207 protein-coding genes, 2 tRNA genes and 3 pseudogenes (2 of these 212 only partly in view) are annotated in these 225015 nt (G+C 71.7%); 116 read left to right on the top strand and 96 right to left on the bottom strand.

What is annotated here, in order from left to right:
- From rplM to glmM, 3 genes are all read left to right on the top strand, one after another.
- On the top strand, positions 1–208 hold the 3' end of the coding sequence (rplM, locus tag AB0I89_RS15835; RefSeq protein ID WP_007465158.1) for a 50S ribosomal protein L13. The gene continues 236 nt to the left of window position 1, outside the view; the window shows 208 of its 444 coding nt (coding positions 237–444); its start codon lies off the left edge, out of view; the stop codon is at positions 206–208.
- Between the two features lie 20 nt (positions 209–228).
- Positions 229–693: a 30S ribosomal protein S9 gene (gene rpsI, locus AB0I89_RS15830; protein ID WP_355050719.1), complete on the top strand. Its 465-nt coding sequence runs from the start codon at positions 229–231 to the stop codon at positions 691–693.
- A gap of 117 nt (positions 694–810) precedes the next feature.
- A complete protein-coding gene (gene glmM, locus AB0I89_RS15825) occupies positions 811–2166 on the top strand; it encodes a phosphoglucosamine mutase (protein WP_357126402.1) in 1356 nt (451 codons plus the stop codon).
- 18 nt (positions 2167–2184) lie between these two features.
- On the opposite strand, the gene AB0I89_RS15820 is transcribed toward glmM, so the two are convergent.
- Together AB0I89_RS15820 and AB0I89_RS15815 are read right to left on the bottom strand one after the other, a co-directional pair.
- Positions 2185–2931 carry an ABC transporter ATP-binding protein gene (locus AB0I89_RS15820; protein WP_357126399.1) on the bottom strand — a complete coding sequence of 249 codons (747 nt, stop codon included), beginning with the start codon at positions 2929–2931 and terminating at the stop codon, positions 2185–2187.
- Between the two features lie 3 nt (positions 2932–2934).
- Positions 2935–5760: an ABC transporter permease gene (locus AB0I89_RS15815; RefSeq protein WP_357126396.1), complete on the bottom strand. Its 2826-nt coding sequence runs from the start codon at positions 5758–5760 to the stop codon at positions 2935–2937.
- 73 nt (positions 5761–5833) lie between these two features.
- Here AB0I89_RS15815 and AB0I89_RS15810 point away from each other — a divergent pair, with 73 nt between their 5' ends.
- A complete protein-coding gene (locus AB0I89_RS15810) occupies positions 5834–6460 on the top strand; it encodes a PadR family transcriptional regulator (protein ID WP_357126393.1) in 627 nt (208 codons plus the stop codon).
- Here AB0I89_RS15810 and AB0I89_RS15805 read toward each other — a convergent pair.
- Together AB0I89_RS15805 and AB0I89_RS15800 are read right to left on the bottom strand one after the other, a co-directional pair.
- On the bottom strand, positions 6432–7583 hold the full coding sequence (locus tag AB0I89_RS15805; RefSeq protein ID WP_357126592.1) for a pyridoxal phosphate-dependent aminotransferase: 1152 nt from the start codon (positions 7581–7583) through the stop codon (positions 6432–6434). The two genes, AB0I89_RS15810 and AB0I89_RS15805, sit on opposite strands and share 29 nt — an antisense overlap.
- A gap of 79 nt (positions 7584–7662) precedes the next feature.
- Complete coding sequence (locus tag AB0I89_RS15800; RefSeq protein ID WP_357126390.1) at positions 7663–8613, bottom strand: MmpS family transport accessory protein; 951 nt, start codon at positions 8611–8613, stop codon at positions 7663–7665.
- A gap of 239 nt (positions 8614–8852) precedes the next feature.
- Between AB0I89_RS15800 and glmS the strand changes: the two genes are divergently transcribed.
- Positions 8853–10766: a glutamine--fructose-6-phosphate transaminase (isomerizing) gene (gene glmS, locus AB0I89_RS15795; RefSeq protein ID WP_355050715.1), complete on the top strand. Its 1914-nt coding sequence runs from the start codon at positions 8853–8855 to the stop codon at positions 10764–10766.
- Positions 10767–10866: 100 nt separating this feature from the next.
- Here the strand turns inward: glmS and AB0I89_RS15790 are convergent, their stop codons facing one another.
- Both AB0I89_RS15790 and AB0I89_RS15785 read right to left on the bottom strand, forming a co-directional pair.
- Entirely contained in the window at positions 10867–12543 is a 1677-nt protein-coding gene (locus AB0I89_RS15790) for an alpha/beta hydrolase (RefSeq protein ID WP_357126386.1), read from the bottom strand.
- Positions 12540–12836: a hypothetical protein gene (locus tag AB0I89_RS15785; protein WP_357126383.1), complete on the bottom strand. Its 297-nt coding sequence runs from the start codon at positions 12834–12836 to the stop codon at positions 12540–12542. Before AB0I89_RS15785 ends, AB0I89_RS15790 begins: the two co-directional genes overlap by 4 nt.
- 174 nt (positions 12837–13010) lie before the next feature.
- Between AB0I89_RS15785 and AB0I89_RS15780 the strand changes: the two genes are divergently transcribed.
- The 6 genes from AB0I89_RS15780 to ung all read left to right on the top strand — a co-directional run bounded on the left by AB0I89_RS15780 (position 13011) and on the right by ung (position 18453).
- On the top strand, positions 13011–13379 hold the full coding sequence (locus tag AB0I89_RS15780; protein ID WP_357126380.1) for a holo-ACP synthase: 369 nt from the start codon (positions 13011–13013) through the stop codon (positions 13377–13379).
- Between the two features lie 55 nt (positions 13380–13434).
- A complete protein-coding gene (locus tag AB0I89_RS15775; protein WP_357126377.1) occupies positions 13435–14904 on the top strand; it encodes an NAD(P)H-hydrate dehydratase in 1470 nt (489 codons plus the stop codon).
- 80 nt (positions 14905–14984) lie between these two features.
- Complete coding sequence (alr, locus tag AB0I89_RS15770; RefSeq protein ID WP_357126375.1) at positions 14985–16103, top strand: alanine racemase; 1119 nt, start codon at positions 14985–14987, stop codon at positions 16101–16103.
- Entirely contained in the window at positions 16103–17206 is a 1104-nt protein-coding gene (locus AB0I89_RS15765; protein WP_357126372.1) for an alpha/beta hydrolase, read from the top strand. The genes alr and AB0I89_RS15765 overlap by 1 nt, the downstream gene beginning before the upstream one ends.
- On the top strand, positions 17203–17685 hold the full coding sequence (gene tsaE / locus AB0I89_RS15760) for a tRNA (adenosine(37)-N6)-threonylcarbamoyltransferase complex ATPase subunit type 1 TsaE (RefSeq protein ID WP_357126369.1): 483 nt from the start codon (positions 17203–17205) through the stop codon (positions 17683–17685). The genes AB0I89_RS15765 and tsaE overlap by 4 nt, the downstream gene beginning before the upstream one ends.
- 66 nt (positions 17686–17751) lie before the next feature.
- The gene (gene ung, locus AB0I89_RS15755) at positions 17752–18453 is read left to right on the top strand and encodes a uracil-DNA glycosylase (RefSeq protein ID WP_357126366.1); all 702 of its coding nucleotides are present in this window, start codon (positions 17752–17754) and stop codon (positions 18451–18453) included.
- 83 nt (positions 18454–18536) lie between these two features.
- On the opposite strand, the gene AB0I89_RS15750 is transcribed toward ung, so the two are convergent.
- Complete coding sequence (locus AB0I89_RS15750) at positions 18537–19241, bottom strand: helix-turn-helix transcriptional regulator (RefSeq protein ID WP_357126363.1); 705 nt, start codon at positions 19239–19241, stop codon at positions 18537–18539.
- A 518-nt stretch (positions 19242–19759) separates the two neighbouring features.
- Here AB0I89_RS15750 and tsaB point away from each other — a divergent pair.
- The 4 genes from tsaB to AB0I89_RS15730 are packed head-to-tail and all read left to right on the top strand — an operon-like array spanning position 19760 to position 22224.
- Positions 19760–20437, top strand: coding sequence for a tRNA (adenosine(37)-N6)-threonylcarbamoyltransferase complex dimerization subunit type 1 TsaB (gene tsaB / locus AB0I89_RS15745; RefSeq protein WP_357126360.1), 678 nt, complete (start codon positions 19760–19762; stop codon positions 20435–20437).
- Positions 20434–20916 (top strand): ribosomal protein S18-alanine N-acetyltransferase, encoded by a 483-nt coding sequence (rimI, locus tag AB0I89_RS15740; RefSeq protein ID WP_357126357.1) that lies wholly within the window; start codon positions 20434–20436, stop codon positions 20914–20916. Before tsaB ends, rimI begins: the two co-directional genes overlap by 4 nt.
- Positions 20909–21955, top strand: coding sequence for a tRNA (adenosine(37)-N6)-threonylcarbamoyltransferase complex transferase subunit TsaD (gene tsaD / locus AB0I89_RS15735; protein WP_357126354.1), 1047 nt, complete (start codon positions 20909–20911; stop codon positions 21953–21955). Before rimI ends, tsaD begins: the two co-directional genes overlap by 8 nt.
- A gap of 14 nt (positions 21956–21969) precedes the next feature.
- Entirely contained in the window at positions 21970–22224 is a 255-nt protein-coding gene (locus AB0I89_RS15730; protein ID WP_053660576.1) for a hypothetical protein, read from the top strand.
- Between the two features lie 23 nt (positions 22225–22247).
- Here the strand turns inward: AB0I89_RS15730 and AB0I89_RS15725 are convergent, their stop codons facing one another.
- From AB0I89_RS15725 to AB0I89_RS15690, 8 genes are all read right to left on the bottom strand, one after another.
- On the bottom strand, positions 22248–22988 hold the full coding sequence (locus AB0I89_RS15725) for a DUF4142 domain-containing protein (protein WP_357126351.1): 741 nt from the start codon (positions 22986–22988) through the stop codon (positions 22248–22250).
- Positions 22989–23144: 156 nt separating this feature from the next.
- Positions 23145–23450, bottom strand: a complete 306-nt coding sequence (locus tag AB0I89_RS15720; RefSeq protein ID WP_357126348.1) for a DUF1707 domain-containing protein — start codon at positions 23448–23450, stop codon at positions 23145–23147.
- Positions 23451–23469: 19 nt separating this feature from the next.
- Positions 23470–24651 carry an ROK family protein gene (locus tag AB0I89_RS15715; RefSeq protein WP_357126345.1) on the bottom strand — a complete coding sequence of 394 codons (1182 nt, stop codon included), beginning with the start codon at positions 24649–24651 and terminating at the stop codon, positions 23470–23472.
- A 22-nt stretch (positions 24652–24673) separates the two neighbouring features.
- The gene (locus AB0I89_RS15710; RefSeq protein WP_357126342.1) at positions 24674–25936 is read right to left on the bottom strand and encodes an ABC transporter permease; all 1263 of its coding nucleotides are present in this window, start codon (positions 25934–25936) and stop codon (positions 24674–24676) included.
- Positions 25933–26751: an ATP-binding cassette domain-containing protein gene (locus AB0I89_RS15705; protein ID WP_357126338.1), complete on the bottom strand. Its 819-nt coding sequence runs from the start codon at positions 26749–26751 to the stop codon at positions 25933–25935. The genes AB0I89_RS15710 and AB0I89_RS15705 overlap by 4 nt, the downstream gene beginning before the upstream one ends.
- A gap of 113 nt (positions 26752–26864) precedes the next feature.
- Positions 26865–27953 (bottom strand): substrate-binding domain-containing protein, encoded by a 1089-nt coding sequence (locus AB0I89_RS15700; protein WP_357126335.1) that lies wholly within the window; start codon positions 27951–27953, stop codon positions 26865–26867.
- 177 nt (positions 27954–28130) lie between these two features.
- Positions 28131–28610, bottom strand: a complete 480-nt coding sequence (gene ybaK / locus AB0I89_RS15695; RefSeq protein WP_357126332.1) for a Cys-tRNA(Pro) deacylase — start codon at positions 28608–28610, stop codon at positions 28131–28133.
- A 9-nt stretch (positions 28611–28619) separates the two neighbouring features.
- Entirely contained in the window at positions 28620–29801 is a 1182-nt protein-coding gene (locus tag AB0I89_RS15690) for a methyltransferase domain-containing protein (protein WP_357126329.1), read from the bottom strand.
- A gap of 258 nt (positions 29802–30059) precedes the next feature.
- Here AB0I89_RS15690 and groES point away from each other — a divergent pair, with 258 nt between their 5' ends.
- The 3 genes from groES (at position 30060) to AB0I89_RS15675 (ending at position 33780) form a co-directional block, all read left to right on the top strand.
- A complete protein-coding gene (gene groES, locus AB0I89_RS15685; RefSeq protein ID WP_030330046.1) occupies positions 30060–30374 on the top strand; it encodes a co-chaperone GroES in 315 nt (104 codons plus the stop codon).
- A 70-nt stretch (positions 30375–30444) separates the two neighbouring features.
- The gene (gene groL, locus AB0I89_RS15680; RefSeq protein ID WP_357126326.1) at positions 30445–32088 is read left to right on the top strand and encodes a chaperonin GroEL; all 1644 of its coding nucleotides are present in this window, start codon (positions 30445–30447) and stop codon (positions 32086–32088) included.
- 126 nt (positions 32089–32214) lie between these two features.
- Positions 32215–33780, top strand: a complete 1566-nt coding sequence (locus AB0I89_RS15675) for a molybdopterin-dependent oxidoreductase (protein WP_357126323.1) — start codon at positions 32215–32217, stop codon at positions 33778–33780.
- Between the two features lie 175 nt (positions 33781–33955).
- Here the strand turns inward: AB0I89_RS15675 and AB0I89_RS15670 are convergent, their stop codons facing one another.
- Positions 33956–34339: a WhiB family transcriptional regulator gene (locus AB0I89_RS15670; protein WP_357126320.1), complete on the bottom strand. Its 384-nt coding sequence runs from the start codon at positions 34337–34339 to the stop codon at positions 33956–33958.
- A gap of 256 nt (positions 34340–34595) precedes the next feature.
- On the opposite strand from AB0I89_RS15670, the gene AB0I89_RS15665 reads away from it, so the two are divergent.
- Positions 34596–35414: a helix-turn-helix transcriptional regulator gene (locus AB0I89_RS15665; protein WP_357126316.1), complete on the top strand. Its 819-nt coding sequence runs from the start codon at positions 34596–34598 to the stop codon at positions 35412–35414.
- Between the two features lie 197 nt (positions 35415–35611).
- On the opposite strand, the gene AB0I89_RS15660 is transcribed toward AB0I89_RS15665, so the two are convergent.
- On the bottom strand, positions 35612–36034 hold the full coding sequence (locus AB0I89_RS15660) for a DUF5319 domain-containing protein (RefSeq protein WP_357126313.1): 423 nt from the start codon (positions 36032–36034) through the stop codon (positions 35612–35614).
- 186 nt (positions 36035–36220) lie between these two features.
- Here AB0I89_RS15660 and guaB point away from each other — a divergent pair, with 186 nt between their 5' ends.
- From guaB to AB0I89_RS15640, 4 genes are all read left to right on the top strand, one after another.
- A complete protein-coding gene (gene guaB / locus AB0I89_RS15655; protein WP_357126310.1) occupies positions 36221–37783 on the top strand; it encodes an IMP dehydrogenase in 1563 nt (520 codons plus the stop codon).
- A gap of 31 nt (positions 37784–37814) precedes the next feature.
- Positions 37815–38933 (top strand): GuaB3 family IMP dehydrogenase-related protein, encoded by a 1119-nt coding sequence (locus AB0I89_RS15650; RefSeq protein ID WP_357126307.1) that lies wholly within the window; start codon positions 37815–37817, stop codon positions 38931–38933.
- 151 nt (positions 38934–39084) lie between these two features.
- Positions 39085–40506 carry a M1 family metallopeptidase gene (locus AB0I89_RS15645; protein WP_357126304.1) on the top strand — a complete coding sequence of 474 codons (1422 nt, stop codon included), beginning with the start codon at positions 39085–39087 and terminating at the stop codon, positions 40504–40506.
- Between the two features lie 108 nt (positions 40507–40614).
- Positions 40615–42075, top strand: a complete 1461-nt coding sequence (locus AB0I89_RS15640; RefSeq protein ID WP_357126301.1) for a M1 family metallopeptidase — start codon at positions 40615–40617, stop codon at positions 42073–42075.
- A 48-nt stretch (positions 42076–42123) separates the two neighbouring features.
- Here AB0I89_RS15640 and AB0I89_RS15635 read toward each other — a convergent pair whose 3' ends face one another.
- On the bottom strand, positions 42124–43242 hold the full coding sequence (locus AB0I89_RS15635; protein WP_357126298.1) for an LCP family protein: 1119 nt from the start codon (positions 43240–43242) through the stop codon (positions 42124–42126).
- A gap of 146 nt (positions 43243–43388) precedes the next feature.
- Here AB0I89_RS15635 and AB0I89_RS15630 point away from each other — a divergent pair, with 146 nt between their 5' ends.
- Complete coding sequence (locus AB0I89_RS15630; RefSeq protein WP_357126295.1) at positions 43389–45086, top strand: GMC family oxidoreductase; 1698 nt, start codon at positions 43389–43391, stop codon at positions 45084–45086.
- On the opposite strand, the gene AB0I89_RS15625 is transcribed toward AB0I89_RS15630, so the two are convergent.
- Positions 45075–45536: a GNAT family N-acetyltransferase gene (locus AB0I89_RS15625; protein ID WP_357126291.1), complete on the bottom strand. Its 462-nt coding sequence runs from the start codon at positions 45534–45536 to the stop codon at positions 45075–45077. The two genes, AB0I89_RS15630 and AB0I89_RS15625, sit on opposite strands and share 12 nt — an antisense overlap.
- 172 nt (positions 45537–45708) lie before the next feature.
- On the opposite strand from AB0I89_RS15625, the gene guaA reads away from it, so the two are divergent.
- Entirely contained in the window at positions 45709–47265 is a 1557-nt protein-coding gene (gene guaA / locus AB0I89_RS15620) for a glutamine-hydrolyzing GMP synthase (RefSeq protein WP_357126288.1), read from the top strand.
- Between the two features lie 7 nt (positions 47266–47272).
- On the opposite strand, the gene AB0I89_RS15615 is transcribed toward guaA, so the two are convergent.
- Complete coding sequence (locus AB0I89_RS15615) at positions 47273–47611, bottom strand: PspC domain-containing protein (protein ID WP_357126286.1); 339 nt, start codon at positions 47609–47611, stop codon at positions 47273–47275.
- 144 nt (positions 47612–47755) lie between these two features.
- Between AB0I89_RS15615 and AB0I89_RS15610 the strand changes: the two genes are divergently transcribed.
- The 3 genes from AB0I89_RS15610 to AB0I89_RS15600 all read left to right on the top strand — a co-directional run bounded on the left by AB0I89_RS15610 (position 47756) and on the right by AB0I89_RS15600 (position 51011).
- Positions 47756–48706: an NUDIX hydrolase gene (locus AB0I89_RS15610; RefSeq protein ID WP_357126283.1), complete on the top strand. Its 951-nt coding sequence runs from the start codon at positions 47756–47758 to the stop codon at positions 48704–48706.
- A gap of 137 nt (positions 48707–48843) precedes the next feature.
- Complete coding sequence (locus AB0I89_RS15605) at positions 48844–49731, top strand: NUDIX domain-containing protein (RefSeq protein WP_357126589.1); 888 nt, start codon at positions 48844–48846, stop codon at positions 49729–49731.
- Between the two features lie 347 nt (positions 49732–50078).
- A complete protein-coding gene (locus AB0I89_RS15600) occupies positions 50079–51011 on the top strand; it encodes a CDP-alcohol phosphatidyltransferase family protein (protein WP_357126586.1) in 933 nt (310 codons plus the stop codon).
- Between the two features lie 51 nt (positions 51012–51062).
- Here AB0I89_RS15600 and AB0I89_RS15595 read toward each other — a convergent pair whose 3' ends face one another.
- The 3 genes and pseudogenes from AB0I89_RS15595 to AB0I89_RS15585 form a co-directional block, all read right to left on the bottom strand.
- Positions 51063–52316 carry a phosphatidylserine decarboxylase gene (locus AB0I89_RS15595; protein ID WP_357126280.1) on the bottom strand — a complete coding sequence of 418 codons (1254 nt, stop codon included), beginning with the start codon at positions 52314–52316 and terminating at the stop codon, positions 51063–51065.
- A 725-nt stretch (positions 52317–53041) separates the two neighbouring features.
- A pseudogene (locus AB0I89_RS15590) lies at positions 53042–53236 on the bottom strand (hypothetical protein); the annotation flags it as partial.
- Positions 53233–55101, bottom strand: coding sequence for a PspC domain-containing protein (locus tag AB0I89_RS15585; RefSeq protein ID WP_357126277.1), 1869 nt, complete (start codon positions 55099–55101; stop codon positions 53233–53235). The gene AB0I89_RS15585 and the pseudogene AB0I89_RS15590, both read right to left, overlap by 4 nt.
- 160 nt (positions 55102–55261) lie before the next feature.
- Here AB0I89_RS15585 and AB0I89_RS15580 point away from each other — a divergent pair, with 160 nt between their 5' ends.
- The 8 genes from AB0I89_RS15580 to AB0I89_RS15545 all read left to right on the top strand — a co-directional run bounded on the left by AB0I89_RS15580 (position 55262) and on the right by AB0I89_RS15545 (position 64944).
- Entirely contained in the window at positions 55262–56527 is a 1266-nt protein-coding gene (locus tag AB0I89_RS15580; RefSeq protein WP_357126274.1) for a PspC domain-containing protein, read from the top strand.
- A 2-nt stretch (positions 56528–56529) separates the two neighbouring features.
- Positions 56530–57210, top strand: a complete 681-nt coding sequence (locus tag AB0I89_RS15575; RefSeq protein WP_357126583.1) for a response regulator transcription factor — start codon at positions 56530–56532, stop codon at positions 57208–57210.
- 191 nt (positions 57211–57401) lie between these two features.
- Positions 57402–58565 carry a Cys-Gln thioester bond-forming surface protein gene (locus AB0I89_RS15570; RefSeq protein ID WP_357126271.1) on the top strand — a complete coding sequence of 388 codons (1164 nt, stop codon included), beginning with the start codon at positions 57402–57404 and terminating at the stop codon, positions 58563–58565.
- A 650-nt stretch (positions 58566–59215) separates the two neighbouring features.
- Positions 59216–60856, top strand: a complete 1641-nt coding sequence (locus AB0I89_RS15565) for an ABC transporter substrate-binding protein (protein ID WP_357126268.1) — start codon at positions 59216–59218, stop codon at positions 60854–60856.
- A 149-nt stretch (positions 60857–61005) separates the two neighbouring features.
- Positions 61006–61932: an ABC transporter permease gene (locus AB0I89_RS15560; RefSeq protein ID WP_357126265.1), complete on the top strand. Its 927-nt coding sequence runs from the start codon at positions 61006–61008 to the stop codon at positions 61930–61932.
- A complete protein-coding gene (locus AB0I89_RS15555) occupies positions 61925–62884 on the top strand; it encodes an ABC transporter permease (RefSeq protein WP_357126262.1) in 960 nt (319 codons plus the stop codon). Before AB0I89_RS15560 ends, AB0I89_RS15555 begins: the two co-directional genes overlap by 8 nt.
- Positions 62885–62909: 25 nt before the next feature.
- Positions 62910–63938, top strand: coding sequence for an ABC transporter ATP-binding protein (locus tag AB0I89_RS15550; RefSeq protein WP_357126580.1), 1029 nt, complete (start codon positions 62910–62912; stop codon positions 63936–63938).
- On the top strand, positions 63931–64944 hold the full coding sequence (locus AB0I89_RS15545) for a dipeptide ABC transporter ATP-binding protein (RefSeq protein ID WP_355050671.1): 1014 nt from the start codon (positions 63931–63933) through the stop codon (positions 64942–64944). Before AB0I89_RS15550 ends, AB0I89_RS15545 begins: the two co-directional genes overlap by 8 nt.
- Before the next feature lie 73 nt (positions 64945–65017).
- On the opposite strand, the gene AB0I89_RS15540 is transcribed toward AB0I89_RS15545, so the two are convergent.
- Complete coding sequence (locus tag AB0I89_RS15540; protein ID WP_357126577.1) at positions 65018–65311, bottom strand: chorismate mutase; 294 nt, start codon at positions 65309–65311, stop codon at positions 65018–65020.
- Positions 65312–65699: 388 nt separating this feature from the next.
- Here AB0I89_RS15540 and pcrA point away from each other — a divergent pair, with 388 nt between their 5' ends.
- The gene (gene pcrA / locus AB0I89_RS15535; protein WP_357126258.1) at positions 65700–68105 is read left to right on the top strand and encodes a DNA helicase PcrA; all 2406 of its coding nucleotides are present in this window, start codon (positions 65700–65702) and stop codon (positions 68103–68105) included.
- 91 nt (positions 68106–68196) lie between these two features.
- On the opposite strand, the gene AB0I89_RS15530 is transcribed toward pcrA, so the two are convergent.
- Both AB0I89_RS15530 and AB0I89_RS15525 read right to left on the bottom strand, forming a co-directional pair.
- Entirely contained in the window at positions 68197–68964 is a 768-nt protein-coding gene (locus AB0I89_RS15530; protein WP_357126255.1) for a M23 family metallopeptidase, read from the bottom strand.
- A gap of 261 nt (positions 68965–69225) precedes the next feature.
- Positions 69226–69933, bottom strand: a complete 708-nt coding sequence (locus AB0I89_RS15525; protein WP_357126252.1) for a M23 family metallopeptidase — start codon at positions 69931–69933, stop codon at positions 69226–69228.
- Between the two features lie 427 nt (positions 69934–70360).
- Here AB0I89_RS15525 and AB0I89_RS15520 point away from each other — a divergent pair, with 427 nt between their 5' ends.
- The 3 genes from AB0I89_RS15520 (at position 70361) to sucD (ending at position 73251) form a co-directional block, all read left to right on the top strand.
- Positions 70361–70765, top strand: coding sequence for a cobalamin B12-binding domain-containing protein (locus AB0I89_RS15520; RefSeq protein ID WP_357126249.1), 405 nt, complete (start codon positions 70361–70363; stop codon positions 70763–70765).
- A 417-nt stretch (positions 70766–71182) separates the two neighbouring features.
- Positions 71183–72361, top strand: a complete 1179-nt coding sequence (sucC, locus tag AB0I89_RS15515; protein WP_357126246.1) for an ADP-forming succinate--CoA ligase subunit beta — start codon at positions 71183–71185, stop codon at positions 72359–72361.
- Positions 72362–72363: 2 nt separating this feature from the next.
- Positions 72364–73251, top strand: coding sequence for a succinate--CoA ligase subunit alpha (sucD, locus tag AB0I89_RS15510; RefSeq protein WP_357126243.1), 888 nt, complete (start codon positions 72364–72366; stop codon positions 73249–73251).
- A 63-nt stretch (positions 73252–73314) separates the two neighbouring features.
- On the opposite strand, the gene AB0I89_RS15505 is transcribed toward sucD, so the two are convergent.
- Complete coding sequence (locus AB0I89_RS15505; RefSeq protein ID WP_357126240.1) at positions 73315–73575, bottom strand: DUF4190 domain-containing protein; 261 nt, start codon at positions 73573–73575, stop codon at positions 73315–73317.
- Positions 73576–73776: 201 nt separating this feature from the next.
- Between AB0I89_RS15505 and AB0I89_RS15500 the strand changes: the two genes are divergently transcribed.
- Entirely contained in the window at positions 73777–75072 is a 1296-nt protein-coding gene (locus AB0I89_RS15500) for a DUF6350 family protein (protein WP_357126237.1), read from the top strand.
- Between the two features lie 154 nt (positions 75073–75226).
- Here the strand turns inward: AB0I89_RS15500 and AB0I89_RS15495 are convergent, their stop codons facing one another.
- Together AB0I89_RS15495 and AB0I89_RS15490 are read right to left on the bottom strand one after the other, a co-directional pair.
- Positions 75227–75793, bottom strand: coding sequence for a DUF4190 domain-containing protein (locus tag AB0I89_RS15495; protein WP_357126234.1), 567 nt, complete (start codon positions 75791–75793; stop codon positions 75227–75229).
- 26 nt (positions 75794–75819) lie between these two features.
- Entirely contained in the window at positions 75820–76131 is a 312-nt protein-coding gene (locus AB0I89_RS15490; RefSeq protein ID WP_355050660.1) for a CD225/dispanin family protein, read from the bottom strand.
- A 167-nt stretch (positions 76132–76298) separates the two neighbouring features.
- On the opposite strand from AB0I89_RS15490, the gene purN reads away from it, so the two are divergent.
- A complete protein-coding gene (purN, locus tag AB0I89_RS15485; RefSeq protein ID WP_355050659.1) occupies positions 76299–76919 on the top strand; it encodes a phosphoribosylglycinamide formyltransferase in 621 nt (206 codons plus the stop codon).
- Positions 76916–78487, top strand: a complete 1572-nt coding sequence (gene purH, locus AB0I89_RS15480; protein ID WP_357126230.1) for a bifunctional phosphoribosylaminoimidazolecarboxamide formyltransferase/IMP cyclohydrolase — start codon at positions 76916–76918, stop codon at positions 78485–78487. Before purN ends, purH begins: the two co-directional genes overlap by 4 nt.
- A gap of 178 nt (positions 78488–78665) precedes the next feature.
- Here the strand turns inward: purH and AB0I89_RS15475 are convergent, their stop codons facing one another.
- The 5 genes from AB0I89_RS15475 to AB0I89_RS15455 all read right to left on the bottom strand — a co-directional run bounded on the left by AB0I89_RS15475 (position 78666) and on the right by AB0I89_RS15455 (position 84432).
- Positions 78666–79700, bottom strand: a complete 1035-nt coding sequence (locus AB0I89_RS15475) for a dipeptide ABC transporter ATP-binding protein (RefSeq protein WP_357126227.1) — start codon at positions 79698–79700, stop codon at positions 78666–78668.
- On the bottom strand, positions 79684–80712 hold the full coding sequence (locus AB0I89_RS15470; RefSeq protein ID WP_357126224.1) for an ABC transporter ATP-binding protein: 1029 nt from the start codon (positions 80710–80712) through the stop codon (positions 79684–79686). The genes AB0I89_RS15475 and AB0I89_RS15470 overlap by 17 nt, the downstream gene beginning before the upstream one ends.
- Before the next feature lie 7 nt (positions 80713–80719).
- The gene (locus AB0I89_RS15465) at positions 80720–81676 is read right to left on the bottom strand and encodes an ABC transporter permease (RefSeq protein ID WP_357126221.1); all 957 of its coding nucleotides are present in this window, start codon (positions 81674–81676) and stop codon (positions 80720–80722) included.
- Between the two features lie 18 nt (positions 81677–81694).
- Positions 81695–82633 (bottom strand): ABC transporter permease, encoded by a 939-nt coding sequence (locus tag AB0I89_RS15460; protein ID WP_355050654.1) that lies wholly within the window; start codon positions 82631–82633, stop codon positions 81695–81697.
- Positions 82634–82830: 197 nt separating this feature from the next.
- Positions 82831–84432: an ABC transporter substrate-binding protein gene (locus AB0I89_RS15455; protein ID WP_357126218.1), complete on the bottom strand. Its 1602-nt coding sequence runs from the start codon at positions 84430–84432 to the stop codon at positions 82831–82833.
- 187 nt (positions 84433–84619) lie between these two features.
- Between AB0I89_RS15455 and AB0I89_RS15450 the strand changes: the two genes are divergently transcribed.
- From AB0I89_RS15450 to AB0I89_RS15440, 3 genes are all read left to right on the top strand, one after another.
- A complete protein-coding gene (locus tag AB0I89_RS15450; RefSeq protein WP_357126215.1) occupies positions 84620–84784 on the top strand; it encodes a hypothetical protein in 165 nt (54 codons plus the stop codon).
- Positions 84785–84879: 95 nt separating this feature from the next.
- Positions 84880–85740 carry a bifunctional methylenetetrahydrofolate dehydrogenase/methenyltetrahydrofolate cyclohydrolase gene (locus AB0I89_RS15445; RefSeq protein WP_357126212.1) on the top strand — a complete coding sequence of 287 codons (861 nt, stop codon included), beginning with the start codon at positions 84880–84882 and terminating at the stop codon, positions 85738–85740.
- A 152-nt stretch (positions 85741–85892) separates the two neighbouring features.
- Positions 85893–86843: a malate dehydrogenase gene (locus tag AB0I89_RS15440; protein WP_357126210.1), complete on the top strand. Its 951-nt coding sequence runs from the start codon at positions 85893–85895 to the stop codon at positions 86841–86843.
- Between the two features lie 613 nt (positions 86844–87456).
- Here the strand turns inward: AB0I89_RS15440 and AB0I89_RS15435 are convergent.
- A complete protein-coding gene (locus tag AB0I89_RS15435) occupies positions 87457–88257 on the bottom strand; it encodes an MBL fold metallo-hydrolase (protein ID WP_357126207.1) in 801 nt (266 codons plus the stop codon).
- Positions 88258–88395: 138 nt separating this feature from the next.
- Here AB0I89_RS15435 and AB0I89_RS15430 point away from each other — a divergent pair, with 138 nt between their 5' ends.
- A complete protein-coding gene (locus AB0I89_RS15430; RefSeq protein WP_357126204.1) occupies positions 88396–89613 on the top strand; it encodes an NADP-dependent isocitrate dehydrogenase in 1218 nt (405 codons plus the stop codon).
- Positions 89614–89952: 339 nt separating this feature from the next.
- On the opposite strand, the gene galT is transcribed toward AB0I89_RS15430, so the two are convergent.
- The 4 genes from galT to AB0I89_RS15410 all read right to left on the bottom strand — a co-directional run bounded on the left by galT (position 89953) and on the right by AB0I89_RS15410 (position 95094).
- A complete protein-coding gene (gene galT / locus AB0I89_RS15425) occupies positions 89953–91029 on the bottom strand; it encodes a galactose-1-phosphate uridylyltransferase (protein WP_357126201.1) in 1077 nt (358 codons plus the stop codon).
- Positions 91026–91850 carry a DeoR/GlpR family DNA-binding transcription regulator gene (locus AB0I89_RS15420; RefSeq protein WP_357126574.1) on the bottom strand — a complete coding sequence of 275 codons (825 nt, stop codon included), beginning with the start codon at positions 91848–91850 and terminating at the stop codon, positions 91026–91028. Before AB0I89_RS15420 ends, galT begins: the two co-directional genes overlap by 4 nt.
- Positions 91851–91962: 112 nt before the next feature.
- Complete coding sequence (gene cysC / locus AB0I89_RS15415; protein WP_357126197.1) at positions 91963–93492, bottom strand: adenylyl-sulfate kinase; 1530 nt, start codon at positions 93490–93492, stop codon at positions 91963–91965.
- 87 nt (positions 93493–93579) lie between these two features.
- Positions 93580–95094 carry a glycosyltransferase gene (locus AB0I89_RS15410; protein ID WP_357126194.1) on the bottom strand — a complete coding sequence of 505 codons (1515 nt, stop codon included), beginning with the start codon at positions 95092–95094 and terminating at the stop codon, positions 93580–93582.
- Positions 95095–95344: 250 nt separating this feature from the next.
- On the opposite strand from AB0I89_RS15410, the gene AB0I89_RS15405 reads away from it, so the two are divergent.
- From AB0I89_RS15405 to AB0I89_RS15385, 5 genes are all read left to right on the top strand, one after another.
- Positions 95345–96259, top strand: a complete 915-nt coding sequence (locus tag AB0I89_RS15405) for an ABC transporter ATP-binding protein (RefSeq protein WP_357126191.1) — start codon at positions 95345–95347, stop codon at positions 96257–96259.
- The gene (locus tag AB0I89_RS15400) at positions 96252–97154 is read left to right on the top strand and encodes an ABC transporter permease (protein ID WP_357126188.1); all 903 of its coding nucleotides are present in this window, start codon (positions 96252–96254) and stop codon (positions 97152–97154) included. The genes AB0I89_RS15405 and AB0I89_RS15400 overlap by 8 nt, the downstream gene beginning before the upstream one ends.
- Entirely contained in the window at positions 97154–98068 is a 915-nt protein-coding gene (locus tag AB0I89_RS15395; RefSeq protein ID WP_357126185.1) for an ABC transporter ATP-binding protein, read from the top strand. Before AB0I89_RS15400 ends, AB0I89_RS15395 begins: the two co-directional genes overlap by 1 nt.
- Positions 98069–98072: 4 nt before the next feature.
- Positions 98073–98783, top strand: a complete 711-nt coding sequence (locus AB0I89_RS15390; RefSeq protein WP_357126182.1) for an ABC transporter permease subunit — start codon at positions 98073–98075, stop codon at positions 98781–98783.
- 85 nt (positions 98784–98868) lie between these two features.
- Positions 98869–99513 carry a hypothetical protein gene (locus tag AB0I89_RS15385; protein ID WP_357126179.1) on the top strand — a complete coding sequence of 215 codons (645 nt, stop codon included), beginning with the start codon at positions 98869–98871 and terminating at the stop codon, positions 99511–99513.
- Between the two features lie 47 nt (positions 99514–99560).
- Here the strand turns inward: AB0I89_RS15385 and valS are convergent, their stop codons facing one another.
- From valS to AB0I89_RS15360, 5 genes are read right to left on the bottom strand one after another with little or no spacing between them, the layout of a single operon-like run.
- Positions 99561–102125 (bottom strand): valine--tRNA ligase, encoded by a 2565-nt coding sequence (gene valS / locus AB0I89_RS15380; protein ID WP_357126176.1) that lies wholly within the window; start codon positions 102123–102125, stop codon positions 99561–99563.
- A gap of 56 nt (positions 102126–102181) precedes the next feature.
- Entirely contained in the window at positions 102182–104062 is a 1881-nt protein-coding gene (locus tag AB0I89_RS15375) for an ABC transporter ATP-binding protein (protein WP_357126173.1), read from the bottom strand.
- The gene (locus AB0I89_RS15370) at positions 104059–105948 is read right to left on the bottom strand and encodes an ABC transporter ATP-binding protein (RefSeq protein WP_357126170.1); all 1890 of its coding nucleotides are present in this window, start codon (positions 105946–105948) and stop codon (positions 104059–104061) included. Before AB0I89_RS15370 ends, AB0I89_RS15375 begins: the two co-directional genes overlap by 4 nt.
- Before the next feature lie 37 nt (positions 105949–105985).
- The gene (locus tag AB0I89_RS15365) at positions 105986–106495 is read right to left on the bottom strand and encodes a methylated-DNA--[protein]-cysteine S-methyltransferase (RefSeq protein ID WP_357126167.1); all 510 of its coding nucleotides are present in this window, start codon (positions 106493–106495) and stop codon (positions 105986–105988) included.
- Complete coding sequence (locus AB0I89_RS15360) at positions 106492–107964, bottom strand: AlkA N-terminal domain-containing protein (RefSeq protein ID WP_357126164.1); 1473 nt, start codon at positions 107962–107964, stop codon at positions 106492–106494. Before AB0I89_RS15360 ends, AB0I89_RS15365 begins: the two co-directional genes overlap by 4 nt.
- A 242-nt stretch (positions 107965–108206) precedes the next feature.
- On the opposite strand from AB0I89_RS15360, the pseudogene AB0I89_RS15355 reads away from it, so the two are divergent.
- Positions 108207–108632, top strand: a pseudogene (locus AB0I89_RS15355) (hypothetical protein); the annotation flags it as partial.
- A 453-nt stretch (positions 108633–109085) separates the two neighbouring features.
- Entirely contained in the window at positions 109086–109820 is a 735-nt protein-coding gene (locus AB0I89_RS15350; protein ID WP_357126161.1) for a peptidase E, read from the top strand.
- 7 nt (positions 109821–109827) lie between these two features.
- On the opposite strand, the gene AB0I89_RS15345 is transcribed toward AB0I89_RS15350, so the two are convergent.
- Positions 109828–110172 carry a hypothetical protein gene (locus AB0I89_RS15345; RefSeq protein WP_357126158.1) on the bottom strand — a complete coding sequence of 115 codons (345 nt, stop codon included), beginning with the start codon at positions 110170–110172 and terminating at the stop codon, positions 109828–109830.
- 109 nt (positions 110173–110281) lie between these two features.
- Here AB0I89_RS15345 and ychF point away from each other — a divergent pair, with 109 nt between their 5' ends.
- Positions 110282–111367, top strand: a complete 1086-nt coding sequence (gene ychF / locus AB0I89_RS15340; protein WP_357126155.1) for a redox-regulated ATPase YchF — start codon at positions 110282–110284, stop codon at positions 111365–111367.
- A gap of 463 nt (positions 111368–111830) precedes the next feature.
- Positions 111831–114530 (top strand): RICIN domain-containing protein, encoded by a 2700-nt coding sequence (locus tag AB0I89_RS15335; protein ID WP_357126152.1) that lies wholly within the window; start codon positions 111831–111833, stop codon positions 114528–114530.
- Positions 114531–115021: 491 nt separating this feature from the next.
- Here AB0I89_RS15335 and AB0I89_RS15330 read toward each other — a convergent pair whose 3' ends face one another.
- From AB0I89_RS15330 to AB0I89_RS15305, 6 genes are all read right to left on the bottom strand, one after another.
- Positions 115022–115294 (bottom strand): hypothetical protein, encoded by a 273-nt coding sequence (locus AB0I89_RS15330; RefSeq protein WP_357126149.1) that lies wholly within the window; start codon positions 115292–115294, stop codon positions 115022–115024.
- A 6-nt stretch (positions 115295–115300) separates the two neighbouring features.
- Positions 115301–116395 carry a hypothetical protein gene (locus AB0I89_RS15325; RefSeq protein ID WP_357126145.1) on the bottom strand — a complete coding sequence of 365 codons (1095 nt, stop codon included), beginning with the start codon at positions 116393–116395 and terminating at the stop codon, positions 115301–115303.
- Positions 116396–116404: 9 nt separating this feature from the next.
- Positions 116405–116692 carry a hypothetical protein gene (locus AB0I89_RS15320; RefSeq protein ID WP_357126142.1) on the bottom strand — a complete coding sequence of 96 codons (288 nt, stop codon included), beginning with the start codon at positions 116690–116692 and terminating at the stop codon, positions 116405–116407.
- 523 nt (positions 116693–117215) lie between these two features.
- On the bottom strand, positions 117216–117617 hold the full coding sequence (locus AB0I89_RS15315) for an arsenate reductase ArsC (RefSeq protein WP_357126138.1): 402 nt from the start codon (positions 117615–117617) through the stop codon (positions 117216–117218).
- Complete coding sequence (locus tag AB0I89_RS15310; protein ID WP_357126135.1) at positions 117614–118351, bottom strand: MIP/aquaporin family protein; 738 nt, start codon at positions 118349–118351, stop codon at positions 117614–117616. Before AB0I89_RS15310 ends, AB0I89_RS15315 begins: the two co-directional genes overlap by 4 nt.
- The gene (locus AB0I89_RS15305; protein WP_357126571.1) at positions 118348–118641 is read right to left on the bottom strand and encodes a metalloregulator ArsR/SmtB family transcription factor; all 294 of its coding nucleotides are present in this window, start codon (positions 118639–118641) and stop codon (positions 118348–118350) included. The genes AB0I89_RS15310 and AB0I89_RS15305 overlap by 4 nt, the downstream gene beginning before the upstream one ends.
- A gap of 165 nt (positions 118642–118806) precedes the next feature.
- Here AB0I89_RS15305 and AB0I89_RS15300 point away from each other — a divergent pair, with 165 nt between their 5' ends.
- Both AB0I89_RS15300 and AB0I89_RS15295 read left to right on the top strand, forming a co-directional pair.
- Positions 118807–119238, top strand: coding sequence for an ArsI/CadI family heavy metal resistance metalloenzyme (locus AB0I89_RS15300; RefSeq protein WP_357126132.1), 432 nt, complete (start codon positions 118807–118809; stop codon positions 119236–119238).
- 119 nt (positions 119239–119357) lie between these two features.
- Entirely contained in the window at positions 119358–120119 is a 762-nt protein-coding gene (locus tag AB0I89_RS15295) for a class I SAM-dependent methyltransferase (RefSeq protein ID WP_357126568.1), read from the top strand.
- 57 nt (positions 120120–120176) lie between these two features.
- Here AB0I89_RS15295 and AB0I89_RS15290 read toward each other — a convergent pair whose 3' ends face one another.
- The 4 genes from AB0I89_RS15290 to AB0I89_RS15275 form a co-directional block, all read right to left on the bottom strand.
- On the bottom strand, positions 120177–121484 hold the full coding sequence (locus AB0I89_RS15290; protein WP_357126129.1) for an MFS transporter: 1308 nt from the start codon (positions 121482–121484) through the stop codon (positions 120177–120179).
- A 138-nt stretch (positions 121485–121622) separates the two neighbouring features.
- Positions 121623–122354 carry a class I SAM-dependent methyltransferase gene (locus AB0I89_RS15285; protein WP_357126126.1) on the bottom strand — a complete coding sequence of 244 codons (732 nt, stop codon included), beginning with the start codon at positions 122352–122354 and terminating at the stop codon, positions 121623–121625.
- 218 nt (positions 122355–122572) lie between these two features.
- Positions 122573–122935 carry a PH domain-containing protein gene (locus AB0I89_RS15280; RefSeq protein ID WP_355050625.1) on the bottom strand — a complete coding sequence of 121 codons (363 nt, stop codon included), beginning with the start codon at positions 122933–122935 and terminating at the stop codon, positions 122573–122575.
- A gap of 40 nt (positions 122936–122975) precedes the next feature.
- Entirely contained in the window at positions 122976–123284 is a 309-nt protein-coding gene (locus AB0I89_RS15275) for a 4a-hydroxytetrahydrobiopterin dehydratase (protein ID WP_357126121.1), read from the bottom strand.
- 183 nt (positions 123285–123467) lie between these two features.
- Here AB0I89_RS15275 and AB0I89_RS15270 point away from each other — a divergent pair, with 183 nt between their 5' ends.
- Complete coding sequence (locus AB0I89_RS15270) at positions 123468–123908, top strand: (deoxy)nucleoside triphosphate pyrophosphohydrolase (RefSeq protein WP_357126118.1); 441 nt, start codon at positions 123468–123470, stop codon at positions 123906–123908.
- Positions 123909–124079: 171 nt separating this feature from the next.
- On the opposite strand, the gene AB0I89_RS15265 is transcribed toward AB0I89_RS15270, so the two are convergent.
- The 6 genes from AB0I89_RS15265 to AB0I89_RS15240 all read right to left on the bottom strand — a co-directional run bounded on the left by AB0I89_RS15265 (position 124080) and on the right by AB0I89_RS15240 (position 131596).
- Positions 124080–125147 (bottom strand): succinate dehydrogenase/fumarate reductase iron-sulfur subunit, encoded by a 1068-nt coding sequence (locus tag AB0I89_RS15265; protein ID WP_357126115.1) that lies wholly within the window; start codon positions 125145–125147, stop codon positions 124080–124082.
- Complete coding sequence (locus AB0I89_RS15260; protein WP_357126112.1) at positions 125144–127072, bottom strand: fumarate reductase/succinate dehydrogenase flavoprotein subunit; 1929 nt, start codon at positions 127070–127072, stop codon at positions 125144–125146. Before AB0I89_RS15260 ends, AB0I89_RS15265 begins: the two co-directional genes overlap by 4 nt.
- Positions 127073–127084: 12 nt before the next feature.
- On the bottom strand, positions 127085–127891 hold the full coding sequence (locus tag AB0I89_RS15255; protein ID WP_357126109.1) for a hypothetical protein: 807 nt from the start codon (positions 127889–127891) through the stop codon (positions 127085–127087).
- A gap of 231 nt (positions 127892–128122) precedes the next feature.
- Positions 128123–129520 (bottom strand): metallopeptidase TldD-related protein, encoded by a 1398-nt coding sequence (locus AB0I89_RS15250; protein WP_357126106.1) that lies wholly within the window; start codon positions 129518–129520, stop codon positions 128123–128125.
- 58 nt (positions 129521–129578) lie between these two features.
- A complete protein-coding gene (locus AB0I89_RS15245; protein ID WP_357126103.1) occupies positions 129579–131015 on the bottom strand; it encodes a TldD/PmbA family protein in 1437 nt (478 codons plus the stop codon).
- A 32-nt stretch (positions 131016–131047) separates the two neighbouring features.
- On the bottom strand, positions 131048–131596 hold the full coding sequence (locus tag AB0I89_RS15240) for a Uma2 family endonuclease (RefSeq protein ID WP_357126100.1): 549 nt from the start codon (positions 131594–131596) through the stop codon (positions 131048–131050).
- 216 nt (positions 131597–131812) lie between these two features.
- Between AB0I89_RS15240 and AB0I89_RS15235 the strand changes: the two genes are divergently transcribed.
- From AB0I89_RS15235 to AB0I89_RS15205, 7 genes are all read left to right on the top strand, one after another.
- Positions 131813–132856: an ABC transporter ATP-binding protein gene (locus tag AB0I89_RS15235; RefSeq protein ID WP_357126097.1), complete on the top strand. Its 1044-nt coding sequence runs from the start codon at positions 131813–131815 to the stop codon at positions 132854–132856.
- On the top strand, positions 132853–133986 hold the full coding sequence (locus AB0I89_RS15230; RefSeq protein WP_357126093.1) for a dipeptide ABC transporter ATP-binding protein: 1134 nt from the start codon (positions 132853–132855) through the stop codon (positions 133984–133986). The genes AB0I89_RS15235 and AB0I89_RS15230 overlap by 4 nt, the downstream gene beginning before the upstream one ends.
- A complete protein-coding gene (locus tag AB0I89_RS15225; protein ID WP_357126090.1) occupies positions 133983–134990 on the top strand; it encodes an ABC transporter permease in 1008 nt (335 codons plus the stop codon). Before AB0I89_RS15230 ends, AB0I89_RS15225 begins: the two co-directional genes overlap by 4 nt.
- Positions 134991–135000: 10 nt before the next feature.
- On the top strand, positions 135001–135987 hold the full coding sequence (locus AB0I89_RS15220; protein ID WP_357126087.1) for an ABC transporter permease: 987 nt from the start codon (positions 135001–135003) through the stop codon (positions 135985–135987).
- A 146-nt stretch (positions 135988–136133) separates the two neighbouring features.
- Complete coding sequence (locus AB0I89_RS15215) at positions 136134–137876, top strand: ABC transporter substrate-binding protein (protein WP_357126084.1); 1743 nt, start codon at positions 136134–136136, stop codon at positions 137874–137876.
- A gap of 310 nt (positions 137877–138186) precedes the next feature.
- Complete coding sequence (locus tag AB0I89_RS15210) at positions 138187–138486, top strand: hypothetical protein (protein ID WP_357126081.1); 300 nt, start codon at positions 138187–138189, stop codon at positions 138484–138486.
- A 39-nt stretch (positions 138487–138525) separates the two neighbouring features.
- Positions 138526–139212 (top strand): uridylate kinase, encoded by a 687-nt coding sequence (locus AB0I89_RS15205; protein ID WP_357126078.1) that lies wholly within the window; start codon positions 138526–138528, stop codon positions 139210–139212.
- 130 nt (positions 139213–139342) lie between these two features.
- On the opposite strand, the gene AB0I89_RS15200 is transcribed toward AB0I89_RS15205, so the two are convergent.
- Positions 139343–140107 carry a DUF427 domain-containing protein gene (locus AB0I89_RS15200; RefSeq protein ID WP_357126075.1) on the bottom strand — a complete coding sequence of 255 codons (765 nt, stop codon included), beginning with the start codon at positions 140105–140107 and terminating at the stop codon, positions 139343–139345.
- Positions 140108–140401: 294 nt separating this feature from the next.
- Between AB0I89_RS15200 and AB0I89_RS15195 the strand changes: the two genes are divergently transcribed.
- From AB0I89_RS15195 to AB0I89_RS15185, 3 genes are all read left to right on the top strand, one after another.
- Positions 140402–140926 carry a YfbM family protein gene (locus AB0I89_RS15195; RefSeq protein ID WP_357126565.1) on the top strand — a complete coding sequence of 175 codons (525 nt, stop codon included), beginning with the start codon at positions 140402–140404 and terminating at the stop codon, positions 140924–140926.
- Positions 140927–141008: 82 nt separating this feature from the next.
- Complete coding sequence (locus tag AB0I89_RS15190; protein ID WP_357126072.1) at positions 141009–141665, top strand: ATP-binding protein; 657 nt, start codon at positions 141009–141011, stop codon at positions 141663–141665.
- Positions 141666–141975: 310 nt separating this feature from the next.
- Positions 141976–142401, top strand: coding sequence for an NUDIX hydrolase (locus AB0I89_RS15185; RefSeq protein WP_357126069.1), 426 nt, complete (start codon positions 141976–141978; stop codon positions 142399–142401).
- Between the two features lie 16 nt (positions 142402–142417).
- Here the strand turns inward: AB0I89_RS15185 and AB0I89_RS15180 are convergent.
- Positions 142418–142609: pseudogene (locus tag AB0I89_RS15180) on the bottom strand (hypothetical protein); the annotation flags it as partial.
- Between the two features lie 53 nt (positions 142610–142662).
- On the opposite strand from AB0I89_RS15180, the gene AB0I89_RS15175 reads away from it, so the two are divergent.
- Together AB0I89_RS15175 and AB0I89_RS15170 are read left to right on the top strand one after the other, a co-directional pair.
- Complete coding sequence (locus AB0I89_RS15175; protein ID WP_357126066.1) at positions 142663–143304, top strand: hypothetical protein; 642 nt, start codon at positions 142663–142665, stop codon at positions 143302–143304.
- 132 nt (positions 143305–143436) lie between these two features.
- Positions 143437–143811, top strand: coding sequence for a DUF805 domain-containing protein (locus AB0I89_RS15170; protein WP_357126063.1), 375 nt, complete (start codon positions 143437–143439; stop codon positions 143809–143811).
- A 105-nt stretch (positions 143812–143916) separates the two neighbouring features.
- On the opposite strand, the gene AB0I89_RS15165 is transcribed toward AB0I89_RS15170, so the two are convergent.
- Both AB0I89_RS15165 and AB0I89_RS15160 read right to left on the bottom strand, forming a co-directional pair.
- On the bottom strand, positions 143917–144837 hold the full coding sequence (locus tag AB0I89_RS15165; RefSeq protein WP_357126060.1) for an alpha/beta hydrolase: 921 nt from the start codon (positions 144835–144837) through the stop codon (positions 143917–143919).
- Positions 144838–144950: 113 nt separating this feature from the next.
- Positions 144951–147095 (bottom strand): prolyl oligopeptidase family serine peptidase, encoded by a 2145-nt coding sequence (locus AB0I89_RS15160; protein WP_357126057.1) that lies wholly within the window; start codon positions 147093–147095, stop codon positions 144951–144953.
- A gap of 87 nt (positions 147096–147182) precedes the next feature.
- Between AB0I89_RS15160 and mshB the strand changes: the two genes are divergently transcribed.
- The 3 genes from mshB (at position 147183) to AB0I89_RS15145 (ending at position 149109) form a co-directional block, all read left to right on the top strand.
- The gene (gene mshB, locus AB0I89_RS15155) at positions 147183–148109 is read left to right on the top strand and encodes an N-acetyl-1-D-myo-inositol-2-amino-2-deoxy-alpha-D-glucopyranoside deacetylase (protein WP_357126054.1); all 927 of its coding nucleotides are present in this window, start codon (positions 147183–147185) and stop codon (positions 148107–148109) included.
- A 17-nt stretch (positions 148110–148126) separates the two neighbouring features.
- The gene (locus AB0I89_RS15150) at positions 148127–148564 is read left to right on the top strand and encodes a hypothetical protein (protein WP_357126051.1); all 438 of its coding nucleotides are present in this window, start codon (positions 148127–148129) and stop codon (positions 148562–148564) included.
- A gap of 80 nt (positions 148565–148644) precedes the next feature.
- Positions 148645–149109 carry a hypothetical protein gene (locus AB0I89_RS15145; RefSeq protein ID WP_357126049.1) on the top strand — a complete coding sequence of 155 codons (465 nt, stop codon included), beginning with the start codon at positions 148645–148647 and terminating at the stop codon, positions 149107–149109.
- 116 nt (positions 149110–149225) lie between these two features.
- Here AB0I89_RS15145 and AB0I89_RS15140 read toward each other — a convergent pair whose 3' ends face one another.
- Positions 149226–150182, bottom strand: coding sequence for a GNAT family N-acetyltransferase (locus AB0I89_RS15140; protein WP_357126046.1), 957 nt, complete (start codon positions 150180–150182; stop codon positions 149226–149228).
- A gap of 79 nt (positions 150183–150261) precedes the next feature.
- On the opposite strand from AB0I89_RS15140, the gene fdxA reads away from it, so the two are divergent.
- From fdxA to AB0I89_RS15115, 5 genes are all read left to right on the top strand, one after another.
- Entirely contained in the window at positions 150262–150588 is a 327-nt protein-coding gene (fdxA, locus tag AB0I89_RS15135; protein WP_007464872.1) for a ferredoxin, read from the top strand.
- A complete protein-coding gene (dapC, locus tag AB0I89_RS15130) occupies positions 150585–151691 on the top strand; it encodes a succinyldiaminopimelate transaminase (protein ID WP_357126562.1) in 1107 nt (368 codons plus the stop codon). The genes fdxA and dapC overlap by 4 nt, the downstream gene beginning before the upstream one ends.
- Positions 151692–151706: 15 nt before the next feature.
- Complete coding sequence (locus AB0I89_RS15125; protein ID WP_357126043.1) at positions 151707–152858, top strand: prephenate dehydrogenase/arogenate dehydrogenase family protein; 1152 nt, start codon at positions 151707–151709, stop codon at positions 152856–152858.
- A 174-nt stretch (positions 152859–153032) separates the two neighbouring features.
- Positions 153033–153683, top strand: coding sequence for an SIMPL domain-containing protein (locus tag AB0I89_RS15120; protein WP_357126039.1), 651 nt, complete (start codon positions 153033–153035; stop codon positions 153681–153683).
- Positions 153683–154318 (top strand): nucleoside/nucleotide kinase family protein, encoded by a 636-nt coding sequence (locus AB0I89_RS15115; protein ID WP_357126036.1) that lies wholly within the window; start codon positions 153683–153685, stop codon positions 154316–154318. The genes AB0I89_RS15120 and AB0I89_RS15115 overlap by 1 nt, the downstream gene beginning before the upstream one ends.
- 162 nt (positions 154319–154480) lie before the next feature.
- On the opposite strand, the gene AB0I89_RS15110 is transcribed toward AB0I89_RS15115, so the two are convergent.
- Positions 154481–154720 carry a DapH/DapD/GlmU-related protein gene (locus AB0I89_RS15110; RefSeq protein ID WP_357126033.1) on the bottom strand — a complete coding sequence of 80 codons (240 nt, stop codon included), beginning with the start codon at positions 154718–154720 and terminating at the stop codon, positions 154481–154483.
- 98 nt (positions 154721–154818) lie between these two features.
- Positions 154819–155028 carry a maltose acetyltransferase domain-containing protein gene (locus AB0I89_RS15105; RefSeq protein ID WP_357126559.1) on the bottom strand — a complete coding sequence of 70 codons (210 nt, stop codon included), beginning with the start codon at positions 155026–155028 and terminating at the stop codon, positions 154819–154821.
- Positions 155029–155133: 105 nt separating this feature from the next.
- Here AB0I89_RS15105 and AB0I89_RS15100 point away from each other — a divergent pair, with 105 nt between their 5' ends.
- Positions 155134–158535: a S8 family serine peptidase gene (locus AB0I89_RS15100; RefSeq protein ID WP_357126030.1), complete on the top strand. Its 3402-nt coding sequence runs from the start codon at positions 155134–155136 to the stop codon at positions 158533–158535.
- A gap of 51 nt (positions 158536–158586) precedes the next feature.
- Here AB0I89_RS15100 and dapD read toward each other — a convergent pair whose 3' ends face one another.
- Positions 158587–159546 (bottom strand): 2,3,4,5-tetrahydropyridine-2,6-dicarboxylate N-succinyltransferase, encoded by a 960-nt coding sequence (gene dapD, locus AB0I89_RS15095; RefSeq protein ID WP_357126026.1) that lies wholly within the window; start codon positions 159544–159546, stop codon positions 158587–158589.
- Between the two features lie 78 nt (positions 159547–159624).
- Between dapD and dapE the strand changes: the two genes are divergently transcribed.
- Positions 159625–160698 carry a succinyl-diaminopimelate desuccinylase gene (gene dapE / locus AB0I89_RS15090; protein WP_357126023.1) on the top strand — a complete coding sequence of 358 codons (1074 nt, stop codon included), beginning with the start codon at positions 159625–159627 and terminating at the stop codon, positions 160696–160698.
- A 62-nt stretch (positions 160699–160760) separates the two neighbouring features.
- Here dapE and AB0I89_RS15085 read toward each other — a convergent pair whose 3' ends face one another.
- Positions 160761–160940: a hypothetical protein gene (locus AB0I89_RS15085; protein ID WP_357126020.1), complete on the bottom strand. Its 180-nt coding sequence runs from the start codon at positions 160938–160940 to the stop codon at positions 160761–160763.
- Between the two features lie 154 nt (positions 160941–161094).
- Between AB0I89_RS15085 and AB0I89_RS15080 the strand changes: the two genes are divergently transcribed.
- The 7 genes from AB0I89_RS15080 (at position 161095) to AB0I89_RS15050 (ending at position 171904) form a co-directional block, all read left to right on the top strand.
- Positions 161095–161958, top strand: a complete 864-nt coding sequence (locus AB0I89_RS15080) for a TIGR00730 family Rossman fold protein (RefSeq protein ID WP_357126017.1) — start codon at positions 161095–161097, stop codon at positions 161956–161958.
- On the top strand, positions 161958–162503 hold the full coding sequence (locus AB0I89_RS15075) for a TIGR00730 family Rossman fold protein (protein ID WP_357126014.1): 546 nt from the start codon (positions 161958–161960) through the stop codon (positions 162501–162503). The genes AB0I89_RS15080 and AB0I89_RS15075 overlap by 1 nt, the downstream gene beginning before the upstream one ends.
- Before the next feature lie 126 nt (positions 162504–162629).
- Positions 162630–166112, top strand: coding sequence for an ATP-dependent DNA helicase (locus tag AB0I89_RS15070; RefSeq protein ID WP_357126011.1), 3483 nt, complete (start codon positions 162630–162632; stop codon positions 166110–166112).
- Positions 166109–169531 (top strand): ATP-dependent DNA helicase, encoded by a 3423-nt coding sequence (locus AB0I89_RS15065; RefSeq protein ID WP_357126009.1) that lies wholly within the window; start codon positions 166109–166111, stop codon positions 169529–169531. Before AB0I89_RS15070 ends, AB0I89_RS15065 begins: the two co-directional genes overlap by 4 nt.
- 226 nt (positions 169532–169757) lie before the next feature.
- On the top strand, positions 169758–169961 hold the full coding sequence (locus tag AB0I89_RS15060) for a cold-shock protein (protein WP_007464836.1): 204 nt from the start codon (positions 169758–169760) through the stop codon (positions 169959–169961).
- Between the two features lie 224 nt (positions 169962–170185).
- Positions 170186–171502, top strand: coding sequence for a DEAD/DEAH box helicase (locus AB0I89_RS15055; RefSeq protein WP_355050584.1), 1317 nt, complete (start codon positions 170186–170188; stop codon positions 171500–171502).
- Positions 171503–171703: 201 nt separating this feature from the next.
- Positions 171704–171904 (top strand): hypothetical protein, encoded by a 201-nt coding sequence (locus AB0I89_RS15050; RefSeq protein ID WP_357126006.1) that lies wholly within the window; start codon positions 171704–171706, stop codon positions 171902–171904.
- Between the two features lie 233 nt (positions 171905–172137).
- On the opposite strand, the gene AB0I89_RS15045 is transcribed toward AB0I89_RS15050, so the two are convergent.
- Genes AB0I89_RS15045 through AB0I89_RS15030 form a run of 4 tightly spaced genes read right to left on the bottom strand, consistent with a single transcriptional unit; the run spans position 172138 to position 175296 of the window.
- Complete coding sequence (locus tag AB0I89_RS15045) at positions 172138–172578, bottom strand: Rrf2 family transcriptional regulator (RefSeq protein ID WP_357126003.1); 441 nt, start codon at positions 172576–172578, stop codon at positions 172138–172140.
- 3 nt (positions 172579–172581) lie between these two features.
- Positions 172582–173466: an ABC transporter permease gene (locus AB0I89_RS15040; protein ID WP_357126000.1), complete on the bottom strand. Its 885-nt coding sequence runs from the start codon at positions 173464–173466 to the stop codon at positions 172582–172584.
- Positions 173456–174235 (bottom strand): ABC transporter ATP-binding protein, encoded by a 780-nt coding sequence (locus AB0I89_RS15035; protein ID WP_357125997.1) that lies wholly within the window; start codon positions 174233–174235, stop codon positions 173456–173458. The genes AB0I89_RS15040 and AB0I89_RS15035 overlap by 11 nt, the downstream gene beginning before the upstream one ends.
- Positions 174232–175296 carry an ABC transporter substrate-binding protein gene (locus AB0I89_RS15030; protein ID WP_357125994.1) on the bottom strand — a complete coding sequence of 355 codons (1065 nt, stop codon included), beginning with the start codon at positions 175294–175296 and terminating at the stop codon, positions 174232–174234. Before AB0I89_RS15030 ends, AB0I89_RS15035 begins: the two co-directional genes overlap by 4 nt.
- A gap of 218 nt (positions 175297–175514) precedes the next feature.
- Here AB0I89_RS15030 and AB0I89_RS15025 point away from each other — a divergent pair, with 218 nt between their 5' ends.
- Genes AB0I89_RS15025 through nudC form a run of 3 tightly spaced genes read left to right on the top strand, consistent with a single transcriptional unit; the run spans position 175515 to position 179127 of the window.
- Positions 175515–176825, top strand: a complete 1311-nt coding sequence (locus AB0I89_RS15025) for a pitrilysin family protein (RefSeq protein ID WP_357125991.1) — start codon at positions 175515–175517, stop codon at positions 176823–176825.
- Positions 176822–178171, top strand: coding sequence for a pitrilysin family protein (locus AB0I89_RS15020; RefSeq protein ID WP_357125989.1), 1350 nt, complete (start codon positions 176822–176824; stop codon positions 178169–178171). Before AB0I89_RS15025 ends, AB0I89_RS15020 begins: the two co-directional genes overlap by 4 nt.
- The gene (nudC, locus tag AB0I89_RS15015) at positions 178168–179127 is read left to right on the top strand and encodes an NAD(+) diphosphatase (RefSeq protein WP_357125985.1); all 960 of its coding nucleotides are present in this window, start codon (positions 178168–178170) and stop codon (positions 179125–179127) included. The genes AB0I89_RS15020 and nudC overlap by 4 nt, the downstream gene beginning before the upstream one ends.
- 127 nt (positions 179128–179254) lie before the next feature.
- On the opposite strand, the gene AB0I89_RS15010 is transcribed toward nudC, so the two are convergent.
- The 3 genes from AB0I89_RS15010 to AB0I89_RS15000 all read right to left on the bottom strand — a co-directional run bounded on the left by AB0I89_RS15010 (position 179255) and on the right by AB0I89_RS15000 (position 181042).
- Positions 179255–179530: a hypothetical protein gene (locus AB0I89_RS15010; RefSeq protein WP_355050778.1), complete on the bottom strand. Its 276-nt coding sequence runs from the start codon at positions 179528–179530 to the stop codon at positions 179255–179257.
- A 217-nt stretch (positions 179531–179747) separates the two neighbouring features.
- Positions 179748–179987: a DUF397 domain-containing protein gene (locus tag AB0I89_RS15005; protein WP_357125981.1), complete on the bottom strand. Its 240-nt coding sequence runs from the start codon at positions 179985–179987 to the stop codon at positions 179748–179750.
- Between the two features lie 74 nt (positions 179988–180061).
- Positions 180062–181042 carry a helix-turn-helix transcriptional regulator gene (locus tag AB0I89_RS15000; RefSeq protein ID WP_357125978.1) on the bottom strand — a complete coding sequence of 327 codons (981 nt, stop codon included), beginning with the start codon at positions 181040–181042 and terminating at the stop codon, positions 180062–180064.
- A 146-nt stretch (positions 181043–181188) separates the two neighbouring features.
- On the opposite strand from AB0I89_RS15000, the gene AB0I89_RS14995 reads away from it, so the two are divergent.
- Positions 181189–182547, top strand: coding sequence for an MFS transporter (locus AB0I89_RS14995; RefSeq protein WP_357125975.1), 1359 nt, complete (start codon positions 181189–181191; stop codon positions 182545–182547).
- 68 nt (positions 182548–182615) lie between these two features.
- On the opposite strand, the gene AB0I89_RS14990 is transcribed toward AB0I89_RS14995, so the two are convergent.
- Entirely contained in the window at positions 182616–182858 is a 243-nt protein-coding gene (locus AB0I89_RS14990) for a mycoredoxin (protein WP_357125972.1), read from the bottom strand.
- A 93-nt stretch (positions 182859–182951) separates the two neighbouring features.
- Between AB0I89_RS14990 and AB0I89_RS14985 the strand changes: the two genes are divergently transcribed.
- From AB0I89_RS14985 to AB0I89_RS14975, 3 genes are all read left to right on the top strand, one after another.
- Positions 182952–185117, top strand: a complete 2166-nt coding sequence (locus AB0I89_RS14985) for an ATP-dependent DNA helicase UvrD2 (protein ID WP_357125969.1) — start codon at positions 182952–182954, stop codon at positions 185115–185117.
- 122 nt (positions 185118–185239) lie between these two features.
- Positions 185240–185491, top strand: coding sequence for a hypothetical protein (locus tag AB0I89_RS14980; RefSeq protein WP_357125966.1), 252 nt, complete (start codon positions 185240–185242; stop codon positions 185489–185491).
- A 131-nt stretch (positions 185492–185622) separates the two neighbouring features.
- The gene (locus tag AB0I89_RS14975; RefSeq protein ID WP_355050569.1) at positions 185623–185988 is read left to right on the top strand and encodes a WhiB family transcriptional regulator; all 366 of its coding nucleotides are present in this window, start codon (positions 185623–185625) and stop codon (positions 185986–185988) included.
- A gap of 294 nt (positions 185989–186282) precedes the next feature.
- Here AB0I89_RS14975 and AB0I89_RS14970 read toward each other — a convergent pair whose 3' ends face one another.
- The 3 genes from AB0I89_RS14970 to AB0I89_RS14960 all read right to left on the bottom strand — a co-directional run bounded on the left by AB0I89_RS14970 (position 186283) and on the right by AB0I89_RS14960 (position 189114).
- Positions 186283–187629 carry an AarF/ABC1/UbiB kinase family protein gene (locus tag AB0I89_RS14970; protein ID WP_357125961.1) on the bottom strand — a complete coding sequence of 449 codons (1347 nt, stop codon included), beginning with the start codon at positions 187627–187629 and terminating at the stop codon, positions 186283–186285.
- Positions 187626–188738, bottom strand: coding sequence for a hypothetical protein (locus AB0I89_RS14965; RefSeq protein WP_357125958.1), 1113 nt, complete (start codon positions 188736–188738; stop codon positions 187626–187628). Before AB0I89_RS14965 ends, AB0I89_RS14970 begins: the two co-directional genes overlap by 4 nt.
- Positions 188739–188946: 208 nt before the next feature.
- Positions 188947–189114 (bottom strand): DUF5679 domain-containing protein, encoded by a 168-nt coding sequence (locus AB0I89_RS14960; RefSeq protein ID WP_007464795.1) that lies wholly within the window; start codon positions 189112–189114, stop codon positions 188947–188949.
- A gap of 526 nt (positions 189115–189640) precedes the next feature.
- On the opposite strand from AB0I89_RS14960, the gene AB0I89_RS14955 reads away from it, so the two are divergent.
- Both AB0I89_RS14955 and AB0I89_RS14950 read left to right on the top strand, forming a co-directional pair.
- A complete protein-coding gene (locus tag AB0I89_RS14955; RefSeq protein WP_357125955.1) occupies positions 189641–190171 on the top strand; it encodes a M48 family metallopeptidase in 531 nt (176 codons plus the stop codon).
- A 400-nt stretch (positions 190172–190571) separates the two neighbouring features.
- The gene (locus tag AB0I89_RS14950; protein ID WP_357125952.1) at positions 190572–191180 is read left to right on the top strand and encodes a hypothetical protein; all 609 of its coding nucleotides are present in this window, start codon (positions 190572–190574) and stop codon (positions 191178–191180) included.
- A 361-nt stretch (positions 191181–191541) separates the two neighbouring features.
- On the opposite strand, the gene AB0I89_RS14945 is transcribed toward AB0I89_RS14950, so the two are convergent.
- Entirely contained in the window at positions 191542–192855 is a 1314-nt protein-coding gene (locus tag AB0I89_RS14945; RefSeq protein ID WP_357125949.1) for a zinc-dependent metalloprotease, read from the bottom strand.
- 115 nt (positions 192856–192970) lie between these two features.
- Here AB0I89_RS14945 and AB0I89_RS14940 point away from each other — a divergent pair, with 115 nt between their 5' ends.
- From AB0I89_RS14940 to AB0I89_RS14915, 6 genes are all read left to right on the top strand, one after another.
- Positions 192971–193984, top strand: a complete 1014-nt coding sequence (locus AB0I89_RS14940; protein ID WP_357125946.1) for a PDZ domain-containing protein — start codon at positions 192971–192973, stop codon at positions 193982–193984.
- Positions 193985–194080: 96 nt separating this feature from the next.
- Positions 194081–197077 (top strand): UPF0182 family protein, encoded by a 2997-nt coding sequence (locus AB0I89_RS14935; RefSeq protein ID WP_357125943.1) that lies wholly within the window; start codon positions 194081–194083, stop codon positions 197075–197077.
- A 186-nt stretch (positions 197078–197263) separates the two neighbouring features.
- The gene (locus AB0I89_RS14930) at positions 197264–197773 is read left to right on the top strand and encodes a SigE family RNA polymerase sigma factor (RefSeq protein ID WP_357125941.1); all 510 of its coding nucleotides are present in this window, start codon (positions 197264–197266) and stop codon (positions 197771–197773) included.
- Positions 197763–198701: a hypothetical protein gene (locus AB0I89_RS14925; protein ID WP_357125938.1), complete on the top strand. Its 939-nt coding sequence runs from the start codon at positions 197763–197765 to the stop codon at positions 198699–198701. Before AB0I89_RS14930 ends, AB0I89_RS14925 begins: the two co-directional genes overlap by 11 nt.
- 60 nt (positions 198702–198761) lie before the next feature.
- Positions 198762–198835, top strand: a tRNA-Met gene (locus AB0I89_RS14920).
- A 131-nt stretch (positions 198836–198966) separates the two neighbouring features.
- Positions 198967–199043 (top strand) — tRNA-Met (locus AB0I89_RS14915).
- Positions 199044–199153: 110 nt separating this feature from the next.
- Here AB0I89_RS14915 and AB0I89_RS14910 read toward each other — a convergent pair.
- Positions 199154–202894 (bottom strand): S8 family serine peptidase, encoded by a 3741-nt coding sequence (locus tag AB0I89_RS14910; RefSeq protein ID WP_357125935.1) that lies wholly within the window; start codon positions 202892–202894, stop codon positions 199154–199156.
- A gap of 211 nt (positions 202895–203105) precedes the next feature.
- Here AB0I89_RS14910 and AB0I89_RS14905 point away from each other — a divergent pair, with 211 nt between their 5' ends.
- On the top strand, positions 203106–203357 hold the full coding sequence (locus AB0I89_RS14905; RefSeq protein ID WP_357125931.1) for a hypothetical protein: 252 nt from the start codon (positions 203106–203108) through the stop codon (positions 203355–203357).
- Positions 203358–203407: 50 nt separating this feature from the next.
- Here the strand turns inward: AB0I89_RS14905 and AB0I89_RS14900 are convergent, their stop codons facing one another.
- The gene (locus AB0I89_RS14900; protein WP_357125928.1) at positions 203408–204739 is read right to left on the bottom strand and encodes an extracellular solute-binding protein; all 1332 of its coding nucleotides are present in this window, start codon (positions 204737–204739) and stop codon (positions 203408–203410) included.
- Between the two features lie 148 nt (positions 204740–204887).
- Here AB0I89_RS14900 and AB0I89_RS14895 point away from each other — a divergent pair, with 148 nt between their 5' ends.
- Positions 204888–205721 carry a phosphoribosylaminoimidazolesuccinocarboxamide synthase gene (locus tag AB0I89_RS14895; protein ID WP_357125925.1) on the top strand — a complete coding sequence of 278 codons (834 nt, stop codon included), beginning with the start codon at positions 204888–204890 and terminating at the stop codon, positions 205719–205721.
- Positions 205722–205740: 19 nt separating this feature from the next.
- On the opposite strand, the gene AB0I89_RS14890 is transcribed toward AB0I89_RS14895, so the two are convergent.
- Both AB0I89_RS14890 and AB0I89_RS14885 read right to left on the bottom strand, forming a co-directional pair.
- A complete protein-coding gene (locus AB0I89_RS14890; protein WP_357125922.1) occupies positions 205741–206637 on the bottom strand; it encodes a hypothetical protein in 897 nt (298 codons plus the stop codon).
- A 17-nt stretch (positions 206638–206654) separates the two neighbouring features.
- Positions 206655–206948, bottom strand: coding sequence for a hypothetical protein (locus AB0I89_RS14885; RefSeq protein ID WP_357125918.1), 294 nt, complete (start codon positions 206946–206948; stop codon positions 206655–206657).
- Positions 206949–207052: 104 nt separating this feature from the next.
- Here AB0I89_RS14885 and AB0I89_RS14880 point away from each other — a divergent pair, with 104 nt between their 5' ends.
- On the top strand, positions 207053–207502 hold the full coding sequence (locus AB0I89_RS14880) for a hypothetical protein (protein ID WP_355050553.1): 450 nt from the start codon (positions 207053–207055) through the stop codon (positions 207500–207502).
- 22 nt (positions 207503–207524) lie between these two features.
- Here the strand turns inward: AB0I89_RS14880 and AB0I89_RS14875 are convergent, their stop codons facing one another.
- From AB0I89_RS14875 to glpK, 3 genes are all read right to left on the bottom strand, one after another.
- Positions 207525–207974, bottom strand: a complete 450-nt coding sequence (locus AB0I89_RS14875; RefSeq protein ID WP_357125914.1) for a YbaB/EbfC family nucleoid-associated protein — start codon at positions 207972–207974, stop codon at positions 207525–207527.
- Between the two features lie 88 nt (positions 207975–208062).
- Positions 208063–208485 (bottom strand): DUF3592 domain-containing protein, encoded by a 423-nt coding sequence (locus tag AB0I89_RS14870; protein WP_357125911.1) that lies wholly within the window; start codon positions 208483–208485, stop codon positions 208063–208065.
- A gap of 3 nt (positions 208486–208488) precedes the next feature.
- Positions 208489–209973, bottom strand: a complete 1485-nt coding sequence (glpK, locus tag AB0I89_RS14865) for a glycerol kinase GlpK (protein WP_357125908.1) — start codon at positions 209971–209973, stop codon at positions 208489–208491.
- A 76-nt stretch (positions 209974–210049) separates the two neighbouring features.
- Here glpK and AB0I89_RS14860 point away from each other — a divergent pair, with 76 nt between their 5' ends.
- Entirely contained in the window at positions 210050–210988 is a 939-nt protein-coding gene (locus AB0I89_RS14860; RefSeq protein WP_357125905.1) for a ribose-phosphate pyrophosphokinase, read from the top strand.
- 261 nt (positions 210989–211249) lie between these two features.
- Here the strand turns inward: AB0I89_RS14860 and AB0I89_RS14855 are convergent, their stop codons facing one another.
- Positions 211250–211690, bottom strand: a complete 441-nt coding sequence (locus AB0I89_RS14855) for an ATP-binding protein (protein ID WP_357125902.1) — start codon at positions 211688–211690, stop codon at positions 211250–211252.
- 120 nt (positions 211691–211810) lie between these two features.
- Between AB0I89_RS14855 and AB0I89_RS14850 the strand changes: the two genes are divergently transcribed.
- Complete coding sequence (locus AB0I89_RS14850) at positions 211811–212935, top strand: DUF5931 domain-containing protein (RefSeq protein WP_357125899.1); 1125 nt, start codon at positions 211811–211813, stop codon at positions 212933–212935.
- A gap of 14 nt (positions 212936–212949) precedes the next feature.
- Positions 212950–213597, top strand: coding sequence for a response regulator transcription factor (locus AB0I89_RS14845; protein ID WP_357126556.1), 648 nt, complete (start codon positions 212950–212952; stop codon positions 213595–213597).
- Between the two features lie 7 nt (positions 213598–213604).
- Here AB0I89_RS14845 and AB0I89_RS14840 read toward each other — a convergent pair whose 3' ends face one another.
- Together AB0I89_RS14840 and AB0I89_RS14835 are read right to left on the bottom strand one after the other, a co-directional pair.
- A complete protein-coding gene (locus AB0I89_RS14840) occupies positions 213605–214177 on the bottom strand; it encodes a DUF5709 domain-containing protein (protein ID WP_357125896.1) in 573 nt (190 codons plus the stop codon).
- Between the two features lie 51 nt (positions 214178–214228).
- The gene (locus AB0I89_RS14835) at positions 214229–215227 is read right to left on the bottom strand and encodes an SDR family oxidoreductase (RefSeq protein ID WP_357125892.1); all 999 of its coding nucleotides are present in this window, start codon (positions 215225–215227) and stop codon (positions 214229–214231) included.
- 203 nt (positions 215228–215430) lie between these two features.
- Between AB0I89_RS14835 and AB0I89_RS14830 the strand changes: the two genes are divergently transcribed.
- Complete coding sequence (locus tag AB0I89_RS14830) at positions 215431–216630, top strand: glycosyltransferase (protein ID WP_357125889.1); 1200 nt, start codon at positions 215431–215433, stop codon at positions 216628–216630.
- A gap of 76 nt (positions 216631–216706) precedes the next feature.
- On the opposite strand, the gene AB0I89_RS14825 is transcribed toward AB0I89_RS14830, so the two are convergent.
- The 4 genes from AB0I89_RS14825 to aroA form a co-directional block, all read right to left on the bottom strand.
- Positions 216707–217561, bottom strand: coding sequence for a hypothetical protein (locus AB0I89_RS14825; RefSeq protein WP_357126553.1), 855 nt, complete (start codon positions 217559–217561; stop codon positions 216707–216709).
- Between the two features lie 59 nt (positions 217562–217620).
- Entirely contained in the window at positions 217621–218439 is an 819-nt protein-coding gene (hisN, locus tag AB0I89_RS14820) for a histidinol-phosphatase (RefSeq protein WP_357125886.1), read from the bottom strand.
- 28 nt (positions 218440–218467) lie between these two features.
- A complete protein-coding gene (gene rsgA, locus AB0I89_RS14815) occupies positions 218468–219376 on the bottom strand; it encodes a ribosome small subunit-dependent GTPase A (RefSeq protein WP_357126550.1) in 909 nt (302 codons plus the stop codon).
- 251 nt (positions 219377–219627) lie between these two features.
- A complete protein-coding gene (aroA, locus tag AB0I89_RS14810; protein WP_357125881.1) occupies positions 219628–220926 on the bottom strand; it encodes a 3-phosphoshikimate 1-carboxyvinyltransferase in 1299 nt (432 codons plus the stop codon).
- 102 nt (positions 220927–221028) lie between these two features.
- Here aroA and AB0I89_RS14805 point away from each other — a divergent pair, with 102 nt between their 5' ends.
- From AB0I89_RS14805 to AB0I89_RS14780, 6 genes are all read left to right on the top strand, one after another.
- Entirely contained in the window at positions 221029–221739 is a 711-nt protein-coding gene (locus AB0I89_RS14805; RefSeq protein ID WP_357125878.1) for an SOS response-associated peptidase, read from the top strand.
- A 195-nt stretch (positions 221740–221934) separates the two neighbouring features.
- A complete protein-coding gene (locus AB0I89_RS14800) occupies positions 221935–222327 on the top strand; it encodes a WhiB family transcriptional regulator (protein ID WP_355050539.1) in 393 nt (130 codons plus the stop codon).
- 75 nt (positions 222328–222402) lie between these two features.
- Positions 222403–223065, top strand: coding sequence for an alpha/beta family hydrolase (locus AB0I89_RS14795; RefSeq protein ID WP_357125873.1), 663 nt, complete (start codon positions 222403–222405; stop codon positions 223063–223065).
- A gap of 216 nt (positions 223066–223281) precedes the next feature.
- Positions 223282–224109, top strand: a complete 828-nt coding sequence (locus AB0I89_RS14790; RefSeq protein ID WP_355050537.1) for a sigma-70 family RNA polymerase sigma factor — start codon at positions 223282–223284, stop codon at positions 224107–224109.
- Position 224110: 1 nt separating this feature from the next.
- Complete coding sequence (gene rsrA / locus AB0I89_RS14785) at positions 224111–224398, top strand: mycothiol system anti-sigma-R factor (protein WP_355050536.1); 288 nt, start codon at positions 224111–224113, stop codon at positions 224396–224398.
- Positions 224399–224808: 410 nt separating this feature from the next.
- Positions 224809–225015, top strand: the 5' portion of a protein-coding gene (locus AB0I89_RS14780; RefSeq protein ID WP_007464729.1) for a biotin/lipoyl-binding carrier protein. 15 nt of this gene lie beyond the right edge of the window; only the first 207 of its 222 coding nucleotides appear in the window; it begins with the start codon at positions 224809–224811; its stop codon lies off the right edge, out of view.

The following is a 225015-nucleotide window of genomic DNA, read 5'->3' as shown; positions in this document are numbered from 1 at the left end:
ATACCCGGGTGGTCTGAAGCAGGTTGGCTACGACGAGCTGCTGACCAAGCGCCCCGAGCGGGCCATCGAGCTGGCTGTGAAGGGGATGCTCCCGCACAACAAGCTCGGCCGTCAGCTGATCAAGAAGCTGAAGGTCTACGCCGGTGCCGAGCACCCGCACCTCGCGCAGCAGCCGGTGCCGTTCGAGATCAAGCAGATCGCGCAGTGAGCGCGGGCGAAGGAAGCAGCATGACCGACATCACCGAGACCGAGGTTGCCCCCGAGGCCACCGAGGCGCCGGCGCCCGTCGCCCGCGCGCCGCGTGGTGACCGCCCGATCCAGACCGTGGGTCGGCGCAAGGAGGCCATCGTCCGGGTCCGTATCGTTCCGGGCACCGGCAAGATCACCTGCAACGGCCGCGACCTTGAGGCCTACTTCCCGAGCAAGGTGCACCAGCAGCTCATCAAGGACCCGCTGGTCACCGCCGAGAAGCCCGAGGCGTTCGACGTCATCGCCAACCTGCGTGGCGGCGGCACCACCGGCCAGGCCGGTGCGCTGCGGCTGGCCATCGCCCGCGCGCTGATCGTCAACGAGCCGGACGACCGCCCGGCCCTCAAGAAGGCCGGCTTCCTCACCCGGGACGCCCGGGTCAAGGAGAGCAAGAAGTACGGCCTCAAGAAGGCCCGTAAGGCTCCCCAGTACTCGAAGCGCTGATCTTCTCCAGCGCGTTGTACTTCTGACGGACGGCCGGTCCGCCTCCCCCGACCGGGGAGGTGGACCGGCCGTTCCGCTTTCTCCTCATCGGCAGTTGCTCATCGGAGGTTGGCGGGTATGGGTCGGTTGTTCGGCACGGACGGCGTACGCGGGCGCGCGAACGCGGATCTCACGCCCGAGTTGGCGCTGGCGCTGGCCGTGGCCGCCGCGCACACACTCGCCGAGACGGACCGCAGTCACCCGCCGCTCGCCGTTGTCGGCCGGGACACCCGGGCCAGCGGCGAGATGCTGGAGGCCGCCGTCGTGGCCGGGCTGACCAGCGCCGGCGCGAACGTCGTACGCGTCGGTGTGCTGCCCACCCCGGCCGTGGCCTTCCTCACCGCCGAAGCCAAGGCCGACCTCGGCGTGGTGCTCTCCGCGTCACACAACCCCATGCCGGACAACGGCATCAAGCTCTTCGCCGCCGGTGGTCACAAGCTGCCCGACGAGATCGAGATGAAGATCGAGGCCGCGGTGGAGGCGAACGCCACCACCGCCTGGGACCGCCCGATCGGTGCCGGCGTCGGCCGGGTGCACGACCTGCTCGACGGCGCGGACCACTACGTGCAGCACCTGGTCGGCGCACTGCCGCACCGGCTGGACGGGATCAAGGTCGTCGTCGACTGCGCCAACGGCGCGGCGAGTGAGGTGGCTCCGGTCGCCTACCGGGAGGCCGGCGCCGAGGTCGTCGCGATCCACGCCGAGCCCGACGGCCTGAACATCAACGACGACTGCGGCTCCAACCACATCGAGGCCCTGCGTGAGGCCGTGGTGCAGCACGGCGCCCACCTGGGCATCGCCCACGACGGCGACGCCGACCGGATCGTGGCGGTCAGCGCCGACGGCGACGAGGTCGACGGCGACCAGGTCATGGCGATCCTGGCGCTGGCCATGCGGGAGGCCGGGACCCTCACCCAGGACACCCTGGTGGCGACCGTGATGAGCAACCTCGGTCTGCGGCTGGCGATGTCCGCGCAGGGCATCCGGCTGATCGAAACCAAGGTCGGCGACCGGTACGTCCTGGAGGAGCTGCGCGCGTCCGGCCTCGCGCTCGGCGGCGAGCAGAGCGGTCACATCGTCATGCCGGCCCACGCCACAACCGGCGACGGGGTCCTCACCGGTCTGCACCTGATGGCCCGGATGGCCGCCACCGGCCGGTCGCTCGCCGAGCTGGCCTCGGTGGTCACCAAGCTGCCGCAGGTGCTGATCAACGTGCCGGTCGGCGACCGGACCGTCGGGGCCAACGCACCGGCCGTCCGCGCCGAGGTCGAGCGGGCCGAGGCGGAACTGGGGGAGACCGGTCGGGTGCTGCTGCGCCCGTCGGGCACCGAGCCCCTGGTCCGGGTGATGGTCGAGGCCGCCACCGAGGCGATCGCCCGCGACGTCGCCGAGCGGATCGCCGCCCTGGTGCGTACGGCCAGCCCGGCCGCCTGAGACCATCCCGGGGCGATCTCACAACCGCAGTTGGCTCGCCCGCCCGTAGGTGTCGGCGGGGTCCTCGCCGTCGGTGAGATCGAGATCCTCGGTGACACGGCCGTCGGTCAGTCGGACCAGTCGGTCACAGCGCGCGGCGATGGCCTGATCATGGGTCGCCAGCAGGATGGTCATGCCGTGCCGGTCACGGAGGTCGAGCAGTAGGTCGAGGATCTGGCCGCCGGTGGTGGAGTCGAGGTTGCCGGTGGGCTCGTCCGCCAGCAGCAGGCCCGGTGCGCCCATGAGCGCCCGAGCGATGGCGACCCGTTGCTGCTGTCCGCCGGAGAGCTGGGCGGGCAGGGCGCGTTCCCGCCCGGCCAGGCCGACCGCGTCGAGCAGTTCCCGGGCACGTGCCGCGTGATCGGTCCGACCACGGCGGGGCAGGACCGGCGCGATCACGTTGTCCAGCACGGTGAGCGCGGGCAGCAGGTGGTAGCGCTGAAAGACGAACCCGACCCGCTGCCGGTAGCGGGCCAGCGCGGCACGCCGCAGCTCGCTCACCACCACACCGTCGGTGGTGATGGTGCCCTCGTCTGGCTGCTCGATCGCGCCGATGAGGTGCAGCAGCGTCGACTTCCCCGACCCGCTCGGCCCGGTCAGCGCCACCACCGAGCCCGCCGCGATGCTCAGCGACACGTCGTCGACCGCCGTGAGTCGGTCCGCGCCGACGCCGAACCGTCGGACCAGGTGGTCGACCGAGATCACGCTGCCGCTCTGCTCGCTCATTAGCTACTCCTCTGCCAGAAGTCGGGCGGGCCGTAGGCGCGGCAACAGAGCGGCGGGCACCAGCGCGGCGAGAGCGCTCACCAGCGCGCCCGCCAGCGCGACCAGCGCGGCCACCAGGATCAGCGCGCCGGGCAGGGCGCCGATCAGCCACGCCGCGCTGGCCAGGCCGACCGCCGCGCCGGTCGTCGACCCGACGAGCCCCAGCGTCAGCCCCTCGTAACCGACCAGCCGGCCCAGTTCGGCGTCGGTCCAGCCGATTGCCCGCAGGGTGGCCAGCTCGGCCGCCCGGTCGCGGATGTTCAGGTAGAGCACGTCCGCGACCGCCGCCGCGCCGAGCAGCACGGTGGCCACCGCGGCCACGGTGTCCGCGCCGCGCACGCTCAGTGAGACCACGTCGCCGAGCAGACTGCCGACGATCGCGCCCCGGAACGCCCAGGCAGCGGCGGTGACCAACGTCAGCGCGGCCACCCCGATGGCCAGCGCGCCGGCGCCGAGGAAGGTGCGTCCGGGGGTACGGGCCAGGTTCGCCAGCGCCATCCCGAGCAGGGTGCGGGGCCGGCGTACCCAACCGGCGGGAGCGACCATCGGGCGCAGGGCGGCGGCGGGGTGGGCGCGCGCGGCCCGCAGCGCCGGCACCAGGCCCGCGGCCAGCGCGAGCAGCAGGGCGATGGGTACGGCCAGAGCCGACCGCCGCCAGTCGACATCGATGCCGAGGGTTGTTCCGAGCGGCACCGCGAGGGTCAGCGACAGCAGGCCGGCGATGAGCCCGAGGAGGGCCACCTCGCCCAGGATCAGCGCCGCGATGCGGCGGACCGGCCAGCCGAGGCAGGAGAGCACCGCCAGTTCGGAGCGTCGGTCCCGGACTGCGGCGCTGACCGCGTTGCCGAGGAACAGGACGCAGACCACCAGCACCAGGAGGAAAAGCACCAGGCTCTTGCGGTCCACCGCCTGGGTGATGATCGAGGCGACGCCGAGCGCCGACCAGTTCTCGGTCAGCCGTAGCGTCGGCCGACCGAACGTGCCGGCGGGCAGCTCCACCGTCTGCGGCGCGGCCGACGAGCCGAGGGTGATGTCGACGTCCAGTCCGGTGCGCGCCGCGATCTGCTCGGCGACCAACCGGACCCGCTCGGCCGAACGTTCGGTGTACCCGCCCACGTCGGCCACCCGTACCCGGATCGCGCTGATCGGGGCCTTGGCCTGTGGGCTGCCGGTACCCGCGAGGAGGGTCGGCAGGCTGCCGAGGTTGGTGATCAGCAGCGGTGGGGCGGAGAGGTATCCGGCCGGGTTGCCGCTGGGCGCGAGTGGCTGACCGCCCAGCGCCGCGCGGCTGCGCTCGTCGGCGCCCTGCGCGACGGGCGCCTGATAGGTCTGCAGCGGCAGGTGGCCGAGGTCGGCGAAGCCGGTCAGCCGACTCGGGTCGAAGACACCCGTGGCCCGCCAGTACCGGAAGGTGGTGTTCCCGGCGGCGGCCAGCAGCAGCGGCCGCACCGACCGCGAACCGCTGTCGTCGGCGAGCCAGGGGCGGGGCATCGGGTTGTACGCCGTCTCCCGGCCGTACGCGGTGGGTGCGCCGGGTGGCTGCGGACGGGCCCGCAGGCTGCCGTCGGCCAGACGGTCGTACTGCACGTCGGCCGACTGCACGATGGCCTGCAACTGGCCCACGCAACACCCGGTCGGGGACAGCTCCTCGGTGAGCATCGTCTGGTGGCCGGCGGTGAGGTCGGTTCGGGCGGACCCGGCTGGCGCCCCGACCGGGCGGCTCAGGGTCTTCTCCAGGTCGATCGCCGGCACGCCCACCGGACTGGCCGAGAGCCGGGTGAAGGTGGCCGACAGTGCCTCGTCGATGAAGGGCCGGTTGGTGACGAGGACCGGCACCTGCAGGTTCTCCGTGCTGCCGGCCCGTTCGACGGCGACGGTGTCGTCCGGGCGGACGGCCCGGCCGGTGACCACGGCGTCGTCGAGGCCGACCAGACGTTCCTCGGCGGCCGGGTCGACAGCGGCCAGGAGGAACGGCACGGTCAGGTCGTACGCCATCACCAGCCGGTCGGCCGGCGCCGAGGTGCCGTCCCGATCGCTCGCCAGCGCGTAGGGCTGGCCCCGGAACCGGCCGTCGGGCAACAGTTGCACGGCGTGCAGCGACCACGCCTCCCGCTCGGAGTAGGTGCCGGGGTTGCCGAGCAGGGCGTACTGGGGATCGCAGATGGGCAGGCTGCGGCCGTCCGGCTGCACCTCCCGGGGGGCCGGTCCGCAGGCCTCCGGCCAGGGGTAGGAGTTCCCGTCGGAGTAGGGGACCGATTCGCTGCCGAGTCCCCCGTCGAGCCGGGGGAAGATCAACGGTTTCTTGGTCACGTAGACGTACCGGGGCTTGCCCCGCGCGCTGGAGAGACCGCGTTCGGCGTGGAAGGTGGGGGCGACCCGGATGACCTGATGATCGAGTGAGCGGTCGACGGCCCCGGTGAGGTCGATCGGCGTCGGCAGCAGCGTGGTGGAATAGCCCAGCATCGCGATCGGGGCCGCCACCTCGATGCCGGGGACGGCCGCCACCTGCTCGTACTGCTGGGTGGTGATGCCGCCGAAGAGCCCGGAGAGATAGTTGGGGCGGACCAGCCCGCGCTCGGCTTCCAGCGGGGTGCGGGTGCCCTTCGGGCGCACCAGGATCTCGTAGGCGACCTGGGTGTTGCGCTCGACCGTGCCGTTGACATCCAGGCGGGAGGTGGTGGTGGCACCGGTCAGGACCACAAAACCGGTGGTGGCCACCAGCACTCCGACCAGCAGTGCCACCGACCGCCCCGCACGGCCGCGTAGCTGTCGCCAGATGAAGCCGAGCATCGCGCCTCCCCGTGTGCCGTCTCCCACTCTGCGCGATACATTGTGACAATGCAAGACCGGTACCGGAGGTGACATGGCGATCCAGCACGCCGTCCTCGCCCTGCTCGCTGGTGGCCCCAGCCACGGCTACCAGCTCAAGGGAGCGTTCGAGGCCGCCGTCGGCCCGCAGTGGGGGCCGCTGAACATCGGCCACCTCTACCAGATCCTCGACCGGCTCTCCCGGGACGAACTGGTCGTCGCCGAACGGCAGCCCCAGCCGATCAAGCCGGACCGGGTCGTCTACGAGATCACCCCGGCCGGGCGCGCGGAGCTGGCGCGGTGGCTGGGCGAGCCGAGCCCGCGCAGCGGCGGATTCCGGGACGACTTCTTCCTCAAGGTCACCGCCGCCGCCCGGTCCGGGTCCGCGGTCACCGTTCGTGCCGTGCTGAGCAACCAGCGCGGGCACCTGCTGCGCGAGTTGCGCAATCTGGACGGCCTCCGGCGGACCGCCGACGATCCGGTGGTCGGGTTGCTGCTCACCGCGGCGAGCCGGCACGTGACCGCCGACCTGTCCTTCGTGGACGACGCCGAGGCGGCGCTGCTCGGCGATGAGGGCCAGTTGCTCACCCGACTGACGTCCGCCACCTCGGATCAGTCGGCGACCGATCCGGACGCGACCGGCTCCGGGCCGGTCAGCGGGTCAGCGCGCGCAGCCGGGTGACCGCCTCGGCCAGCACCTCCGGGCGCTTGCAGAACGCGAACCGGACCAGCCGCCGGCCGGCCTCAACGTCGTCGTAGAAGACCTGGGTGGGCACCGCCACGACGCCGCAGCGCTCCGGCAGCGACCGGCAGAACTCCATCCCGTCGGTGCCGCCGAGCGCGGTGACGTCGGCGGTCACGAAGTACGTGCCCTCCGGCGTCAGCACGTCGAACCCGGCGTCCGTGAGGCCGCCGATGAGCTGGTCGCGCCGCTGCTGGAGCCCGTCGCGGAAGCCCGTGTAGTAGTCGTCGGTCAGGGCCAGCGCCACGGCGACCGCCGGTTGCAGCGGCGCGGCGTTGACGTAGGTGAGGAACTGCTTCACCCGCAGCACCGCCGAGACCAGCGCCGCCGGGCCGCTCACCCAGCCGATCTTCCAGCCCGTGCAGGAGAACGTCTTGCCGGCCGACGAGATGCGCAGCGTCCGCTCCCGCATCCCGGGCAGCGACGCCAGCGGCACCTGCGCGCTGGACGCGTCCGTGAACACCAGGTGCTCGTACACCTCGTCGGTGACCGCGTACGCGCCGAACTCCTGGCACAACTCGGCCACCAGCGCCAGCTCGGCCGGCGTGAACACCTTGCCGGTCGGGTTGTGCGGCGAGTTCAGCAGCACCAGCCGGGTACGCGGCCCGAACGCCGCCCGCAGCGCCGCCGGATCGAAGGCGTACCGGCCGTCCGCGCCGGGACGCAGCGTGACCGGCCGCCGGACCGCGCCGGCCAGCGCGATCGAAGCGGCGTACGAGTCGTAGTACGGCTCGAAGCAGACCACCTCGTCGCCCGGTTCGCAGAGAGCGAGGATGCTGGCCGCCACCGCCTCGGTCGCGCCCGCCGTGATCACGATCTCGCCGTCCGGGTCGTACGCCAGGTCGTAGAACCGACGCTGGTGCGCCGCGACGGCCGCGCGCAGGGCGGGGATCCCCGGACCGGGCGGGTACTGGTTCTGCCCGCCGCGCAGCGCCTCGACGGCGGCGGCCAGCATCTCCGGCGGGCCGTCCGTGTCCGGGAAGCCCTGGCCGAGGTTGACCGCCCCGGTCCGGACGGCGAGGGCGGACATCTCGGCGAAGATCGTCGTACCGAACGGCCGCATCCGGGCCACCAGCGGGTCGACATCGGTGCTCGTCGTCACCTGCGCCAGCCTACGGTCACCCGCTGACCCGACTCCAGCCTCACTCGGGCTCACAACTGGTGGCCCAGGTCCCCTGGGTCTTGTTCGTCACGGGCTTTCCGGCGCCGGTGACCGTGACGGTGCAGCCGATCGGCCTCTCACCGTCATCGGACCACCTGGCCTCGACCATGACCCGACTCTGGCCGTTGGTGCGGATGGTCATGCGCCAGGGCAGTTTCGCGCCGTCGATGTGGATGAGATCGCTCTCGGCGTCGAAGTACGCGATGTCCGCCCGGCCCACTCCGGTGACCTCGTAGACCACCGTCACGGGGGCCGGACCCGACGTCGGGCGCGTGATCGGCTTCTTGGTGGGCCCCGTCGTGGGGGTGTCGGGCACGGTGGGCGGCTCGGGCGCGATGCTCGGCGGCCAGGTGTCGTCGCCGAAGGGGTCGCTGTCGTACGGGTCCTCGGCGACCGTGTCCGGGACAAGCCGGCTGAGCAGTGACCCGGACACGCAGAAGCATCCGCACCCGAGGAGGGCGAGCGCCACGACGACCGCGACGACGATCCCGACGACCCGGCCGGCCCCGCCGCCCGGCCGGGCGGGCGGCGGATAGCCGGGATAGAGGTACGGCGGTGGATAGCCGGGCGGTGGATAGCCGGGCGGTGGATAGCCGGGCGGTGGGTAGCCGGGTACCGGGTAACCCGGCGGGTAGCCGGCCGACGGCTGTTCCGGGGGCGGCGGCCAGGCGCCGGTTCCGGCGGCGTCGGGCGTACCCGGAACGCTGGTGGGATCGGGCGTCCACGGCGCGGACGGGGGCGGCGGGGTCCAGGCCGGTGGGGGCGCCCAGGGCTGGCCCGGCGTCAACGGATCCGGCGTCGGGAAGGCGTCCGGCGCGGACCAGCCGGACGGCGGGTTCGTCGGCGGCGGCGCAGCCGTCGGGTCCGGCGGCGGCGGGGCGGGGTCCGGAGGTGGCGTCGGGGACGACTCGGGTGGCGGCGCGTCGGACATGGCTGCTCCGGGCGGGAGTGGGTAAGGGGTCGAGGAGTCAGCGGAGCGTGCGCCGAACCCGCCGGAAGACTGTCGTACGCGCCGGTCGTCCCGCAACCCCGTCCGGTCCCGCGCACGCCGGCCCGGCTCGTGACGCTCGTCCCGTTGCGGCCCACCAACGACCGATCGCTCAAATTCGGTGCTTGTTTAGCCGTCTTTCGAGCACCCATGATGAGCGAAACTGGGTTAGGCTGCGGGCCATGTGTGGAATCGTGGGATACGCCGGCGCGCGCCCGGCGCTGAGCATCGTGCTCGACGGGCTGCGACGGCTGGAATATCGGGGCTACGACTCGGCCGGCGTCGCCATCGTCTGCGACGACCAGCTCCTGACCGAGAAGAAGGCCGGCAAGCTCGCCAACCTCGAAAAGGTGCTCTCCGAGCGTGCCGCCGACGACCCGACCTCCTGCGCGGCCAGTCCGATCGGCATCGGTGACGGCACCACCGGCATCGGGCACACCCGGTGGGCCACCCACGGCGGGCCGACCGACCGCAACGCCCACCCGCACGTCGCGCCCGACGGCCGCGTCGCGGTGATCCACAACGGCATCATCGAGAACTTCGCCCGGCTCCGCGCCGAGTTGGAGGCCGACGGCGTCCAGTTCACCAGCGACACCGACACCGAGTGCGCCGCGCACCTGCTCTCCGCCGCCCTGGCCGACCTGCGCGCCGCCGGCCAGCCGGACGGCCCGCAGCTGCTCGCCGCCGGCATGCGTGTCGTGTGCCAGCGACTGGAGGGCGCGTTCACCCTGCTCGCGGTCGACGCCTCGGTGCCCGGTGCCGTCGTCGGCGCCCGGCGCAACTCGCCGCTGGTCGTCGGGCGCGGCGACGGCGAGAACTACCTGGCCAGCGATGTGGCCGCGTTCATCGAGCACACCCGCGAGGCGGTGGAGCTGGGTCAGGACCAGATCGTCCTGATCACCGGCGACAGCATCGAGATCACCGATTTCGACGGTCAGCCCGCCAGCGGCAAGGACTTCCACATCGACTGGGACTCGTCCGCCGCCGAGAAGGGCGGTTACGACTGGTTCATGCTCAAGGAGATCGAGGAGCAGCCGCAGGCGATCGCCGACACCCTGCTCGGCCGACTCACCGAGAGCGGCGAGATCGCCCTGGACGAGGTCCGCCTCAGCGACCAGGATCTGCGCGACGTCGACAAGATCTTCATCGTGGCCTGCGGCACCGCGTACCACGCCGGCCTGGTCGCCAAGTACGCCATCGAGCACTGGACCCGGATCCCGTGCGAGGTGGAGCTGGCCAGCGAGTTCCGCTACCGCGACCCGGTGCTCGACCGGTCCACGCTCATCGTGGTGATCTCGCAGTCCGGCGAGACGATGGACACCCTGATGGCCCTGCGGCACGCCAAGGAGCAGAAGGCCCGGGTGCTTGCCATCTGCAACACCAACGGCTCCACCATCCCCCGCGAGTCCGACGCCGTGCTCTACACCCACGGTGGGCCGGAGATCGCCGTCGCCTCCACCAAGGCGTTCCTCACCCAGGTCGTCGCCTGTTACCTGATCGGCCTGCACCTGGCCCAGGTACGCGGCATCAAGTTCGCCGACGAGGTCGGCGCGGTCGTGGCCCAGCTACAGGAGATGCCGGGCAAGCTGCGCGAGCTGCTGGACCGCATCGAGCCGGTCCGCGAGCTGGCCCGCGAGCTGAAGTCCGAGCCGACGGTGCTGTTCATCGGCCGGCACGTCGGCTACCCGGTGGCCCTCGAAGGCGCGCTCAAGCTCAAGGAGCTGGCGTACATGCACGCCGAGGGCTTCGCTGCCGGCGAGCTGAAGCACGGCCCCATCGCCCTGATCGACAAGGGCACCCCGGTGATCTGCGTGGTGCCCTCCCCGGTGGGGCGCGGGATGCTGCACGACAAGGTCGTCTCCAACATCCAGGAGGTCCGGGCGCGTGGCGCGCGGACCATCGTGATCGCGGAGGAGGGCGACGAGGCCGTCGTCCGGTACGCCGACCACCTGATCTACGTGCCGCGTACGCCCACCCTGCTCGCCCCGCTCGTCACCACCGTGCCGCTCCAGGTGTTCGCCGCCGAGATCGCCGCGGCTCGGGGGCACGACGTGGACCAACCCCGCAACCTGGCCAAGTCGGTCACCGTCGAGTAGTCGCCAGCCACGCCCCGGAGCCCCGGCCGCGCCGCACCCGCGGTGGCCGGGGCTCCGTCGTCGGCGTCGCGTCCGGTGGCTCGTCGGCGGCCCGGTCCCGTCACCGGCCCAGTACGACGCGGGCCATCCCGTCCAGCGCCGGGTTGTCCGGCTCCCAGTAGCCGGCGTGCCCACCCCGGCCGCTGCGGAACACCCGGCCGCCGAACCCGGCATCGGCCGGGTCGTGACCGAACCACAGCTCGTGACCGGTGCGATCCGGCCAACCCAGCACCGCGGCGAGCGGAGCCGCGCCCAACAGCGCCGGGCGACCCAGCTCGTCCACCGGCCGGGCCAGGCGGATCACGTCGTCGGGTGCCCTGCTGGCCCACACCTGCCCGGCCGGGACGCCCAGTTCGTCGGCGTGCGCCACGCCCACCCCGGGCGAACCGACGAACATCAGCGCGTCGGCCGCCAGCCCGTGCTCCCGGGCGGCCACCCCCACCACCAGCGACCCGTAGCTGTGCCCGAGCACCGTCTGCCGGGCCGGCGGACCCTCGTGGGTGGCGCGCAGCCCCTCCTGGAAACGGTGCAGCGCCGGCCCGGCGTCCCGGGCCTGGCCGGCGGACGCCGCCTCGGTCAGGAAGTCCGGAGCGTCGTAGTCCAGCCACAGCACGGCCGCGCTGCGCTGACCCGGCGCGAGCGTCGCGCAGCGCTCCAGCACCCGGGCGGCCCGACCCAGCTCGCCGGGGGCGTCGTCCAGCCCGGCGGTCATCCCCGGCACGTACGTCAGCACCCGATCGGCGTGGTCCGGGTCGTCGAGCGCCACCACCACCCGCCCCTCACCGGCCGGGTCCAGCCCCAGCAGGTACGCCCGCGGCGTCCCGCCGGCAAGCCGCTCGGTGAGCGCGTCCAGGCCGGCCAACCGTGCGGCCAGCGCGCGCAGTCGCACCGACGCCAGCGGTCCCGGCGGCACCCGGACCGACAATCGCCGCCGCTCGGCCAGCAACTCGTCGCGCCGCGCGCCGAGCAGCAGGCGGTTGGCCTGGTCGCGGGCCGCCACCGGTACCCCGTCCAGGGCGCCGACCAGCGCCGGTTCGTGCCCGACCAGCCAGCGCCGCTGGGCCGGCGTCAACCCGGACCACCAGGCGCGTACAACCGACGGCGACGCCCCGGTGGCCGGCCGGCCGGGCGGTGCCGGGGACGCCCAGCCGGTGCCGGCCGCACGGGCCAGCTCCGCCAACCGGTCGGCGGCGGCCCGATCCGCCGCGTCGGCCCGCTCGACCGCCGCGCGTACGGCCGCCGCCACTCCCGCCACCGCGACTCCGACCGCCGACCCCGCCGCCGTGCCGGCTGCCGACCCCGCCGCCGTGCCGGCCCTCGTACCCGCCGGTGGCCCGGCTGCCGCCGTGCCGGCTCCGACGGGATGCGCGGGGTCCACCGGAGCCGCCCGCACACCACCGGCTCGGTCCACGGTCAGGCCGGCCGCCTCGGCCCGGGTGACCGCCTCGGCGAGCTGGGCCCTCGCCACGGCGAGCTGCCGGGCCAACTCGGCCAGCGTCTGGTCGGCCTCGATCAGCGCCGGCGTCACCGACGTCAGCTCGTCGGCAAGACCGGCGAGCCGGGCGTCGGCCGCCGTGGCCGCCGCACCGGACCAGTCACCGCGCAGCCGCCCGGCCGTCCCGGCCAGCTCGTCGGCGTGCCGGTGGACCGGGCCGGTCAGCCCGGCCCAGGCCGATCCGGCCGCCCGCCAGCCGGCCGGATCGGCGGCCCAGAGCTGCCGGTAGCCGACCCCGCTCACCGGGGCACGGTGACGAACCGGCCGGCGGCCCGGTCGTCCACCGTCTCGTACGCCTCGGCCGCCCCGCGGATGCCATCGGCGGTCACCGCCACGGCTGTGCCCAGCCGGCAGAACCAGGCGTGTCCGGCCGCCTCCAGCCCCGCCAGCGCCGTGGCCGTCCGCCAACCCGGGGCCGGCACCAGCAGCCCCGGCACCCGCGCCAGACCCCACGCCAACCGGTACGCCTCGTCGTCGAGCGCGCCGGCCTCCGCGCGCAGCTCCTGCGGCCGGACGGTGAACGGCTCCTCGGTCATGACCCCACCCCCGTGTCGGATCGGCATCGACGCGGTGAACGCTAGGCAGAGCCGGGCCGCGCCGAGGTGCCCTGTGGACGGCGGACTGCGGTCGTACCCCGGTCTGTCCACAGGCGTTGCCCACCGCGGGCCCGACGGCTAATCTGCCGCCCCCGCCGCCGGTAGGGTGGTCTGGTGATCGTCGCTGTCGGCCTCGACGTCGTCCTGGTGGACCGGTTCACCCGGTCCCTGGCGCGGACGCCGCTGCTCGCCGACCGGCTCTTCACCGGGCCGGAGCGGGTCACCCGTTCCGGCGGTCCCCGCTCGCCGGAGTCGTTGGCCGCCCGCTTCGCCGCGAAGGAGGCCGTCGCCAAGGCCCTCGGCGCTCCCGCCGGCCTGCGGTGGCACGACTGCGAGATCGTGCCCGACACCGATGGCCGGCCGTGGCTGAGCGTCTCGGGAACCGTCGCGGCGGTGGCCGCCGAGCGTGGTATCAACCACTGGCACCTGTCGCTCTCGCACGACGGTGGCATCGCCTCGGCGATGGTGGTCGCGGAACGGTGACGTCGGCCGGGTGGGCCGTGCCGGCCAGCCCGCGGAACGGATGGGACACGGTGACATGAGACCGGTGTGGCGGGTGGGCGACGTACGGGCCGCCGAGGCGGGGCTGATGGGCACGCTGCCGGAGGGGACGCTGATGCAGCGCGCCGCCGCCGGGCTGGCCCGCCGGGCCGCCCTGCTGCTCGCCGAGCGCGGCGGCGTGTACGGCGGCCGGGTGCTGCTGCTCGTGGGCTCGGGCGACAACGGCGGCGACGCGCTCTACGCCGGAGAGCGGCTGGCCCGCCGGGGCGTCGAGGTCTCCGCCCTGCTGCTCACTCCCGGCCGGGCGCACGTGGCCGGGTTGGCCGCGCTGCGGGCCGCCGGTGGCCGGCTGGTCGACCGCCCCGCCGGCCCCGTCGACCTGGTCCTCGACGGCATCGTCGGGATCGGCGGCACGGGTGGGTTGCGGGCGAACGCGGACGAGGTCGTCCAGGGGCTGGGCGACCTGCGCGGGCGCGACGGCCAGCGGGCCACCGTTTTGGCCGTGGACGTGCCGAGCGGGGTCGCGGTGGACACCGGGCACGTGCCGCTGTCCGCGTCCGGCCGGCCCACCGCCGTCCGCGCCGACGTGACCGTCGCCTTCGGCGCGCTCAAGCCCGCCCTGGTGGTCGGGCCGGCCGCCGCGTTGGCGGGGCAGGTCGAGCTGGTCGACATCGGGTTGGAGCCCTGGCTGCGGGGCACCCCCGCGCTGAACGTCACCGACTGGTCCGACCTTCAGCGGTGGTGGCCCGAGCTGGGCGCCGCGTCGGAGAAGTACACCCGGGGTGTGGTGGGGGTGGCGACCGGCTCGGCGACGTACCCGGGCGCGGCGGTGCTCTCCGTCGGCGGTGCGCTCGCCGGGCCGACCGGCCTGGTCCGGTACGCCGGTGGGGCCCGCGACGAGGTGCTGCGCCAGCACCCCTCGGTGATCGCCACGCCCCGGGTGGCCGATGCCGGCCGCGTGCAGGCGTGGGTGTGCGGCTCGGGGTTGGGCACCGGAGACGAGGCGGCGGCCGAGCTGCGGGCCGTCCTGGCGACACCGGTGCCGGTGGTGCTCGACGCGGACGCGTTGACCCTGCTGGTCGACGGTTCACTCGCCGACCGGCTGCGCGGCCGGGACGCGCCGATCGTCGTCACCCCGCACGACCGGGAGTTCACCCGGCTGTGCGGGGAGGAGCCGGGCGCCGACCGCGTCGGGTCCGCGCTGCGACTGGCCGCCTGGATGAACGCGGTGGTGCTGCTCAAGGGGGACCGCACGGTGATCGGCACGCCGGACGGCCGGGCGTACGTCAACCCCACCGGCACCCCGGCGCTGGCCACCGGCGGCACCGGCGACGTGCTGGCCGGGCTGCTCGGCTCGCTGCTGGCGGCCGGGGTGCCGGCGGATCGGGCGGCGGCCGGGGCCGCGTACCTGCACGGGCTGGCCGGTCGGGAGGCGGCCCGCGGCGGCCCGGTGACCGCGCCCGACGTGGTGACCGCGCTGCGCCCGGTCGTCGCCCGGCTGGGCTGATCGTCCCGAACCGACCCGACCGGTGCGGCGGGCCGAGCGTCGCCGCCCACGGTGATCAGGCTGGAAAGTAGGCTGGGCGCATGTGGCAGGCCGAGGTACGTGTCGATCTTGACGCGATCCGCGAGAACGTGAGCCGGCTCCGCTCCGGCACCACCGCCGAGCTGATGGCGGTGGTGAAGGCCGACGGGTACGGCCACGGCATGCTCCCGGCCGCCCGCGCGGCGCTCGACGCGGGGGCCGACTGGCTCGGCGTCTGCACCCTCGACGAGGCGCTCACGCTGCGCCGGAACGGGATCACCGCGCCCGTGCTGGCGTGGCTGCTCGCGCCTGGGCTGCCGCTGCACGAGGGTGTCAGCGCCGGGGTCGATCTCGGTGCCGCCAGCGTGCCGCAGCTCGACGAGATGATCGAGGCGAGCCGGCGTGCCGAGCGCCCCGCCCGCCTGCACCTGAAGATCGACACCGGGTTGTCGCGGGGCGGCGCCACCGTCGCCGACTGGCCGGCCCTGCTCGACGCCGCCGCGAAGGCCCAGGCCGACGGCCTGGTCGAGGTGGTCGGTGTGTGGAGCCACTTCGTGTACGCCGACCTGCCCGGCCACCCGACCACCGACCGGCAGCTCGCCGTCTTCCACGAGGGACTGGCCATGGTCGAGCGGGCCGGGCTGCGCCCCCGGTGGCGGCACCTGGCCAACTCGGCGGCCACCCTGACCCGCCCCGACACGCACTTCGACCTGGTCCGTCCCGGGCTGGCTATCTACGGCCTGTCCCCGGTGGCCGGCGAGACGTACGGGCTGCGTCCGGCGATGACCGCTCGCGCCCGGGTGATGCTCACCAAGCGGGTGCCCGCCGGGACCGGCGTCTCCTACGGCCACACCTACACCACCGAGTCGGACGCGAACCTGGCCGTGGTGCCGCTCGGGTACGCCGACGGTGTGCCCCGGCACGCCTCCAACACCGGCCCCGTACAGCTCGCCGGCGCGCGGCGGACGATCTCCGGACGCGTCTGCATGGACCAGTTCGTGCTCGACTGCGGCGACGACCCGGTGGCCGACGGTGACGTGGCGACCCTCTTCGGCAGCGGCGCCGACGGCGAGCCGACGGCCGACGACTGGGCCGAGGCGGTCGGCACGATCAACTACGAGATCGTCACCCGGTTCGGCAGCACCCGGGTGCCGCGCGTCTACGACGGTGAGCGCCCCTGATGGCGTACCGCATCCCGCGCCCGCGGACCGCGGCCGGCCGCGTCGCCGGCCTGGTCGGGGCCGCGGTCGGGGTGGCGGCGGCCGGTCTGGCCGCCGGCGTCGCGACCGAACGCACCCTGGTCCGCCGGCTGAAGACCGACCCGACCGACCGCTACGCCCAGGAGACGTTCGGCGAACAGAGGTACGACGAGGCGTTCCGGCTGGAGCTGCCGGACGGCACCGACATCCACGTCGAGGTGGTCGAGCCGACCCGTCCGGTGCCGGGGCACCCGACGGTGGTGCTGGTGCACGGGTTCTGCCTGGACATGGGCACCTTCCACTTCCAGCGCGAGATGTTGGCCGCGCGTGGCGACTATCGGATCGTGGCGTACGACCAGCCCGGTCACGGCCAGTCCGGTCGCTTGGAGACCGGCGAGTACGACCTGGCCGTGCTCGGCCGGACACTGCGCCGGGTGATCGACCGGGTCGCCCCGGAGGGGCCACTGGTGCTGGTCGGCCACTCGATGGGCGGCATGACCATCATGGCGTTCGCCGAGCTGTTCCCGGAGCTGTTCGGTGACCGGGTGGTGGGCACGGTGCTGATGGCCACGTCGGGCGGTCTCGTCGCGGAGACCAAGTTGGTCGCCCCGGCGCTGCTGGGCCGGGTCGGTGGTCCGGTGCTCTACATGGTCAGCAACGCCACGCGGTACGGCGGTCCGGTGATCGACAGGGCCCGCAAGTCGACCTCGAACGTGGCCTGGTTGCTGACCCGCAAGTACGGCTTCGGCACCCGCAAGCCCAGCCCTCGGCTGGTGTCCTACGTGGAGACCATGAACTCCCGGACCTCGGCCGACACGGTGACCCGCTACCTGCGGACCCTCGCCACACACTCGCGCTTCCCGGCGCTGGCGGCGCTGGCGAACGCGCCGGTGCTGGTGGTCGTCGGCGACAAGGACATGATCACGCCGGTGACCCACTCCGAGGAGATCGTCCGGCGGCTGCCGCACGCCGAGTTCATCAAGATCAAAGACAGTGGTCACGTGGTGATGCTGGAGCACGCCGACGAGGTCAACGCCGCGCTGGAGCGGTTCCTCGAATCACTGGAGAGCATGGAGGACCGGTGAGTTTCGTCGTCAAACTGCCGACCGTCGAGGACACTCGGGAGTTCGGCCGCCGGTTGGCCGGGCTGCTGCGGGCCGGTGACCTGGTGCTGTTGACCGGCCCGCTGGGCGCCGGCAAGACCGCGCTCACCCAGGGCATCGGTGCCGGGCTCAACGTCCTCGGGGACGTGACCTCGCCGACGTTCGTGATCGCCCGGGTGCACCGGCCCGATCCGGCCCGGGGCGGTCGGGTGGCCCTCGTGCACGCCGACGCGTACCGGCTGGGCGCCGCCAGCGACCCCCGCGCCGAGATCGACGACCTGGACCTGGATGCCTCGGTGGACGCGTCGGTGACCGTCGTGGAGTGGGGCGAGGGCCTGGTGGAGCAGTTGGTCGACGCGCACCTGCGGGTCCGTATCGACCGCCGCGACGACGACACCCGAGTCGTCGAGCTGGATCCGGTCGGTGGTGACTGGGCTCGGCGGTTGGCCGAGCTGGGTTAGGGCGCGGCGCTGTCGGACGTGATGCTTAGAGTGCGGGGGACCGACCCGCGCTGGAAGAGGTTTCTGATGCCCGACGATGCCCCCGCCCTGGATCTGCTGGCGCTGCTGCCGGAGCAGTGGCGTGCCGTGCTCACCCCGCACCTCGACCCGGCCCGCACGGCCGCGCTGGCGGATTTCGTCGCCCGGGAGTACGCGACGCAGACCGTCTTCCCGCCGCTGGAGGACCTCTTCTCGGCGTACCGACTCTGCCCGCCGGAGGCCACCCGGGTGCTGATCCTCGGGCAGGACCCCTACCACCGGGCCGGTCAGGCGCACGGGCTGAGCTTCAGCGTCCGCGAGGGCGTGTCGGTGCCGCCCTCGCTGCGCAACGTCTTCAAGGAGCTGGGCGAGGACGTGGGGGTGCCCAAGCCGCGCAGCGGCAACCTGGACGGTTGGGCGGCGCAGGGCGTGCTGCTGCTCAACGCGGTGCTGACCGTCCGTCAGGCCACCCCCGGCTCGCATGCGAACGCCGGCTGGGAGGAGTTCACCGACGCCACCATCCGGGCGCTGGACGCCCTGCCGGACCGGGTGGTCTTCCTACTCTGGGGCGGCTACGCCCGCAAGAAGGCCGGCCTGGTCACCAACTCTCGGCACGTCGTGCTGGAGGCCGGCCACCCGAGCCCGATGAACCCGCGCGGCTTCCTGGGCAGCCGCCCGTTCAGCGCGGCCAACAAGGCCCTCGCCGACGCCGGCCGTCCCACCATCGACTGGGAGCGCACCGCCGACTGACCTCAGCCTGGCCTGGCCTGGCCTGGCCCGGGTTCGGCGCCGGCTGGCCTGCTCCGGGTTCGGCGCCGGCTGGCCGGGTCCGGTCAGCTTTCCGGGGCGCGGCGCCGGGCCCGGTAGCGGCGCAGCAGGTCGGCGGCCCGCGGCTCGGTCAACTCCAGCTCGACCAGCGGCACCACCTGATAATCGCGGCCACCGTGGCGTACCTCGATCGTCTCGGGCAACTCGTCGCACATGGTCGCCCTGATCTCGCCGTACCGGGTCGACCAACGGTGTTCGCCCGGCTCTTCCGGCTCCAACCACACCCCGCCGAACTCGCCCCACCGGGCGTTCCACCGCTGGCCGTAGTTTGCCTCCAGCCAGCCGGTGAACCGTTTCGAGTCCTGCCAGCGGAGGGCGATCTCGACGGCGTCCACCGGCACCGGCGCGCCCTGCAACAGCGCCGCCGTGCTACCGGTGAGCACCTGCGGAAAGTCGGTCAGTCGGTCCAGCGTCTCGTTGAGGCCCAGTTCGTCGATGCGTTCGCCGACCGGGCGGGCGGCCAGTTCGTCGATGCGAGCGTCGAGATGCGCGTCCAGCGGTTCGACCCCGACCACCAGCTGCACGTCCATCGCGGTGAACAACCGCTCCAGCACCGGGACGCTCGGCGCGCGTTCGCCGCGTTCGATCCGGGCCACGGCCGCCTGGCTGACCTCGGCGAGTCCCGCGAGCTGGCGCTGGCTCAGCTCGCGTCGCTGGCGTTGTTGTCGCAGCACGGCGCCGAGGAGGGTGACGAGGCGAGTCGATGGCATCCCGGCATGCTGGCCCAGCATCAGACGCTCGCGGTAGCTCTGCGGCGGATTCACGACTCGCGGTCTTGCAAGCCGGGATCAGCATGGTCGGGGCCGCGTCGCTGAGCGGCGGCGGTATTGCTGATGAGAGTGATGCCTGTGAGTCATCTTGATGACTCACAGGCATCACTCTCATCAGGATGGTGTCGCCGTCGCCGTCGCCGTCGCCGTCGCCGTCGCCGTCGCCGTCGCCGTCGCCGTCGCCGTCGCCGTCGCCGTCGCCGTCGCCGTCGCCGTCGCCGCGGTCGGGAAGACGCGTGGCGTGGCGTCGCGGTCGGGAAGACGCGTGGCGTGGCGTGGCGGTCGGGAAGGCGCACGGCGTGGCGTGAGGGTCGGTGAGGGTCGGGAAGGCGCACGGCGGCGGGGTGGCGTGGCGAGGGGTGGAGTCGCGGCGCTGCTCGTCCGCCGGTAGGCCCGGTGGTGGCCGAGGGGCGGGGCGTCACGGGCGGGCGGTGGCGGGGCCGCTAGGCTGGCTAACCGTGCTCGTACTCGTGGTGGACAGCTCGACCCCCGCGGTGACCGCAGCGTTGGTGGAGATCTCGGCGGACGGCGTCACGTCCCGGGCGCACCGGTGCACGGTCGATGCCCGCGCGCACGGTGAACTGCTCGCGCCTCAGGTGGACGCGGTCCTTGCCGACGCCGGCGCGCGCCCGCGTGACCTGGGCGCGATAGTCGCCGGGCTCGGCCCCGGGCCGTTCACCGGGCTGCGGGTCGGCCTGGTCACCGCCGCCACGATGGGGCAGGTGCTCGGCATTCCGACGTACGGCGTCTGTTCCCTGGACGCCATCGGCCACCCGGCGGCTGCCGGCGAGCCGGTGCTGGCAGCCAGCGACGCCCGCCGCAAGGAGCTGTACTGGGCTGTCTACGACGGGGCCGGCCAGCGGGTCGTCGGGCCCGAGGTGTCCTCGCCGGCGGTGGCCGCCGCCCGCGCCCGTGAGCTGGGCGCGACGGTCGCGGTCGGCGACGGAGCACACCGGTACGCCGAGGCTCTGGACCTGCCGGTCCGGGTCGAACCGCGCTACCCGGAGGCCACCGTGCTGGCGCTGCTCGCCGCCGAGCGGATCCGGGCCGGCGCGCCCGGCGAGCGACTCACCCCGCTCTACCTGCGCCGTCCCGACGCCGTGGCGGCCACCGGCCGCAAACCGGTCCTCCCGTGACGTCGGTACGGCTGGAACGGTTCCGCTGGTGGCACGTCGACGAGGCGATGCCGATCGAGGCGGACCTGTTCGGCGCCGGGCAGTGGTCGCCCTCCATGTTCTGGAACGAGCTGGCCAACGGGCACCACTACCGGGTCGCGACCGACAGCGACGGAGCGGTGCTCGGCTACGCCGGGCTCGCCGGCGCCCCACCGGACGAGGTGTGGGTGCAGGTCATCGCCGTCCGGCGGGACGTCCAGCGACGTGGCGTCGGCCGCGTCCTGTTGGAGGAACTGCTCGCCGAGGCGAACCGTCGGGGCGCCCGCAGCACCCTGCTGGAGGTGGCCGTGGACAACGCCCCCGCCCAGCGCCTCTACGCGACGTACGGGTTCGAGCCGATCGGGGTGCGTCGCGGCTACTACCAACCGAGCAACACCGACGCGCTGGTCATGCGGCGCGACGCCGAGCCGACCGGGGACGGACCACACGACCATGGCTGACGAACCGCTGATCCTGGGCATCGAGACCTCGTGCGACGAGACCGGCGTCGGCATCGTACGCGGGCACACCCTGCTGGCTGACGCGCTCGCGTCCAGCGTCGAGGAGCACGCCCGTTTCGGGGGCGTGGTGCCGGAGGTGGCCAGCCGGGCCCACCTCGAAGCCATCGTGCCGACCATGCAGCGGGCGCTCACCGACGCTGGCGTCACCCTCGCCGACATCGACGCCATCGCGGTCACCTCCGGGCCGGGTCTGGCCGGCGCGCTGCTCGTCGGCGTCGCCGCCGCCAAGGGGTACGCCCTCGCCGCCGAGAAGCCGGTGTACGGCGTCAACCACCTCGCCGCGCACGTGGCGGTGGACACCCTGGAACACGGCCCACTGCCCGAACCGGCCATCGCCCTGCTGGTCTCCGGCGGGCACTCGTCCCTGTTGCTGGTCGACGACCTGGCCCGGGGTGTCACCCCGCTCGGCGCCACCATCGACGACGCGGCCGGTGAGGCGTTCGACAAGGTGGCCCGGCTGCTCGGGTTGCCGTTCCCGGGCGGTCCGCCCATCGACCGTGAGGCCCGGGCGGGTGACGCCGCCTCCATCGCCTTCCCGCGTGGCCTGACCGCCGCGAAGGACCTGGCGGCCCACCGGTACGACTTCTCGTTCTCCGGTCTGAAGACGGCCGTGGCCCGCTGGGTGGAGGCGCGGCAACGCGCCGGTGAGCCGGTGCCGGTCGCCGACGTGGCCGCGTCCTTCCAGGAGGCGGTCTGCGACGTGCTGACCAACAAGGCCATCGCCGCCTGCCGGGCGCAGGGCATCGACACCCTGGTGATCGGTGGGGGAGTGGCCGCGAACTCCCGGCTGCGGGCGTTGGCCGAGGAGCGGGCCGAGAAGTACGGCATCCGGGTCCGGGTGCCGCGGCCGAAGCTGTGCACCGACAACGGGGCGATGGTGGCCGCGCTCGGATCGCACCTGGTCGCCGCCGGGGTCGCGCCGAGCCGGCTGGATCTGCCGGCCGACTCGGCGCTGCCGTTGACCACGGTCAGCGTGTGACGGGGACGCCGGAGATGATCGTGCGGATGTGGGAGGCGCGCGCCGAGGCGTACGGCGTCGCCGACCTGATCACCTGGGTGTGCGACACCGCCCTGCCCGAGTTGGAGCACGACCCGCTGCACGTGTCGAGCGAGGTCTTCTCGTCCACCGACCACCGCGTCGTGGTCATCTCGAAGTGGCGCAGCAACCCGCGTCCGCTGCCCGATCCGCCCGCCCTGCTGGTGGCCCGCGCCCCGCACTCCTGGGACTTCACCCAGGTCGACCGCTGACTCCGGGCCACCTCAATCGTCGGTCAGCTCCGGCGCAGCATCCGGTAGGTGGCGATCCCGCCGGTACCGAGCGCGGCGAGGAAGACCAGCCAGACGACGGTGCTGCTCACCCCGACCTGCGGCCCCGCGTTCGCCCCGGCGGCGGCGAGCAGACCGTCCTTGCCGGGCGCGGGCAGCGCGGCCGGCGGCAGTTCGGGCCAGCGGACCAGTCCGGTGGACTCCAGCATCTGCATGTGGTGCTGTACGAAGGCGTTGGCGTCCTCGCAGAGCTTGCGGACGGTGGCGTCGCGGGTGCTGGCCCGTACCGCGCCGATCACCGGGAAGATCTTGCCGTGGGCCACCCGGAGCCGGGTCACGAAGATCTGGTCGAACCGGGCGCCGGACGCGTTCTGCATCTCGGCCAGCCAGCCCTTCTGTTCGGCCGTCGGCTCGGTGGGGATGGACGCGCCGAGCTTGTTGGCGGCGTCCACGACGAGCTGGTCGAGCTTCTGGTGCTCGCCGGCGATGCCGGCCCCGATCTCCCGTACCTTCGGCGACTGTCCCTTCTCGGCGGCCATCTGGCCGGCCGGCATCTCCCACAGCCCGGCCAGGCGCACCCCGTTGAGCAGCGTCATGTCGGCGGCGTTGAGCTGCTGCCCACCCGCGGGGGCGGCGATGGCCACGCCCGGCAGGACACCGACCCCCGCGATGATCGCGATGAGCAACATCGCCGCGCGGTGCGTCCGGTTGCCCGGCCGGCGACGGGCCAATCTGAGCGGTGCCATGTCTGCGGTGCCTCCTCGGTCCGGACCGAAACGCGTCTGGACCGGGCAGCCGCACCCTGCCGGCCGCCCGTCCGCCCACTGGTACGGACTGATCGTCCGATCAGTTCATCCGCTCGGGCCGTGGAAATGCGGAGCCCGTCGGGCGTGCCACACGGATCAGCGGGTGACGGCCAGGAAGCCACCGAGCAGCAGCAGGGTGAGCGCGGCGACGGCGAAGAGCACCAGCAGCTCCCGGCGGCCGTGCCCGATCCCGTCGTCGCCCTTCGCCGCGGCTGCGGGATCGGGCAGGGCGGGCAGGTCCCGGGTCAGCGTGGCGAGGTCGCCGAGGGTGCGGGAGGTCCACACCGCGCCGACCCGTTCGGAGAACTCGTCCAGGGTGAGTCGGCCCACCGTGGTGTGCCGGTGCAGCTCGGCGACCACCCGGTGACGGTCGTCGTCGGAGGCGCGCAACTCGACGTCCACGCCGGACAGCGTACGCGGGTCAGCCCACGTCGAGGGGGTCGGCGAGCAGTCGTTCGAAGGCCAGCTCGGCGGCCCCGATCAGGGGTGCGTCCTCGCCCAGCGTCGGCGTACGCAGCCGGACGTGCTCCAGGCACGCGCCGAGTGCGTTCGAGTTGAGCCGGCTGCGGATCTGGGCCGCCGCCGCGAGGTAGAGGTCGCGCATGGTGCCGCCGAAGATGACCATCTCGGGGTTGAAGACGTTGACCAGGTTGGCGACCCCGAAGCCGAGCCAGTCGCCCGCCTGGCGTACCGCCGTCTGGGCGCGGGCGTCCCCCCGGTCGGCGGCGTCGAAGACGGCCAACAGGGCGTCGCGTCCCCGCGCGTCGGAGCGTCCGGCGGCGCGCAGCAGGCCGTGCTCGCCGATCTCGGTCTCCCAGCAGCCCCGGGCGCCGCACTCGCAGGGCCTGCCGTCGCGCACCACCTTCATGTGGCCGACCTCGCCGCCGTACCCGCCGTGTCCGGTGAGCCGACGCCCACCGGCGATGATCCCGGCGCCGACGCCGACGTCGCCGTACAGGTAGATGACGTTGTCGCAGCCGGCCGCGACGCCCCTGGTGTGCTCGGCGAACGCCGCCACGTCGGCCACGTTGCCGACCGTGACCGGCACGTCCAGGCCCATCTCGGCCCCGAGCGCCGCGCCGATCGGCTCGTCCACCCAGCCGGTGGTGGGCCCGAGCCGCACCAGGCCGTCCTCCCGGCGGACCATGCCGCAGACCGCGACGCCGGTGCCGACGCAGATCGCGCCGCCCGGGACCGCCTGCTGCATCTCCTTGACGGCGCCGGCCAGCATCGGCGCGGCCTCCGCGGCCAGCAGGCCACGCGGGCGGTCCAGCTCGCGGCGGTCCAGCACCGCGCCGCCCAGACCGACCCGCGCGGCCCGCAGCCGGTCCACCTCCACGGAGTACGCGTACGCGTACACCCGGGCCGACTCGGGCCGGACGACAATGGACGGTCGTCCGGCCCGGCCGGTCTCCTTCGGCGTTCCCTCACTGACCAGCCCGACGCCGGCCAGGTCGGCGGTGAGCGCGCCGATGGTGCTCCGGTTCAACCCCAGTGCCGTGGTGAGTTCGGCACGGGTGGTCGGCCCGTGGACGTGCACGTACCGCAGCAGGGCCCCGAGGTTCTGCCGGCGAACCTCTTCCTGGCTCGGTGCCGGGCGCATGCTGGTGCTACCTCCCGCGCGGTCAGCGGGAGCCGGTGGCTGCCGCGCGGCGGCGGGAGAGGGCGTCGACGCTGGCGGCGAGCAGCAGCACGACGCCGGTCACCACGTACTTGACTCCCGCGCTGTACCCCATCAGGCCCATTCCGTTTTCGATGACCGCGACCACCGCGCCTCCCAGCACGGCATCGAATACCCGGCCCTTGCCGCCGAAGAGGCTGGTGCCGCCGATCACCGCCGCGCCGACCGCGTAGAGCAGTACGTTACTGCCCCCCGTGTTCGGGTCGACCGAGTTGGCCCGGCTGGCGGCCACGATGCCACCGACGGCGGCCATGGACGAGCAGATCACGAAGACGGAGATCCGGATCCGGTCGACTCCGATGCCGGCCCGGCGGGCCGCTTCCCGGTTGCCGCCGACGGCGTAGATGTGCCGGCCGTAGCTGGTGCGTTGGAGCACGAAGGTCCAGATGACCAGCAGCACCGCGATGATCGGCACCACGATCGGCACACCCTTGAGCGAGACGATGAGGACGTTGCGGCTGCGCTCCAGGTTGAGCACGTACACGGCGGTGCCGAGGATGACGGCGAGCCCGCCGATCCGCAGCGCCACCACCGCGATCGGGTCGGTGATCAGGCCGCGGGTCGCCCGGTTGCGGTGGCGTAGCAGTTGCACCGCCGCGTAGCCGACGACGGCGACGGCGGTCAGCGCCCAGCCCAGCGCGGGGGCGAGGTTGCGGTTGGCGATGGCGACCAGCACCTCGTCGCGGACGGAGATGTTGGTGCCCTCCTGCACGAGCAGCAACACGACGCCCTGGAAGGCGAGGAAGCCGGCGAGAGTGACCACGAAGGACGGAATGCCGATCTTCGCGACGAGCATGCCGAGCGTGGTGCCGATGATGACACCGGTGGCGATCGCGGCGAGGACGGCGACCCACCAGGGGTAGCCGAGCACGGTGACCACGTTTGCCAGTACCGCCGCGCAGACACCGCTGGCGAAGCCGGCGGAGAGGTCGATCTCGCCGAGCAGCAGCACGAAGACCAGGCCCATCGCGATCAGCGTGACCGCCGCGCCCTGGGTGAAGAGGTTGGCGAAGTTGCCGGCCGACAGGAACGACGACGGCCGCATGACCGCGAAGACGGTGCAGAGCACGATCAGGCCGAGCACGGCTGGTAGCGCGCCGACGTCGCCACCGCGTACCCGGCTCACGTAGTTGCGGACGTGGCTCCCGACGGTCGGCGGCGGTGTGACGGCCGCCGGGCCGTCCTTGCGCACGGCGGTGGTGGTCATCGGACGCCTCCTGAGATCGAGTCGGCCGGCTGCGGGCCGTCGCCGTTGCCGCCCGGGTCGGTGGCGAGGCCGAGGCCGCCCGAGCGCCCGGCGGTGATCAACTCAACCACCTGGGCGTGAGTGATGTCGGTGGTCTTTACCTGGGCGACCATCTGGCCGAGGTACAGCGCGGCGATCCGGTCGGAGACGGCGAAGACGTCGTTCATGTTGTGCGAGATGAGCACCACGGCCAGGCCGTTGTCGGCGAGGCGGCGGACGAGTTCGAGGACCTGGGCGGTCTGTGCCACGCCCAGGGCTGCGGTCGGCTCGTCCAGGATGACGAGCTTGCTGTTCCAGAGCACCGCCTTGGCGATGGCCACGGTCTGGCGCTGACCGCCGGAGAGGCTGGAGACGTGCTGGCGAAGCGAGGTGACGGTGCGGATGGAGAGCCCCGCCAGGGTCTCGGCGGCGAGCTGTTCCATGGTCGGCTCGTCCAGGACGATGCCGCTGTGCTTCTCCCGGCCGAGGAACATGTTCTGCACGATGTCCAGGTTGTCGCAGAGCGCGAGGTCCTGGTAGACGACCTCGATGCCGAGCGTTGCGGCGTCGCGGGGACTGCCGATGTGCACCTGTTCGCCGTTGAACAGGACCTCACCGGCGTCGGTGGGGTAGATGCCGCTGATGCACTTCACCAGGGTCGACTTGCCGGCGCCGTTGTCGCCGACAAGTGCGGTCACTTCGCCCGGGTGGACGCTCAGGGCGACGTCGCGGAGCACCTGGACGGGACCGAAGCTCTTGTCGATCCCGCGGAGTTCCAGCAGGGGAGTCGCGGACACGGGGTCTCCTTCTTAAGGGAGGGTCGGGGCCCGTCCGGCGGGCGCCGCCCGGCACGGGAGGGTGCTCCCGTGCCGGGCGGCGATGGTCGTCCCGGCGGGTACTGCGGCGTCGGTCAGCTGATGCCGGCTTCGGCGCAGAACTTGGCGTACGCCGCGGTGCAGACCTGCTCCTTGGTCGCGTAGCCGTCGGCGATGACGTCCTTGACGTTGTCCTTGTAGATGGCCTTCGGGGTGAGCAGCACCGAGGGGACGTCGCGGTCACCGTCCTTCACCGACTGGCCGGTGTCCTTCTTCTCGCCCTTGGCCAGCGCGATGGCCAGGTCCGCGGCGGCCTTGGCCTCTTCCCGGACTGCCTTGTAGACGGTCATGCACTGGTCACCGGCGAGGATGTTCTGCAGGCCCTCCACGCTGGCGTCCTGCCCGGTCACCGGCACCTTGCCGTTGATCTTGTTCTTCTTCAGGATCGAGATGGCGGCGTTGCCGAGAGTGTCGTTGGCGGCCAGCACGCCGTCGATCTTGCCCTTGGTCGCGGTGAGCTGCTGCTCGAAGATGGTCGCGGCGGTAGGGCCGTCCCAGCCCGGCACGGCGTCGTCCGGGCCCTTGGTGTATTCCTTGGAGTCGAACTTCGGCTTGAGCACCGAGTCGTAGCCGGCCTTGAACAGGGTGGCGTTGTTGTCGGTGGGCGAGCCGTTCAGGTACGACACGACAGGGTTCTTGGCGCCCTTCTCGGTCAGGCACTTCGACAGGCCCTCGCCCTGGAGCTTGCCGACGACCTCGTTGTCGAAGCTGACGTAGTACTGGGCCGAGCCGCCCAGGGTGAGCCGGTCGTAGTCGATGGTGGCGACGCCCTGCGACTTGGCCTTGTCGAGCACGGCCTTGCCGGTGCCGGAGTCCAGGTTGACGATCATCAGGGCGGTGACGCCGCCGGTGATCATCTGGTCGGCGATCGTCTGGAAGGCGGCCTTGTCGTTCTGGGCGTTCTGGATGTCGGACTGGACGCCGGCGGCCTTGAACGCCTCCTCCAGGAAGCGACGGTCCGCCGTCTCCCAGCGGGGGGAGGACTTGCTGTCCGGAAGGATCACGCCGATCTTGGGAGTCTTCTTGGAGTCGGCCGAGCCGTTGCCGGAGTCGTCGCCGCAGGCGGTCAAACCGCCGGTCGCGAGCAGGCCCACGGCGGCGATGGTGAGGATCCCCTTACGCATGTGCAGGGTCCTTTCGGAGGTGGGGGAGGTGTTGTTTTGTTGTGTCCGGCAACGTATTCCGCGTCACACTGGCACCACAAGACCACGCAGGTCCCAAGTTTGTTGGAAGCGATAACAATTCAGCAACGCGACTGTTACTCGCCGAACATCCCCCGAAAAGGGCGATGTAACGACAGGTCAGCGCGCCTGCAACGGCGCGCTGTGGGCCCCGGTGAGCGCCACCAGGTCCACCGCCGCCAGTTCGAGTTGCAGCCCGCGCCGACCAGCGGAGACGTAGATCGTCGGCAGGTTCAGCGCGGAGTCGTCGAGCACGGTGGGCAGTCGTCGACGCTGCCCGAGTGGGCTGATCCCGCCTCGCACGTAGCCGGTGGCCCGCTCGGCGACCGTCCGCTCGGCGAGCGCCGCCCGCTTGCCGCCGACCGCCGCCGCGAGCGCCTTGAGGTCCAGCTCACCGGTCACCGGTACGACCGCCACGGTGAGGACGCCGTCCACCTCGGTCACCAGCGACTTGAACACCCGCTCCGGCGCCACGCCGAGGGCCGCCGCCACCAGGGCGCCGTAGTTCGGAGCGTCGGGTGCCACCCGGTACGGGTGGGTGCGGTGCGCGATCCCGCGCTTGGCCAGTAGTGCCGTTGCCGGAGTGCCCTGTCCCGCCACGCCCCGAACCTAATCCACCGGCCGGCCGATCAGCACGGTCGGCGCTCCGGCGACCCGGGTCAGCACCAGGCTCGCCGCCTGGTCGCCGGCCAGGCGCAGGTCCCGCCGCAACTGCTCCGGCGTCAGCGCCGAACCCCGCTTGAGGATCTCCACCCGACCCACCCGACGCTCGCGCAGCAATGCCCGCAGGCGCTTGAGCGAGAACGGCAGCACGTCGGTGATCTCCAGACAGCGCGCGTACGGGGTGCGGGTCGGCTGGTCGGCGTAGAGGTACGCGATGCTCGGGTCGGCAAGGGTGGCGTCCAGCTCCGCGGCCAGCTCGGCGACGAGGTGCGCCCGGACCACCGCCGGGTCCGGGTCGTACAGGTAGCGGCGCGGGGGTCCGACCGGCGCCTCCGTGTCGCCCGAGCCGGTGAGCTGGTGGATCTCCCTCCGGTACACGCTGGCGCGGCGGGGCACCTCGGCCAGTTCGCCGCACCAGAGCGCCGCCTCGACCAGGTCGCCGTCCACGCCGACCCACTCCGCCTCCGCGCCGGCCGGGATGAGCGCGTGATCCAGGCCCGGCGCCACCTTCACCACCGTGCGGGGCACCCGCTCGGCGAGGCCGGTGACGAAGTCCCAGGGCGGCGAGTAGGCGCGCGGGTCGAAGATCCGTCGGCCGGTGCCGGTGGCCCGTCGGGCCGGGTCGCAGAAGACGCCGTCCACCCGCGACACGTCGAACGCGGTCGCGTCGCCGCACTCGACCGTGAACAGGTCGGCCAGCCCGGCGGCGGCGGCGTTGGCGGCGGCCATCGCCGCGGTCACCGGGTCGGCCTCGACCCCGTACACCCGGATGCCGGCACGGGCGGCGGCCAGCGCGTCCGCGCCGAGGCCGCACCCGAGATCGGCCAGGGTGCGCACGCCGGCCGCGCGCAGCCGGGCGGCCCGCCGGTCGGCGACCACCCGGCGGGTGGCCTGTTCCAGGCCGGGGCGGGTGAGGAACATCCCGGCGGCGGCCGGGCCGAACTTGCCCACCGCCCGGTGGCGCAGCTCGGCCTGGGTGAGGGCCGCCGCCGCCAGCGTCGGCGGCACCCCGGCCGCGCGGAGCGCCGACGCCGCGGCCAGTGGATCGCCGCCGGCCAGCTCGGCCGCCGCCGTGAGGGCGGCCGACCCCTCGGGGGTACGCAGTGCCGCCAACTGATCGAGATCCACCTGCCCATTCTCCCGACCGAGGGGAAAATACCGCTGGCGGGGCGCGACGCGCTGGCACTCTCCTTGACGGAGTGCTAGCCACGGAATAACCTGCGATTAGCACTCTCACCCTGAGGGTGCCAGCTTCCGGGTCTCGCGACCCGGGTGCGCACGCCAGGCGGACCGGCACCCGCGACGACGGCCCCGCCCGGTGGCATGAGGCAGATTGACGCTGGTCAGCCCCGCTGGCCGGCAACGAAACCAGTACCCCAGGAGGGTATGCCCGTGACTACCGCGACCAAGGTTGCGATCAAGCCGCTCGAGGACCGCATCGTGGTCCAGGCGAACGAGGCTGAGACCACCACGGCGTCGGGCATCGTGATCCCCGACACCGCCAAGGAGAAGCCGCAGGAGGGCACCGTCCTCGCTGTCGGTCCGGGGCGCGTCGACGACAACGGCAACCGGGTTCCGGTTGACGTGCAGGTCGGCGACACCGTCCTCTACTCGAAGTACGGCGGCACCGAGGTCAAGTACGCCGGCGAGGAGTACCTGGTGCTCTCCGCCCGCGACGTCCTCGCGGTCATCGAGAAGTAAGCAACCGATCAGTGTCGCTGCCCCGGTCCGGCTCGCCGGGCCGGGGCAGCGGCGCTTCGAAGGGACATTCATGGCGAAGATCCTCAGCTTCTCGGACGACGCCCGACACCTGCTGGAGCACGGTGTCAACGCCCTCGCTGACGCGGTCAAGGTCACCCTCGGCCCGCGCGGGCGCAACGTCGTCCTGGACAAGAAGTTCGGTGCGCCGACGATCACCAACGATGGCGTGACCATCGCGAAGGAGATCGAGCTCACCAACCCCTACGAGAACCTCGGCGCGCAGCTGGTCAAGGAGGTGGCGACCAAGACCAACGACGTCGCCGGCGACGGGACCACCACCGCGACCGTGCTGGCGCAGGCGATGGTCCGTGAGGGCCTGCGCAACGTGACCGCCGGGACCAACCCGGCCGGCCTCAAGCGGGGCATCGACGCGGCGGCCGCCAAGGTCTCCGAGGCGCTGCTCGGCAAGGCCGTCGAGGTCGCCGGCAAGGAGTCGATCGCGAACGTGGCGACGATCTCCGCGCAGGACGCCACCATCGGCGAGCTGATCGCCGAGGCGATGGAGCGGGTCGGCCGCGACGGTGTCATCACCGTCGAGGAGGGCTCGATGCTCACCACCGAGCTGGACGTGACCGAGGGTCTCCAGTTCGACAAGGGCTTCATCTCGCCGAACTTCGTCACCGACCTGGAGGGTCAGGAGTCCGTCCTCGAGGACGCGTACATCCTGGTCACCACCCAGAAGATCTCGGCGATCGAGGAGCTGCTGCCGCTGCTGGAGAAGGTCCTGCAGAACAGCAAGCCCCTGCTGATCATCGCCGAGGACGTGGACGGCCAGGCGCTCTCCACCCTGGTGGTCAACTCGCTGCGCAAGACCCTCAAGGTCTGCGCGGTCAAGGCCCCGGGCTTCGGCGACCGGCGCAAGGCCATGCTCCAGGACATCGCGATCTCCACGGGCGCCGAGCTGGTCGCCCCGGAGCTGGGCTACAAGCTCGACCAGGTCGGCCTGGAGGTGCTCGGCACCGCCCGGCGCGTCGTGGTCGACAAGGAGAACACCACGATCGTCGACGGCGGCGGCCAGAAGACCGAGGTCGACGACCGGGTGGCCCAGATCCGCAAGGAGATCGAGGCCTCCGACTCCGACTGGGACCGGGAGAAGCTGGCCGAGCGGCTGGCCAAGCTCTCCGGCGGCATCGCCGTGATCAAGGTGGGTGCGGCGACCGAGGTCGAGATGAAGGAGCGCAAGCACCGCATCGAGGACGCCATCGCGGCGACCAAGGCCGCGGTCGAGGAGGGCACCGTGCCCGGCGGCGGCGCCGCCCTGGTGCAGATCCTCCCCGTGCTCGACGACGACCTGGGCTTCACCGGCGAGGAGAAGGTCGGCGTCTCGATCGTGCGCAAGGCGCTGGTCGAGCCGCTGCGCTGGATCGCGCAGAACGCCGGCCACGACGGCTACGTCGTGACCCAGAAGGTCGCCGGCATGCAGTGGGGCAACGGCCTCGACGCGGCCACCGGCGAGTACGGCGACCTGGTCAAGTCCGGCATCATCGACCCGGTGAAGGTGACCCGCAACGCCGTCACCAACGCCGCGTCGATCGCCGGCCTGCTACTCACCACGGAGAGCCTCGTGGTGGAGAAGCCGGAGCAGCCCGAGCCGGCCGCCGCCGGTGGCGGGCACGGCCACGGCCACGGCCACCAGCACGGCCCGGGCTTCTGACCCGGTAGCGACACCCGTTCCGGGGCACACCGCCGTACGGCGGTGTGCCCCGGTTTCGTCCGGGCGAGCATTACCAAGCGATGACGTCGTTGGCGATCGGCCGAGATGATCGCGCACACTGGGCCGATGAGCACGACGTCGCGGCGGTACGCCGCGCTGGCCGGAGTCACCGCCGCCGCCGTCGCGATCGGCACCGCGGAGCCGGTGGCGGTGCTGACCGGCCCCCGGTCGGCGCCACTGGTCGCGGTCGGCGGGGTGGTCGTCGACGCCGTTCCCGAGCCGCTCAAGCAGTTCGCCATCGACGTCTTCGGCACCGCCGACAAGATCGCCCTGCTGACCGGAACGGCCCTGCTGCTGGGTGGGTTCGCGGCCCTGTTCGGAATGCTGGCGATCCGGCGGCTGGCCCTGGGCCTGGCCGGTATCGCGGCGTTCGGCGCCGTCGGTGTGGCCGCCGCGCTGACCCGCCCCGGCGCGGACGTCTTCGACGCGCTGCCGTCGCTGGTCGGCGGCGGGCTCGGCGCCCTGGTGCTCTGGCTGTTCATCGCCGGCCCGTTCGAGCTGGAACCCTGGCCGTGGGACCCACCCACGCCGGTGACGCCGGCCGCGCCGGTCGAGGGTGTCGACCCGGAGTCGCGCCGACGGTTCCTCACCGGCACCGGAGTGCTGCTCGGTACGGCGGCCGTGGCCGGTCTCGGCGGCCGTTGGCTGGCCGGGCGGCGGGGCGTCTCGGCCGCCCGGGACGCGATCCGGCTCCCCGCCCCGGCCGTCCCCGCGCCGGCCGGGCCCGCGGGAGCGGACCTGTCCCTGGCTCAGCTCGCGCCGTACGTCACCCCGAACTCCGGGTTCTACCGGATCGACACCGCCCTGGTGGTGCCGCAGGTGAACCCGGACACCTGGCGGCTGCGCATTCACGGCCGGGTGGGTACCGAGCGCACCTACAGCTACGCGGACCTGCTGGCCCGGCCGCTGGTCGAGCGGTACGTCACGCTGGCCTGCGTCTCCAACGAGGTCGGCGGGGACCTGATCGGCAACGCGCGCTGGCTCGGCGTACCGCTGCGGGAACTGCTGGACGAGGCCCAGCCGGACGAGGACGCCGACCAGGTCGTCGGCCGGTCGGTCGACGGCTGGACCTGCGGCACCCCCACCGCCGCCCTGCGCGACGGGCGGGACGCGCTGCTGGCGATCGGCATGAACGGCGAACCGCTGCCGGTCCAGCACGGCTTCCCGGTGCGGATGGTGGTGCCCGGTCTCTACGGCTACGTGTCGGCCTGCAAGTGGGTGACCGAGCTGGAGTTGACGCGCTTCGCCGACTTCGACGCGTACTGGGTGCCACGCGGTTGGTCGGCCCAGGGGCCGATCAAGACCCAGTCGCGGATCGACGCGCCACGACGGCGCAACAAGCTGACCGCCGGCCCGGTGACGGTGGCCGGCGTGGCCTGGGCGCAGCACCGGGGCATCAGCCGGGTCGAGGTACGCGTCGACGACGGCCCCTGGCAGGAGGCGGCGCTGGCCCCGACGGTGTCGGTGGACACCTGGGTCCAGTGGTCCTGGCGCTGGGACGCCACGCCGGGCGAGCACCGCCTTCAGGTCCGGGCCACGGACGCGACCGGCGAGACCCAGACCGAGCGCACCCAGAGCGTCGCCCCCGACGGCGCCACCGGCTGGCACACCGTCCCGGTAAACGTCCACTAACCCCACCCACCCCCACCCCTCGGCCCGGTGATCATGAGGTTGTTGCCACCCTGACGGCGTGTCGGGGGCAACAACTTCATGATCACCGGGGTCGGGGTTGGGTGGGGTGGGTACGCGGGAACCGCGCTCCCGCTGGGCGGGGGCGCGGTTCGCGGTGTCGGGGTGGTGTGTGGGGTCAGGCGACGTTGCGCTGGGCGGGGACCGTCGACTTGTGCGGGCGACCCAGGCGCGCCTCCAGGCGGGCCACGTCGACCCGGATCTGCCGGCGGTCCGCCAGGTCCTCCCAGCCGACGGCGAGCAGGCGCAGCCGCTCCGACTCGCTGAAGCCGCCCCACACGCCGTACGGCTCGCGGACCGACAGCGCGTGTGCGGCGCACTCGGCGCGGACCGGGCAGGCGCGGCAGACCGACTTGGCCGAGGACTCCCGCCGCAGCCGCGAGGATCCGCGCTCCCCGTCCGGGTGGAAGAACTGCGCGCTGTCCCGGCCCCGGCAGGCACCGAGCCGCTGCCAGTCCCAGAGGTCGACGATGGGTCCGGGCAGTCTACGTACGTTCGACATCAGCACCCCTCCTCCCGCGCGGCACCGCGAGAATGCTTGTGGCCGGCTTCCGGGCGGCGGGCCGCGCAGGCGCACCGTTCCCGGCCTGGACCCCCCGGTACCCGGGTCGTTGCCGGCTCACACTTCTGTGATCGAAAACCCCCGACAACTTGCGGCTTTTGCCCCATCTGTCGGAAAAGTTCAGATGATTGCCGGGAACCTCCTCCCCAGCCGACCTCGTCATGGTCTGCTCGTGTGCGGAGAGGAGACCATCACAGTGCGTACCGTTCTTGTGTGCGTTCGGACACCGCTCGCGGCTCAGCACCTCACTTCTGCTGCCGCGCGGCTGGGTCTGTCCGCGATCGTTCGTACCGCCGTCTCCGATCCCGAGGTGATGCTGCGACTGGCCGAACGACCGGCCGACGTGGTTCTGGCCGACACGGCCCTCACCCGGCCGGACAGCGCGGGCTTCGTCCGTCGGGTGCTGGCCCGCGCGCCGCAGGCCGCGGTCGTGCTGCTCGGCGCCGAGGAATCCGAGGCGGCGGCCGCCACCATCAGCGCCGGCGCCCGTGGGCTGATCCAGAACGCCGACCACGACCTCACCAGCGCGGTGGCGAAGGCCCTGCTCCTGTTGACCGCGCCCGGCCGGGCCTCCCGGCAGCGGGTCACCGACCCGGCGCGGGATGCGGCGGCGGTCGGCGGCTCGGCCCGTTCCACTCCGTCGGTACGCGGCGCCGCAGAGCCCGGCTGGACCGCCGCGACCGGCGACGGGCCGGCGGGCGTCGCCTCGGTACCCGTGCAGCGGGGCGACGACGAGGTCGAGGCGGCGACCGACGGGACCGCCACCGGGCAGTCCGACGCCATCCGGCCCGGCGCGGGCGTTCGTGGCGGCCGGTCGTCGATCGGGCTCACCGAACGGGAACTCCAGGTGCTGCTGGGCATGGCCGAGGGCAAGAGCAACGCGGAGATCGGCCGGGAACTGTTCGTCTCGGAGGACACCGTCAAGACACACGCGCGCCGGCTGTTCCGCAAGCTCGGCGCCCGGGACCGCGCCCACGCGGTCGCCGCCGGCTTCCGGGCCGGCCTGGTCTCCTGACGCCGCAGCCCGCCGCAGCCCGCCGCAGCCCGCCGCAGCCCGCCGCAGCCCGCCGCGACCCGCCGCAGCCCGCCGCGACCCGCTCAAGATCGTGCTCGAACCGGAAAGTAGTGGCCTCCCGGCGCGGCGGGGCCACTACTTCCTTGTTCCAGCACGATCTTGAGCGGTCTCCGGGAGCGCCCGGGGCCGGCGGAACCTCAGTCGGTGGGGGCGGCGCCCGGGTCCGGCTCGTCCTCGGTGCCCTCGGTCAGGGTGTCGTGCACCCCGTCGGCGTACCCACGGGCGTAGTCCCAGGTCACGTAGTGGTCCGGATCCGGGTCGTACGCCGGCTCGTGCACGCGGGGCCGCCCCGAGTTGAGCAGGTGCCGCAGGTTGCCCCGCAGCAGGTCCCAGTCGAAGTAGTGCGGCTCCCGGCAGTCCTCGCATTCGATGACCAGCCCGCGCACCCCGATGGGCGCCAGCAGGGCCTGGTAGATCTCCAGATCGGCGAGGTCCTCCAGCACGTCCTGTCGCTCGACGTCGGTCAGTGGATCCGGCGTCGCGTCGTCGCCCGGATCGTCCAGCCCCGCGGTCGGGTCGGCCGGGTCGCCGTTGAACGGGTCGATGGGCTCGTCGTGCACCCCCTCACCGTAGACCCAACGCGGCGGGAACGTCCGCCCCCGGGCACCGCGCCGAGGCAACCGCCGCCGATCCAGGTCGCGCAGGTCACTGGGTACGATGGGACGACGTGCCGGCACCGTGGCGTGTTCCGGTGCCCGCCCGCGCCACCTCGCTGAAGCCCATCCGAGCAGCTCAGGGGAGCAATCGTGGAAAATTCGCCCAGCACCGATCTTCCGGCCGGCGTCGAGCACGCCGACCTGGGCGGCCACCTGCCCGAGCTGCCCGCCGGCTCGGCCCGGGTCGTTCCGCTCGGGCTCACCTTCGACGACGTGCTGCTCCAGCCGGGCGAGTCGGACGTGGTGCCCAGCCGGGTCAACACCCGGACGAAGCTCACCCGCAACGTCGAACTGACCGTCCCGCTGCTCTCCAGCGCCATGGACACGGTCACCGAGGCGCGGATGGCGATCGCCATGGCCCGCCAGGGTGGCATCGGCGTGCTGCACCGCAACCTGTCCCTGGAGGACCAGGCGCTCCAGGTCGACCTGGTGAAGCGCTCCGAGTCCGGCATGATCACCAACCCGGTGACCGCCAGCCCGGACGACACGCTGCGCGAGGTCGACGAGCTGTGCGGGCGGTACCGCATCTCCGGCGTTCCGGTGGTGGACGGCAACGGCCAGTTGGTCGGCATCGTGACCAACCGCGACATGCGCTTCGTCACCGAGCCGGACACCCCGGTCCGCGAGATCATGACCCGGACTCCGCTGGTCACCGCCCGGGTCGGGGTGAGCAAGGACGACGCGCTGGCGCTGCTGCGCCAGCACAAGGTCGAGAAGCTGCCGATCGTGGACGACTCCGGCCGGCTGCGCGGCCTGATCACGGTGAAGGACTTCACCAAGAGCGAGCAGTACCCGAACGCCACCAAGGACGACGCCGGCCGGCTGCGGGTGGCCGCCGCCGTGGGTGTGGGCGAGGACGCGTACAAGCGGGCGCGCACGCTGGTCGACGCCGGTGTCGACGTGCTGATCGTGGACACGGCGCACGGGCACCAGCGGGCCGTGCTGGACATGGTCCGCCGGCTCAAGAAGGACGTGACGATCGACATCGTGGGCGGCAACGTGGCCACGTACGCCGGCGCGAGGGCGCTGGTCGAGGCCGGCGCCGACGGCATCAAGGTGGGTGTGGGCCCGGGCGCGATCTGCACCACCCGGATCGTCGCCGGCGTTGGCGTCCCGCAGATCACCGCGATCATGGAGGCGGCCCGTGCCGCCCGCCCGGCCGGCGTGCCGGTGATCGGTGACGGTGGCATCCAGTACTCGGGCGACATCGCCAAGGCCCTGGTCGCCGGCGCGGACACGGTGATGCTCGGCAGCCTGCTGGCCGGCTGCGAGGAGAGCCCCGGCGAGCTGATCTTCATCAACGGCAAGCAGTACAAGGCGTACCGCGGGATGGGCTCGCTCGGCGCGATGCAGTCCCGGGGGCAGGCCAAGTCGTACTCCAAGGACCGGTACTTCCAGCAGGACGTTCTCGCCGAGGACAAGCTGGTCCCCGAGGGCGTCGAGGGCCAGGTGCCCTACCGGGGCCCGCTGTCCGCGGTCGCCCACCAGCTCATCGGCGGGCTGCGGGCCGCCATGGGGTACGTCGGCGCGGAGAGCATCCCCGAGCTGCACCGGCGCGGCCAGCTGATCCGGATCACCGCGGCCGGGCTCAAGGAGAGCCACCCGCACGACATCCAGATGACCGTCGAGGCGCCCAACTACCACTCCCGCTGACCCCACCACCCCCAACCACCTGGAGTCCCCCATGCGTGACGTGGTCGAGATCGGGCTGGGCAAGACCGCGCAGCGCGGCTACCACCTGGACGACATCGCCATCGTGCCGAGCCGCCGGACCCGGGACGTCGACGACGTCTCGACCGCGTGGCAGCTCGACGCGTACCCGTTCGGCATCCCCTGTGTCGGGCACCCCTCGGACGCCACGATGAGTCCGTCGTCGGCGGTCCGGTTGGGCCAGCTCGGCGGTCTCGGCGTGCTCAACGTCGAGGGTCTGTGGACCCGCTACGAAAACCCGACGAAGGTGCTGGACGAGCTGGCCGGCCTGGACGAGGACGCCCGTGCCACCAAGCGACTCCAGGAGGTCTACGCGGAGCCGATCCGTCCCGACCTGATCGCCGAGCGGGTGCGCGAGCTGCGTGCCGGCGGCGGCACGGTGGCGGTGCGGGTCTCCCCGCAGCACACCCTCGCGCTGGCGCCGGTGATCCTGGACGCCGGGGTGGACATCCTGGTCATCCAGGGCACCATCGTCTCGGCCGAGCACGTGTCGACGACCGACGAGCCGCTGAACCTCAAGGAGTTCATCGCCGACCTCGACCTGCCGGTGATCGTCGGCGGCTGCACGGACTACAAGACGGCGCTGCACCTGATGCGGACCGGCGCGGCCGGCGTGATCGTGGGTATCGGCGGCGACGAGTGGTCGACGACCGAGTCGGTGCTGGGCATCCGGGTGCCGATGGCCACCGCCATCGCGGACGCCGCGGCGGCCCGTCGTGACTACCTGGACGAGACCGGTGGCCGGTACGTGCACCTGATCGCCGATGGTGACATCCAGACCTCCGGTGACATCGCCAAGGCGCTCGGCTGCGGCGCCGACGCGGTGATGCTCGGTGAGCCGCTGTCGCTCTGCGACGAGGCCCCCGCCGGTGGCGCCTGGTGGCACTCGGCGGCCAGCCACCCGTCGCTGCCCCGGGGCGCCTTCGAGGTGTCCGGTGACCCGATCGGCTCAATGGAGCAGCTGCTCTTCGGGCCGGCGGACGAGGCGGACGGCCAGCTCAACCTGTTCGGTGGGCTGCGTCGGGCCATGGCCAAGTGCGGCTACCGCGACCTCAAGGAGTTCCAGAAGGTCGGGCTGGTCCTCGACCGCTGATCGCTCGCGTCGCCGAAGGGCCGGCTCCGCCACCGGGCGGGGCCGGCCCTTCGCCGTCACCGTCGACGCCCTCGCCGTCGATTCGGGCATCCGTCGGCGGGTCGGTGGCTACGCTCGGTCCTGACCCCGGGTGGCGCGGAAGGAGTGGTGCATGGTCCGGAGCGGACTGACGCCGCCGCGCCGTCGGCTGGTCGCCACTCTCACGGCTCTGAGCTGCGCCGTCGTGCTGACCACGGCCGGCTGCACGGGCGACGACGACGGCTTCCGGCCCGGTGCGGTGGACGCCGGTGACCCGTACGTGCCGGGCCGGGGTAACGGGGGCTACGACGTCACGCACTACGGGCTGGACGTCCGCTACGACCCGAGGACGGACCGGCTCACCGGTCGGGCCACCATCACGGCGACCGCCACCCAGAAGCTGTCCCGGTTCAACCTGGACCTGGTCGGCCTGAACGTCGACGGGGTCACCGTCGCCGGCAAGCGCGCCCAGCACCGACGCGACGACGGCGAGCTGGTGGTGACCCCACGCGCCGGGCTCGCGCGCGGTCGGTCGTTCACGGTGACTGTCGACTACGCGGGCGTGCCCACCCCCGTCGACGACGGCGTGCTCGGCAGCGGCGGTTTCCTGCACACCGCCGACGGGGCCATCGCGCTCGGGCAGCCCGAATCGGCGGCCACCTGGTTCCCGGTCAACGACCACCCGTCGGACAAGGCCAGCTACGACATCGCGGTGACCGTCCCGGACGGACTGTCCGCGTTGAGCAACGGGGTGCCCGGCCCCCGGAGCAGCGCCGACGGGTGGACGACCTGGCGCTGGTCGGAGCGCACCCCGATGGCCAGCTACCTGAGCACCCTCGTGATCGGGAACTACCGGGTGGTCTCCGGCGCCCACGCCGGAAGGCCGCTGGTCACCGCGGTCGCGGCGAGCCTGCCGGCGAACGGTGGCGCGGCCGGCTCGGTGACCCGCACCGGGGAGATAGTCGACTTCCTGGCCAGCCGCTTCGGTCCGTACCCCTTCGACTCGTACGGCGGGATCGTGGTCGCCGACGAGCGGATCGGGTACGCGTTGGAGACGCAGTCCCGGCCGGTCTACGGGCCGGCCTTCTTCACCGGCGACCACCCGAATCCCGGGGTGGTGGCGCACGAGCTGGCCCACCAGTGGTTCGGCGACAGCGTGTCCCTGCGCAGGTGGAGCGACATCTGGCTCAACGAGGGCTTCGCCAGTTACGCCGAGTGGCTGTGGGAGGAGCACGACGGCGGCCGGACCGCGCAGCGCAACTTCGAGCTGCAGTACGCGTCGACCGACTGGTCGGAGCCGTCGGTCGAGCCGGGCCGGGAGCGGATGTTCGGCACCGCCGTCTACAAGCGCGGCGCGCTCGCCGTGCACGCGCTGCGCCGGACGGTCGGTGACGACACCTTCTTCCGCATCCTGCGCACCTGGACGTCGGAGCGGGCGTCCGGCACCGCCACCACCTCGGACTTCGTGGCGCTGGCCGAGCGGGTGGCCGACCGGCAGCTCCAGCCGCTCTTCGACGCCTGGCTGGTGGGCGGCGCGGCACCGACCCTGCCGTGACGGCCTCGTGATCATCTATCGATAGGCTGCCGCCTGCGATCGGGCAGGAGCGCCGGTCGCGCGGGGGTGGCGCGGCCCTCCCGCACCGGGTGTACGGGGAGGTTCGTGATGCGGGGTACGCGGCACAGGCTGCGGGCGGGTGTCGGTCTGCTGGTGACCGGGGCGCTCGTGTTGTCCGGATGCGACTCGTCCACTCCGGAGGCGGCACCGCCGTCGCCGAGCGCGTCCCCGACGCCGTCGCGGACCTTCACTCCCGGTGCGGACGGAGTCGGCGACGCCTACTTCCCCAGCTACGGCAACGGCGGGTACGACGTCGGGAAGTACACCGTCAAGGTGCGCTACGACCCGGCGAAGGACCGGTTGACGGGTACGACCACCGTGCAGGCCACGGCGACGGCGGACCTGTCGACCTTCAACCTCGACCTGGCGGGCCTGACGGTCACGACGGTCACCGTGGACGCCGCGCCGGCCACCCACACCCGGAACAAGAACGAGCTGGTCATCACGCCGGCGGCCGGCCTCATCACGGGCAACGGATTCGTGGTGGAGATCGCGTACGAGGGTGTGCCGAAGCCGCTGAAGAACGAACTGCTCGGCGAGGGCGGTTTCCTGCACACCGCCGACGGCGCCATCGCCCTGGGTCAGCCCGAGTCGGCGAGCACCTGGTTCCCGGTCAACGACCATCCGTCGGACAAGGCGGCGTACGACTTCGAGATCACCGTCCCGCAGGGCATCACCGCGGTCAGCAACGGCGTGCCGGGCGGTAGCACCACCACGGATGGCTGGACCACCTGGAAGTGGTCGGAGAAGTCGCCGATGGCGAGCTACCTGAGCAACGTGGTGATCGGCAAGTTCCGGATCACCACGGGCCAGCACAAGGGCAAGCCGGTGTACAGCGCGGTCACCACCAAGGTGGCCAAGGGCGCCTCCGACGCGTCGATCGCGAAGACCGTCAAGGTGGCCGACTACCTGGAGACGGTCTTCGGGCCGTACCCGTTCGACGCGTACGGCGGTGTGGTGGTCTCGGACAGCCGGATCGCGTACGCGCTGGAGACGCAGAGCCGCCCGGTCTACTCGGCGGGCTTCTTCCGGCGGGGCGAGAACACCGAGGTGGTCGCCCACGAGCTGGCCCACCAGTGGTTCGGCGACAGCGTGGCGCTGGCCAAGTGGGAGGACATCTGGCTCAACGAGGGCTTCGCGACGTACGCGGAGTGGCTGTGGGCGGAGCACACCAAGGAGTACACCGCCAAGCAGGCCTTCGACATCCGGTACCAGCGGGTGCCCGCCACGGTGTGGAAGACCCCGCCGGGCAAGCCGGGCGTGAAGGACCTGTTCAGCGAGTCGGTCTACCAGCGCGGCGGGATGACCCTGCACGCGCTGCGGGTGGCCGTCGGTGACAAGGCGTTCTTCGAGATAGTCAAGACGTGGGCGGCGGAGAAGCGCAACGGTGTCGCCACCACCGCCGAGTTCGTGGCCCTCGCCGAGCGGATCTCCGGCAAGCAGCTCGACGCGCTCTTCGACGCGTGGCTCTTCGGCACCAAGAAGCCCGCCCAGCCCAAGAAGCTCTGACCCCGCCCACGCCCCCGCCCGCCCCACCGGGAGGGGCGGGGGCCGGGCTCAGTTCTTGACCACCAGTTCGGGGTGGGCCTTCAGGTACGCGTCGGCGCGACCGGCCCGGAGTTCGGTGATGAACGTCCGCCCCTCGCTGGTGAGCTGTTCGCCCCGGTAGGCGCTGCCCTTGCCGACGCCGGAGCCGGGCAGCCCGACCAGGGTGAACTGGTTCTCCGGCACCCCGCTGAGGGCGTACGCCAGGTCGACGATCCGGTCGCCGCCCACGTACACCAGGGTGTCGCCCAGGGCGGCGACCACCTGGTCGACCCGCTCGGGCTGCCGGGCCAGGCCCTCGTCGAGGATCTTGCGGGTCAGGGCCTTGACGAGTTGCTGCTGGTGACGCTGGCGGGCGTAGTCGCCGCCGGTGATGTAGCGCTGCCGGGCGTAGTCCAGTGCCTGCCAGCCATTGAGGTGCTGTTCGCCCTTCTCGTAGACCTTCTGCGGGCCGGTGTAGCCGCCGGGGGCGCTGTCCCGGTACTTGCCGTCCGGCTTGCGGTGCAGGGACGCGACCCGCTGGTCGACGTAGATGTCCACCCCGCCGAGGGCGTTCACCAGCTTGTCGAACCCGCCGAAGGTGAGCACGGCGCCCGCGTCGATCCGCAGCCCGGTGTAGCCGCTGACCGTGCTGCGCAGCAGTTCGTACCCCTGGGCCGTGCTCGGCTGCTTGGGCTTGCCCGGCACCCGGCTGCCGAAGCTCATCGAGTGGGTGAGCTTGGTCTTGCCGCCCTTGTAGCCGGCCTTGGGGAACGGCGGGATGTCCACCAGCAGGTCGCGGGGGAGCGAGAAGAGGTACGCCCGGCCCAGGCCCTTCGGCACGTGCAGCACCAGGACGGCGTCGGAGTGCGGCTCCCAGCCCGGCACGCTGACCCGGGTGTCCACGCCGACCAGCAGCAGCGTCAACGGGCCGCTGATGTTCGCGCCCGGCGGCGGGCCGGTCGGGCTCGGGGTGGGTGGGGCGGCCGGCGACGGGCTCGGCGAGCCGGCCAGCGGGGTGCTGGCGGGCTTGTCGTCGCCGCTCAGCCGCATGATCACCGTCGCTCCGCCGACGACCAACGCCACGACGGCGAGCGCCGCCAGCCCGAGCAGCAGCCAGCGTCGGCGCGGCTCCATCGACCCCAGGATCATCGTGTGCTTCCTTCCACCCGTATCCGGAACAACGCTCCGACGGGTGCTCCGGGTTGCGGCCGGGAGGCGACGGGTCGGTCGGCCGGTGCATGATCGCGCGAAAACGGGCGCTGGCGCGAGCGCTACTCGCGAGTAATGATGCGTCCATGCGGTACGACGTGGTCGTCATCGGGTCCGGCTTCGGCGGCGGCGTCACCGCCCTGCGGCTGGCGGAGAAGGGCTATTCGGTCGGTGTCGTCGAGGCGGGCCGCCGCTTCGCCGACGACGAGTTCCCGCAGACGTCGTGGCGTCTGCGCCGGTTCCTCTGGGCGCCGAAGCTGGGCTGCTACGGCATCCAGCGGCTCACCCTGCTCCGCTCGGCCGCCGGCCGGTCCGGCGGCGGCGTGCTGGTGCTCTCCGGAGCGGGGGTGGGCGGCGGGTCACTGGTCTACGCGAACACCCTCTACGAGCCGCTCGACGCCTTCTACCGCGATCCACAGTGGCGCGACGTCACGGACTGGCGAGACGAGTTGGCCCGCCACTACGACCAGGCGAAGCGGATGCTCGGCGTCACCACGTACCCCGTCCACACGGGCGCGGACCGCGCCATGCGGGCGGTGGCCGACCGGATGGGGGTGGGGCACACCTTCCACGCCACCCCGGTCGGCGTGCACATCGGTCGTCCGGGTGAACGCGTCGCCGACCCCTACTTCGGTGGCGTCGGCCCGCAGCGCACCGGCTGTCTGCACTGCGGCTCGTGCATGACCGGCTGCCGGCACGGCGCCAAGAACACGTTGGCCAAGAACTACCTCTGGCTCGCCGAGCGGCTGGGCGCCACCGTGCACCCGCTGACCACGGTGACGGCCGTCCGGCCGGCCGCCGGTGGCGGGTACGAGGTGCACACCGAGCGCACCGGGGCGTGGTTGCGCCGACGGCGGCAGGTCATCCACGCCGACCAGGTGGTCTTCGCGGCCGGGGCGCTCGGCACGCAGCGGCTGCTGCACGAGATGAAGGCCACCGGGGCGTTGCCGCGCCTGTCGGACCGGCTGGGCGCGTTGACCCGGACCAACTCCGAGGCGATCCTCGGCGCGTCGATCCCCCGGCGACGGGCCCGACGGGAGCGGACCGACTTCACCGAGGGGGTGGCGATCACCAGTTCGTTCCACCCCGATCCGCAGACCCATATCGAACCGGTCCGCTACGGCCGCGGCTCGAACGCCATGGGCCTGCTCCAGTCGCTGCTGGTCGACGGCGGGCCGCACCGGGTCCGGCGCTGGCTGGGCAGCATCGTCCGGCAGCCGCGCCTGGCCGCGCGGATGCTGACCGTGCGCGGCTGGTCGGAGCGGACGGTGATCGCCCTGGTGATGCAGTCGGTGGACAACTCGTTGACCACCCGCTGGCGGCGCGGTCCGTGGGGCCGCCGCCTGGTCGCGGGGCCGGGGCACGGTACCCCGAGCCCGACGTGGATCCCGGCCGGCAACACCGCCACCCGACTGCTCGCCGAGGAGATCGGCGGTACGCCCGGCGGCTCGCTCACCGAGCCGTTCGACATCCCGGTCACCGCGCACATCCTGGGCGGGGCGGTGATCGGCGCCACCCCGGCCGACGGGGTGGTCGACCCCTGGCACCGCGTGTACGGCCATCCGGGCCTGCACGTGGTCGACGGCGCGGCCGTCTCCGCCAACCTCGGGGTCAACCCGTCGCTGACGATCACCGCGCAGGCGGAGCGGGCGATGTCCTTCTGGCCCAACCGGGGCGACGAGGACCCCCGGCCCCCACTCGGAGATCCGTACCGACGGCTGCCGGCCGTACCCCCGCGCACGCCGGCCGTGCCCGCGGACGCCCCGGCCGCCCTACGCCCCTGACAGGGGCCGGCGGAGGATGTGGTTGACGCCGAACACGGTGTCGCTGACGCGGACGTCGGTGTAGCCGAGCCGGTGGTAGAACCCGTGCCCGGTGTGGCTGGCGCCCGTTTCCATGAACGCGTGCCCCTCGGCCCGGGCCAGCTCCTCGACGTGCCGCATCAACCGGCGGCCGACGCCGCGGCCGTGCGCGTCCGGGTCGACGAACATGGTGTAGACCTTGTTGCCGTCGCGGGACACCGTGCCGACCGGGCGTCCGTCCTGCTCGGCGACGTAGATCCGCCGCTCGGCACTGAGGTCGCGGAACCGGTCGGCGGTGAAGTGGTCGCACATCCGGTCGATCAGCTCGGCCGGGTAGTCACGGCTGTTCACCTCCCGCAGGCAGCGGACGACCAGGGCCGACAGCGCCTCGCCGTCCTCGGGGCGGAACGCTCGGATGGTCAGCTCGGTCATCGGCACGCCTCCGTCCGGTCCGCACGGGGATCGTCGCGCACCGTATCGGGACGCGGGACGCCGTCGCCACCCCGCCGGACATCACGGGGCATACCGCCGACGGTGCGGCCGCCGCGCCGAGTGCGTGGGGCGCGGGTCGGGCCGGGGGTGACTGTCGGTAGGCTTTCTGCACATGAGCCTGCCTCGCCCCGTCCTCGTGGTGGACTTCGGAGCCCAGTACGCCCAGCTCATCGCGCGCCGGGTCCGCGAGGCGAAGGTCTACTCCGAGATCGTGCCGCACTCCATGCCGGTCGCCGAGATGCTGGCGAAGAACCCGGCCGCGATCATCCTCTCCGGCGGTCCGGCCAGCGTGTACGCGCCGGACGCCCCGCAGATCGACGCCGGCCTGTTCACGGCCGACGTGCCGGTCTTCGGCATCTGCTACGGCTTCCAGGCGATGGCCCAGGCGCTCGGGGGCACCGTCGCGCACACGGGCAGCCGGGAGTACGGCGGTACCCCGCTGCGTCCCCGCCTCACCGAGCCGGGTGTGCTGCTGCGTGACCTGCCGGCTGATCTGCCGGTCTGGATGAGCCACGGCGACTGCGTCACGGAGGCCCCCGAGGGCTTCACGGTGACGGCCGAGTCGGCGGGCGCGCCCGTGGCGGCCTTCGAGGACATCGTCGGCCGCCGGGCCGGCGTGCAGTTCCACCCGGAGGTCGGGCACACGGCGCACGGCCAGGAGATGCTGACCCGCTTCCTGTACGACATCGCCGGCATCGAGCCGACCTGGACGCCCGAGAACATCATCGACGAGCAGGTCGCCCGCATTCGGGCGCAGGTCGGCGACAAGGAGGTCATCTGCGGCCTCTCCGGCGGGGTGGACTCGGCGGTCGCCGCCGCGCTGGTGCACCGGGCGGTCGGTGACCAGCTCACCTGCGTCTTCGTCGACCACGGCCTGCTGCGCGCCGGTGAGGCCGAGCAGGTCGAGAAGGACTACGTCGCCGCCACCGGCATCAAGCTGAAGGTGGTCGACGCGGCGGAGAGGTTCCTCGGCGCGCTGGCCGGGGTGACCGACCCCGAGCAGAAGCGCAAGATCATCGGCCGGGAGTTCATCCGGGTCTTCGAGGCCGCCGCCCGGGAGATCGCCTCGCACGGTGACGTGGAGTTCCTCGTCCAGGGCACCCTCTACCCGGACGTGGTCGAGTCCGGCGGCGGCACCGGCACCGCCAACATCAAGAGTCACCACAACGTCGGCGGCCTGCCGGAGGACCTGAAGTTCGCGCTCGTCGAGCCGCTGCGCACGCTCTTCAAGGACGAGGTCCGGGCGCTCGGCCTCCAGCTCGGCCTGCCCGAGGCGATGGTCTGGCGGCACCCGTTCCCCGGCCCCGGTCTGGCCATCCGGATCATCGGCGCCGTCGACCGGGAGCGCCTCGACCTGCTGCGTCAGGCCGACCTGATCGCCCGTGCGGAGCTGACCGCCGCCGGCCTGGACCGGGGCGTCTGGCAGTTCCCCGTGGTGCTGCTCGCCGACGTGCGCAGCGTCGGGGTGCAGGGTGACGGGCGCAGCTACGGGCATCCCGTGGTGCTGCGCCCGGTCTCCAGCGAGGACGCGATGACCGCCGACTGGTCCCGGCTGCCCTACGAGGTCGTCGCCCGGATCTCCACCCGGATCACCAACGAGGTCGCCGAGGTCAACCGCGTGGTGCTGGACGTGACCAGCAAGCCGCCGGGCACCATCGAGTGGGAGTGAGCGGGCCTCACGCGGCCGGCGGGGTCGTCGGCGGGTAGGGCGGCGTCGGGGCGTACCCCGGCGGTGGACCGCCCGGCGCGGACCCGGCGGTCGGCGCGACGCCCGCCGGGTGCGGCCAGGCGGGCGCGCCGGTGGGCTCCTCGGGCATCAGGAACCACATGATCGGGTACGCGAGCAGCGCGACCCCGCCGGTGAGCAGGCCGGTGACCGCGAAGGCCACGCGGATCAGGGTGGGGTCGACGTCGAAGTAGCGGCCGAGGCCACTGGCGACCCCCGCCACCATGCGGTCGGTGGTGGGTCGCCGGAGCTGCTTGTACGGGGCCTGGGGAGCGGCGGTAGGTGTCATGCCTCCACGGTCCTCGTCGACGCCCGGCCTGCCCTCGGTGACCGCCCGGATCCCTACCCTGATCGATCCCTGAGCGGGAAGCGAGAAGTCAGGAATCCGACTCTTTTCCGTTCCGGTAACGCGGCCCGGGGAGAATTTGGACCCGTGACCACCATGCTGGAGCCGCTCCGCAGGATCGCGGCATACGCAGTTTGTGCTGATTCAGACGGCCGAGTGTTGCTGGTCCGCGCATCGGAGCGCTCCGGCACCCCCGGCACCTGGTCGCTGCCCGGAGGGGCGGTCGACCACGGCGAGGACCCCCATCACACGGTGGTCCGCGAGACCGCCGCCGAGACGGGCCTCTCGGTCGCCGTCTCCGGCCTGGCCGACGTGCTCGCCGACATGCGGGCGTTGCCCGAGCGCGGCATCACCATCCACACCGATCGCCTGATCTACCGGGTGGCGGTGCGCGGCGGCACGCTGGCCGACCGGGCCGGCGAGCGTCCCACCGACCTGGCCCGGTGGTACACGCTTGACGAGGCGCGTCAGTTGCCGCTGCGCTCCTTCACCGCCCGCACTCTCGGCCTCCCCGCCTCCTCGGCCGACGTGGTGCCCGAGGAGGCCCCCGAGTTCCCCTCCTTCTACGCGGTCCCCGGCCCGGACGGGCTGCACCGGGCGCAGCGCTTCGCCGCGTACGCGGTGTGCACCGACCCGGCCGGGCGGGTGCTGCTCACCCGCATCTCCGACGGCTACCCGGGCGCCGGCTGCTGGCACCTGCCCGGCGGCGGCACCGACTACGGCGAGCAGCCCGGCGCGGCGCTCATCCGGGAGCTGGTCGAGGAGACCGGCCAGGCCGGCCGCCTCGTCGAGCTGCTCGGTGTGGCGAGCCACCGCGACGCCGCCTCGCTCGGTCCGGAGGGTTATCCGATCGACTGGCACGGCGTACGCGCCTTCTACCGCGTGGTGGTCGACCAGCCCAACCCGCTGATCATCGGCGACGTCGGCGGCTCCACCTGCGAGGCCCGTTGGTTCGCCCGCGAGGAGTTGGGCGCCCTGCCCACCGACCGTCTGACCGAGGTGACAGCCGAGGCAGTCCAAGCAGCCCAACTAACCTGACCCCCCACCCCCACCCTGGCCCCCGCCCACCGGCCTCGCGGTGATCATGAAGTTATTGTCAGGACACGCCGAGATGGACGGCGATAACTTCATGATCACCGGGTGCTGCTGGGGACGGGGGTAGGGGCGTGGGCGGGGTGGAGTCGGTGCGGCGGGTTGGTTCCTATGGTCTGTTGGGGGATCTGGGGCGGTTTCTGGTTGTCCGGGATAGCGGGGCGCGGGCCTGGTCGCTGCCGGGAGGGCTTGTCGCGCACGCGGAGCACCCGGAGCGGGCCGTGGTGCGCGCGTTCACCGAGCAGACCGGTTCGAGCGCGTCGGTGGGTCGGTTGCGGGCCGTCGTCGCGGACGTGAACGCCGACGCGGGTGGCGGTACGTCGGTGCACACCGACCGCTTGCTGTTCGACCTCGCCGTACCTGACGGTGTGCCGGAGGTCACCGGCGGTGGCGTGGAGACCCGTTGGGTCGACCCCGGGGCCGTGGCCGAGCTGCCGTTGACGCCGTTCAGCGCCGAACTGCTCGGCCTGCCCGCCGTTACGCTTCCGGTCGACGCGTACCCGTCCGCCGAGCCGCCCGCGCCGTCGCATCCGGATCGCCGGCTGCGCTTCGGGGCGTACGGGCTGGTCACCGACCCGGCGGGGCGGATCCTGCTGACCCAGATCGCCGACGGCTACCCCGGTGCCGGCAAGTGGCACCTACCCGGCGGCGGCACCGATCACGGTGAGCAGCCGACCACCGGGCTGCTCCGGGAACTGGTGGAGGAGGGCGGTCAGGTGGGCCGCGTGGTGGAGCTGCTCGGCGTGGACAACCTGCACAACCCGGCCGCGCTCGGCCCGGAGGGTCGTCCGTTGGACTGGCACGGCGTCCGGGTGGTCTACCGGGTGCTGGTGGACGCCCCCACCGACGCCGTGGTGACCGAGTCCGCCGGTGGCTCGACCGCGCGGGCGGGCTGGTTCACCGTCGCGCAGACCGCTGAGCTGCCGCTGACCGGCATCGCTGCCTCGGCAATCGGACAGCTGGCCGCATAGCACTCGGCTCAGCGAGCCGAGTTGGCTACCCTCCGGTAGAGTCAGAGGCGGGAATGGTGGAGGAAACGGGCGATGAAGCCCGGGATGGGGAATAACAAGCGGTTCGCGTGGTTTGTACCAGATGAGTACCGCCGGCAGCTATCGCCAAGCCCCGTTCCCCTGTGCGATGGTGTACTCCGCCAAAACGGCTGCCGGGCCACGTAAGGTCCGGCACGAGACAGCCGGACACCCGCCCCCCGAGGGCGGCAAGCCGATCCGGTGATGGAGGAAACGTGCCGAGAGCCCTTTGGCGCCGGCGTCGTACGACTGACAGTCCGCGCCCCGCAGGGCGTCGCTGGGCGGGCCAGTTGCGCCGCAGCAGCACGTTCGCCCGCCAGGTGTTGCTGGTCCGGGTGGGCCGCCGTGACGGTGACCTGCGGACCACCGACCTGACACTGCCCGAGCACCGGTACGCCGACCGCCAGCGCCGTCGCTACGGCCTGGACCGGCTCAGCCGGCCTGCCGGCGTCAGCCGCGCCGGCATCGAAGCGGTCATGCCGGTCAGCCCGGCGCTGCCGATGGCGCACACCGACGAGGCCACCGCCGGGTCGATCCCCCTGCTCCCCGGCGAGCGCACGATGGCCCGCCGGATGAAGTTCGCCCTGGTCAACGCCTGCACCCTGGCCAGCCTGATGCTCGGCATGCTGGCGATCTTCCTGGCCATGCAGGGCGAGGTGCGCATCGCCGCCCTCTGCCTGATCGCCTGCGTCATCTTCGACGGCCTGGACGGTGCGTTGGCGCGTCGGCTCGGCGTCGCCAGCCCGTTCGGCGCTCAGATGGACTCGCTCGCCGACATGTGCTCGTTCGGCCTCGCCGCGCCGGTGGTGGTCTACGCGTCGCTCGCCGGCTCCGTGTCGACGGCCGCGGCTGCGGTCGCCTGTGCGCTGGTCGCGGCGTGCGCGGCGATCCGGCTGGCCCGCTTCAACGTCTCACCGAAGGACGGCCGCTTCTTCTGCGGTGTCCCCACCACCATGGCCGCCGCCGTGCTCGCCGTGACCGTGGCGATCGGTCTGCCGGTGCCCGGCTTCGTGCTCGTGGCCGGCGTGGCGCTGCTCGCCTTCGCGATGGTGTCCAGCTTCCCGTACGCCAAGCTCGCGCGCCTGGTGAAGCTGCCGCCGTGGCTCTGGCTCGCCCCGGTGCTCGGCGCGCTCGTCGACATCCGGCTCACGTTCGCCCTGATCGTGGTCGGTTACCTGATCAGCGGGCCGGTGCTCTGGCTGCGCCAGCGTCGTACCGCCTGACCCGACGTACGAGAACGGGGCGCCGCGGACAGCGGCGCCCCGTTCTTCGTCTCAGCGCCAGCGGGCGATCACCGTGGCGCCGCCGACGACCTTGTCGCCCGGCCCCACCAGCGGTTCCGCGGCGTCGGCCGGCAGGTAGACGTCGGTCCGCGAGCCGAACCGGATGAGCCCGAACCGCTCGCCCTTGGCCAGCAGCGCGCCGATCGGCGCGCGCTGCACGATGCGGCGGGCGATCAGACCGGTCCGCTGCGCGACCACCACCGTGCCACGGCTGGTGTCCAGCACCGTGTACGCGGCGACGTTGTGCTCGGCGTCCGGCTTCATCGCGTTGACGAAACCACCGTCGGCGACGAAGTAGTCCACCACCTTGCCGGCGACCGGGGCCCGGTTGACGTGCACGTCCAGCACGGACAGGAAGACCGCGACGCGCAGCCACTCGCCGTCACCGAACCGCTCGTCGTGCAGCCGCTGCACCGACAGGACCTTGCCGTCCGCGCTGGCGACCACGGCGTTCGGGTCCTCCGGCACGTCCCGCTGCGGATCCCGGAAGAACGCGGCGACCGGGCCGGCCGCCAGCGCCGGCAGCAGCCACAGCTTGGACGACGGACGCGCCACCCGGGCCAGCGCCGCCAGACCCAGCGTGATGCCCGCCGCCGCCACCCCGTTGGAGTCGATGTGCATGCCCCTGGTCAGCGGCACGCTGGACGGCCGGTACGCCGGGGCCAGCCGGTCGGCCGCCGCCGGACTGGCCGGCGTGAACCGCAGTCGGTGGACCCGTATCGGCGGCGAGTTGCGCAGCACCAGGTCGCTGCCGACGCCGTACAGGGCGTCCTGGCGGCCCAGCTCGCCGGCCGCGCCGGTGGTCCGGCCCGGCGTCGCGGTGGTGGCGACGGTCAGCACCGCGCCGTCGGCGAGGTACTTCGACAACCCCTGGATGTCGTGACGGGCCTCCTCGGCGGTGCCGACGAACGCCTCACCGGCGACGACCACCGCCGCGGGCTCGGCGTCGGAGAGCGCGTCGACCACGTGTACCCGGTCGGCGACCCACCGGCCCTGGGCGGTGACGTGCTCACGGAGCGCGGCGGCGGTGGACGACTCGGCGGGCACCACGGTGAGCCGGTCGCCGGGGAGCAGCGCCTCGATCGCCGCGGCCAGCACCGCGGACTCCGGGCTCACGCCGACCAGCAGGGCGACCTTCGGGTCGTTCATCCGGGCCAGCTCGGAGACGAGCGTACGGGCGGCTCGCTCGCCGATGCGGACCGGACCGGACCGGCCGGTGGTACGCACGGCGGGGGACTGCGTCATGACGGGCGGGCTCCTGACGGGGTAGAGACGGGAATCGCGGCGGGGGCGCCATGGCGGGACGGGCCGGCCGGCGGAGGCGAGATCTCCACCGGCCAGCATATGCGCCTGTCCGCCCCGGCCGCAGCGGCGAGCCCTCCGGCCCGGGGCGACCGCCGGGGTCAGGAATCCTCTCGCCGCCCCGCCCGCTCGTCAGCGCCCGCCGGATCGTCGCCGGTGGCGGGGCCGTCGCTGGCCGCCGGATCCTTGTCGCCGGCCGACGTCTCGGCCGACGTATCGGCCGACTTTTCGGCCGACGGATCGGCCGCCCGGGTCTCGCCGACCGGGGTGAGCGGGTGGTCGACCCGGGTCGGCTCGGCGGCCTGCGCCGTGGCCGGCGAGGTCTCCGGCTCGGCCGGGGCGTGCGCCAGCCAGGCGGGATGGACCATGCCGGCCGTCGCCGCGTCCGCCGTGCTCAGCTCGGCCGTGGGCGGCTCCGCCGTGCTCAGCTCGGCCGTGGGCGGCTCCGGTGTGCGCAGTTCGGCCGTGGGTGGCTCCGGCGTGCGTAGCTCCGCCGTGGGCGCAGGGTCGGGCATGGACTCGAACATGGTCGGCGCGGGCGGCTCGTACCCGGTCGGCTCGAACGAGGCGGTCCGCGGTGTGCCCTGCTCGGCTGCGACGGGCGCGGGCGCGCCCGCGCCCGTCGCAGCGGAGGCCGTCGCACCCGGTCCGGTGGTCTCGATCGGCTCCGGGCGGCCGGACCGGCCGGAGCGCAGCGCGCCGACCAGACCGAAGACTCCGATCAGGATCAGCGCGCCGGCCAGGAACCAGCCGACCGGCGGCAGCGCGAGCCCGAGCAGTTGGGCGAGCAGCCACCAGGCCGACAGCGCCAGGAACACCAGCCCGAAGGCGAACGAGAGCAGGTCCGTACGGTGAGCCTTCACCGGGTCACCTCCAGGTTGCCGGCATTGACGTGGATGTACAGCCGCAGCTTCCCGCCGCCGGGGCCGTCCGCGCCCAGGTCGGTGGACTCCCGCAGCCGGCCGTCGATTCCGCCGGATCGGTTGCCGAAGACGGTGGCGTCGCCGGCGTTGACGTCGGCCACCGTGGTGACGTCCACGTTGGGCGGTACGACCACGGTCGCCTGACCGAAGTTGATCGCCACGGTCACCTGGGTGTCCTGCTTCGTGAAGTCGATGCCGCGCAGGTCGAGGACGGCGTCACCGAAACTGTTCTCGTACCGGTCGGCGAGGTCGCGGTAGTCGGTGGGCGCCCAGGTGACCGCGCCGTCCACGCCCCGGATCCGGTCGTAGGACTCGGCGACGGTCGCCGTGCCCAACGCGGCGGCCGTCACCAGCCCCAGCGCGATCAACCAGCGCGCCCGGCCGAACCAGGTGCCGACGAGCAGTCCCAGTCCGATGGTGGCCAACGCGGCCGCGAAGTACGCCGAGGCGCCGACGTCGAAGACGTCCAACAGGTCGAGCAGGGCGACCACGCCGAGCGCCAGGAAGATCAGCGAGAAGGTCACCGGACCGAGCGGCGAACGCTCCCGGGGCCGCTTCGGTGGCTTCGGTGGCTTGGGCGGGGGGTACGCGACCGGCGCCGGTGCCGCGTACGGGCCGTGTGGAGCGAACGGAGGGCGGTATCCGCCCGGCGTCGTCGCCCCGGGGAGGGTGGACGGGCCGGCGGCGGGTACGGCGGTCACCGGCGCCGACGGCCAGCCGCTGGTGGGCGAGTCGCCGCCCGGCCAACCGGGAGAGGCGGCCGGCCAACCGGTGCCCTGCGACGTGGCCGTCGCGGCGGCCGGCTGCGCGGACACCGGACCTGCCCCGGACACCATCGTCGCCGGGGATGCCGGCTGCGCGCCGAGGGGCGGCTGCGCCGTCGCGGGCGGCTGACCACCCTGGACAGGCGGGTACGCGCTCTGCGGCGCGGTGGCGTACGGCAGGGTGTCACCCGCCAGCGGCGCGGTCGCCAGCGGACCGCCGGGCGGCACCGTGCCGTACGCGGGAGCGGGCCAGGCGACCGGCGGAACCGGCCCGGGTGGCGTGCCCGCCGGGGCGGGCGGCACCGGTCCACCCGAGGGCTGTGGCCCACGGTTGTCCCGGTTGAGGAGCAACGCGCCGCCGATCAGGATGGCCGCGCCGAGCAGGACCGCGCGGAAGGCATCGGTGACGATGTAGCCGAAGCTCGCGGCCACCAGGATGCCCAGGATGATCACGGTTACCGGGGACATGCTGGAACGGCCCCGCCCCAGCATGGACTCCACCGGAGAGGCCGTGTCGCCCTCGTTGGGGATGATCAGCCAGGCGGCGACGTACACCAGGATGCCAATGCCGCCGAAGAACCCGAGCACGGCGAGGAGCACCCGCCACAGCACCGGGTCGGTGTTGGTGGCCCGTCCGATCGCCGCGCAGACCCCGGCGAGGTATCGGCCGTCGCGGGGCCGGACCAGCCCGTACCGCGAGGTGAAGCCGGTGCCGCCCAGCGGGCCCCCGGACGGTCCGGCCGCGCCGGGCCCCCCAGGCGTACCCGCGCCACCGCCGGGCTGCCCGTAGCCCGTGCCGGTCGTACCCCCGCCGGGCCCGTAGCCCGTGCCGGCCGCGTAGCCGGCACCCGGCGCGTAGCCGGCACCCGGGGCGTAGCCGGCGCCCGGCGGCTCGTGCTGGGCGTCGGTCGGCGGTGTGGCGGGTGGGCCGAACGTGGTCGGCTCGGCCCAGCCGGCGGGTGTCGTGGGCGGTGCGGGCGGTACTGAACCGCCCGACTGTGCCGGCCCGGGGCGGGGCGGCGGGGCAGCTTCCTCGGTCATGCCTCGATCCTGCGGCCCACCTCGCCCGAACGACCTCAGGACCCGACCCTGACACCACCCTGAGATCTCCGAGGCCGGAATGTCGGGGGCGTCCCCGTGGTCGTGGGACGCCGCAGCGTGTGACGATCGAACTCACCGACCCGCACCAAGCCCCACCACCGTGACCAGGGAGCCTGTGATCAGCACCGTGACCCCGCCTCCGCGCCTGTACCGGGCCCCCGAGCATCGGATGGCCGCCGGCGTGGCCGCCGGTATCGCCGACCACCTCGGCATCTCGGTGCTACGCGTGCGCGTCGCGTTCATGGTGCTGCTCGGGCTCAGTGGGCTCGGCCTGCTGCTGTACGCGGCGTTCTGGGCGGTGGTGCCGCTGCGGCCCGGTGACACCGCCGTGCCGCCCCGGCGGGACGTGGCCCAGCTCCTGCCGTTCGTCGCGATCGGGCTCGGCGTCCTGTTGATCCAGGTGATGGTCTTCGACTCGGTCGGCGCGGCGGGCACCGCCGGGTGGCTGGTCGCCATCATCGCGGTCGGCGCGGGCGTGATCTGGCACCAGTCGGCGCCCGAGCGGCGGCGGCGCTGGGGCGAGACGATGCCGGTCCCGTGGCTCGGGGCGGTCGTCGAGGAGAGCGACCGGCGGGCCTTCGTGCTCCGGTTCATCGGCGGCGGGGTACTGGTCGCGGTCGGCATCATCGGTGTCGCGGCGGTCTACTCGCCGGCACAGAACTTCGACGCGGTGATCAACGGGGTGATCTTCGCGCTGGTCGGGTTGGCCGGGGTCGGCGTGGTCGCCGCGCCGGTGCTCTGGCGGACGTACAACCAGCTCCGCGCGGAGCGTGAGGGTCGCATCCGGGAGCAGGAGCGGGCCGAGCTGGCCGCGATGGTGCACGACCAGGTGCTGCACACCCTGGCGCTGATCCAGCGCAACGCGGGCGACGTCAAGACGGTGCAGCGGTTGGCGCGGGGGCAGGAACGCTCGCTGCGCAACTGGCTCTACAAGCCCACGGCCTCGCCGAACGAGCGCTTCGCGGCCGCCCTGGAGCAGGCTGCCGCCGAGGTCGAGGACACGTTCGCGATCACCGTGGAGGCGGTGGTGGTGGGTGACCGCGAGACCGACGAGAAGGTCGGCGCGCTGGTCGCCGCCGCCCGGGAGGCGCTGGTGAACGCGGCACGGCACGCCGGCGTGCAGACCGTGTCGCTCTACGCCGAGGTGGAACCGGAACAGGTAAGTGTCTTCGTCCGGGACCGGGGCAAGGGCTTCGATCCGGATACGGTGGAGGACCACCGGCACGGCGTACGCGGTTCGATCATCGGACGGATGAAGCGGCACGGCGGACGGGCCGAGATCCGGTCCGGCCCGGGGGAGGGGACTGAGGTCCGGTTGATCCTGCCGATCTCCCGGGACTCGTCCGCGGCGGAGAGGAACAAATGACCATGGCCGAGCAGCCGACGGAGCACCCGGTTCAGAGCCGCCCGGAACGCCTGCGGGTCTTCCTGGTGGACGACCACGCGATGTTCCGCGCCGGGGTACGTGCCGAGCTGGGCGCCCACGTCGAGGTGGTGGGCGAGGCGAGCACGGTGGCCGAGGCGGTGGCCCGGATCGCCGTCACGGTGCCCGACGTGGTGCTGCTCGACGTGCACATGCCCGACGGTGGCGGCCGCGCGGTGCTGGAGGCGATGCGGCGCAGTCACCCGCAGGTCAAGTTCCTGGCCCTGAGTGTCTCCGACGCGGCCGAGGACGTGATCGGGCTGATCCGGGCCGGCGCGCGGGGGTACGTCACCAAGACCATCTCGCCGGACGAGTTGGCCGCCGCGATCCGCCGGGTGGCCGACGGTGACGCCGTGTTCAGCCCTCGGCTGGCCGGGTTCGTGCTGGACGCGTTCGCGGCCCGGCCGGACGCGCCGGTCGCCGACCCGGAGCTGGACCAGCTCACCAACCGTGAGCGGGAGGTGCTGCGCCTGCTCGCCCGGGGGTACGCGTACAAGGAGATCGCCAAGGAGTTGTTCATCTCCATCAAGACGGTGGAGACGCACGTGTCGAACGTGCTGCGCAAGCTCCAGATGTCCAACCGGTACGAGCTTTCCCGCTGGGCGGCGGACCGCCGGCTCGTGTGATTAATTCCTCCGCCCCGGCAATTCGGACACATGCCACGGATGCCGCCGGGCGGGGCTGACAAAAGATCAACCGTGGTTCCATACTGCCCCGGTCCCGTTTCCGCGCGTGGGTGTCGCATCCCGTGGAAACGACGGCTCACGCGCGTACCCGCGGATCGCGGGTCACCCCTGGGGGAGAGGTACCACTTCTGATGTTCGGACAACGAGGACAACGCTGGGCGCGGGTCGCCCTGGCCGCTGTCGCCGGCAGCGCCCTGGCGTTCGGCGTGGCAGGCGTCGCCGCAGCCGCTCCGGCCACCGGTGTGGCCAAGGCAGTCGACGGCAGCGAGGTCACCCTCAAGCTCGACGGCAAGACGCGCACCACGTCCGCGCTCGCCCTGAAGATCGACGGCAAGCTGGTGCCGGCTTTCTGCATCGACTACCGCACCAGCGTGAAGCTCGACGGCAAGTACGAGGAGGGCACCTGGGACGAGTCCCAGGTGAAGAACCTCGGCAAGGTGCAGTGGGTGCTCACCCACGGTTACCCGAACGCCGACTCGACCAAGCTCCTCGCCGCCGCCGGCGTGGAGACCAAGATCGGCAAGAAGCAGCTCGACAACCTGCTCTACTTCGGCACCCAGACCGCCATCTGGCACTTCAGCGACGGCATCGAGCTGGGCGCCTGGGAGAAGGACCTGCAGCCGCGCAACCAGTACGAGGTGATCACGAAGGTTCGTGACTACCTCGTCAAGAACGCCACCGACCAGCCGGAGCCGCGTGCCGAGCTGTCCGTCGACCCGGCCAGCGCCACCGCGACGGTCGGCGGCAAGGCCGGTCCGTTCACGGTGAAGGGCCCGGCGGGCGCCATCACCGTCGCGGCCACCGGCGGCACCGCCGTCGACGCCGAGGGCAAGCCGGTCACCACGACCACCAACGGCGGGCAGTTCTGGCTCGCCGCCGAGGCCGCCGGCACGGTCAACGTGACCCTGACCGCGCAGGACTCGGTCTCCTTCGGCCGGGTGTTCCTGTTCACCGGCCCCAAGAAGGCGCAGAAGCTGATCCTCGGTGGCAGCACCGGCGCGACGGTCACCGCCCAGGCGGCGGCCACCTTCACGGCCGTCCCCACGACGCCGCCGGCCACCCCGTCGGCGACCCCGAGCGCGTCGCCGTCGCCGACCACCCCGTCGGCCACGCCGTCGGACTCGGCGCAGCCGGCCAGCCCGGCCCCGTCCACCTCGCCGGCGAGCAACGGTGGCGGCCTGCCGCTGACCGGTTCGCCGATCGCGGCGGCGGCGACCGCGGGTCTGCTGCTGCTCGCCGCGGGCGCGGTGGCCGTCCTGGTGGTGCGTCGCCGTAAGGTCCGCTTCACCGCCTGATCCATTTCGCCGCACCATCGGCCCCGGAACCGCGCGAGCGGTGCCGGGGCCGATGTCATCTCGGCCGTAGGTGGTGTGCAGAAGTCCGTCCGCGGCGCCCTCGTCCACCCAGTTGGTGCTGGTGCCCGTGTAGCGGACGAGGACATCATCCGGACGGGTAAAGAACACTGAGTGCGCGAGCGGTCACCGATCGACGGCCCCGGGTGCGGGGTGACTCACAAAGACCGGGATCTGAGCGCCGCACGGGTCTCCTGGCAGGTCGGAGCGTTGAAGCCGGGGAGCTACACACCGACCGTTTTATGATCATTTTTCAAGTATCGGCTACGTGGCGGGCAACTAACGGCTTGATAACGGCACCTTCACGGAAGAGGCCGGTGGGTGTCACAGTGGCAGCACCTCACCCTCGGTGTGTGGCACTCCGTACGGCCCACGACCATGATCTCCGCTGCTTCCCGGCGGGTTCGTGGTCGCGACGCCTGCGTAGCGTCGTGCCCCGTCGGGTGGGGAGCCCGGCGGATCGGAACATCAGGGGTGTCTCCAAACTTCCCTGTGGTCCCGGCGACCTCCGCCCCGAGGTAGCCGGGCGGTGTCACCCCCAAACGTGCGTGAAACCCACGACGGACCAGGTTAGAAAGAGGAGGCCCCTCGGAATGAGAGTCTCGAAGCGGGCGACGAGCGCGATCGCGCTCAGCGCGGCTGCCGCGCTTGTCGCGAGCGGTTGCTCGAGCGGTGACGGCGACGGCGACGCCGCCGCCAGCAAGGACGGCGCCATCGTCATCCACGGCGTCCAGCCGGAGAACCCGCTGGTTCCGTCGAACACCACGGAGACCGGCGGTGGCAAGGTCATCGACTGGCTGTTCACCGGCCTGGTTGAGTACCCGAACGACGGTGGGGCCCCGCGCAACGCGCTGGCCGAGTCCATCGACACCAAGGACTCCAAGGTCTTCACGATCAAGATCAAGAAGGGTACCAAGTTCCACGACGGTACCGAGGTGAAGGCGAAGAACTTCGTCGACGCCTGGAACTGGGCCGCGTACTCGCCGAACGGCGCGCAGAACGGCTCCTTCTTCTCGGACATCGAGGGCTTCGACAAGACCTACACCGAGGACCCGGACGGCGCGGACGGCCCGCAGAAGGCCCCGACCCCGTCGGCCAAGGAGCTCTCCGGCCTGAAGGTCGTCGACGACCAGACCTTCGAGGTCACCCTCGCCGCGCCGACCGCGGTCTTCCCGACCAAGCTCGGCTACAGCGCCTTCATGCCGCTGCCGGACGCGTTCTTCACCATGAAGCCCGAGGACTTCGGTAAGAAGCCGATCGGCAACGGCCCGGTGAAGTTCGTCTCGTGGCAGGACAACGTCGTCATCAAGCTCACGCGCTTCGACGACTACAACCTGCGTGACAAGATGAAGATCAAGGACGTCGACGTCAAGCTCTACCAGGACGAGACGGCCGCGTACGCCGACCTGCTGAGCAACAACCTCGACTTCATGGAGGTTGTCCCCACCTCGGCGCTCGCCGGCGACAAGTGGAAGGCCGACCTCGGCGAGCGGGGCCTGAACACGGTCACCCCGTCGACCGCGTTCATCGCGTTCCCGATCTACGACAAGCGCTTCCAGAACCCGAAGCTGCGTCGCGCGGTCTCGCTGTCGATCAACCGGCAGGAGATCTCGGACAAGATCTTCTTCGGTACCCGCAAGCCGGCCGACAGCTGGGCGAACCCGCTGACCCCGGGCGCCAAGCCGGGCAACTGCACCGCCTGCAAGTTCGACCCGACCACGGCCAAGCAGCTGCTGACCGAGGCCGGCGGCTTCACCGGTGAGATGGTGTTCTACTACAACGCCGACTCCAGCCACAAGGACTGGATGGACGCCGTTGCGCAGCAGGTCAAGACCAACCTCGGCATCGAGGCCCGCGCCGAGGGCGTCCCGACCTTCGCGGTCTTCCGGCAGAACATCAACGCGCACAAGATGAACGGCCCGTACCGTGCCGCCTGGCAGCAGGACTACCCGGACGTGGAGAACTGGGTCAACCCGCTCTACGTCAAGGGTGGCTCCTCCAACGACGGTCTGTACAGCAACCCGCAGGTCGACACCCTGGCCAAGCAGGCCAGCGCCGCGCCGAGCCTGGAGGCCTCGCACGAGGCGTTCGCCAAGGCCGTCGAGGTTGTCGACCAGGACGTCCCGAGCATCCCGATCTACTTCTACGGCCAGCAGTCCGGCCACTCGGAGAAGATCAAGAAGCTCGAGCTGAACAACGTCGGCGAACTCGACATCACCTCGGTCGAGCTCTGATCCGTACGGTCTGACCCCGGGTCGGGCTCGCCACATCCGGTGAGCCCGACCCGGGGCCGTTCCGCGAGTGGGTGCTACAACATGCCACTCGCCACGTTGTCGCCACCGTGTCGGCCGTCCGACGCGCCCCCTGTCTGGAGGACCACCCCATGGGCCGTTATCTGTTGAGACGGCTGCTCCAACTCGTGCCGGTCTTCATCGGCTCGACTTTCCTGATCTACTGGCTCGTCTGGTCGGTCCCGGGCGACCCGTTCGCCGGTAAGTGCGGCGAGCGCCGCTGCCCGGATCAGTACATCGCGTACATGACCGAGAAGTACCACCTGGACCAGAACGTCTTCGTGCAGTACGGCAACTACATGAAGAACCTCCTTCAGGGCGACTTCGGGCAGACGTTCTCGCAGCGCGAAATCGGCGACATCATCGCCACGGCGTACCCCAACACGCTGAAGCTGGCCCTGGTCGCGCTCGCCATCGAGGCCATCGTCGGCCTCGGCGCCGGCATCCTGACCGGTCTGCGCCGCAACGGCTTCCTGGACAACCTGGTCCTGGTCTCGACCCTCTTCCTGCTCGCGCTGCCGGTGTTCGTCGTCGGCTTCGTGCTGCAGTGGCTGCTGGGCGTGCAGTGGGGCCTCGTCAAGCCGACCGTCTCGTCGGAGATGCGGCTGTCCGAACTGATCGTCCCGGGCTTCGTGCTCGGTAGCGCGTCGGTGGCGTACATCGCCCGGGTGGCCCGCACGAGCATCGCGGAGAACCGCCGAGCGGACTACGTGCGCACCGCCATCGCCAAGGGCCTGCCGATGCGCCGGGTCGTGGGTGTGCACCTGCTGCGCAACTCGCTCATTCCGGTGGTCACCCTGCTCGGCACCGACCTTGGCGCGCTGATGGGCGGCGCGATCGTCACCGAGGGCATCTTCGGCATCAACGGAATCGGCCGCGAGGTCTACCGCGCGATCATCACCAAGGAGAGCGCTACGGTGGTCGGCATCGTGGTCGTACTGGTGGTCGTCTATCTGTTGATGAACCTGTTGGTCGACCTGCTCTACGCCGCCCTGGACCCGAGGATCCGTTATGAGTGACCCAAGCACCGCATCGATCGTCAGCACCCCCACCCCGCAGGCGACGGACACCCCGGCCGCCCCGGGGCCCCAGAGCAACGAGAAGCCGCGCGGTCTGCTCGGTGACGCCTGGCGCGACCTGCGCCGCAAGCCGCTGTTCTGGATCTCGGCGACGTTCATCGTCATCTTCCTGTTGATGGCGGCCTTCCCGTCGCTGTTCGCCCCGGGCGACGCGGTCAACGGCTCCCTGTCGCGCAGCCTCAACAAGGCGTCCGGGAACGCCTGGTTCGGGTACGACCTACAGGGCCGGGACGTCTACGCCCGGGTCATCTACGGTGCCCGCGCCTCCGTCGTGGTCGCCGTGCTCTCCGTGGTCGGCACCCTGCTGGTTGGTGGGACCATGGGCATCATCTCCGGCTACCTCGGTGGTTGGGTCGACACGCTGCTCAGCCGGATCGCCGACGTGTTCTTCGGGGTTCCGTTCGTGCTCGGCGCGATCGTCATCCTGACCACGTTCAACGGCTCGGGCACCAGCAACAGCAAGGCCGAGATCATGGGCCTGGTGACCGTCTCGCTGATCGTGCTGAGCTGGCCGGTCGTGATGCGGCTGATGCGCTCCTCGGTGCTCGCCACCCGGGAGGCCGACTACATCGTCGCGGCCCGCGCGCTGGGTGCCGGTAGCGGTCGGATCATCCTCAAGCACCTGCTGCCGAACTGTCTGGCCCCGCTGCTGGTCTACGGCACGATCATGGTCGGCTCGTTCATCGGCGCCGAGGCCACCCTCTCGTTCCTGGGCGTCGGCCTGAAGTCGCCGGTGGTGTCCTGGGGCATCATGATCAGCGAGGGCAAGGATTTCATCCGGGTCGCGCCGGGGCTGGTGTTCTTCCCCGCCGCCTTCCTCGTCGCCGCGGTGCTGAGCTTCGTGATGCTCGGCGAGGCGGTCCGCGAGGCCCTCGATCCGAAACTCCGCTAGGGGAGATCCAGTGTCCGACATTCTCGTGTCCGAGCAGTCCGCGCCGGGATCCGGCGGGTCCGGGCGTCCCTCCGGCCGGCTGCTCGAGGTCGACGACCTGCGGGTGGAGTTCCGTACCCGGGACGGCGTCGCAAAGGTCATCAACGGGGTCACGTACCACGTCGACGCGGGGGAGACCCTCGCCGTGCTCGGCGAGTCCGGCTCCGGCAAGAGCGTCACGGCGCAGACCATCATGGGCATCCTCGACACGCCCCCGGGTTTCGTCACCGGTGGGCAGGTCCGCTTCCACGGCAAGGACATGCTCCGCATGTCCGGCGAGGAGCGCCGCCGCATCCGCGGCGAGGGCATCGCGATGATCTTCCAGGACGCGCTCTCCGCCCTGAACCCGGTCTTCACCGTCGGGTTCCAGATCGCCGAGCAGTTCCGGGTCCGGCGGGGCATGGGTCGCGCCGACGCCAAGAAGCGCGCGATCGAAATGCTCGACCAGGTCAAGATCCCGAACGCCAAGGGCCGGTTCAACAACTATCCGCACCAGTTCTCCGGTGGTATGCGGCAGCGCGCGATGATCGCGATGTCGCTGGCGCTCGACCCCGAGGTGCTGATCGCCGACGAGCCGACCACCGCGCTCGACGTGACCGTGCAGGCCCAGATCATGGACCTGCTCGCGGAGCTTCAGCGTGAGCGGCAGATGGGCATGATCCTGATCACCCACGACCTCGGCGTGGTCGCCGACGTCGCGGACCGGATCGCCGTCATGTACGCGGGCCGCATCGTCGAGGAAGCCGACGTGTACGACCTGTACGCCAAGCCGGCGCACCCGTACACGATGGGTCTGATCGACTCGATCCCGCGTCTCGACGAGAAGGGGCAGCAGCTCCGGACGATCAAGGGCCTCCCGCCGAACCTGATGAACATCCCGCCGGGCTGCCCGTTCAACCCGCGCTGCCCCATGGCTCAGCCGGTGTGCCGGGAGAAGGTCCCCCCGCTGCTTCAGGTGGGCCACGCCCGGGCCAGCGCCTGCCACTTCGCCGAGGAGCTGGTGAACCGTGTCTGAGAACATCCTCGAGGTCCGTGACCTGGTCAAGCACTACCCCGTCACCCAGGGTGTGGTGTTCAAGAAGACCGTCGGTCAGGTCAAGGCCGTCGACGGGGTCTCGTTCGGTCTGCGGGCCGGCGAGACGCTCGGTGTCGTCGGCGAGTCCGGCTGCGGCAAGTCGACCCTCGCCCGGGTTCTGATGAACCTGGAGAAGCCGACCGCAGGCAGCGTGGTCTACAAGGGCCAGGACATCTCCAAGCTCTCCGGTGGGGCGCTGCGCCGGCTGCGTCGGCAGATCCAGCTGGTCATGCAGGACCCGTACACCTCGCTGAACCCGCGGATGACGGTCGGTGACCTGATCGGTGAGCCGTTCGAGATCCACCCGGAGGTGGCGCCCCGGGGCAGCCGCCGGGCCAAGGTCCGCGAGCTGCTCGACCTGGTGGGGCTGAACCCGGAGCACATCAACCGGTACCCGCACCAGTTCTCCGGCGGTCAGCGGCAGCGCATCGGCATCGCCCGGGCGCTCGCGCTGCGGCCCGAGGTGATCGTCTGCGACGAGCCCGTCTCGGCGCTGGACGTCTCCATCCAGGCCCAGGTGATGAACCTGCTGGAGAAGCTGCAGGGTGAGCTGGGCCTGTCGTACATCTTCATTGCCCACGACCTGTCGGTGGTCCGCCACCTGTCGGACCGCGTGGCGGTGATGTACCTCGGCAAGATCGTCGAGATCGGCACCGAGGACGAGATCTACGAGCGGCCGACCCACCCGTACACCCAGGCGCTGCTCTCGGCGGTGCCGGTGCCGGACCCGACCCAGCGGAACAACAAGACGATCATCCGGCTCACGGGTGACGTGCCGTCGCCGATCAGCCCGCCCTCGGGCTGCCGGTTCCGGACCCGCTGCTGGAAGGCGCAGGATGTCTGCGCCGAGCAGGTCCCGCTGCTGGAGATCCGCCGCGACTCGGACCACCCGAGCGCGTGCCACTTCGCGGAGCGGCGCGAGATCGTCGCCACCCACGAGGCGTGATCCACCGGAACCGCCTGCCGACGTCACCACGACGACGGCAGGCGGTTCTGTCTTTCCCGGCCCGCTGAGCGCCTCAGAGCGGGCCGCGGCCCGCTCGCAGCAGCAACAGCGCCAGTTGCGTACCGTCGGCGCCGAGCGCGAGCCGGAAGCGTTCCAGGATGTCCCGTTCCCGGGAGAGCACCAGCCGGGTGCCGCCGGAGGCCATCCGGGTCGCGCCGACCTCCCGCGACAGCGCGGCCCGCTCCTGCCAGAGCGTGATCAAGGCGTGGTCGATCTCGTCGATCCGCTCCCTGATCTGCACGATCCGCGCGGCGGCGGTCGGCTCCACCGTGCCGGTCCGCGCGTCGGCCGGTTCGCCGGACTCCATCGGAGGGCCCGCCTCCGGCACGCTCCCGTCGACCGAGGCCTGTGCCGGGTCCGGCCGTGCCGGGCCGCCGTTCTGCTCCACCACGTCTGTCATCATCGGGTACCTCTCGCGCTCTGGTGCCCCGTGCCCGCAACCCGGGACGAAAAAGCCCCGGACTCCAGGAGCCCGGGGCTTTTCGCAGGTCTGATCGATCAGGCGCGACCTACGGCAGCCGGACTCCCGGTGCCGTAGTAAAAGTAGTAGCGCGCTCCGATCACGCCGTCGAGTATGCCCACGCGGATGGCCGGCGCGCAAGGATTCGACGCGGTTCGTGACGCAGGGCCCGGCTGGCGGACGGGCCCCGCACCGGTCGGGAAGTGTCCGGCTGGCGGCATAGACTTGGCGCGCGATGCATCCTCTCTTCGACATCCCCGCGTCCCCGCCCGCGCCGGAGTCCGCGCCGGCCCGTCCGCACCGGCCTGGGCCGGCCGCCGCCCGCCTCGATCCGCGGCAACTGCTCGACGGGTTGAACGGGCCGCAGCGCGACGCGGTCAGCCACGCCGGTTCGCCGCTGCTGATCGTGGCCGGCGCGGGCTCCGGCAAGACCCGGGTGCTCACCCACCGGATCGCCTACCTGCTCGCCGCACGGGACGTCCACCCCGGCGAGATCATCGCCATCACGTTCACCAACAAGGCGGCGGGCGAGATGAAGGAGCGCGTCGCCGCGCTGGTCGGTCCACGGGCCCGGCTGATGTGGGTGTCGACGTTCCACTCCGCGTGCGTCCGCATCCTGCGCGCCGAGCACGAGCACGCCGGCCTCAAATCGACGTTCTCGATCTACGACGCGGATGACTCCCGCCGCCTGATGCAGTTGGTCACCCGGGAGTTGGATCTCGACCCGAAGCGCTACCCGGCGCGTGGGCTGGCCGCCCAGGTCTCCAACCTCAAGAACGAGCTGGTCGACCCGGAGCAGTTCGCCGCGCGGGCCAGCGGGCCCAACGAGCGGGCGCTCGCCGAGGCGTACACGCTCTACCAGCGCCGGCTGCGCGAGGCGCACGCGCTGGACTTCGACGACCTGATCATGACGACGGTGCACCTGCTCCAGTCCCACCCGCACGTGGCCGAGAGCTATCGGCGGCGGTTCCGGCACGTGCTCGTCGACGAATACCAGGACACCAACCACGCCCAGTACGTCCTGATCAAGGAGCTGGTCTCCGGCACCGACGGGCTGGACCCGGCCGAGCTGTGCGTGGTCGGTGACGCCGACCAGTCGATCTACGCGTTCCGGGGCGCGACGATCCGCAACATCCTGGAGTTCGAGCGGGACTTCAGCGACGCGCGGACGATCCTGCTGGAACAGAACTACCGCTCCACGCAGACCATCCTCAACGCGGCCAACGCGGTGATCGACCGCAACACGTCCCGCAAGCCGAAGCGGCTGTGGAGCGAGGCCGGCGACGGCGAGCGGATCGTCGGGTACGTGGCGGACACCGAGCACTCCGAGGCCGACTGGGTGGGCCGGGAGATCGACCGGCTGGTCGACGCCGACGAGACCCGCCCCGGTGACGTCGCCGTCTTCTACCGCACCAACGCCCAGTCCCGCGTCTTCGAGGAGGTGTTCATCCGCGCCGGCCTGCCGTACAAGGTGGTCGGCGGGGTGCGCTTCTACGAGCGCAAGGAGGTCCGCGACGCGCTGGCGTACCTGCGCTCGGTGGTCAACGACGACGACACCGTGAGCCTGCGGCGGGTGCTGAACACCCCACGCCGGGGCATCGGCGACCGTGCGGAGGCGTGCGTCGAGGCGCTGTCCAGCCGCGACCGGATCTCGTTCGGCGCGGCGCTGCGCCGGGCCCGTGAGGCGCCCGGCATCTCCACCCGGGCGGCCAACGGCATCGCCGACTTCGTGGCGCTGCTCGACGGCGCACGGGAGCTGGCCGAGACCGGCACCCCGGAGGAGGTGCTGGAGGCCCTGCTGACCCGCTCGGGCTACCTCACCGAGCTGGAGGAGAGCCTCGACCCGCAGGACGCCGGTCGGGTGGACAACCTCCAGGAGTTGGTCAGCGTCGCCCGGGAGTACACCGAGCGGATCGAGGCCCTGGGCGAGGACGGGGAGCGGGCCACCCTGGCCGGGTTCCTGGAGCAGGTCGCGCTGGTGGCCGACGCCGACCAGATCCCCTCCGACGACCCCGACCACCAGGGCGTCGTCACCCTGATGACGTTGCACACCGCCAAGGGCCTCGAGTTTCCGGTGGTCTTCCTGACCGGCCTGGAGGACGGCGTCTTCCCGCACCTGCGCTCGCTGGGCGACACCCGCGAGTTGGAGGAGGAGCGCCGACTGGCGTACGTGGGGATCACCCGTGCCCGACAGCGGCTCTACCTGTCCCGTGCGGTCACCCGTTCGGCGTGGGGGCAGCCGTCCTACAACCCCCCGTCACGCTTCCTGGAGGAGCTGCCGCCGGAGCTGGTGCGCTGGGAGCGCACCGAGGGGTCGTACACCTCGTGGGCTGGCGGGGGCGGCGGCGTCGGTGGCCGCGCGGACCGCGCGCCCGGCGGGCGCGGCACCTTCACCGGGGGTACGCCCAAGGCGGCTCAGCTCGCCCAGCGGCTCGGCGTGGACGGCAGTCGCCTGACCACGGCCAGCGAGCTGCCGCAGGGGCCGAAGGTGGCGGCCGGCGACCGGGTCAACCACCAGCGCTACGGCCTGGGCCGGGTGCTGGCCGTCGAGGGCCACGGCCCGGGTGCCCGCGCGCAGATCGACTTCGGCGACCAGACCATGTGGCTGGTCCTGCGCCACGCCCCGGTCGACAAGCTCTAACCCGCGCCGATCTTGCACTTTCGGTCGTCGACATCGGGGCTCATGCCCTTTTTGTCGCCACAGAAAGTGCAAGATCGGCGCAGGTGCGGGGTCAGCAGCCCAGGTCCACGCCTCGGGCGCGCATGAACGGGGCCGGGTCGATCTGGTTCCACATGCCCTGGTGCACCTCGAAGTGCAGGTGTGGGCCGGTGGCGTCGCCGGTGGCGCCCTCGTAACCGATCACCTGGCCGGCTTTGACCTTCTGGCCGACGGTGACCGCGATGCGGCTCTGGTGGGCGTAGTGGGTCAGGTAGCCGTTGCCGTGGTCGATGAAGACGGAGTTCCCGTACCCGTCGGCGGCGTCGCCGGCCTGGGTGACAGTGCCGGCCGCCGCGGCGCGGATGGGGGTGCCCGAGGGCAGCGCCAGGTCGATCCCGGCGTGCAGGGTGCCCCAGCGCTCGCCGTAGCAGGAGGTGACCGCGGCCCCGGGCATCGGGTCGACCCAGGCGGCCGTCGGCTTGGTGGTCTTCTTCGGCTTCGGCTTCGGCTTGGCGGTGGCCGTCTTCGTGGGCGACGGGCTGGCGGCGACGGCCGAGGGGCTCGCGGTCGGGCTGGCCGACGGGGAGGCGGGCGGGCTCGACTCGCGGGCCGAACGGTCGGCCCGGCTGGCGGCCTCGGCCCGGGACCGCGCGTCGAGCGAGACGGCGGTGGGCGCGGGCCGGTCGGGTCCGGTGGTGGCGACGGCGACCCCGCCCAGGCCGAGGGCGACCAGGCTGGCCGCGCCGAGCACGATGAGGCGGTTCCGCCGGCGGGCACGCCGAGGCTGCTCACCGGTGGTGTCGGGGGTGTTCTCGTTCTGGACGGGGCTGTCTTCCGGCACGGCGGACCTTCACAGTCGAGGGGCACTTGACCTCGAAATACTGGTGCCGGGCCGAGTCGGGCGATGGCCGGGACCGGACGCCCGGCCCGCCGGCCGCAGCCGGGACGGCCCGTTATGCGGCGTCCTGAAGCGTTCCGTCCGGATAAGTGATCATGCGGCCCGTGTGCTGGGCCACAGTCGACGCTGTGACCCAGGGAACATCAGCGCACGCAGAACCGCCCGGATCGACAGATCCGGGCGGTCAACGGTCAGTACGCAGCGTCAGGACGCGGCTACATCGCTGTAGATTGCCTCGACTTGCAGCTTGATGTCCACTCCGCGCTCCTGCAGGTACGGAACGGGGTCGATCGGTGCGCCCTTGACATGGAGTTCAAGGTGCAGGTGGGTGCCGTAGGCGTGACCGGTCTGGCCCACCAGGCCGAGCTGGTCGCCCGCCTTGACCTGCTGGCCCTCCTTGACGCTGAGCGCGGAGGAGTGGCCGTAGATGGCCTCGCTGCCGTCGGCGTGCTGCACGATCACGGCGTAGCCGTAGCCGCCGAACCAGCCGGCCTTGGTGACCAGCCCGTCGTGGACGGCCACGTAGGGCGTGCCCTCGGGGACGACCAGGTCGACACCGGTGTGCAGCTTGCCCCACCGCATCCCGTACGGCGAGTTGAAGTCGTAGCCCTGCAGCGGCAGCATCCAGACCTCGGGCTCGGCCGCTTCCTTGCCGCGGCTGTCCCGGGAGGCGCGCTCGGCGTTGTCCGCGCGGGCTGCGGCGTCCTGGCTGGTGACCGACGCCTGCTTGAGCTCGTCGAGCACCGACGGGCTGACGTCCTTGGCGTCCGGCAGGGCCGACGCGCCCAGCGCGACGATGCCCGCGCCGACGAACGCGGTGGTGACGACCGCCGCGTAACGGCTACGCGGGGGGGTGGGTACGCGGCGGCGGCCGCGATATCGATCGGGCTCAGACGACAGGCGCTGGCGCACGCACACCCTCCGTTGTCGGGGTTCCGAGGCGACCGGTGGACGTCCGTGAAGCTCGGATGAACGTCTGCCGACCGCGTCGTCACCCGTCCATGGACCTGATGACAACCGTGGACACGTTAGCCAACCACCAGGCGAGTCACAAGCCAGACCGCTGAATTGGCGTGTCGACTTGTCCGTTTGCGTCCGTGATTGTCATGCATCGTGCCGTCGAACGGTGCCCCCGTAACCACCCGTTCGTCGCCGAGCGTGACCGATCCGGCGGAGTCGTCCGGCTTGACGCCACGGCCGGGCGAGGGCGCTTGCCGCCGGGCGCGTCCGTGGTCGCCGGGATGACGGACGTGTTTCCAGCCCGGATTTCCCGGCCCCGGCCGGGCGGGTTACCGTTCGTTCAGGTGAAGGCCGTGGAGCCGGTGAAAGGTGTGCGCTGATGAGCTCTCGAATTCGGGTCGTCGTCGCGAAGCCAGGTCTGGACGGCCACGACCGCGGCGCGAAGGTCGTCGCCCGCGCCCTGCGGGACGCCGGGATGGAGGTCGTCTACACCGGCCTGCACCAGACGCCCGAGCAGATCGTGGAGACGGCCATCCAGGAGGACGCCGACGCGGTCGGACTCTCCGTGCTCTCCGGCGCGCACATGACGCTGTTCCGTCGGGTGCTGGAGTTGCTCACCGAGCGCGACGCGCGGGACATCGTCGTCTTCGGTGGCGGCATCATCCCGAACGACGACATCCCGGAGTTGGAGAAGCTGGGCGTCGCGAAGATCTTCACGCCGGGCGCCACCACCCAGGCGATCGTCGAGTGGGTCCGCGAGAACGTGGCGCAGCCGGTCTCCTGAGCGGCGGCGCGGTATCCGGGCACGGGGGAGGGGCCGGACGCACCCCTCACACGTCCGGCCCCTCTATGCACGATGCCCCGCCGCCACCCCTCGACCGACAGGGCATCGGCCGTCTCCCGTCATCGCGCTGTGCAGCGCTCCGACACCTGACTCAACGACGACCCCACGGCCGGGTTACGCACCCCTGCCAACATCGCCCGGACGGCTGACACCGACCCTGGCCTGGTCGGAACGGGTCGTGTCCCGACCGCCTCTGTGCATTACGGCACACCGCGCACCCGCTCGGTTGCCGGCCGTGCCCACCTCGCTAGGCTGCGGCCAATGGCCTGTTTCAACTGATGACAGGCGTCAAACTGTTTTCTGAACGCTGGTGGCGGCGCGACGGCGCGCCGCGGAGACGGGACGGGACGCGCAATCGTGGACCTGTACGAGTACCAGGGGCGGGACCTGTTCGAGCGGCACGGCTTGCCCGTGCTGGCCGGCGGCGTTGCCACGACCCCGGAAGAGGCCCGCGCGATCGCCGAACGCCTCGGCGGTCGAGTGGTCGTCAAGGCGCAGGTGAAGGTCGGCGGCCGAGGCAAGGCCGGTGGCGTCAAGCTCGCCGAGGGCCCGGATGAGGCGGTGGCCAGGGCCACCGACATCCTGGGCATGGACATCAAGGGTCACACCGTCCACAAGGTCATGATCACCGTGACGGCGGACGTGGCCGAGGAGTACTACTTCTCGTACCTGCTCGACCGGGCGAACCGCACCTTCCTCTGCATCGCCAGCGTGGCCGGCGGTATGGACATCGAGCAGGTCGCCGCCGAGACCCCGGACCGCGTGGTGAAGGCGCCGATCGACGCCAACACCGGTGTCGACGAGGCCAAGGCGCGGGAGATCGTCACCGCGGCCGGCTTCCCGGCCGAGGTCGCCGACCAGGTCGTCGAGGTGGCCGTCGGCCTGTGGCAGGCGTTCGTCGCCGAGGACGCCACCCTGGTCGAGGTGAACCCTCTCGCCAAGAACGGCGACGGGCGGCTGCTGCTGCTCGACGCCAAGATCACCCTGGACGAGAACGCCGCGTTCCGGCACCCGGACCACGAGGCCCTGGTCGACCAGGCCAGCGTGGACCCGCTGGAGCAGGCCGCCAAGGCCAAGGACCTCAACTACGTCAAGCTCGACGGCGAGGTCGGCATCATCGGCAACGGCGCGGGCCTGGTCATGTCGACCCTCGACGTGGTCGCGTACGCCGGTGAGCGGCACGGCAACGTCAAGCCGGCCAACTTCCTCGACATCGGCGGTGGCGCGAGCGCCGCGGTGATGGCGAACGGGCTGGAGATCGTGCTCTCCGACCCGGCCGTGAAGAGCGTCTTCGTCAACGTCTTCGGCGGCATCACCGCCTGCGACGAGGTCGCCAACGGCATCATCCAGGCGCTGGCCCTGCTCGAGCAGCGTGGCGAGAAGGTCACCAAGCCGCTCGTCGTCCGTCTCGACGGCAACAACGCCGAGGCTGGCCGGGCGATCCTGGACGGCGCGAACAACCCGCTCGTGCAGCGGGTGGACACCATGGACGGTGCGGCCGAGCGGGCCGCTGAGCTGGCAGCTGCGGGGGTCTGATCATGGCTATCTGGCTGACCAAGGAATCGAAGGTCATCGTCCAGGGGATGACCGGCTCCGAGGGCTCCAAGCACACCCGGCGGATGCTCGCCGCCGGCACCAACGTGGTGGGCGGCGTCAACCCGCGCAAGGCGGGCCAGAAGGTCGACTTCGACGGCACCGAGCTGCCGGTGTTCGCGTCCGTGGCGGACGCCATGGCCGAGACCGGTGCCGACGTCACCGTCATCTTCGTGCCGCCGCAGTTCACCAAGGCCGCCGTGGTCGAGGCGATCGACGCCGCGATTCCGCTGGCCGTGGTGATCACCGAGGGCGTGCCGGTGCACGACACCGCCGCGTTCTGGGCGTACAACCTCGCCCAGGGCGAGCGCACCCGAATCATCGGGCCGAACTGCCCGGGGATCGCCTCCCCGGGCGCGTCCAACGCCGGCATCATCCCGGCCGACATCACCGGCTCCGGCCGGATCGGCCTGGTCAGCAAGAGCGGCACGCTGACCTACCAGATGATGTACGAGCTGCGCGACATCGGCTTCTCCACCTGCGTCGGCATCGGTGGCGACCCGATCATCGGCACCACGCACATCGACGCCCTCAAGGCGTTCGAGGCCGACCCGGAGACCGACGCCATCGTGATGATCGGTGAGATCGGCGGCGACGCCGAGGAGCGGGCCGCCGAGTTCATCAAGGCCAACGTCACCAAGCCGGTGGTGGGCTACATCGCCGGATTCACCGCGCCCCCCGGCAAGACCATGGGCCACGCCGGCGCGATCATCTCCGGCTCGGCCGGCACCGCCGAGGCGAAGCAGGCGGCGCTCGAGGCCGTCGGGGTGAAGGTCGGCAAGACGCCGACCGAGACCGCGAAGCTGATGCGGGAGATCATGTCCGGCAACTGAGCCGGCAGGGCAACAGCGAAGGGGTCGACCGGAACCGGTCGGCCCCTTCGTCGTACCGCCGGCTCAGTCGTTGTTCCAGAACGGGTAGTTGCCGGTGAGACGCAGGATCGACCCGCCGATGATGTTGATCACGCCGAACGCGATGGCGAGGTAGCCGAGCACCGGCGACTGGCCGTTACGCCGCGCGTCCCGCAGTGACAGGTAACCGAAGATGATGCCGAGGATGCCGCAACAGATCAGGCCGAGGACGATGCCCAGCACGCCCCAGAGCGTGGTGCGGTCCCGGCCCCGGGCCGGCGGTGGCGGCGGGTATGTGGTCGTCACGACTACCTCCGGTCGGTCGTGGGCGGCGGGCGGACCCGGGCCGCGACCGGCGGATGAGACCCGATGGCGGCGACGGCCACCCCCCTCTGGGCCGAGGCTAGACCCGCGCGGGCCGTCCGGAACCCGGTTCGCCCAACTCGCCGCCGCTGAGGGCGCGTTAACGGACTGCCACAGCCCGCGCGACGTGCCAGAGTAGAGCGGATGTCCCCCGTCACCCCTGACCGTCCCAGCCGTGCCGGCGGCGTACGCGCCGACGACCGGCCGGTCGACCGCGCCCCGCCGCGCCGACGGGTGCCCGCGCCCCGCGCCGGTGGGTCGCCGCGCGGCCGGGCGCCGTTGCCCGTCGCCGCCGGGGTGGCCGCCGGCGGGGCCGCCCTCACCTCGTACCTGCCGGTGGCCATCGTGCTCGGCCTGGTCCAGTTGGGCGCGGACTCCACCACGCTGGGCGGCACCCTGCGCACCGCGTTGGCCGGTTGGCTGGTGGGGCACGGCGTCCCGCTGCACACCGAGGCGGGCCCGTTCGGGCTCGCCCCGCTGGCGCTGACCGTGCTCGCGCTGTGGCGACTCACCCGGGCCGGCGTGCACGTGAGCCGCGCGATCGGCGCCCGCGACAGCCGCTCACCGCGCCGGGCGCTGATCGCGGCCGGAGCGGTCGGTCTGGCGTACGCCCTGCTCGGCGCTCTCGCCGCGGTGCTGATCGGCGCGCACGGTCCACAGGTGTCCCCGGTGCGGGCGGCGGCCACGTTCGCGGTGGTCGGCACGCTCGGCGCGCTGGTCGGCGCGATCCGGATCACCGCCGTGACCCGGCTGCTCGTCGCCCGGATACCCGGCCCGCTGCGCGACGGCGTCCGCACCGGCCTGGTGGCCGCGCTCCTGCTGCTCGGCGCGGGGGCCGGCGCGGCCGGCCTGGCCGTGGCCACCGGGGGCGGCGACGCGGCGGACATGATCGGCGCGTACCGGACCGGCGTGGCCGGGCAGGCCGGGATCACCCTGGTCAGCATGGCGTACGCGCCGAACGCGGCGGTCTGGTCGACGAGCTATCTGCTCGGGCCGGGCTTCGCGGTCGGCGTCGACACGGCGGTGCGTACCAGCGAGGTGTCCGTCGGCGCGCTGCCGGCCGTACCCCTGCTCGCCGGCTTGCCGCGCGGCCCGGTGGACGGCCTCGGCGCCCTGCTGCTCGCGGTGCCGGTGCTGGCCGGGATGGTCGCCGGCTGGCTGCTCGCCCGCCGGCTGGCCCGCGTCGCCGGGCCGGAGCGCGCCCCGCGACGGTGGGCGGAGTTGCTGGCGCCGGCCGCGTTGGCCGGCCCGGTGGCCGGCGTGCTGCTCGGCGTCGCCGCCGCGGCCTCCGCCGGACCACTCGGATCGGGGCGGCTGGCGCAGCTCGGGCCGGTGGCCTGGCAGGTCGGCGCCGTGGCGGCCGGCGTCGTCGCGGTAGGCGCGCTACTCGGCGCCGCCGCCACCCGCGTACTGGCCCGCACCCCCCGCCCCACCCCCTGACCACCCCCGCCCTTCGGCTGATCAGGAAGTTGTTGTCACGACACGCCGAGGTGCGGGGCGACAACTTCATGATCAACGCGTGGGGGATCGAGGGTGGGAACGCCGCGGGGCGCCCCGGAGGAGATCCGGAGCGCCCCGACGAGAGGGTTGCCGATCAGGGCTCGGTCGGCAGGCTGAAGCTCCCGATGACGTTCAGCAGGAGCAGCAGGATGCCCAGGCCGACGCCGACCGCGCCGCAGATCAGACCGGCCTTGGCCTGGCCCGCGTTGCTGGCCTGGCCCTGGGCGACCTTCTGCTTGGCGAGGTAGCCGGTCACCACGGCGGCGATGCCCACCGGGATACCCAGGAAGACGCAGCAGACCAGCGGGATCGACGCGATGCCGAGGATCATCGACACCAGACCGAGGGTGTTGTTCTGCCCCTGGGCCTGCGGGTACCCGGCGTTCGGGTACGTCGGAGCGCCGTAGGGCGCCTGCGGCTGCTGCCCGTACGGGGCCTGCGGCGCGCCGTACGGGTCCTGCGGCGGCTGGCCGTAGGGCTGCCCCGGAGCGGGCTGGCCGTACGGCTGGCCCGAGGTGGGCTGCTGGCCGTACGGGGCGGCCGGCGGCGGGGCGTACGGGTCGTGCGGCGGCTGGGGTGCGGTCGGGTCGTTCGGCTGCTGGCCGTACGGGTCGTTCGGCTGCTGGCCGTACGGGTCCTGACCGGGATTACCGGGCTGCATTCGAGAGAACTCCTTGGTTGGATCCGTCAGTTGGTGCTGCTGTTCCCACTCATGATCGCGCCCAGGCCGCCCAACGCACAGCACAGCAACACGATGACAAGCCACGCGATGCCCACGATGAGGGCCCACTTCGACCACTTCCGCGACTCCGCGGCGGCGGCCTGGGCACCGGCGTAGTCACCCTGCTGCAGCAGCGGGTTGACCTTCGACGCGTTGATGATCGCCGGGATGGCCAGCGGCCAGAACAGGAAGATGGCGACGATCGACATCGTCATGTTGTTGTTGATCGGCGGCTGCTGCTGGGGGTGGGCGCCGGGGTGCATGGGGGTGCTCCTCATTCGATCGGCACGCTCGCCGTGCCGGATTACTGACAGGGGTGCGGGCCGGCGCGGTGTCCAGCCCGAGCGACCGGCAGCGTACCGGTTCGATGCTCGTCCGCACCGGCACAGAATCGGCGCGCCGCCCGGTCGAAGGTCGTTCGTGACCTGCCCGATAGGGTGTTGCGGTGACCGAGCCCGCGTCCGTCGCCCGCATCGTCGTCCTCGTCTCCGGCTCCGGGAGCAACCTCCAGGCCCTGCTGGACGCCGCGGTCGATCCCGCGTACGGCGCCCAGGTGGTGGCGGTCGGCGCGGACCGCGACGGCATCGCGGGCCTGGACCGGGCCGAGGCCGCCGGGGTGCCGACGTTCGTCGAGCGGGTCCCGGATCACGACAGCCGGGAAGACTGGGACCGGGCGCTCACCGCGCACGTCGCCAAGCACCAACCGGACCTGGTCATCTCCGCCGGGTTCCTCAAGCTGGTCGGCCCGCACTTCCTCGCCGCCTTCGGCGACCGCTACCTGAACACCCACAACACCCTGCTGCCGGCGTTTCCCGGCATCCACGGCCCGCGCGACGCTCTCGCCTACGGCGTGAAGCTCACCGGGGCCACGCTGTTCTTCGTCGACGCCGGCATGGACACCGGGCCGATCGTGGCGCAGGTCGCAGTGCCGGTGCTGGACGACGACGACGTGGACACCCTCACCGAACGCATCAAGGAAGCCGAGCGCCGCCAGCTCGTCGAGCAGGTCGGTCGGCTGGTCCGCGAAGGCTGGACCATCACCGGAAGGAAGGTCACGGTTCCGTGAGTCCCACTCAGGACGGGCGTCGCCCGATTCGGCGGGCGCTGGTCAGCGTCTACGACAAGACCGGGTTGGTCGAGCTGGCCCAGGCCCTGCACGCGGCCGGTGTGGAGATCGTGTCCACCGGCAGCACGGCGGGCACCATCGCCGCCGCCGGGGTGCCGGTGACGCCGGTGGAGACGGTGACCGGGTTCCCCGAGGTGCTCGACGGCCGGGTGAAGACCCTGCACCCGAAGGTGCACGCGGGCCTGCTCGCCGACCTGCGCAAGGACACCCACGTGGCCCAGCTCGACGAGCTGGGGGTGGCCGCGTTCGACCTGCTGGTCTCCAACCTCTATCCGTTCCAGGCGACCGTCGCCTCCGGGGCCGGCGTCGAGGAGTGCGTGGAGCAGATCGACATCGGCGGCCCGGCCATGGTGCGCGCCGCCGCCAAGAACCACGCCTCGGTCGCCGTGCTCACCGACCCGGCCGGCTACCCGGCGCTGCTCGGCGCGCTCGACGAGGGCGGCTTCACGCTGGCCCAGCGTCGCGCGCTCGCGGCCCGCGCGTTCGCCGACATCGCCGAGTACGACGTGGCGGTCGCCCAGTGGTGTGCCCGTGAGCTGGCTCCCGCCGACGACACCTGGCCGGCGTTCGCCGGTTCGGCGCTGCGCAAGTCGACGGTGCTGCGGTACGGCGAGAACCCGCACCAGCCGGCCGCTCTCTACGTCGACCCGGACGCCCCGGCAGGGCTGGCTCAGGCCGAGCAGTTGCACGGCAAGGAGATGTCGTACAACAACTACGTGGACGCGGACGCCGCCTGGCGGGCCGCGAACGACTTCGCCGACCAGCCGGCCGTGGCGATCATCAAGCACGCCAACCCGTGCGGCATCGCGGTGGGCGTGGACGTGGCCGAGGCGCACCGCCGGGCGCACGCCTGCGACCCGGTGTCGGCGTTCGGCGGTGTCATCGCCGTCAACCGGCCGGTCTCGGTCGAGATGGCCCGGCAGGTCGCGGACATCTTCACCGAGGTGGTGGTCGCCCCCGGCTTCGACGAGGGCGCGGTCGAGGTGTTGCAGGGCAAGAAGAACATCCGGCTGCTGCGCGCGCCCGCGTGGACTCCGGCTGCCGTCGAGTGGCGGTCGGTGACTGGCGGCGTGTTGACCCAGGCCGCCGACCGGGTGGACGCCCCCGGCGACGACCCGGCGAGCTGGCAGTTGGCGACCGGTGAGCCCGCCGACGAGGAGCTGCTGCGCGACCTGGCGTTCGCCTGGCGGGCGGTCCGCGCGGTGAAGAGCAACGCGATCCTGCTCGCCAAGGACGGCGCGACCGTCGGGGTGGGCATGGGTCAGGTCAACCGCGTCGACTCGGCGCAGCTCGCGGTCAGCCGCGCCGGCGCCGACCGGGCCCGTGGCTCGGTGGCCGCCTCGGACGCGTTCTTCCCGTTCGCCGACGGCCCGCAGATCCTCATCGACGCGGGCGTCCGCGCCATCGTCCAGCCCGGCGGCTCCATCCGCGACGAAGAGGTAATCGAAGCGGCGAAGAAGGCCAACGTAACGATGTACCTGACGAAGACCCGCCACTTCTTCCACTGACCCACCCCACCCCGCCCCGCCCCGCCCCGCCCCGCCCCGCCCCGCCCTGCCCGCGTCGATCATGGAGTTGTGGTGCCCCGCAAAAGGGGCGCCGGCGGAGGGTTCGCCCACCGCAACTTCATGATCGACGAGGGCGGGCGGAAGGGCGGGGGCGGGCGGGGGTGGGGGTGGGGGCGGGTCAGGCTGTGGTGGGGGAGCGGAGTTCGGCGAAGTGGCAGGCGGACGGGTGGGGGTCTGCCGCTCTCGGGACGGTCTGCGGGTCCTCGATCGCGCAGATCTCCTGGGCCTTCCAGCAGCGGGTCCGGAAGTGGCAGCCGCTCGGCGGGTCGGCCGGGCTCGGCACGTCGCCGACCAGCCGGATCATGCTGCGCTGGTCGCGTACCTCCGGGTCCGGCACCGGCACGGCCGAGAGCAGGGCCTGGGTGTACGGGTGGGTCGGCCGCTCGTAGATCTCGTCCTCGGTGCCGATCTCGACGATCCGCCCGAGGTACATGACGGCGACCCGGTCGGCGATGTGCCGCACCACGGACAGGTCGTGGGCGATGAAGATGTACGAGAGCCCGAACTCGTCCTGGAGCTGCTCCAGCAGGTTGATCACCTGGGCCTGGATGGAGACGTCCAGCGCCGAGACGGGCTCGTCGCAGACGATCACCTCGGGCCGCAGCGCGAGCGCCCGGGCGATGCCGATGCGCTGCCGCTGACCGCCGGAGAACTGGTGCGGGTACCGGTTGATGTGCTCCGGGTTCAGCCCCACCAGGTCGAGCAGCTCCTGGACCCGCTTGGCCTTGCTGCCCTTGGGCGCGGCGTCCGGGTGGATCTCGAACGGCTCGCCGATGATGTCGCCGACCGTCATCCGCGGGTTCAACGACGTGTACGGGTCCTGCATGACCATCTGCATGTTCCGGCGTAGCCGGCGCAGTTCGGACCCGGAGGCCTTGAACAGGTCCCTGCCCTCCAGGGTGGCGCTTCCGGAGGTGGGCGTCTCCAGCCGCATGAGCAGTCGGGCGAGGGTGGACTTGCCGCACCCGGACTCGCCGACCACGCCCAGCGTCTCGCCCCGGCGCAGCTCGAAGCTCACGCCGTCGACGGCCTTGACCGCGCCGATCTGCCGTTGGAACAGCACACCCTGACTGATCGGGAAGTGCTTCACCAGGTTGTCGACGGAGAGGATCGTCTCGCCCCGGACCTTGGCGGAGCTAGCGGGCGCTGTCATCACGGACCTCCTGCGCGAAGTGGCAAGCGCTGGTTCGGCCGTCGCCGAGGACCAGGTCGTGCGGCACCACGTCCACGCAGACCTGCTGCGCGTACGGGCACCGGGGGTGGAAGGGGCATCCGGAGGGGATGCGCATCAGGTTCGGGGGCAACCCCTTGATCGTCGCCAGTTCCTGGCCGCGGACGTCCAGGCGGGGGATCGATTCCAACAACCCCTTGGTGTACGGGTGGGCCGGCGCCTTGTAGAGCGAGCGGACGTCGGCGTGCTCGACGATCCGGCCCGCGTACATGACCGCGATCCGGTCCGCGACGCCGGCGACCACGCCCAGGTCGTGGGTGATCAGGATCATCGCCATGTTGAGGTCCCGGCGCAGGTCGGCGAGCAGGTCCATGATCTGGGCCTGCACGGTGACGTCGAGCGCGGTGGTCGGCTCGTCGGCGATGAGCACCTTCGGGTCCAGCGCCAACGCCATCGCGATCATGACGCGCTGCCGCATGCCGCCGGAGAACTGGTGCGGGTAGTCACCGACCCGCTTGGCGGCCCCGGGGATCTTGACCAGGTCCATCAGCTCGATCGCGCGACGGCGGGCGTCACCCCGGGACATCCCGGCGCGCTGGCGCAACGTCTCACCGATCTGCCAGCCGACGGGGAACACCGGGTTGAGGGCGGACAGCGCGTCCTGGAAGATCATCGCGATCTCTTTGCCGCGTACCTGCCGACGCTGCTCCTCGGAGCGGGTGAGCAGGTCCTGACCCTGGTAGAGGATCTGGCCGGAGCGGACGAACGCGGGCGGCGAGTCCAGGATGCCCATGATCGCTTGAGCGGTGACCGACTTGCCGGAGCCGGACTCACCGAGCACGGCGAGGGTCTCCCCGGCGTCCAGGTGGTACGACACGCCGTTGATCACCCGGGCCACACCCTCGTTGGTGCGGAACTCGACGTGCAGGTCCCGCAGCTCCAGCAGGTGACCGCCCTCGGGCGTGGCGGAGGCGGGCGTGGGTTCGACGGTCATGAGTGAATCACCGCAGCTTCGGGTCGAAGGCGTCACGGATCGCGTCGCCGAGCATGATGAACGCCAGGACGGTGAGCGCGAGGAAGGCCGACGGAACGAGGAGCGGGGTGGCCGCCTCGCGCATGTGGATCCGGCCGGTGTCGATGTCCTGGCCCCACGAGATGGTCGGCGCCTTGAGGCCGATGCCGAGGAAGGACAGCGTCGCCTCGGCGGCGATGAACGAGCCGAGCGCGATCGTCAGCACCACGATGGCCGGAGCCAGCGAGTTCGGCAGGATGTGCCGCCACATGATCCGGCTGTTGCCGGCGCCGAGCATCCGGGCCGCCGCGACGTAGTCCTGTTCCTTGGCGGTGATCACCGAGGAACGGACCACGCGGGCGGCGGTGGTCCATCCGAGGAGCGCCAGCACGAAGACGACAGCGCCGATCCGGGCCCACTGGCTGTCGCTGGACACCCGCTTGAGCAGCACGATCGCGGCCAGCAGCAGCGGGATACCGAGCACCACGTCGATCACCCGGGAGAGCACCGCGTCGACCCAGCGGCCGAAGTAACCGGCGAGCATGCCGACCACGAGCGCGATGATCCCGGTGCCGAGGGTGGCGAGCGCACCGACCAGCAGCGAGGCCCGGGTGCCGTAGACCGCCCGGGAGTACGTGTCGCAGCCCTGGAAGTCGTACCCGAAGATAGCTCCGCCGGACGGCCCGGCGTGCTGTCGGGAGAGCAGGCAGTCGTTCGGATTGTTCGTGGTGAACACCCCGGGGAGCAGTGCCATCAGGGTGAAGATGGTGACCAGTGCCAGCGAGATCCAGAAGATCGGGTTGCGGCGCAGGTCCCGCCAGGCGTCTCCGGCCAGGCTGCGGGACTTCTGCGGAACGCCCACCTGGTTGGGTGCGCCCGGTTCGCCCGAAGGGCCCCGCCGCGCGGCCTGGTTCTCGCTGGCCGCGACAGTCTCAAAGTCACTCATGCCGGCACCTCGCTGCGCTCACTCATAGCGGATCCTCGGGTCGAGTACGGCGTACAGGACGTCCACCACCAGGTTCGAGACCAGGTAGACCACGACCAGCACGCTGACGATGCCCACCACCAGGGGGCCGTCCTCGGTGCGGATGCCGCGGAAGAGGTTGAAGCCGACGCCGGGGATGTTGAAGACGCCCTCGGTGATGATCGCGCCGCTCATCAGGTTGCCCAGTTCCACACCGAGGAAGGTGACCACCGGGATCAGTGAGTTGCGCAGCACGTGGACGACGACGATGCGCCGCTTGACCAGGCCCTTGGACCGAGCGGTCCGGACGTAGTCCGCGCGCAGGTTCTCCGCCACCGAGGCCCGGGTGAGTCGCAGGGCGGTGGCCAGCGAGAGCGAGCCGAGCACGATGCCCGGCAGCAGCAGCGCGTAGAAGGTCGGGTCGGAGCCGGCGGTGGGCGGGAAGAGCTGCCACTTGACGCCCAGCAGATACTGCGCCAGGGGCGCCAGCACGATCGTCGGGATGCCGAGCACCAGGAGGGTCAGCACGAGCGTCGAGTTGTCGAAGATGCTGGCCCGGCGGATGCCGGCGAGCACCCCGGCGGTGACGCCGAAGATGATCGCCACGGCGAGTGCGATGAGCGCGAGCCGCACGGTGACCGGCCAGGCCGACTGGAGGATGTCACCGATGTTCCGACCGGTGAGTGACTCGCCCAGGTTGCCCTGGAGCAGGTTCTTGACGTAGTCGAAGTAGCGGTAGAAGAACCCGCCGACGCCGGTGGCGTCGAGGTGGTACTTCTCGGTCAGGTAGGCCCGTTGCGCTGGCGTCACCGGCCGTTCGCCGGCGAGCGCCTGGATCGGGTCGCCCTGCCCGGCGAATGTCAGCGCGTAGACGATCAGGGTGGTCCCGAAGAAGGCGAGGACCATCTGCAGTAGGCGCCGCAGGATGTAGCGGAACATGCTTAGCAGTCTCTCCGGAAATGTGCGAAAGGGTCGCAGGACGGCATCTCTGGTCGTACCCGAAATATCCGGAACGTGCCGTCCGGCCCGGGGGAGCCGGCGCCACCGACGCCGGGTCCGCTGCTGCGGCCCGGCCCCGGTGGTGCAGACCGGGCCACCCGGGCTTCGTCGCCCGGGTGGCCCGCACCCTGCTCAGCTCAGTTGGCTGCTTCGATCTTGACGAGGTTGACCCGCTGGAACAGGTCCATCTGCACGTTCTTGACCTTGGACGAGTAGCCGAACACGTTCTGGCCGAAGCGCAGCGGGATCACCGGCATGTCCTTGGCCAGGATGTCCTCCGCCTGCTGGTACTTGGCGATCGCCTCGTCCTGCGTCTTGGCGGCGGCACCCTCCTTGACCAGCCTGTCGAAATCCTTGTTGCTGTAGCCGTAGTAGTTCGACGAGCCGTTCGTGCTGTACAGCGGGCCGAGGTAGTCCTCCATGGTCGGGTAGTCCATGACCCAACCCATCCGGAAGGCACCCACCGGCGTCTTCTTCTCGACCTTGGTCAGCAGGTCGGCGAACTTCGGCTCGGCCACGCCGACCGCGTCCACACCCAGGTTGGCCTTGAGCTGGTTGACCGTGGCGTCGACCCAGTCCTTGTGACCGCCGTCGCCGTTGTACGAGATGACGATCTTCGCGGGACCGCCGGCGGCCTGGTAGAGCTTCTTGGCCTCGGTCGGGTTGAACTCGCCCGCCGTGCCGGTGGTGTTCTCGCGGTAGCCCGGCAGGACCGGCGAGACGAAGGAGCGCGCCGACGTCTGCGAGCCCTTGAAGACCGACTTGGTGATCTCGTCACGGTCGATCGCCATCGAGATGGCCTTGCGGACGTCCGGGTTGCTGTAGTCCTTGTCGAACGTCGGGAACGCCAGGAACTGGAACGACGACATCGGGCTGGTCTGGTACCGGTCGCCCAGGTCGGTCGGCGCGGTGCTCAGGCTCTCGGTCGGGATCGTCGGCAGCACGTCCAGGTTGTCCGCCAGGACGTCCGCGTACGCCGCGGTGAGCTGCTGGTAGATCCGGAACTCCACGTTCTTGACCTTGGGCTTCTCGCCCGGGAACGCGTCGTACCGCTCGACCTCGATCTTGCTGTCGTGCTGCCAGGTGCCCTTCATCTTGAAGGGGCCCTGCCCGATCGGAGCCTGCTCGTAGGAGTCCTTGAGCACGCCCGGCGCCGAGAACGCGGCGTCCGGCATCGGGAAGAACGCGTTGTAGCCCAGCGTCGTGCGGAAGTCGATGTACGGGTCGGAGAGCGTCACGGTGAAGGTGAGGTCGTCGACCTTCTTCAGGCCGGACATCTCCTTGGCCTTCGGCTCCTTGCCCTGCAGGTCGGCGTAACCAGCGATCTTCTCGAAGAAGGGGTTGGTGTCCTGGCCGTTGGGGGCGTACGCGCCGTAGTTCCACGCGTTGATGTAGTTCTGGGACGTGACCTTCTCACCGTTGTGGAAGGTGTAGCCGTCCTTGAGCTTGATCGTCCAGACCTTGTTGTCGGACGAGGTGATCGACTGGGCAGCCACCTCGTACGGCTTGTTCTGGGCGTCATAGTCGACGAGCGGGCTGAACAGGCCGGCGATGACCTGAGAGCCGGACGTCTCCGTGGTGTTGGTGGGAACCAGGTGCTTCGGCTCGCCGATCTGGATGCTGACGGCCGAACTGCCGTTGCCACCGGATCCGCCGTCTCCGCCGCTGCCGCAGGCCGCGAGGCCCAGCGTCACCGCGAGCGGGAGGGCGGTCCAGGCAGCGAGTCTACGAACTCGCATTGAGCCTCCTCATCTCCTCACGCTGCGCAGTCATGCCCGACGCTGGGTTTACGCTGCGCAACAGGCGGTAACGGTAGGTCGGCTTACCGCCTGTCGACAACGGCTGGGTCGCGGGCGGGTAACGGTTCCAGTCGCACCTGCTTGCGTGCGGACCTAGCGCGTGCTACCCCAGACCGGACAGGCGGCCATGAACTGGGAATTCGCCGGTGAAGCGGAGATCTTCCGTGCTCTGGTGAAACGAATTCGGCGCTCCGTGGCGAGTCGTCCGGTGTCGCCCACGCGCACCGCCGCCGCCCGTTTCGACGGTGACCAGTTCCACAGGCAGTCACTGATAGTGATGAACGGCACGTGACTCTTCGTTACCGATGGGTGTGTGATCGGGGCCTCGGCGGTCGGCCGGAGCGAGGTCCCGGGAACGGCAGGTGCCGGACATGAGACGATCTGGTCGTGACGGCGACGGTTCTGGACGGCAAGGCGACCGCAGCGGAGATCAAGGACGAGCTGCGGACACGGGTGAAGGCGCTCGCGGAGCGCGGCATCATCCCCGGGCTGGGCACGGTCCTGGTCGGGGCCGACCCGGGAAGCCAGGCGTACGTCAACGGCAAGCACCGCGACTGCGCCGAGGTGGGCATCGCCTCGATCCGCCGGGAGCTGCCGGCCGACGCCACCCAGCAGCAGGTCGACGACGTAATCGCCGAGCTGAACGCCGACCCGGCGTGCCACGGCTACATCGTCCAGCTGCCGCTGCCCGCCCACCTGGACACCCAGCGGGTGCTGGAGCTGATCGACCCGGACAAGGACGCCGACGGCCTGCACCCGGTCAACCTGGGTCGCCTGGTCCTCGGCTACGACGGTCCGCTGCCCTGCACCCCGCGTGGCATCGTCGAGCTGCTCCGCCGCCACGACGTGGCGCTACGGGGCGCCACCGTGGCCGTGGTCGGCCGGGGCAACACCGTCGGCCGCCCGCTTGGCCTGCTGCTCACCCGTCGTAGCGAGAACGCCACCGTGACCCTCTGCCACACCGGCACCCTCGACCTCGCCTCGCACACCCGCGCCGCCGACATCGTCATCGTCGCGGCCGGCGTACCCGGACTGCTGACCGCCGACATGATCAACCCCGGCGCGGTGGTCGTGGACGTCGGCATCACGCGGGTGATCGGCCCGGACGGCAAGGGCCGCTACACCGGGGATGTCGACCCGGAGGTGGCCGAGACGGCCGGCGCGCTCGTCCCGATGCCCGGCGGTGTCGGCCCGATGACCCGCGCCATGTTGCTGACCAACGTGGTGGAGCGCGCCGAACGCGGCTGAGGTGTAAGGAAGGGCACCTTATTAGCGCCTGGTGCATGTAAAGGGGCCCTTCCTAACCCGACAAGGCGGTAACCCTCCGCCCCTGGCCCGATCGGTGCCAGGATGGCTGATACGGTCCGGAAAACCGACTGGTATCAGGGAGTGGGACGACCATGGGTAAGAAGGTCACTGTCGTCGGGGCTGGTTTCTACGGCTCCACCACCGCACAGCGCCTGGCCGAGTACGACGTCTTCGACACCGTAGTGATCACCGACATCGTGGAGGGCAAGCCCGCGGGCCTCGCGCTCGACCTCAACCAGTCGCGGGCCATCGAGGGCTTCGAGACCAAGGTCGTCGGCGTGACCACCGGCCCGAACGGTGAGGGCTACGAGGCCATCGAGGGCTCCGACGTCGTCGTCATCACCGCCGGTCTGCCCCGCAAGCCGGGCATGAGCCGGATGGACCTCCTGGAGACCAACGCCAAGATCGTCCGCCAGGTCGCCGAGAACGTCGCCAAGTACGCCCCGAGCGCCGTTGTCATCGTCGTCTCCAACCCGCTGGACGAGATGACCGCCCTGGCGCAGATCGCCACCCAGTTCCCCAAGAACCGGGTCCTCGGCCAGGCCGGCATGCTCGACACCGCGCGGTTCAGCAACTTCGTCGCCGAGGCGTTGAACGTGCCCGTGGCGTCCGTACGCACCCTCACCCTTGGCTCGCACGGCGACACCATGGTGCCGGTGCCGTCGCAGAGCACCGTCAACGGCAAGCCGCTGCGCGACGCGATGCCGGCCGAGCAGATCGAGGAGCTGGTCGTCAAGACCCGCAACGGTGGGGCCGAGGTCGTCGCGCTGCTCAAGACGGGTTCGGCGTACTACGCCCCGTCCGCCGCCGCGGCCCGCATGGCGAAGGCCGTGGCCGAGGACTCCGGCGACGTCATGCCGGTCTGCGCCTGGGTCGACGGCGAGTACGGCATCTCCGGCGTCTACCTGGGCGTCGAGGCCGAGATCGGCGCCGAGGGTGTCCGTCGGGTCGTCGAGACCGACCTGGACGCCGACGAGCGCGCGAGCCTCCTCGAGGCGGCCGAGGCCGTCCGCGCGAAGCAGGGCGACATCTCCAGCATGTGATCCACCAGCAGCACGACGAAGGGCGCGCCGGCCAAGCCGGCGCGCCCCGCCGCCCCACCCCCCCCCCCCCCCCCCCCCCCCCCCCCCCCCCCCCCCCCCCCCCCCCCCCCCCGTACGNNNNGGGGCTTTCGTCCGTTTGCGTGGCTATATATCCTGATTGTTACCCTCTGCATGAACTTCTCGGGGGTGCGGGTCCTGCGGGGCGCGCCCTTCTCGCACTCCCTCCCACCCCCGCGCCACCCCCACCCGGCCGCCCGCGCCACATCCCGGCCTGCGCCCACCTAACCCGGTGATCAAGAGGTTCGCGTCACCAAAACCCCGATTCCTGACGCAAACCTCTTGATCACGGGGGTGCCGCCGGGTCCGTACCTCGATCCACGCGTCGATCATGGAGTTATTGCCCGGACACGCCGAGTGGGAAGGCAATAATTTCGTGATCGACGGGGGCGGGCCGGGCAGTCGCTGGGCGGGTAGGAGGGCGGGCCGGGCAGGCGGAGAGCGGGCCGGGGAGTCGCCGGCCGGGTAGGCGGAGATCGGGCCGGAGGGCCGGGTGGGCCGGGCAGGCGGGGGCGGGGCGGGCGGGGTCGGGGTGCGGGGGGCTGGCTGGGCGGGGTTAGGGGTGGGGGGTGAAGGGGGTGGTTAGGTGGGGGGTGGCCAGCAGGGTGGGGTTTGCCGTGGTCAGGGTGGTTTCCCGGGAACGGCGGGCTTCGTCGGGGTCTTCCTCGTGGGCGTACGCCAGGGTGGGGTCGACCAGTTGCACCGTGTGGACCAGGAGGTCGCCGGTGATCAGCAGGCGCTCGTCGGCCACCGTCACGAGCACCGACTGGTGGCCGGGGGTGTGTCCGGGGGTGGACAGCAGTCGTACCCCCGGGGTGAGGTCTGTCTCGCCGTCGACCACCCGGAGCTGGCCGGCGGCGCGCAACGGCGCGATCAGGCCGGCCGGCAGGCCCGGGTTGAGCGTCCGGGCCGCGTCCACCTCGGCGCGCTGCAGCAGGTAGCTCGCGTTCGGGAAGTACGGCCGGCCGGGTGTGCCGGTGACCGCCCAGCCGATGTGGTCGCTGTGCAGGTGGGTCAGTACGACCGTGTCGACGTCGGTGGGGTCGATGCCGGCGGCGGCCAGTTCGGCGGGTAGCCGGCCGGGCACCGGCGCCCAGCTCGCGGCGGGCGCGTCGGTCGGGCCGATTCCGGCGTCGACCAGGGTCACCGGTCCGTCGCCGGAGCGGATCGCGAAGCTGCGGAACGGCAGCCACCACTGCCCGTCTGCGGTGACCGAACCAGGGTCGCGGCGGTCGGCCTCCGCCCAGTGTGCGGCCGTGGCGTGCGGAAATACCTCGTCGCGGGGCTGGAAGAACGCGCCCTCTCCGTCGGTGAGCGCGGTGATCGTGATAGACCCGAGAGTGCGGCTCAGTGGCATCGCGCGATCGTGTCAGGGAACTGCTGTGCCGTGCAGCCCCGGTTTCACCGGTCGGCCGAGGCCGGCTGGGGGCTGCCGGCCCAATTGCAGTACGCTCGTACTGCTTGAGCACGTGTCCCCCGAGAGGAGCGCCGGCCGATGGCGAAGATCAAGGTAAACAACCCGGTCGTGGAGCTCGACGGCGACGAGATGACCCGGATCATCTGGAAGCAGATCCGCGAGCAGCTGATCCTGCCCTACCTCGACGTCGACCTGCACTACTACGACCTGTCGATCCAGTACCGCGACGAGACCGACGACCAGGTCACCATTGACGCCGCCAACGCCATCAAGGAGCACGGCGTCGGCGTCAAGTGCGCCACCATCACCCCGGACGAGGCCCGGGTCGAGGAGTTCGGCCTGAAGAAGATGTGGCGGTCGCCCAACGGCACCATCCGCAACATCCTCGGCGGCGTCGTCTTCCGTGAGCCGATCATCATGTCCAACGTGCCGCGGCTGGTCCCCGGCTGGACCAAGCCGATCATCATCGGCCGGCACGCCCACGGTGACCAGTACAAGGCCACCGACTTCGTCGTCCCCGGCCCGGGCACGGTGACCATCACCTACACGCCGGCCGACGGCGGCACGCCGATGGAGATGGAGGTCGCCAACTTCCCCGGCGGCGGCATCGCCATGGGCATGTACAACTACGACGAGTCGATCCGGGACTTCGCCCGCGCCTCGTTCCGGTACGGCCTGGACCGCAACTACCCGGTCTACATGTCGACCAAGAACACCATCCTCAAGGCGTACGACGGCCGGTTCAAGGACATCTTCGCCGAGGTGTTCGAGTCCGAGTTCAAGGCGGAGTTCGACGCCGCCGGACTGACCTACGAGCACCGGCTCATCGACGACATGGTCGCCGCCGCGCTCAAGTGGGAGGGCGGGTACGTCTGGGCCTGCAAGAACTACGACGGTGACGTGCAGTCCGACACTGTCGCGCAGGGCTTCGGCTCGCTGGGTCTGATGACCTCGGTGCTGCTCTCCCCGGACGGCCGTACCGTCGAGGCCGAGGCCGCGCACGGCACGGTCACCCGGCACTACCGGCAGTACCAGAAGGGCGAGAAGACCTCGACCAACCCGATCGCGTCGATCTACGCCTGGACCCGGGGCCTGGCCCACCGGGGCAAGCTGGACGGCACCCCGGCGGTCACCGAGTTCGCCAACACCCTGGAGCAGGTCATCGTCGACACCGTCGAAGGCGGCCAGATGACCAAGGACCTCTCGCTGCTCATCTCGCGCGACGCCCCGTGGCTGACCACCGACGAGTTCATGAACGCGCTCGACGAGAACCTGGCCCGCCGGCTCTCCGCCTGATTCGACAGCACCAGCACCGGAGCCCGTCGGCACCCGCCGGCGGGCTCCGCTGTGTCCGGCGGGTGACACGCGTGCGGCGTCACCCCGGCCCGGCACGTCTCGTTGACCAGGGTGGACGAGATGCCAGTCGCGTCCAGAAGGTTGACCGAGGTCGACCGCGGTCTGCGTGCCGATCTGCCAGCCTTCCCGGCTGTGTCGCGCACAGCCAGCCGTCCCTTCCCTGCGGGGGGCCCTGTCCCGGGCCCCCCGCGCCCTGTTCTCCAGCAGGCGGCCGGCGCGCTGGCAGGTGTTAGGAAGGGCCCCCTCCTATACACGAGGCGTTAATAAGGTGCCCTTCCTTCAGGCGGCGCGTAGTAGTTCGGCGGCGCGTTCGGGGGAGATGTCGTTGATGAAGACGCCCATCCCCGACTCGGAACCGGCCAGGTACTTCAGCTTGTCCTTGGCCCGCCGGATGCTGAACAGCTGAAGGTGCAGGTGGCCCAGTTCGCGGTCGATGCGCACCGGCGCCTGGTGCCACGCCGCGATGTAGGGCATCGGCATGGCGAACAGCCCGTCGAAGCGGCGCAGCAGATCCAGGTAGAGCGGCCCGAAGGCGTCCCGCTCGCCGTCGTCGAGGGCCGGGATGTCCGGCACCACGCGCCGTGGTGCGACGTGCACCTCGAACGGCCAGCGGGCCGCCGCCGGCACGAACGCCGTCCAGTGCTCGTTCTCGGTGACGACGCGGTCGCCGGCCGCGCGTTCGGCGGCCAGCACGTCCGCGTACAGGTTGCCTCCGCCGGTGCGCTCGGCGTGCCGGCGGGCCGCGGCCAGCAACGCCCGGGTGCGCGGCGTCACGAAGGGGTACGCGTAGATCTGCCCGTGCGGGTGGTGCAGCGTGACGCCGATCTCGACACCCCGGTTCTCGAAGCAGAAGATCTGCTCCACCCCGGGCAGTTCGCCGAGCACCTCGGTCCGGTCGGCGAGCGCGTCCAGCACGGTGCGGACGCGGCGCGGCGGGAGGCTGGCGAAGGAGGCGTTGTGGTCGGAGGTGAAGCAGACCACCTCACACCGCCCCTGGCCCGGTCGGACCGGTGTGAACGGGGTGATCTCGCCGGGCTCGTCGGCGACCCGGCCGCTCAACGAGGGGAACCGGTTCTCGAAGACCACGACGTCGTAGTTCGGTGCGGGGATCTCGGTCAGCCGGTCGCCCTCGGACGGGTCGAGCGGGCACTCGTTCGCGGGCGGCAGGAACGTACGGGTCTGCCGGTGCACGGCCACCGCCACCCACTCGTCGGTCAGCGGGTCGTAGCGCAGTTGCGACGCGGGTGGCGGCGGCGGCAGGTCACGGCGGTCCGGCTGGTCGCGGACGGCGTCGTCGTTCTCGTCGAAGTAGATCAGTTCCCGGCCGTCGGCCAGGTTGATCGCGGTGCGCTTCACGGCGCCGTCCCCTCACTCGTCGGCGTGCGCGTCGCGCGGCCCGCCCTCGTCGCCTTAACCATGATCAGTTGGCCCACCTGTTCGCCGAGTACCCGTCGCGCGGTCGGAGGCAACGCCTCGTCGCTGACCAGTACGTGGGCTGCCGCCAGCTCGACGATCGAGGAGATGCCGACCGTGCCCCACTTCGTGTGGTCGGCGAGCACCACCAGCTGGTCCGCCGCGGCGACCAGCGCCCGGTCGATCTCGGCTTCCATCAGGTTCGGGGTGGTGAAGCCGGCCCGCTCGGTGATGCCGTGGACGCCGAGGAAGAGCAGATCGAGGTGCAGCCGGCGGACGGCCCCGACCGCGAGCGGTCCGACCAGCGCGTCCGACGGCGTCCGGACGCCGCCGGTGAGCACCACCGTCTGGTCGGACCGACCGCCGGCGTGCAGGATCTCGGCTACCGGCAGTGAGTTGGTCACCACGGTCAGGCCGGGAACCTCCACCAGCCGGCGGGCCAGTTCGGCGGTGGTGGTGCCGGCGGAGAGGGCGACCGCCGCGCCGGGCCGGACCAGCGCCGCGGCCCGGTCCGCGATGGCGGCCTTCTCCGGTAGTTGCCGGACGGACTTGGCGTGGAAGCCCGGCTCGTCGGTCGAGCTGGTGCCGGCCGCGGTCGCTCCGCCGTGCACCTTGGCCAGCAGGCCGCGCTCGTGCAGCGCCTCCAGATCGCGCCGGATGGTCATGTCGGAGACGCCGAACTCGGTCGCCAGGTCGCTCACCCGGACACCGCCGGTGGCACGGACCCGATCGAGGATGGCCGACTGCCGCTGCCGTGCGAGCATCCGCCGTGCCTCCCAGGGTCCACGTACTCTCACGCGGTCGAACGTGTTCCAACAAAGATGAACACTAGCGCGTGCCCGGAACCGGCGGAAGGAAAGGGGGCGGGGCGAACGGTCAGGCTGACTGGATCTTCAACTCCACCCAGCCGGTCTCGGTCAGGTGATCCAGTACGGCCTGCACCGCCTCCGCGATGCTCACGCGGGAGGTGTCCAGCACCAGGTCCGCGTCCGTCGGCTCCTCGTACGGGTCGTCGATGCCGGTCATCCCGGTCAGCAGACCGGCGCGGGCCCGCGCGTACAGGCCCTTGCGGTCCCGTTGCTCGCACACCTCGAGCGGTGTCGCGACGTGCACCAGCACGAATCCCGCCCCGGCGGCCAGGGCCATCTCCCGTGCCGTCGCACGGGCCGCCGCGTACGGAGCGATCGGGCAACAGATACCCATGCCGTGGTGCCGGGCGATCTCGGCCGCCACCCACCCGATCCGACGGACGTTGAGATCCCGGTCGGTCTTGCTGAAGCTCAACCCGGCGGAGAGTTCGCGGCGTACCACGTCGCCGTCGAGGAGGGTCACCGACCGGTCGCCGTTCTCCCGCAACGCGTCCGCCAGCCCCCGGGCGACGGTGGACTTGCCGGAGCCGGAGAGGCCGGTCAGGAACACCACGAGCCCCCGGTGCCGGCGCGGCGGCCGAGCCCGGGCCAACTCCTTCGCCACCGCCGGAGGGGTGTGCCACTCGGGCAGGGGGAAGCCGCGGTCGAGCAGGTCCTCGATCTCCTCCTGGGTGAGCGCGAGACGCCGGTTACGTGGCGGAATGTCCTCCCGCCAGCGCCACTGCCCGTCCCGGTTGTCGTACGCCAGTTCGCGCGGCACCAACACCCGCAGGCCCGCCCCGGAGAGCATCTCCCCGGTGGAGAGCAGGTGGGTGACCCCGTACGCGGCGGAGACACGGGCCCGCAGCAGCGCGTCGCTGATCTCGTCGCGGCGGTGCGACAGCGGCACGGCAACCAGGGTGGCCGGGGGCATCCGGTCGCGGGCGGCGAAGATCGTACGCACCAGCGCCTCCGGTGCGAGCCCACCGACACCGCCCTCGCCGACCGGGATCATCACCAGCAGGTGGGCGGCCAGGGTACGGGCAGCGTGCGCGATCTGGGCCAGCTGTGGCCGGTGCAGCGGACGGTCGGCGATGACTCCGAGCACCCGGCCCGGGGGAAGTAGCGCCCGAACCTCCTCGGGGCTGCGCCGCAACCGCTGGAACGGGCCCTGGGCGCCGTCGCCGAGCCGCCGGAGCGGGCCACCCAGGCCCGCGACGCCGTCGCGCACCGGCCAGACGTCCGTCACCTGAAGGGCGGCGGCCGGCGCGCCCTCGGCGTCGGTCAGCACCAGCGCCCGGCGGGCCTCATCGCGCGGATCGAAGCCCTGTGCCAGCGCGGCCGGCACCTGCAGGGTCACCGGCACCTGCCACGGTGTGCCGTCGGCCAGCCGGCCGCGTCGACTCACCGACACCAGGTCGGCACGGGTCATGAAGCCGGTCAGGGGGGCGTACGCGCCGGTCAGCAGCAGCTCCAGATCCGCGAGCTCACCGGGACGCGGCGTGTACGCCGGCGCGTCCCGGAGCACCTCGTCGGGCAGCACCCAGCCGTTGCTCATCCACACCCCCCACTCGCTGACGGCACACAGTTTCGCAGCCGACCGCCGATCGGTCGAGGCCGCCACTCCACGACCTGAGCGGTCGGGTCAGCGACGGACCCGGCGCCCCACCGCCGACCGCAGCCAGTTCCAAGCCTTCCGCTCGTCCCGGATCCTCGGCGTCGCGCCGTCGGCCGGGCAGATGAAGAGCAGCGGCAGCCGCGCGTCCTCGGTCCATCCGGCGTTGGTGATCCGTGCCTTGAGGAGCCAGCTACCCCGCGTACGACCGCCGTTGAGGGCTCGGAAGTCGATCGTGGTGGTGGCGCGGTGCACCAGATGGACGGTGTCGGCGCCGCCGGGCGTGGCGACCCGCTCGACCTGGAACTTCACCGGCAGGAAGATCTCGTCACCGGTCTCCCGGCGGCGGGCGACCACGTCCAGTCGAGCCTTGCGGACCTGCGCGGTGGAGTCGAGCACGTCGGAGGGGATCTCGTCCACCGGGAGCACCAGCACGTCGCGTTCGCCGTCGGCGCGGAAGCCGATCGGCTGATCCGCGCTGCGCAGCTCGGCGGCCACGCCCACGGTGACGGCGTGCTCGTCCGGCTCCAGGGCGTCGATCCTGGCTTTCCCGGCGATGCCCGACTCCCACTTGGCCAGCCGCCGCAGGTCCGCGACCCGCCCCCGCTCGACCAGGTACGCCACGGCTCGTTGCAGCGGCGGCAGGCCAGCCGCGACCCCGGGGGCGAACCGCTCCTGGATGATCTTCTGGGCCTCGGCGGCGACCTGCTCCACCCAGTCCTCGGGAGCGTCCAGGAGCCGCTTGCCGCGCAGCCGGTTGAGCATTTCGTTGCGCAGCCACCGCCGGTGCAACCGGTCGCGCAGCGGCCCCGGCTCGGTGTGGGCGGTGACGACGTCGAGCGCGTCGCGCACGCTCGCGAAGTAGCTCGCCGGCTCCAGCCGGGCCGCGGTGACGTTCTTGGCATCGGGCCGCTGGGTGTGGTGGTAGCAGGTGTAGTCGGACAGCACGCAGGTGCGGCGGGACGCGAAGTAGGCGCGTACGACGAGCGAATGGTCCTCGAGCCGCCGCTTACCGCCCTCCGGGAACCGCAGCTTGTGCTCGTCGAGGAAGGCGCGGCGGAACAGCTTGTGGCAGGTCAGGCTGTCGATCAGCGGCGCGTTCTCCAGGGTGGCGTCGAAGCGGTTCTTGCGGAACAGCTCCCGGGGCACACCGCGCCCGTGCCCGGCCATCTTCCCGATCACCAGGTCCGCGTCGTACTTCTTCGCGCAGTCGTAGAGCCGTTCCAGCGCCTGGTCGGCGAACCAGTCGTCGTCGTCGGCGAAGAACACGTACTCGCCTCGGGCCCGCTCGATCCCGATGTTGCGCGGGCGCGACGGCCAGCCGGAGTTCTCAATGTGCACCACCTGGATGTGCGGGTGCTTGGCGGCCAGCCGGTCCAGCCGCGCGCCCGTGCCATCGGTGGACCCGTCGTCGACGAAGATCGCCTCGAACTCGTCGGCTGGTAGCGACTGGCTCAGCAGCGAGGCCACCAGCTTCTCGATGTGCGGGCCGCAGTTGTACGCGGGCACCACGACACTGACCTTGGGGACGCCAACCTCGACCATCACGATCCTTCCCGCGTCGGCGGTCGAATATCCCCCGGAACACTGCCCGGTGAACGGGAAGTGAATCGTGCCACCCCGGAGCGGACTTTCCGGCGGCGGGGTCTGGGTGAGCGCGGGACCGGCGCAAACGTTCGCCTCGGCCCGACCGCCCGCACGAAACAGACCCTAGGGGTACGGCGCCGCGAGGATCAGGGGAGCGCCGGGGGCGCGCCGGTGTCGACCTGGGGCATCGACTCCCTACGCTGGCCTGGTGACACTGATCGCGACCCAGTCGCTCACCAAGACGTACGGAGGTCGGGTCACCGCGCTCACCGACCTCACCGTCGCCGTCGAGCCCGGGATCATCGGCCTGGTGGGGGCGAACGGCGCCGGCAAATCCACCTTGATCAAGATTCTGCTCGGCCTGATCGCTCCGACGAGCGGGCAGGTCTCGGTGCTCGGCATCGACCCGACCACCGAACCGGCGGCGGTCCGCGCCCGCGTCGGCTACATGCCCGAGCACGACTGCCTCCCACCCGACCTGTCCGCCGCCGAGTTGGTCACCCACCTCGGGCGGATCAGTGGCCTGCCGCGCACGGTGGCCCGCGAGCGCGCCTCCGAGGCGTTGCGTCACGTCGGGCTCTACGAGGAGCGCTACCGGCCGGTGGGCGGCTACTCCACCGGCATGAAGCAGCGGGTCAAACTGGCCCAGGCGCTGGTGCACGACCCCGACCTGCTGTTGCTGGACGAGCCGACCAACGGTCTGGACCCGGCCGGGCGGGACGCCATGCTGGCGTTGGTGCACCGGATCGGCACCGAGTTCGGCATCTCCGTGCTGGTGTGCTCGCACCTGCTGGGCGAGGTGGAGCGGATCTGCGACACGCTGATCGCCATCGACGGTGGCCGGCTGCTGCGCGCCGACCACATCTCCGCCATGACCTCGGCCACCGACGTGCTGGCCGTCGAGGTCAGCGAGGGCACCGAGGAGCTGGCCGCCCGACTCACCGCGCTCGACCTGCCGGTGGCGCGCGACGGCCGGCTGCTGCTCGTACCGCTCGCCGACGACAGCACCTACGACCTGATCCTCGGCGCGGTCGCCGAACTGGACCTGCCGCTGCACCGGCTGGACCAGCGCCGGCACCGGGTGGCCGAACTCTTCGCCACGAGGGAGCTCACCCATGCCTGAGCCGTCATCCGCCGTCCGGTCCGCGCCGGCCGGTGTCATCCACGACATCGGCTACCAGCGCTACGAAGGCCCCCGCCTGGGCCGCCGGCACGTCTTCGGCGCGCTCTACCTGCACGGGCTGCGCACCATCTTCGGGCTCGGTCGCAGCGCCAAGGCCAAGATCTTTCCGTGGTTGGTGATCGGCATCGTCACCCTGGTCGCGGTGGCCCTGGCCGCCGTGCGCAGCCAACTCGGTGAACCGGTCGCCACGTACGCCCAGTTCGCCGACGCGATGAGCTGGCTGGTCCTGTTCTTCGTCGCGGTGGCCGCCCCGGAGCTGGTCTCGCGCGACCTGCGCAGTGGTGTGCTGCCGCTCTACTTCTCCCGCCCACTGCCGCGCGCCGACTACGCGATCGCCAAGCTGCTGGCGCTCGTCACCGGCCTCTGGCTGCTGCTCGGTGGACCGCAACTGATCATGTTCCTGGGTGCCGCGTTCACCACCAAGGACGGCCTGAAGGGCGTCTGGAACGAGCTGCTCGACCTGCTCCCCGGTCTGCTCTACGCCGGGCTGTGGGCGGTGGTCTTCGCCTCGGTGGGGCTGCTCGTCGCGTCGCTGACCGGCAAGCGCGCGTTCGCCGCCGGTGGGGTGGTCGCCGTCTTCCTGATGACCACCCCGATCGTGGGCGTGCTGAGCATCCTGCCGTCGAACACGGCCAACGAACTGGCCGGCATGGCCTCGCCCTCCACCCTCGTGCAGGGGGTCGGCATCTGGTCGCTGGGTGACCTGCTGGTCGAGGGCGATCCGGGCGAGATGATGATCGGCCGATTCGGCCCGGTCTACGCCCTGGTGGCGGTGCTGCTGGTCGCCGGGGCGACCACCCTCCTGCTGGCCCGCTACCGGAAGGTCGCCTCCTGATGAGCAGCACCCTGAGCCTGACCGGGGTGTCCCGGTGGTACGGCAACGTGGTGGCCGTCAACGACATCAGCATGATCCTCGGCCCCGGGGTGACCGGTCTGCTCGGCCCGAACGGCGCCGGCAAGACCACGCTGCTGCACATGATGGCCGGATTCCTCGCCCCGTCGCGCGGCACGGTGACCCTCGACGACGAGCCGACCTGGCGGAATCCCGCCGTCTACCGCCGGCTGGGCCTGGTCAGCGAGCGGGAGGCGGTGCAGAGCTTCCTCACCGCGTACGAGTTCGTGCTCGCCAGCGCCAAGCTGCACCGACTGGCCGACCCGGCGGCGGCCGCCCGACGCGCCATCGACCTGGTGGAGTTGGAGTCGGCGCAGGACCGCCGGATCGGCACGTACTCCAAGGGCATGCGACAGCGCGCGCGGGTGGCCGCGGCGCTGGTGCACGACCCGCAGGTGCTGCTGCTCGACGAGCCGTTCAACGGGATGGACCCGCGTCAGCGGCTGCACATGATGGATCTGCTGCACTCCCTCGGCGACTCCGGCCGGACGATCCTGTTCAGCTCGCACATCCTGGAAGAGGTCGAACAGGTCTCCGGCACGGTGCAGGTGATGGTGGCGGGCCGGCTGGCCGCCTCCGGCGACTTCCGGACCATCCGCCGGCTCATGACCAACCGGCCGCACGTCTTCGCGGTGCGCTCCACCGACGACCGGGCGCTGGCCGTCGCACTGATCGCCGAGCCGTCGGTGAGCGGCGTCGAGCTGGACCGCGCCGGCCTGACCGTGCGCGCCGGCGACTACGGCGCCTTCACCCGGGCGCTGCCCCGGATCGCCCTGCGCCAGGGCATCCGGGTGCGTCAGTTGGTGCCGTCGGACGAGTCCCTGGAGAGCGTCTTCTCCTACCTGGTGGAGGCCTGAGAACATGTCCACGATTACCTGGATCACCGCGCGTGGGCTGTTCGGCCGGCGGCGGTTCCTCCTGCTGCTGCCCCTGCCGCTGGTGCTGCTCGGCCTGGCCGTCCTCTGCCGGTCCCTGGGCGTGGACCCGGGCGAGTGGGGCCCGCCGGTGCTGGTCGGCCTCGGCCTGGCGGTGGTGCTGCCGGTGGTGGCCCTGATCATCGGCACGGGCGTGCTGGGCGCCGAGATCGACGACGGCACGGTCGTGCACATCCTCACCAAGCCGCTGCCGCGCTGGCAGATCGTGCTGCCGAAGCTCGCGGTCGCCACCGGGGTCACCGCGGCCACCGTCGCGGTGCCGCTCTACGTCGCGGGCGTGCTTGCCGATTCGGTACGCCTCGGACTGGCGCTCGCCGCCGCGTCCGCGTTCGGCGCGCTCGCGTACTCGGCGCTGTTCCTCGCGCTCAGCCTCATCACCCGGCGTCCGGTGCTGCTCGGCCTCGTCTACGTGCTGATCTGGGAGGGGCTGCTGGGCAACTTCGTCAGCGGCACGAAGGTGCTCTCCATCCAGCAGTACGTGATCGCGCTCGCCGACCGGCTCGCCCCCAGCGGGCTGCTGGAGACCAGCGTGTCGGTGCCGGTGGCCGGCGTGATGACCGCGCTGGTGAGCGTCGGCTTCACCGTGCTGGCGATCGACCGCCTGCGCTCGTTCAGCGTGGCCGGCGAGACGAGCTGAGGCGTGCGGAGTCCGGCCAGCCCTCCGGCGACGGGTAGGGCTGGCCGGATGGACCGGGCGGGCCCCACCCACGAGGCTGGTGGACGTGACTGTCGAAGCGGAGCGCAGACCCTTGGCTGACCCGTACTCCCGCCGTAGCCGGGCGTGGCTGATCAGCCTCGCCGCTGCCGGCCTCGCGTCCGCGACGGTCGCGACGGCCGCCCAGGGCAGCGGCCGGTTCCACTGGTGGGCCGGCTTCATCCTGATCCCGGCCGCGCTGATCGCGGCCAGCGGCGGCCCGCTGCTGGCCCGCGGCGGTGGTCGCGCCTTCGCGGGTTACGTCGTCGCCTGCGTCGGGGCACTGGCGTTCGTGGTGGGCGCGCTGCTGATGTTCGGCGCGATGGGTGAGGGCTGGCCACTGCTGGTGGTGCTGCCCTGCCTGGCGGTGGCCGGCACGTACGGCTGGCATGCGGGTCACCCGCTGGCCCGTGGTCTGCACCGCGCGGTGGCGCTGCTCGCGCTGACCGGCGCGCTGGTCGGTGTGACCCTGCAACTGCTCCACGCCCGGGTGATCCACCTGGAGACGGGTTGGTGGGGCGCGTTCATGATGCTCGCCGGGGTCATCGTGCTGGGCAACGCGGCTGAGCTGGCCCGGCACCGGATGCCGTACCGGCTCCAGGCGATCACCCTGCTGGTCGGGCCCTCCGTGGTGGCCTTCCTGCTCGGCCTGCGCTTCCTGCGCGGCTGGTGACGGCCGGTCCGCCGCCGCCCCCGGGGGGTGGGCGGCGGCGGACCCGGTCAGAAGGCGCAGGCGATGACGAGTTCCGGGGTGCGGTCCGGCAGCAGGTCGAGCTTGCCGATCCGGCCCGCAGCCCGCAGGTCGTCGGCGACCAGGGTGAGCTGCTCCAGCATCGCCGCCGGGCCGAGCGCCTCGGCCAGCGGCACCTCCGCCTTCATCGACAGTTTCCGCTCCGACTTGGCCCGTCGCACCTGGCCCAACGCGTCCCCGGCCAGCCGCAGCAGCGCGGGCTCGCCCGTCCCCTCGATCGCGCGGGCCACCTCGTAGGTGGTGGGCCAGGGCGCGCGGTGCACCGACCCGTACCGCCACCACGACCAGATCTCCTCGGTGACGTACGGCAGCACGGGCGCGAACAGCCGCAACTGCACCGACAGCGCCGAGGCCAGCGCCGCCCGCGCCGAGTCGGCCGCCGCTCCGGTGCCGTACGCCCGTTCCTTGACCAACTCGATGTAGTCGTCGCAGAACCGCCAGAAGAACGCCTCGGTCACCTGGAGGGCGGCCGTGTGGTCGTACCCGTCGAAGGCCGTGCTCGCGGCGCTCACCACCGTGCCCAGTTCGGCGAGCATGGCGCGGTCCAGCGGGGTCGTCGCGGTCGCGCGCAGCGCGTCCGCGGCGCCCAGGCCGAGCGCGAACTTCGACGCGTTGAGCAGTTTGGTGGCCAGCCGGCGGCCGACCTTGATCTGCGCCGGGTCGAAGGCCAGGTCCATGCCGGGTTTGCCGCTGGCCGCCCAGTAGCGCACCGCGTCCGAACCGTGCTGCTCCAGCAGCGCGAGCGGGGTGACCACGTTCCCCTTGGACTTGGCCATCTTCTTGTGGTCCGGGTCGAGGATCCAGCCGGACAGCACGGTGTCCCGCCAGGGCAGCACCCCGTGCTCGAAGTGCGAACGGACCACGCTGTCGAAGAGCCAGGTTCGGATGATCTCCTGCCCCTGCGGGCGCAGGTCCATCGGGAAGACCTGCGCGAACAGCTCCGGGTCGGTCTCCCAGCCGCCGACGATCTGCGGCGTCAACGACGAGGTCGCCCAGGTGTCCAGCACGTCCGGGTCGCCGATGAAGCCGCCCGGCCGCCCGCGCTGCGACTCGTCGAAACCGGGCGCCGGGTCACTGGACGGGTCGACCGGCAGCGTCGACTCGTCCGGCGTGAGAGGGTGGGACCAGTCCGGCTCGCCAGTGTCGTCGAGCCGGTACCACACCGGCACCGGCACTCCGAAGAAGCGCTGCCGGCTCACCAGCCAGTCGCCGGTCAGGCCGCCCACCCAGTTGTCGTAGCGGTGTTTCATGTGCGCCGGCACCCAGTGCAGCTCCGCGCCCCGGGCCAGCAGCGTCGCCCGCAGTTCGGCGTCCCGTCCGCCGTTGCGCAGGTACCACTGGCGCGTGGAGACGATCTCCAGTGGCCGGTCGCCACGCTCGTAGAACTTCACCGGGTGGGTCACCGGACGCGGCTCTCCGATCAGGTCACCCGCGTCGGCCAGCATCCCGACGATCTCCCGGCGCGCGCCGTTGACGGTCTGCCCGGCCAGCCCCGCGTACGGCGCCGCGGGCACCCCGGCCGGCGGCTCCGGCAGCAGACGGCCGTCCCGGCCGATCACCACCCGGGTGTCCAGCTGTAGCTCACGCCACCAGGTCACGTCGGCGAGGTCGCCGAACGTGCAGACCATGGCGATGCCGGTGCCCTTCGCGGGATCGGCGAGCGGGTGGGCGCGCACCGGCACCTCGACGTCGAACAGCGGGCTGCGCACGGTCGCGCCCACCAGGTCGGCGTACCGCTCGTCGTCGGGGTGGCAGACCAGCGCGACGCAGGCCGGCAGGAGCTCCGGCCGGGTGGTGTCGATGAGCACCTCGCGCCCGCCGGGCCCGGCGAACCGCAGCCGGTGGTACGCGCCGGGACGTTCCCGGTCCTCCAGCTCGGCCTGGGCCACCGCGGTGGCGAAGCCGACGTCCCACAGCGTCGGCGCCTCCGCCTGGTACGCCTCACCCCGGCGCAGGTTGCGCACGAACGCCCGCTGGCTGGTGGCGCGGGCCATCCGGCCGATCGTCGTGTACGTCAGGGACCAGTCCACCGAGAGCCCGAGCCGCCGCCAGAGGGCCTCGAAGACCTGCTCGTCGGCGACCGTCAGCCGCTCGCACAGCTCGATGAAGTTGCGCCGCGAGATCGGCGTCGGGTCGCGTCGGGCGGCGTCGTCGACCGGGGTGGCCGGCGGCCGCCACACCGGGTCGTACGCCAACGCCGGGTCGCAGCGCACCCCGTACACGTTCTGCACGCGACGCTCGGTGGGCAGCCCGTTGTCGTCCCAGCCGATCGGGTAGAAGACCGCCTTGCCCCGCATCCGCTGGTAGCGGGCGACGGTGTCGGTGTGCGTGTACGAGAAGACGTGCCCCATGTGCAACTCGCCCGATACGGTCGGCGGCGGGGTGTCGATGGAGTACACGTCTTTCCGCTCCCGGGAACGGTCGAACGCGTACGTGCCCTCCTCCTGCCAACGCTGCGCCCAACGCTCCTCGAGCCCGTCCAGACTGGGACGCTCGGGAACGCCGGCGCGGGCCGTCCTCGCCGTATCGGTCATCTGCCGATCGTAGGCATCAGCCGGGTGCCGAGCCACGCAGTTGCGTATCGCCGGTCCTACCCGAGCGAGTCGCGCCACTGCCGGTGCAGGGCCGCGTACCGGCCGCCGGACCCGACCAGCACGGCCGGCGGGCCGTCCTCGACGACCTTCCCGCCGTCGACGACGAGCACCCGGTCGGCCGTCTCCACTGTGGAGAGGCGGTGTGCGATCACCAGCGCCGTCCGGTCCCGCAGGATGGTGCCGAGCGCGCGTTGCACCAGCCGTTCCGTCGGCACGTCCAGCGACGACGTCGCCTCGTCGAGGATCAGCACGGTCGGGTCGGCGAGGAACGCCCGGGCGAACGCGACCAGTTGTCGCTGGCCGGCGGAGAGCCGCCCGCCGCGCCGGTGCACCTGGGTGGCGTACCCGTCGGGCAACGCGGCGATGAACTCGTGCGCGCCGATCGCCTGGGCGGCGGCCCGCACCTCGGCGTCGTCGGCGCCCGGCCGGCCGAACCGGATGTTCTCCGCCACCGTGCCGCTGAACAGGTGGTTCTCCTGCGTCACGAGCACCACGGCGCGGCGCAGGTCGGCGTCGCACACCGCGCGCAGGTCGATGCCGTCCAGCAGGACCGTGCCGGCGTCCGGGTCGTGGAACCGGGCCACGAGCTTGGCGATGGTCGACTTGCCCGCGCCGGTCGGCCCGATCAGCGCGACCGTCTGCCCGGCCGGCACCCGCAGGTCCAGTCCGGCGAGGATGGGGGTGTTCGCGCGGTAGCCGAACGAGACGCCCCGGAAGGTCAGCTCGCCGTGACCGGGGCCGCGCGGCAGCGGCACCGGCCGGGCCGGCTCGGCGACGCCGGGCCGTTCGTCGAGCACCCCGGCCAGCTTCTCGAGCGCCGCCGTCGCCGACTGCAACGAGTTGTAGAACTGGCTCAGCTCCTGCATCGGCTCGAAGAAGCGTCGCAGGTAGAGCAGGAACGCGGCGAGCACGCCGACCTCGGTCCGCCCGCCGAGCACCCGCCACCCGCCGTAACAGAGCACGACCGCGACCGTGAGGTTGCCGATCAACTTGATCGCCGGCGAGTACGTGGCGATCAGCCGGAACGCGTGCAGGCTCGCCCGCCGGTAGTCGTCCCCGAGCGTCACGAAGATCCGCTGGTTGCGCGGCTCCCGACGGAACGTCTGCACCGCCCGGATGCCCCGCATCGACTCGACGAAGTGCACGATGACCAGCGCGACGGCCTCCCTCGTCCGCCGGTAGGCGGTGGCCGAAGCCCGGGCGAACCAGCGGGAGAGCCAGAACAGGAACGGGAACGCGAGCAGCGTCACCGCGGCCAGTGGCAGGTCCAGCCAGAGCAGGATGGCGGCCACCGACAGGATCGACAGCGCGGCGAGCACCAGGCTGTCGATTCCCCCGTCGACCAACTCGGCGATGCTGTCCAGGTCGCTGGTGAGGCGGGACACCATTCGACCCGAGGTGTACCGCTCGTGAAAGCCCACCGACAGTCGTAGGAAGTGCCCGAACACCCGCTGTCGCAGGTCCAGCAGGACGGCCTGGCCGATGCGGGCGGAGAGGGTCAGGAAGCCTCGGCGGGCCGCGTACTCCGTCACGGCGGCGGCGGCGAACGCCCCGGCCACGGCGACCAGCGGGGTGGCGTTCCCGGCGCGCAGCGGGGCGATGGCGCGATCGATGCCGATCATGACCAGGTACGGGCCGGCCATCGCGGCGGCGTTCTGCGCGAGCAGCAGACCGACGGCGGCGGCGAGTCGTCCCCGATGCGGGCGCAGCAGGTCGGCCAGCAGGGCCCGGCTGTGCCGGCGCAGCCGGGCGACGGCCTCCGGGGTGTCCTCCTCGGCCCGACTCCGGTCGGCCTCCGGGTCGGTGGCCGTCCCCCGCCAGCGGGCCAGCTCCGGCTCCCCCTCGGGAGACGGATCGGCCTGCTCCGGGGTTGTCACGAGCGCACCAGGCCCCAGCCGTCCGAGGTGGACGCGCCGGGCCCCGGCGGCCCGACACCCCCGGGCCCGGTTCCGGCTGGGTGGACGGCGGCGGCCGGTTGCGCGGGTGGTGGCTCGGCGGCGAGCAGCGCCCGGTAGGCGGGCACGGTGGCGAGCAGTTCCGAGTGCCGGCCGATCGCGGCGATCCGTCCACCGTCGAGCAGGGCGACGCGGTCGGCCAGCGCGATCGTCGACGGTCGGTGCACCACCAGCAGGGCGGTGCTGGCCCGCAGCACCTGCCGTAGCGCCGCCTCCACCAGCGCTTCGGTGTGCACGTCGAGGGCGGAAAGCGGGTCGTCGAGCACCAGCAGCGCCGGGCGACCGAGCACCGCCCGCGCCAGGGCCAACCGCTGCCGCTGGCCCCCGGAGAGGGACAACCCCTGCTCACCCACGCGGGTGGCCAGGCCCCACGGCAGGTCGTACGCGAAATCGGCCTGTGTCAGCGCGAGGGCCGCGCGGACCTCGTCGTCGCCGGCGTCCGGGCGGCCCAGGGTGAGGTTCTCCCACACCGACATGGAGAAGAGGGTGGGCTCCTCGAACGCCACCCCGACCAGCCGGCGCAGCGAGGCCAGCCGCAGGTCGCGCAGGTCGTGCCCGTCGAGGGTGATCCGGCCGCCGGTCACCTCGTGCAGTCGGGGCACCAGCGAGAGCAGGGTGCTCTTGCCGCAGCCGGTGGCACCGACCAGGGCCAGCGTCTCGCCGGGCTCGATGGTCAGGTCGATCTCGTCCAGGACGCCGGTGGCCGCGCCCGGGTAGCGGAAGGCGACCCGTTCGAAGCGGAGCCGACCCTGGACCGCGTCGCGGCTGAGCGTGAGCGCGTCGGGAGCGTCCACGATCTGCGGTGGAGTGTCCAGCACCTCCTGGACCCGGTCGGCGGCGGTGGCGGCCTCCTGCCCGTTGGCGATGATCCACCCCAGCGACTGCACCGGCCAGATGAGCATCAGTTGGAGGCTGGCGAACGCCACCAGCTCCCCGATCGTGAGCACGCCCCGCGCGGCGGCGGCGGCACCGGCGACCAGCACCACGCCCAGCGTCAGGTTGGGCACCAGGTCGAGCAGCGCCGCCGTGTTCGCCAGCAGCCGGCCCTTGCCCACGCCGGTGTCGTGTAGCGCCCGGGCCCCGTCGGCGAAGCGGGCGGCCAGCTCGGGCCCCCGCCCGTACGCCTTCATGGTGCGCAGGCCCTGCGCGGTCTCCTCGACCAGCGTCGCCACGTCGCCCTGCTGGTCCTGCATCCGCCGGGACGCGGTGTGGTAGTGCCGACCGAACCGGCGGGTGATCAGCAGCAGGGGCACGGCGCTGGCCGCGACCAGCAACCCGAGCGCCGCGTGCAGGTGGATCAGCAGCAGCACCACCACCACGTAGGTGGTCAGGTTGAGCACCAGGAAGAAGACACCGAAGGACAGGAACCGGCGGATCACCGACAGGTCGCTGGTGATCCGGGAGAGCAGTTGGCCGGACTGCCAGCGGTCGTGGAAACTGGCCGGCAGCCGTTGCAGGTGCGCGTAGACGTCGGCGCGCAGTGCCGCCTCCATGCCCACCGCCGAGGACGACTGCACCCACCGACGGATGAAGATGAGCACCGCCTCGACCACGCCGAGCAGCAGCGCCAGACCACCGAGTTGAAGCAGGCCTGCGGGCTCGTGGCGGGCCACCGGCCCGTCCACCACGCGCTGCACCACCAGGGGTACGGCGATCCCGGCGGCCGTGCCGGCGAGCCCGGCGACCAGCAACCAGGCGAACTCGGTGGCGTACGGGCGCAGGTAGCGGCGCAGCCGCCAGAGGTTGTGCACGGGGTGGCGGCCCGCGGCGACCGGGGCGGCCCGGTCGCCGTCGCTCTCCACAGGCACTACCCGACGGTAGCGTCATTGGGTGCCCGTGTAGTTGTCAGCTTGCCGTCAACCGCCGCTCATGACCGAGAAGCCACTTCTTCACGTCCAGCCCCCAGCGGTAGCCACCGAGGCTCCCGTCGGTACGCAGCACCCGGTGGCAGGGCACGAAGAGCGCCGCGGCGTTACGCGCGCAGGCGGCGGCCGCGGCCCGCACCGCGGGTGGCCGCCCGGCCAGCGCCGCGTATCCCGTGTAGGTGACCGGCGCGCCCGGCGGCACGTCCCGCAGCACCTGCCAGGCGTACGCCATGAACTCGCCGCCGGTGTGCTGCCGTACCGGCACCGAGTCGATGGCGGTGAGATCCCCGTCCAGGTAGGACCGAACGGCCACGGTGGTCGGCCCGAGATCGGCGCGTGGTCGTACCGGCGCTCGCAGACTCGGGTGGATCAGGGGCGGCAGCGCCTCCGGGTCGGGGGTGAAGCCGGCCGCCAGGACCTGACCGTCGCGGTCGGCGAGGATGCTCAGCGGACCGGTCGGGGTGGTCAGGACGGTGCTGTCGATGCTCATGCGGCTCTCCAGAGTCTGATCGTGGCGTAGGACCGCCAGGGGCGCCACCGTTCGGCGTGCGCGTCGAGGGTCGTGTGGGGTAGGCCGAGCGCCGTCGCGCCCCGGCGGATCGCGAGGTCGCTGTCGAGGAGGACGTCGGGGTCGCCGAGGGCGCGCATGGCGAGGTAGTCGGCGGTCCACGGCCCGATCCCGGGCAGCGCGAGCAGCCGCCGCCTGGTCTCCTGACGGTCACCCCCGGGCGCCAGGTCCACGGATCCGTCCACCAGGGCACGGGCCAGCCCTCGAATGGCGTCCCGCCGCCGCCCCGGCATCCCGAACTCCCCGTCGGAGATCCCCAAAACCTCCTCCGGCGTGAGGAACCCCCGCAGGTCACCCCGTTGATCATGAAGTTGTTGTCGCGACACGCCGTCGTCGGTGGCAACAACTTCATGATCGACGCGGGTGGCCAGCAGGCGGGTCAGGGTGGTGCGGGCGGAGCGCACCGAGACCTGTTGGCCCACTATCGCGCGTACGGCCATTTCGAAACCGTCGACCGCGCGGGGGACGCGGATCCCGGGCTCGGCCGTCACCGCCGGGGCCAGGGCCGGGTCGGCCGCCAGCGTGGCGTCGACCGCCTCCGGGTCCGCGTCGAGGTCGAGCAGACGCCGGCAGCGGGCCACCGCCGGCGCGAGGTCGCGCAGGTCGGCCAGGCGCAGCGTCGCCGTCACGTGCCCGTCCGCCGGGGTCAGGGCCACCTGGCCGAGGCCGTGTGGCAACCGCAACCCGCGGCGGTACGTCCCGTCGCGTACCTCCTCGACACCTGGCAGCGCGCGCAGCGCGAGGAAGTCCAGCAGCGCGTGGGCGTGCAGCGGCGGACGGTACGCCAGCCGGAGCGTGATCGTCCCCGCCCCGATTGCCGCCAGGTGTCGGCCGCGAGCGGTCCGCAGCTCCGAGGGGGCGCTCGCGTACACCTCGCGGACCGTGTCGTTGAACTGCCGCACGCTGCCGAAGCCGGCGGCGAACGCGATCTCGGCCATCCCCAGCCCGGTCGTCTCGATGAGGATCCGCGCGGTCTGCGCACGCTGGGCCCGGGCCAGCGCGAGCGGCCCGGCCCCCATCTCGGCGCGCAGCATCCGGTGCAGGTGCCGTTCGGTGTAGCCCAGCCGCGCGGCCAGCCCCGGTACGCCGTCCCGGTCGACCACCCCGTCGGCGATCAGCCGCATCGCCCGGCCCACCACGTCGGCGCGGACGTCCCACTGCGGCGAGCCGGGCGCGGCGTCCGGCCGGCAGCGGCGGCAGGCGCGCAGCCCGGCGCCCTGGGCGGCAGCGGCCGACGGGAAGAACCGGACGTTCTGCCGCTTCGGCGTGATCGCCGGGCAGGATGGCCGGCAGTAGATCCCGGTCGACGTCACGCCGGTGTAGAACCAGCCGTCGAACCTCTGGTCGCGACTGTCCACCGCCCGGTAGCACCGTTCGAAGTCCATCTCCACGCCACCGATGATGCCCCGCTGCTCAAGCCGTCGGCTGGCGGAAATCAGACCCGACCATCACCCACCCCCAAACCCACCCCCGCTTTTCCCGGTGATCAAGAGGTTCGCGTCACGACACGCCGTACCCCGTGACGCGAACTTCTTGATCACCGAGGCGGAGAGGTGGGGGTGGGGGATTTCCGCCCGGGAGTGTCGGTCGTCCCGGGTAACGTCTCGCCACCAACTCAAGAAGGGGGGCGGCGATGGCGAGCGTTGCGGGTTGGGTGGCGGCGTCTACACACGGCTCGATTCCGCCGTTGCCCCGCGCCGTGGTGCAGTCCTTCTACCGCCGGATGCGGGCCGTCGCGCCGGCCGCCGTCGGCGCCATCGAACGGGACCGGTCCGCCGACCAGGCGGAGCCGTTCGCCGACACCGCCTGCGGCCGGCTGGTCCGGTCGCTCGACGAGGCCGGCCTGCGGGCGCTCGGCATGTGGACGCATCACCGGTGCATGCGTTTCTACGACGACGACACGACCGTCGGCCGGCGGCTGATCGCGGAGATCGCGGCCCGGCCCAGCCTCGGCTGGACGGCGGACGAGGTGCGCTGGATGCTGCGCGAGTCGAATTCCGCAGGGCCGGCGGCAGCGGACCGGTTCACCCTGCCCCGCGCCGCGTGCGCGCAACTGCCCGCGTCCGAGCGGCCGTGCGACGACCTGCCCGCCGAGATCGAGCCTCCCGCCGGAGGTGCGGCGGCGAGACGCCGGCCCGATCCGCAGGCGACTCCGTCGGCCGCGTCGAGCGGCACCGCCGACCCGGCCAACGCGCGGCCCGCTCTCATTCCCCGGCAACGCCGCGCCGGCTGAGCGAGTTGAGCCGACGGCCCGCCGGCTGAGCGAGTTGAGCCGACGGCCCGCCGGCTGAGCGGGTTGGGCCGACGGCCCGCCGGCTGAGCGGGTTGGGCCGACGGCCCGCCGGCTGAGCGGGTTGGGCCGACGGCCCGCCGGCTGAGCGGGTTGGGCCGACGCCGTGTCGGAAGATCGACGGAGGTCGGGCAGGTCGACGCGCCCGAATGCTGATAGCCCCTGGACAATGATCGACTACGGCAGGATGGAGGGCAGAGCACACCGACGGAAGGATCGCTCATGCCCGCCAGCGAACCCACCATCCTCGCCACCAGCATGGGCTTCTTCCGTGGTGACCGGGGGCCGTCCGACCTGCGCCCCGGCCCGATCTTCGAGCTGGCCGCCGAGTTGGCCGAGGCCGGTCCGCAGCCACGGATCTGCTACCTCGGGCAGGCCGTCGGTGACCAGCCGACCTCGTTCACCGCTGTCTACGGTGCGTTCGCCGACACGCGGTTCCGTCTGTCGCACCTGGCGCTGTTCCCGATGCCGAACGTCGACGACGTCCGAGCCCACCTGCTCGCCCAGGATGCGATCTGGGTGGGCGGCGGCAGCGTCGCCAATCTCGTCGCGGTCTGGCGGGTGCACGGGCTGGACGAGATCCTGCACGAGTGCTGGCAGGCCGGCGTGGTGTTGGCCGGCGTCTCGGCCGGCTCGATCTGCTGGCACGTGGGCGGCGCCACCGACAGCTTCGGACCCCGTCTGCGGGGCTACACGGAGGCGTTGGGTTGGCTGCCGTACGGCAATGGCGTGCACTACGACAGCGAGAGTGAGCGCCGGCCGCTGATGCACGAGCTGGTCGGCGACGGGACGTTGCCGACCAGTCACTGCACTGACGACGGTGTCGGCCTGGTCTACCGGGGGACCCGCCTGGTCGAGGCGGTCGCCGACCGCGAGGGCGTCTCGGCGTACGAGGTGAGTCGTCGCGCGGACGGCAGTGTGCGGGAAGAGGTCATCGCGCCCCGCCTGCTCCGGTGAGCGCGGGTCAGACCCGATCCTCGAACGCGGCGCACACGGTCGCCCGCACCTGCTGCCCCTCGATCGCCCGCAGCAGCTCCCGGGCCAGGGCGATCTGCTGCGCCTCGTCGACCGACGGGTCCATCGGCGTCACCTCCACCCGCCACCGGAAGTAGAGATAGCCGTCCTCGTCGGTGGCGGCGAGCCGCGGGTCGGCGCCCTCGTTGGTGTTGATCTCCAGCAGGTTGGCCCGGACGTCGACCGAGTCCCGGCGGTAGGGCTTCGCGTCGGGCAGCCGGGCGCGGATCAGGTCGAGCAGCTCCGCCGCCGTCAGCGGGCCGTCGACCATGATGAGGAACCGCAACGTCGGCACGTCTGCCACCTTGGCAGACGCGCTGAGGGGCGACCAGGGCCGCGTCCGGCCCGGTGGATTCGGAGCCGCGTGGACCGGTCCGCTCGGCACCGGCGTAAGCTGGCTCGTCGTGAGTCTCACCATCGGCATCGTCGGCCTGCCCAACGTCGGCAAGAGCACGCTTTTCAACGCGTTGACCAAGAACGACGTGCTGGCGGCGAACTACCCGTTCGCCACCATCGAGCCCAACGTCGGCGTGGTCGGGCTGCCCGACGAGCGGCTGGGCAAGCTCGCCGAGATCTTCTCCTCGCAGAAGGTGCTGCCGGCTCCGGTGTCGTTCGTCGACATCGCCGGCCTCGTGCGCGGCGCGTCGAAGGGGCAGGGGCGGGGCAACGCGTTCCTGGCCAACATCCGGGACGCCTCGGCGATCTGCCAGGTGGTCCGGGCCTTCTCCGACCCGAACGTGGTGCACGTCGACGGCAAGGTCTCCCCGGCCGACGACATCGAGACGATCAACACCGAGCTGATCCTCGCCGACCTGCAGACCCTGGACAAGGCGCTGCCCCGGTTGGAGAAGGAGGCCAAGCTCCGCAAGGACCGGGCCGCCGCGGTCGCCGCCGCGAAGCAGGCCATCGAGGTGCTGGACGGCGGCACCACCCTCTACTCCGGGGCCGCCGCCGCGAAGATCGAGCTGGAGCACCTTCGCGAGCTGCACCTGCTCACCACCAAGCCGTTCCTGTACGTCTTCAACGTCGACGAGGCCGAACTCGCCAACGAGGCGTTCCTCGACGAGCTGCGGGCCCTGGTCGCCCCCGCCGAGGCTGTCTTCATGGACGCCAAGATCGAATCCGAGCTGGTGGACCTGCCCGAGGAGGAGGCTCGCGAGCTGCTGGAGTCGATCGGCCAGAACGAGCCCGGCCTCAACCAGCTCGTCCGCGTCGGCTTCCGTACGCTCGGGCTCCAGACGTACCTCACGGCCGGCCCCAAGGAGGCCCGGGCCTGGACCGTCCCGGTCGGCGCGACCGCGCCGGAGGCCGCGGGTGTCATCCACAGCGACTTCCAGCGCGGCTTCATCAAGGCCGAGGTGGTCTCCTACGGCGACCTGGTCGAGGCCGGCTCGATGGCGGCGGCCAAGGCGGCGGGCAGGGTCCGCATCGAGGGCAAGGAGTACGTCATGCAGGACGGCGACGTCGTGGAGTTCCGCTTCAACGTCTAGGTGGGCCGCGTTCGCGCAGTTCACGGGCTACGTCACGCCTCCTTGGTCCGCAGGGAGTCCGCAGGCCGTTCGGCGAGACCCAGCGTTTCGGTCATCAGAGCGGCCGTCGCTTCGCGGGTCCGATCCTCGACCGTCGGCCACAGGTGGCTGTCTAGTGGCGTAGGTCGTGCAGTGTGAAGCCGGTGACCCCGGCGTCGACGGTGGTGCCGACCGGCCTTTCATCCTATCTTTGCTGCGGCTTTTGTCGGCATTGATGGAATTACAGGCTTCGGCACAAGATAGATGAGTCCAAATCCTTGACTCGGTGCCCATGTTGCCGGTTAATCACATCTACGTGTCGGCCGTGTTCACCCTCCCGGGTGACCGACGCCCCTGGCGGACCGTCGAATCGATTCGACTACTGCCAGCAGCGAAGCCTTGACCCGGAGTTGTAAGGCTGCTGGGTGAGTCACAGGAGGTTGCCGTGCATCGTACGAACGTCCGCTGGGGTGGCCGATTGTCGGCGTCGGCCAGAGGGCTGGCCGCGGCCGTGGCGCTCGCCCTGCCCCTGACGCTGGGTGGCCTGACCCTGGCGACTCCCGGGTCGGCCCTGGCCGTGCCGGTCGCGACGCAGAGTGTCGCGGCCGCCGGAGTTGACGGTGTGGCGGCCGGTAGCGCTGCGATCGCCTCGGTCGATCTGAGCGGGACGTGGAGCTTCACGCCCTCGGGTCGGGGAACGACGTCGATCGCGGTGCCCGGTGGCGGCTGGTACAAGCAGGGCTTCACCGACGTGAACGAGGCGGTGTACTCGCGCAGCATCACCGTGCCGGACTCGGGGCAGCCGCAGTCGACCTGGATCGAGTTCGGCGCCGTCAACCACCAGGCGACACTGTCGGTCGACGGCCGGGTGGTGGCGACCCAGACGACGGCGTTCACCCCGTCGAACTTCGACATCAGTAGCTACGCCGCACCGGGCACCACCCACACGATCAGCGTGCAGGTGAAGGGCCGCGGTGCGTTGCGGTCGTCCGACGGCAAGTACCTGGTCCCGATCGCGGCCGACTGGTCCGAGGCGGTACCGCAGGGCATCTACCGGTCCGCGTCCCTGCGGGTGTACCCGGCGGTGTACGTCAGCGACGCGTTCGTCCGTACCTCGGTGGCGAACCGCACCCTCAGCTACGACGTGTCGGTGACCAACTCCTCGGCCGCGACCAGAACGGTCACCCTGGGCGGGTCGATCACGTCCGACGGCGCGGGCTCTTTCAGCTACCCACAGTTGCCGCAGCAGAGCGTGACGGTGGCGGCCCGTTCGACGGCGAAGGTCACGGTGGGCCCCGTGGCGTGGGACCTCGGCGCCACCTCGTACTGGTGGCCCAACGTGCCGTACCGGTCCGGGTACCGGGCCCAACTGCACCGCCTGGCGATCCACGCCACCGCTGACGACGGCCGCACCAGTGACGCCACGTACCGCTTCGGGTTCCGGGAGAGCACGCAGAACAGCGAGTACTACTACCTCAACGGCGCGCGGGTGAACTTCCGCGGCGACAGCCTGCAGGGCGCCGACTACGACCGGGTCAACAACGGCGGGAAGGGCGACGCGTACGACACCCTGCCCGGCTTCCTGCCGCCGTCGTCTGGCAACGGCGGCTGGCCGCAGGCGGTGGACAACTACCAGCGTCTCAACTACAACGTGGTACGCATGCACATGGAACCGGCCAGCCCGTACATGCTCGACGTGGCCGACGAGATGGGCCTGATGGTCATCGACGAGACGGCCATCCGCAGTGGTTCCCAGGACTTCGTGTCCGGACGCACCAACATGGTGGCCCACGCTCGTGCGCTGACCCTGCGCGACCGCAACCATCCGGCGATCATCCGCTGGAGTCAGATCAACGAGCCCAGCTCCAACAGCAACGACTCGCAGCAGTTCCAACAGGACCTGTACGCGGCGATGAACGGCAACGACGGCACCCGGCCGATCAGCATCGACGCCGGCATTGGCGCGGACTCGCCCAGCCGGTACCCGGCCATGACCTACCCCAACTTCACCATCTTCGCGCACTACCTGGACGGCGTCGGCCGCTACGGCGAGGCCCTGAATCGCCACACCGGGCGCCCGGACGGCGAAGGCGAGTACATCTGGCCCGCCTGCAGCACCAAGCAGGGCTTCACATGGTTCGCCACCGCGACTGCCGCCAAGCGCGGCAAGGACGCCAGCGACCTACGCCCGTACACGCTGCTCTCCGCCTGGGCCAGCGTCGTACCCGGCGTGCGAACCACCGACTTCACCACGGAGGAGAACACTCGCCCGGTCTACGGCGCGGACAACCTGCCCGACCCGTGGAGCAACGCGCAGATCCAGCGTGTGCAGGCGGCGTTCAACCCGGTGGCCGCGATCGACCTCCCGTACTGGTCCGCCTCCGGCAATTCGGACTCCAACGGCAGCTTCCCGCTGGCGCAGGCGGTGCCCAGCTACGCCCGCAACGCCACGGTGACCCGCAACATCACCGTGTTCAACGACGACCTCACCAACACCTCGGTGGGCTTCACCTGGACCGCCCGGCTCGACAGCCCGACCGGCGCGGTCGTCGCGTCCGGCAACAGCACCCTGACCGTCCCACTCGGCTCGCGGGTCACCCAACCGGTGTCCTTCACCGCCCCCGCCACCGGCAGCCGCGTGTACCTGCAACTGTCGACCGCCAAGTCCGGCAGCACCGTCTTCACCGATGCGGTCGAGTACTTCAACCTCGGCGGAAGCGGTGGAACCGGGCCGGCAGCAGGCACCTACCGCATCGTCAACCGCAACAGCGGCAAGCCCCTCGCCATCGCCGGCAACTCCACCGCCGACGGCGCCAAGGCGGTCCAGCAGAGCGGCACCCCCACCTGGACGATCAGCACCACCCAGGACGCGTACACCCTGCGCTACACCGCGTCCGGAAAGATGCTCGACGTCAACGCCGGCAGCACCACGCAGGGCCTGCAACTGCAACAGTGGTCGGCCAACGGCGGCACCAACCAGTCGTGGTACCTGCGGCCCACCGGCGACGGCTACTACACCATCGTCAACCAGGCCAGCGGCCTGGCAGCCGACGTCTACGCCGCAGCGACCAGTGACGGCGCGCAGGTCGTACAGTGGACCGCCAACAACGGGACCAACCAACAGTGGCAGTTCGTGCGCGCCTGACCAGCGCCAGAGGCGGTTGACAAGTCCGACCGCCGGTGACCAGCTGACGATGTGGTGACGTCTACTCGGGCACGGATTCCCGTGCCCGAGTAGACCACGACCCGCTCTCGATGGAATAGACAAATCAGTACCGCACGGCCGCCTGCATCGGGCCCTCGCCTCACTCGGCTGAAGGACCCCGCCGGCGTCAACAGCAACCTCCGGAAGATCATCGGCAACAACCTGGGCTTCCGGTCGCTGATGAAAGCGCGTTTCGGCGCTCACCAGGCAATCGCGGTAGTCGGTGCTGTCGCGTAGTGCTACAGCACCGACTACGAGCGCCATAACGCACACCTGTGGCACATGGACCTGCTCGCCCGCGCCGGGCGTCACGTCGAGCTGGCGGCACTCGGCCAACGCGATGTGCACGTTCGGCAGGTGGCAAGGGTGTGTTGGTTGCCTGGGGGTCAAGGGGTCGGGGTTGATATCCATAGGCGGATCGAGATGGAGCGTCACTCGGGCGGCAAGTAACTAGAGGCGAGATCTTCACGCTCTTCCGGGGTCATCTTCTGATAGGCGTTCCAGAAGGTCTGGAAGGGTGTTGTTAGCTCAGCGCTGTAGGCCGGGCTCGTGGCTGCTTGGCGCAGGGTGAGTTGACCGGATTGGACGGCGGTGGCCATCTCGCTGAGTAGGGGATTCTCACTGCGCGCCAGGTGGTCGAGGATGCGGCGGAGGGCATGGGCTTGTTTCTCGTCGCCGCTGCCGATGTCGTCTAGGTTGTCCACGAAGTCTTATGCCTTCACGCCTGCGAGGGGGTGGTCATAGCGGCCGCCGTCGGGGAGCGCGGGGAGGGCGACGGCGTCGAGGTCGCTGAGTTCGCGGCTGAGTATGGCGCGGAACGTGAGGACGGCGGCGGCGATCTGCTGGGAGAGTTTGGTTGCTTCGCCCCAGAGTCGGAACATGTCGGCGACTTCTGCGGCCGCGACGCCGTAACCGACGATCGCGCCGACCCCGCTTGCTGCGGTGGCGGTGCCGGCGGCAGCGCTGACGCCAATGATGATGGCGCCGTCGATGAAACTTTTGACAATGCCGCCGAGGGCTTCCCCGGCGGACCAGACGGCGTCGGCCATGCCCCGGTACGCCTTGCTGATTGCGGACAGGGGAGTGCGGAGGTCAGCGGTGGCGTTGGCAGTGGTCGTGAAGTAGCGGAAAGCTCCGTCGCCCGCGACGCCCTGCCACAAGGGACGCAGGGTCGTGGTACCGGACTGGACGTTGTAGGCGAGGTCATGCAGGGCGGCCCCGATGTTGTCGACAACCGGGCCCATCTTGGCCAGGGCTTCCCAGTCCCCGGAGACCTGGCTTTGGAGCCTACCGATGGGGTCGAAGCCGAAGATGTTGTTGAACACTTCGTTGAGCCAGTTCGACGGGCTGACGTAGTCCATCCAACCCAGCGCGTTCGGGGGCTTGTCCGGGTCGCCCGGCGTGTCAAGGTGGCCGCGCACGTCGCGCACGTCGACGAAGTTTGCGGGAGCGCAGGGGTTGTTCGCCAATTCCAGTTCAAGGGCAGTGATGCACCGGTCGCCCGCTGGCGGCAGGGTGAGCTCAAGGCGGTCGGCGTTGGCCAGGTCAGTTGTGCGGTAATAGCCAGCGGCAGCCCGCAGCTCGGGGGCGGAGTTCTCCAGAAGGCAGGCGAGTCGCTTGAGAGTGCTGTCTATGACCTCGACCGCTTGCTCATGTGCGGCTTTGGCGATCTTCAGATGCTCGCCTCCCGTGGCCACGTCGGCATGGCGGTTGAGGTAGCTGCGCACCTCCCACACATCGGCGGCACCACGATCGACCTGGCGGGCGAAGCCGACCAAAGCTTCCGGCTCGACGGACAACGTCATAGTTAGCGCCTAGTCCGTAACGAAGACGCCGGTCACGCCCACAACAGCGAAGACGACAGCGGCGGCGAGCACGTAGAGCCGCGGACGCGGTTCACTGATGACGTAGCTAGACAGGCCCAATGCGCCGCTGAGGATCGCGATCGCGTACCACGGGAAAGTAGCCGGCGTGGGCTGGCCGATGAACACCATCCACGTGGCCATGACCGCGACAAAGATCGTCGCGTAGGCGACCACCTGCCGCATGTTCCGATAGGCGGTGTGCTGCAACCGGGCGACCGACTCCTTGTACGCCTCCACCGCCGCAGCGCGCTCATCCTCGCTGACCTGCCGTCGCCTACTACGGCTACCAGGCTTCCGGCCTCCACCCATGCCGCCGAAGATACATCGACGGTCACACCCTCGCTGCCCTGCGTAAGCAGCACCTGTGGCCCCGGTCTTACCAGTCGCGTGCCCGTGAGGTGCCCCGATACGCGGGTCGGCGAGGGGCAACGACGGTGAAGGACGCGAGGCGCTGACGCCGCTACGAGCGCTCGCCGACGGTCAAGACACCGCCTGAGAAGCGGATCCGAGGATTCCTCAGTTGAAGGGCAGGTCTGGCGACAGGGACCGGTACCAGAGGCAGGGGGCGCAACAGAGGAGCACGATGAGCGCCACGATGGCGATCAGAGCGATCCCGCTGAGACCGCCGATGGCGAACAGGTTCCTGAGCGCGTTCCTGCCGCGGCCCGCACCATCGTCGTTCCTGGCCAAGACGCCCCCATGATCGGCAGTGTTGGTGGCGACAATGTAGCTGTCGGGCCTTCCCTGCGCGGTGGCGGCGTCAGGGGCGTAGCTCTCGTAGCAGGGCGTCGACGCGACCCTTGATGTCGTCGCGGACCTCGCGGACGACGTCGATGGATTGCCCGGCCGGGTCGGTGAGTTTCCAGTCTTCGTAGCGTTTGCCGGGGAAGACGGGGCAGGCGTCGCCGCAGCCCATGGTGACGATGACGTCGCTGGCTTCGGCGGCGTCCCAGGTGAGTCGGACCGGGGTCTGGTCGGTGATGTCGATGCCGACCTCGCGCATGGCGTCGACGGCGACCGGGTTGATCGTCTCGGCGGGTTCGCTGCCGGCGCTGCGGACCTCGACGGTGTCCCCGGCGAGGTGGCGGAGCCAGCCGGCGGCCATCTGTGAGCGGCCGGCGTTGTGCACGCACACGAACAGGACACTGGGCTTGTCGCTCATCGGGCTTCTGTCTCCTCGGCGAGGTGGGGTACGAGGACATCGCCAGCGACGTCTCCGGCGTGGGGGTACCAGGCGGCGAGCGCGGCGACGCCGACCAGGCCGCCGACGAGCTGGGCGGCCACGAAGCCGGGCACCGAGGTGGGGGCGATTCCGGCGAAGGTGTCGGTGAAGGCCCGGCCGATGGTGACGGCGGGGTTCGCGAACGACGTGGACGAGGTGAACCAGTAGGCCGCCCCGATGTAGGCGCCGACGGCGGCGGGCGCGGTGGCGGTCCGGCCGCTGCGGGCGAGGGCGAAGACCAGGACGACCAGGCCGGCGGTGGCGACGACCTCGGCGAGCCACAGGTTCGCGCCGGTGCGCTCGGTGTGTGACCAGGTGACCGCCGGCAGGTCGAACATCAGGTTCGCCAGCACGGATCCGGCGACCGCGCCGGTGACCTGCGCGGCGGTGTAGGCGACGAGGTCGGGGACGGTCAGGCCGGTGCCGGCGCGGCGGCCGAGCCACCAGTCGACGGCGGACACGACGGGGTTGAGGTGCGCGCCGGACACCGGCCCGAACACGAGGATCAGCGCGCCCAGCGCGAACGCGGTGGCGATCGCGTTCTCCAGTAGTTGGAGCCCGACGTCACCGGGGGAGAGGCGAGCCGCGGCGATCCCGGACCCGACGACGGCGGCGACGAGGAGTGCGGTGCCGGCGAACTCGGCCGAGGCCCGGCGGGTGAGGTTGCGGCTCACGCGGTGGCAGGAGTGGTCGGCAGATCGAGCAGTACGCCGAGCTGACGGAACGCCTCGGGCTCCACCCTGTACCACACCCAGGTGCCGCGACGTTCGGAGTCGACGAGGCCGGCTTCCCGCAGCACCTTGAGGTGGTGGGAGATGGTCGGCCCGGACAGGTCGAACGCCGGGGTCAGGTCGCACACGCAGATCTCCGGCACCGACGCGATCATCGACATCAATCGCAGTCGGACCGGGTCACCGAGGGCCTTGAACATCGGCGCGACCACCGCCGCCTGTTCGGCGTCCATCGGGCGGGCCGCCAGCGGCGCACAGCAGGCTACCGCTTGCAGGTCCACGACCGGCAAATTCTGTTTCGGCACTCATCTACCTTGACAGACATCGAATCAAGCTGCAACGGTGGGGTTGCTTCGAAATCCGTCTAGACAGCAGTTCGCCCCAGCAGGAGGATTCCCATGTCCCGTGTTCAGCTCGCTCTGCGCGTGTCCGACCTCGACGGCTCGATCGCGTTCTACTCGAAGCTGTTCGGCGTCGACCCGGCCAAGCGTCGGCCCGGCTACGCCAACTTCGCCGTCGAGAACCCGCCGCTGAAGCTCGTCCTCATCGAGGGCGAGGCCGACCAGCCCACCGCGCTGGATCACCTGGGTGTCGAGGTGTTCAGCACCGACGACGTCACCGCCGCCACCAGGCGCCTCACCGACTCCGGCCTGATCACGCTGGAGGAGAACGACACCGAATGCTGCTACGCGCTGCAGGACAAGGTCTGGGTCCGCGGCCCCGGTGCCGAGCGCTGGGAGGTCTACACCGTCAAGGCCGACGCCGACACGCTCACCAAGGCCACCGACACCGAACCGGTGGCCAGCGGAGTCGGCTCACACTGCTGCTGACCACGGCAGATCTGCGCCTCCGGCGTCTTGGATGTCGGGGTGTCCGGTCGATCGGGACACCCCGACATCCAGGATCCGAGGGATGATGCGGACACCGACAATCGAAGGACGTGAAATCGATGGTGCTCAGCTCGTCGTTCGGTACGGCGGCGTCCGCGTACGCCCGGCATCGCCCGGACTACGCGCAGGCCGCGGCGCGGTGGGCGCTCGAGGTCGCGCCCGGCTCGCGAGTCCTCGATCTCGGCGCCGGCACCGGCAAGCTGTCCGCCACGCTGATCGCGCTCGGTGTCGACGTCGTGGCGGTGGAGCCCGACCCGGCGATGCTCACCGAGCTGGGCCGGGCGTTGCCGACCGTACGGGCCCTCCCCGGTAGCGCGGAGGCGATCCCCCTGCCGGACGCGTCCGTCGACGCGGTGCTGGCCGGCAACGCCCTGCACTGGTTCGACATGACCGTCGCGGGGCCGGAGATCGCCCGGGTCCTGACGCCCGGCGGCATCCTGGCCGGTTTGTGGAACGTGATGGACGACCGGGTGGACTGGGTGGCAGCCCTCGAACGGGTCAGCGGGAGCGCGGCCATCGGCCCGCGTGACACCTTAAGCAGTTGGCGCGCGGCGACGGCAGGCCTGCTCAGGCCGGGCAACGGAACTGCCGACCGATTCGGTACGCCCGAGCAGGCCGAGTTTCCCCACGGGCAGCGCCGGAGCGCCGACTCCCTGGTCGCGACGCTCGCGACCCGGGCCGGGTTGCTGGTCATGCCGGAACCGGAGCGGACGGCCACGCTCGACCGGATCCGCGAGTTCCTGGGCGGAATGGCCGAGACCGCCGAGGGCGACTTCACCCTGCCGATGCTGACCGGTGTCCTTCGCGCCCGCCGACTCTGACGGTCGCCGACGGCCTCCGTCAGGGCTGCACGGGTTTCTCGATCCGGCGCCGCCGTGTCAGTGCTGGTCGGTCTCGGCCTCGCGCTCGCCTTGTGAGCGCCAGGGCCGCGAGCTGGACCGGCGGGGCACTCTGACGGGACTCGGCGTACTCTGCCGCAGCATGGCGAACCCTGCTGCGGCCAGCCCGAGCGCCAGAATCGCAGTACTGCTGAGGAGCAGCGTCGGGCGGGGACCGATGGCGCCGACCAGCGGGCCGCCGAGCATGGTGCCCAGAGGCACTGCGAGAACAAGCACGGCGCTGTTCGCGGCAAGTACGGCGGGGAGTTGCCCGGTCGACGCGCTGCGCTGGTATAGCGCCATCGACATGGACATGTACGGCGCCCAGATCAGGCCCGCCAGCGCGAAGGCCGGCAGGGACAATCCGACGGGCGCCCCCACGCCGAGTGGCAGCATGGCGACGCCGAACCCGATGACGATCCCGATGATCGTCGCGCGCAGCGGCCAGTGCCGGAGGTGGCCGGCGACCACACCGCCGAGGAGGCCACCGATGCCGAAAGCGGTGTAGTACGCGCCGAGCAGCGTCGCGGAACCTCGCAGGTCGTCGGTGACGTGCAACGGCATCGCGACGTACACCGGGCCGAACAGGAAGAAGAATGCGACGCTCAGCACCAGCAGGCCCAGCAGCGTGGGCTGACGGCGGATGAACGCGAAACCTGCGGTGCGCGGGGCGCTGTGCTCGTACCGACGGATTGTTCCGGTGGCGGGCAGCGCGAGCCGATAGGTGAGCGCCAGCACCGCGAACGTGGCGGCGTCGGCGGCGATGACCCACACCGGCCCCACCCAGCCGATCAGGATGCCGGCCAGCGGTGGGCCGACGACGGTGGCGAAGCCGGAGATGGTGGTGAGGACCGCGTTCGCCGGCAGATGGTGTCGCTGCGGCAGCAACTCGGCGATCAGGGTGAACCGTCCGGCCGAACCCCACGAGTGCAGGAGGGCGGAGGCGGCGAGCAGGACGGCGTACAGCCCGATCGTCAGCGTGCCGGTCAGGTACGCGATCGGGATCGCGGCGAGCGCGGCAGCCCGCAGGATCGCGTCCCACCCGGCGAGCCGGGCGCCGCCGCGCCCGCGCAGCAGCCGACCGAACGCCAGCGTTCCGACAGCGCTGGGAAGGGTGTACGCGGCCACCGCGACCGCGATCCAGAGACCGTGCTGACCGGTTGGTGCGAGCTGCCTGGCCAGCCAGGGCACCGCGACCACCGCCATGCCGTCGCCGAGAGCGGACACGGCCAACCCGGGTAGTACGCGCCGCAGCAGGGGATGACTGACCACCGGCCAGTACGGCGAGGTACGCGGAAAACGAGGCATGAGAGCAGTCGACCGGGCATCGACGCCATCCGCCAGCAGGTACTGCTGCCAGCAGAATCAGCCCAGCGCGCAAGGCGCTCGGCGGGATCGACTCGGGTCCCCCGTGGACGTCCACGGGGGACCCGAGTCGACCGACCGCTACCGCGCCCGGTAGACCGAGATGTGTGACGGACTCTCCGCCGTGAACGGCTGCCGGTGCCAGTCGGCGTACCGCTCGGTGAGCGCAAGGCCCGCCTGCCGGGCCATCTCGTCGATCTGGTGCGGCCAGGCGTATCGCATCGCGAACGGCTTCAGGTGCACACCGTTGCCGTCGAAGGTGATGGTCTGCCGGATGAACCGCTGCGCTGGCCGGTCGTACCGGTGCACCCGGATCGTCACGGAGTCCTCGGTCACCTCGCGGACCTGTAACTGCTCGTCCGCGTCGAAACCGCTCGGGTCGGGGACGAACGTCTCGATGACGAACGCCCCGCCCGGCGACAGCACCCGGGCGACGTTGCGGAACAGGTCCGCCTGCCGCTCGGCGTCCACCAGGTTGAACAGCGTGTTGAAGACCAGGTACGCCAGGCGGAACGGGCCCTCTACGCCCACGTCCGCCATGTCACCGACGACCGTCGGGATCTGGTCGCCACCGGGCTTGGCCCGCATCAGCGCCAGCATCTCGTCGGACGCCTCGATGCCGTGCACGGTGAGGCCGCGCTCGGCCAGTGGCAGTGCGACCCGGCCGGTGCCGATCGCCAGTTCCAGGACCGGACCGCCGTCGGCCAGATCGGCCAGGAAGTCCACGGCGGGCGCCGGGTCGGGGTTGCCGGGGCTGTCGTATCCGGCAGCCCACAGCCGGCCGAAGAGGCCCGGATCGTCGAAGACCGACATCAGCGGCCTCCGGGGTTGTGCTCAGTGACGGGTGTCCTCTGCGGAGCAGTTCTGCTCACGAAGCCTCGTTTCCTCAAGTCGGATGACGTTCGGTCGGGGGGACTTCGTCGTGTTGGGCATGGCACTGCTCCCTTCGGGCGACTGTGCACCGAGGACACCAGAGACGCCGGGAGCCCGGCAAGGCATTTACGCCCGCCGGGCTCCCGGTCGAAGGATCGTCAGGAGATGTGGTGCAGGATCACGTTGTGCACGTGGTGGCTCTTCTGCGCGCCGCGGAACTCCACCTCGTAGGTGTGCGTGCCGACGTGGATCGCGATCGCGCCGGTGGAGAAGAACGACCCACCCCAGGACTTGTTGCTGACCACGCTCACGCTGGTGATCTTCGAGTACGGGATGCTGGTGATCGCATACCGCTTACCGACGAAGGAGCGGTCCTGGATGATCACGCGCCGGTCGGTCAGCCCGATGAACCCGGTGCCGGTGCCGACGGCGTCGTAGACGGCGATGATCTGCTCGCCGTCGAGCAGCCCACTTTCGATCTGCTGGACCTGCTCCTTGCGGTCGTACGCGATGTTCGCCATGCGATCCAGGTTAGGAAACCGGCGCCACCGCGCCGGCTCGTCAGGACTCGGTGACCGCCCGGTAGGCGTCCTCGATACGGGCGGCCAGCAGGACCTCACCCTCGGTCAGGGGGTCACCGTTGCCGTGCCCGACCCGGATCAGGGTGCTGTCGGACCGGCGGCTTATCTCGGGACGTAGATGCAGGGCGTCCGCCACAACCTTGACCCGTTCAGTCAGGGCCGCGTGTTGGGTATCGTCGATCACCAGCGTGCGCCGGATCTGCTCACCGTCCCGCGTCCAACCAGATAGCAAGGTCAACGCGTCGGAAAGGTAGTCGTGTTTGGCTCGGCTGCTGAACAGCACGCGCATTACCGCACCCCCCAAGCGCCGTTGCCGGCTTGTGGCCAAATCGTCGCCATCCCGTGTCTTGTCGGTGCCTTCTAGTCTGTCGTCGCTCGGTAGGGGTGTCCACGCCCACACTTCCGTGTTCTATTGGCCTAGCGGACGGTGTCGGTACCCAAACCGCCGATTGATCTGGCACCCTGGACGCCCGTGCAGACCGAACGGGCTAATGGTGGCGGGCAGGCCCAGCGACGGGACCTGAAGGTGATCGTGGGAGCGGCGATCATCCGGGACGGACGGGTGCTCGCCTGTGCGCGCTCCGCCCCGCCGGAGGTGGCCGGCATGTGGGAGTTCCCTGGTGGGAAGGTTGAGCCCGGTGAGGCCGAGACCGACGCGCTGATCCGGGAGTGCGCCGAGGAGTTGGCCGTACGCGTCGAGGTCGGCGCCCGGGTCGGCCGCAACGTCCGGATGGCCCACGGCCGGTCGGTGCTCAAGGTGTACGCCGCCCGCCTGCTCCACGGTGACGAACCGCAGGCACTGGAGCACCAGGCGCTGCGCTGGTTGACCATCGACGAACTGGACTCGGTCACCTGGCTCCCCGCCGACGCCCCCATCGTGGCCGCCCTACACCCCCACCTGAAAACCCCCTAACCCCCCGCCCCACCCCGTTGATCATGAGGTTATTGCCCTTCCCGCCGGCGTGTCGGGGCAATAACTTCATGATCAACCGGGGCAAGGGCGGGGGCGGGGTTGGTTGGCAGGGTGGGGGAATGGGGCGGGGGCTGTCGGCGATGCCGACAGCCCCCGTATCCGGTGGTCCTGCTAGTGCTTGTCGTCCTGGTCCGGGTGCGCGAAGTTGAGGTGCTCCGGAGGCAGCGGGAAGGTCACGTCGTCGCCGAAGGGCGACGGCGCGGCGGGCCGGTCGAAGGTGAGCTCGGTCAGCGGCAGCCGGCCCCGGTCGTCGACCGCCGGAGCGGTCGGGTGGGGCACCTCCCGGTCCCAGTTGACGCCGGCCTGCGCCTGCGCCTCGGCCCGCTGGTCGTGCGAGCCACCCGCGTGCGAGTGCAACCCGCCCCGAGTCGCACCCGACGACGTCGCCGAGCCCTGACGGGCGGTGGTCACGCTGGTCTGGGGCGTCTCGCCCCGACGGAAGATCTTGCTACCAAGCCACACAAGGGGATCGTACCTGCGGTCGACGACGCGTTCCTTCATGGGGATGATCCCGTTGTCGGTGATCTTGATGTGCTCGGGGCAGACCTCGGTGCAGCACTTGGTGATGTTGCAGAAACCGAGGCCCTGTTCGGCCTGTGCGTACTCCTTGCGGTCGGTCCGGGCGTCCAGCGGGTGCATGTCCAGCTCGGCCGCCCGGATGAAGTACCGCGGACCGGAGAACGCCTGCTTGTTCTCCTCGTGGTCACGGATCACGTGGCAGACCGTCTGGCACAGGAAGCACTCGATGCACTTGCGGAACTCCTGCGAGCGCTCGACGTCGACCTGCTGCATCCGGTAGTCGCCCGGCGCGACGTCCGCCGGCGGGGCGAACGCCGGGGTCTCCCGCGCCTTCTCGTAGTTGAACGAGACGTCGGTGACCAGATCCCGGATGACCGGGAAGGTCCGCAGCGGGGTGACCGTGACCGTCTCGTCGTCGCCGAAGGTCGACATCCGGGTCATGCAGCCCAGTCGCGGCTTGCCGTTGATCTCCATCGAGCAGGAGCCGCACTTGCCGGCCTTGCAGTTCCACCGGCAGGCCAAATCGGGCGCGTCGGTCGCCTGCAGGCGGTGGATGACGTCGAGGACGACCTCGCCCTCGTTCACCTCGACCATGTAGTCCTGCAGGTCGCCGCCGGTCTCGTCGCCCCGCCAGATCCGGAACTGACGCTTCGCGCTCATCGGTTGTCCGCCTCTCCAGCGTCGGCGACGAGAGCGTCGAAGTCGGTGAGCTCCTCGTCGGTGAGGTACTTGGCCAGCTCGGCCCGGTCGAAGAGGCCGATCAGCTCCGGCCGCATCGTCGGCAGCGGCTTACGGGTCAGCTGCACGGTGTCGCCGTCCAGGGAGCAGACGAGGTTCACCTGCCGCCACTTCGGCTCCATCGCCGGATAGTCCTCGCGGGTGTGCCCGCCGCGCGACTCCTGCCGCTCCAACGCCGCCTTCGCGGTGCACTCCGAGACCACCAGCATGTTGCGCAGGTCCAGGGCCAGGTGCCACCCCGGGTTGTAGCGCCGGCCGCCGGCCGCGCTCACCTTGGCGACCCGCTCGCGCAGCTCGGCCAGTCGCACCAGCGCGTCGGCCAGCTCGCCCTCGCGCCGAATGATGCCGACCAGATCCCCCATGACCGCCTGGAGGTCCTGCTGAAGGGTGTACGGGCTCTCGCCGGTGTCCCGCTGCAACGGGGCGAGGGCGGTCTCCACGGCCGCCTCGACGGCGTCCACGGCCACCTTCGGCCGGGCGGACAGCCCGTCGGCGTAGCTGGCCGCGTGCCCGCCCGCCCGCTTGCCGAACACCAGCAGGTCGGACAGGGAGTTGCCGCCGAGGCGGTTGGAGCCGTGCATGCCGCCGGAGACCTCACCGGCGGCGAACAGACCGCGTACGTGGCCGAAGGCGGCACCCGAATCCGGGTCCACCTCGACGCCGCCCATCACGTAGTGGCAGGTCGGCCCGACCTCCATCGGTTCGGCCGTGATGTCGACGTCGGCCAGCTCCTTGAACTGGTGGTACATCGAGGGCAGCCGTCGGCGGATCTCGTCGGCGGAGCGCCGGCTCGCGATGTCCAGGAAGACCCCGCCGGCGGGGGAGCCCCGACCGGCCTTGACCTCGCTGTTGATCGCGCGGGCCACCTCGTCGCGGGGCAGCAGCTCCGGTGGACGCCGGTTGTTGTCCGGGTCGGTGTACCAGCGGTCCGCCTCCTCCTCGGTCTCCGCGTACTGCTTGCGGAAGACGTCGGGGACGTAGTCGAACATGAACCGCTTGCCCTCGGAGTTCTTGAGGACACCACCGTCGCCACGGACCGACTCGGTGACCAGGATGCCCTTCACCGAGGGCGGCCAGACCATGCCGGTCGGGTGGAACTGGAGGAACTCCATGTTGATCAGCGTCGCCCCGGCGCGCAACGCCAGCGCGTGGCCGTCCCCGGTGTACTCCCAGGAGTTCGAGGTGACCTTGTAGGAGCGTCCGACACCGCCGGTGGCCAGCACCACCGCCGGCGCCTCGAAGAGGATGAACTCGCCGGACTCGCGGTAGTAGCCGAACGCGCCCGCTACCCGGTCGCCGTCGAGCACCAACTCGGTGATGGTCGTCTCGGAGAAGACCCTGATCCGGGCGTCGTACGAGCCGAACTCGCGCTTGTCCTCCTGTTGCAGCGAGACGATCTTCTGCTGGAGGGTGCGGATCAGCTCCAGACCGGTCCGGTCGCCCACGTGCGCCAGCCGGGGGTACTCGTGCCCACCGAAGTTGCGCTGGGAGATCTTGCCGTCCTTCGTACGGTCGAAGAGCGCGCCGTACGTCTCCAGCTCCCAGATCCGCTGCGGCGACTCCTTCGCGTGCAGCTCGGCCATCCGGAAGTTGTTGAGGAACTTGCCGCCGCGCATGGTGTCGCGGAAGTGCACCTGCCAGTTGTCACGGCTGTTCACGTTGCCCATCGCGGCGGCGGCGCCGCCCTCGGCCATCACCGTGTGCGCCTTGCCGAACAGCGACTTCGAGATGATCGCCGTCTTCTTGCCGGCGAGGCGGGCCTCGATGGCCGCGCGCAGACCGGCGCCGCCGGCCCCGATGACGACGACGTCGTAGTGGTGTCGTTCGATACGAGTGGTAGTGGTCATGTCAGGGGCCCTTTAGTTGATGAACCGCAGGTCGTTGAACCAGCCGGCCGACAGCGCCAGCACGTAGAAGTCGGTCAGCGCGAGGGTGCCGAGGGTGATCCAGGCGAGCTGCATGTGCCGGACGTTCAACGCCGAGACGACGGTCCACGCGCGGTAGCGCACCGGGTGCTTGGAGAAGTGCTTGAGCCGGCCGCCGATGATGTGCCGGCAGGAGTGGCAGGAGATCGTGTACGCCCAGAGCATCACCACGTTGAGCAGCAGGACGAGGTTGCCCAGTCCGAAGCCGAAGCCCTTGGGTGAGTGGAACGCGAGGATCGCGTCCCACGTGTTGATCAGCGAGATGATCGCGGCGGCGTAGAAGAAGTAACGGTGCAGGTTCTGGCCGAGCAGCGGGAAACGGGTCTCCCCGCCGTACTCCTTGTGACCGTCCGGGACGGCGCAGGCCGGCGGCGACAGCCAGAAGGACCGGTAGTACGCCTTGCGGTAGTAGTAGCAGGTGAGCCGGAACAGCAGCAGGAACGGCAGGGTCAGCGCGGCGTCCGGGATGATCCACCAGCCGGGCAGGAACCGGCCGAAGTGTGAGGCCTGCTCGACACACCGGTCGGTCACACACGGGGAGTAGAACGGGGTCAGGTAGTGGTAGGCGTCGACCCAGTAGTGGTCGTGCATGAACACCCGGACCGTCGCGTACGCCACCCAGGCGCCGAGCCCGATCACCGTGATCAGCGGGGCGAACCACCATCGGTCGGTACGCAACGTCTTCGCCGTGATGGCGGCGCGCGCCCGCGCCCCCCGCGGCCTCGTTGCCGTTGAAGTCATTCGAGTCGTCTCCTCGACGGGCCCGTACGGGCGGGCTGCTGTCTCCGGTCGGCACGCGGACCGGCGAACCCGCACCCGCTGCCACGTCATGCGCACACCAACGACCACGCCGGATCGACCGACGCAGCTAAGTGACACACGTTACGCCGATCTTTGCGGGCCGTCCGCGCAAGGGAGCGTCCCGTGTGTCTGGCCTGGTGAAACGCCGAGGCGCGCGGACCGTCGCGCTCCTCAGCCCGACGCGCCTCCGGTGAAGTGCCAGGACGCCAGCCGCACCGAGGGCGCCGCCCACCAGGCACCGTCCACCCGGTCCGGTTGGCGCACCGTCCGAGAACCCAGCCCGAGCACCGCGCCCGGCCCGAGCGCCCGGGGGTACGACTCGGTGAACCGCAGGTCGCGGACCGCCCGGACGACCATGCCGTCCTCGATCAGCCACACCCCGTTGCGGGTCAACCCGGTGACGACCAGGCTCTTCGGGTCGAGCACACGGGTGTACCAGAGGTCGCTGACCAGCAGCCCCCGTCGTACTCCGGCGACCAGCGCGGCCGTGTCCGCGTCGACCACCGCGCCGGCGGCCGTGCCCGTGGTGTTCCGGCCCACCGCGCTGGCCGGGCCGGCCGCCGCAGGCGAGAGTCGGAGGTTGCGGGCCATCGGGCCCCAGGTGGCGCCGCCCGCGATCGCGTGTCCGGTGGACTCCGCGCCCGCGTCGGCGGCGGTCCGCCGGTCGTGTGCGACGGCCCGCGTGGTGCCCGCCTCGACCAGGGTCACCGCCCGCCGGCCGGTGCCCTCGGCGTCGAACGGCAGGCCGGACGCGCCGAGCGGATCGTCCACCAGGGTCACCAGCGGGTCGAACTGGGCCGCCCCCGGCTCGGCGAAGGACTGCCGCTCGGCGTACCGCTTGCCGTTGAAGCCGTACCAGGACAGGTTCTGCAACAGGTCCGCCACGGCGGCCGGTTCGAACACCACCTCGTAGCGCCCCGGCGGCAACTCGACCGGATCCGCTGCCGCCTGTGCCTTCGCGGCCGCCTGCGCGCCCAACTCGGCCCCGTCGAGGTCAGACAGTCGGTCCGCGCTGTGCCGCGCGACGCCGTCCGCGCCGTCGCGGCGGGCGATGCCGTCCATCGCCGCCTCCGCCGACCGGCCGTCCGCGCTGTGCCCCGCCGAGTTCGCGAACGCCGACGAGCGGTGCGCGGTACGGCAGTACCCCGCCGTGGTGAGCGGCGCGGCGGCGGCCACGAACGCGGCCACCCGGTCGGCCCGCTGGTCCGGCTCGGCGTGGGCGGTCGCCTCGTCGACGGGCGGCGCGGCCGGCGCGGGCGTGGGCGGCACCAGGCCGGGCCATCCCGGGTCGAGCGGACCCAGGCGGGTCGCGGCCAGGGTCCGCTCGACAAGCGCGTGCAGCCCGTCAGGGGTGACGATGCTCCCGCTGCCGGCGACGGTGCGTCCGTCGAGGTGCACCCGCAGCCGGACGCCGACCGTCGACTCGGAGACGTTCTGGTGGATGGCCGAGTTGGCGAAGCGGGTGAGCGCCAGATCCGCCCGCGTCGCCACCACCTCGGCCTGCACGGCCGGGCCACCGAGCCGCCGGACCAACTCGATGACCTGCCCCGCCAGCTCCAACTCGTTCATGCTGGGCCGCCTTTCGTTCGCGACTGCGGGGCTCGCAAAACCGGCTCACTCCTCGCGCTCACGCGGACACCCCCACCCGGACGTTGCGGAAGCGGGCCGGCGCGGCCGGGTGGCCGGTGTGCCCGATCTGGCCCGGCTGGCCCTTGCCGCAGTTGGGGGTCCCCCAGGGCACCGTCTCGCCGGAGAGCATGTCCATCGAACGCCAGAACAGCGGGCCGATCCCGGTGTACGTCGGATTGCGCAGCATCCGCCCCCGCCGACCGTTCTTGATCTCCCACCCGATCTCGCAACCGAACTGGAAGTTGAGCCGCTTGTCGTCGATCGACCACGAGCGGTTGAGGTCCATCAGCACGCCGTCGTCGGTGGCCGCGATGATCTCCTCCAGGGTGTGCGGACCGGGTTCCAGGCCCACGTTGGTCATTCGCACCATCGGCAGCCGGGCCCACCCGTCGGCGCGTACGCTGCCGCCGTAGCCGAGACCGGCCACAGCCGCGGAGTCGCGACCCGCGAGCACCCCCACCCACCGGCCGTCGCGTACCGCGTCCCGCTTGACGGCGGGGGAGCCCTCGTCGTCGAAACCGAAGCTGCCCAGCGCGCCGGGGATCGTCGGGTCGATGGTGATGTTCATCAGCTCGGAGCCGTAGCGCAGCGAGCCGAGCTGGGCCAGGTCCAGCCAGGACGTGCCGGCGAAAGCGGCCTCCCAGCCGAGGATCCGGTCCAGTTCGATGGCGTGGCCCACCGACTCGTGGATCTGCAGGGCCAGTTGCTCGCTGCCGAGGATCAGATCCGTCTCGCCGGCCGGGCAGGGTGGCGCGGTGAGCAGCGCCCGTGACTCCTCGGCGATCTGCGCGGCGTGCGCGGCCAGGTCGAGCGATTCGACCAGCTCCCAGCCGGTGGTGCCGTACTGCCCCCGGTAACTGGGCCAGGACCGCCGCTGCGTCTCGCCGTCGCCGATCGAGGTGGCCGAGATACCGCCACCGCACTCGCGGATGCGCTGGTCGATGCGGTGACCCTCGCTGGAGACGAACCACTTGGCGGTGTCCCAGATCTGGTAGAGCCCCTCGGCCAGGTCCGCGCCGTGCTCGGCCATGGTGCGGGTCGCGCCGACGAGCAGGTCGCCCTTGTCGGACAGCGGAACCGCGAGCGGGTCGATCCGGCAGTCCGAGGACCAGCTCGCCGTCACGGCCTCGACCGCGACCAGGTCGACCGCGGGGCCGGGCACCCGGGCACTGGCCATCGCGGTCCGGGTCGCGCGCCGGCCGGCGTCGCGGGCGGCGGCGTCCGACAGATCGGGTACGGCGTGAAAGCCCCAGCTGGCGCCGACCAGCGCCCGGACGCCGAGCCCGATGCTCTCGTCCTGGGTCAGCTCCTCCACGTCGCCGTTGCGTGCGGTCATCGACTCGTAGCGGCGGTGCATCACCCGCGCGTCGGCGTACCGGGCGCCCGCGTCGAGAGCGGCCTGGACGGCGGCGGTGGCCGCGTCGAACTCGGTCATGCGACGACCCTAGGGCAGCGGACCGACGCCCGTCAGGGAAGAAGTTCTTCCGGCCGGATGGTGGCCTTGACCGGCTCGGTCAGTTCCAGAACCTCGCCGCGCTTCGCGGCCCCTACTTCGACGTAGTGGCCGCCTTGGCGACGGTAGAGGCGCAGCGCGCCGGTTTCCTGTTCCACCAACAGATACCACCCGATCCCGGCGGCGGCGTAGTAGTGCATCTTCAACACCTTGTCGGTGGATGCATTGCTCGGTGAGATGATCTCGCATACCAGCCGCACGTCACCCGCTTCGACGTTGAGTTCGTCGAAGTCGATCGGACCGGTGATCACGAGGTCGGGGATCGGGATCCGACCGGGCCGGAGTCGGACGTTGACCGCCTCCAGCAATTCGAGGCCGGCGGGCCCGGTGGCTGCTTCGAGGATGTTGCCGAGCCTGCGGGAGATGCGCTGGTGTCGGGGGGTGGGGGCTGGGGTCACGTGGAGGCTCCCGTCGAAAAGTTCGACGCGTTGCTGCGTCTCGCCGAGGGCGAGGTAATCCTCTTCGGTCCACGGGCCTTCGTGGTTGAACACCGCCGCGGTCATCGTCACCTCCACCTCGTGCCGGGTGCATCATCTGCTGGTCGCTCGCCCCATGGTCGCACCTGACGTGCGTCCGAGGCCATGAACGCCGTAGGTGACGGGCGTGCGGGGCTGATGCGGAGTCGTTACGCTCGGGCCCGCTGACACGTGCCGAACTTGTAGCTTATTTTCACCCTCTGGACATTGTTGTAAGTTCTCTTCGTCACTGAGGGAGGTGCCGTGGACAGCTCGGATCCCTACCTGCGGGTGAGTGACCTGCGGGTCCGCTTCGACACCTCGGACGGCGTCGTGCGCGCGGTCGACGGGGTGTCCTTCGCCGTCGAGCGGGGCCGCACGCTCGGCATCGTCGGTGAGTCCGGCTCCGGAAAGAGCGTCACGTCGCTGGCCATCCTCGGTCTGCACGACCCCAAGCGGGCCACGATCACCGGAGAGATCTCCGTCGGCGGCCGGCAGCTCGTCGGTCTGCCCGAGGAGGAGGTACGCCGACTGCGCGGCCAGGAGATGGCGATGATCTTCCAGGATCCGCTGTCCGCGCTGCACCCGTACTACACCGTCGGCCGGCAGATCGCCGAGGCGTACCGGGTGCACCACCCGAAGGTCGGTCGGCGGGCGGCCCGCCAGCGGGCGGTGGACATGCTGGACCGGGTCGGCATCCCGCAGCCCGCCCGCCGCTTCGATGCGTACCCGCACGAGTTCTCCGGCGGCATGCGCCAGCGGGCGATGATCGCCATGGCGCTGGTCAACGACCCGGCGTTGCTGATCGCCGACGAGCCGACCACCGCGCTGGACGTCACGGTGCAGGCGCAGATCCTCGACCTGCTCGCCGACCTCCAGGCCGAGTTCCACTCCGCGATCATCCTGATCACCCACGACCTCGGTGTGGTCGGCCAGGTCGCCGACGAGGTGCTGGTCATGTACGGCGGGCGGGCCGTGGAGCGCGGCAGCGTGGAGCAGGTGCTCCGCTCGCCGCAGCATCCGTACACCTGGGGGTTGCTCTCCAGCGTGCCGTCGCTGCACGGCGACGCGGACGCGGACCTGGTGCCGATCCCCGGCAATCCGCCGAGCCTCATCAACCTGCCGTCCGGGTGCGCCTTCCACCCGCGCTGCCGGTACGACGACCGGGTCGGCGACCGGTCCCGTGTCGAGGTGCCCGAGTTGCGGCCGGCGGGCGGCGACGGCCACCTGGTCGCCTGCCACCTGAGCGCCGAGGAGCGTGCGGCGATCTACGCCGAGAACGTGGCATCCGTGGGGGTGGCCCGATGAGCGACGAACCACTGCTGCGGGTCCGTGGGCTGACCAAGCACTTTCCGGTACGGCAGGGACTGCGCGCCACCGGCACCGTGCGGGCGGTCGACGGGCTCGACTTCGACGTGCGCCCTGGCGAGACGCTCGGCCTGGTGGGGGAGTCGGGCTGCGGCAAGACGACCACCGGCCGGATGCTGGTGCGGCTGCTGGAGCCGACGAGTGGCAGCATCGAGTTCGCCGGGCGGGACATCACCCACGCCGGCCGGCGCGAGCTGCGCCCGCTGCGGCAGGAACTCCAGATCATCTTCCAGGACCCGTACGCGTCGTTGAACCCCCGGCACACGGTGGGCCGGATCGTGGCGATGCCGTTGCAGGTCAACGGCATCAAGCCGCCCGGCGGAATCAAGGCGCGGGTGCAGGAGCTGCTGGAGCTGGTCGGGCTGAACCCGGAGCACTACAACCGGTACCCGCACGAGTTCTCCGGCGGGCAGCGCCAGCGCATCGGGATCGCCCGCGCGTTGGCGCTGCGGCCGAAGCTGATCGTCGCCGACGAGCCGGTGAGCGCGCTGGACGTCTCGATCCAGGCGCAGGTCGTCAACCTGCTGCGCGACCTGCAACGAGAACTCGGGCTGGCGTTCGTGTTCATCGCGCACGACCTGGCCGTGGTCCGGCACTTCTGTCAGCGGGTCGCGGTCATGTACCTGGGCCGGATCGTGGAGATCGGCGACCGGGACGACATCTACGAGCGCCCGCAGCATCCGTACACCCGGGCGCTGCTCTCGGCGATCCCGGACGTCACGCAGCTCGGCCCGGCGGGCCGGATCCGGCTGACCGGTGACGTGCCCACACCGCTCGACCCGCCGTCGGGCTGTCGGTTCCGTACCCGCTGCTGGAAGGCGCAGGACGTCTGCGCCACCGAGCAGCCCGCGCTGACGCCGCGCGACGGAGGCCGGCAGGCCACCGCGTGCCACTTCCCCGAAGGGGAAGCAGGCAGCACCGGCCCCGAAGGGGAAGCAGGCAGCACCGGCCCCGAAGGGGAAGCAGGCAGCACCGGCCCCGAAGGGGAAGCAGGCGGCACCGGCCCGGAGAGTGGGGCGGCTGTCGGGGCCGGGACGACAGACGCGATCGTCGAGGAGGTGTCGTCGTGAGCCTGTCCCCGGTGGAGGGTGTGGCGCTGGCCGAGATCGAGGCCGGCTCGGAGGCGAGCGGGCCGGCGACGAAGGGTGTCGTCGGGCGCTCACCCGGCCAGCTCGCCTGGATGCGGCTGCGCCGCGACCGTACGGCTGTGGTCAGCGGCGTACTCCTGGTGTTCTTCATGCTGTTGGGGTTGTCCGCCCCGCTGATCGAGATGGTCTACGGCGTCGGGCCGCGCGAGCAGTTCCAGAGCCTGCTGGACGGCTTCGGCATGCCGCTCGGTTACGTCGGCGGGGTCACCGGGGAGCACTGGTTCGGCCTGGAACCGGGGCTGGGCCGGGACATCTTCATCCGGTTGATCTACGGGCTGCGCACGTCACTGTTCATCGCGTTCGCCGCGGCCCTGATCACGGCCGCGATCGGCATCGCGCTCGGCGCGCTGGCCGGCTACCTCGGCGGCTGGCTGGACGCGGTGATCAACTGGATCACCGACCTGACGCTGGCCATGCCGTTCCTGATCATCGCGTTGGCGCTCACCCCCACGATCACGCTGCGCTTCTACGGCGAGCGGGGGCAGGTGTCGTCCGCGTTCGGGGTGGGGGTGCTGATCGCCGTCTTCGCGATCTTCGGCTGGACCGGCACGGCCCGCCTGGTGCGCGGGCAGGTGATCGCGCTGCGGGAGCGGGAGTTCGTGGAGGCCGCCAAGGCCAGTGGCGCCGGGTTGGGGCACATCATCTTCCGACAGCTTCTGCCGAACATCTGGGCGCCGATCCTGGTGTCGTTCTCCCTGGCGGTGCCGCAGTTCATCACCAGCGAGGCGGCGTTGTCGTTCATCGGCGTCGGTCTCAGCGACGAGACGCCGAGCTTCGGCCGGATGATCTACCGGAGTCTGGACTTCCTCCAGACCGACCCGGCGTACGTGTTCTTCCCGGGCATCACGATCTTCGCGCTGGTGTTCGCCTTCAACCTCTTCGGCGACGCGTTGCGGGACGCGCTCGACCCGAAGTCGTCCCGGTAGGGGGTTCGCCATGACGCGATTCCTGCTCAAGCGCGTGTTCTCCGCCGTGCTCACCCTGTTCGCGGTGAGCGTGCTGACGTTCCTGATGTTCTTCGCCCTGCCACGTGATCCCGTGAGCAGCATCTGCTCCAAGAACTGCAACCCGGAGCGGCTGGAACGGGTCCGCGACGACCTGGGCCTCAACGACCCGCTGATCAGCCAGTACGCGGGCTACATGAAGGGCATCGTCACCGGTCGGGACCTGGGCAGCGCCCAGGGTGGCCGGTGCGACGCGCCCTGCCTGGGCTGGTCGTACGTCACCAACGAGGCCGTCTCGGACACCATCGCCCGGGTGCTGCCGGTGACGCTGAGCATCGTCATCCCGGCGGCGATCCTCTGGCTGCTGCTCGGGGTGGGGCTGGGCATGGTCTCGGCGCTGCGTCGGGGTACCTGGCTGGACCGGGCGGCCATCGGCTTCTCGCTCACCGGCGCGTCGTTGCAGCTCTACTTCGTGGGCGCGGTGCTGCTGCTGGTGTTCGTCTACAACCTGCGGTGGCTGCCGGTGCCCAGCTACACGTCCCTGTTCGACAATCCGGTGAAGTGGGCCAGTGGGCTGGTGCTCGCCTGGGTGTCGTTGGCGTTCCTGTTCTCGGCGATCTACGCCCGGCTGTCGCGGGCGCAGATGCTGGAGACGCTGTCCGAGGACTTCGTCCGGACCGCGCGGGCCAAGGGTCTGGCCAAACCCACGGTGTACGGGCGACACGCGCTGCGCGCGGCGATCACCCCGGTGGTGACCATCGCGGGGCTGGACGTGGGCGGGGCGCTGGGCGGCACGGTGATCACCGAGACGACGTTCGGCATCCAGGGGTTGGGGCGTACGGCGGTGGACGCCGTGCGCTCGGGTGACCTGCCCACCATCATGGCCACCGTGCTGATCGCCGCCGTCTTCGTGGTGCTGGCGAACGTGCTGGTGGACCTGCTGTACGCGGCCATCGACCCACGGGTGCGGCTGCGCTGAGCCGTGCGCCGTGCCGCGCGTGGCTGCTGGCGGAATTTATCGACAACTGTTACACAACTTGTAGGTTTTCTTCCTTACGATCCTCGGGACGTCGGCGGTTCCCGCCCCGACGGAACCGCACGACACATGGGTGAAGGAGGTACTTCATGCGACCACGCGTGGCGGTTGCCGCAGGCGGCGCGATCGCTCTGGTTGTGACGTTGGGTGCGTGCTCGAAGAACACGGGCGAGGGCACCACGGTGGACAACAACCGGCAGCAGACCGGGGTCATCGCGACCGACCCCAAGGACTCGCAGGGGCCGGCGGCCGAGGTGAGCGGCGCCGCGAAGGGCGGCACCTTCACCATCATCCGGGAGTCGCCGATCTCCCACCTCGACCCGCAGCGGACGTACTCGTTCGCCGGCCTCATGACCAACCCGCTCTTCGCCCGCTACCTGACCACCTGGAAGGACGACGGCAAGGGTGGCCTGGTCCTCGTCGGTGACCTCGCCGAGACGCCGGGCAAGAACGTCAACAACGACTGCAAGGTCTGGGAATTCACCATCAAGGACGGGGTGAAGTTCGAGGACGGCCGGCCGATCACGTCCAAGGAGATCGCGTACGGCATCGCCCGCTCCTTCGACCCCGACCTCTCCGGCGGCCCGACCTATATCCAGGAGTGGCTGGCCGACACCCCGCAGTTCGACACCAAGTGGGACTTCAAGAAGAACAAGACGTCCCTGCCGCCCGGCCTCACCACGCCGGACGCGAAGACGCTGCGGTTCGAGTTCGCCAAGCCGCGCTGTGACCTGCCGTTCGCCGTGTCGCTGCCGACCACCGCGCCGCTGCCCCCGGACAAGGACACCGGCATCGACCTGGACAAGCAGCCGTTCTCGTCCGGCCCCTACAAGGTCGCCAAGAACCAGGTCGGCGTCCAGATCACGCTCGACCGCAACACCAACTGGGACCCGAACACCGACCCGGTCCGGCACCAGTACCCGGACCAGTTCGTCTGGAGCTTCGGCCCGACCGCGGACGCCGCCAACAACCGGGTCATCGCCGACAACGGCGCCGACCAGAGCGCGCTCGCCTTCAACGCCGTACCCGCCTCGCTGGTCGCCAAGGTGGCCGGGGACGCCACGCTGAAGTCGCGCAGCATCCTCTCGCCGACGCCGAGCGCCAACCAGCTCGTCATCAACAACCAGCGGGTCAAGGACCTCAAGATCCGGCAGGCGCTCAACTACGCCATCGACCGGGAGGGCATGGTCAAGGCGCTCGGCGGCCAGAACGTCGCCGCCCCGCTGACCACGCTGATGCCGCCGGCCACGATCGGCTACAAGGCGTACGAGGCGTACCCGGCGGGCCCCAACGGCGACGTCGCCAAGGCCAAGGAGCTGCTCGGCGGGCAGACTCCGGAGCTGGTCCTCGGTGTCGCCGACAACTCGACCGAGCAGCAGCAGGGCGCCCAGCTCAAGGCCAACCTGGAGCGCGCCGGCTTCAAGATCACGTTGCGGAACATCTCCGACGACGCGAAGCTCGACGAGATCAAGAAGAAGGACAACCCGTGGGACCTGTACATCGGTAACTGGGCGGCGGACTGGCCGAGCGGCGCGGCGATCCTGCCGGTGCTGTACGACGGCCGCAGCATCAAGGCCGAGGGCAACAGCAACCAGTCCTACTTCAACGACCCGACGATCAACGCCGAGATGGACCGGATCCTGGCGCTCGCCCCGTCCGAGCAGGGCCCGGAGTGGGCCAAGCTGGACGAGCGGATCATGAAGGAGCACGCGCCGGTGGTGCCGATGTACGTCGACGTGGCGTACCACGTGCACGGCTCCAAGGCCGGCGGCGTCTTCGTCTCCAGCGTGTTCGGCTACCCGGCGTTCGTCAACGCGTACGTCAAGCCGTAGCTCGTCGCAGGAGGGCCCTCTACCGACAATGCCGTCGGGAGGGGGCCTCTCCGTTTCCGCTGATCGGGTCACCGTCCGGTCGCAATCTGCGGACCTGTTCCCGCAGTGACGGCTGGCGGCGCGGCTGTGCCGCGTAGGAATGGCAATTCCCACTCGCGCACCGCCGTCGGCGGGTCGACGGACGTCCTGGTGCGGGCATGACGGCAACCGCCGGCGTCGTGGGTCGGCGTGGTCGCGGGTTGGTCGGTGCGGCAGCAGGGCAGTTGCGGCTGGGCCGCCAGGATGGTCCTTTCCGCGCGATGATGGCTATGTGAAGCCCATCTACCCGAATGACGGCAACGCCGATCCGGAGGCTGTGCCCAGCCTGTACCCCGATCCTGAAGATGCCGCCGACGCCGCGTCACTCACGGTTGACGTCGACGGAGAGTTGTTCGCTCTCCGCCCGAACGAGTGCAACGGCACCCACTACACGTGGCTCAGCGGGCCGAGGCCCGGCTACGGATTCGGCGTGGGTTCGGCTCCGGACCTGTCGCTGGAGGAGCACCGGAAGAACATCCGGGATTTCCTGGCCATGGTCGATTCCACCACCGGGCGCATCGAGGACGACTGACGTGAGGCTGTGGCTGCAGATCCGAGATTGCGAGTTGCGGTGAGTGAGGTACGGCCGGGGCCGCGCCGGGTGGAGCTGCTCGGCCGTCTCGCCGAGGCGGTCGGGTCCGTTGATGCCGCACACCCGGTACGGGTTGCCGTCGACGGTCCACCAGCCACCGGCAAGACCACCCTCGCCGACGAACTCGCCGCCGTCCTGCGGAGTCAGGGCCGCCAGGTCATCCGCGCGACGGTCGACGACTTCCTCTTTCCGCGGGCGCGACGCTATCCGCGCGGCGAGTACTCGGCCGAAGGCTGCTACTTCGACACCCACGACTGGGCGGCGCTGAACCGGGTTCTGCTCGATCCCCTCGGACCGGGCGGCGATCGGGGCTTCCAACCCGCGGTGTACGACCGCGCAACGGATACCGTGCTGTCCCCGCCGAGCAGGACGGCCCCCGCCGACGCCGTGCTGGTGTTCGACGGAGTCTTCCTCATGCGCCCGGAGCTGATCGATCGGTGGGAGCTGCGCATTCTCGTCTCCACGGCGATCGAGACGACGGTGGACCGTGCCGTGATCCGTGAGCGGCGGGTGTCATCCCGGGCGGAGGTCGAACGGCGCTGGCGGGAGCGTTACATCCCCGCCCAACAGCTCTACTTCGACACCGTGCGCCCGACCGATCACGTCGACTTTCTCGTGCACAATGACGAGCCGCAGAAGCCGGTCTGGGAGACCCGGGCACGCTGACCGGTTGGGAGCCGTGCTGACGCGACCGACACTGTTCCTGACGGTGGGGCTCCCGTGTACCGGATCGAGCGTGCTGGGCATCCGTACACCGGGAATCCGGTTCGACGCGGTGCCAGGGCGTGCGGTTGGTTCAGTGAAAGGGCGTTGCCGGCCGGCTCAGTCGCTCGCCGTCGACGAAGAGATCGACCTTTTCGTTGTAGAAGGCGATCAGGCCGGCGATCGGCAGGAGTGCGGCGGTCGGGAAGTCGTACGACCAGGCCAGGTCCGGGTGGGTCTGGTCATCGAGACGGACGGACCAGTAGTCGCTGGTCTGGCCCTTGTACGGGCAGGCGGTCCTCGTCGCCGACGCCACGAGGTGTGTGAAGTTCACGTCGGTCCGGTTGAGGTAATAGCGGGGCGGTAGACCGGTTTCGAAGACCATCACGGGCGATGTCGACTCGGCCAGGACGACCCCTTCCAGTTCCACCCTGACGCTGCGGGTGGAACGCACCGCGTCCACCCGCGAGAACGGGTTCCGGGGGTGCACGAAGACCTCTTCGTCCTCCTCGAACCAGGCATCCATGGCTGCCCAGTCGAACCGGATCGTGTTCGCCAACCCGGCCAGCGCGTCATCTCCGTACAACCGCCCGCACGAAGGACGGATCGTCTCGCCAACCTGCAGCCCGAGCAGCCGCGCGGTCCCGCGCCGGGACGCCTCGGTGTGCTGGCCCTCGATCAACAGGTTGCGATCCACGTCGTCGACGGGGATGTAGTACTGCGGGAAGAACGGCCATTCCCACACGTACAACGCCCGCGTGGTTTCGAGTACCTGCTCGCCGCCGAGGAACGCCCGGATCCGGCGAGGCACCGGCTCAATGTGGTCGACCGGGACGATCATCTTCGGATAATCCGACACGTTGTCCTCCCGTGATGTGACGGCCGGCTCGGCAGGCGCCGGTTCAACGGTCAGGGTGGCCCCCGCGTCGTCACATGCGTTTGTTGCAGAGACCGTAACCGATCTCGCCATTCGTGACGAGCCCTTCGCGGCAGAGGTTGTGGGGAGGGGCCCTTTGCCGTCTCGGCCCCTTGATCGACTCGATTTCCAGAAAATCGGGGTGTTCCGGCCGCCCCGACAGCCCACTTTCCTGGAACCCGAGGTGAGCCGGCGCGAGTCCTGTCGTAGCCGGGATCTAGGTTTGGCGGCGTGAGCATGAACGGCAACTGGTTGCGCGTCTCGCCAGACGAATTGGAGCGGGCCAAGGGGGACCTCGGCTGGGCCTACGAGCACGCCATGAGCGCGCGGGACGACAACTCCGGACGCTGGGCCGGCACCGACAAGGCGTGGCACGGGCTCGACTTCCTCCTCGACCGGCTCGGCTTCGAGGTTCCGCTGGTCCTCGGCGCGGAGAGCTTTGTGGAGCTGCCGGACGTCGAACCCGACAGCGACGAGATGTTCGACTTCCTGGAAAACCTCGAAGACGACTGGGGCTACGGGCCGCCCTCCTACCTCACCCCGTCGCAGGTGACGGTCGCGGCCTCGCACCTGGCCGCGCTCACCCAGGAGAACCTGATCGGGGGTGTCGACCCCCAGGAGTTGAAGTTGGCCGAGGTCTACCCACACACCTGGGAAGAGCCCGGCGAACTGGCGTGGGTGGCCCACTATCTGCCCGGCGTCCAGACCTTCTTCGCCGCGGCCGCAAGTGACGGCGACGCGGTGATCTGCTGGCTTGACTGAATTGTGCTCGGCTCTCCGGCGGACTTGTGCGAACCTGGCCTGAGGTCGACAGTCGGCGATGGCCCGGCCGGGGAAATCGGGTATGAGCGAGCAGGTGGAGCTTGAACAGCAGCACGCCGACGTCATCGTGCACAACGACGATCCCCGCTGCCAACCTGGCAGATCCGGGCATGCTGACCGGATGGCATCCGTGCTGACGCGACCGACACTGTTCCTGACGGTGGGGCTCCCGTGTACCGGAAAGACCACTGCCGCGCGCCGGATCGAGGTCGAGCAGAAGGCGCTTCGGCTGACCAAGGACGAGTGGGTGAAGGCCCTCTACGGGGTCGAGAATCGGCCTGCGGCCTCGGACGTGATCGAGGGACGACTCATCGAGATCGGGCTGCGCGCCCTCGAACTCGGCACCAATGTGGTGATCGACTTCGGCCTCTGGAGTCGGGACGAGCGTTCCGCCCTGCGGCAGGCCGCGGCCGACCTCGGCGCGCGGGTGGAGCTGCGCTACTTCGAACTCACCCCGGCCGAGCAGCGTGTGCGGCTGGATCAGCGCCAGGCGGACGCACCCCACACGACATGGCCGATGTCCAACGAGGAACTCGCCGACTGGGCCGCCCGCATGGACATCCCGACGCCAGGCGAACTCGACGGCTCCGAACCTGTCGACGACCCACCGGCCGGTTTCGCGACCTGGAACGACTGGCGCGCCGACCGCTGGCCGCCGAGTCGGCGCGATCTTCCCTGATCGCCCCAGCAACGACGCCGACGGTGCTGCCTGCAGAGCCCCTGAGGCAGCAACAACCCTGATGTTGCTGTGTGCCGAGCCTCTGAAGCAGCAACAGCGGTGATGTTGCTGTGTGCCGAGCCTCTGAAGCAGCAACAACCCTGATGTTGCTGCCTGCGGAGACCCTGAGGCAGCAACATCGGGGATGTTGTGAGGATCTTGGCGCGGCGCGGCGCGGCGCGGCGCGGGGCGGGGCGGGGCGGGGCGGCGCGGGGCGCGGGGCGCGGGGCGCGGGGCATCGCTGAGCCGCGACAGGCGGCACGATATGGCCGTGTCGAACACCGTGGACAGCTCTGCCAAGGCACGCATCGTCGCCGGCCTGTTGCGCGACGGGAACCGGGTGCTGCTGTGTCACCGCTCTCCGCGGCGTCGGTGGTACCCCGACGTCTGGGACATGCCCGGCGGGCATGTCGAGCCCGGGGAACTACCGGGCGAGGCGCTCGCCCGGGAGCTTCGGGAGGAGGTGGGCATCGACATCACGGCACCCTCGGCGTCTCCGATGCACGAGGTGCACACCGACACGTTCGACATGCAGATCTGGCTGGTCGAGGCGTGGCAGGGGTCCCCGGTCAACGCCGCGCCCGACGAACACGACGCCATCGGCTGGTTCACCGAAGACGAGCTCGGCGGACTGTGCCTGGCCCACGACAGCTACCTCGCCCTGTTCAGCAGAGCGCTCGCCAAGCCTCGCGCCTGACCACAAGAGGGCAGCCCTATTCGGGTGACGTGTTGTACCGGTCGAGCGTCGCCTTCGAGGTGGAGGCATCGCGAAAGGTCAGTTCCCATGGGCCGGTGTTGACGTCCATGTCCTTGCCGAATCCGACCCATTTTCCGGCCATCCGCCTGCCCGTCGGTTCCACCAGAAGCTGGATGGCGCCGTGGTAACGGGCTCCGCGGTAGTAGCCGGCGGGATCGGTCTGTTCCACGGTCACCGCGTTAGGCACTACAGTGCTCGGCTGTGCGCTCGACCGACATCCTCGAACAGCTCGACGCCGCAGCCGAAGAGTTCCGGTTTCCGGACCTCGACAATGGCTACTCCTACGCCGTCGACGCTCGGCTGCACGGATATCGGGACGCGGGGCGATGGGCTCTCATCGTCGAGACGATCGGCTACTCGCCACGGGCCGGCAACCTCACCGACGTGCTCTTCGTGTTCGGCAACTGCCTGACCAGCGGCGAACCTGGCACCGACAACGGCGACTTTCTCGATCGGGTCGACAACTGGGACGAGATAGAGGATTCGGAGGAGCCGGAGACCTACCGGGGAGGGCCCTTGGTGCTTCGCGGTCAGGACATCGCCGTTGCCGCCGAATCAGGTGAGGATCTCATCGACGTACTGCGTCGGCTTGTTCCGCGTCACCGCGAGCTTCTCCTGGCGGACGAACGGGAACTGCGACGCCGAGTCCCCGTCGACCTGCCCGAGGTTCTGCGGCTGGACGAATGGCACCACCCTGACCTGGCCGGTGGCTCACGTCCGAGCCAGTCCGAGACGTTCCGCCAGATCGCCGATGTCCTGGCGACCGGCGATCGCACGCTCTACGCGCCGAGAGCGCACCCGAACACACACTGGTCCCACTGGCCGGAGTCGGGGAGCCTGTAGCCGCCGATACCGCCGACAGTCAGGCGCTGTAGCTACCGCTATCCGGCCGCTCGGCCGTTGCCCCCGCCAGATCGATCTGCTTGGCTGCCTCCGCGTTGAGCTTGCAAGCCCCTCACCCAACGGGAGATAGCTGTGTCCTTCAATGCCGCGATCAAATCGGTTCTCAGTCAGTACGTCGGCTTCGCGGGTCGGGCCCGCCGGTCCGAGTACTGGTGGTTCGCCCTGTTCACTGTCCTTGTCAGCATTGTCACCTCCGTCCTGGACAGCGCGCTGGGACTGAACTTCGTGGACGGTTCGTCGAGCGGCTTCATCGGCCTCGTCGTCTCCCTGGCGCTGCTGCTGCCGACGCTGGCCGTCGCGGTACGACGCCTGCACGACACCGACAAGACGGGGTGGTGGCTGCTGATCGCCCTGATCCCGCTCATCGGCGCCATCGTCCTGATCGTGTTCTTCGTGCAGGACAGCACGCCGGGTGCGAACCGTTTCGGCCCCAGCCCCAAGGGCTGACCGCAGTCCGCGCCACCACCCGCGCGGATCCACTGCTGAGCGGGCAGGGCCCCTTTTAGACAGCGCTGTCTAAAAGGGGCCCTGCGGCGTCGTCACCACTGCGGGTCAGGAGCGACCGATCGAGCGGTCGAGGAAGTCGTGGATCATCGGCGCGGCGACGTCGAGCTTGTCCTCCAGCAGGAAGTGGCCGGTGTCGATCAGGTGGAACTCGGCCGACGGCAGGTCACGCTGATAGGGGTGGGCGCCATCGGGCGGGAAGACGATGTCGTTCTTGCCCCAGATCACCAGCGTCGGTGGCTGGTGGTCGCGGAAGAAGGCCTGGAACTCGGGGTACAGCGCGACGTTGCTGCCGTAGTCGTAGAACAGGTCGAGTTGGATGTCCGCGTTCCCGGGGCGGGCGAGCTGCGTCTCGTCGTGGATCCACCGGTCGGGGTCGAGCCGGCTGAGGTCCCGCACCCCCTGGGTGTACTGCGACCGCACCGCGTCGGAACTGAGGATGAACGCGATCGCCTGTCGGCGTTCGTCGGTCTTCTCCGCCCAGTAGGCCTTGATCGGATTCCAGAATTCGCTCAGGCCCTCCTCGTACGCGTTGCCGTTCTGCACGATGAGCGCGCTGATCCGCTCGGGCCCTTTGAGGGCCAGCCGGTATCCGGTCGGCGCTCCGTAGTCGAAACAGTAGAGCGCGTAACGGTCCACGCCGAGCTGGTCGATCAGGCCGTGCATCAGGTCGGCGAAGTTGGCGAACGTGTAGTCGAACGTCGACCGGTCCGGGCTGGCGCTGTGGCCGAAACCCGGGAGGTCCGGCGCGATCACCCGGTACCGGTCCGCGAGCAGGGGAATCAGGTGGCGGAACTGCGAGGACGCCGTGGGAAAGCCGTGTAGCAGCAGGACCGCGGGACCGTCGGCCGGCCCGGCCTCGCGGTAGAAGATGTCGATCCCGTTCACGGTCGCGGTTCGGAAGTGTGTGACGGGAAATTCGCCCTCCTGGACGGCGGCGACCGAGGGTTTCTGGGCGATGCCAACCATCCTGGATTCCTTTCGGGATAGCGAAACGCGGTATCACCCCGGAAATTGCGCCGTCGGGTCCCGCCTTCGATCAGCATGGCATGCGGCCGTGGGCTCGATGTGCGGAATGCCGCTCAGCGCAGATGCGTACGCAGGAATTCCAGTTCCAGCGGGAGCAGCCGCTCGGCGGTGCCGTTCGCGGCCATGTGGGTGGCGCCGGTCAGCGGCAGCACGGCGTGCGGCCGGCCGGTGGACAGCAGCGCCGCCGACAGCCGCAGCGTGTGCGCGGCCACCACGTTGTCGTCGACCAGGCCGTGCACCAGCAGCAACGGGCGGGCCTGGTCCGGACCGGTGACCGGCTCGGCGGCCAACTCGATGAGCGAGTGGTGCGCGTACACGTCCATGCCGTCCTCCGGCAGGCCGAGATACCGCTCGGTGTACGCGGTGTCGTACAACGCCCAGTCGGTCACCGGGGCGCCGGCGATGCCGCACTTGAACAGCTCCGGGTGACGCAGCACCGCCAACCCGGCCAGCCACCCGCCGAACGACCAGCCGCGGATGGCCACCCGACCGAGGTCCAGGTCCGGGTGCTTGCCGGCGAGCGCGGTCAGCGCGTCGATCTGGTCGGTCAGGATCACGTCGGCCAGCCGTCGGTGGATCGCCTTCTCGAACGAGGGGGCCACTCCCGGCGTACCCCGGTTGTCGATCGTGACCACGGCGAACCCGGCGTCGGCCCACCACTGCCGCTCCAACCACGCGGCCCGCGCCGCCACCACCTCCTGGTGCCCCGGGCCGCCGTAGATGTCGAGCAGCACCGGTAGCCGCCGGCCGGTCACGTGGTTGTCCGGGTAGAGCACCGCCGCCGGCAACCGCCGGTCGGTCACCCGTTCCAGCAGCGGCAGCGGCGAGTACGGCGGCTCGGCGGCCAACGACCGCAGCTCGGTCAGCTCCTGGCCGCCGCGCGACACGGTCCAGCGCACCCCGGCGTGGTCCAGCGACGCCGTCCCGACCACCAGCACGTCCCCGCCGACAGCAGCGGTGTGCCAGCCCGAGTCGGTGGTGATACGCCGGGCGTCCACCCCGCCGCCAATCGTCGTACGGACCCGGAACAGGTGCCGCTCGCTGGGCTCGCCGTCGCTCGCCTCCACCAGCAGGTCGGCGGGACCGCTGACGGCCGGCAGTCGACCGACGACCCGCCGCACGTACAGCGAGGGTGGGGTGAGCAGCGTGCCGTCGGCGAACAGGCACCGCGCGTCGTACCCGTCGTGGGCCAACTCGCCCCCGACCAGCACCCGGCCGTCGGGCAGGTGCGCCGGGGTACCCGCGATCGGCTCCACCCAGCGCGGGTCGGCCAGCTCGGCGTGCACCTGCGTCTCACCGGTACGAGGATCCACCGCGAGGACCAGCCCGTGCTGCTGCGAGCGGCGCAGCACGGTGATCAGCGGACTGCCCTCACCCCAGCTCACCCCGGTCAGGTACGGGTAGGTCTCCCGGTCCCAGTGCACGTCGACCCAGCCGTCGTCGAGGTCCAGCAGGTGCAGGCTCACTTCGGCGTTGGGGCCGCCGGCCCGGGGGTACGCGACGGCGGTCGGCGGACTGCCTGGCTCGGCCGGGTCGTGCAGGTGCCAGCGGTCCAGCCGGGACTCGTCCACGCGGGCGGCAAGCACCATGCGCCCGTCCGGGGCCCACCAGTAGCCCCGGTACCGGCCGAACTCCTCGGCCGCGATGTGCTCGGCCAACCCCCAGCTCACGCCCGCGTCCTCGCCGGCCAGCAGCGTGTCGGCGCCGTCGGCGTCGATCACCCGCAGCTCACCCCGGCGTACCCCCTCGGCCGCGTCGGTCACGTAGGCCAGGCGCTCGCCGGTCGGATCGGGTCGAGGGTCCAGCACCGGACCGACGGTGGCCACCTCCACCACGTCGCCGTGCACCAGATCCGCCCGGAACAGGCGGCCGGCCAGCGCGAACACGGCCACCCGGCCGACGGCGTCCAACGCGTACGAGCCGATGCCGGCGGCGCTGAGCCGGAGCCGTTCCCGCAGCGCCCGCTCGCCGGGGGTGAGCGCCCGGACGTCGCCGTCGTCGCCCAGCAGGGCCGCCGGGTCGGCCACGAGCTGTTCCTCGCCGGTCGCCACGTCCAGCAGCCAGAGCGCGTCCGCCGGATCCTCCGGACCGGCCGAGCGCAGGAAGATCACCCGGGAGCCGTCCGCGGCCACGGAGACAGCCCGGGGCGCGCCGTGGCTGAACCGGCGGGTACGGGCGGCCAGCTCCGGAAAGTCCACAGGCCAAATCGTAGAGCCGCGCCGGGCGTGATGTGGCCGACCTGGGCGGACGCGTCCAACGACTCCCGGACCGTACCGCCGGTTAGAGTGACCGTCGTGACGACGCTGCCCGACCGCCGCCTGCTGCTGGTCCACGCGCACCCTGACGACGAGTCGATCGGCACCGGCTCGACCATGGCCCACTACGCCGCCGCCGGCGCGCACGTCACGTTGGTGACCTGCACGCTCGGCGAGGAGGGCGAGATCCACGTACCGGCGCTCGCGCAGCTCGCCGCCGCCGAGGCCGACCAGCTCGGCGGGTACCGGATCGCGGAGCTGGCGGCCGCCTGCGCGGCGCTCGGCGTCGCCGACCACCGTTTCCTGGGCGGCGCCGGTCGTTACCGCGACTCGGGGATGATGGGCCTCGCGACGAACGAGCACCCCCGGGCCTTCTGGCAGGCCGACCTCGACGAGGCCGCCGGGCACCTGGTGGAGATCATGCGAGAGGTACGTCCGCAGGTGCTGGTCACCTACGACCCGAACGGCTTCTACGGCCACCCCGACCACATCCAGGCACACCGGGTGGCGATGCGCGCCGTCGAGCTGGCCGCTCTCGAGGGCTGCGCCCCGGCCAAGGTCTACTGGACGGCCATGCCGCTCAGCGTGCTGGAGGCCGGCATGTCGCACTTCGCCGAATCTTCGGACAATCCGTTCGCCGGCATCCAGGACCTGGCCGAGCTGCCCTTCGGCACTCCGGACGAGCAGATCGCCGCCCGGATCGACGGCACCGACCAGCACGCGGCCAAGGAGGCGGCGATGCGGGCACACGGCACCCAGATCCCGGCCACCTCGTGGCTCTACTCGATCGCGGGCAACTTCGGCGGCGAGTTCATGGGTGTGGAGTTCTTCACCCTCGCCGTCGGCGCGAAGGGGCCGGGTTTCGGCCCGTACGGCTGGGAGGACGACCTCTTCGCCGGGCTGCCGGACGTGGCCGACGCGGACCGCTCCCCGGTCGCGGCGGCCGGTCTCCGGTGACGTTGCCCGCCGCGCCGATGTCGGTCGTGAACGATGAGGACGCCCCGCCGCCGGCGGGGCCGCCGCCGCGTCTGCTGGACCTGGGCCTACGGGTGGCCGGCGCGATCGTCGTGGTGGTGGCCGGTGTGGTGACGGGGGTGTTGGAGCTGCTACTCGCCACCGTCCGGGTCGGCGGGCAGCTCATCGGCTTCTCGGCGCTGCTCGCCGTCGGCGCGAACATCCTGCTGAGCTGGTTCGCGCACGAGACGGTCGGCCGTCGCTGGGCGGTGGCGCTGCCGGCGGTGCCGTGGTTCGCCCTGATGGCGGTGGCGGCCATCCGCACCACCGAGGGCGACCTGCTGCTGGCCGGCGACAACTGGGTCGGCCTGGCGATGATCGTGGCCGGCGCGATGACGTTCGCCGTGATGGGCTTCCGGCAGGTCCTCGCCCCGCCGTCCACCCTCGGCGGCTGGTGACGTCACACAGCTACGAGTGGTAGATATTCCTGCCAGGGAAGCGGCCCCGCGACGAGGGGCGTACGGCAGGAGGTCGTGCGATGGACAGACGGTGGCGTGATGTCGGGGTGCTCGCGGGAGCGTTGTTCGCGGTCAACGTGGTTGCCCGGCTGATCACCCGATTCGGTTTCGACGGCGACGATGCTGCGGCCGACCGGGTCACACTGGTGATGTTCGTGGTGATCGGGTTGACCCTGGCCGTGGTCGCCTTCCGCTGGGGACGCGCCCGGCCGCTGGCCGTCTGGGCGGGCGACGTGACGGTCGTGGTGTTGATCGCCATGGTCCTGACCGTGTTGGTCGGGCCGCTGCTCGTCGGCCACAGCCCGTTCGCCGGTGGCGCGGGGACGTTCTTCGCCCAGATCTGGCTCTACCTGCTCGCCACCGGCCTCGGCGCGCTGGGCGGCTACCTGGTGGCGACCGCCCTCGGTCTCGACCACCGCTCGCAGCAGCTCAAGCGGTACGCCGAGGTCAAGGCCGCCAAGCCCCGCCGGGTAGTCCGCCGCTGACGCCCTCGCGCCTCGCGCCAGCCAGAACCTCGCGCCGATCTTGCACTTTCGGTTGTCGATATGAGGGCAGATGCCCTTTATGTCGCCGCAGAAAGTGCAAGATCGACGAGCGGGGGTCAGCTCGGGGCGACGCGCGTCAGGTAGGTGTGGTGGGTGGTGAAGCCCAGCGTTCGGTAGAGGGCGATGGCTGGCGTGTTGCGCTGCTCCACCTGGAGGAACGCGTGGGTCGCGCCCGCCGATCCGCCCCAGGCGGCCAGCGCGCCGATCACGTGGCGGGCCAGCCCCTGCCGGCGGGCGGCCGGCACCACCTCGATCAGGCTGAGGCCCAGCCATCGGCCCTGGCCGGTCACCGTTGCCCGGCCGATGGCCGCCAGCGCGCCGTCGACGTACCCGTGGGCGAAGCGGACCTGGTCCACGGCGGTGAGCACGTGCCGGGCGGCATCCGGTAGGCCGCCCTTGCGGCCGGCCGCGATGGCGAGCCAGTCCTCGCTCGGCGCGGTCACCACCTCGACGACCGCGGCGCCCGGCCCACCGAGCGCGAGGGCGTCGAGGGGCAGGGGCGTAGTCTGGACGAGGGTCGGTGGGCGGGTGGTCCAACCGCGCTCGTCCAGCTCGGCGCCGACCGGCGCGGCGAGCGGCAGCGGCGTGTTGATCATCGCGGGCTGACCCCGTTCGGCGTACCAGCGCTCGACCGCGTCCACGGCCGCCGGCAACGGCCGGTCGGGATCGCCGATGGGCAGGGCCGAGTTGGCCCGGCCGGTCCAGCCCTCGGCCGAGCGCAGCAGCCAGTCACCGAGTCGGCCTCGGGTCGGGGCGGGCCACGCCTCGTTGGCGGCCCGTTCCAGCGCCACCACCGCCGCGGCCGTCGGCCGGCGGGTCGGCGGTACCCGCTTCGCCCGGTGCACCTGCGCCACCGGGACGCGCAGCGGACCTTGCGCCGTGGCGAGGGTGAGATGAGTCTCGCTCAGCTCGACCAGCTCGCCGAGGGCGTCGCTGAACAGCGGGCGGCCTTCGCGAATCCCCACAATCCGCCGGACTACGATCCGATGTCCCACATCCTGCTGTCGGAGCACGATCGACCCCCTCCCCGGCGAGATACTAGGCTCTTACCGTCGCGGGAGATCGCGGCGCGTCTTGCGGAGGAGAAGACCGGTGACCTACATCATCGCCGAGCCGTGCGTGGATGTGCTCGACAAGGCATGCATCGAGGAATGCCCGGTCGACTGCATTTACGAGGGCAACCGGATGCTCTACATCCACCCCGACGAGTGCGTCGACTGTGGTGCCTGTGAGCCCGTCTGCCCGGTGGAGGCGATCTTCTACGAGGACGACGTCCCGGAGCAGTGGAAGGACTACACCGGCGCGAACTACGAGTTCTTCGAGGACCTGGGCTCGCCCGGAGGCGCCTCGAAGATTGGCAAGGTGGAGAAGGACGCGACCTTCGTCGCCGCGCAGCCGCCGCGCGGCGAGGGCCACTGAACCGGCCCGCGCCGGTCTCGGCACGGCTACCCGAGTTCACCTGGGACACCCTGGACGCCGCGGCCACCCTGGCCGCGGCGCATCCGGAGGGCCTGATCAACCTCTCCATGGGTACGCCGGTCGATCCGGTCCCGGCGGCGATCCGTCAGGCACTGGCTGACGCGTCCGACGCGCCGGGCTACCCGCTGACCGCCGGCACCCCGGCGCTCCGCGACGCGATCGCCGCATGGGTGGCCCGGGCCTGTGGCGCGGGCGTCGACGGTCTCGGTGTGCTGCCGACCATCGGCTCCAAGGAGCTGGTCGCCTGGCTGCCCACCCTGCTCGGCATCGGCCCGGGCGACGTGGTCGTCGTGCCGTCGATCGCCTACCCGACGTACGAGGACGGTGCCCGGCTGGCCGGCGCCACCGTGGTCCGCGCCGACTCGCTCACCTCGGTCGGGCCGACCTCGCGGGTCCGGTTGGTCTGGATCAACTCGCCCGGTAACCCGACCGGCCGGGTACTGCCCGCCGCGCACCTGCGCAAGGTCGTCGACTGGGCCCGGGAGCGTGGCGCGGTGGTCGCCAGCGACGAGTGTTACCTGCCGCTGGGCTGGTCGGCCGAGCCGGTCTCGGTGCTGTCCCCGCAGGTCTGCGGTGGCGACCACACCGGTGTGCTGGCCGTGCACTCGCTCTCCAAGCGGTCCAACCTCGCCGGTTACCGAGCCGGGTTCGTGGCCGGCGATCCGGCCCTCGTCGCCGAGCTGCTGAAGGTCCGTAAGCACGCCGGAATGATCGTGCCCGCCCCGGTGCAGGCCGCGATGGTGGCCGCCCTGCAGGACGAGGGGCACGCCGTCGAGCAGCGGGAGCGCTACCGTGCCCGGCGCGAGGTGCTGAGCGCCGCGTTCACCGAGGCCGGTTTCACGATCGAGCACTCGGAGGCGGGCCTCTACCTCTGGCTCACCCGCGACGAGGACTGCTGGCAGACCGTCGACTGGCTGGCCCGGCGCGGCATCCTGGTCGCGGCCGGCGCGTTCTACGGCCCCGCCGCTCAGCGGTACGTGCGGGTGGCGTTCACCGAGTCCGACGAGCACGTCGCCGCGGTCGCCGGTCGGCTGCGGGCCTGACCGGGGCGTCCGGCGATGACCGACGGCAGGACCGTCCCGACGCCGGACGCCGGTACCGCCATGCCACCGGGTGACCAGCGCCGCGAGACGGGCGACCAGCGCCGCGAGGCCGCCGGGTCAGGCCCGGAGGTGGACGACCGGAAACCCGCGGCCGGCGGGGCGTACGCCCGGACGCGGGTGGCGGTCGTCGGCACCGGTCTGATCGGCGGTTCGGTGCTGTTGCGGCTGCGCGACGCGGGCCTCGACGTGGCGGGCTGGGATCCCGATCCGGCCACCCGGGAGCGCATGCGGTCGTGCGGTGTGTCGGCACCGGACGCCGTCGAGGAGGCGGTCGCCGGTCGGGATCTGGTCTTCCTCTGCGGTCCGTTGCCCACCCTTGCCCGGACGTTGGCGCAGGTGGCCGAGCTGACCGCGCCGGGTTGTGTGCTCACCGACGTGGGCAGCACCAAGGTCGAGGTGGCCGAGGCTGCCGACCGGCTCGGGCTCACCGAGCGTTTCGTACCCGGGCATCCGATGGCGGGCGCGGAGTCCGCCGGCCTGGCGGCGGCCTCCTCGACGCTGCTCGCCGGCGCCGCCTGGGTGCTCTGCCCGGCGCCGGGCGCGGCGACGCTCGCCTTCCGCTGGCTCGCCGGGCTCCTGGTGGAGTTGTTCGGCGCCCGGGTGGTGCCGATGTCCCCGGCCGCGCACGACTCGGTGGCCGCGCTCGCCTCGCACGTTCCACACCTGCTGGCCGGCGCGTTGGCCGGTGCGACGCAGCGGTCGCCGCTGCGTGACGCGGTGTTGGCGCTGGCCGCGGGCAGCTTCTCCGATGGCACCCGGGTCGCCGGGACGCCGGCCGAGCGGACGGCCAACATGCTGCTCGGCAACCGGGCGCGGGTGCTGGACGAGTTGGCCGAGGTGCGCGTACTCCTGGATGAGCTGGCGGACGCGTTGCGGTCCGCCGACGCGACGGGGTTGACCGCCCGGTACGCGCAGGCCGGTGCGGCGCGGTCGGCGCTGCGGAATCGGCGGTTCGCCGCGGCGGACCGGGAGTTCCCGGCCGACGGCGACCACACCGTCGAGGTGGCCTGGCTGCGCGAACTGGGTGTTGCCGGCGGCCATCTGACCGGCTGCCGGGTCGGTCCGGACGTCGTCTCCTACCCGGCACTGCTGCCGCTGGCTGATTAGGGCCTGTTTCATCAGGGCGGTCGAGCTGCGGCGGGCCCGGACGGCACCCGGCGGCGTTGCGGTGACGTCCGGATACCGGTGTTGTATCCGGACGTCACCGCGCCTTGCCGGATCGCCGCCCGGACTCCGCCTCGGCTCGACCGCCCTCATGAAACAGGCCCTAAGCTGACAGGCATGGCGACGGACGGCCCGGTGGTGCAGGTGCGCGGCGAGGCGACCCGGGAGGTGCCGCCCGAACTGGCCCGGTTCGCGGTGACCGTGACGGCCCGCGGCCGGGACCGGGAGGCGACGCTCACCCAGCTGGCCGAGGGGGCAGCCGCCGTCCGGGTGCTGCTGGACGGCTCCGAGCCGGCGGTGGCCCGACGGGAGACCGGCGACCTGTGGGTCCGGCCGCAGACCAAGCGCTCGGGTGAGCGTGTGGTGGGCTGGCTCGGCAGCGTCACCACCAACGTGACGGTCACCGACTTCACCGCGCTCGGTGAGCTGATGCTCCGGCTCGCCGACCAGGATCAGGTCCAGGTGTCCGGCCCCTGGTGGGAGCTGCGCCCGGACAGTCCGGCGTACCGCGAGGCGCGACACGCCGCGATCGGCGACGCGTTGCTGCGTGCCCGGGAGTACGCCGAGGCGTTGGGCGCCCGGGTCACCGCGCTCATCGAGCTGGCCGACTCCGGTCCGGCCGACCGGCCGATGTTCGCCCGCGCGGCGTTCGACGTCGGAGGCGGTGCCGGCGGTGGTGTTCCCGAGCTGGAGTTGGACCCGCAACCGCAGACCGTGCAGGCGGCGGTGCAGGCGCGGTTCACGATCAGCGAACCGGTGCTCGACTGATGCCGCCGGCCCGGGTGCTGGCCATCGACGAGCTGGTGGCGCGGGCACGGTCACTGGCCGACGCCGGCCCGCGGCAACTGCTCGGCATCACCGGGGCGCCCGGTGCGGGAAAGTCCACCCTGGCGGAGCGGATCGTCGCCGAGGTCGGGGCGAGCGCGCGGCTGGTGCCCATGGACGGCTTCCACCTGGCGCAGACGCAGCTGGAACGGTTGGGCCGCGCCGACCGCAAGGGCGCGATCGACACCTTCGACGCCAACGGGTACGTCTCGCTGCTGCGCCGGTTGCGCCGGCTGGAGCCGACCTCGGTGTACGCGCCGGAGTTCCGCCGAGAGGTGGAGGAGCCGGTGGCCGGGGCCATCGAGGTGCCGCCGTCGGTTCGCCTCGTGGTGACCGAGGGCAACTATCTGCTGGTGCCGGACTTTCCGTGGCAGGAGGTCCGGACGTTGCTGCACGAGGTGTGGTTCCTCGACCTGGACGCCGAGCTGCGCCAGGGCCGGTTGACCGCCCGGCACGAGGCGTACGGGCGTTCGCCGGAGGAGGCCCGGACCTGGGCGCTGGGCAGCGACGAGGCCAACGCGGCTCTCATCACCCCGACGGCCGTGCACGCCGACCTGGTGGTCCGCCTGCGGGACTAGGGCGTGTGTCGAAGCCCTTGGCCGGCCTGCGGCGGGCCCAGCCGACGGCCGGCGGCGTTGGAGATGGACCCGGATACAACACCGGTATCCGAGCCCATCTCCGCCTTGCCGGACCGCCGCCTGGACTCCGCCTCGGCTCGACCCAGGACTTCGACACACGCCCTAGTCGAGGTCGCGGACCGGTCGGGCCGGGTTGCCGACGGCGACGACGTTGGCGGGCAGGTCCCGGGTGACCACGGCGCCCGCGCCGACCACGGTGTTCGCGCCGACCGCGACCCCGGCCAGGACGATCGCGCCGCCGCCGAGCCAGGCGTTGTCGCCGATGGTGATCGGCTTCGCGGCCTCCCACTTGTCGCGGCGTGGGCCGGGCTGCACCGGGTGGGTCGGGGTGAGCAGTTGCACGTTCGGTCCGACCTGGACGTCCGCGCCGAGGGTGATCGGGGCGACGTCGAGGAAGACCGCGTGGTAGTTGACGAAGCTGCGCGGCCCGATCCGGATGTTCAGCCGTAGTCGCAGTAGAACGGCGGCCGGACCCAGGTGTCGTCGCCCAGGTCGCCGAGCAGGTCGCGCAGCGCCGCGAGCCGGGCCGCCGGGTCGGCCGCTGAGCTGGTGTTGAAGCGTTCCATCAGGCGGGCGGCCCGGTCCAGGTCGGCGACGAGTTCGGGGTCGTCGGCGAGGTAGGGCTCACCCGCCAGCATCCGGTCCTTCATGGAGGTCACCCGGTCGATGATGCCGGCGGGGCGCGGTGTCCCGTGGCAGGTTCGTCGTATTTTCGACTTCTTTCTGCATACTCGGTATGCAATTCTGGGTTGTCAATGCGACTCCTATCAATCAGGACGCACGACCAGGAGGAAACGTTGCACCAGGGAAGAAGATTGGCCGCTCTCGGTCTCGTGTCGGTGCTGGCGCTCGTCGCGCCGGCTCCCGTCTCAGCCGCGCCCGCCGCGCCCGCCGCACCGGGCGGCGCCGACCGACAGTCCACTGCGCTCGGAACCAGCCCCGAGCGCTCGACCACCGTCACGCTGATCACCGGTGACCGCGTCACCGTCACCGCATCCGGCGCCTCGGCCCAGCCCGGCCCCGGCCGTGCAGCTGTGCAGTTCCTGGTCCAGCGCGAGAGAGGACGCCTCTCGGTGCTGCCGACGGACGCGCTGCCGTTGCTGCGCTCGGGTCGGGTGGACCGGCGACTCTTCGACGTCACCGGGCTGATCGAGGCGGGTTACGACGACACCCACCGCAAGACGCTGCCGCTGCTGGTGTCGTACGGCTCGACGGACGCCGCCCGGCGAGCGCCGGCCACGCTGCCCGGCACCCGGGTGGTCCGCGACCTACCGGCGATCGACGGCGCCGCCCTCACCAGCGACAAGTCCTCCCTCGGCGCGGTCTGGGCGGCGGTCAGCACCGGCTCCAGCGCGGCTCGGCTCGGCGCGGCGGGGGGCGTCGAGCGGATCTGGTTGGACGGCCGTCGACGGGTGGCCCTCGACCACAGCGTGCCGCAGATCGGGGCGCCCGCCGCCTGGTCGGCCGGGTTCACCGGCAAGGGCGTGTCCGTGGCCGTGCTGGACACCGGCGTCGACGCGACCCACCCGGACCTGGCCGGCAAGGTGGCCGAGGCGCGCAACTTCACCGAGGTCGCCGACGCCCGGGACACCGTCGGCCACGGCACGCACGTGGCCTCGACCATCGCCGGTTCCGGCGCGGCCTCCGACGGCCGCTACCGGGGTGTGGCACCGGACGCGACGCTGCTGGACGGCAAGGTCTGTGAGGACCAGGGCTGCCCCGACTCGGCGATCCTCGCCGGCATGCAGTGGGCCGCCGTGGAGAAGAAGGCCGCCGTCATCAACATGAGCCTCGGCGGCTGGGACACGCCGGAGGTCGACCCGCTCGAAGAGGCGGTGCAGACCCTGACCGCGCAGACCGGCACGCTGTTCGTCCTCGCCGCGGGGAACGACGGCTCGGACGGCTCGGTCGGCTCCCCGGCCAGCGCCGACGCCGGGCTCGCCGTGGGCGCGGTGGATCGCGACGACGAGTTGGCTGACTTCTCCAGCCGGGGTCCCCGGGTCGGTGACGACGCGCTGAAGCCCGACATCACCGCACCCGGCGTCGACATCGTCGCCGCGAAGTCCGCCAACGGCGTCATCGGTGATCCGGTGGGGGACCGGTACGTCACGCTCTCCGGCACCTCGATGGCCACCCCGCACGTCGCCGGGTCGGCCGCGTTGCTGGCCCAGCAGCACCCGGGATGGCGGGCCGACCGGCTCAAGGCCACCCTGATGGCCGCCGCCAAGCCGCACCCGGAGCAGACCGCCTACCAGCAGGGCGCCGGGCGCGTCGATGTCGCCCACGCGATCACCCAGCAGATCACCACTGACCCGGTGAGCGTCTCGTTCGGGCGTACGCTCTGGCCGCACAACGACGACACCCCGGTCACCCGTACGGTGACCTGGCGTAACGACGGTCCGGCCCCGGTCACCGTGGACCTGAGCGTCGAGGGCGCCGGCCCGGGGGGTCGAGCGCTGCCGGCCGGTCTCTTCCAGTTGGGCGCCAGCCAGCTCACCGTACCGGCGGGTGGCACGGCCGCCACGACCGTCACCACGGACACCCGGATCGGCGACGCCGACGGCTACTGGACCGGCCGGATCGTGGCCCGCGCGGGGTCGGCCGTCGCCGTGACGCCGCTGGCCGTGAACCGGGAGGTGGAGAGCTACACGCTGACCGTGGAACACCTGAACCGCGCGGGCGCGCGTACCGCCGACCACTGGAGCACGCTGGTCGGGATGGACACCTTCGGCGCCTGGGACCTCTTCAGTTCCGACGGGGTGGCCACCGTGCGGGTGCCCAAGGGGCACTACGGCCTCAGCGGCCTGGTCTTCGAGCCGGGGCCGGAGGACGAGCAACGCGGGATGTCGTTGTTGATGCAGCCCGTGTTGACGATCGAGCGGGACACCCGGATCGTCGTGGATGCCCGCCGGGCCAAACCGGTCCGGACCACCATTCCGGACCGTAACGCCGCCCCGGAACTGATCGACGTCAGCGGCAACTTCACGGCTGCCGACGGCAGTGGGTACGGGATCGGACTCTGGGCGGACACCTTTACCGGTCTGACCAGCGGTCAGCTCGGCAAGACGGTCTCCGCCGACCAGTTCGTCTCCACCGTCAGCAGCCAGTGGATCAAGCCGGGCACGCCAGACAGCCCGTACCTGTACGCGCTGGCCGAAGCGATCCCCGGTCGGATGCCCACCGGGTTCGTCCGTGACTACCGCCGGAGCGACCTGGCCGCCGTCGTGCACCGGTTCCTCGGTGCCTACGCGGGCATGGACGCTGAGCGCTCCGTGTACCCCGTGTTGGAGTACAACGTCGGTGGCTCCACGCTGGTCCTGCCCACGAGCGTGCCCGGTCAGCGGGTCGAGTACTACAACACCCGGGGCGTGCAGTGGGAGTCGGACATCTACTTCGGCACCCGGGGCGAGGACGGCTGGCTGAACCCGCAGGCCGTGCTCCTCTCCGTCCCCACCGCGTACCGGGCCGGGCGGACGGTCCAGGAGATCTGGAACCAGGCGCCGTTCGGGCCGTCCTTCCCGAACCCGCGCTGGCCGTACCAGAGCGTCACCCGGGCCGGCGACACCATCGCGGTCGACCTGCCGATCTTCAGCGACGCGGCCGGTCACCCGGGCGGCTCGTTGAACGACAGCGAGCACACCAAGCTCTGGCGCGACGGCAAGCTGGTCGGCGAGAGCGAGTACGCCGGCTACGGGGAGTTCACCGTGCCGCCGGCCGCGGCGGACTACCGGCTCGTCACGTCGTCGAAGCGGAGCTTCACCGACCTGAGCACCGAGGTGGAATCGAGCTGGACCTTCCGGTCCCGGCACGTCGCCGGTGACACGCCGGCCCGCCTGCCGCTGATGGCGGTGCGCTTCGCGCCGCCGCTGCGCGTCGACGGCAGCGCTCCGGCCGGGCGGAGCTTCGTCGTACCGGTGCGGGTGCAGCGCCAGCCGGGCGCTCCGGCCTCCCCGGTGGAGGGGCTCACCGTCGACGTCTCGTACGACGGCGGGAAGACCTGGGACAAGGCGAAGCTGGTCCGTACCTCGGCCGATGGTTGGTCGGCACTGTTGCGGCATCCGGCCGGCAAGGGCCACGTGTCGCTGCGGGCCACCGCCCGGGACGCCGCCGGTAACACGGTGACGCAGCGGATCATCCAGGCCTACCGGTTGCGCTGAGGCGTACCCCCGTCGGGTCCGCGGCCGAGCGCCGCGGACCCGGCGGGTACGTCAGTCGTTGGCGTGCAGGGCGGCGTTCAACTCGATGCCGCGGCCGGTGCGCGGGCGGGCCTCCAGCGCGCCCGTCACCGAGTTGCGCCAGAACAGCAGGCCGTCGACGCCGGACAGCTCCCGGCCCTTGACCACCCGGCCGTCCGGCAGCGTGATCTTGGAGGCGGCGGTGATGTAGCAGCCGGCCTCGACCACGCAGTCGTCGCCGAGGGAGATGCCCACGCCCGCGTTCGCGCCGATCAGACTCCGCTCGCCGATGCTCACCTTCTCGGTGCCGCCGCCGGAGAGGGTGCCCATGATCGAGGCGCCACCGCCGATGTCGGAGCCGTCGCCGACCAGCACCCCCTGCACGATCCGCCCCTCCACCATCGAGGTGCCCACCGTGCCGGCGTTGAAGTTGACGAAGCCCTCGTGCATCACCGTCGTGCCGGCGGCCAGGTGGGCGCCGAGGCGCACCCGGTCGGCGTCGGCGATCCGCACACCCGAGGGCACCACGTAGTCGGTCATCCGGGGGAACTTGTCCACCCCGTACACCGACAGGTGGCGGCCCGCGGCCCGCTCGATCACCCGCAGCTCGTCCACCCGCTCCGGGGGGCACGGCCCGGCGGACGTCCAGGCCACGTTCGCCAGCTTGCCGAAGACGCCGTCGAGGTTGAGCTGGTTGGGCCGCACCAGGCGGTGGGAGAGCAGGTGCAACCGGAGGTACGCGTCGGAGGCGTCCTTGATGGGCTCGTCCAGCGAGCCGATCACGGTGACCACCTGCACGGTACGCAGACCGGGCAGCGGCCGGTCGCCCAACGCACCCGGCGGCAGGTCCAGCACGTCCGACTTGTCCTCGCCGGCGATCAGCGGCAGCTCACCCAGGCCCAGCTTGCCGGTCGGGTACCAGGTGTCGAGCACCTGCCCGTCGGCGGTGACGGTGGCCAGGCCGATGCCCCACGCGGAATCTGCGGACGTCACTGTTAACCCTCTCGGTCGCGGCCACGCCGGCCTCGGCTCGCTCCTCGCGCTGACAGACCTGAAGGTACCGTGCGAACCATGGAGAACCCGCTGACCCCCGAGGTCCTCGCCGATCCGGTGCAGCTGACCCGCGTACTGGTCGACATAGAGTCCGTGTCCCTCAACGAGAAGGCGATCGCCGACTGCGTGGAGGAGGTGCTGCGGGGCGTACCGCACCTGTCCACGCACCGGCACGGCAACACGGTGATGGCCCGTACCGACCTGGGCCGCTCGCAGCGCGTCGTGCTGGCCGGGCACCTCGACACGGTGCCGCTGAACAACAACTTCCCGTCGACCATGCGCGGCGACCTGATGTACGGCTGCGGAACCTCCGACATGAAGTCCGGCACCGCCTACGCGCTGCACCTGGCGGTGACGCTGCCCGAGCCGCGCTACGACGTGACGTACTTCTTCTACGAGGCCGAGGAGATCGAGTCCCGCTACAACGGGTTGAACCTGGTCGCCCAGGCGTTCCCGGAGTGGCTGGAGGCGGACTTCGCGGTGCTGCTGGAGCCGACGTACGGCATCGTCGAGGCGGGCTGCCAGGGCACCATGCGCTCAGTGGTCACCACCACCGGCGTACGCGCCCACTCGGCGCGCTCCTGGCACGGGGTCAACGCCATCCACGGCGCTGGGGAGGTGCTGCGCCGCCTCCAGACGTACGAGGCACGACGGGTCACCATCGACGGCTGCGACTACCGCGAGGGCATGAACGCGGTACGCATCAACGGTGGGGTGGCCGGCAACGTCATCCCGGACCTGTGCGAGGTCGAGGTCAACTACCGCTTCGCCCCCGACCGGACCCCGGCCGAGGCGGAGGCACACCTGCGTGAGGTGTTCGCCGGTTTCGAGGTGCGGGTCACCGACTCGATCGCGGGCGCCCCGCCCGGGCTCAGCGCCGCCCCGGCGAAGGAGTTCCTGGCGGCGGTCGGCGCCGCCCCGATCGGCAAGCTGGGTTGGACGGACGTGGCCCGGTTCGCGGCCATGGGGATTCCCGCGCTGAACTTCGGCCCGGGCGATCCGAACCTCGCCCACCACCCGGACGAGCACGTCGAGATCAGCAAGATCCGGGACGGCGCGGCGACGCTGCACCGCTGGCTCGCGCCGGCCTGACCCGGTCGGAATCGCTCAGGTCGGGCCGGTCGGCCCCGTTTCCGGCGATCAAGAGGTTCGCGTCAGCCTGGCCCGTTGTCGGCGGCGCGAACCTCTTGATCGGCTCCGGATCCCGTGGTGGTGGCGGCGGCGGGCGACAGGGCGGGGTCGAGATCGCGGGTGCGGCGGCGCTCGGCCACCACATCGTGGATCCGTCGCTGCATCTGTCGACGGATCCGGATCATCTCGCTGTTGCTGATCACGCTGTCTCCTCCCCCGAAGGCGCGCGCCGGGGCATACCCGGTATGTGAATAGTAAGACGTACGGGGAAGCCAAATAGTTGCCCTTGATCGCGAACTATTTCCCGGCGTCGGTAGCCCGCGCCCCCGAGGTGTGCGGCTCCACTACGGTTGCTGCATGAGCCAGAACAACGGGCGGGAGGCCGGCCGCAGCCCGGGGCGGGAGCGGCACCGGGGCGCCGTCACGCTGCGCCGGGGGGCGATCCCGAGCAGCACCGCCGACCAGCGGCTGCTGGACTCGCGCGGGCGCGAGGACTGGAAGACCAGGGACGCCTGGCGGGCGCTGCGGATCCTCTCCGAGTTCGTCGAGGGCTTCGACACCCTCGCCGACCTGCCGCCGGCCGTCAGCGTGTTCGGCTCGGCGCGCAGCGGTCCGGACACCGCCGAGTGCCGGCTGGCCGAGGAGGTGGGCGGCGCGCTGGCCCGCGCGGGCTACGCGGTGATCACCGGCGGCGGGCCGGGCGTGATGGAGGCCGCCAACCGGGGCGCCACCGAGGCCGGCGGGCTCTCCGTCGGGCTCGGCATCGAGCTTCCGTTCGAGCAGGGCATCAACGACTGGGTCGACCTGGCCATCGACTTCCGCTACTTCTTCGCCCGCAAGACCATGTTCGTCAAGTACGCCCAGGCGTTCGTGGTGCTGCCCGGTGGGTTCGGCACCATGGACGAGCTCTTCGAGGCGCTGACCCTGGTGCAGACCGGCAAGGTCACCCGGTTCCCGGTCGTGCTGATGGGGGTGGCCTACTGGCAGGGGCTGCTCGACTGGCTGCGCGACACGATGGCCGCCAGCGGCAAGATTGGCCCGGTCGACCTGGACCTGATCTGCCTCACCGACGACGTCAACGCCGCCGTCCGCCACATCGTCGAGGCCGAGGCGGCGCTCTCGGTCGAGCAGGACGCGGTCCGCGACGAGGCCGTGGCGCGTACCGGCGCCGACCAGCAGGCCGCCGCCGAGCAGGCCGCCGACCGGCCCCGGGAGAACTGATGGCGGCCGTCTGTGTCTTCTGCGCCTCCTCCCGTACCCTCGACCAACGCTGGCTCGACCTCGCCACCGAGACCGGTGCGGAGCTGGCCCGGCGCGGGCACACCCTGGTCAGCGGCGGTGGCTGCGTCGGCATGATGGGCGCGGTGGTCGACGGCGCCCGGTCCGCCGGTGGACGCACGGTGGGTGTCATCCCGCAGGCGCTCGTCGACCTGGAGGTCGCCGACCTGGCCTCGGACGAACTGCTGGTCACCGACTCGATGGCCGATCGCAAGACCCTGATGATCGACAGGTCGGACGCGTTCCTCGCCCTGCCCGGCGGCCTCGGCACGCTGGACGAGCTGTTCGAGGTCTGGACCACCGCCACCCTGGCGCTGCACGCCAAGCCGATGGTGCTGATCGACGCGGACGGCTTCTACCGCCCCCTGCTGGACTGGCTGCACACCATCACCGACCAGCGCTTCCTCAAACCGGCCGGCCTCGACCTGCTGACCGTGGTCACCACGGTCCCCGAGGCCCTGAAGGCGCTGGAGTCCCACCTACCCTGACTCCGGGCCACCTCGTCGGTCGTGAGGGTGGCGGCAGGGCCGTCGGCGTGTCGTGCCTTCACCTTCACGATCGGCGTGGCGGCGTGGGATGGGGTTGCTGTCGTAGGGGGGTGATGGGATTTGGTGATGCAGTCGTACCGGTTGGTGCGGCGGCCCGGGGGGCCGGCGCTGGGGGACGGGGACGCGCCGGGTGACGGTGGCGTCCTCGCCGTCGCGGCCGACCCGACCCGGTCGGCGGGCCCGCGCTGGCACGCCGATCCCGTCCAGGCCGAGATCGTCGGGCACACCGACGGGCCGATGCTTGTCGTCGGTGGCCCCGGCACCGGCAAGACCAGCACCCTCGTCGAGGCGGTCGCCGCCCGGATCGCCGAGGGCGTCGACCCCGAACGGATCCTCGTGCTGACCTTCGGCCGCCGCGGCGCCACCGCACTGCGCCAGCGCATCGAGGCCCGGGTCGCGCAGGACGGCTACCGGGTGCTGCGGGAGCCGCTGGTGCGTACCTTCCCGGCGTACGCCTTCGGGCTGCTGCGTCGCGCCGCCGCCGAGCGCGGCGAGCCGTCACCCCGCCTGCTGACCGGCCCCGAGCAGGATCTGATCATCCGTGAGCTGCTCGACGTGGTGGGCGAGGCGCCCGAGGACGACCCGGTCGGCTGGCCCACCGACCTGCGGCCGGCACTGCGCACCCGGGCCTTCGCCGGTCAACTGCGTGACCTGCTCATGCGCGCCGCCGAACGCGGTGTGGGTCCGGGCGACCTGGCCCGGCTGGGCGAGAAGCTCGGCCGCGCCGACTGGCCGGCCGCCGCGCGCTTCCTGCGGGAGTACGTCGAGGTTCTCGCGCTGCGCGACGTCAGCAACCGGGGTTCGATCGCGTACGACCCCGCCGAACTGGTCCGGGCCGCCACCGGTCTGCTGCGCGACGACGAGGAGTTGCTGGCCGCCGAGCGCCACCGCCTCGCCCACGTGTACGTCGACGAGCTGGCCGACACCGACCCCGCCCAACTCGAACTGCTCTCGGTCATCGCCGGCGGTGGCAAGCCGCTCGTGGCCTTCGCCGACCCCGACTCCTCCACGTACGCCTTCCGGGGCGCCGACCCGGCCGGAGTGTCCACCTTCCGGCACCGTTTCCGGACTGCCTCCGGAGCGCCGGCCGCGCAGGTGCTGCTGAGCACGTCGTACCGGGCCGGGCCGGTTCTGCTCGACGCGGTGGCCCGGCTGGGCCGCCGTCTCCGTGGTCCGACGGCGCACCGCCGGCTGCGTCCGCTGCCGGACGCCCCGGCCGGCGTGGTCGAGGTGCACACCTTCCGGTCGGCGACCAGCGAGGCCGCCTGGCTGGCCCACATGCTGCGCTCGGCCCACCTGCTGGACGGCGTGCCGTGGTCGCGGATGGCAGTGCTGGTGCGGTCCACCGCCCTGCAACTGCCGACCCTGCGACGCGCGCTGCACGCCGCCGGCGTCCCGACCGTGGTGCACGGCGAGGACCTTCCGCTGCACCTGCAACCCGCGGTGGCGCCGCTGTTGCTGCTGCTGCGGTGCGCCCTCGAACCGGACCGGCTCGACGAGGAGGCCGCGGTCGCGCTGCTGCACTCGCCGGTCGGCGGCGCTGACCCGCTGGCCGAACGACGGCTGCGGCAGGGGCTGCGCGCCCTGGCGTTGGCCGGGGGCGACCGCCGCCCGTCCGGCGAGCTGATCGTCGAGGCGTTGCGTGACCCGACGGAGCTGGCCACCATCGACCGGCGGTGGGCGGAGCCGGCCCAGGCGGTGGCCGGGCTGCTCGCCACCGCCCGGGACGCCGCCGCCCAACCGGGCGCCACCGCCGAGACCGTCCTCTGGGAGGTGTGGGACGCCAGCGGCCTGGCCGAACGCTGGGCCGGCGCGATCGCCCAGGGGCGGCCGGTGGCCGGCGAGGGCGACCTGGCCCGGCGTCGGCGGGCCGAGGCGGCCGACCGCGACCTGGACGCCGTGCTCGTGCTCTTCGACGCGGCGGCCCGCTTCACCGACCGGCTACCGGGCGCGCGCACCGAGGTCTTCCTCGACCACGTGCTCGCCCAGGACCTGCCGGCGGACACCATCGCGCCGACCGCCGACCGGGGCGCGGCGGTACGACTGCTCACCGCGCACGCCGCGAAGGGCCTGGAGTGGGACCTGGTGGCGATCGCCGGCGTGCAGGAGGGCATCTGGCCGGACCTGCGCCTGCGTGGCAGCCTGCTCGGGTCGGAACGGCTGGTCGACGTCCTGGCCGGCCGGTCCGTCGGCGGCGCCCGCGCCGCCAACGTCGTGGGTCAGACCTCGGCGCTGCTCGACGAGGAGCGCCGGCTGTTCCACGTCGCCATCAGCCGGGCCCGACACCGCCTGCTGGTCAGCGCGGTGGCGTCGGCGGCGGTCGGCGGCGACGACCACGAGGAGCAGCCCAGCCGGTTCCTGCACGAGCTGGGCCCGATCGCACCGCCGAGTCCGCCGGGCCCGCCACCGGACAGGCCGGGCCCGCCCGACCCGCCGACCGTGCCGCCGAGCCCGCCCGGCCCGCGAACCGGCCCGGCCGGCGACGGCGCTGCCGTGAGCGACGAAGACGACGAGCCGGACCAGCCCGGTGCGCTGCCGGTCACCCGGCCGCCACGGGCGCTCACCCTGCCGGCGCTGGTCGCCGAGCTGCGTACCGCCGTCATCGACCCGGCCGCGTCGGCGGCCCGGCGGCGCGCCGCGGCGACCGAGTTGGCGCGGCTCGCCGCCGCCGGAGTGCCCGGCGCGCACCCCGACGACTGGTGGGGGCTGCGGGCGCTCTCCGACGACCGGCCGTTGGTCGACGACGGGGACCCGGTGCGGGTCACGCCCTCGGCGATGGAGAGCGCGCTGCGGTGCAGCCTGCGCTGGCTGCTCGAACGGCACGGCGGCAGCGGCCCGACCAGCACCGCGCAGGGCGTCGGCAACCTGGTGCACGCCGCCGCGATGCTCGCCGAGGACGCGAGCGCCGACCGGGGCGCCCTGCTCGACTACGTGGCCGCCCGGTTCGACGCGATCGAGCTGGCCGCGCGGTGGATGGCCGGCCCCGAGCGGGAGCGCGCCGAGGCGATGGTCGACAAGCTGCTGCGTTGGCTGGCCACCAATCCGCGTCGGCTGCTCGCCATCGAACACGAGTTCGCGGTGCGGCTGGACGATCCGCAGCGCCCGGTCGACCTGACCGGGCGGGTCGACCGGCTTGAGGTCGACGAGGCCGGCCGGCTGGTGGTGATCGACCTCAAGACCGGCAAGTCGACCGCGGTCACCGGCAGCGACTTGGCCGAGCACCCGCAGCTCGGGGCGTACCAGGCTGCGGTGGAGGCGGGGGCGTTCGCCGAGTTCGGCGACGAGTCCGGTGGCGCGGCGCTGGTGCAGCTCGGTACCTCCGCCAAGGACGCCCGGGAGCAGAACCAGCCCGCGGCGGGGGAGGGACCGGCGGCCGGCTGGGCGACGGCGCTGGTCCGGCGGACCGCCGATACGATGGCAGCCGCCACGTTCGCGGCGGTCGCCAACTCGAAGTGCCGGGTCTGCCCGGTGCGGACCAGCTGTCCGGTCTCCGGGCAGGGACGGCAGGTGGTCGAGCCGCCGACCGTCCGTCCCCCGGAGAATTCATGAGCCAGCCCACCCTGTTCGGCGCGGGTCCCGCGCCGACGCCCCGGCTCGCGGACTCCGGCCCCCGGTACACGCCGGTGGAGCTGGCCAAGTTGCTGCGGCTGCCGGCGCCCACCCGGGAACAGGCCGCGATCATCGCCGCCCCGGTGGAGCCGCTGCTGGTGGTCGCGGGCGCCGGGTCCGGCAAGACCGAGACGATGGCCGCGCGGGTGGTCTGGCTGGTGGCCAACTCGTACGTGCGCCCGGAGCAGATCCTGGGACTGACCTTCACCCGCAAGGCGGCCGGTGAGCTGGCGCACCGGGTCCGTACCCGGCTCGACCAACTGATCCGGCGGGTCGGCCGGCAGGAGCGCGACCCGCTCGACGATCCGCTCGCCGGTGAGCCCACCGTCTCCACGTACCACTCGTACGCCGGGCGGATCGTCACCGAGCACGGTCTGCGGGCCGGCTACGAGCCGTCGACCCGGCTGCTCACCGAGGCGTCCCGCTGGCAGTTGGTCGACCTGCTGGTGCGCAACTACGACGGCGACATGTCCGAGGTGGACCGGATGCCGAGCACCATCACCGACGCGGTGCTGGCGCTCGCCGGGGAGTTGGACGAGCACCTGGTCGCCCCGGACGAGCTGGCCGCCTGGACCGGCCGGTTCTTCGCCGAGGTGCAGTCGCGACCGGGCCGGGTCTACGCCGACGTACGCAAGGCGCTCACCCTGCAACAGACCCGGCTGCGCCTGCTGCCGCTGGTGCGGGCGTACGCCCGGCGCAAGCTGGACTTCGAGGCGATGGACTTCGCCGACCAGCTCGCCCGGGCGGCCCGGGTGGCGCGGGATCACCCGGCGGTCGGCGAGATCGAGCGGGACCGCTTCCGGGTGGTGCTGCTCGACGAGTACCAGGACACCAGCCACGCGCAGGTGGTGCTGCTCAACGCGCTGTTCGGTGGCGGTCACCCGGTGACCGCGGTGGGCGATCCGTGCCAGTCCATCTACGGCTGGCGGGGAGCCAGCGCCGGCACCCTCGACCGGTTTCCGGCCGAGTTCGCGCGGTCCGACGGCGAGCCGGCGCGGGCGTTGGGGCTGACCACCAGTTGGCGCAACCGCCCGGAGATCCTGCGGGTGGCGAACGCGCTGTCCACGCCGTTGCGTGCGGCCGGCGCGCGGGTTCCGGAGCTGCGTTCCGCGCTGACCGTCCGGGACCCGATTCCGCACCGCAGCCCCGGTGGGGCGGCCGGTGGCACGGTGCACTGCGCGCTGCTGCACACGTATGCCGACGAGGCCGCGTGGATCGCCGACAGTGTGCTCGCCGCGTGGCGTGGCGCCGCCCGGATGCCCGGTGCGGCACCGGAGCACATCCCGGTGGCGCAGCGTCCGACGACGGCCGTGCTGGTCCGCGTCCGCAGCCAGATCCCGGCGATCGAGTCGGCGTTGCGCGAGCGTGGCCTCCCGGTCGAGGTGGTCGGGCTGGGTGGCCTGCTGGACACTCCCGAGGTCCGGGACGTGGTGTGCACGCTGCGGGTGCTGGCCGACCCGACCGACGGTGCCGCCCTGCTGCGGTTGCTCACCGGCGCCCGGTGGCGGATCGGGCCGCGGGACCTGGTGGCGCTGCACCGACGGGCGCGGGGCATCGCGAACGCCCGCCGGCAGGTGGCCGCCGACGAGGACTCGGACATCAGCCCCGACCTGCTGGACGAGGCGACCCTGGTGGAGGCGTTGGCCGATCTCGGGCCGGCGCAGGCGTACTCGGCGGAGGGGTTCGCGCGGCTGCGGGCGTACGGCACCGAGCTGGCGTTGCTGCGTTACCGCCTGGACCAGGCGCTGCCGGATCTGATCGCGGACATCGAGCGGACCATCGGCCTGGACGTGGAGGTCGCGGTGCGGGCCGGCCGCGACGGCGCGGGCGACGCCGGCCTGGCGCGGGGCCATCTGGACGCCCTGGCCGACGTGGCGGCCCGCTTCAGCGGTGAGACGCCCGGCGCGACGCTCTCCGGCTTCCTGTCCTACCTGGCCGCCGCCGAGGACGAGGAGCGCGGCCTCGCCCCGGGCGAGGTCGAGGTCGTGGAGGGCGCGGTGCAGGTGGTCACCGCACACGCCGCCAAGGGCCTGGAGTGGGACGTGGTGGCGGTGGCCGGTCTGTGCCGTGGCTCGTGGCCCGGCCCGGTCCGCAACTCCGACCACTGGCTGGGCGGCCTGGGCGTGCTGCCGTTCCCGCTGCGGGGGGACGCCGACGGGCTGCCCGAGCTGGCGCTCGACGAGGCTGCCGACCAGCGTGCCGTGGCCCGGGCGGTGGCCGACTTCACCGATGCCTGGCGGGCCCACGACGAGCGGGAGGAGCGCCGGCTGACGTACGTCGCGGTCACCCGGCCGCGCCGGCTGCTGCTGTGCTCCGGGTACTGGTGGGGCGAGGGCACGAAGCGACCGCGAGGTCCGTCGATCTTCCTGCGCGAGGTGTACGACGCCTGCCTGGACGGCGGCACCGGGCACCTGGTCGACACGTGGACGCCGGAGCCCACCCCGGACGCCACGAACCCGACGGCCGAGGTGGTGCTCCGCGCGGAGTGGCCGGCCGACCCGCTGGGTGGCCGCCGGCCGGCGTTGGCCGAGGCGGCCGGACTGGTCCGCCGGCTGATGACCGACGGTCCGGCGTCGGCGCTGCCGGGGCCGGTCGGGCCGGCGCTCGCCGGTGCGCTGCCGTCGACCGGGTCGAACGCCGAGACGGCCGAGACAGCAGACCCGGAGGTGGCGCGCTGGCGGCAGGAGGCGGACCTGCTGCTGGCCGAGCGGGCCGAGCTGACCCGGCTCTCCGGCGCGGTCGAGGTGGCCCTGCCGGGACAGCTCAGCGTCACCCAGTTGGTGGCGTTGCGGCGTGACCCGGCGGCGCTGGCCCGTACGCTGCGCCGCCCGTTGCCCACCGAGCCGAATCCGTATGCCCGCCGGGGCACCGCCTTCCACGCGTGGCTGGAGCAGCGTTTCGGCGCCGACCGGTTGCTCGACGTGGACGAGCTGCCCGGCGCGGCGGATGCGGACGCCGCGCCGGACGAGGCCCTGGTCGAGCTTCAGGAGCGCTTCCTGGCCAGCGAGTGGGCTGACCGGGTGCCGGTCGAGGTGGAGGTGCCGTTCGCCACGGTGATCGCGGGTGTGGTGGTCCGGGGGCGGATGGACGCGGTCTTTGCCCGCCCGGGCGGGCGGTTCGACGTGGTCGACTGGAAGACCGGCGCGCGTCCCACCGGCCCGGCGGCGGATGTGGCGGCGGTCCAGTTGGCCGTGTACCGGCTGGCCTGGGCCGAGCTGGCCGGTGTCGACGTCGAGCGGGTGGGCGCGGCGTTCCACTATGTGCGGGACGGGGCGACCGTCCGTCCGACCGACTTGCTGGACGTGACCGGGCTCACCGCCATGATCGCTCACTTGCCCGTGGATTCCGGCCAAGTTTGACCACGACGGGGAAATCCGTGGTAGGTTGACCGGGTTGCAGTTTTGGTTACCAGAGACTCTGTGTGCGCCTGGCGGGATTGTGGCCCCAGGCGCTCTTTGTTGTGTCCGGAGTTCTCCGGGCGGGGCGACCAGAAGCGACAGGCGATTCGCGCATCCCCGCGCGGAGCGCTCCTCTTCGGGCGCGCAACAAGTGCGCGTCCGACGTTCCGTCAAGGAGACGAAACACATGGCTATTGGCACCGTGAAGTGGTTCAACGCTGACAAGGGCTTCGGCTTCATCACCCCGGACGGCGGCGGCGCTGACGTCTTCGCCCACTTCTCGGCGATCCAGTCCTCCGGCTACCGGAGCCTGGACGAGAACCAGCGGGTCGAGTTCGAGGTGACCCAGGGCCAGAAGGGCCCGCAGGCGGAGAACATCCGTCCGCTCTGATCTTCGGATCGGTTCGTAGTACCCGTCGCGCCCTCCGGGTGTGACGGTGACGGGACCGGCCCGCCCCGCCGTCGACCCGCGTAACGCGGGCGGCGGCTCGGCGGCGGGCCGGCCCGTACCCTAATCGGTTCGTGCTTGTGAGTCCTGGCGGCCTTGTTTCGCCGGTGACAGCGCCGAGTTCGGCGCCCTCCCTCGACACGTGCCGCGTCGAGGAAGGCTTCTGCGTGACCACAGTTATTCCGTCTTTTGCCCATACCGGTCTGGCGCCGGCGCTGTTGAGCGCCCTGACCGCGCAGGGCATCACCGAGCCGTTCCCGATCCAGTCGGCCACGCTGCCCGACTCGCTCGCCGGTCGGGACGTGCTCGGCCGGGGTCGTACCGGCTCCGGTAAGACGCTCGCCTTCGGGCTTCCCCTGCTCTCGCGTACCGCCGGCCGTAAGGCCCGGCCGGGTCGCCCGCTGGCCCTGGTGCTGGTGCCGACCCGTGAGCTGGCCCAGCAGGTGACCACCGCGCTGGCCCCGTACGCCCGCGCCGTCGGTCTGCGCTGCGCCACCGTCGTCGGCGGACTGTCGTTGCAGCGCCAGGCCGACGCGCTGCGCGCCGGCGCCGAGGTGGTCGTGGCGACCCCCGGTCGTCTGCACGACCTGATCAACCGCGGCGACGCCCGGCTCGACCAGGTCGAGATCACCGTGCTGGACGAGGCCGACCAGATGGCCGACATGGGCTTCCTGCCGCAGGTGACCAAGCTCCTGGAGCAGGTCGCCCCGCAGGGTCAGCGGATGCTCTTCTCCGCCACCCTGGACGGCGGCGTGGACCGGCTGGTCCGCCGCTTCCTCAGCAGTCCGGTCACCCACTCGGTCGACCCGGGCACCGCCACGGTCACCGCGATGACCCACCACGTGCTGCACGTCGACGCGCTCGACAAGCCCGACGCGTTGACCCGGATCGCCGCTCGTGAGGGCCGCACCATCCTGTTCATGGGCACCAAGCACCGCGCCGACCGGCTCGCGCGCCAGTTGCTCTCCAAGGGTGTACGCGCCGCCGCGCTGCACGGCGGCAAGTCCCAGCCGCAGCGCACCCGCATCCTGGAGCAGTTCCGCAACGGCCAGGTGACCGCCCTGGTCGCCACGGATGTGGCGGCGCGCGGCATCCACGTGGACGGCCTCGACATGGTCGTCAACGTGGACCCGCCGACCGAGGCGAAGGACTACCTGCACCGGGGCGGGCGGACGGCGCGCGCCGGCGAGTCCGGCTCGGTGGTGACGCTGGTCCTGCCGGAGCAGCGCCGCGACGTGTCCCGGCTGATGGCCACTGCCGGCATCCGGCCGCAGTCGGTCCAGGTGCGCTCGGGTGACGAGGCGCTGGCCCGGGTCACCGGGGCGCGTGAGCCCTCCGGTGTGCCGGTCACCATCGCCGCGCCGCCGGTGGCGGCCAACCGGGGACGGGCCGCAGGTGGCTCGGCAGCCACGGACGGCGCGCCCCGCTCCGCGCACCGCGCGTCGGGCCGGTCCCGCCGCCCGCGCCGCCCGCGTACGGTCTGATCCTTTCCGCACGACACCGACCCGTCCCGCCTCGGCTGGGCGGGTCGGTTCGTTCCGTGCCGCTGCCCGCCATCTGACCGTTCGGTTGAATCGGTAATCAGCCTCCGTTGGGTCGGCTGGCCGACTGTGCCCTGCTCCCGGGTGGTCGAAGCTGACCAGCGGGGGAACTGGGCGGGGGCCCGGCACGGGGGAGGAGCGGCAATGGTGGGTGAAGCCGGCTCGGGAGCGCTGCGTGAACTGATCCTGGTGGTCGCGGTCGGGCTCGCCGGGTTGCTCCTCGCCATGGTCGCGGCCTTCGGCCCCTGGCATGCCACCACGGCGGGCAACGCTCCCGCCGGTCTGGTGGAGCTGCGCAGTCCCGGCGACCCGGGCCCCGGCCCGACGGTCGAGCACCGGGGCTGAGCAGCGACCGGCCGACCGGCGCCGGCGGAGGGGCAGGCCCGGTCAGGATCGGTACGAGGTGTGGTCGGGCCGGCGGGGCACCGGCCCGACCACACCGCCTACGTGCACGGGTCCGCCAGCGCGTCGATCTTGCAGTTTCGGTCGTCGATCTGCCGTGATACGCCCCCTTTGTCGCCGCAGAAAGTGCAAGATCGCGGGGCAGGGCGGGCGGGGCAGGGCGGGCGGGGCAGGGGTCAGGGGGCGGTTGGGGTTTGGTTGTGGGCCAGCAGCAGGTCGGCCAGGGTGGTGCTGTCGACGACGGTGGCGATCGCCCCGTGCACCGCCAGCCAGACGTCGGTGAGCCCGGCGGCCACCCCGTGGTAGCCGGCCCGATCGGCCGGTAGGCCGCGCACTGTGGTCAGCGACCCACCCACCGCGCGCAGCACGTCCCCGACCGTGATCGCGGTGGCCGGCCTGGTCAGCGCGTACCCACCATCGGCGCCGCGATGGCTGTGCAGCAGGCCGGCGCGGCGCAGGTCGAGCAGGATGCCCTGGAGGAAGCTGAGCGGGATCTCCTGCACCTCGGCCAGGCTGCCCGCCTTCACCAGCTCGCCGACACCGTCGCCGCCCGGTGCGGCGGCGGCGACGGCGAGCATCGCCCGGAGCGCGTAGTCGCTGCGCGCGGAGACGTACACCGCTCAGTTGCCCGCCTGGTCGAGCACGCCCCAGCGACGTCGGATCGCCTTGTCCGCCGCGCCGAACGCGGCGTCCACGACCAGGCCGAGCACCAGAATGACGATCATCGTGGAGAGCAGCCACGGCGCGTCGGACAGCTCCCGGGAGTAGGTGAGCTGCGCGCCGAGCGAAGTCTGCGAGATGCCGACCACGATCAGCTCACCGGCCATCAGACTCCGCCAGGAGAACGCCCAGCCCTGCTTGAGGCCCGCGACGATCGCCGGCAGCGCGGCCGGCGCGATCACGTACCGGTAGAGGTTGAGCCCACGGGCCCCCAGGTTGCGTCCGGCGCGCAGGAGCAGCGGTGGGACGTAGTCCACTCCGGAGATCACGCCGTTGGCGATGGACGGCGCCGCGCCGAGTACCACCACGAAGAAGATGGCCTTCTCGCTCAGCTCGAACAGCAGGATGGCCAGCGGGAACCAGGCGATCGACGGCATGGTCTGCAACGCGGTGATCATCGAGCCGATGGCGGCGCGCAGCACCGTGGACCGGGCCACCGCGAGGCCCAGGAGCAGGCCGACCGCGACCGAGAAGACGTACCCGACGGCCGCTCGGCGCAGCGTCGTGAGCAGGCCCTCCCAGAGCTGCGGGCCCTGGGCCTGGGTGATCAGCTCACGGCCCACGACCAACGGGCCGGGCAGGGAGTACGGCGGCTTCCAGCCCGACCAGACCACCACCTGCCAGGCCAGGATGGCGATCGCCAGCGCGGCGAGCTTGGGCCAGGTGGCCGCCCAGAGCCGGGTGCCCCGGGAGACCTCCTTCTCCCGGCCGGCGATCTCCAGCGCGTCCAGTCCGGTGATCTCCGCGTCGCTACGCGCCGAGCTGGTGAGGGTGTCACTGGCCATGGCGGCCCACCTCCGTACGGAGTCGTTCGGTGACCTCGGCGGCGATGGCGGCGACCTCGGGGGAGTCGATCCGTCGTGGCCGTGGGATGTCCACCTCGGTGGAGTAGATGATCCGGCCGGGGCGGCTGGAGAGCAGGATGATGCGGTCGGCCAGCCGGGCGGCCTCGCGCACGTTGTGCGTGACGAACAGGACCGAGAGTCGGCGCTCTGACCAGATGCGTTCCAACTCGTCGTGCAGGATGTCGCGGGTCATGGCGTCCAGCGCGCCGAACGGCTCGTCCATCAGCAGCACCGGCGTGTCCAGGGCCAGGGTGCGGGCCAGCGCGACCCGCTGGCGCATCCCGCCGGACAGTTCGTGCGGGCGTTTGCGGCCGAACTCGGCCAGGTGCACCGTGCGCAGCAGCTCGGCGACCCGGTCGCGGCGTTCGGCACGGGAGAGGCCCCGCAGCTTCAGCGGCACCTCCACGTTGGCCTCGACGGTCAGCCACGGGAACAGCGCCGGCTCCTGGAACATCAGCCCCGGGCTGGCGTCTCCGGCGATGCCGATCGTGCCGCCGCTCGGCCGGTCCAGGCCGGCGACCAGGTTGAGCAGGGTGCTCTTGCCGCAGCCGGACGCGCCGACCAGGCAGACGAACTCGCCCGGCGCGACGTCGAGGGAGACCCCGTCCAGGGCCAGTACGGCGTTCGCCCCGCGCCCGTACACCTTGGTTACCCCGGAGAGCGCGACCGCGGTGGTCGCGCTCTGCGGCGTCGTCGTGGTCGACGTCATGGCTGGGTGACCTCGGGCTTGCCGGCGGCCTTGAGCGACTTGTTGAGGTACGTCAGGTCGTACAGGCCCTTGAGGTCGACCGGCTCGGTGAGCTTGACCTCGACGGCGTGGTCGAGCCCGGCCTTGAGCGAGGTGGCGATCGGGTCGTTGGTGAACTCCAACGTCGGCCATGCCTGCTTGATCAGCTTGAGGTCCAGCGGCTTGCCGGTGATCTTGCCGATCGCGTCGGAGATGGCCTGCTGGGCCTCGTCCGGCTTGCTGTTGACGAACTCGTTAGCGGCGACCTGGCCGTCGACCAGCTTCTGCACGACGTCCGGGTGCGCCTTGAGGAACTTCGTGCTGACCAGCAGGTTGGTGATGACGAACTTCTTGTCCGGCCACAGGTCCCGCTCGTCGACGAGCACCTTGCCGCCGGCGTTGACCAGCCGGGACACGAACGGCTCGGGCACCCAGGCGGCGTCGATCGCGCCGCTGGTGAACGTCTCCACCGTCTGGGCGTTCTCCTGCGGCACGATCTTCACGTCGCCGCCGCCCTCCTTGGTGGTGGTCAGCCCCTGCTGCTTGAGCCAGTAGCGGACGGCCACGTCCTGGGTGTTGCCGAGCTGCGGGGTGGCGACCTTCTTGCCCTTGAGGTCCTGCGGGCCGTTGATGCCGGGCTTGACCACCAGCGCCACGCCTCCGGAGGCCGCGCCCGAGACGACCCGAACCGCCTCACCCTTGGACTTGGAGAACGCGTTGACGGTGGGGTTCGGGCCGATGTAGGTCGCGTCCAGCGCACCGGAGAAGACGGCCTCGATGGCGGCCGGGCCGGCGTTGAAGGTCTTCGGCTCCAGCTTGACGTCGGCGCCGAGCTTCTCGGCGAAGATGCCCTTCTCCACGCCGACGACGGCCGGCGCGTGGGTGATGTTGGGGAAGTAGCCGAGCCGCAGGGTCACCGGGCCGGAGCCGCCCCCCGCGCCCTCGCTGTCGTCGCCGCACGCGGCGGTGCTGCCCAGGGTCGCCGCGCCGAGAGCGGTGAGGGTGGCCAGGGTGACCAACCGGCGCAGGGGGAGGCGTCTCATCGTCCATCCAATCCGCAGTATTCCTACTTAGTTGGTAGGAAGACTGGGCCAGGCTGCGAGCAGCGTCAAGAGGCATCCACATGCCGGGAAGGGGCGTCTCAGTTATGTCGGCATTTCCTACTGTCTTGCTGTGGTAAGTGGTCGACCTCTCAAGCCGGTGGCAGCGGCTGCGCGAAGGTCGCCGGTGGCGGGGGTGCCGACGCGCTAGGGTCGATCCCGTGGCGGCGCGGAGATCCAGAATTCCAGCGACGAAGTATCCGGTCGAGCGGTTCACCCTCGACAACGGCCTGCGGGTGGTCCTGACCCCCGATCGCAGCGCCCCGGTGATCGGGGTGGCGGTGGTCTACGACGTCGGCATCCGCTCCGAGCCCCAGGGGCGTACCGGCTTCGCCCACCTCTTCGAGCATCTGATGTTCCAGGGCTCGGAGAACCTGGAGAAGCTGGCTCACTTCCGGCACGTGCAGGGCGCCGGCGGCACGTTCAACGGCTCCACCCACCTGGACTACACCGACTACTTCGAGACGCTGCCCAGCAACGCCCTGGAACGCGCCCTGTTCCTCGAAGCGGACCGGATGCGGGCGCCCCGACTGACCGAGGAGAACCTGCGCAACCAGGTCGACGTCGTAAAGGAGGAGATCCGGGTCAACGTGCTCAGCCGGCCGTACGGTGGTTTTCCCTGGCTGACCCTGCCGCCGGTCATGTTCGACACCTTTGCGAACGCGCACGACGGCTACGGCTCCTTCGACGACCTGGAGTCGGCCACCGTCGCCGACGCCGCCGACTTTTTCCGTCGCTACTACGCCAGCGGCAACGCGGTCCTGGCCGTCAGCGGTGACATCGACGTGGCCGAGGCGACCGAGCTGGTGACCCGGCACTTCGGGGACGTGCCGGCCCGTCCCGCGCCACGACGACCCGACTTCACCGAGCCCGACCTGACCGCCGAGCGGCGCAGCTCGTACACCGACGCTTTGGCGCCGTTGCCGGCGGTGGCCGGCGCGTGGCGGGTGCCCGACCCGGTCGGCGACTTCGCCGCCTACCTGCCGTACGTGGTGCTGGCCGAGGTGCTCACCGACGGCGAAGCGTCCCGCCTGGTCGAACGCCTGGTGCAGCGCGACCGCACGGTGACCAGCCTGGGTGGCTACCTCGGCTTCATGGGCGACCCGTTCGACGTGCGCGACCCGACGGCGCTGCTGTTGCAGGCGCACCTGCCGCCCGGCGGCGACGTGGACAAGGTGCTGCGCACCATCGACGAGGAGCTGGACCGGCTGGCCACCGACGGGCTGACCGACGGCGAGCTGGCCCGCACCCAGGCGCGGATGGCCACCCACCTGCTGCGCGACACCGACGCGGTGCTCGGCCGGGCGCTGCGGATGGCCGTCCTGGAGCAGCAACGCGGCGAGCCGGGCCTGCTCAACGACCTGCCCCGACTGGTCGGCGACGTCACCGAGGAACAGGTCCGGGCCGCCGCGGCCACCCTGCGCCCGGAACGCCGCGCGACGGTCGAGGTCATCCCCGGAGGCACCCGATGACGACCACGACCACCGCCACCGTCGGGCCGCGTACGCTCCCCCCGCTCGGGCCCACCCGCAAGCTGAAGGTGCCCAAGGCGGCCGAGCGGACGCTGGGCAACGGGCTCACCGTCATCGCGGTACGCCGGCCCGCCGTGCCCCTGGTCGAACTCCGGCTCTGGGTGCCGTTCGGCCGCGCCCACCTCGCGCGCGGGGCGATGCTCTCCCAGACCATGCTCTCCGGCACCGAGTCGATGACCAGCGTGCAGCTCGCCGCCGAGCTGCAGAAGGTGGGCGGCGGCCTATCCGCGGGAGTCGACCCCGACCGGCTGATGATCTCCGGCGCGGGGCTGGTCACCGGCCTGGACCGGATGCTGGAGTTGCTGGCCGAGGTGCTGACCGGCGCCAGCTACCCGAACGACGAGGTGGCCGCCGAGCGGGACCGGCTCATCGACCGGATCCAGGTCGCGCAGAGCCAGCCGTCGCACCTGGCCCGCGAGGCGCTCCTGAAGAGGATCTACGGGCGGCATCCGTACGCCACGCAGACCCCGGAGCCGGGCCAGCTCCGTGCCGTACGACCGGCGGCGCTGCGCAGCCTGCACACCGAGCGGGTGCACCCCGCCGGGGCGCAGCTGGTGGTGGTCGGCGACGTGCAGCCGGAGAAGGCCCTGGACGCGGCCGAGCGGGCGCTGTCCAGTTGGGCCGGGGCCGGGCGTACGGCCACCCTGCCGGCCACCCCGCCGCTGACGCCGGGGCCGCTGCTGCTGGTCGACCGGCCCGGCTCGGTGCAGTCCTCGCTGCGTGTCGCGCTGCCGGCCGTGCCGCGTACCGACCCTGACCACGCCCCGCTGCAACTGGCCAACCTGATCTTCGGTGGCTACTTCTCGTCCCGCTGGGTGGAGAACATCCGCGAGGACAAGGGCTACACGTACGGCCCGCACTCGGTGATCGAGCACTCGGTGGCCGGATCGGTGCTGGTCGCGGGCGCTGAGGTGGCCACCGAGGTCACCGGCCCGGCGCTGCTGGAGACCACGTACGAGCTGGGTCGGCTGGCCTCGCTGCCGCCGAAGCCCGAGGAATTGGAGCAGGCCCGCCAGTACGCCCTGGGCACGCTCCAGCTCGGAATGTCCACCCAGGCCGGTCTGGCGGCGCTGACCAGCGCGTACGCCGGCAATGGCCTGCGCCTGGACTTCCTGGCCGAGTACGCGTCCCGCCTCGCGAAGGCGACCGTCGACGACGTCGCCCGGGTCGCCGCCCACTACCTCGCGCCCGCTCGGGCGGTGGTCGTCGTGCTCGGCGACGCCGAGCGGATCACCCCGGGGCTGACCGCGCTGACGCCCGTGCACACCGAGCCGGTGCAGCCGTGAGCGGCGAGGGCGCGCCACCGCTGGCGCGCTCGACGCTGGATCGGGCCGCGCACCGCCGGGGTGACGCGCAGTGGTTGACCGAGGCGTGGCTGCGCGGCAGGGTGCTGCTGCTCGATTCGACCAACGACGGGCGGACGCTCGCGCGTACCGACGTGTCGCCTCCGACGCTGGTGCTGTTCGGCGCGGCCGACGCGCCGGCCGGCGCGGAGTCGACGGCGATGTTCCTCGGTGTCGAACCGGACGGGGTGCCGGTGTTCGCGGTCGACGCCCCGTTGCCGGCGCTGCCGGGCACCCGCGCGGTCAACCTGCGGGAGGTGGGCCACCTGCTGGGTGACCGGGAGGCCGGCCTCTTCACGACCGCGCTCGCGCTGCTGAACTGGCACACCCGGCACGGCTACTCGTCGGCAACCGGCGCGCCCACCGTCATGGACGAGGCCGGTTGGTCGCGGGTGGATCGCAACGGCGGGCGGATCTGGCCGCGTACCGATCCGGCGATGATCGTGCTGGTGCACGACGGCGTCGACGGCCCCGAAGGCCGCTGCCTGCTCGGCAACAACGCCGGCTGGCCGGGCACCCCGGGCGGGCGGCGCTACTCCTGCCTGGCCGGTTACGTCGAGCCGGGGGAGTCGGCGGAGGCCGCGGTACTGCGCGAGGTCCGCGAGGAGGTGGGCGTCGCGGTCGAGCGGATCGGGTACGTCGGCAGCCAGGCCTGGCCGTTCCCGGGCTCGCTGATGTTGGGCTTCCTGGCCACCGCCGACCCGTCCGACCCGGTGCGGGTCGACCCGTCCGAGATCGCGTACGCCCGGTGGTTCACCCGGGATGAGATCGGGGCGGCGTGCGCGGGGCGGGCCGTGGACGTGGGGGACGGGGCCCAGCTGATCCTGCCGCCGCCGTCGTCGATCGCGTTGTTCCTCATCCACCGCTGGTTGGACGGGTGGGTGGACGCCGCCCGGTGAGCACGGTCCCGGCCCGTGGCCGCCGTTGCCGCGACGGTCACGGGCCGGGAACACGGGCCGCCGTGGTCGGTGGGAGCGGTATGACGCGGCGGGGGAGCCGAGCCGACCACGGCGGACGTCTGGTGGGTCAGGTGCCGGTGCGGCCGGGTCTGCGCCGGAAGGCGGGCTGCGGCTCGTTGAGCGGCAGGACCTTGACCCGTTGCTTGCCGGCCCGTACCGCGCCGACGGTGGACAGGGCCCGGGCCAGCACCAGCGCGGCGTCCCGGTCCTCGGCGTGCACGGTCTGCCGGCGCGGCTCGGGCGTGGTGGTCTCGTCACGGAGGCGGTGGCCGTCCGCCCAGGCGGCGGCGATGTCACCGTCGGCGACGGTGCGGATGTCGGTGCGAACGATCAGGAACCGCATGTGGGTCTCCGGATGAACCGCGACGGATGAGCCGGTGTGTGGAAGTTCCACGTTTCTCGTGGGTCATGTTACGCCCCGTGTTCATCCCAGCAAGTGAAACGCGCCTATTGGTTTTGAGCCTCGTCCGATCGGCGGATGCCTGGTCAGCGGGGGCGTCGGCGGATACGACGACGGGGCCGCCGGCACTGTGCCGACGGCCCCGCCCCACATTGGAGGATCAGTTCAGATCGAACTGGCCCGTCTTCGCTCCAGCGATGAAGCCGAGCCAACCGGCCCGGTTGAACAGCAGCACCGGGCCGCCCCGGTCCTTGCTGTCGCGCAGCGCGACCGCCGACGGGCCGGTGCCCAGCGGCGCGACCTCCACGCAGTTGGAGGTCTGGCTACGTGTGCTGGTACGCCACGGGGCGTCCGCCAGGGAGCTGGCGGAGACGGACGGCGTGTGGTGGATGTCGTTCATGGTTCTGCTCCTGATGTGAACCGCTCCGATGGGACGAGTGGTGCCGCACGCCCCGACGGAGGGTCCCCCGTGGATCACCGGTCCGTCAGTCGTCCCGAATCACGGCGACGTTGGGTCGGCGCCGTTGCCGGCCCGAACGCCACTGTGGATACGGGTGCCGCCCCGGTCGGCCGTCCCGTCGCCTCGATCAGCCAGGAGAGGGTGTCCGAAGCGTCTAGTGCCGCCGTGCATAGCCACTCGAACACTACTTTATAGCGATTTAGCGTGATTGACTCGGTCGACATGACGTCGACGAACCCCCCTTCGATGGCCAATGTCTCCGGATCGAGCGGATCGGCGAACCGATAGAGGGAGAAGGCGGTCGGCGGAAGGTACCAATCGCCCACCTGAGTGTCCCGCGGAAGCACGTGCAGCGTCACGTTCGGTAGCAGAGCAAGTTCGCAGAGTTGGTGCAACTGCTCCTGCAGCACCTCGGGCGGCCCGGACCGACGGCCGAGGGCGGCCTCCTCCAGCACGGCCGTGTAGGTCGGCGCGTGCGGCTCGCGCGTCAGCAGCGTCTGACGGGCCAGCCGCGCCTTGACCTCGGTCTCCAACTCGTCGGCCGGCTCCGGCTCGCCGGCCCGCTCGCTCACCCGACGGGCCGACTGGAGTCGGACCCGCGCGTATCCGGCGGTCTGCAGCAGGCCCGGCACCAGCACCGGGTTGTACTCGGAGATCTCCGCGCAGCCGGCCTCCAACTCGGCCCAGCTCCGCTGTTGCTGCGTCATCACCGGGAAGTTCTTCAACCAGCCGCGCATGTCGCCGGCCTCGCCGGCGATCCCGAGCAACTCCTCGCGCGCGGCGGCGTCGGCGCCGTACAGGTCCAGCAGGACGCTGACGTCCTGCGGGTCCGGTCTACTGCGGCCGTTCTCCAGGCGGGACAGTTTGGACGCGGACGCCCAGCCGATCCGCTCGATGACCTGGTCGCCGGTGAGGCCTGCGATCTCACGCAGACTGCGCAGTTCGATGCCCAACCGCCGGCGGCGCATGATTGGGCTGGGTGCGGCAGGAGGCACAGTGTCCTCTTTCCCGTCGTCCGCCGCAGACGCGACGGTAACTGTATGAAATTCGCCCCCCACGGTCAGTATGGACGGCGCGACCGGTGTCGGAGGTTCCGGCGGGGGCGTGTCTTGCCAAAAATGGACCACGGGTACGCCGGACGATGACGGACCCGCGGTCCCAGCCTCGTCGACCGCGCCCAGCCGGGCACGCCACCTTGCCGGAGGGACCCATGCGCACCGTCCTGCGCCGACCCGACTTCCGCCTCCTGTTCGGCGGCCTACTGGCCAGCATGACCGCCGAGTCGATCCTGCTACTCGCGCTCGCCATCTGGGTCAAGGACCTGACGGGCTCCGACGGGCTGGCCGGCGGCATCATCTTCGCCGTTGTCGCCCCGATGACGATGGCACCGCTGGTCGGGTGGTTCGTCGACAGGTACCCACGCCGACCCTTCTTCGTGGCCGCGAACGCGGTCACCGCGGTGCTGCTCGTACCGCTGTTCACCGTCCGCGACGCGGGCGACGTGTGGCGCGTCTACCTGGTCGCCGCCCTGTACGGCCTGTCCTCCATCACGCTCGGCGCGGCGCTCAGCGGGCTGATCCGGCAACTGGTGCCCGTGGAACTGCTGGCCGAGGCGAACGGCGTGCTGCAGACCGTACGCCAGGGGTTGCGGTTGGTCGGCCCCCTGGCCGGCGCGGCGCTCTACGCGGCGCTCGGCGGGTGGGCGCTGGCCGGCATCGGGATGGTCGGCTTCATGACCGCCGCCGTGGTGGTGACCGCGGTGCCGAGCCCGGCACAGCCGCCGCCCACCGTACGGCTGCGGTGGCCCGCCGAGCTGGGCGCCGGCCTGCGACACCTGACCGGTGAGCCGGCGCTGCGCCGGGCCCTCGTCGGCTACGGGCTCGGGTCGCTGGTGATGGGCTTCAGCGAGTCGCTGATCTTCGCGTACGTCGACCAGGGGTTGGGCCGGGACGCCGCGTTCGTGGGCGTGCTGGTGATGGTGCAGGGCGTCGGCGGACTGTGCGGCGGGATCTGCTCACCGGTCCTGGTCCGGCGACTCGGCGAGGTCGCCACCCTGGCCGCCGGGGTGGCGTTCTTCGCTCCGGCGGCGCTCGCGCTCGCGTACCCCGACCTGCCGCTCGGGTTCGGGGCGGTGCTGCTGGCCGGCGTCTCGCTGCCGCTGACGATGGTGGGTCTGCAAACGCTGATCCAGCGGCGCACGCCGCCCGCCCTGGTCGGACGGGTGGCAGCGGCCACCCAGGCGCTGGTCAGCGGGCCGCAGGCGCTCTCCATCGGCGCGGGCGCCCTGCTGGTCGGCGTCCTGGACTACCGTGCCCTGTTCGTGCTGGTCGGGGTGGCGACGCTGGCTGCCGGCGGCTACCTGTGGCGGGGCCGACACCTCAGCGCGCCGTCCGGCGGCGCGAAGACCACGCCGCCGACCCTTCCGGGGCCACGCCGCCCACTCGACGCCGGCATCGACAGCTCGGTGACCGTGTCCACCCGGCGGCCGTTCCGGCGTTGACGGGAGGCCGGACACGACGAACGGCCACCCGCGGGGGTGGCCGTTCGTCGAGGTCGTTACGCCTGCAGTCAGGCGCCCAACGTCGCCAGGTGCTGCTTGACCTGCGCGATCGACGGGTTGGTCAGGGCGCTGCCGTCATCGAAACGCAGCGTCGGCACCGTCTGGTTGCCGCCGTTGACGCTCATCACGAAGTCCGCGGCCTTCGGGTCCTGCTCGATGTCGACCACCTCATACCCGATGCCTTCCCGGTCGAGCTGCGACTTCAGCCGGTGGCAGTAGCCGCACCAGGGAGTGGAATACATCGTCAGCATGATCGGATCCTCCAACCGCTCTGGCCGCCGGCTTGCCGATCAAGCCGAGGCTGTCCGCTACAACACCCGGGGGAGCTGAGATGATTCCTGGTTGTGGGGGTTCACTCAGCGTCGGAAGGCGTACTCGCCGGGCTGGACCCGGAGCAGCGCTCCGCGGTGACCGCGCCGGCGGGCCCGGTGTGCATCCTGGCCGGAGCCGGCACCGGCAAGACCCGTGCGATCACCTCCCGGATCGCCCACCGGGCGCTCTCCGGCGAGATCTCCCCCCGGCACGTGCTCGCCGTCACGTTCACCGCCCGTGCGGCCGCCGAGATGCGTCACCGTCTCACGCTGCTCGGGGCCCAGGGCGTCCAGGCACGGACATTCCACGCGGCCGCGCTGCGTCAGGTGCGCTATTTCGCGCCCCGCCTGCTGGCCGGCCGCGCCATGCCCGAGCTGCTGGACAGCAAGGTGCGGCTGGTCACCCTCGCCGCCGCGCGGGTCGGTCTGCGTGCCGACCGAGCCGCTGCGCGGGACCTGGCCGGCGAGATCGAGTGGGCCAAGACGTCGCTGGTCGAGCCGGGGGAGTACGTCGTCGCGGCGGCCCGCGCGCTGCGGGACACGCCGCACGAGCCGGCGAAGGTCGCCGATGTGTTCACCGCGTACGAGCAGCTCAAGCGCTCCAACGGCGTGATCGACTTCGAGGACATGCTGCGGGCTGCGGTGTGGGGCATCGAGGAGCATCCGGACGTCGGCGAGCAGATCCGCAGCCAGTACCGGCACTTCGTGGTCGACGAGTACCAGGACGTCAACCCACTCCAGCAGCGGTTGTTGGACGCCTGGTTGGCCGGCCGCAACGACCTGACCGTGGTCGGCGACGCCAGCCAGACGATCTACTCGTTCACCGGGGCGACCTCGGCGTACCTGGTCGATTTTCCCCGCCGGCACCGCAACGCCACGGTGGTCCGGCTGGTCCGGGACTACCGCTCCACCCCGCAGGTCGTCGGGCTCGCCAACGCCGTGATCTCCCAGGCTCGCGGGACCGAGGCGCGGCTGCGACTGGAGTTGAGCGGACAGCGCCCTCCGGGCCCGGAACCCGACCTGCGGATCTTCACCGACGAGCCGGCCGAGGCGAACGCGGTGGCCGCGCGCTGTCGGGCGCTGATCGACGCCGGCACCCCGGCGAAGGAGATCGCCATCCTGTTCCGGACCAACGCGCAGTCCGAGGCGTACGAGAAGGCGCTGACCGAGGCCGCCGTGCCGTACGTGGTGCAGGGTGCCGAGCGCTTCTTCGAGCGCGTCGAGGTCCGTCAGGCGATGGTCGCCCTGCGCTCGGCCACCCGGTCCATCCCGGGGGAGACCCCGCTGCCGACCGCCGTCGTCGAGGCGCTCACCGCCGTGGGCTGGGCGCCGGACGCGCCCCCGGCCGGCGGCGCGGCACGAGAACGTTGGGAGGCGCTGGCCGCGCTGGTCCAGCTCGCCGAGGAGTACGCGGCCACGCCCGAGCTGGTGCCGATCGGCGAGGCCGCGTCGGTGGAGCGTCCGGTCACCCTCACCGACTTCACCGAGGAGTTGGCCCGTCGGGCCGCCCAGCAGCACGTGCCGACGGTGGACGGGGTCACGCTGGCGTCCCTGCACTCGGCCAAGGGGCTGGAGTGGGACGCGGTGTTCCTGGTCGGCCTCGCCGAGGGCACGCTGCCCACCACGTACGCCAAGACCGTCGAGCAGGTGGAGGAGGAACGCCGGCTGCTGTACGTCGGGATCACCCGGGCCCGGCAGTGGCTCTGGCTGTCGTACGCCGCCGCTCGGTCGCCGGGCGGACGGGCCCGGCGGCCCTCGCGGTTCCTGCCCCAGTTGGACCGCTCCGGCGGCACCGAGCGGGCCGGCGCCTCGACGGGCGGGGCCCGGCGACCCGAGCGGCGTCGGACGCAGATCGTCTCCTGCCGGATCTGCGGCGCCACCCTGCTCGCCGGCCCGGACCGCAAACTCGGCCGCTGCCCCACCTGCCCGTCCGACATCGACGACGAGCTGCACGAACGCCTGCGCGAGTGGCGGCAGCGGGTGGCCGGCGCGCAGAAGGTCCCGGCGTACGTGGTGTTCACCGACGCCACGTTGACCGCGTTGGCGGAGCGGCGACCCGGCCGGCCGGAGGAGTTGATCGCGATCGCCGGCATCGGCCCCCGCAAACTCGGCCTCTACGGTGAGTCGGTGCTGGCGCTCGTGGGGGGCGCGGGGGTGGACGACGTCTGCCCGGAGAAAACTTTCGAAATCTCGTCGTAAATTCGTTTGCCCTCGCGCCCAGGCGAGGAATAACCTCAGGACACACCACGCGAGCGGCGCCATTCCGGCTGCTCACGGGGGTTGGTCCAGTCGATCCGAGGAACGTGAGGGAGGTGGCACCCGTGAAGATCTTCACCTATGAGCGTCTGACGGCGATGCCGTCTGTCTGCGCTCCGCTGTCGACTGTCCGGGTGGCTCTTGTGGCTACCCGACCGTGGGCTTCGCAGGTGCACCAGGTTCAGACCGAGCTGAATCTGACCGTTGCGCCGAATGCCGGAGTCCAGGGGACCAGTGGCTTCACGGGCATGGGCATCGATGGCGCCAAGAAGCGTACGGATGTCCGCGGCGTTCCACCTCGAGGTAGACCGGTCTGAATCTCAGACACCGGCTCACCTCGAGGCCGCGGAACCCGATTACCGGGATCCGCGGCCTCAGTTTTTTGCCCCGCCGTAAGTACGTCGGAATGCGATCCACGAGATCGAAGTGAGAGAGAGGTGACCGGGAGATGAGTCTGGCGTTGGCCCCCATCGACGTGAGCGTCGAGTTGGAGGCGAACCTGCCCTGCCGGAAGTTCGACCCCGACCTGTGGTTCTCCGACTCGCCTGCCGAGCTCGAGCTGGCCAAGTCGCTCTGCGGGGACTGCCCGCTGCGCGTCGAGTGCCTGGCCGGGGCGGTGGAGCGAGCGGAGCCGTGGGGCGTGTGGGGCGGCGAGATCTTCGAGCGTGGCGCGGTCGTCCCGCGCAAGCGGCCCCGTGGCCGTCCGCGCAAGGAGGACGTCGCTCGTGACGCCGCGCTCCGGGTCGAGGCCGAGGCTCGCCTGGCGGCCAGTGGGCTGTCCGAGGTGCGAGGCGCGGTCCGGCTGGCAGCCTGACATGTTCCCGACCCGTTCCAACGACGCCGGTGTCACACCGGCAGTGAGTGAGAAGACGATGTTGAACGTTCCGAGTGGCGCCTACGAGATGCAACTACTCCACGAAGCGCTGACCAGGGCTCGAATGCGCCGGCCTCAGGCCGGTCGTACCACCACGAGCACTGAGGCAACCCGATCCGCCCGTACCGTCGCCATGAACAGCCGTCGCCAGTCGGCGCGCGACCTGGGCGTTCTCTAGTACCACCCCACGCAGAAGGGCGGGTGCCGACCGGCACCCGCCCTTCCCTTACGTCCTCAGGCGACCGGCGCGAAGCCGGGCAGCCAGCGTTCCAGGATGCTCCGGTACGGGGCCTTGGCCTCCAACTGGCAGAGCACCCCGATCGACCCGAGCGTCACCCGGTGGATGAGCAGGTACGACGGTGGCAGGTTGAGCTTCCGGCTCAACTGGTACGTGGGGGATCGGGGGCTGGCCAGCCGGGCCGCCTCGGCGCGTAGCCAGGCCCGGGTGAACCGGAACCCGTCGGCGGCGATGGGCTCCAGCATCGGGCGGAGGAAGTCGAGGACCCCCTCGGCGTCGATCTCGTCGGTGGCCCCGATGAACCCCTCGTCCCGCAGCCCCGCCACCACGCCGTCCGCGTCCCCGCGCAACGCCCGACCGGCGATGAAGCCGATCGGCTCCGGTGTGCCCTCCGGCATTCGGGCCACCGCGCCGAAGTCGATCACCCCGAGCCGTCCGTCGGGCAGGAGCCGGAAGTTGCCGGGGTGCGGGTCGGCGTGCAGCAGACCAGCCCGCTGGGGTGCGGACAGGTGCAGCGTGGCCATCAGTCGGCCGGCCTCGTCCCGCTGCTCCTCGCTGCCGTCCCGGATGATGTCGGCGAGCGGTGTGCCCGTCACCCACTCGGTGACCAGCACCCGGGGCGACGCGGAGACGACGCCCGGGATGTAGATCTCCTCGTCGTCGGCGTACGCGGCGGCGAAGGCCCGCTGCGACTCGGCCTCCAGTTCGTAGTCCAACTCCTCGGTGATCCGCTCGCGCAGCTCGACGAGGAGCGGCTTGACGTCGAGGCCGGGCTGAATCGCCCGGAACATTCCGCCGAGGCGGGAGAGCTGCTTGAGGTCGCCGAGCAGCGCGTCGCCGGCACCCGGATACTGGATCTTGACCGCCACGTCGCGGCTGTTCGGCTCGCCGGACGGGCCGTACCCCGGCTCCCGCCACCGTGCCCGGTGCACCTGCCCGATGCTCGCCGCGGCGGCCGGGGTGTCGTTGAACTCGACGAACCGGTCGCGCCAGTCCGGACCGAGCTGCTCGGCCAGCACCTTGTGCACGCTCGCGGCGGGCAACGGCGGCGCGGCCTCCTGAAGCTTGGTCAGCGCCTGTCGGTAGGGGGCGGCGATCTCCTCCGGCAGGGCCGCCTCGAAGACCGACAACGCCTGGCCGAACTTCATCGCCCCGCCCTTGAGCTGCCCCAACACGCTGAACAACTGCTCGGCGGTGCGCTGCTGGATCTCCGCCGAGATGACGTCGGAGGCGAGCCCGGTGACGCGCTTACCCATGCCGAGGACGGTCCGACCGGCGAAGCCGAGCGGCAGAGCGGCGAGCTTGGCGGTCCGGGACACGGCCCGGCGCGGGATGTCGGTCACTTCGCCATTGTTACCGACCGGAGGGGTCCGATGCTGCCGTGCGGCCGGGCTGGTGCGTACGCCCGGCGCCGCGAACACTCGCACGCCGGGTGCGGCGGCCAGCCCCGCCGCCGGAACCGGCCCGCGCCGGAAATCTCCACGGCGCCCCCCAGCGTCTCGGGCTGCCCGCCGTCGAGGTGGGCCAGGGCCTCCGCCACCGCGTATCCGATCGCCGCGAACAGTGTGCCGGTCGCGCCGGCGGTCACCGGCCGCGCCGCGGCCAGTTGAGCGGCGAGCCCTGGCCAGGCCGGGTCGCGGTCGGCCCGGTGCAGCTCGACGCAGCGCAGACACGGCCCGGCGGGCGGACGGACCAGCGGCCCGATCACCGGTACGCCCTCGCGGACGGTCACCATGAGGTGCGGCTGGCGGCGCTGGGCGAGACCGGCGGCGAGCAGCGCGGGCGGACGGTCCGCGCCGAACTGGATCACCAGATCCGTCCGGGCGGCCCGGACCGGGTGGGTGCCGGTGCCCGGCGCGACACGGTCGACCGCCGCCCGGATCGCCGGGGCCAGTGGCCGGCCCAACTCGGCAGCGGGAATGCCCGTCCCGATCAGGTCGATCGGTCGTACCGGGCCGCTGAGGTGCGGGATCACCTGGCCGACGCCGGCCTGGGCCAGCGCCAGCGCCAGCGGTCCGCCGAGGGCCCCGCCGCCGGTGAGCAGCACCCGGGCCGCCCGCCGACGGCGCAGGACCTGCGCCGGGGTGCCGGGTAACCGGGCTGCCGCCAGCGCCAACGCTCCGGCCTCGGCGGCGAGCCGGGCCCGGACCGGCCCGGCCAGGTCGCGGGGGAGCAGGGTGTGCGCCGGCACCAGCAGGCCCGCCGCGCGCAGGGCGTCCAGCAGCGTACGAGCGTCGTCGGCGGCAACCTGGGCGGCGCCGGCCTCGGTCAGTACGTCCCGCTCGCTGCGGGTGCCGTCCAGCAGATCGAGCAGGTGAGCGGTGCGCGGATTGGTCAGCTCCACCAGTACGGCGAGCCCGGGGCCAAGGCCGATCTGCAGGGTGTGCCGATCCCGCCAGAGCCGGCTCAGGCCGGGCAGCAGGGTGGGGCGAGGCAGCGGCGTACGACTCATGGTGACGAATCGTGACCGCATCCGTGCGCTCGGTCGATCGTTGTCCACAGGCGTCCAAGGCCGTATCCAGCCTTGTCCACAGGATCTGCGGGGTTATCCACAGGCCACTGCGCGTGCTGTCGGCCACCCGACAGAGTCACCTACGGGCGGAACGGCAACGGGGGCGGGACGGCCACTCCGCCGTCCCGCCCCCGCAGATCCGTACGGGTCAGACCTTCGCCTTGCCGAGAATCCGGTTCACTGTTGTGCCGCATACCGGACACTTGCCCTTGGCCATGTTCATGCCGGTCTTCGAGACCTCCACGTGCCCCTCGAAGTCCCGCTTCTCCTTGCACTTCACGCAGTAACCGTTGTAGGTCTGGGCCTGGTCGGCCACGGTGCCCTCCTCGTCTCGTCCGCCGGTCAATACGGTTCCGGCGGAATGCCCGGCGGCGGACCTCACGGGGCGCCGGCGCTGGGGCTTACTCCACGGCCACCTTCGTGACCGCTGGTTCGCGGACCCTACCCAGGTCTGGGCAGTTCCATGTCAGCTGTGCATCGTCACTGTGAGCAAGTCGACGTCGAGAGTGTGCATGGCGAATTAGGTCGGATAAGTCAGTTTGGCGGGGACACGCCGACCAAACCCTCACAGCCACCCCTGCGGGTGCCCCCGCGGCAGCGTCGAGCGCGGTGATCACCTACGGTGGAGGGGCGGACCGCGCGATGCCGCCGCCGGCGTACACGGTGGGTGACGAGACGGCGTGATGGCACCTCGGCGGTGGTCCGGTCAAGAAATTTTCGGGACGCCGGGCGACCAATCACCATTTTTTGGGCGCGTGTCGCGCGGTTGACTCTTGCGGACCCCTGGTCAGTACGCATTAGCTTTCCCTCGTGACACGTAGCCGAGGCTGCGCGGCCCAGTGATGGCGGGGACGCGTAAGCCGGTCGTCGAGGTACGGCGCAGCCAGCGTCGGCGACGCACGGTGTCTGCGTACCGTGACGGTGAGCGGGTGGTCGTCCTCATCCCGGACCAGTTCTCCCGGGCCGAGGAGAGCGAGTGGGTCGACCGCATGTTGGCACGGCTCGCCGCCCGCGAGGGTCGACTGGCCCGCTCCGACGACGAACTCGTCGCCCGGGCCAACCGGCTGATCGACCTCTACCTGGGCGGTTACGGCGAGAAGGCCGTGCCGGCCAGCGTCCGATGGGTCACCAACCAGAACGGCCGCTGGGGCTCCTGCACCCCCGCCGACCGCAGCATTCGCATCTCGCATCGCGTCCAGGACATGCCCGACTGGGTGATCGACTACGTGCTGCTGCACGAGTTGACCCACCTCATCGTGCCCAGCCACAACGCCCGTTTCTGGGGGCTCGTCGGCCGGTACCCCAAGTCGGAGCGTGCGCGCGGCTACCTGGAGGGCGTCGCCGCCGCATCCTGCGCCCCCGTCCCCACCTGACCCGCCCCTGGGCTCAGCCCAGCCGGTGACCTTGCCCGGCCTGACGCGCCTAGGGCCCTGTCCGGCTTGCGTGCCTGCCCGGCTTGCGTGCCTGCCCGGCTTGCGTGCCTGCCCGGCTTGCGTGCCTGCCCGGCTTGCGTGCCTGCCCGGCTTGCGTGCCTGCCCGGCTTGATCGACTCCGGTTCGCCGATGTTGGGGTGTCCTGGCGTCGGGATGCCCCGACTTCACCGGTGTGGAGTCGATCACCGGGCCCATCGGCCGTCTAGGCCCGTCTGGGCCGGCGCGGTGCGGCGGGCCGAGTCGTTGGGCTCGGCGAGGCGGGCTCGGCGCGCGTTGGGCTCGGCGGGGTGGGCGTCGGTGGGGTGAGTGAGGCGGTGGGTCGGGGCGTTAGGGTCGGGTCATGGCGGGGCGGGTGGTGGTGGTCATGTTCGGGCCGGTGCGGTGGTCGCCGCCGGGGATCGACCTGGCGGAGTGGCGGGCGGCGCTCGCCGAGGATGTCATCGACCTGGTCGCGACCCTCAACGAGGTGGATGTGGCCGTCGCCGTGACCCCGGCAGACCGTCCGCTGGCGGACGCGCTGGTCTGGCCCGGCACCGCGGTCCACGAGGTACCCGAGCCGACGCCGAACGCGGTGTTTGCCACGCTGGACGGCTACGACCAGGCGGCAGTGCTCGCGGGTGACGTGCCCGACCTGCCCGCGCTGACCGTCGGCAAGCTGTTGCGCCCGCTCACTACCCGGTCGGTCGCCGTCGCCCCGGCCGAGGGCGGCGGCCCGGGTCTGCTCGGAGTGGCCGTACGGCTGCCCGTGCCGCAGTGGTTGCCCCCGCTCGACTTTGACACCGCAATGCCGGCCGACGCCCGGGTCGGCGCCCCCCAGCCAGGGGACGTCGCCGTCACGGCCGGCTGGCGACGCCAGCGTGGCCCGGCCGACCTCGCCGCGCTGGACCCGGCCTTCGAAGGCTGGGAGGCCACCCGCTCGCTGCTGTCGGGCTCAAGCCGCCCCGCCTGATCGGCCCGCCTGATCGGCCCGCCTGATCGGCCCGCCTGATCGGCCCGCCTGATCGGCCCGCCGTCGCCGTGCCCGGTTGCCCCGCCTGGCCGCCGCGCCGTCGAGGCGTCGGCCGCCCCGCGCGGGGTTGTCGCGGGCGTGATCCAAGCGGGTTCCCGGAAAGCGCGGCGTCCAGGCCGCGCGGACAACCCGCTTTCCAGGAAGCCGAGTGGATCATCAAGCCGCGCCGGGCGTGTGTCGGACGCCCGAGGCGCGCCGGGCGTGTGTCGGACGCCCGAGCTGCGCCGGGCGTGTGTCGGACGCCCGAGCTGCGCCGGGCGTGTGCCGGACGCCCGACTCGCGGGCGCCCGGCCTGGCCGCGTCAGCTCTTGGTGCCGCCGTCCGTGCCGCTGTCGCTGTCGTCGTTGTCGCCCTCGTCGTCGGACTCGCCCGGCGCCTTCTCGTGCGCGCCGCCCGGGGCGGTGAAGTCGAAGCTGTCCAGCTCGCTCAGGTCCATGTCGTTCATCGCGAACGCCACCGGGTCGGCGAAGTCGTCGTCCGAGGGGAGCAGATCCGGGTGGCCCCAGACGGCGTCCCGGCCCTCGATGCCGCGGTGCTGGGTGAGCGCCGCCCACAGGGCCGCCGCCTCGCGCAGCCGGCGCGGGCGCAGCTCCAGGCCGACGAGCGCCGCGAAGGTCTGCTCGGCGGGGCCACCGGCGGCCCGGCGGCGGCGGAACGCCTCGCCCAGCCGTACGACGTTGGGCAGCCGGTCGCCGGCGGCGCTGTCCACCACGTGGCACACCCAGCCCTCCACCAGGGCCAACGCGGTCTCCAGGCGGGCCAGCGAGGCCTTTTGCGCCGGAGTGTCCTCGGGGGTGAAGATGCCTTCCAGGGCGATCGCCTGCATCGACTCCGGGTCGGTCGGGTCGACCCGGCCCATCGCCTCCTCGATCGCCTCACGGTTGACCCGGATGCCAGCGGCGTACATCTCCACGGCGCTGAACACGTGCCCGCGCAGCCACGGAACGTGCTGGAAAAGCCGCTGGTGGGCGGCCTCGCGCAGCGCCACGTAGAGGCGTACCTCGTCCTCGGGAAGTTCCAGGCCCTCGCCGTACGCGCGGATGTTGGCCGGAATCAGCGCGGCCGTGCCGGCCGGGCCGAGCGGCAGCCCGATGTCGCCGGCGGAGAGCACCTCCGCGGCGAGCGAGCCGAGGGCCTGCCCGAGCTGGCCGCCGAAGAGCGCGCCGCCGAGGGTGGCCACCATCGACTGCATCGGGCCGAGCTGGGCGCGCGCCTCCGGCGGCACCAGGTCACCCATCGCGCCGACCATCCGGCTGGCCACCGGGTCGCAGAGCTTGCGCCACACGTCGAGCGTCTTGAAGATCCACTCGTTGCGGTTCCAGGCGACCGGGGACTGGATGCCGGACGGCCACGACGTGGCCGGCTCCAACCACAGGTCGGCCAGGCGCAACGCCTCCTCGACGGCGTTGCGCTCGTACGGCGACACGGCCGGATCACCGGCGGCGGCGAGCTGGCTGGCCGCTACCTGCCGGGCCAGGTCCCAGTTGACCGGCCCGCTGCCCGGCGCCGAGAGCAGGTGCTGCAACTGCGACATGAACTGCTGCATCTGCGCGGGATCGTTGGGGTCTGGTGGTTGCCCACCCGGGAGCGCGAAACCGAACGGAATATCAGGCACGACCTCTACGGTACGCGCGCCGCGCCCCAGGTAGTCGCCGCTGGCGTTGCGCTGAGGGCGAAGTCGTGTGACGCATCCGTCGGACCGGCCGGTGGCGATCGGTACGCTCTGGCGCATGAGACGTCGTGGCCTGACGGTCCTGCTCGGTGCCCTGTTCACCGCCCTGCTGAGCATCGGGGTGCTCCGGGTGCCGATTCCGTACGTGGTGCTCGGCCCGGGCCCGACGGTCAACACGCTCGGGACGACCGACGGTAAGGAGGTCATCCAGGTCACCGGCCGGGAGACCTCCACGTCGGCGGGTCAGCTGCGGCTGACGACGGTGGGGGTGCAGCCGACGGTTCGGCTCCGCTCGGCGATCGCCGGCTGGTTCTCCGACGACGAGGCGGTGGTGCCGCGCGAACTGGTCTACCCGCCGGGGGAGTCGACCGAGCAGGTCGAGCAGCGCAACGCCGAGGACTTCAAGGTGTCGCAGACCAGCGCCGAGACCGCCGCGCTGCGGGAACTGGGCTTCCCGGTGCAGGTGGTGATCAAGACGGTCGCGGCGGACGGCCCGTCCGCCGGGACGCTCAAGGTCGGCGACGTGGTCACCTCGGTCGACGGTCAGCCGGTGCCGGTGGCTGCCAAGGTCACCGAGTTGATCCGGGCCAAGCCGGCGGGTACGGCGCTGACCATCGGTTACACGCGCGACGGCACGCCGGCCACCGCGACGGTGACCAGCCGGGAGCAGGACGGTCGGCCGCGGATCGGCGTCGAGATCGACCAGCAGCAGCCGCACCCGTTCACGCTCGGCATCGACCTGGAGGACATCGGCGGGCCGAGCGCCGGTCTGATGTTCGCCCTGGGCATCGTGGACAAGCTGACCCCGGCCGACCTCACCGGCGGAAAGGTCATCGCGGGCACCGGCACCATCGACGACGAGGGCACCGTCGGTCCAATCGGCGGAATCGCCCAGAAGCTGGTCGGCGCGAAGCGGGCCGGGGCCAAGGTCTTCCTGGTGCCGGCCGACAACTGTGCCGAGGCGGTCCGTAACCCGCAGCCCGACCTGCCGTTGCTGAAGGTGGGTTCGCTGGACGAGGCGCTGACCGCGTTGGAGACGCTGCGCGCCGGTGGTCAGCCGACCCGCTGCTGACCCGTGTGACCGTGCCCCGACACGCTCAGGAACAACCCGTACTCTGGGTGCCTGATCGGAGCCGATCACATCGAGCGTGCGGAGCCAACAGTGGTAATGCGTAGCAGCAGCCCTCTGCCGAGGATGAGCCGGCGCGGCCGGGTCACCATCGCCGTCCTGGTCGGGGTGTTCGTGCTCTTCACCCTGCTCGGTTGGGGTGTCCAGGCCTGGACCGACTGGCTCTGGTTCGACGAGGTGCGCTACACCGAGGTCTTCACCGGTGTGCTCGTCACCCGACTGCTGCTCTTCGCAGTCATCGGCCTCGGCATGGCGGTGGTCATCGGCGGCAACCTGTGGCTGGCGTACCGGCTGCGGCCGCGACTGCGACCGCACTCGGCGGAGCAGGCCACGCTGGAGCGCTACCGGATGGCGCTCAGCCCGCGTCTCGGCACCTGGATCGCGTTGATCGCCGCCGTGATCGGCCTCTTCGCCGGGCTGTCCGCCCAGAGTCGGTGGGACCAGTGGCTGCTGTTCCGCAACGGCGGTGACTTCGGTGCCGTCGATCCGGAGTTCGGGGTGGACATCGGCTTCTACGTCTTCCAGCTCCCGTTCTGGCGCTACCTGCTCGGGGTCGGCTTCACCGCCGTGGTGCTGGCGCTGATCGGCGCGCTGGCGGTGCACTACCTCTTCGGCGGGGTCCGCCTCCAGGGCGTCGGGGACCGGATGAGCAACGCGGCGCGCGCGCACCTGAGCAGTCTCGTCGCGGTTTTCGTCCTGCTCAAGGCCCTCGCGTACGTGCTGGACCGGCGGGCGATGCTGCTCGAGTACAACGAGGGCGCCAAGCTGTACGGCGCCGGCTACGCGGACGTCAACGCGCTGCTGACGGCGAAGGAGATCCTGGCGTACATCTCGGTCGTCGTGGCCATCGCGATCGTCGTGTTCTCCAACGCCTGGATGCGGAACCTGGTGTGGCCGGGCATCTCGCTCGCCCTGCTGGGCGTCTCCGCGGTGGCGATCGGCGGCATCTACCCCTGGGCGGTGCAGACCTTCGAGGTGAAGCCGAGTGCCAAGGACAAGGAGGCGCCGTACATCCAGCGCAGCATCGACGCGACGCGGGCGGCGTTCGGGTTGGGCAACACCGAGACCACCCCGTACGCGGCGAGCAACCTCACCCCACCGGCGAACCTGGCCACCGACACGTCCGTCGTGTCCAACGTGCGCCTGCTCGACCCGCAGTTGGTCAGCGAGACGTACACCCAGCTCCAGCAGGTCCGGGGCTTCTACGACTTCGGCCCCAAGCTGGACATCGACCGGTACGGGGTGAACGGCAAGACGTCCGACTACGTCGTCGGTGTTCGCGAGATCAACTACGGCGAGTTGACCGACCAGCAGAACACCTGGATCAACCGGCACACCGTCTACACCCACGGGTACGGCCTGGTGGCCGCCCCGGCGAACCAGGTGGTGTGCGGCGGGCAGCCGTTCTTCGTCTCCGGCTTCCTCGGCGAGCGGACCCAGGAGGCGTGCTCCTCGCAGACCGAGCAGATCCCCGCCAAGCAGCCGCGCATCTACTACGGCGAGCGGATGGCCGCCGACGACTACGCGATCGTCGGGCAGTCCGACCCGAACAAGAAGGCCGAGTTCGACAGGCCCGTCGGTGAGGGCGGCGGCGAGTCCTACACCTACACCGGCGAGGGCGGCGTCAAGCTCGATTCCTTCTCGCGACGGCTCCTCTACGCCATCAAGGAGCAGGAGTCGAACTTCCTGCTCTCCGAGGCGGTCAACAAGGACTCCAAGCTGCTGTACGTGCGCAACCCGCGGGACCGGGTCGAGAAGGTCGCGCCCTTCCTCACGCTGGACGGTGACCCGTACCCGGCGGTGGTCGACGGTCGGGTGCAGTGGATCGTCGACGGCTACACGACGGCCGCCACCTTCCCGTACGCCGAGCGCGTCAACCTCCAGGTCGAGACGACCGACGAGCTGACCAACCGGGGCACCTTCCAACTGGCCCGGGAGAACGTCAACTACATGCGCAACTCGGTGAAGGCCACCGTCGACGCGTACGACGGCACCGTGACGCTCTACGAGTACGACGACACCGACCCGGTGCTCAAGGCGTGGAACAAGGCGTTCGGCGGTGACCTGATCAAGCCGAAGGCGGACATCCCGGTCGAGTTGAACGAGCACTTCCGCTACCCGGCGGACATGTTCAAGGTGCAGCGGAACCTGCTCACCAAGTTCCACGTGACCAACCCGGGTGACTTCTACTCCGCGCAGGACTTCTGGCAGGTGCCGAACGTGCCGGACGCGCCGGACAGCGGGCAGAAGCAGCCGCCGTACTACCTGTTCACCCAGTTCCCCGGGCAGGAGAGCCCTCGGTTCCAGCTCACCTCGGCGGTCACCCCGAACGGCCGGCAGAACCTGGCCGCGCTGATCTCCGGGTCGTACGTCGACGGCAAGCCCCGGCTGGAGGTGCTGGAGTTGCCGGACCAGACCCGGATCTCCGGGCCGGTGCAGGTGCACCAGCAGATGACCAACAACGCGAACATCCGTCAGCAGCTCAACCTGCTCTCCAGCAACCAGGCGCAGGTGCAGTACGGCAACCTGCTGTCACTGCCCTTCGCCGACGGGATGCTCTACGTCGAGCCGGTCTACGTGAAGAGCAACCAGCAGGACGCGTACCCGCTGTTGCAGAAGGTGCTGCTCTCCTACGGTGACGGCGGCTCGTTCGTGGCGCTCGCCGACAACATCAACGACGGCATCAAGCAGTTGGTCGATCAGGGTAAGAAGGCCGGGCAGGGCACCTCGCCGCCGCCCACCACGGGTGGCAACCCGACCAGCCCGTCGCCGGGCGCGACGCCGAGCGCGACCCCGAGCGCGACCCCGACGCCGGGCGGCACCGCCCCGCCGGCCGGCGATCTGGCCGCAGCCGCGGACCGGGTGCAGTCCGCCATCACGGAGGTTCGCGCCGCGCAGACCTCCGGGGACTTCGAACGGTACGGCCGCGCACTGAAGGCGCTGGACGAGGCGTTGACCGCGTTCCAGCAGGCGCAGCAGGCGAGCGGCGGCGCGCCCCCGCCGTCCGGCACCCCGAGCGCCACGCCGGGCGGCTGACCAGCCGCTCGTCAGGCACACCGGAGCCCTCGACGTCGGACCCCCGGGTCCGGACGTCGGGGGCTCCGTCGCATCCGTACGGTATGCCGGCCTGTCGCCTCTCCGACACGCTTTGTCCAGCCGAGCCGCAACCCCGGCCGGCCCCCTGCCGTCCTTGATGCATCGGGGGCGGACAAGGGGGCAGTCGTGAGGGACGCACAGAGCTTCGACGATTTCTACCGGGGCACCGTCCGGCGGATGATCCGGTACGGCTACGCGGTGACCGGTGACCACACCGAGGCGCAGGACGTCGTGCAGGAGGCGTTCGCGCGGGCCTGGCGGCAGTGGGGGCGGCTCGCCGAGCACCCGGCGCCCGAGGCATGGCTGCGACTGGTGGTCTCCCGGTTGGCGAACGACCGTTGGCGGCACCTGCACCGTCGGCGGGTCCTGCTGAGCCGCAGCGGTCCGCCGCCGACCGCGCCCCCACCGGGTGAGGACGGGGTGCTGCTCGTGAGCGCGCTCCGTCAACTGCCGGCCGCGCAGCGACAGGCGCTGGCTCTGCACTACCTCTTCGACATGTCGGTCGAGGAGATCGCCCGGGAGGCCGACGTGCCGGTCGGCACCGTCAAGTCCTGGTTGTCCCGCGGCCGGTGCCGGCTGGCCGTACTGCTGCCCGACGTCCACATCGACGAACTGGAGGCGAACGATGTCCGCTGAACTCTCCGACCTGTACCGATCGCTCACCGTCGCCGTGGACGACGTGACGGTGGCACCTCCCGAGGTGGTCCGGCGGCACGCCGACCGGCGGGCCCTGGTCCGAGCGGCGGGTAGCGCGCTGGCGGTGGCGGTGCTGCTCGGTGGGGTCGCCGTCGGCGGACGCCTGGCGTTCCCCGTGGACGGGTCCGTGCCGCTGCCGCCACCGGCTGACACGCCGGCCCCGCCGTCGGTCGCGGGCAGTTCCACGCCCACCCCGTCGGCGTCCGCGCCGCCCACGCCGCAATCGTCGTCCCCGACGCCGTCGCACACCACCGCAGGGGGTACGCGGTCGGGCGCGCCCACCGGCCAGGCCACCGCCCACGCGCCCACCTCGATCCCGGACCGGGCCTTCTTCGTCCTGGCGGCCGCCAACCGGACCGGTCTGGAGTCGACCGCCGCGGGGCCGGTCCTGCCGACGCTGTGCGGCGCCCGGTACGCCAGCGAGTCGGCGGTGGTGCAGCGCCGTGCCCGGTCGATCGCCTACAAGCGGCCGGAGACCCCGGCCGGGAATGTGCCGGACGGCAGTTACCGGCACAGCATCACCATCTACCGTCCGGGCCGCGCCGACGACGCGCTGCGGGAGCTGCGGCAGGCCGTGCGCGCCTGCCCCGAGCAGAAGATGCCCGACGACACCAGGGTCTGGCGGCAGCGACTCCTGGACCCGGGTGCGTACGGCGACGAGTCGGTGCTGTTCGAGCTGCGGGCCCCGTACCCGGCGGGCATGGGCGACCCGGGCGCGTACGAGGTGCGGCTGGTCCGGGCGGTCCGGGTCGACGACGTGGTGACGGTGCTCTGGGAGCAGGGCTGGGAGTACACCGCCGCCGAGCGCGCGCAGGTGGACGCCGACAGCCGGCGTGCGGTGGCGGCGATCGAGAACTGGCTGGGCTGACGGCGGTATCGGAGTCGCTTTGCGGTGCCCCGGGTCGGTGCGCTACGGTTAGCGAGCCGACGCGGGGTGGAGCAGCTCGGTAGCTCGCTGGGCTCATAACCCAGAGGTCGCAGGTTCAAATCCTGTCCCCGCTACGAGAGAAAGCCCGTCTCCGATCTTCCGGAGGCGGGCTTTCGTCATTGGCGCGTCCGCTCGCGCGGTTGCCCGGTGGGGCGACCCCCCGCTGATCATCGCCGGGACGAGTGGGTTAAGCTTTAACAGCCGACGCGGGGTGGAGCAGCTCGGTAGCTCGCTGGGCTCATAACCCAGAGGTCGCAGGTTCAAATCCTGTCCCCGCTACCACGAGGTACGACAAGAACCCGGTTCCCGCACAGGGACCGGGTTCTGTCGTTCCGGTCGACGTCGCCGCCGTCGCGGGCGGGGGCCGGCGCGAACCGGCCCCCGCGCACATGTCACCGCAGGCCGAAGGCCCGCATGACGGTCTGGGTGACGCCACCGCCGTTACGCTGCTTGGCGGTGACCCGGATCGACACGTACCCGGCCCGGCCCGGCGCGTTCAGGGCCGCCGTCCAGGTGCCCCCGCGCTCCTTGAGGCTCTGCCGTTGCCAGGTGCGTCCGTCGTCGTACGACACCTCGAGGCCGAGCGAGGAGACGCCGTCCTTCGCGGCCGTGCTGCCCACCACCACCGGGGTGATGGTGAGGTCGTTCCGGCGCGGCGCGCGGCCCGCCAGGTCCACGTCCGTGCCGTAGTCCAACTGGACCAGCGGCATCGCCTGCACGTCCGTGCCAGCGACAGCGCCGGAGAAGAAGGTCCAGTCGGTACGCGTGCTCGACGAGTACGGGCTGAACTCCGGCTTGGTCTCCGTCTCGACGACCAGCCGGTACGGTGACCGCTGCGCCGGCAGTTCACCGGCGAACAGCTCCGGCCAGTTCTCGAACTGCACCAGTTGCCGGTCGCCCTGGTAGAACGAGATTCGTTGCAGCATCGCGGCCCCGCCGCTGTGCGCGGATCCCCCGTCGCCGAACCCCTGGATGTAGGCGCTGATCCCGAACTCGCCCCGGAACGGGATGTCGTACGTCAGCAGGCGTGGCCGCGTGATGGGCCCGAACCAACGGTCCTTCTGGACGCTGCCCGGCCGGTAGGCGATCTCATCCGTGTACGACCGCCCCCAGTTGAGGACGTCGGCGAACTGCTTCCACCGGACGCCGTCGCCGGCGGAGACCCAGTCGGTACGTGGTCCCGGGGCCACCGGCTGGAAGCGGAACCCGCGAGCGGCCGCCCACTCGTACGGCGGGAAGTCCGTCCGGGTCTCGGCGGCCTGCTGGCCGGGTGGTGGGGCGAACACCAGGTCGATCCGGGCGAGGTGCTTCGGGTCGGTCCTGGGCGACGGGTCGACGGGTACGCCGCCACGATGGTAGTCGACCAGGTCGTACAGGTACCGCGACGAGGGGTGGGCGGTGACGGTGAGGCGTACCCCCTTGCGGCCGGCGGCGGTGATCTTGCCGATCAGGCTCTCGCCGTCGCCCGCGATCAGTGACGCGACCGGGAGCGGCCCGTTCGTCGTACCGTCGGATTCTCCATACCACTCGCTGGCGCGGCCCTCGCCGTCGTTGACGACCAGGAGCAGCGCCGCGCCGGCGGCGGTCGCCGCCTTGACCCGGTCCGACGGGGACACGGCGTCGTCGCGTCGGACGACGACCGCCTTGCCGCGGGCCGAGACCCCGGCGTAGTCCGCCGTCGCGCCGGTGCCGGCGAAGACGGCGTCCAGGCGCGTGGTGCCGTCGGTCAGCGGGCGGGCGCCCGGCTGTGCGAGTGGGTCACCGGTACGACGGCCATCGTGACTGATCTCCAGTGGCGTCTGCTCCGCCCGGATCCGGGTGGTGAAGACGAAGCTGCCCTCCCGCACCGTGCCCCTGGTGGGGAGCGCCCACAGACTGTCGTAGGTGGCGCCGGGCCAGAACGTCTCGCGCAGGGCGCTCGCGTCGCTGGGCGTCGGCTCGCGCGAGGTGAACGAGCGGTAGACGTCGATGCGGCTGTTGGTGACGGCGGTCGGCTGCGCTGTCGCCACCTTCACCTGACGGGCCGCCGAGGCGTCGAGTACGACGCCCCGGTTGGTCGTCAGCTCGATCTCGGGCACGGTCAGCATCGCGAGGCCGAGGGAGCCGTCGCCGTGCAGGCCCTCGACGTCGACCGCGCCGACCACGGTGTAGGAGCCGGGGGCCCATCGGCTGACGAGTTTTCCATCCCGTACCCACATGAAGGTGGAGACGCCGTCGGCGCTGACGATCTCGACCTCACCGCTCATCGGCCGGCCGCTGCGGTCCCTCAGGTGGATCGTGAGGTCGTACTTCCTGGACTCCACCGCGATCCCGACGGCCGTGTGCACGGCACCGGCCGCGTGGCGGGCGGTGATCCGGGCGGAGTACCGGCCGGGGGTCAGCGCCTTCGGGTCCACCACGACGTCGACTGTCGAGGTGCCCCCCGCCGGTACCGTCACCTGGCGGGCACCGACCGCGAACGTCGTGGCGGGGGCGTCGGCGCCCTCGACAGCGAGCGCCAAGGTGATGGCGCTGCCCGTGGTGTTGGTGTAGGTGATCTTCCGAGTGATCGGCTTCGGCTGCGCGCCGGGCGACCACGGGACGAGTCCGGCGTCGACCGATCCGGTCGCGATGATCTGGTCCTGGTGGTAGGCGGCGGCCACGTTCACCCGACCACTACCGGCCCGGTAGGCGCTGTAGTCGGGCGTGGGCACGCTGGTGCCCATGAGGGCGTCCTTGATCTGGCTGGCGCTCCAGGTGGGGTGCTTCTGCGCCAGCAGGGCGGCGGCTCCGGCGACGTGCGGCGCCGCCATCGAGGTGCCGCTGTCCAGACGGTAGAACCCCTCGCCCCACTCGATGTGCTGCGAGCGCGCCGCCAGCACGTCGACGCCGGGGGCGGTCAGGTCGGGCTTGAGGCCGTCGTCGATCATCCGAGGCCCGGCGCTGGAGAAGTCGGCCAGGTGGTCGGTGGCGTCCACCGCGCCGATGGTGAGCGCGGCGTCCGCGGTCCCGGGCGCGCCCAGGGTGTACGGGTCGGGACCGCTGTTGCCGGCCGAGACGACGAAGAGCGCGCCGGTCTCGGCGGTCAGTTGGTTGACGGACTGGCTCAGTGGATCGTCCTGGCTGTGCCAGGCGCTGACGCCCAGGCTCATGTTGATCACCTTGGCGTGTTCGGTCCGTGCCGCCCACTCCATGCCGGCGATGATCCCGGAGATCGAGCCGCTTCCGAAGTCGTCGAGGACCTTGCCGATCACCAGGTCGGCGTCGGGGGCGACACCCCGCTCCCGACCGTCCGACGCGGCGCCCGTCCCGGCGACCGTGGAGGCCGTGTGGGTGCCGTGCCCGTTGCGGTCGATGACGTCCTGGCCGGGGATGAAGCTTCGGGACGCCACGATCCGGTTCACCAGGTCCGGGTGGGTCGTGTCCACTCCGGTGTCCAGCACGGCCACCCGTACGCCGCTGCCCGTCCCACCGGCGGCCCAGGCCGCCGGCGCGCCGATCTGAGCGGTGGTGTCGGCGAGGGCGGCCTTCGCCCTGCCATCGAGCCACACCTTGTCGATGCCGGCCGTGAAGGAGGGCGTCGCGGTGTCGGCGGCGCGGGCCGTCGACGCCGTCCCGCCGGGCTGGCGGCCGCCGGTGAGGGCCGACCAGAATTCGGCGGCCCGTGGGCGGTGGGCGCGGATCGCCTGGCCACGGACCGACGGCAGGTCCAGCGTGGTCTCCGCGCCCGGCAGGTCGGTGCGGCTCCGCAGCGCCGCCGAGCCCGCGGTGCGGGTGACGACCAGGGGGAGCGCGTCGGCCCGCGCGTCGTCGAAGCCCTGGGCGACGAGCTGGGTGACGTCGAAGAGTTGCTTGTCGAGGCGACCGGTGGCCAGGTACGGCAACGCCTCGTCCGGATACACGTAGGTGTCGCGGCCCTCGGTGGCGATGCGTACGGCGCCGGTGGCGCCCGGGGCGCGGACGACGTCCACGGTGGGCGTCGTGCCGTTGCGCCCGGGGGTCACCGTGACCCGGTCGCCGGTGACGAGCGTGACCGTCACGGGTGTGGCCGCGGCGTCAGCCGCCCGGCCCGGCGGCGCCGTCGGGGGTGGGGACGCCGGAGCGCCGTGGGCCGTCGTTGGGGTGACGAGAGCGGTGACGAGGGTGACGCCCACCGCTGCTGCCGCAGATCTTCGGGTGAGAGAGAGCCGCACAGTGCCTCCTGAGATGACCAGTTGCCGAATCCGATCATCTGGATGGATCGATGTAAAGATCATCTCTTTTACCGTGTGGTTGCGGGCGCATTGCGCGGCCCGCCGTGCCCGGTCCCGTGAATTTGGCGTCTACCGCCGTGCCGAGGTTGCGCCCTTCGGCGAGGATGGGCGCATGTCTTCCTTCGGCAAGTGGTGGGGCCGGCTCAGCGCGGTCCTCGGTGCGGTGGTCCTGGCGGTCTTCGTGCCGGTCGCGGCCTGGGCGTCCACGGGGGCCGGCGAGGTGGTGGTGGAGGCCGCGCGGCGGCGCTCCCGTGGTGGCGGCTTCGGCTTCCTCGGTCTGCTCTGCTGCCTCGTGGTGGTCGCGATCATCGTGTTCCTGGTGCTGCGCCTCACGCGTAACCGTCGCGGCGGCCCGCCGCGCTGATCCGTCGCGCTCGTGGGCTGAGCCCGACCCGTCGCGCTGACGACCCGGGCTCAGCCCGCCAGGGCGCCGATGGCCTGGGACAGGAAGCGGGCGGTGGCCTCTCGGGTACCGTCCCGTCGGACCCGGACCCGCTCGGCGGCGGTGACCAGCAGGGTGCGTACCTTGGCGTGGCCCTTCGGTGGCGGTGACGGCGCTGGCCCGAGCTGATCGGCCAGGCTGTCCCCGAGAGCGGCGGCGCGCTGCTGGGCCGGGTCGGTGATGCTGCCCTGGGTGTACCGGCGAACGGCGAGACTGGGGTTGAGGCCCCGCTCGTGGCCGAGGACCGTGCCGGCCTCGCCGTTGGTGGTCAAAAAGTTGATCACGTCGGCCACGGTGTCCGGGTGGCGGGTGCCCCGGAAGCCGGCCCAGTACATCGACGCGCGTGCCCACTGGGCGCCCGGCGGCCCCGGGAAGCCCACCACGCCCAGCTCGGAGTCGGTGAGTCGTTGCAGCTCCGGCAGTTGGTGGGACCAGGCGAAGGACGCGGCCGTCAACCCGGTGACCACCGGCTGCCGGGACGGCTCCCCGCTGTCGGCCTGCTCGACGAGGGCCGCGCCCGGCGTCGCCCGGCCGGCGCGGGCCCGCTGCCACAGCTCGAACCAGGCGATCAGCTCGTCGGCGCCGAAGCCCAGCTCCCGACCCCGGTAGAATTCGCCGCCCTGGGACCGGAGCCAGAGCCAGAGGGCGCGGTAGTCGCCGGACGCGTCCATCGTGCCGGCCACCTGGTCGTCGCTGGCCTCGGTGACCAGCTGCGCCCAGGCGATGTAGTCCGCCCAGGACATTCCGCCACGCGGTTCGGGCACCTGTAGCTCGCGCAGCAGGTCCCGGTTGAAGACCACGGCGGCGAGTGTCTGCCCGGCCGCGACCCCCGTCGTCCGCCCGTCCACCGTGCCGTACCGGACCAGACCCTCCGGCAGGCCACGCAGGTCCAGTCGGTGATCGGCGATCGGCTGGCTCAGGTCGAGCGTGATCTGGCGTTGGGTGTACTCGGCCAGCATCGAGTCGTCGAGCTGGATCAGGTCCGGGACGTTCCCGCCGGCCGCCTGGGTGGCGAGCCGCTCGTAGTAGCCGTCGACGCCCTGCCAGGTCACCCGGAAGGTGACCCCCGGGTTGCGCTCGGAGTACAGCCGGAGGACCTTCTCCGTCAGCTCGGCCCGCTTCGCCCCGCCCCACCAGAAGACCGACAGCTCGACCGGGCCGTTCCCGGTCGAGGTGTCGGCGCCGTCGCTGCACCCGGCCAGGCCGCCGGTGGCCAGCAGGGGAGCGCCGAACAGCGCGGTGAGCACCCGGCGTCGGCCCGGGTCGGCGGCAAACCGGTTGATCGGGGGACGAACAGCGGACACGGGGTCTCCTGGCACCGACGGACGGGGGTCGGACCATTCACGCAGGCGGCGCAGGAGGGTGTCAACGTCCGTCCGGTCACCCCGGTCGGCCCGTGGGCCCAGGGGTGGCCGGACGGACCCGGCGGCGTCACGTGGTGTACTAGGGCACGTGGAACTTCTGCACTCGGGCAAGGTCCGGGACGTGTACGCCGACGGCGACGACCTGATCCTGGTCGCGTCGGATCGCATCTCGATCTACGACGTGCCGTTGCCGACACCGATCCCGGACAAGGGTCGACTGCTCACCGCGCTCTCGTTGTGGTGGTTCGAACAGCTCGCCGACCTGGTGCCGAACCACGTCATCTCGGCCACCGATGTGCCGGCCGAGTTCGCCGGCCGGGCGATCCGCTGCCAGCGGCTCGACATGGTCCCCGTCGAGTGTGTCGCCCGCGGCTACCTGACCGGCGGCGGCCTGCGCGAGTACGAGCGCACCGGAACGGTCTCCGGCGTACCGCTGCCCCGAGGGCTCGGCGAGGCGTCGATCCTGCCCGAGCCGATCTTCACCCCGTCGAGCAAGGCGCCGGCCGGCGAGCACGACGAGCCGATCACGTACGACGACGTGGTGGCCAAGGTGGGCCAGGAGACCGCCGAGCGGCTGCGGCAGATCACCCTCGACATCTACCGGCGCGGGGCCGAACTGGCCGCCGACCGGGGCATCCTGATCGCCGACACCAAGCTTGAACTGGGTTGGGCGTCGGACGGCACCCTGGTGCTCGCCGACGAACTGCTGACCTCTGACTCGTCGCGGTTCTGGCCCGCCGAGTCGTACCAGCCGGGCCGTGTGCAGTTCTCCTACGACAAGCAGTACGTGCGGGACTGGGCCACCGGTAGCGGCTGGAACAAGCTGCCGCCCGCGCCGGACGTACCCGCCGAGGTCGTCGAGGCGACCCGGGCCCGCTACGTCGAGGTGTACGAGAAGCTCACCGGCAACCGCTGGGAGTGACCGCGCCGGCCTGGGACCCTCAGTGGTTCCAGGCGTCGTTCCCGAACAACCTCGACCACAGGTTGTCGACCACGCCCGAGGTGCCGTAGACGGTGTCTCCGTCGCCGTCCGTGCCGGCCGGCGCGACCTGGGTGCCGCCTCCGTACACCAGGTAGCCGGGGCCGGTCGGGGAACCGACCGCGTGTCGGGCGCCGCTGTGGATGCCGTACCCCACGAAGTCGCGCTCCCACTTGGACAGGAACCCGGCGGCGACATTGTCGAGCCCGTCGACGGTGGCCTGGACCAGATCCTTGAGCACCCCGACGTCGCCGCTGCCCAGGTGGGTGCCGACGTCGAACGAGGCGGCACCCGCGATGGCCGCCGCCCCGCCGGTGGCGATCGCCTCGGCCATCGTCTCGATCCCCTTGAGGAAGCTGAGCGCCGAGGCGGCGAACGAGTTCGCCGTCGCCAGGGCGGACGCCGCAGCCGGTGCGCCGACGACGGTTGCCCCGGCCGCCGCGATGAAGGCGGCGAAGACCGCCAGGATGGTGGACACCACCGCGTACGCCACGACGAGGCAGAGTAGGGCGGCTCCGACGCAGAGCATGGTGACGCCCACGGTGACCGTGAGGACCTGGGTGCCGACGATCTGCGTTCCGTACGCGTTGATGTGCACCCCGAACGCTTCGCGGTCCTTGCCGCTCCACTGGGCCGCGGTCAGGGTCGCGAGGGCGTCGTCGAGGTTGCCGTGGGCGGTGCCGAGTTGGTCGTACATGGCCAACCAGTCGCCGCCCTTGCGCATGATCGTCTCGGGGTCGCACTGGTTGAAGTAGACGATCTGGGCGATCGGCCAGGCGGCGGGGATGACCGCGGCGGCCAGGCTGATCTCCGTCATCGCGAGTTTCGCGGCGGCTGCGGGGTAGGTGGGGTCTGCCATGTCGGTCTCCGGCGTCCTCAGCGGGGAGCGATGGTGCTGGCGGTCTCGGCGGCCTCCCAGTTGTCCGCCGTACGGCCCAGCCGGGACCGGACCTCAGCGAGGTGCTCGCGCTTGGTGCGCAACTGCTCCTCGACGAACTCGATCGCGCCGACGTAGGCGACCGCGAGCTGCGGCACCACCGAGGTGAAGTTGCTGTGTTCGATGGCGCGGGCGGACTCCAGCAGTTCGGCGCAGGCGTCGAGGGGCGGCCCGACCTGACGCTCGATCGTGTCGCCGAGCGCGCGGATCGCCGGCGGGTCAACCTCGATCATCGACTCTCCCCGTGTACGTGATCGATGTTCATGGTGCCGGAGCGCGGACAGCCTAACAGGATCATGGATGGGCGTGAGTGCCCGTCGCTGGTAGCCTGCGAACCATGGCAGCCGGACGTTCCGCGTCGACGCCCCCCGAGGACTACCTGACCCGGATGGCCCGCCGACCGCGCTGGCAGCGGGTTATGGTGCCGATCCTCATGCTCCTGGTCCTGCTGGTGCTGCCCATCGGCCTCGGCCGCAACCTGATCGGCGCCGAGCGGGTGAGCATCCAGGTCGAGTCCTGTGACAACGGTGGTCCCAAGGGGACCCAGCGGTGCCGGGGCACCTGGAACATGTCCGACGGAAGGGTGGTCAGCGGCCCGGTGGGCGGCGGCTCGTTTCACACCGGCGACCGGGTCGACGGCTGGGCCAACGGCGACCGGGCCACCGCCAGCCTGATGGCCTGGCTCATCGCCCCGCTGATGGTGGGCGCGGTCCTGTTGGCGGTGACGGTGGCGCTCGCCGTCGTCTTCCTGCGGGCGGGCGTGCAGCGGGTGCGGCGCGGCCGCTGACCCGCTCCTGGGCTGGCGCCCCTCAGACCCCCAGTTGACGCCGCAGCCGTTCCAGCATCTCCGTGCTCTCCCGGAGCGGCCCGCTGACCATGTCGTTGAGCTGCGCCAGCTTCGCCTGCGCTGCCGCCGGGTCGTGGAGCACCGCCGCAGGGCCGGCCGGGCCACCCAACTCACGCATCACCTCGTTGGTCGCCCGCGCCAGGTCGGCCCGCGCCTCGCGCAGGAGGCCGGCGACCAGCTCCGACAATTCGGCGGCGGGCAGTCGCAGGGCCCGTGGGTCGAGGTGTAGTTCCCGCGCCGGGTCGTCGGCGGTGCAGGTGACGCGCACCAACCCGTTCTCGCTCTCGGCATGACCGGTCAACCCGGTCAACCGTTCGCGCAGCTCCTCGCCGCGGCTCAACTGCTCGCGCATCCGCGCCGACAGTTGCGCCATCACGTCCGGATTCGGTGTGCCGCCGATCGGCCCGCTCATCGTGTCCCTCCCGCTGTCGTCGATGTGACCGGCCGACGGTACCCACCACGGTCCACCCACGGGGGATCGGACCACTGTGGAGTGCGGATCAGCCCAGGCTCACAAAGATCCCGACGCCGACCAGCAGCACGGTCACGCTGACGGTGAGCAGCGAGACGAACGGGACCAGCACCGAGGACCTTCCGACGATGCTCGGTGACTCGACGAGGATCCGGTTCGGACGCTCGGGTTCGTACACCACGGTGACCGGCCCGGGCGCGGCCGAGAGCGGGGTCTGCCGGAAGCGCCCCGGCGTCGCGGTCACCTCGGTCCCGTCGGCCAGTCGGTACCGCACCACCGGGTAGTAGGTGCGGGGACCGTTCCCCCGGGTCACCGGACGCAGTTCCACCACCTCACCCGGCGTTCGTACGCCCCGGCGCAGCAGACCGAGGTCGCGCCGGAACCGGACGAGGGCGTACGCGCTTCCGGCCAGGCCGAGGCCCGCCAGGATCGCCAGGACCACCTGCGGCATGACTCACTCCTCCCAGTCGAGCGTGCGCTGGACGGCCTTGCGCCACTGACGCAACTCCCGCTCACGCAGCTCGGCGGCCATCGTCGATTCCCACCGCGCGTCGGAGCGCCACTGCGCGCGCAGGGTGGCGAGGTCGGGCCAGAAGCCCACCGCCAGGCCGGCGGCGTACGCGGCGCCCAGGCAGGTGGTCTCGGTGATCCGGGAGCGGACCACCGGGACGTCGAGCACGTCGGCGAGGAACTGCATGAGCAGCGTGTTGGCGGTCATCCCGCCGTCCACCCGGAGTCGGCGCAGCGCCACGTCGGAGTCGGCGTCCATCGCGTCGACCACCTCGCGGGTCTGCCACGCCGACGCCTCCAGCGCCGCCCGGGCCAGGTGCCCCTTCGTGATGTAGCCGGTCAGGCCGGCGATCACCCCCCGCGCGTCGCTGCGCCAGTGCGGGGCGAACAGGCCCGAGAACGCCGGCACGACGTAGCAGCCGCCGTTGTCGTCCACGGTGCGGGCCAGGTCCTCCACCTCGGCCGCGGAGGAGATCAACCCGAGGTTGTCCCGCAGCCACTGCACCAGCGATCCGGTGACCGCGATGGCGCCCTCCAGGGCGTACGCCGGTGGTTGGTCCTTGATCCGGTAGGCGACCGTGGTGAGCAGGCCGTGCGTGGACGGCACCGGGGTGGCGCCCGTGTTGAGCAGGAGGAAGCTGCCGGTGCCGTAGGTGCACTTGGCCTCGCCGGGCTGGAAGCAGGTCTGCCCGAACAGGGCGGCCTGCTGGTCGCCGAGCGCGCTGGCCACCGGCACCCCGGCGAGCACGCCGGTGGCCGTCCCGTACACCTCGGCCGAGCAGCGGATCTCGGGCAGCATCGCGGCGGGCACGCCCAGCGCGTCGAGCAGCTCCGGAGCCCAGTCGAGGGTGGTGAGGTCCATCAGCAGGGTCCGGCTGGCGTTGGTCACGTCGGTGACGTGCTCACCGGTGAGCTTCCAGATCAGCCAACTGTCCATCGTGCCGAACAGCACCTCGCCGCGCTCCGCGCGCTCGCGTAGGCCGTCGACCTCGTCGAGCAGCCATCGCAGCTTCGGGCCGGCGAAGTAGGTGGCCAGTGGAAGCCCCGTGCGGGCCCGGAACCAGTCCTCGCCGTACGCCGAGGCGAGCTCGCGCAGCAGCGGGCCGGTGCGGGTGTCCTGCCAGACCACGGCGTTGGCTATCGGCCGGCCGGTGGCCCGGTCCCAGACGACGGTGGTCTCCCGCTGGTTGGTGATGCCCACGGCGGCGAGCCCTGACGGATCGACGCCGGCGGACCGCAGCGCCTCGGCGACCACCCGCTGGACGTTGTCCCAGATCTCCTCGGCGTCGTGCTCCACCCACCCGGGGCGGGGAAAGATCTGCCGGTGCTCGCGCTGGGCCGCGGCGACGATCTCCCCGGCGGCGTCGAACACGATGCACCGCGAGGAGGTGGTGCCCTGGTCGATGGCGGCGACGTACTGGGGGGTCACGGCAGCACCGTACCCGCAGTGGCGGCGTGGTGCGACACGCGTCACGTCGGCCCCGCGTCGCCTACGATGTGCGAACGTGCGCGACATCGCCGTTTTCAGTGGAACTGCCCATCCCGACCTCGCCGCCGAGATCTGCGCCCACCTGGGGGTGCCGCTGCATCCGGTACGGGTCTCCCGGTTCGCCAACGACTGTCTCGAGGTGCAGTTGCAGGCCAACTGCCGGGAGCGGGACGTCTTCCTGATCCAGCCGCTGGTGCCGCCAGTGCAGGAAAATCTGGTCGAGCTGCTGCTGATGATCGACGCGGCGCGGGGCGCGTCCGCCGGCCGGATCACCGTGGTGCTTCCGCACTACGCGTACGCCCGCTCGGACAAGAAGGACGCGCCACGGATCTCGATCGGCGCCCGGCTCGTCGCCGACCTGCTGACCTCGGCGGGAGCGGACCGGGTGCTGGCGCTGACCCTGCACTCGCCGCAGGTGCACGGCTTCTTCAGCGTCCCCGTCGACCACCTGCACGCGCTGCGGGAGCTGGCCACGCACTTCCGGCGGTACGACCTGAGCAACACCGTGGTGGTCTCGCCCGACCTGGGCAACGCCAAGGAGGCAGCCGCCTTCGCCCGGCTGCTCGGCACGCCCGTCGCGGCCGGCGCGAAGCAGCGGTTCAGCGACGACCTCGTCAAGATCAGCGCGGTGATCGGTGAGGTGGCCGACCGGGACGTCATCGTGCTGGACGACGAGATCGCCAAGGGCAGCACCGTGATCGAGCTGATGGAGCACCTGCGCGACCTGAAGGTCCGCTCGATCCGGCTGGCCTGTACGCACGGCCTGTTCTCCGGCGACGCGCTGCGCCGGCTCAGCGACCAGGACGGCGTGTTGGAGATCGTCTGCACCAACACGGTCCCCATCCCGGCCGAGAAGCGGGTGGCGAAGCTTCAGGTCCTCTCGGTCGCCCCGGCTCTGGCCGAGGCGATGCGCCGAATCCACAACGGCGAGTCAGTCTCCGCCCTCTTCGGCTGACCGCCCCGCCCCGGCCCTCCCCGCCCCCCGCCCTCGCCCCGCCCGCCCCCTCGCCCCGCCCGCCCCCTCGCCCCGCCCGCCCCCTCGCCTCGCCCCGCTTCGGCTCGCCGATCTTGCACTTTGTGCTGCCCAAATGTCGCCTTGGGACCGCTTCGTCGCCACCGAAAGTGCAAGATCGGCGCGGCGGGGCGGGGCGCGGCGGGGCGCGGCGGGGGCGGGGTGGGGTGGGGTGGGGTGGGGGCGGGGTGGGGTGGGGTGGGGTTAGGGGGTGGGGAGGGTGGTGGTGATTCGGACGGTGGTGCCGGCGGAGCTGGTGGCGATCTCCATCGCGTCGGTCAGCTCGCGGGCCAGCCAGAGGCCCCATCCGCCGGCGGTCTCCGCGGCGGGACGACTCCGGTCGCCGAGGCGCTGCGGGGTGATGCCGTGCCCGTGGTCCGCCACCTCGCAGAGCAGCTCGCCGGGCTCCTGCCAGAGCCGGAGCCACCCGCGCCCGCCGCCGTGCCGCACCGCGTTGGTGATCAGTTCGTTGACGGCGAGCACGAAGTCGTCAAGCCGTTGGCCGTCGAGGCCGCAGGCGTGCGCGCAGGAGGTGACCGAGTGTCGAATCTCGGTCACCTGGGCCTGGTCGAAGGCCTCGGCGATCAGGAGGGCGGGTTCGATGGGCACAACCGTACGCGGTGCGTGCGGATCTGCATTCGTCATGGCCCTGTCCCGGCGGCGGATCTCGGAATATTTCGCGGCTTTTCAACCGTACGTCAGGGTTTCCTGGACCGCACCACGTGGCCCCCGCGTCACCGACCCGGCTGTGGCATCCTGACCGCCATGCCGTCGCCGCCGGGTGGTTTCGAGGTGCCGCTCTGGCGGGCGCTCACCGTCTTCCGGCTGGCCTCCCTCGGGTACGTCGGCGTGCTCGCCGTACGCGACGCCGACCGGTACGCCCACCCGATCATCGTCGGCGCCCTGGTGCTGGTGATGGTCATCTGGACCGGGCTGGCCGCCGTCGCGTACGCCCGACCGGCCTGGCGTCGCTGGCCACTGCTGCTGGTCGACCTCGGCGTGGTGATCGCCATCGTGCTGTCCAGCCCGTGGGTGGTGGGGCGGCAGGCGCTCGGGCACGGCGTACCCACTCTCGGGGTGGCCTGGATGGCCGGCCCGGTGCTGGCCTGGGCCGTCTCCGGCGGCCGGCGGCGCGGCACGGTGGCCGCGCTGCTGGTGGCCGGCGCGGACCTGGCCACCCGGGAGCGGATCGGCCAGTCCTCCTTCACCGGGGTGATCCTGCTGCTGCTCGCCGGGGTGGTGGTCGGGCACGTCGCCCGGCTCGCCGTGCGCGCCGAGGAACGCCTGCAGCACGCGGTGGAGCTGGAGGCGGCCACCCGGGAGCGGGAGCGGTTGGCCCGCGGCATCCACGACTCGGTCCTGCAGGTGCTGGCGTTGGTGCAGCGGCGCGGCGCGCACCTGCCCGGTGAGGCCGGGGAGTTGGCCCGGCTCGCCGGTGAGCAGGAGGCCGCGCTGCGCGCTCTGATCGCCGGCACCACGCCCGCCGGAATCACCGGGACGGACGCGGTGGACCTGCGGGACCTGCTCGGCCGGTACGCCTCGACGGCGGTGTCGCTCTCGGCGCCCGCCACCCCGGTGACCCTGCCCCGGCAGGTGGCCGGCGAGTTGGCGGCCGCCACCGGCGCGGCCCTGGACAATGTCGGCCGCCACGCCGGGGGACGGGCCTGGGTGCTGGTCGAGGACGAGGGGGAGACCGTGACCGTGTCGATCCGTGACGAGGGGCCGGGCATCGAAGAGGGCCGACTGGCCGAGGCCGCCGCGCAGGGGCGGCTCGGTGTCACCCAGTCGATCCGCGGCCGGGTGACCGACCTGGGCGGGACGGTCCGGATCATGTCGAGCCCCGACGCCGGCACCGAGATCGAGCTGACCGTGCCGAGGACGCGGCCGTGAACGCCGTGCGGGTGATGGTGGTCGACGACCATCCGATGTGGCGTGAGGGCGTGGCCCGGGACCTGGCGGAGGCCGGCTTCCTGGTGGTGGCGACCAGCGGCGAGGGGCGGCAGGCCATCCGGATCGGCGCCGCCGCCCGACCCGACGTGGTCGTGCTCGACCTGCAACTACCGGACATCTCCGGGGTCGAGGTCGTCGTCGGGCTGCGCGCCGCCCTGCCCGCCGTGCGGGTGCTCATGCTCAGTGCCAGTGGCGAGGAGCAGAGCGTGCTCGACGCGGTCAAGGCGGGCGCCACCGGCTACCTGGTGAAGTCGACGGCGCCCGGCGAGTTCCTCGACGCGGTACGTCGCACCGCCAACGGCGACCCGGTCTTCACGCCCGGCCTGGCCGGGCTGGTGCTGGGGGAGTACCGCCGGTTGGCCGCCGGGCCGGAGGCCGGCACGGCCGACGACGGTGAGCCGGGGACGCCCCGGCTCACCGCCCGGGAGACGGAGGTGCTGCGTCTGGTGGCGAAGGGGATGTCGTACAAGCAGATCGCCGAGCGGCTCGGCCTTTCCCACCGTACGGTGCAGAACCACGTGCAGAACACGCTGGGCAAGCTGCACCTGCACAACCGCGTCGAGTTGACCCGCTACGCCATCGAGCGTGGGCTGGACGACTGACCGGACCTCAGACCGAGCGCGGCGGTTCGGTCTCGTGGATGGCCAGCTCCTCGGCGGTCGCCCCGCCACCGGCCGCGCCCGCGTCGTACGCGACCGAATCGGTCTCCTGGTCGGTGTGCGCCCCCTCGTCCGGTTCCACCAGCCGGCCCACGGTGGCGTCGGCGACCGTGCCGAGCTGACCGTGGTCGTAGAGGGAGACCGGCGAGTTGGGGTCCGAGGTGGGCCCCGGGTCCATCACGTCGGCGTCGAGCTGGGCCTCCGCCGCAGCGGCCTCGTTCTCCGCCTCGAAGGCGATCTTCGGGTCGACCGGGCCGGCGAGCGGGTCGTCCACCGGGCGCTCGTAGACCTCCCGGTCGAGCTTGTAGTCCAACGACTCCCCGTCCAGCTGCTCCTCGGCGGTCGTCCCGAAGCGGTCCACCGCCACCGGCGTACGGTCGCCGGGGATCTGGGCCGGCTCCGGACCGTCCGCCTCACGCCCGGTCAGGACGTCGTCGTAGGCGGTCGAGTCGTCGTCGGCGGTGTCGGGCAGACCCTCCGCCTCGGTGTCGGACACGGGGGTCGGGAACTCGTTGTCGCGCATGTCTGATCACTACCCGCTGCCCTCCCGCCGTAACCGGGGCAGGGCCCGTCATCAGCGGATCGACCGGGAGCGGCGGTTGATCGCCGCCATCGTGCCGACGGCGGTGCCCGCCGCGGCGAGACCGAACGCCGCCGTCATCCGCACCAACTGACGCCGTCGGCCGTGCCAACCGCCGTCGCGGCTGGCCTGCCCGTCGGCGTGGAACACGTTGCCAGTGCTGTCCAGCCGGACGCCCGGACCGAACTGGGTGCGGTGGGCGTACCAGCCGAGGGTCCGCTCGACCAACGCCGGCGCCAGCCGCCACTGGAGGCCGAGCAGCCGGGCGGCCCCACCGGCGTACGCCTCCCGGCGTGGCCGGCGCAGCAACCGCACGATCGTCTGGGCGACCACCTCCGGCGGGTAGATCGGCGGGGGTGGCACCAGCTCCCGACCGCTGTGGTTGGCCGCGTGCCGGAAGAACGGGGTGTCGATGGTTGCCGGCAACACGGTGCAGACGGATATCTGCCCCCGACCGGTGACCCGCAGTTCCTGCCGGACGGTGTCGGCCAGGCCGCGGATGCCGTGTTTGGCGGCGTTGTACGCCGACTGGTACGGCATCGCCACCTCGGCCAGCACCGAGGCGTTGTTGACCAGCACGCCCCCGCCGGCCGCTTCCAGGTGCGGCAGCGCGGCCTTGATGCCGTGCACCGTGCCCAGCAGGTTGACCTCCAGCACCCGCCGGAACTCGGCGACCGGGATCTCGTCGAACAGACCCACCGCGCTCACCGCGGCGTTGTTCACCCACGCGTCGACGCGGCCGAATTCGACCACCGCCCGCTCGGCCAGGCGCTGCACGGAGTCGAGGTCGGTCACGTCGGTGGGTACGGCCAGCGCGCGGCCCCCCAGTTGCCGGCAGCGCTGCGCGACCTGCTGTAGCGCCTGCTCGCTGCGGGCGGCGAGGACCACGGCGGCACCACGCCGCGCCAACGCGTACGCGGTGGCCGTGCCGATCCCGCTGGACGCGCCGGTGATCACCACGGTCGAATCGTCGAGGCTCCGGGTCAGCGGCATCTCCCAGCGGTACCCCGGGTCGGGGCCGGTCATACCACCGGCCGGTGAGGTTCCGATTCGGGGCCGCTGTGATTGCCGTGGCGCAAGTGTCGGTGGCACTCGCGGTGACTGTTCCCGATCTGCCAGGTTTCGACTCGGCGCGCGCAGGTTAATGGGACGCTCTGACCGGGACCGCCGAGGAAAAGATCGCAGGGAGGTGACCCATGCGCGTCGGCCTCGTCTGCGCGCACAGCAGTTCGTACCGGCACGCCGACGGCCCGCCGGTCGGCACTCGACAACACATCGCGCGGGTCGCCGCCGAGTTGGCGGGCAGAGGCCATGATGTCCGGATCTACGAGCGCCGGGACGACCCGGAACTGCCGGCGACGCTGGACGTCGACGGCTACCGGGTGCACCGGGTGCCAGTCGGTCCGCCGACCGCCCTGCCCACCGCCGGACTCGTCCCGCACGTCACCGAGTTCGGGCGCTGGCTGACCGACGAGTGGGGCGGCGCCTGGCGTCCCGAGGTGGTGCACGGGCACTACTGGATCGGTGGGCTGGCTGCCGCGCACGCCGTCCGGGAGACCGACATCCCGGTCGTACAGACCTTCCACTCGCTCGGTGTGGAGCAGCTGCGCCACCTCGGCGGCGGGTACGACGGCCCGGGGGAGCGCATCCCGCTGGAACGGGCGCTGACCCGGGCGGTGGACATCGCCGTGGCCCAGTCCAACGACGAGGTCGACGAGTTGACCCGGATGGGCCTGCAACGGACATCCGTGGCGATGGTGCCGGCCGGGGTGGACACCGCGCAGTTCCACCCGGACGGCGAGGCGGCTCCGCGCGAACAGCGGTCCCGGATCCTCTCCGTCGGCGGGCTGTCCCCGGGGCACGGCCAGGACGACCTGATCCGGGCGATGCGGCTGGTCGGCGACGCCGAGTTGGTGATCGCCGGTGGCCCACCGGCCGACCAACTGTCCCACCACACCGAGGCACGCCGCCTGCGCGAACTGGCCGAACGCGCCGGGGTCGCCGAGCAGGTACGCCTCGTCGGAGCCGTACCGCACGACCAGATGGCGACCTGGTACCGCTCGGCCGACGTGGTGGCCTGCACTCCGCACTACTCCTCGGCCGGCCGCGTCTCCCTGGAGGCGATGGCGTGCGGGGTACCGGTTGTCGGCTACGCGATGGGCGGCCTGGCGGACGCCGTCGTCGACGAGGTCACCGGCCGCCTCGTGCCACCCGGTGACGTCCGGACGCTGGGGCTGTCCCTGCGCCGGCTGCTCGCCGACAACGCCGGCCGGTTCGCCTACGGTCACGCCGCCGTGGACCGGGTCCGTAGCAGCTACACCTGGGAACGGACCGCGGCCGCGCTGGAACGTCTCTACGAGCGGGTGGCGAGTCGCCGCAAGCCCGTCGAGGCCTGAAGGACGGCAGAGCCCACGCCGCGTCCGCGTGACGCGGCGTGGGCTCTCGTCTCAGGCGGCGGCGTGGGCTTTCGCGTCAGGCGGCTCGGCCGGCGCCGACCATGTCCCGGTTACTGCGGCGGGCCGCCGCGCGGTGCTGCTGCGGCTGGGCGTACCGGGTCAGGCCGATCACGGCGGCCAGGGTGACCAGGAAACCGGCGGCGGCCAGCCACTCGCGCCCCGGCCAGATCTTGTCGTTGAGCAGCAGCAGGCCGACGATCGCCGCGGGCACCGCTCCGGCGGCGTCCATGGCGGCGACCGCGGCGGTCGTCGAACCGCGCTGCATGGCCAGGCCGAGCAGCAGTTGGCCGACGATCGAGTGGCCGATCAGCAGATAGAACAGCGGGTCGGCGAGGAACGCCTCGGCCGACGGCGCGGAGGCCAGCGGCCGGGCCGCGACGGCGGCCGAGGAGAACGCCAGACCGGCCAGCGAGCCCAGCGCCACCGAACCGGGGGCGCCGTGCAGCCGGACGGCGAAGAAGCCGAGCACCGCGATGACCCCGAGCGCCACCAGCAGGGCTATCGAGCCGGCGGTGCCGAGCTGCTTCGACGGCGCCGGCCGCGCGGCCAGCACCAGCGCGGTGATCCCGGCGAAGAGCAGGGCCAGCAGGGCCACCTCCGCCATCGGCATCCGCCACTTCAACACCAGCACACCGATGATCGCGGTCACCCCGAGCCCGGCCGCCACGCTCGCCTGCACCAGGAACAGGGGCAGATCGCGCCGGGCCAGGAAGGCGAGCACGAAACCGCCGATCTGGCAGGTCAGCCCGATCAGGTACGTCCGGTGCCCGGCCAGTCTCAGCAGCAGACCCGGATCGAAGGTGTGGTGCACGGTGGTGCGCGCCGCGGCCACCGACTGGAGCAGGTTGGCGAAGCCGTACGCGACGATCATCGCCGCGAGGAAGCACCAGCCGGAGGAGACCACCTGGCGAGGATAGAGGTTGTCGGCAGTCAGCGCTCGGCTGGTCGATCCAGACGGGCGAGGATGTCGGCGTGCAGCACACCGTTGGTGGCCACCACGCTGCTCTCGGTGCCGGGCTCACCCGTCGGCGCGGGTCGACCGGTCAGATCGGTGATCGTGCCGCCCGCCTCGGTGACGATCGGCACCAGCGCCGCCACGTCCCACAGGGACAGTTCCGGTTCGACCATCACCTCCAACGCGCCCTCGGCTAACAGCATGTAGCCGTAGAAGTCGCCGTACGCCCGGCTGCGCCAGCCGGCCCGCAGCAGGTCGAGCAGCGCGTCGAGCCGCCCGGCGTCCTCCCAGCCGGTCAGCGACGAGTAGCAGACGCTCGCGTCGCCGACGTCGCGTACCGCGGAGACGCCGATCCGCTCGCCCGCGTCGGGACCGGGACCGGCGTACGCGCCCGCGCCCGCGCTCGCCCACCAGCGCCGTCCCAGCGCGGGGGCGGAGACCACGCCGACCGCCGGCCGGTCACCGTCGTACAGCGCGATGAGGCTGGCCCACACCGGCACCCCCCGGACGAAGTTCTTGGTGCCGTCGATCGGGTCGACGATCCACCGGCGGCCACCCGGCTCGGTGGCCGGCCGCGCGCCGTACTCCTCACCGAGCAGCCCGTCGGCGGGCCGGTGCTCGGTCAGCAGCGCCCGGATCTCCCGCTCCACGGCGGTGTCCGCGTCGGAGACCGGTGTCAGGTCCGGCTTCGTGTCCACCCGCAGGTCGAGCGCCCGGAACCGGGCCGTGGCGATGGCGTCGGCGCGGTCCGCGAGCAGATGGGCGAGGGCGAGGTCGTCGGCGTACCCGGTCATGCCGGCAACCTAGCCGACGTCCACCGGGTCACTCGTCGGGCCCGCGCCGGTCGCCCTCGCCGGGCCCGCGCTGGTCGCCCTCACCGCGCGCGTCGCCGTCGCCGGCCCGGGAGGCCAGCAACCGGCGGTACGACGCCAGCCGGCGCGGGTCCGCCTTCCCGGCGGCCACCCAGGCGTCCAGCCCGCAGTCGGCCTCGTCGGCCGTGTGCGGGCAGTTCGGCGGGCAGTCGACGGTGCCCTCCACCAGGTCGGGGAACCCGTGCAGCAGGCTGTCGGCGGAGACGTGCGCCAGCCCGAAACTACGGATGCCCGGGGTGTCGATGATCCAGCCGGGGTCGGTGTCGACACCGGGGACCGGTGGCAGCCGCAGCGCCACCGCGCTGGTGGAGGTGTGCCGGCCGCGACCGATGGCGCTGACCACCCCGACCGCGCGCGCGGCGTCCGGGACGAGGCGGTTCACCAACGTCGACTTGCCCACCCCGGAGTGCCCGACCAGCACCGACACCCGGCCGCTGAGCAGCGCGCGCAGCGCGCCCAGGTCGGCGTCGGGACGGTTGAGCACGTACGGCAGCTCCAGCTCCGTGTAGTAGCCCAGCACCTCCTCCGGGCCGGCCAGGTCGGCCTTGGTGAGGCAGAGCAGCGGCTCGACGTCCGCGTCGTACGCGGCCACCAGGCAGCGGTCGATGAACCCGGTGCGCGGCGGCGGGTCGGCCAACGCGCTGACGATCACCAACTGGTCGGCGTTTGCCACGACGACACGTTCCAACCGGCCCTCGGCGGTGGTCTCGTCGTCGTCGGCCGTGCGGCGCAGCACCGAGCGGCGCTCGGCGATCCGGACGATGCGGGCGAGAGCGCCCTGCGCGCCGGAGGTGTCGCCGACGAGGCTGACCCGGTCACCCACGACCACCGACTTGCGGCCCAGCTCCCGGGCCCGCATCGCGGTCACCGTCGGCAGCTCGGCGCCGACCGCTCCCCGTTCGGCGCCGGACAGCACACACTGGTAGCGCCCCCGGTCGACGGCGATGACGAAGCCGTCCACCGCGTCGGAGTGCTGAGGTCGGGTGCGCGTACGCGGACGCGACGACTTCCCGGGCCGCACCCGTACGTCGTCCTCGTCGTACTCCCGCCGCTTGGTCGCCAGGACCCGTCCTCTTTTCCGCGTCAGCTCTCAGTGCGCGTCCGGGACGCTCACTTGCCGGTCACCATCGCTGACCATAGCGCCGGGAACTCGGGCATGGTCTTGGAGGTACAGCCGACGTCGTCCACCTCGATGCCCGGCACGGCGAGCCCGGCCACCGCCGCGGCGTGCGCCATGCGGTGGTCGTGGTAGGTGCGGAAGATCCCGCCGCGCAGCGGCCGGGGCCGGATCGCGAGGCCGTCCGGCGTCTCGGTGACGTCGGCCCCGAGCGCGGTGAACTCCTGCGCGAGGGCGGCGAGCCGGTCGGTCTCGTGGCCGCGGATGTGCTCGACGCCGGTGAAGACCGAGGGTGAGTCGGCGAGCATGGCCAGCGCGGTCAGCACCGGGGTCAGCTCGCTGACCTCGGAGAGGTCGGCGGTCAGGCCGTGCACCACCCCGGTGCCCCGGACGGTCAGCCCGTCGGTGGAGAGGGTGACCTCGCCGCCCATCCGCTGCAGCAGGGAGCGGAGTTGCTCGACCGGCTGCGCGCTGCGGTGCGGCCAGCCCTGAAGCGTCACCTCACCGCCGGTGACCAGGGCGGCGGCGAAGAACGGCATCGCGCCGGAGAGGTCCGGCTCGATGTCCCAGCCGCGCCCGGTGAGGGGGCCGGGCTCGACGGTCCACACGTCGGGGGTGCTGTCGTCGACGGCGGCGCCAGCGGCCCGCAGCATCTGCACGGTCATCCGCAGGTGCGGCGCGGAGGGCACCGGCGGGCCGACATGGCGTACCACCACGCCCCGGTCGAAGCGCGGGGCGGCCAGCAACAACGCGGAGACGAACTGGCTGGACACGGAGGCGTCGATCGTCACCTCGCCGCCGGTGACCCCGCCGGTGCCGAGCACGGTCAGCGGCAGGCTGCCGGTGCCGGCGACGTCGATCCGGACGCCCAGCGAGCGCAGCGCGTCGACCAGCCGGCCGAGCGGCCGGGTGCGGACGTACGGGTCACCGTCGAAGGTGACCTGCCCGTCGGTCAGGCCGGCCACCGGCGGCAGGAACCGCATCACGGTGCCGGCCAGCCCCACGTCCACGTGGGCGGGGCCGACCAGCGGGTGCGGCCGGACCAGCCAGCGCTCGTCGTCACTGATCGAGACGTGCGCGCCCATCGCGCGCAGACCGGCGGACATCAGCTCGGTGTCGCGGGCGCGCAGCGGCTCGGCCAGGGTCGACGGCCCGGCGGCCAGGGCGCTGAGCACCAGGGCACGTGCGGTCATCGACTTGGAGCCGGGTAGGCGCAGCGTCGCCGCCACCGGGTCGGACGCAGTCGGTGCGGCCCACGGCTGTGGCGGCCGGGTCGCGGTTAGATTCCCCACGGTCACATTCTGCCCTGTCTGCGGGTGGGTGACGTCGGCCGGCTTGCGTACTCCCGGTTGGCGGGACAGCAGGCGGGGCCCTCGGCGGGTTAGCGTGAGCGCATGTGCGGCAGGTACGCGACGACCCGGGGCGCCGGTGAGCTGAGCGCCCTGTTCGAGTCGTCCGACGACACCGACGGGGTGCTCCGGCCGGATCACAACGTCGCGCCCACCGATCGCGTCCCGCTGGTCCGGCTCAGCCCCGAGGGGCACCGCAGCCTCTGCGTCGCCCGCTGGGGTCTGCTGCCGCACTGGTCGCGGTCCGCCGCCGGCGCCGCCCGCATGATCAACGCACGGGCCGAGACGGTGGCGACCAGCCGGGCGTACGCCGGGGCGTTCGCCCGCCGCCGGTGCCTTGTCCCGGCGGACGGCTGGTACGAGTGGGTCCGCCGGCCCGATGGCGGCCGGCAGGCGTACTTCATGACCCCGGCCGACGGCTCGGTGCTCGCCCTGGCCGGGATCTGGTCGTTCTGGGAGTCCGGGGCGGACAGCCGGCTCACCTTCAGCGTGCTGACCACCGCGGCGCTCGGCGATCTGGCCGAGGTGCACGACCGGATGCCGGTACTGCTGGCCCCCGAGCGGTGGTCGTCGTGGCTGACGCCGTGCGACGAGCCGGAGCGTCTGCTCGCCCCCGCGTCGTCCGACCTTCTCGCCGGGTTGGAGATCCGCCCGGTCGGGCCGGCGGTGGGCGACGTGCGCAACGACGGCCCGGAGTTGACCGCTCGCGTGTCCGTTCCGTCAATGTCGTCCCCACCGGAGTTGACCCTGTTCTGAGAATGAGAGGCATCGTCGAGCGCCGATTTGCCAGGTTCTGATCGATTCGTCGCCTGGCCGTTCAGCCATGTTCTTGAAAGCCCCTTGTCCCGGTGTCCGAAAGTGCGATACAACACAGCGCCGGTAGTGGCTGTCGGTTCGCACGGGGCGGACGACTTCACCGATCCTGCCGGTCCCACGGGGGAGGTGGGTGAAATGACACGGGCGCGTATGCCCCGCCCGCACGAGGTGGCTGCGGCACGCAGAGATCCGCGGCTGCTGCGGGCTCTGCGAGAACGTCGACAGGACGAAGCGTGGCGCACCAGAGGGACGTGCCAGAGCGTCGATCCGGAGACGTTCTTTCCGGCACCTAACGAACCGGCGGACGCCGCTGTCGCACTCTGCCGCAGTTGCGACGTGCAGGGCTCCTGCCTGGCATGGGCGTTGGAGGTCGGCGACTGTCACGGCGTCTGGGGGGCGACCACCCCCCGCGAGCGGCGGGCGATGCTCGTCGCGTGGCGCGGCGAGGTCGAACCCGACCCGGACGCGGTCGACGACGCCGGCCCTCCGGTCCGCGACCGCCTGCTCACGCTGGTGCCGCTGAGCTGACCATCGCGCGCCGCTGAGCCGACCAGCGCGGCGAACCGATCCCGGTGACGGGCCCGGTCGGCGCAGAATGGGCCGGTGCTGCCCAGCGAAGAGATCGACACCCCGCGCGGTCCGGCGCGGATCGACACCGACCCACCGGTCGGTCCGACCATTGCGTCGGGCCGGGCGGCCGGCGTCGCGACGGCTCGCGCGCCGGTCGCCCTGTTGGTGCTCGGGCACGGGGCGGGCGGCAGCGTGGACGCCCCCGACCTGCTCGCGGTTCGGGACGCGGCGGTCACGGCCGGCCTGACGGTGGTCCGGGTGACGCAGCCCTACCGTGTCGCCGGCCGTCGCGCGCCGGCCCCCGCCGGGCACCTCGACGAGGCGTGGACGGCGGTGCTGGCCGTGCTGCGCGAGCGGCACACCGACGTACCCACGCTCCTGGTCGGTGGTCGTTCCAGTGGCGCGCGGGTCGCCTGCCGAACGGCCGGCGCGGTCGGCGCGGCCGGCGTCCTCGCGCTGGCCTTTCCACTGCACCCGCCCGGCAAGCCGGAGCGGTCCCGGGCCGCCGAACTCGCCACCGGTCTGCCGACGCTCGTCGTCAACGGCGACCGGGATCCGTTCGGCGTGCCCGGGTCCGGGCCGGGCGTGCGGGTCGTGACCCGGCCGGGGGAAACGCACGACCTGCGACGTGACCCCGCCGGCACGGGCGCGGTCGTCCGGGACTGGCTGCGCTCCCACGGCTGGACAGCCGACTGACCTCAGGGACCGTTTCCGGTGCTGGGCGCGGGTCGTTGCATCCGATGGTGCCGCCCGTCCGAACCGGACAGGTGTCACCAGTCCTCCCAGGCCCTTCCTGGTCCCAGCGCCGGCGTCTCCGGGGCCGGGACCAGGAACGGGAGAGCCGGACGGAATGCCCCAGTGGTCATCTCGCGTTACTAACCCCGGACGACTTTTCTGCGAGGGGGGTGACCGGTGCCGACCGAGACACGAAGCCTGGAACGGGACGAGCGGGACGCCCGGCAGCTACGGCGGCTGCTGGATGGTCCGGACTGGCCCGTGACAGCGGGACCGGGCGGGGTGGGTGCGGTGAGCACGAGCACACCGGCCGGAAGTGAATCTGTGGGCAGGTCCGTGCGCGTATCCTCGGCGGGAAAGCATCCGACGCGAGGGGATGTGCGGTTGACCACCGAGAAGACGGACGAGCGCAGGGCCCGGTTCGAACGGGACGCGATGCCATTCGTCGATCAGCTCTACGCTGCTGGGCTGCGCATGACGCGTAACCCGGCGGATGCCGAGGACCTGGTCCAGGAGACGTACCTGAAGGCGTACGCCGCCTTCCACCAGTTCGAGCAGGGCACGAACCTGAAGGCCTGGCTCTACCGGATCCTGACCAACACCTACATCAACTCCTACCGCAAGCGGCAGCGCCAGCCGATCCAGGCGCCGACCGAGGAGATCACCGACTGGCAGCTCGCCGAGGCCGAGTCGCACACCTCCAGCGGTCTGCGTTCGGCCGAGACCGAGGCTCTGGACCGGCTGCCGGACAGCGACGTGAAGGAAGCCCTCCAGCAGTTGCCGGAGGAGTTCCGCCTGGCTGTCTACCTGACCGACGTCGAGGGCTTCTCCTACAAGGAGGTCGCCGACATCATGGGCACGCCGATCGGCACCGTGATGTCGCGTCTGCACCGCGGCCGTCGTAATCTGCGCAAGCTGCTCGAGCAGTACGCCGCGGAGCGGGGCTTCAGCCCGGCCCGGTCCGCGAAGGGCTCGACCGCTGCCGCTGCCAGCCGGGAGGTGTGACGTGAGCTGTGGAGAGCCGCACGAGACGGACTGCCGCGAGGTGCTCGCGGAGGTCTACCTCTACCTGGATCTCGAGTGCGCCGACGAGCGGCGCGCGCTGATCCGGCACCACCTCGACGAGTGCGGGCCGTGCCTGCGCGAGTACGGGCTCGAGCAGGAGGTGCGGGCGCTGGTCGCGCGTTGCTGCGGCAACGAGACCGCGCCGGACCAGCTGCGTGAGCGGCTGCGGGTGAAGCTCACCGAGCTGGTGGTCTTCGAGACGAGCGATTCCCGCGAGCTGGCCGACTGAGCGTCGGCGTACCAGAGCACACACACGCCGGTGGCCCGGGTCGATACCGACCCGGGCCACCGGTGTACCCGGCCTCGGCCGGGGTGAGCTGACCGTCGACGGGCTGTCGGCCCGTCGGCACGTTCAGGAGTTGGGGCGCTTACCGTGGTTCGCGCTGCTCTTCTTCCGGGCCTTCTTCTTCCGGGCCTTCTTCGCCATGCTGACCTCCTCGTGATGGGTCGGATCCGTCTCGCGCGCGGCCTCGCGCCGGTTGCATCCACGCCGCCGCCCGGCGTCGGGTCCGACCCGCTGATGGTAGTGCGACCGACACCCCGTCCCTGCCGCCGGGGCCGACCCGCGCCGCTGCGCACCCATGCCCCAGCCTCGCGTGATTGGATACGTCGGCAGGCACATCGCGAAAAGGGAGGGCCGTGGACATGGCCGAGGAGATCCGCGCCGAGATGGTGGCGAACGTCTGGAAGGTCGTCGCGTCGGCGGGCGACACCGTGTCCGAGGGCGACACCCTGGTGATCCTCGAGTCGATGAAGATGGAGATCCCGGTCGTCGCGGAGGCCGACGGCGTGGTCCAGCAGCTCGCCGTCCACGAGGGCGACGTGGTGCAGGACGGTGACCTGATC

The organism is Micromonospora sp. NPDC049801, assembly GCF_040656575.1.
Lineage (GTDB): Bacteria > Actinomycetota > Actinomycetes > Mycobacteriales > Micromonosporaceae > Micromonospora.
This window is presented reverse-complemented; position numbering and strand designations above follow the sequence as displayed.

What these genes read in the sequence shown, in the direction of transcription:
- AB0I89_RS15455 (WP_357126218.1), bottom strand. Translation starts at nt 84,432, where the DNA reads ATGCGAGTTCGTAGACTCGCTGCCTGGACCGCCCTCCCGCTCGCGGTG.
- AB0I89_RS15625 (WP_357126291.1), bottom strand. Translation starts at nt 45,536, where the DNA reads ATGACCGAGCTGACCATCCGAGCGTTCCGCCCCGAGGACGGCGAGGCG.
- AB0I89_RS14935 (WP_357125943.1), top strand. Translation starts at nt 194,081, where the DNA reads ATGCGTAGCAGCAGCCCTCTGCCGAGGATGAGCCGGCGCGGCCGGGTC.
- AB0I89_RS15765 (WP_357126372.1), top strand. Translation starts at nt 16,103, where the DNA reads ATGGCGTACCGCATCCCGCGCCCGCGGACCGCGGCCGGCCGCGTCGCC.
- alr (WP_357126375.1), top strand. Translation starts at nt 14,985, where the DNA reads ATGTGGCAGGCCGAGGTACGTGTCGATCTTGACGCGATCCGCGAGAAC.
- AB0I89_RS14975 (WP_355050569.1), top strand. Translation starts at nt 185,623, where the DNA reads ATGAGTCTGGCGTTGGCCCCCATCGACGTGAGCGTCGAGTTGGAGGCG.
- AB0I89_RS15700 (WP_357126335.1), bottom strand. Translation starts at nt 27,953, where the DNA reads ATGCGTAAGGGGATCCTCACCATCGCCGCCGTGGGCCTGCTCGCGACC.
- AB0I89_RS14800 (WP_355050539.1), top strand. Translation starts at nt 221,935, where the DNA reads ATGACACGGGCGCGTATGCCCCGCCCGCACGAGGTGGCTGCGGCACGC.
- AB0I89_RS14875 (WP_357125914.1), bottom strand. Translation starts at nt 207,974, where the DNA reads ATGAGCGGGCCGATCGGCGGCACACCGAATCCGGACGTGATGGCGCAA.
- hisN (WP_357125886.1), bottom strand. Translation starts at nt 218,439, where the DNA reads ATGACCGGGTACGCCGACGACCTCGCCCTCGCCCATCTGCTCGCGGAC.
- AB0I89_RS14950 (WP_357125952.1), top strand. Translation starts at nt 190,572, where the DNA reads ATGGCGGGGCGGGTGGTGGTGGTCATGTTCGGGCCGGTGCGGTGGTCG.
- AB0I89_RS15250 (WP_357126106.1), bottom strand. Translation starts at nt 129,520, where the DNA reads ATGAACGAGTTGGAGCTGGCGGGGCAGGTCATCGAGTTGGTCCGGCGG.
- AB0I89_RS15290 (WP_357126129.1), bottom strand. Translation starts at nt 121,484, where the DNA reads ATGCCTCGTTTTCCGCGTACCTCGCCGTACTGGCCGGTGGTCAGTCAT.
- AB0I89_RS15490 (WP_355050660.1), bottom strand. Translation starts at nt 76,131, where the DNA reads ATGAGGAGCACCCCCATGCACCCCGGCGCCCACCCCCAGCAGCAGCCG.
- AB0I89_RS15800 (WP_357126390.1), bottom strand. Translation starts at nt 8,613, where the DNA reads ATGTCCGACGCGCCGCCACCCGAGTCGTCCCCGACGCCACCTCCGGAC.
- AB0I89_RS15670 (WP_357126320.1), bottom strand. Translation starts at nt 34,339, where the DNA reads ATGTCGAACGTACGTAGACTGCCCGGACCCATCGTCGACCTCTGGGAC.
- AB0I89_RS15475 (WP_357126227.1), bottom strand. Translation starts at nt 79,700, where the DNA reads ATGACAGCGCCCGCTAGCTCCGCCAAGGTCCGGGGCGAGACGATCCTC.
- AB0I89_RS15750 (WP_357126363.1), bottom strand. Translation starts at nt 19,241, where the DNA reads ATGCCATCGACTCGCCTCGTCACCCTCCTCGGCGCCGTGCTGCGACAA.
- AB0I89_RS15555 (WP_357126262.1), top strand. Translation starts at nt 61,925, where the DNA reads ATGAGTGACCCAAGCACCGCATCGATCGTCAGCACCCCCACCCCGCAG.
- AB0I89_RS15275 (WP_357126121.1), bottom strand. Translation starts at nt 123,284, where the DNA reads ATGCGCGTGCTGTTCAGCAGCCGAGCCAAACACGACTACCTTTCCGAC.
- AB0I89_RS14855 (WP_357125902.1), bottom strand. Translation starts at nt 211,690, where the DNA reads ATGACGAATGCAGATCCGCACGCACCGCGTACGGTTGTGCCCATCGAA.
- valS (WP_357126176.1), bottom strand. Translation starts at nt 102,125, where the DNA reads ATGACCGATACGGCGAGGACGGCCCGCGCCGGCGTTCCCGAGCGTCCC.
- glmM (WP_357126402.1), top strand. Translation starts at nt 811, where the DNA reads ATGGGTCGGTTGTTCGGCACGGACGGCGTACGCGGGCGCGCGAACGCG.
- AB0I89_RS14965 (WP_357125958.1), bottom strand. Translation starts at nt 188,738, where the DNA reads ATGAGTCGTACGCCGCTGCCTCGCCCCACCCTGCTGCCCGGCCTGAGC.
- AB0I89_RS15820 (WP_357126399.1), bottom strand. Translation starts at nt 2,931, where the DNA reads ATGAGCGAGCAGAGCGGCAGCGTGATCTCGGTCGACCACCTGGTCCGA.
- dapE (WP_357126023.1), top strand. Translation starts at nt 159,625, where the DNA reads ATGGAGAACCCGCTGACCCCCGAGGTCCTCGCCGATCCGGTGCAGCTG.
- AB0I89_RS15650 (WP_357126307.1), top strand. Translation starts at nt 37,815, where the DNA reads ATGCGTGACGTGGTCGAGATCGGGCTGGGCAAGACCGCGCAGCGCGGC.
- AB0I89_RS15420 (WP_357126574.1), bottom strand. Translation starts at nt 91,850, where the DNA reads ATGCTCGCACGGCAGCGGCAGTCGGCCATCCTCGATCGGGTCCGTGCC.
- AB0I89_RS14995 (WP_357125975.1), top strand. Translation starts at nt 181,189, where the DNA reads ATGACGGACCCGCGGTCCCAGCCTCGTCGACCGCGCCCAGCCGGGCAC.
- AB0I89_RS15440 (WP_357126210.1), top strand. Translation starts at nt 85,893, where the DNA reads ATGGGTAAGAAGGTCACTGTCGTCGGGGCTGGTTTCTACGGCTCCACC.
- ung (WP_357126366.1), top strand. Translation starts at nt 17,752, where the DNA reads ATGCCCGACGATGCCCCCGCCCTGGATCTGCTGGCGCTGCTGCCGGAG.
- AB0I89_RS15465 (WP_357126221.1), bottom strand. Translation starts at nt 81,676, where the DNA reads ATGAGTGACTTTGAGACTGTCGCGGCCAGCGAGAACCAGGCCGCGCGG.
- AB0I89_RS15410 (WP_357126194.1), bottom strand. Translation starts at nt 95,094, where the DNA reads ATGGTCGAGGTTGGCGTCCCCAAGGTCAGTGTCGTGGTGCCCGCGTAC.
- AB0I89_RS15230 (WP_357126093.1), top strand. Translation starts at nt 132,853, where the DNA reads ATGAGCGACGAACCACTGCTGCGGGTCCGTGGGCTGACCAAGCACTTT.
- AB0I89_RS14805 (WP_357125878.1), top strand. Translation starts at nt 221,029, where the DNA reads ATGTGCGGCAGGTACGCGACGACCCGGGGCGCCGGTGAGCTGAGCGCC.
- AB0I89_RS15350 (WP_357126161.1), top strand. Translation starts at nt 109,086, where the DNA reads ATGCCCGCCAGCGAACCCACCATCCTCGCCACCAGCATGGGCTTCTTC.
- AB0I89_RS15640 (WP_357126301.1), top strand. Translation starts at nt 40,615, where the DNA reads ATGCGGGGTACGCGGCACAGGCTGCGGGCGGGTGTCGGTCTGCTGGTG.
- AB0I89_RS15145 (WP_357126049.1), top strand. Translation starts at nt 148,645, where the DNA reads ATGGACAGACGGTGGCGTGATGTCGGGGTGCTCGCGGGAGCGTTGTTC.
- AB0I89_RS15325 (WP_357126145.1), bottom strand. Translation starts at nt 116,395, where the DNA reads ATGACGTTGTCCGTCGAGCCGGAAGCTTTGGTCGGCTTCGCCCGCCAG.
- AB0I89_RS15080 (WP_357126017.1), top strand. Translation starts at nt 161,095, where the DNA reads ATGAGCCAGAACAACGGGCGGGAGGCCGGCCGCAGCCCGGGGCGGGAG.
- sucD (WP_357126243.1), top strand. Translation starts at nt 72,364, where the DNA reads ATGGCTATCTGGCTGACCAAGGAATCGAAGGTCATCGTCCAGGGGATG.
- AB0I89_RS15075 (WP_357126014.1), top strand. Translation starts at nt 161,958, where the DNA reads ATGGCGGCCGTCTGTGTCTTCTGCGCCTCCTCCCGTACCCTCGACCAA.
- AB0I89_RS15300 (WP_357126132.1), top strand. Translation starts at nt 118,807, where the DNA reads ATGTCCCGTGTTCAGCTCGCTCTGCGCGTGTCCGACCTCGACGGCTCG.
- AB0I89_RS15810 (WP_357126393.1), top strand. Translation starts at nt 5,834, where the DNA reads ATGGCGATCCAGCACGCCGTCCTCGCCCTGCTCGCTGGTGGCCCCAGC.
- tsaD (WP_357126354.1), top strand. Translation starts at nt 20,909, where the DNA reads ATGGCTGACGAACCGCTGATCCTGGGCATCGAGACCTCGTGCGACGAG.
- AB0I89_RS15645 (WP_357126304.1), top strand. Translation starts at nt 39,085, where the DNA reads ATGGTCCGGAGCGGACTGACGCCGCCGCGCCGTCGGCTGGTCGCCACT.
- AB0I89_RS15195 (WP_357126565.1), top strand. Translation starts at nt 140,402, where the DNA reads ATGAACGGCAACTGGTTGCGCGTCTCGCCAGACGAATTGGAGCGGGCC.
- AB0I89_RS15395 (WP_357126185.1), top strand. Translation starts at nt 97,154, where the DNA reads ATGAGCAGCACCCTGAGCCTGACCGGGGTGTCCCGGTGGTACGGCAAC.
- AB0I89_RS15365 (WP_357126167.1), bottom strand. Translation starts at nt 106,495, where the DNA reads ATGAGCATCGACAGCACCGTCCTGACCACCCCGACCGGTCCGCTGAGC.
- AB0I89_RS15565 (WP_357126268.1), top strand. Translation starts at nt 59,216, where the DNA reads ATGAGAGTCTCGAAGCGGGCGACGAGCGCGATCGCGCTCAGCGCGGCT.
- AB0I89_RS15710 (WP_357126342.1), bottom strand. Translation starts at nt 25,936, where the DNA reads ATGACCACCACCGCCGTGCGCAAGGACGGCCCGGCGGCCGTCACACCG.
- AB0I89_RS14885 (WP_357125918.1), bottom strand. Translation starts at nt 206,948, where the DNA reads ATGATCGAGGTTGACCCGCCGGCGATCCGCGCGCTCGGCGACACGATC.
- AB0I89_RS15030 (WP_357125994.1), bottom strand. Translation starts at nt 175,296, where the DNA reads ATGAGACGCCTCCCCCTGCGCCGGTTGGTCACCCTGGCCACCCTCACC.
- AB0I89_RS15100 (WP_357126030.1), top strand. Translation starts at nt 155,134, where the DNA reads ATGCGACTCCTATCAATCAGGACGCACGACCAGGAGGAAACGTTGCAC.
- AB0I89_RS15285 (WP_357126126.1), bottom strand. Translation starts at nt 122,354, where the DNA reads ATGTCGGTCTTCGACGATCCGGGCCTCTTCGGCCGGCTGTGGGCTGCC.
- AB0I89_RS14830 (WP_357125889.1), top strand. Translation starts at nt 215,431, where the DNA reads ATGCGCGTCGGCCTCGTCTGCGCGCACAGCAGTTCGTACCGGCACGCC.
- AB0I89_RS15725 (WP_357126351.1), bottom strand. Translation starts at nt 22,988, where the DNA reads ATGGCACCGCTCAGATTGGCCCGTCGCCGGCCGGGCAACCGGACGCAC.
- AB0I89_RS15470 (WP_357126224.1), bottom strand. Translation starts at nt 80,712, where the DNA reads ATGACCGTCGAACCCACGCCCGCCTCCGCCACGCCCGAGGGCGGTCAC.
- AB0I89_RS15715 (WP_357126345.1), bottom strand. Translation starts at nt 24,651, where the DNA reads ATGCGCCCGGCACCGAGCCAGGAAGAGGTTCGCCGGCAGAACCTCGGG.
- AB0I89_RS14850 (WP_357125899.1), top strand. Translation starts at nt 211,811, where the DNA reads ATGCCGTCGCCGCCGGGTGGTTTCGAGGTGCCGCTCTGGCGGGCGCTC.
- AB0I89_RS15675 (WP_357126323.1), top strand. Translation starts at nt 32,215, where the DNA reads ATGAGCACGACGTCGCGGCGGTACGCCGCGCTGGCCGGAGTCACCGCC.
- groES (WP_030330046.1), top strand. Translation starts at nt 30,060, where the DNA reads ATGCCCGTGACTACCGCGACCAAGGTTGCGATCAAGCCGCTCGAGGAC.
- AB0I89_RS15245 (WP_357126103.1), bottom strand. Translation starts at nt 131,015, where the DNA reads ATGACCGAGTTCGACGCGGCCACCGCCGCCGTCCAGGCCGCTCTCGAC.
- AB0I89_RS15630 (WP_357126295.1), top strand. Translation starts at nt 43,389, where the DNA reads ATGCGGTACGACGTGGTCGTCATCGGGTCCGGCTTCGGCGGCGGCGTC.
- AB0I89_RS14905 (WP_357125931.1), top strand. Translation starts at nt 203,106, where the DNA reads ATGTCTTCCTTCGGCAAGTGGTGGGGCCGGCTCAGCGCGGTCCTCGGT.
- rsgA (WP_357126550.1), bottom strand. Translation starts at nt 219,376, where the DNA reads ATGCGGGCCCGGGAGCTGGGCCGCAAGTCGGTGGTCGTGGGTGACCGG.
- AB0I89_RS15390 (WP_357126182.1), top strand. Translation starts at nt 98,073, where the DNA reads ATGTCCACGATTACCTGGATCACCGCGCGTGGGCTGTTCGGCCGGCGG.
- AB0I89_RS15435 (WP_357126207.1), bottom strand. Translation starts at nt 88,257, where the DNA reads ATGCCACTGAGCCGCACTCTCGGGTCTATCACGATCACCGCGCTCACC.
- AB0I89_RS15615 (WP_357126286.1), bottom strand. Translation starts at nt 47,611, where the DNA reads ATGACACCTACCGCCGCTCCCCAGGCCCCGTACAAGCAGCTCCGGCGA.
- AB0I89_RS15785 (WP_357126383.1), bottom strand. Translation starts at nt 12,836, where the DNA reads ATGACCGAGGAGCCGTTCACCGTCCGGCCGCAGGAGCTGCGCGCGGAG.
- pcrA (WP_357126258.1), top strand. Translation starts at nt 65,700, where the DNA reads ATGCATCCTCTCTTCGACATCCCCGCGTCCCCGCCCGCGCCGGAGTCC.
- AB0I89_RS15035 (WP_357125997.1), bottom strand. Translation starts at nt 174,235, where the DNA reads ATGACGTCGACCACGACGACGCCGCAGAGCGCGACCACCGCGGTCGCG.
- AB0I89_RS15265 (WP_357126115.1), bottom strand. Translation starts at nt 125,147, where the DNA reads ATGAGCGCGAAGCGTCAGTTCCGGATCTGGCGGGGCGACGAGACCGGC.
- AB0I89_RS15150 (WP_357126051.1), top strand. Translation starts at nt 148,127, where the DNA reads ATGTCGGTCGTGAACGATGAGGACGCCCCGCCGCCGGCGGGGCCGCCG.
- AB0I89_RS15190 (WP_357126072.1), top strand. Translation starts at nt 141,009, where the DNA reads ATGAGCGAGCAGGTGGAGCTTGAACAGCAGCACGCCGACGTCATCGTG.
- AB0I89_RS15495 (WP_357126234.1), bottom strand. Translation starts at nt 75,793, where the DNA reads ATGCAGCCCGGTAATCCCGGTCAGGACCCGTACGGCCAGCAGCCGAAC.
- AB0I89_RS15305 (WP_357126571.1), bottom strand. Translation starts at nt 118,641, where the DNA reads ATGGACGCCGAACAGGCGGCGGTGGTCGCGCCGATGTTCAAGGCCCTC.
- AB0I89_RS15775 (WP_357126377.1), top strand. Translation starts at nt 13,435, where the DNA reads ATGAGACCGGTGTGGCGGGTGGGCGACGTACGGGCCGCCGAGGCGGGG.
- AB0I89_RS15105 (WP_357126559.1), bottom strand. Translation starts at nt 155,028, where the DNA reads ATGAAGGACCGGATGCTGGCGGGTGAGCCCTACCTCGCCGACGACCCC.
- AB0I89_RS14845 (WP_357126556.1), top strand. Translation starts at nt 212,950, where the DNA reads ATGGTGGTCGACGACCATCCGATGTGGCGTGAGGGCGTGGCCCGGGAC.
- AB0I89_RS15500 (WP_357126237.1), top strand. Translation starts at nt 73,777, where the DNA reads ATGTCCCCCGTCACCCCTGACCGTCCCAGCCGTGCCGGCGGCGTACGC.
- AB0I89_RS15010 (WP_355050778.1), bottom strand. Translation starts at nt 179,530, where the DNA reads ATGCGGTTCCTGATCGTTCGCACCGACATCCGCACCGTCGCCGACGGT.
- AB0I89_RS15070 (WP_357126011.1), top strand. Translation starts at nt 162,630, where the DNA reads ATGCAGTCGTACCGGTTGGTGCGGCGGCCCGGGGGGCCGGCGCTGGGG.
- AB0I89_RS15165 (WP_357126060.1), bottom strand. Translation starts at nt 144,837, where the DNA reads ATGGTTGGCATCGCCCAGAAACCCTCGGTCGCCGCCGTCCAGGAGGGC.
- AB0I89_RS14890 (WP_357125922.1), bottom strand. Translation starts at nt 206,637, where the DNA reads ATGGCAGACCCCACCTACCCCGCAGCCGCCGCGAAACTCGCGATGACG.
- AB0I89_RS14835 (WP_357125892.1), bottom strand. Translation starts at nt 215,227, where the DNA reads ATGCCGCTGACCCGGAGCCTCGACGATTCGACCGTGGTGATCACCGGC.
- AB0I89_RS15005 (WP_357125981.1), bottom strand. Translation starts at nt 179,987, where the DNA reads ATGAACGACATCCACCACACGCCGTCCGTCTCCGCCAGCTCCCTGGCG.
- AB0I89_RS14880 (WP_355050553.1), top strand. Translation starts at nt 207,053, where the DNA reads ATGGCAGCCGGACGTTCCGCGTCGACGCCCCCCGAGGACTACCTGACC.
- AB0I89_RS15050 (WP_357126006.1), top strand. Translation starts at nt 171,704, where the DNA reads ATGGTGGGTGAAGCCGGCTCGGGAGCGCTGCGTGAACTGATCCTGGTG.
- AB0I89_RS15060 (WP_007464836.1), top strand. Translation starts at nt 169,758, where the DNA reads ATGGCTATTGGCACCGTGAAGTGGTTCAACGCTGACAAGGGCTTCGGC.
- AB0I89_RS15520 (WP_357126249.1), top strand. Translation starts at nt 70,361, where the DNA reads ATGAGCTCTCGAATTCGGGTCGTCGTCGCGAAGCCAGGTCTGGACGGC.
- AB0I89_RS15020 (WP_357125989.1), top strand. Translation starts at nt 176,822, where the DNA reads ATGACGACCACGACCACCGCCACCGTCGGGCCGCGTACGCTCCCCCCG.
- AB0I89_RS14925 (WP_357125938.1), top strand. Translation starts at nt 197,763, where the DNA reads ATGTCCGCTGAACTCTCCGACCTGTACCGATCGCTCACCGTCGCCGTG.
- AB0I89_RS15280 (WP_355050625.1), bottom strand. Translation starts at nt 122,935, where the DNA reads ATGGCGAACATCGCGTACGACCGCAAGGAGCAGGTCCAGCAGATCGAA.
- AB0I89_RS14825 (WP_357126553.1), bottom strand. Translation starts at nt 217,561, where the DNA reads ATGATCGTCGCGTACGGCTTCGCCAACCTGCTCCAGTCGGTGGCCGCG.
- AB0I89_RS15400 (WP_357126188.1), top strand. Translation starts at nt 96,252, where the DNA reads ATGCCTGAGCCGTCATCCGCCGTCCGGTCCGCGCCGGCCGGTGTCATC.
- AB0I89_RS15540 (WP_357126577.1), bottom strand. Translation starts at nt 65,311, where the DNA reads ATGGAGTCCGGCGAACCGGCCGACGCGCGGACCGGCACGGTGGAGCCG.
- AB0I89_RS14840 (WP_357125896.1), bottom strand. Translation starts at nt 214,177, where the DNA reads ATGCGCGACAACGAGTTCCCGACCCCCGTGTCCGACACCGAGGCGGAG.
- AB0I89_RS15570 (WP_357126271.1), top strand. Translation starts at nt 57,402, where the DNA reads ATGTTCGGACAACGAGGACAACGCTGGGCGCGGGTCGCCCTGGCCGCT.
- AB0I89_RS15125 (WP_357126043.1), top strand. Translation starts at nt 151,707, where the DNA reads ATGACCGACGGCAGGACCGTCCCGACGCCGGACGCCGGTACCGCCATG.
- AB0I89_RS15815 (WP_357126396.1), bottom strand. Translation starts at nt 5,760, where the DNA reads ATGCTCGGCTTCATCTGGCGACAGCTACGCGGCCGTGCGGGGCGGTCG.
- AB0I89_RS15730 (WP_053660576.1), top strand. Translation starts at nt 21,970, where the DNA reads ATGATCGTGCGGATGTGGGAGGCGCGCGCCGAGGCGTACGGCGTCGCC.
- rpsI (WP_355050719.1), top strand. Translation starts at nt 229, where the DNA reads ATGACCGACATCACCGAGACCGAGGTTGCCCCCGAGGCCACCGAGGCG.
- AB0I89_RS15215 (WP_357126084.1), top strand. Translation starts at nt 136,134, where the DNA reads ATGCGACCACGCGTGGCGGTTGCCGCAGGCGGCGCGATCGCTCTGGTT.
- AB0I89_RS15460 (WP_355050654.1), bottom strand. Translation starts at nt 82,633, where the DNA reads ATGTTCCGCTACATCCTGCGGCGCCTACTGCAGATGGTCCTCGCCTTC.
- AB0I89_RS15430 (WP_357126204.1), top strand. Translation starts at nt 88,396, where the DNA reads ATGGCGAAGATCAAGGTAAACAACCCGGTCGTGGAGCTCGACGGCGAC.
- AB0I89_RS15595 (WP_357126280.1), bottom strand. Translation starts at nt 52,316, where the DNA reads ATGACGCAGTCCCCCGCCGTGCGTACCACCGGCCGGTCCGGTCCGGTC.
- AB0I89_RS14940 (WP_357125946.1), top strand. Translation starts at nt 192,971, where the DNA reads ATGAGACGTCGTGGCCTGACGGTCCTGCTCGGTGCCCTGTTCACCGCC.
- AB0I89_RS15585 (WP_357126277.1), bottom strand. Translation starts at nt 55,101, where the DNA reads ATGACCGAGGAAGCTGCCCCGCCGCCCCGCCCCGGGCCGGCACAGTCG.
- AB0I89_RS15115 (WP_357126036.1), top strand. Translation starts at nt 153,683, where the DNA reads ATGCCGCCGGCCCGGGTGCTGGCCATCGACGAGCTGGTGGCGCGGGCA.
- guaA (WP_357126288.1), top strand. Translation starts at nt 45,709, where the DNA reads ATGAGCCTGCCTCGCCCCGTCCTCGTGGTGGACTTCGGAGCCCAGTAC.
- AB0I89_RS15240 (WP_357126100.1), bottom strand. Translation starts at nt 131,596, where the DNA reads ATGACCGCGGCGGTGTTCAACCACGAAGGCCCGTGGACCGAAGAGGAT.
- AB0I89_RS15575 (WP_357126583.1), top strand. Translation starts at nt 56,530, where the DNA reads ATGGCCGAGCAGCCGACGGAGCACCCGGTTCAGAGCCGCCCGGAACGC.
- cysC (WP_357126197.1), bottom strand. Translation starts at nt 93,492, where the DNA reads ATGAGCAACGGCTGGGTGCTGCCCGACGAGGTGCTCCGGGACGCGCCG.
- AB0I89_RS15040 (WP_357126000.1), bottom strand. Translation starts at nt 173,466, where the DNA reads ATGGCCAGTGACACCCTCACCAGCTCGGCGCGTAGCGACGCGGAGATC.
- AB0I89_RS15120 (WP_357126039.1), top strand. Translation starts at nt 153,033, where the DNA reads ATGGCGACGGACGGCCCGGTGGTGCAGGTGCGCGGCGAGGCGACCCGG.
- AB0I89_RS14955 (WP_357125955.1), top strand. Translation starts at nt 189,641, where the DNA reads ATGGCGGGGACGCGTAAGCCGGTCGTCGAGGTACGGCGCAGCCAGCGT.
- AB0I89_RS15805 (WP_357126592.1), bottom strand. Translation starts at nt 7,583, where the DNA reads ATGCGGCCGTTCGGTACGACGATCTTCGCCGAGATGTCCGCCCTCGCC.
- AB0I89_RS15450 (WP_357126215.1), top strand. Translation starts at nt 84,620, where the DNA reads ATGAACTGGGAATTCGCCGGTGAAGCGGAGATCTTCCGTGCTCTGGTG.
- AB0I89_RS14990 (WP_357125972.1), bottom strand. Translation starts at nt 182,858, where the DNA reads ATGCTGACGATGTATTCCACTCCCTGGTGCGGCTACTGCCACCGGCTG.
- AB0I89_RS15260 (WP_357126112.1), bottom strand. Translation starts at nt 127,072, where the DNA reads ATGACCACTACCACTCGTATCGAACGACACCACTACGACGTCGTCGTC.
- groL (WP_357126326.1), top strand. Translation starts at nt 30,445, where the DNA reads ATGGCGAAGATCCTCAGCTTCTCGGACGACGCCCGACACCTGCTGGAG.
- AB0I89_RS15315 (WP_357126138.1), bottom strand. Translation starts at nt 117,617, where the DNA reads ATGAGCGACAAGCCCAGTGTCCTGTTCGTGTGCGTGCACAACGCCGGC.
- glmS (WP_355050715.1), top strand. Translation starts at nt 8,853, where the DNA reads ATGTGTGGAATCGTGGGATACGCCGGCGCGCGCCCGGCGCTGAGCATC.
- AB0I89_RS15255 (WP_357126109.1), bottom strand. Translation starts at nt 127,891, where the DNA reads ATGACTTCAACGGCAACGAGGCCGCGGGGGGCGCGGGCGCGCGCCGCC.
- AB0I89_RS15295 (WP_357126568.1), top strand. Translation starts at nt 119,358, where the DNA reads ATGGTGCTCAGCTCGTCGTTCGGTACGGCGGCGTCCGCGTACGCCCGG.
- AB0I89_RS15560 (WP_357126265.1), top strand. Translation starts at nt 61,006, where the DNA reads ATGGGCCGTTATCTGTTGAGACGGCTGCTCCAACTCGTGCCGGTCTTC.
- AB0I89_RS14870 (WP_357125911.1), bottom strand. Translation starts at nt 208,485, where the DNA reads ATGCCGCAGGTGGTCCTGGCGATCCTGGCGGGCCTCGGCCTGGCCGGA.
- AB0I89_RS15065 (WP_357126009.1), top strand. Translation starts at nt 166,109, where the DNA reads ATGAGCCAGCCCACCCTGTTCGGCGCGGGTCCCGCGCCGACGCCCCGG.
- AB0I89_RS15220 (WP_357126087.1), top strand. Translation starts at nt 135,001, where the DNA reads ATGACGCGATTCCTGCTCAAGCGCGTGTTCTCCGCCGTGCTCACCCTG.
- AB0I89_RS15635 (WP_357126298.1), bottom strand. Translation starts at nt 43,242, where the DNA reads ATGATCCTGGGGTCGATGGAGCCGCGCCGACGCTGGCTGCTGCTCGGG.